The sequence below is a fragment of the Brachybacterium ginsengisoli genome (genome assembly GCF_002407065.1).
Classification (GTDB): Bacteria; Actinomycetota; Actinomycetes; order Actinomycetales; family Dermabacteraceae; genus Brachybacterium; species Brachybacterium ginsengisoli.
In genome coordinates, this window is the sequence record NZ_CP023564.1 from 3183617 (window position 1) to 3412106 (window position 228490).

The 228490-nt window shown below is 70.8% G+C and carries 207 protein-coding genes and 3 rRNA genes (2 of these 210 cut by a window edge); 113 read left to right on the top strand and 97 right to left on the bottom strand.

What is annotated here, in order from left to right; translation table 11 throughout:
- Positions 1–1172, bottom strand: partial view of an alpha-L-fucosidase gene (locus CFK41_RS14285; RefSeq protein ID WP_096800272.1) — the 5' portion only. It extends 379 nt beyond the left edge of the window; 1172 of the gene's 1551 nt are visible here — the first part of the coding sequence; it begins with the start codon at positions 1170–1172; the stop codon falls past the left edge of the window.
- Positions 1173–1328: 156 nt separating this feature from the next.
- Between CFK41_RS14285 and CFK41_RS14290 the strand changes: the two genes are divergently transcribed.
- The 6 genes from CFK41_RS14290 (at position 1329) to CFK41_RS14315 (ending at position 7005) form a co-directional block, all read left to right on the top strand.
- A complete protein-coding gene (locus CFK41_RS14290; RefSeq protein ID WP_096800273.1) occupies positions 1329–2315 on the top strand; it encodes a LacI family DNA-binding transcriptional regulator in 987 nt (328 codons plus the stop codon).
- Between the two features lie 126 nt (positions 2316–2441).
- Positions 2442–3860, top strand: a complete 1419-nt coding sequence (locus CFK41_RS14295; protein WP_169928823.1) for an ABC transporter substrate-binding protein — start codon at positions 2442–2444, stop codon at positions 3858–3860.
- Between the two features lie 33 nt (positions 3861–3893).
- Complete coding sequence (locus tag CFK41_RS14300; protein ID WP_096800275.1) at positions 3894–4175, top strand: hypothetical protein; 282 nt, start codon at positions 3894–3896, stop codon at positions 4173–4175.
- A gap of 131 nt (positions 4176–4306) precedes the next feature.
- Complete coding sequence (locus CFK41_RS14305; RefSeq protein WP_169928824.1) at positions 4307–5338, top strand: bifunctional metallophosphatase/5'-nucleotidase; 1032 nt, start codon at positions 4307–4309, stop codon at positions 5336–5338.
- Between the two features lie 58 nt (positions 5339–5396).
- Positions 5397–6080 carry a YitT family protein gene (locus CFK41_RS14310; RefSeq protein WP_096800277.1) on the top strand — a complete coding sequence of 228 codons (684 nt, stop codon included), beginning with the start codon at positions 5397–5399 and terminating at the stop codon, positions 6078–6080.
- A 169-nt stretch (positions 6081–6249) separates the two neighbouring features.
- Complete coding sequence (locus CFK41_RS14315; protein WP_096800278.1) at positions 6250–7005, top strand: metallophosphoesterase family protein; 756 nt, start codon at positions 6250–6252, stop codon at positions 7003–7005.
- Positions 7006–7029: 24 nt separating this feature from the next.
- Here the strand turns inward: CFK41_RS14315 and CFK41_RS14320 are convergent, their stop codons facing one another.
- Positions 7030–7692 (bottom strand): CPBP family intramembrane glutamic endopeptidase, encoded by a 663-nt coding sequence (locus tag CFK41_RS14320; protein WP_169928825.1) that lies wholly within the window; start codon positions 7690–7692, stop codon positions 7030–7032.
- A gap of 121 nt (positions 7693–7813) precedes the next feature.
- Between CFK41_RS14320 and CFK41_RS14325 the strand changes: the two genes are divergently transcribed.
- Positions 7814–8839, top strand: coding sequence for an NAD(P)H-binding protein (locus tag CFK41_RS14325; RefSeq protein WP_096800280.1), 1026 nt, complete (start codon positions 7814–7816; stop codon positions 8837–8839).
- Positions 8840–9455: 616 nt separating this feature from the next.
- Here CFK41_RS14325 and CFK41_RS14330 read toward each other — a convergent pair.
- Positions 9456–9911, bottom strand: coding sequence for an FAD-dependent oxidoreductase (locus CFK41_RS14330; protein ID WP_096800281.1), 456 nt, complete (start codon positions 9909–9911; stop codon positions 9456–9458).
- A gap of 185 nt (positions 9912–10096) precedes the next feature.
- Here CFK41_RS14330 and CFK41_RS14335 point away from each other — a divergent pair, with 185 nt between their 5' ends.
- Entirely contained in the window at positions 10097–10339 is a 243-nt protein-coding gene (locus tag CFK41_RS14335; RefSeq protein WP_096800282.1) for a hypothetical protein, read from the top strand.
- Positions 10340–10430: 91 nt separating this feature from the next.
- On the opposite strand, the gene CFK41_RS14340 is transcribed toward CFK41_RS14335, so the two are convergent.
- The 3 genes from CFK41_RS14340 to CFK41_RS14350 form a co-directional block, all read right to left on the bottom strand.
- Complete coding sequence (locus CFK41_RS14340; protein WP_096800283.1) at positions 10431–12362, bottom strand: heparinase II/III family protein; 1932 nt, start codon at positions 12360–12362, stop codon at positions 10431–10433.
- 23 nt (positions 12363–12385) lie between these two features.
- Complete coding sequence (locus CFK41_RS14345; RefSeq protein WP_169928826.1) at positions 12386–13369, bottom strand: hydroxyacid dehydrogenase; 984 nt, start codon at positions 13367–13369, stop codon at positions 12386–12388.
- Between the two features lie 126 nt (positions 13370–13495).
- Positions 13496–14587, bottom strand: coding sequence for a LacI family DNA-binding transcriptional regulator (locus CFK41_RS14350; RefSeq protein WP_096800285.1), 1092 nt, complete (start codon positions 14585–14587; stop codon positions 13496–13498).
- Between the two features lie 151 nt (positions 14588–14738).
- Here CFK41_RS14350 and CFK41_RS14355 point away from each other — a divergent pair, with 151 nt between their 5' ends.
- From CFK41_RS14355 to add, 6 genes are all read left to right on the top strand, one after another.
- A complete protein-coding gene (locus CFK41_RS14355; RefSeq protein WP_227873095.1) occupies positions 14739–15746 on the top strand; it encodes an ABC transporter permease in 1008 nt (335 codons plus the stop codon).
- Positions 15743–16627: a carbohydrate ABC transporter permease gene (locus CFK41_RS14360; RefSeq protein ID WP_096800286.1), complete on the top strand. Its 885-nt coding sequence runs from the start codon at positions 15743–15745 to the stop codon at positions 16625–16627. The genes CFK41_RS14355 and CFK41_RS14360 overlap by 4 nt, the downstream gene beginning before the upstream one ends.
- Positions 16628–16710: 83 nt before the next feature.
- Positions 16711–18411 carry an extracellular solute-binding protein gene (locus tag CFK41_RS14365; RefSeq protein WP_096800287.1) on the top strand — a complete coding sequence of 567 codons (1701 nt, stop codon included), beginning with the start codon at positions 16711–16713 and terminating at the stop codon, positions 18409–18411.
- A 48-nt stretch (positions 18412–18459) separates the two neighbouring features.
- On the top strand, positions 18460–20076 hold the full coding sequence (locus CFK41_RS17965) for a DUF4832 domain-containing protein (RefSeq protein WP_169928827.1): 1617 nt from the start codon (positions 18460–18462) through the stop codon (positions 20074–20076).
- Positions 20077–20158: 82 nt separating this feature from the next.
- Positions 20159–22384, top strand: coding sequence for an FAD-dependent oxidoreductase (locus CFK41_RS14375; protein ID WP_227873096.1), 2226 nt, complete (start codon positions 20159–20161; stop codon positions 22382–22384).
- A 184-nt stretch (positions 22385–22568) separates the two neighbouring features.
- Entirely contained in the window at positions 22569–23579 is a 1011-nt protein-coding gene (gene add, locus CFK41_RS14380) for an adenosine deaminase (RefSeq protein WP_096800290.1), read from the top strand.
- Between the two features lie 42 nt (positions 23580–23621).
- Here add and CFK41_RS14385 read toward each other — a convergent pair whose 3' ends face one another.
- Complete coding sequence (locus tag CFK41_RS14385) at positions 23622–26840, bottom strand: DEAD/DEAH box helicase (protein ID WP_096800291.1); 3219 nt, start codon at positions 26838–26840, stop codon at positions 23622–23624.
- A 174-nt stretch (positions 26841–27014) separates the two neighbouring features.
- Here CFK41_RS14385 and CFK41_RS14390 point away from each other — a divergent pair, with 174 nt between their 5' ends.
- Both CFK41_RS14390 and CFK41_RS14395 read left to right on the top strand, forming a co-directional pair.
- On the top strand, positions 27015–27335 hold the full coding sequence (locus tag CFK41_RS14390) for a nucleotide pyrophosphohydrolase (RefSeq protein ID WP_096800292.1): 321 nt from the start codon (positions 27015–27017) through the stop codon (positions 27333–27335).
- Positions 27322–29055, top strand: coding sequence for a DUF2075 domain-containing protein (locus CFK41_RS14395; protein ID WP_096800293.1), 1734 nt, complete (start codon positions 27322–27324; stop codon positions 29053–29055). Before CFK41_RS14390 ends, CFK41_RS14395 begins: the two co-directional genes overlap by 14 nt.
- 219 nt (positions 29056–29274) lie before the next feature.
- Here the strand turns inward: CFK41_RS14395 and CFK41_RS14400 are convergent, their stop codons facing one another.
- The 4 genes from CFK41_RS14400 to CFK41_RS14415 form a co-directional block, all read right to left on the bottom strand.
- Positions 29275–30411 carry an MFS transporter gene (locus CFK41_RS14400; RefSeq protein WP_096800294.1) on the bottom strand — a complete coding sequence of 379 codons (1137 nt, stop codon included), beginning with the start codon at positions 30409–30411 and terminating at the stop codon, positions 29275–29277.
- 1733 nt (positions 30412–32144) lie between these two features.
- Positions 32145–33146 (bottom strand): IS481 family transposase, encoded by a 1002-nt coding sequence (locus CFK41_RS14405; RefSeq protein ID WP_096801109.1) that lies wholly within the window; start codon positions 33144–33146, stop codon positions 32145–32147.
- A gap of 70 nt (positions 33147–33216) precedes the next feature.
- Positions 33217–33411 carry a hypothetical protein gene (locus tag CFK41_RS17970; RefSeq protein WP_096800295.1) on the bottom strand — a complete coding sequence of 65 codons (195 nt, stop codon included), beginning with the start codon at positions 33409–33411 and terminating at the stop codon, positions 33217–33219.
- Between the two features lie 102 nt (positions 33412–33513).
- Positions 33514–35586, bottom strand: a complete 2073-nt coding sequence (locus tag CFK41_RS14415) for a HelD family protein (RefSeq protein WP_227873097.1) — start codon at positions 35584–35586, stop codon at positions 33514–33516.
- Positions 35587–36003: 417 nt separating this feature from the next.
- On the opposite strand from CFK41_RS14415, the gene CFK41_RS14420 reads away from it, so the two are divergent.
- Positions 36004–36219 carry a class II fructose-bisphosphate aldolase gene (locus tag CFK41_RS14420; protein ID WP_096800296.1) on the top strand — a complete coding sequence of 72 codons (216 nt, stop codon included), beginning with the start codon at positions 36004–36006 and terminating at the stop codon, positions 36217–36219.
- Positions 36220–36363: 144 nt separating this feature from the next.
- On the opposite strand, the gene CFK41_RS14425 is transcribed toward CFK41_RS14420, so the two are convergent.
- The 5 genes from CFK41_RS14425 to CFK41_RS14450 form a co-directional block, all read right to left on the bottom strand.
- A complete protein-coding gene (locus tag CFK41_RS14425; protein ID WP_096800297.1) occupies positions 36364–36624 on the bottom strand; it encodes a hypothetical protein in 261 nt (86 codons plus the stop codon).
- Between the two features lie 572 nt (positions 36625–37196).
- Complete coding sequence (locus CFK41_RS14435; RefSeq protein WP_096800299.1) at positions 37197–38117, bottom strand: amidohydrolase family protein; 921 nt, start codon at positions 38115–38117, stop codon at positions 37197–37199.
- Positions 38110–39399, bottom strand: a complete 1290-nt coding sequence (locus CFK41_RS14440; protein ID WP_096800300.1) for an MFS transporter — start codon at positions 39397–39399, stop codon at positions 38110–38112. The genes CFK41_RS14435 and CFK41_RS14440 overlap by 8 nt, the downstream gene beginning before the upstream one ends.
- 119 nt (positions 39400–39518) lie before the next feature.
- The gene (locus tag CFK41_RS14445) at positions 39519–40859 is read right to left on the bottom strand and encodes an SLC13 family permease (protein ID WP_096800301.1); all 1341 of its coding nucleotides are present in this window, start codon (positions 40857–40859) and stop codon (positions 39519–39521) included.
- A 64-nt stretch (positions 40860–40923) separates the two neighbouring features.
- Positions 40924–42297, bottom strand: coding sequence for an SAF domain-containing protein (locus CFK41_RS14450; RefSeq protein ID WP_096800302.1), 1374 nt, complete (start codon positions 42295–42297; stop codon positions 40924–40926).
- Positions 42298–42477: 180 nt separating this feature from the next.
- Here CFK41_RS14450 and otnK point away from each other — a divergent pair, with 180 nt between their 5' ends.
- From otnK to CFK41_RS14465, 3 genes are read left to right on the top strand one after another with little or no spacing between them, the layout of a single operon-like run.
- The gene (otnK, locus tag CFK41_RS14455) at positions 42478–43710 is read left to right on the top strand and encodes a 3-oxo-tetronate kinase (RefSeq protein WP_096800303.1); all 1233 of its coding nucleotides are present in this window, start codon (positions 42478–42480) and stop codon (positions 43708–43710) included.
- Entirely contained in the window at positions 43707–44354 is a 648-nt protein-coding gene (locus CFK41_RS14460; protein ID WP_096800304.1) for a class II aldolase/adducin family protein, read from the top strand. Before otnK ends, CFK41_RS14460 begins: the two co-directional genes overlap by 4 nt.
- Before the next feature lie 16 nt (positions 44355–44370).
- Positions 44371–45147 carry a DeoR/GlpR family DNA-binding transcription regulator gene (locus CFK41_RS14465; RefSeq protein ID WP_096800305.1) on the top strand — a complete coding sequence of 259 codons (777 nt, stop codon included), beginning with the start codon at positions 44371–44373 and terminating at the stop codon, positions 45145–45147.
- Between the two features lie 14 nt (positions 45148–45161).
- Here CFK41_RS14465 and CFK41_RS14470 read toward each other — a convergent pair whose 3' ends face one another.
- Positions 45162–45977: a 3-octaprenyl-4-hydroxybenzoate carboxy-lyase gene (locus CFK41_RS14470; RefSeq protein ID WP_096800306.1), complete on the bottom strand. Its 816-nt coding sequence runs from the start codon at positions 45975–45977 to the stop codon at positions 45162–45164.
- A gap of 168 nt (positions 45978–46145) precedes the next feature.
- Between CFK41_RS14470 and CFK41_RS14475 the strand changes: the two genes are divergently transcribed.
- Both CFK41_RS14475 and CFK41_RS14480 read left to right on the top strand, forming a co-directional pair.
- A complete protein-coding gene (locus tag CFK41_RS14475; RefSeq protein WP_096800307.1) occupies positions 46146–47633 on the top strand; it encodes a C69 family dipeptidase in 1488 nt (495 codons plus the stop codon).
- Positions 47634–47638: 5 nt separating this feature from the next.
- A complete protein-coding gene (locus CFK41_RS14480) occupies positions 47639–48373 on the top strand; it encodes a DUF429 domain-containing protein (protein WP_227873098.1) in 735 nt (244 codons plus the stop codon).
- Between the two features lie 13 nt (positions 48374–48386).
- On the opposite strand, the gene CFK41_RS14485 is transcribed toward CFK41_RS14480, so the two are convergent.
- The gene (locus CFK41_RS14485; protein ID WP_096800309.1) at positions 48387–48854 is read right to left on the bottom strand and encodes a hypothetical protein; all 468 of its coding nucleotides are present in this window, start codon (positions 48852–48854) and stop codon (positions 48387–48389) included.
- 238 nt (positions 48855–49092) lie between these two features.
- Between CFK41_RS14485 and CFK41_RS14490 the strand changes: the two genes are divergently transcribed.
- Entirely contained in the window at positions 49093–49365 is a 273-nt protein-coding gene (locus CFK41_RS14490; protein ID WP_227873099.1) for a C69 family dipeptidase, read from the top strand.
- A gap of 49 nt (positions 49366–49414) precedes the next feature.
- Here the strand turns inward: CFK41_RS14490 and CFK41_RS14495 are convergent, their stop codons facing one another.
- Positions 49415–50587 (bottom strand): ROK family transcriptional regulator, encoded by a 1173-nt coding sequence (locus CFK41_RS14495; RefSeq protein ID WP_151904769.1) that lies wholly within the window; start codon positions 50585–50587, stop codon positions 49415–49417.
- 186 nt (positions 50588–50773) lie between these two features.
- Between CFK41_RS14495 and CFK41_RS17975 the strand changes: the two genes are divergently transcribed.
- Genes CFK41_RS17975 through CFK41_RS14520 form a run of 5 tightly spaced genes read left to right on the top strand, consistent with a single transcriptional unit; the run spans position 50774 to position 56040 of the window.
- Positions 50774–51790, top strand: a complete 1017-nt coding sequence (locus CFK41_RS17975) for a Gfo/Idh/MocA family protein (protein WP_169928829.1) — start codon at positions 50774–50776, stop codon at positions 51788–51790.
- A 15-nt stretch (positions 51791–51805) separates the two neighbouring features.
- Positions 51806–53161: an ABC transporter substrate-binding protein gene (locus tag CFK41_RS14505; RefSeq protein WP_096800313.1), complete on the top strand. Its 1356-nt coding sequence runs from the start codon at positions 51806–51808 to the stop codon at positions 53159–53161.
- Between the two features lie 4 nt (positions 53162–53165).
- Positions 53166–54080: a carbohydrate ABC transporter permease gene (locus CFK41_RS14510; protein ID WP_096800314.1), complete on the top strand. Its 915-nt coding sequence runs from the start codon at positions 53166–53168 to the stop codon at positions 54078–54080.
- Positions 54077–54967: a carbohydrate ABC transporter permease gene (locus CFK41_RS14515; RefSeq protein WP_096800315.1), complete on the top strand. Its 891-nt coding sequence runs from the start codon at positions 54077–54079 to the stop codon at positions 54965–54967. The genes CFK41_RS14510 and CFK41_RS14515 overlap by 4 nt, the downstream gene beginning before the upstream one ends.
- A complete protein-coding gene (locus CFK41_RS14520) occupies positions 54967–56040 on the top strand; it encodes an ABC transporter ATP-binding protein (protein WP_096800316.1) in 1074 nt (357 codons plus the stop codon). The genes CFK41_RS14515 and CFK41_RS14520 overlap by 1 nt, the downstream gene beginning before the upstream one ends.
- A 165-nt stretch (positions 56041–56205) precedes the next feature.
- On the opposite strand, the gene CFK41_RS14525 is transcribed toward CFK41_RS14520, so the two are convergent.
- The gene (locus CFK41_RS14525; RefSeq protein ID WP_096800317.1) at positions 56206–57054 is read right to left on the bottom strand and encodes a helix-turn-helix transcriptional regulator; all 849 of its coding nucleotides are present in this window, start codon (positions 57052–57054) and stop codon (positions 56206–56208) included.
- 86 nt (positions 57055–57140) lie between these two features.
- Between CFK41_RS14525 and CFK41_RS14530 the strand changes: the two genes are divergently transcribed.
- Complete coding sequence (locus tag CFK41_RS14530; protein ID WP_096800318.1) at positions 57141–57920, top strand: SDR family oxidoreductase; 780 nt, start codon at positions 57141–57143, stop codon at positions 57918–57920.
- A gap of 185 nt (positions 57921–58105) precedes the next feature.
- On the opposite strand, the gene CFK41_RS14535 is transcribed toward CFK41_RS14530, so the two are convergent.
- A complete protein-coding gene (locus tag CFK41_RS14535) occupies positions 58106–59056 on the bottom strand; it encodes a hypothetical protein (RefSeq protein ID WP_096800319.1) in 951 nt (316 codons plus the stop codon).
- Positions 59057–59352: 296 nt separating this feature from the next.
- On the opposite strand from CFK41_RS14535, the gene CFK41_RS14540 reads away from it, so the two are divergent.
- The 5 genes from CFK41_RS14540 (at position 59353) to CFK41_RS14560 (ending at position 65028) form a co-directional block, all read left to right on the top strand.
- Positions 59353–60015: a GntR family transcriptional regulator gene (locus CFK41_RS14540; protein WP_227873100.1), complete on the top strand. Its 663-nt coding sequence runs from the start codon at positions 59353–59355 to the stop codon at positions 60013–60015.
- 171 nt (positions 60016–60186) lie between these two features.
- A complete protein-coding gene (locus CFK41_RS14545; protein ID WP_169928830.1) occupies positions 60187–61455 on the top strand; it encodes an MFS transporter in 1269 nt (422 codons plus the stop codon).
- Entirely contained in the window at positions 61452–62360 is a 909-nt protein-coding gene (locus CFK41_RS14550; RefSeq protein ID WP_096800322.1) for a dihydrodipicolinate synthase family protein, read from the top strand. Before CFK41_RS14545 ends, CFK41_RS14550 begins: the two co-directional genes overlap by 4 nt.
- Positions 62357–63493, top strand: coding sequence for a mandelate racemase/muconate lactonizing enzyme family protein (locus CFK41_RS14555; protein WP_096800323.1), 1137 nt, complete (start codon positions 62357–62359; stop codon positions 63491–63493). The genes CFK41_RS14550 and CFK41_RS14555 overlap by 4 nt, the downstream gene beginning before the upstream one ends.
- Positions 63484–65028, top strand: a complete 1545-nt coding sequence (locus tag CFK41_RS14560) for an aldehyde dehydrogenase (NADP(+)) (RefSeq protein ID WP_096800324.1) — start codon at positions 63484–63486, stop codon at positions 65026–65028. The genes CFK41_RS14555 and CFK41_RS14560 overlap by 10 nt, the downstream gene beginning before the upstream one ends.
- 165 nt (positions 65029–65193) lie before the next feature.
- On the opposite strand, the gene CFK41_RS14565 is transcribed toward CFK41_RS14560, so the two are convergent.
- The 8 genes from CFK41_RS14565 to CFK41_RS14600 form a co-directional block, all read right to left on the bottom strand.
- Positions 65194–65613 (bottom strand): GNAT family N-acetyltransferase, encoded by a 420-nt coding sequence (locus CFK41_RS14565; RefSeq protein ID WP_227873101.1) that lies wholly within the window; start codon positions 65611–65613, stop codon positions 65194–65196.
- Positions 65614–65640: 27 nt separating this feature from the next.
- On the bottom strand, positions 65641–65925 hold the full coding sequence (locus CFK41_RS14570; RefSeq protein ID WP_096800326.1) for a hypothetical protein: 285 nt from the start codon (positions 65923–65925) through the stop codon (positions 65641–65643).
- A 105-nt stretch (positions 65926–66030) separates the two neighbouring features.
- Positions 66031–67281 (bottom strand): alanine racemase, encoded by a 1251-nt coding sequence (locus CFK41_RS14575; protein ID WP_096800327.1) that lies wholly within the window; start codon positions 67279–67281, stop codon positions 66031–66033.
- Complete coding sequence (locus CFK41_RS14580) at positions 67278–67934, bottom strand: bifunctional 4-hydroxy-2-oxoglutarate aldolase/2-dehydro-3-deoxy-phosphogluconate aldolase (protein ID WP_096800328.1); 657 nt, start codon at positions 67932–67934, stop codon at positions 67278–67280. The genes CFK41_RS14575 and CFK41_RS14580 overlap by 4 nt, the downstream gene beginning before the upstream one ends.
- On the bottom strand, positions 67931–68881 hold the full coding sequence (locus tag CFK41_RS14585; protein ID WP_096800329.1) for a sugar kinase: 951 nt from the start codon (positions 68879–68881) through the stop codon (positions 67931–67933). Before CFK41_RS14585 ends, CFK41_RS14580 begins: the two co-directional genes overlap by 4 nt.
- A 3-nt stretch (positions 68882–68884) precedes the next feature.
- Positions 68885–69286 carry a RidA family protein gene (locus CFK41_RS14590; RefSeq protein ID WP_096800330.1) on the bottom strand — a complete coding sequence of 134 codons (402 nt, stop codon included), beginning with the start codon at positions 69284–69286 and terminating at the stop codon, positions 68885–68887.
- Positions 69287–69306: 20 nt separating this feature from the next.
- Positions 69307–70926, bottom strand: coding sequence for an N-acyl-D-amino-acid deacylase family protein (locus CFK41_RS14595; RefSeq protein WP_096800331.1), 1620 nt, complete (start codon positions 70924–70926; stop codon positions 69307–69309).
- Between the two features lies 1 nt (position 70927).
- Positions 70928–72271 carry an MFS transporter gene (locus CFK41_RS14600; protein WP_096800332.1) on the bottom strand — a complete coding sequence of 448 codons (1344 nt, stop codon included), beginning with the start codon at positions 72269–72271 and terminating at the stop codon, positions 70928–70930.
- A 190-nt stretch (positions 72272–72461) separates the two neighbouring features.
- On the opposite strand from CFK41_RS14600, the gene CFK41_RS14605 reads away from it, so the two are divergent.
- The 3 genes from CFK41_RS14605 (at position 72462) to CFK41_RS14615 (ending at position 77423) form a co-directional block, all read left to right on the top strand.
- Positions 72462–73193 carry a helix-turn-helix transcriptional regulator gene (locus tag CFK41_RS14605; protein WP_169928831.1) on the top strand — a complete coding sequence of 244 codons (732 nt, stop codon included), beginning with the start codon at positions 72462–72464 and terminating at the stop codon, positions 73191–73193.
- Positions 73194–73281: 88 nt separating this feature from the next.
- Complete coding sequence (locus CFK41_RS14610) at positions 73282–76776, top strand: exonuclease domain-containing protein (RefSeq protein ID WP_227873102.1); 3495 nt, start codon at positions 73282–73284, stop codon at positions 76774–76776.
- Entirely contained in the window at positions 76773–77423 is a 651-nt protein-coding gene (locus CFK41_RS14615; RefSeq protein WP_151904771.1) for a hypothetical protein, read from the top strand. The genes CFK41_RS14610 and CFK41_RS14615 overlap by 4 nt, the downstream gene beginning before the upstream one ends.
- Positions 77424–78037: 614 nt before the next feature.
- Here the strand turns inward: CFK41_RS14615 and CFK41_RS14625 are convergent.
- The 4 genes from CFK41_RS14625 to CFK41_RS14640 all read right to left on the bottom strand — a co-directional run bounded on the left by CFK41_RS14625 (position 78038) and on the right by CFK41_RS14640 (position 80839).
- Positions 78038–79273 carry a glutaminase gene (locus CFK41_RS14625; protein ID WP_096800336.1) on the bottom strand — a complete coding sequence of 412 codons (1236 nt, stop codon included), beginning with the start codon at positions 79271–79273 and terminating at the stop codon, positions 78038–78040.
- On the bottom strand, positions 79270–79665 hold the full coding sequence (locus CFK41_RS14630) for a GNAT family N-acetyltransferase (RefSeq protein WP_096800337.1): 396 nt from the start codon (positions 79663–79665) through the stop codon (positions 79270–79272). Before CFK41_RS14630 ends, CFK41_RS14625 begins: the two co-directional genes overlap by 4 nt.
- A gap of 153 nt (positions 79666–79818) precedes the next feature.
- The gene (locus tag CFK41_RS14635; RefSeq protein ID WP_096800338.1) at positions 79819–80280 is read right to left on the bottom strand and encodes a VOC family protein; all 462 of its coding nucleotides are present in this window, start codon (positions 80278–80280) and stop codon (positions 79819–79821) included.
- 52 nt (positions 80281–80332) lie between these two features.
- Positions 80333–80839, bottom strand: coding sequence for a GNAT family N-acetyltransferase (locus tag CFK41_RS14640; protein ID WP_169928832.1), 507 nt, complete (start codon positions 80837–80839; stop codon positions 80333–80335).
- A gap of 145 nt (positions 80840–80984) precedes the next feature.
- On the opposite strand from CFK41_RS14640, the gene CFK41_RS14645 reads away from it, so the two are divergent.
- Positions 80985–82157 carry a N(5)-(carboxyethyl)ornithine synthase gene (locus CFK41_RS14645; RefSeq protein WP_227873103.1) on the top strand — a complete coding sequence of 391 codons (1173 nt, stop codon included), beginning with the start codon at positions 80985–80987 and terminating at the stop codon, positions 82155–82157.
- Here CFK41_RS14645 and CFK41_RS14650 read toward each other — a convergent pair.
- From CFK41_RS14650 to CFK41_RS14665, 4 genes are all read right to left on the bottom strand, one after another.
- A complete protein-coding gene (locus CFK41_RS14650; RefSeq protein ID WP_227873104.1) occupies positions 82063–83532 on the bottom strand; it encodes a sulfatase-like hydrolase/transferase in 1470 nt (489 codons plus the stop codon). The two genes, CFK41_RS14645 and CFK41_RS14650, sit on opposite strands and share 95 nt — an antisense overlap.
- 74 nt (positions 83533–83606) lie before the next feature.
- Positions 83607–85235, bottom strand: a complete 1629-nt coding sequence (locus CFK41_RS17980) for an alpha-L-arabinofuranosidase C-terminal domain-containing protein (RefSeq protein ID WP_096800340.1) — start codon at positions 85233–85235, stop codon at positions 83607–83609.
- Complete coding sequence (locus tag CFK41_RS14660; RefSeq protein WP_096800341.1) at positions 85232–86755, bottom strand: sulfatase-like hydrolase/transferase; 1524 nt, start codon at positions 86753–86755, stop codon at positions 85232–85234. The genes CFK41_RS17980 and CFK41_RS14660 overlap by 4 nt, the downstream gene beginning before the upstream one ends.
- On the bottom strand, positions 86752–87873 hold the full coding sequence (locus CFK41_RS14665; RefSeq protein ID WP_096800342.1) for an ROK family transcriptional regulator: 1122 nt from the start codon (positions 87871–87873) through the stop codon (positions 86752–86754). The genes CFK41_RS14660 and CFK41_RS14665 overlap by 4 nt, the downstream gene beginning before the upstream one ends.
- A 195-nt stretch (positions 87874–88068) precedes the next feature.
- On the opposite strand from CFK41_RS14665, the gene CFK41_RS14670 reads away from it, so the two are divergent.
- From CFK41_RS14670 to CFK41_RS14700, 7 genes are all read left to right on the top strand, one after another.
- On the top strand, positions 88069–88947 hold the full coding sequence (locus tag CFK41_RS14670; protein ID WP_169928833.1) for a dihydrodipicolinate synthase family protein: 879 nt from the start codon (positions 88069–88071) through the stop codon (positions 88945–88947).
- On the top strand, positions 88944–89924 hold the full coding sequence (locus CFK41_RS14675) for a phosphoglycerate dehydrogenase (RefSeq protein WP_169928834.1): 981 nt from the start codon (positions 88944–88946) through the stop codon (positions 89922–89924). Before CFK41_RS14670 ends, CFK41_RS14675 begins: the two co-directional genes overlap by 4 nt.
- 5 nt (positions 89925–89929) lie before the next feature.
- Positions 89930–91228 (top strand): ABC transporter substrate-binding protein, encoded by a 1299-nt coding sequence (locus CFK41_RS14680; protein WP_096800344.1) that lies wholly within the window; start codon positions 89930–89932, stop codon positions 91226–91228.
- Positions 91225–92226 (top strand): carbohydrate ABC transporter permease, encoded by a 1002-nt coding sequence (locus CFK41_RS14685; protein WP_096800345.1) that lies wholly within the window; start codon positions 91225–91227, stop codon positions 92224–92226. Before CFK41_RS14680 ends, CFK41_RS14685 begins: the two co-directional genes overlap by 4 nt.
- Positions 92223–93077 (top strand): carbohydrate ABC transporter permease, encoded by an 855-nt coding sequence (locus CFK41_RS14690; protein WP_096800346.1) that lies wholly within the window; start codon positions 92223–92225, stop codon positions 93075–93077. Before CFK41_RS14685 ends, CFK41_RS14690 begins: the two co-directional genes overlap by 4 nt.
- Before the next feature lie 158 nt (positions 93078–93235).
- The gene (locus CFK41_RS14695) at positions 93236–93901 is read left to right on the top strand and encodes a GntR family transcriptional regulator (RefSeq protein ID WP_096800347.1); all 666 of its coding nucleotides are present in this window, start codon (positions 93236–93238) and stop codon (positions 93899–93901) included.
- Positions 93902–94035: 134 nt separating this feature from the next.
- Positions 94036–95103: a M20 family metallopeptidase gene (locus CFK41_RS14700; protein WP_096800348.1), complete on the top strand. Its 1068-nt coding sequence runs from the start codon at positions 94036–94038 to the stop codon at positions 95101–95103.
- Here the strand turns inward: CFK41_RS14700 and CFK41_RS14705 are convergent.
- Entirely contained in the window at positions 95092–96090 is a 999-nt protein-coding gene (locus tag CFK41_RS14705; protein ID WP_096800349.1) for a LacI family DNA-binding transcriptional regulator, read from the bottom strand. The genes CFK41_RS14700 and CFK41_RS14705 overlap by 12 nt on opposite strands.
- 194 nt (positions 96091–96284) lie before the next feature.
- On the opposite strand from CFK41_RS14705, the gene CFK41_RS14710 reads away from it, so the two are divergent.
- From CFK41_RS14710 to CFK41_RS17985, 6 genes are all read left to right on the top strand, one after another.
- Positions 96285–97049, top strand: coding sequence for a glutamine amidotransferase (locus tag CFK41_RS14710; RefSeq protein WP_096800350.1), 765 nt, complete (start codon positions 96285–96287; stop codon positions 97047–97049).
- A 1-nt stretch (position 97050) separates the two neighbouring features.
- A complete protein-coding gene (locus CFK41_RS14715) occupies positions 97051–98097 on the top strand; it encodes a DMT family transporter (RefSeq protein WP_096800351.1) in 1047 nt (348 codons plus the stop codon).
- Positions 98094–99164, top strand: coding sequence for a phosphotriesterase family protein (locus CFK41_RS14720; RefSeq protein ID WP_096800352.1), 1071 nt, complete (start codon positions 98094–98096; stop codon positions 99162–99164). The genes CFK41_RS14715 and CFK41_RS14720 overlap by 4 nt, the downstream gene beginning before the upstream one ends.
- On the top strand, positions 99161–100096 hold the full coding sequence (locus CFK41_RS14725; protein WP_096800353.1) for a ribokinase: 936 nt from the start codon (positions 99161–99163) through the stop codon (positions 100094–100096). Before CFK41_RS14720 ends, CFK41_RS14725 begins: the two co-directional genes overlap by 4 nt.
- 170 nt (positions 100097–100266) lie before the next feature.
- Positions 100267–100992: an SDR family NAD(P)-dependent oxidoreductase gene (locus tag CFK41_RS14730; protein ID WP_096800354.1), complete on the top strand. Its 726-nt coding sequence runs from the start codon at positions 100267–100269 to the stop codon at positions 100990–100992.
- A 229-nt stretch (positions 100993–101221) separates the two neighbouring features.
- Positions 101222–101641, top strand: a complete 420-nt coding sequence (locus CFK41_RS17985; RefSeq protein WP_096800355.1) for a hypothetical protein — start codon at positions 101222–101224, stop codon at positions 101639–101641.
- A gap of 205 nt (positions 101642–101846) precedes the next feature.
- On the opposite strand, the gene CFK41_RS14740 is transcribed toward CFK41_RS17985, so the two are convergent.
- Positions 101847–102449 (bottom strand): LysE/ArgO family amino acid transporter, encoded by a 603-nt coding sequence (locus CFK41_RS14740; protein ID WP_096800356.1) that lies wholly within the window; start codon positions 102447–102449, stop codon positions 101847–101849.
- An 85-nt stretch (positions 102450–102534) separates the two neighbouring features.
- Here CFK41_RS14740 and CFK41_RS14745 point away from each other — a divergent pair, with 85 nt between their 5' ends.
- Entirely contained in the window at positions 102535–103431 is an 897-nt protein-coding gene (locus CFK41_RS14745; RefSeq protein ID WP_096800357.1) for an ArgP/LysG family DNA-binding transcriptional regulator, read from the top strand.
- Positions 103432–103598: 167 nt separating this feature from the next.
- On the opposite strand, the gene CFK41_RS14750 is transcribed toward CFK41_RS14745, so the two are convergent.
- Positions 103599–104201, bottom strand: coding sequence for a GntR family transcriptional regulator (locus CFK41_RS14750; RefSeq protein WP_227873105.1), 603 nt, complete (start codon positions 104199–104201; stop codon positions 103599–103601).
- A gap of 236 nt (positions 104202–104437) precedes the next feature.
- Here CFK41_RS14750 and CFK41_RS14755 point away from each other — a divergent pair, with 236 nt between their 5' ends.
- Both CFK41_RS14755 and CFK41_RS14760 read left to right on the top strand, forming a co-directional pair.
- Positions 104438–105748 (top strand): MFS transporter, encoded by a 1311-nt coding sequence (locus CFK41_RS14755; RefSeq protein ID WP_096800359.1) that lies wholly within the window; start codon positions 104438–104440, stop codon positions 105746–105748.
- A gap of 89 nt (positions 105749–105837) precedes the next feature.
- Positions 105838–107319: a carboxylesterase family protein gene (locus tag CFK41_RS14760; protein ID WP_096800360.1), complete on the top strand. Its 1482-nt coding sequence runs from the start codon at positions 105838–105840 to the stop codon at positions 107317–107319.
- Between the two features lie 1167 nt (positions 107320–108486).
- On the opposite strand, the gene melA is transcribed toward CFK41_RS14760, so the two are convergent.
- The gene (gene melA / locus CFK41_RS14765; RefSeq protein WP_096800361.1) at positions 108487–109878 is read right to left on the bottom strand and encodes an alpha-glucosidase/alpha-galactosidase; all 1392 of its coding nucleotides are present in this window, start codon (positions 109876–109878) and stop codon (positions 108487–108489) included.
- A gap of 104 nt (positions 109879–109982) precedes the next feature.
- On the opposite strand from melA, the gene CFK41_RS14770 reads away from it, so the two are divergent.
- A complete protein-coding gene (locus CFK41_RS14770; protein WP_096800362.1) occupies positions 109983–110855 on the top strand; it encodes a helix-turn-helix domain-containing protein in 873 nt (290 codons plus the stop codon).
- A gap of 25 nt (positions 110856–110880) precedes the next feature.
- Here the strand turns inward: CFK41_RS14770 and CFK41_RS14775 are convergent, their stop codons facing one another.
- On the bottom strand, positions 110881–111834 hold the full coding sequence (locus CFK41_RS14775) for an SMP-30/gluconolactonase/LRE family protein (protein ID WP_096800363.1): 954 nt from the start codon (positions 111832–111834) through the stop codon (positions 110881–110883).
- A 325-nt stretch (positions 111835–112159) separates the two neighbouring features.
- Positions 112160–113389: an MFS transporter gene (locus tag CFK41_RS14780; protein WP_096800364.1), complete on the bottom strand. Its 1230-nt coding sequence runs from the start codon at positions 113387–113389 to the stop codon at positions 112160–112162.
- Positions 113390–113594: 205 nt separating this feature from the next.
- Here CFK41_RS14780 and CFK41_RS14785 point away from each other — a divergent pair, with 205 nt between their 5' ends.
- The gene (locus CFK41_RS14785; RefSeq protein ID WP_096800365.1) at positions 113595–115328 is read left to right on the top strand and encodes a DEAD/DEAH box helicase; all 1734 of its coding nucleotides are present in this window, start codon (positions 113595–113597) and stop codon (positions 115326–115328) included.
- A 60-nt stretch (positions 115329–115388) separates the two neighbouring features.
- On the opposite strand, the gene CFK41_RS17990 is transcribed toward CFK41_RS14785, so the two are convergent.
- From CFK41_RS17990 to CFK41_RS14810, 6 genes are all read right to left on the bottom strand, one after another.
- Complete coding sequence (locus CFK41_RS17990; RefSeq protein WP_169928835.1) at positions 115389–115526, bottom strand: hypothetical protein; 138 nt, start codon at positions 115524–115526, stop codon at positions 115389–115391.
- Between the two features lie 168 nt (positions 115527–115694).
- Positions 115695–115925 carry a sulfurtransferase TusA family protein gene (locus CFK41_RS14790; protein WP_096800366.1) on the bottom strand — a complete coding sequence of 77 codons (231 nt, stop codon included), beginning with the start codon at positions 115923–115925 and terminating at the stop codon, positions 115695–115697.
- A gap of 101 nt (positions 115926–116026) precedes the next feature.
- On the bottom strand, positions 116027–117109 hold the full coding sequence (locus CFK41_RS14795) for a YeeE/YedE family protein (RefSeq protein WP_096801113.1): 1083 nt from the start codon (positions 117107–117109) through the stop codon (positions 116027–116029).
- A 75-nt stretch (positions 117110–117184) separates the two neighbouring features.
- Entirely contained in the window at positions 117185–117835 is a 651-nt protein-coding gene (locus tag CFK41_RS14800) for a hypothetical protein (RefSeq protein ID WP_096800367.1), read from the bottom strand.
- Positions 117836–117996: 161 nt separating this feature from the next.
- Positions 117997–119283 carry an alpha-L-fucosidase gene (locus CFK41_RS14805; protein ID WP_096800368.1) on the bottom strand — a complete coding sequence of 429 codons (1287 nt, stop codon included), beginning with the start codon at positions 119281–119283 and terminating at the stop codon, positions 117997–117999.
- Positions 119284–119447: 164 nt separating this feature from the next.
- Entirely contained in the window at positions 119448–119759 is a 312-nt protein-coding gene (locus CFK41_RS14810) for a hypothetical protein (protein WP_096800369.1), read from the bottom strand.
- 285 nt (positions 119760–120044) lie between these two features.
- On the opposite strand from CFK41_RS14810, the gene CFK41_RS14815 reads away from it, so the two are divergent.
- Positions 120045–121310, top strand: a complete 1266-nt coding sequence (locus CFK41_RS14815) for an MFS transporter (RefSeq protein WP_096800370.1) — start codon at positions 120045–120047, stop codon at positions 121308–121310.
- A 34-nt stretch (positions 121311–121344) separates the two neighbouring features.
- On the opposite strand, the gene CFK41_RS14820 is transcribed toward CFK41_RS14815, so the two are convergent.
- On the bottom strand, positions 121345–121626 hold the full coding sequence (locus CFK41_RS14820; protein ID WP_096800371.1) for a DUF2277 domain-containing protein: 282 nt from the start codon (positions 121624–121626) through the stop codon (positions 121345–121347).
- A 145-nt stretch (positions 121627–121771) separates the two neighbouring features.
- On the opposite strand from CFK41_RS14820, the gene CFK41_RS14825 reads away from it, so the two are divergent.
- Positions 121772–123010, top strand: coding sequence for a type III PLP-dependent enzyme domain-containing protein (locus tag CFK41_RS14825; RefSeq protein ID WP_096800372.1), 1239 nt, complete (start codon positions 121772–121774; stop codon positions 123008–123010).
- Between the two features lie 69 nt (positions 123011–123079).
- Here CFK41_RS14825 and CFK41_RS14830 read toward each other — a convergent pair whose 3' ends face one another.
- From CFK41_RS14830 to CFK41_RS14840, 3 genes are all read right to left on the bottom strand, one after another.
- Positions 123080–124129 (bottom strand): aldo/keto reductase, encoded by a 1050-nt coding sequence (locus CFK41_RS14830; RefSeq protein WP_096800373.1) that lies wholly within the window; start codon positions 124127–124129, stop codon positions 123080–123082.
- A gap of 74 nt (positions 124130–124203) precedes the next feature.
- Positions 124204–125139 (bottom strand): aldo/keto reductase, encoded by a 936-nt coding sequence (locus CFK41_RS14835; protein ID WP_096800374.1) that lies wholly within the window; start codon positions 125137–125139, stop codon positions 124204–124206.
- Between the two features lie 49 nt (positions 125140–125188).
- The gene (locus CFK41_RS14840; protein WP_096800375.1) at positions 125189–126052 is read right to left on the bottom strand and encodes an aldo/keto reductase; all 864 of its coding nucleotides are present in this window, start codon (positions 126050–126052) and stop codon (positions 125189–125191) included.
- Positions 126053–126154: 102 nt separating this feature from the next.
- On the opposite strand from CFK41_RS14840, the gene CFK41_RS14845 reads away from it, so the two are divergent.
- Genes CFK41_RS14845 through CFK41_RS14855 form a run of 3 tightly spaced genes read left to right on the top strand, consistent with a single transcriptional unit; the run spans position 126155 to position 129110 of the window.
- Positions 126155–127099 carry a LysR family transcriptional regulator gene (locus tag CFK41_RS14845; protein ID WP_096800376.1) on the top strand — a complete coding sequence of 315 codons (945 nt, stop codon included), beginning with the start codon at positions 126155–126157 and terminating at the stop codon, positions 127097–127099.
- A complete protein-coding gene (locus CFK41_RS14850; protein WP_096800377.1) occupies positions 127096–128733 on the top strand; it encodes an N-acyl-D-amino-acid deacylase family protein in 1638 nt (545 codons plus the stop codon). The genes CFK41_RS14845 and CFK41_RS14850 overlap by 4 nt, the downstream gene beginning before the upstream one ends.
- Positions 128730–129110 carry a RidA family protein gene (locus tag CFK41_RS14855; protein ID WP_096800378.1) on the top strand — a complete coding sequence of 127 codons (381 nt, stop codon included), beginning with the start codon at positions 128730–128732 and terminating at the stop codon, positions 129108–129110. Before CFK41_RS14850 ends, CFK41_RS14855 begins: the two co-directional genes overlap by 4 nt.
- Positions 129111–129633: 523 nt before the next feature.
- Here CFK41_RS14855 and CFK41_RS14860 read toward each other — a convergent pair.
- The 5 genes from CFK41_RS14860 to CFK41_RS14880 form a co-directional block, all read right to left on the bottom strand.
- Positions 129634–130791: an FUSC family protein gene (locus tag CFK41_RS14860; protein ID WP_096801114.1), complete on the bottom strand. Its 1158-nt coding sequence runs from the start codon at positions 130789–130791 to the stop codon at positions 129634–129636.
- Positions 130792–130941: 150 nt separating this feature from the next.
- Positions 130942–131058, bottom strand: a 5S ribosomal RNA gene (rrf, locus tag CFK41_RS14865).
- 124 nt (positions 131059–131182) lie between these two features.
- Positions 131183–134247 (bottom strand): 23S ribosomal RNA (locus tag CFK41_RS14870).
- Between the two features lie 385 nt (positions 134248–134632).
- A 16S ribosomal RNA gene (locus CFK41_RS14875) occupies positions 134633–136152 on the bottom strand.
- The 16S, 23S and 5S rRNA genes sit together here, the layout of an rRNA operon.
- A gap of 488 nt (positions 136153–136640) precedes the next feature.
- Positions 136641–137768 carry a methyltransferase gene (locus CFK41_RS14880; protein ID WP_096800379.1) on the bottom strand — a complete coding sequence of 376 codons (1128 nt, stop codon included), beginning with the start codon at positions 137766–137768 and terminating at the stop codon, positions 136641–136643.
- 495 nt (positions 137769–138263) lie between these two features.
- Here CFK41_RS14880 and CFK41_RS14885 point away from each other — a divergent pair, with 495 nt between their 5' ends.
- Positions 138264–139706: an MFS transporter gene (locus tag CFK41_RS14885; RefSeq protein ID WP_169928836.1), complete on the top strand. Its 1443-nt coding sequence runs from the start codon at positions 138264–138266 to the stop codon at positions 139704–139706.
- An 81-nt stretch (positions 139707–139787) separates the two neighbouring features.
- On the opposite strand, the gene CFK41_RS14890 is transcribed toward CFK41_RS14885, so the two are convergent.
- A complete protein-coding gene (locus CFK41_RS14890; protein WP_096800381.1) occupies positions 139788–140318 on the bottom strand; it encodes a MarR family winged helix-turn-helix transcriptional regulator in 531 nt (176 codons plus the stop codon).
- Positions 140319–140374: 56 nt separating this feature from the next.
- Here CFK41_RS14890 and idi point away from each other — a divergent pair, with 56 nt between their 5' ends.
- The 9 genes from idi to CFK41_RS14935 are packed head-to-tail and all read left to right on the top strand — an operon-like array spanning position 140375 to position 148490.
- Positions 140375–140995: an isopentenyl-diphosphate Delta-isomerase gene (idi, locus tag CFK41_RS14895; protein ID WP_096800382.1), complete on the top strand. Its 621-nt coding sequence runs from the start codon at positions 140375–140377 to the stop codon at positions 140993–140995.
- Complete coding sequence (locus tag CFK41_RS14900) at positions 140992–142098, top strand: polyprenyl synthetase family protein (protein ID WP_096800383.1); 1107 nt, start codon at positions 140992–140994, stop codon at positions 142096–142098. The genes idi and CFK41_RS14900 overlap by 4 nt, the downstream gene beginning before the upstream one ends.
- Positions 142095–143657 carry an SDR family oxidoreductase gene (locus CFK41_RS14905; protein ID WP_096800384.1) on the top strand — a complete coding sequence of 521 codons (1563 nt, stop codon included), beginning with the start codon at positions 142095–142097 and terminating at the stop codon, positions 143655–143657. Before CFK41_RS14900 ends, CFK41_RS14905 begins: the two co-directional genes overlap by 4 nt.
- On the top strand, positions 143654–144472 hold the full coding sequence (locus CFK41_RS14910) for a TspO/MBR family protein (RefSeq protein WP_169928837.1): 819 nt from the start codon (positions 143654–143656) through the stop codon (positions 144470–144472). The genes CFK41_RS14905 and CFK41_RS14910 overlap by 4 nt, the downstream gene beginning before the upstream one ends.
- Positions 144469–145335 (top strand): phytoene/squalene synthase family protein, encoded by an 867-nt coding sequence (locus tag CFK41_RS14915; RefSeq protein ID WP_096800385.1) that lies wholly within the window; start codon positions 144469–144471, stop codon positions 145333–145335. The genes CFK41_RS14910 and CFK41_RS14915 overlap by 4 nt, the downstream gene beginning before the upstream one ends.
- Positions 145332–146960 carry a phytoene desaturase family protein gene (gene crtI, locus CFK41_RS14920; RefSeq protein WP_096800386.1) on the top strand — a complete coding sequence of 543 codons (1629 nt, stop codon included), beginning with the start codon at positions 145332–145334 and terminating at the stop codon, positions 146958–146960. Before CFK41_RS14915 ends, crtI begins: the two co-directional genes overlap by 4 nt.
- Positions 146957–147304, top strand: coding sequence for a lycopene cyclase domain-containing protein (locus CFK41_RS14925; protein WP_096800387.1), 348 nt, complete (start codon positions 146957–146959; stop codon positions 147302–147304). Before crtI ends, CFK41_RS14925 begins: the two co-directional genes overlap by 4 nt.
- Positions 147301–147609: a lycopene cyclase domain-containing protein gene (locus CFK41_RS14930; RefSeq protein ID WP_096800388.1), complete on the top strand. Its 309-nt coding sequence runs from the start codon at positions 147301–147303 to the stop codon at positions 147607–147609. The genes CFK41_RS14925 and CFK41_RS14930 overlap by 4 nt, the downstream gene beginning before the upstream one ends.
- Entirely contained in the window at positions 147606–148490 is an 885-nt protein-coding gene (locus CFK41_RS14935) for a prenyltransferase (protein ID WP_096800389.1), read from the top strand. Before CFK41_RS14930 ends, CFK41_RS14935 begins: the two co-directional genes overlap by 4 nt.
- 30 nt (positions 148491–148520) lie before the next feature.
- Here the strand turns inward: CFK41_RS14935 and CFK41_RS14940 are convergent, their stop codons facing one another.
- Entirely contained in the window at positions 148521–149396 is an 876-nt protein-coding gene (locus CFK41_RS14940; protein WP_096800390.1) for an alpha/beta fold hydrolase, read from the bottom strand.
- Positions 149393–150073, bottom strand: a complete 681-nt coding sequence (locus CFK41_RS14945; RefSeq protein ID WP_096800391.1) for a TetR/AcrR family transcriptional regulator — start codon at positions 150071–150073, stop codon at positions 149393–149395. The genes CFK41_RS14940 and CFK41_RS14945 overlap by 4 nt, the downstream gene beginning before the upstream one ends.
- Positions 150074–150184: 111 nt before the next feature.
- Between CFK41_RS14945 and CFK41_RS14950 the strand changes: the two genes are divergently transcribed.
- The 7 genes from CFK41_RS14950 (at position 150185) to CFK41_RS14980 (ending at position 158215) form a co-directional block, all read left to right on the top strand.
- Positions 150185–150676, top strand: coding sequence for an ArsR/SmtB family transcription factor (locus CFK41_RS14950; protein ID WP_227873106.1), 492 nt, complete (start codon positions 150185–150187; stop codon positions 150674–150676).
- Between the two features lie 76 nt (positions 150677–150752).
- Positions 150753–151931 (top strand): FecCD family ABC transporter permease, encoded by a 1179-nt coding sequence (locus CFK41_RS14955; RefSeq protein WP_321169373.1) that lies wholly within the window; start codon positions 150753–150755, stop codon positions 151929–151931.
- A gap of 51 nt (positions 151932–151982) precedes the next feature.
- The gene (locus CFK41_RS14960) at positions 151983–153005 is read left to right on the top strand and encodes an ABC transporter substrate-binding protein (protein ID WP_096800392.1); all 1023 of its coding nucleotides are present in this window, start codon (positions 151983–151985) and stop codon (positions 153003–153005) included.
- Positions 153002–153781 carry an ABC transporter ATP-binding protein gene (locus tag CFK41_RS14965; protein ID WP_227873107.1) on the top strand — a complete coding sequence of 260 codons (780 nt, stop codon included), beginning with the start codon at positions 153002–153004 and terminating at the stop codon, positions 153779–153781. The genes CFK41_RS14960 and CFK41_RS14965 overlap by 4 nt, the downstream gene beginning before the upstream one ends.
- Positions 153782–153868: 87 nt before the next feature.
- Positions 153869–154945 carry a 2,3-diaminopropionate biosynthesis protein SbnA gene (sbnA, locus tag CFK41_RS14970; protein WP_227873108.1) on the top strand — a complete coding sequence of 359 codons (1077 nt, stop codon included), beginning with the start codon at positions 153869–153871 and terminating at the stop codon, positions 154943–154945.
- On the top strand, positions 154938–156659 hold the full coding sequence (locus tag CFK41_RS14975) for an FAD/NAD(P)-binding protein (protein ID WP_096800394.1): 1722 nt from the start codon (positions 154938–154940) through the stop codon (positions 156657–156659). Before sbnA ends, CFK41_RS14975 begins: the two co-directional genes overlap by 8 nt.
- Entirely contained in the window at positions 156656–158215 is a 1560-nt protein-coding gene (locus tag CFK41_RS14980) for a type III PLP-dependent enzyme domain-containing protein (RefSeq protein WP_151904775.1), read from the top strand. The genes CFK41_RS14975 and CFK41_RS14980 overlap by 4 nt, the downstream gene beginning before the upstream one ends.
- Before the next feature lie 100 nt (positions 158216–158315).
- On the opposite strand, the gene CFK41_RS14985 is transcribed toward CFK41_RS14980, so the two are convergent.
- Positions 158316–159269 (bottom strand): AraC family transcriptional regulator, encoded by a 954-nt coding sequence (locus CFK41_RS14985; RefSeq protein ID WP_096800395.1) that lies wholly within the window; start codon positions 159267–159269, stop codon positions 158316–158318.
- 124 nt (positions 159270–159393) lie between these two features.
- Here CFK41_RS14985 and CFK41_RS14990 point away from each other — a divergent pair, with 124 nt between their 5' ends.
- The gene (locus tag CFK41_RS14990) at positions 159394–160194 is read left to right on the top strand and encodes an NAD(P)H-dependent oxidoreductase (RefSeq protein WP_096800396.1); all 801 of its coding nucleotides are present in this window, start codon (positions 159394–159396) and stop codon (positions 160192–160194) included.
- Positions 160195–160305: 111 nt separating this feature from the next.
- Here CFK41_RS14990 and CFK41_RS14995 read toward each other — a convergent pair whose 3' ends face one another.
- The 3 genes from CFK41_RS14995 to CFK41_RS15005 are packed head-to-tail and all read right to left on the bottom strand — an operon-like array spanning position 160306 to position 162039.
- A complete protein-coding gene (locus CFK41_RS14995) occupies positions 160306–161184 on the bottom strand; it encodes a TolB family protein (protein WP_096800397.1) in 879 nt (292 codons plus the stop codon).
- A 31-nt stretch (positions 161185–161215) separates the two neighbouring features.
- Positions 161216–161557, bottom strand: a complete 342-nt coding sequence (locus CFK41_RS15000; RefSeq protein WP_096800398.1) for a biopolymer transporter Tol — start codon at positions 161555–161557, stop codon at positions 161216–161218.
- Entirely contained in the window at positions 161554–162039 is a 486-nt protein-coding gene (locus CFK41_RS15005; protein WP_096800399.1) for a pyridoxamine 5'-phosphate oxidase family protein, read from the bottom strand. The genes CFK41_RS15000 and CFK41_RS15005 overlap by 4 nt, the downstream gene beginning before the upstream one ends.
- A 168-nt stretch (positions 162040–162207) precedes the next feature.
- On the opposite strand from CFK41_RS15005, the gene CFK41_RS15010 reads away from it, so the two are divergent.
- Together CFK41_RS15010 and CFK41_RS15015 are read left to right on the top strand one after the other, a co-directional pair.
- Positions 162208–162555: a PadR family transcriptional regulator gene (locus tag CFK41_RS15010; protein WP_096800400.1), complete on the top strand. Its 348-nt coding sequence runs from the start codon at positions 162208–162210 to the stop codon at positions 162553–162555.
- A gap of 1 nt (position 162556) precedes the next feature.
- Positions 162557–163507 (top strand): permease prefix domain 1-containing protein, encoded by a 951-nt coding sequence (locus CFK41_RS15015; RefSeq protein WP_096800401.1) that lies wholly within the window; start codon positions 162557–162559, stop codon positions 163505–163507.
- Positions 163508–163562: 55 nt separating this feature from the next.
- Here the strand turns inward: CFK41_RS15015 and CFK41_RS15020 are convergent, their stop codons facing one another.
- On the bottom strand, positions 163563–164453 hold the full coding sequence (locus CFK41_RS15020) for a helix-turn-helix domain-containing protein (RefSeq protein WP_096801117.1): 891 nt from the start codon (positions 164451–164453) through the stop codon (positions 163563–163565).
- A gap of 136 nt (positions 164454–164589) precedes the next feature.
- On the opposite strand from CFK41_RS15020, the gene CFK41_RS15025 reads away from it, so the two are divergent.
- Positions 164590–165612 (top strand): zinc-dependent alcohol dehydrogenase family protein, encoded by a 1023-nt coding sequence (locus CFK41_RS15025; RefSeq protein ID WP_096800402.1) that lies wholly within the window; start codon positions 164590–164592, stop codon positions 165610–165612.
- Here CFK41_RS15025 and CFK41_RS15030 read toward each other — a convergent pair.
- A complete protein-coding gene (locus tag CFK41_RS15030; RefSeq protein ID WP_096800403.1) occupies positions 165602–166618 on the bottom strand; it encodes an NAD(P)/FAD-dependent oxidoreductase in 1017 nt (338 codons plus the stop codon). The genes CFK41_RS15025 and CFK41_RS15030 overlap by 11 nt on opposite strands.
- Before the next feature lie 81 nt (positions 166619–166699).
- Here CFK41_RS15030 and CFK41_RS15035 point away from each other — a divergent pair, with 81 nt between their 5' ends.
- Positions 166700–167266: a helix-turn-helix domain-containing protein gene (locus CFK41_RS15035; RefSeq protein WP_096800404.1), complete on the top strand. Its 567-nt coding sequence runs from the start codon at positions 166700–166702 to the stop codon at positions 167264–167266.
- Between the two features lie 97 nt (positions 167267–167363).
- On the opposite strand, the gene CFK41_RS15040 is transcribed toward CFK41_RS15035, so the two are convergent.
- The gene (locus CFK41_RS15040; RefSeq protein ID WP_096800405.1) at positions 167364–168422 is read right to left on the bottom strand and encodes a CobW family GTP-binding protein; all 1059 of its coding nucleotides are present in this window, start codon (positions 168420–168422) and stop codon (positions 167364–167366) included.
- A 119-nt stretch (positions 168423–168541) separates the two neighbouring features.
- Here CFK41_RS15040 and rpmB point away from each other — a divergent pair, with 119 nt between their 5' ends.
- The 7 genes from rpmB to CFK41_RS15075 all read left to right on the top strand — a co-directional run bounded on the left by rpmB (position 168542) and on the right by CFK41_RS15075 (position 171004).
- Positions 168542–168778: a 50S ribosomal protein L28 gene (gene rpmB / locus CFK41_RS15045; RefSeq protein ID WP_096800406.1), complete on the top strand. Its 237-nt coding sequence runs from the start codon at positions 168542–168544 to the stop codon at positions 168776–168778.
- A 17-nt stretch (positions 168779–168795) separates the two neighbouring features.
- On the top strand, positions 168796–168963 hold the full coding sequence (gene rpmG / locus CFK41_RS15050; RefSeq protein WP_096800407.1) for a 50S ribosomal protein L33: 168 nt from the start codon (positions 168796–168798) through the stop codon (positions 168961–168963).
- Positions 168963–169268, top strand: a complete 306-nt coding sequence (gene rpsN / locus CFK41_RS15055; protein WP_096800408.1) for a 30S ribosomal protein S14 — start codon at positions 168963–168965, stop codon at positions 169266–169268. Before rpmG ends, rpsN begins: the two co-directional genes overlap by 1 nt.
- Positions 169269–169311: 43 nt before the next feature.
- Complete coding sequence (locus tag CFK41_RS15060) at positions 169312–169626, top strand: type B 50S ribosomal protein L31 (protein ID WP_096800409.1); 315 nt, start codon at positions 169312–169314, stop codon at positions 169624–169626.
- Positions 169623–169748 (top strand): type B 50S ribosomal protein L36, encoded by a 126-nt coding sequence (ykgO, locus tag CFK41_RS15065; protein ID WP_096800410.1) that lies wholly within the window; start codon positions 169623–169625, stop codon positions 169746–169748. Before CFK41_RS15060 ends, ykgO begins: the two co-directional genes overlap by 4 nt.
- Positions 169749–170393: 645 nt before the next feature.
- Entirely contained in the window at positions 170394–170636 is a 243-nt protein-coding gene (locus CFK41_RS15070; protein WP_096800411.1) for a hypothetical protein, read from the top strand.
- Between the two features lie 95 nt (positions 170637–170731).
- Positions 170732–171004 carry a type B 50S ribosomal protein L31 gene (locus tag CFK41_RS15075; protein ID WP_096800412.1) on the top strand — a complete coding sequence of 91 codons (273 nt, stop codon included), beginning with the start codon at positions 170732–170734 and terminating at the stop codon, positions 171002–171004.
- A gap of 9 nt (positions 171005–171013) precedes the next feature.
- Here CFK41_RS15075 and CFK41_RS15080 read toward each other — a convergent pair whose 3' ends face one another.
- Positions 171014–172030, bottom strand: a complete 1017-nt coding sequence (locus CFK41_RS15080; RefSeq protein WP_151904776.1) for a GDSL-type esterase/lipase family protein — start codon at positions 172028–172030, stop codon at positions 171014–171016.
- A gap of 139 nt (positions 172031–172169) precedes the next feature.
- On the opposite strand from CFK41_RS15080, the gene CFK41_RS15085 reads away from it, so the two are divergent.
- A complete protein-coding gene (locus CFK41_RS15085; protein WP_096800414.1) occupies positions 172170–173705 on the top strand; it encodes an FAD-dependent monooxygenase in 1536 nt (511 codons plus the stop codon).
- Between the two features lie 50 nt (positions 173706–173755).
- On the top strand, positions 173756–174094 hold the full coding sequence (locus tag CFK41_RS15090; RefSeq protein WP_096800415.1) for a MazG nucleotide pyrophosphohydrolase domain-containing protein: 339 nt from the start codon (positions 173756–173758) through the stop codon (positions 174092–174094).
- A gap of 29 nt (positions 174095–174123) precedes the next feature.
- Here the strand turns inward: CFK41_RS15090 and CFK41_RS15095 are convergent, their stop codons facing one another.
- Positions 174124–175560 carry a sulfatase family protein gene (locus CFK41_RS15095; RefSeq protein WP_096800416.1) on the bottom strand — a complete coding sequence of 479 codons (1437 nt, stop codon included), beginning with the start codon at positions 175558–175560 and terminating at the stop codon, positions 174124–174126.
- Positions 175561–175563: 3 nt separating this feature from the next.
- Positions 175564–176736 (bottom strand): Gfo/Idh/MocA family protein, encoded by a 1173-nt coding sequence (locus CFK41_RS15100; protein ID WP_096800417.1) that lies wholly within the window; start codon positions 176734–176736, stop codon positions 175564–175566.
- A gap of 200 nt (positions 176737–176936) precedes the next feature.
- Between CFK41_RS15100 and CFK41_RS15105 the strand changes: the two genes are divergently transcribed.
- The 3 genes from CFK41_RS15105 to CFK41_RS15115 all read left to right on the top strand — a co-directional run bounded on the left by CFK41_RS15105 (position 176937) and on the right by CFK41_RS15115 (position 180624).
- Positions 176937–177962, top strand: a complete 1026-nt coding sequence (locus CFK41_RS15105; RefSeq protein ID WP_227873109.1) for an ABC transporter permease — start codon at positions 176937–176939, stop codon at positions 177960–177962.
- A 95-nt stretch (positions 177963–178057) separates the two neighbouring features.
- Positions 178058–178918, top strand: a complete 861-nt coding sequence (locus CFK41_RS15110; protein ID WP_227873302.1) for a carbohydrate ABC transporter permease — start codon at positions 178058–178060, stop codon at positions 178916–178918.
- Positions 178919–178980: 62 nt separating this feature from the next.
- Positions 178981–180624, top strand: a complete 1644-nt coding sequence (locus tag CFK41_RS15115; RefSeq protein ID WP_096800418.1) for a type 2 periplasmic-binding domain-containing protein — start codon at positions 178981–178983, stop codon at positions 180622–180624.
- A 105-nt stretch (positions 180625–180729) separates the two neighbouring features.
- Here the strand turns inward: CFK41_RS15115 and CFK41_RS15120 are convergent, their stop codons facing one another.
- The 6 genes from CFK41_RS15120 to CFK41_RS15145 form a co-directional block, all read right to left on the bottom strand.
- The gene (locus CFK41_RS15120) at positions 180730–182610 is read right to left on the bottom strand and encodes a glycoside hydrolase family 35 protein (protein ID WP_096800419.1); all 1881 of its coding nucleotides are present in this window, start codon (positions 182608–182610) and stop codon (positions 180730–180732) included.
- Between the two features lie 92 nt (positions 182611–182702).
- The gene (locus tag CFK41_RS15125) at positions 182703–184433 is read right to left on the bottom strand and encodes an ATP-binding cassette domain-containing protein (protein ID WP_096800420.1); all 1731 of its coding nucleotides are present in this window, start codon (positions 184431–184433) and stop codon (positions 182703–182705) included.
- A 97-nt stretch (positions 184434–184530) separates the two neighbouring features.
- Positions 184531–185868, bottom strand: coding sequence for a serpin family protein (locus CFK41_RS15130; protein WP_096800421.1), 1338 nt, complete (start codon positions 185866–185868; stop codon positions 184531–184533).
- A gap of 93 nt (positions 185869–185961) precedes the next feature.
- Positions 185962–186906 (bottom strand): carbohydrate ABC transporter permease, encoded by a 945-nt coding sequence (locus CFK41_RS15135; RefSeq protein WP_096800422.1) that lies wholly within the window; start codon positions 186904–186906, stop codon positions 185962–185964.
- Positions 186903–187787 carry a carbohydrate ABC transporter permease gene (locus CFK41_RS15140; protein WP_096800423.1) on the bottom strand — a complete coding sequence of 295 codons (885 nt, stop codon included), beginning with the start codon at positions 187785–187787 and terminating at the stop codon, positions 186903–186905. Before CFK41_RS15140 ends, CFK41_RS15135 begins: the two co-directional genes overlap by 4 nt.
- The gene (locus CFK41_RS15145; protein ID WP_096800424.1) at positions 187784–189118 is read right to left on the bottom strand and encodes an ABC transporter substrate-binding protein; all 1335 of its coding nucleotides are present in this window, start codon (positions 189116–189118) and stop codon (positions 187784–187786) included. The genes CFK41_RS15140 and CFK41_RS15145 overlap by 4 nt, the downstream gene beginning before the upstream one ends.
- Before the next feature lie 407 nt (positions 189119–189525).
- Here CFK41_RS15145 and CFK41_RS15150 point away from each other — a divergent pair, with 407 nt between their 5' ends.
- The 3 genes from CFK41_RS15150 (at position 189526) to CFK41_RS15160 (ending at position 193236) form a co-directional block, all read left to right on the top strand.
- Entirely contained in the window at positions 189526–191223 is a 1698-nt protein-coding gene (locus tag CFK41_RS15150; protein ID WP_096800425.1) for a sodium:solute symporter family protein, read from the top strand.
- 20 nt (positions 191224–191243) lie between these two features.
- Positions 191244–191564 carry a hypothetical protein gene (locus CFK41_RS15155; RefSeq protein WP_096800426.1) on the top strand — a complete coding sequence of 107 codons (321 nt, stop codon included), beginning with the start codon at positions 191244–191246 and terminating at the stop codon, positions 191562–191564.
- Between the two features lie 145 nt (positions 191565–191709).
- A complete protein-coding gene (locus CFK41_RS15160; protein ID WP_096800427.1) occupies positions 191710–193236 on the top strand; it encodes a S10 family peptidase in 1527 nt (508 codons plus the stop codon).
- A gap of 51 nt (positions 193237–193287) precedes the next feature.
- On the opposite strand, the gene CFK41_RS15165 is transcribed toward CFK41_RS15160, so the two are convergent.
- Entirely contained in the window at positions 193288–194724 is a 1437-nt protein-coding gene (locus CFK41_RS15165) for an FAD-dependent oxidoreductase (protein ID WP_407641123.1), read from the bottom strand.
- A 213-nt stretch (positions 194725–194937) separates the two neighbouring features.
- Between CFK41_RS15165 and CFK41_RS15170 the strand changes: the two genes are divergently transcribed.
- Both CFK41_RS15170 and CFK41_RS15175 read left to right on the top strand, forming a co-directional pair.
- A complete protein-coding gene (locus CFK41_RS15170) occupies positions 194938–195396 on the top strand; it encodes a carboxymuconolactone decarboxylase family protein (protein ID WP_169928838.1) in 459 nt (152 codons plus the stop codon).
- Between the two features lie 91 nt (positions 195397–195487).
- Positions 195488–197401, top strand: a complete 1914-nt coding sequence (locus CFK41_RS15175) for a glycoside hydrolase family 15 protein (protein WP_227873303.1) — start codon at positions 195488–195490, stop codon at positions 197399–197401.
- Between the two features lie 147 nt (positions 197402–197548).
- On the opposite strand, the gene CFK41_RS15180 is transcribed toward CFK41_RS15175, so the two are convergent.
- On the bottom strand, positions 197549–197740 hold the full coding sequence (locus CFK41_RS15180; protein WP_096800430.1) for a YbdD/YjiX family protein: 192 nt from the start codon (positions 197738–197740) through the stop codon (positions 197549–197551).
- Complete coding sequence (locus tag CFK41_RS15185; RefSeq protein WP_407641152.1) at positions 197740–200010, bottom strand: carbon starvation CstA family protein; 2271 nt, start codon at positions 200008–200010, stop codon at positions 197740–197742. The genes CFK41_RS15180 and CFK41_RS15185 overlap by 1 nt, the downstream gene beginning before the upstream one ends.
- 137 nt (positions 200011–200147) lie before the next feature.
- Here CFK41_RS15185 and CFK41_RS15190 point away from each other — a divergent pair, with 137 nt between their 5' ends.
- From CFK41_RS15190 to CFK41_RS17795, 4 genes are all read left to right on the top strand, one after another.
- A complete protein-coding gene (locus tag CFK41_RS15190; protein ID WP_096800431.1) occupies positions 200148–200468 on the top strand; it encodes a DUF3870 domain-containing protein in 321 nt (106 codons plus the stop codon).
- 153 nt (positions 200469–200621) lie between these two features.
- Positions 200622–201773, top strand: a complete 1152-nt coding sequence (locus tag CFK41_RS15195) for a DUF819 family protein (protein WP_096800432.1) — start codon at positions 200622–200624, stop codon at positions 201771–201773.
- A complete protein-coding gene (locus CFK41_RS15200; RefSeq protein ID WP_096800433.1) occupies positions 201770–202981 on the top strand; it encodes a dipeptide epimerase in 1212 nt (403 codons plus the stop codon). The genes CFK41_RS15195 and CFK41_RS15200 overlap by 4 nt, the downstream gene beginning before the upstream one ends.
- Before the next feature lie 100 nt (positions 202982–203081).
- Positions 203082–204248: a C40 family peptidase gene (locus CFK41_RS17795; RefSeq protein ID WP_151904778.1), complete on the top strand. Its 1167-nt coding sequence runs from the start codon at positions 203082–203084 to the stop codon at positions 204246–204248.
- On the opposite strand, the gene CFK41_RS15210 is transcribed toward CFK41_RS17795, so the two are convergent.
- On the bottom strand, positions 204238–205089 hold the full coding sequence (locus tag CFK41_RS15210) for a serine hydrolase (protein ID WP_096800434.1): 852 nt from the start codon (positions 205087–205089) through the stop codon (positions 204238–204240). The two genes, CFK41_RS17795 and CFK41_RS15210, sit on opposite strands and share 11 nt — an antisense overlap.
- 135 nt (positions 205090–205224) lie before the next feature.
- Between CFK41_RS15210 and CFK41_RS15215 the strand changes: the two genes are divergently transcribed.
- The 7 genes from CFK41_RS15215 (at position 205225) to CFK41_RS15245 (ending at position 212937) form a co-directional block, all read left to right on the top strand.
- Positions 205225–206253, top strand: a complete 1029-nt coding sequence (locus CFK41_RS15215; RefSeq protein WP_096800435.1) for a LacI family DNA-binding transcriptional regulator — start codon at positions 205225–205227, stop codon at positions 206251–206253.
- A 232-nt stretch (positions 206254–206485) separates the two neighbouring features.
- Positions 206486–207796 (top strand): ABC transporter substrate-binding protein, encoded by a 1311-nt coding sequence (locus tag CFK41_RS15220; RefSeq protein ID WP_096800436.1) that lies wholly within the window; start codon positions 206486–206488, stop codon positions 207794–207796.
- Positions 207797–207879: 83 nt separating this feature from the next.
- Positions 207880–208857, top strand: coding sequence for a carbohydrate ABC transporter permease (locus tag CFK41_RS15225; RefSeq protein WP_096800437.1), 978 nt, complete (start codon positions 207880–207882; stop codon positions 208855–208857).
- Entirely contained in the window at positions 208850–209689 is an 840-nt protein-coding gene (locus tag CFK41_RS15230) for a carbohydrate ABC transporter permease (RefSeq protein WP_096800438.1), read from the top strand. Before CFK41_RS15225 ends, CFK41_RS15230 begins: the two co-directional genes overlap by 8 nt.
- A gap of 68 nt (positions 209690–209757) precedes the next feature.
- A complete protein-coding gene (locus tag CFK41_RS15235) occupies positions 209758–210492 on the top strand; it encodes a sugar phosphate isomerase/epimerase family protein (protein ID WP_096800439.1) in 735 nt (244 codons plus the stop codon).
- A 61-nt stretch (positions 210493–210553) separates the two neighbouring features.
- A complete protein-coding gene (locus CFK41_RS15240; RefSeq protein WP_096800440.1) occupies positions 210554–211684 on the top strand; it encodes a Gfo/Idh/MocA family protein in 1131 nt (376 codons plus the stop codon).
- A 296-nt stretch (positions 211685–211980) separates the two neighbouring features.
- Positions 211981–212937, top strand: a complete 957-nt coding sequence (locus CFK41_RS15245) for a sugar-binding transcriptional regulator (protein ID WP_096800441.1) — start codon at positions 211981–211983, stop codon at positions 212935–212937.
- 18 nt (positions 212938–212955) lie between these two features.
- On the opposite strand, the gene CFK41_RS15250 is transcribed toward CFK41_RS15245, so the two are convergent.
- From CFK41_RS15250 to CFK41_RS15310, 13 genes are all read right to left on the bottom strand, one after another.
- Positions 212956–213444 (bottom strand): PTS sugar transporter subunit IIA, encoded by a 489-nt coding sequence (locus tag CFK41_RS15250; protein WP_096800442.1) that lies wholly within the window; start codon positions 213442–213444, stop codon positions 212956–212958.
- Positions 213441–214868 (bottom strand): PTS galactitol transporter subunit IIC, encoded by a 1428-nt coding sequence (locus CFK41_RS15255; protein ID WP_096800443.1) that lies wholly within the window; start codon positions 214866–214868, stop codon positions 213441–213443. Before CFK41_RS15255 ends, CFK41_RS15250 begins: the two co-directional genes overlap by 4 nt.
- A gap of 46 nt (positions 214869–214914) precedes the next feature.
- A complete protein-coding gene (locus tag CFK41_RS15260; protein ID WP_096800444.1) occupies positions 214915–215190 on the bottom strand; it encodes a PTS sugar transporter subunit IIB in 276 nt (91 codons plus the stop codon).
- 67 nt (positions 215191–215257) lie between these two features.
- Positions 215258–216598: a dihydrolipoamide acetyltransferase family protein gene (locus CFK41_RS15265; protein WP_096800445.1), complete on the bottom strand. Its 1341-nt coding sequence runs from the start codon at positions 216596–216598 to the stop codon at positions 215258–215260.
- Between the two features lie 3 nt (positions 216599–216601).
- Complete coding sequence (locus tag CFK41_RS15270) at positions 216602–217591, bottom strand: alpha-ketoacid dehydrogenase subunit beta (protein ID WP_096800446.1); 990 nt, start codon at positions 217589–217591, stop codon at positions 216602–216604.
- Complete coding sequence (locus tag CFK41_RS15275) at positions 217588–218676, bottom strand: thiamine pyrophosphate-dependent dehydrogenase E1 component subunit alpha (protein WP_096800447.1); 1089 nt, start codon at positions 218674–218676, stop codon at positions 217588–217590. Before CFK41_RS15275 ends, CFK41_RS15270 begins: the two co-directional genes overlap by 4 nt.
- On the bottom strand, positions 218673–219974 hold the full coding sequence (locus CFK41_RS15280; protein WP_096800448.1) for an NAD(P)H-dependent oxidoreductase: 1302 nt from the start codon (positions 219972–219974) through the stop codon (positions 218673–218675). The genes CFK41_RS15275 and CFK41_RS15280 overlap by 4 nt, the downstream gene beginning before the upstream one ends.
- Positions 219971–220405: a transcriptional regulator GutM gene (locus tag CFK41_RS15285; RefSeq protein WP_096800449.1), complete on the bottom strand. Its 435-nt coding sequence runs from the start codon at positions 220403–220405 to the stop codon at positions 219971–219973. Before CFK41_RS15285 ends, CFK41_RS15280 begins: the two co-directional genes overlap by 4 nt.
- A 36-nt stretch (positions 220406–220441) precedes the next feature.
- Positions 220442–220810: a PTS glucitol/sorbitol transporter subunit IIA gene (locus CFK41_RS15290; protein WP_227873110.1), complete on the bottom strand. Its 369-nt coding sequence runs from the start codon at positions 220808–220810 to the stop codon at positions 220442–220444.
- A 92-nt stretch (positions 220811–220902) separates the two neighbouring features.
- Positions 220903–221991 carry a PTS glucitol/sorbitol transporter subunit IIB gene (gene srlE / locus CFK41_RS15295; protein WP_096800450.1) on the bottom strand — a complete coding sequence of 363 codons (1089 nt, stop codon included), beginning with the start codon at positions 221989–221991 and terminating at the stop codon, positions 220903–220905.
- Positions 221988–222674, bottom strand: a complete 687-nt coding sequence (gene srlA / locus CFK41_RS15300) for a PTS glucitol/sorbitol transporter subunit IIC (RefSeq protein ID WP_227873111.1) — start codon at positions 222672–222674, stop codon at positions 221988–221990. Before srlA ends, srlE begins: the two co-directional genes overlap by 4 nt.
- 830 nt (positions 222675–223504) lie before the next feature.
- Positions 223505–224353, bottom strand: a complete 849-nt coding sequence (locus CFK41_RS15305) for an aldo/keto reductase (protein WP_096800451.1) — start codon at positions 224351–224353, stop codon at positions 223505–223507.
- 106 nt (positions 224354–224459) lie between these two features.
- Positions 224460–225083, bottom strand: a complete 624-nt coding sequence (locus CFK41_RS15310; protein ID WP_096800452.1) for a DUF998 domain-containing protein — start codon at positions 225081–225083, stop codon at positions 224460–224462.
- A gap of 118 nt (positions 225084–225201) precedes the next feature.
- Here CFK41_RS15310 and CFK41_RS15315 point away from each other — a divergent pair, with 118 nt between their 5' ends.
- Positions 225202–225561 (top strand): MerR family transcriptional regulator, encoded by a 360-nt coding sequence (locus tag CFK41_RS15315; RefSeq protein ID WP_169928840.1) that lies wholly within the window; start codon positions 225202–225204, stop codon positions 225559–225561.
- Between the two features lie 24 nt (positions 225562–225585).
- Here CFK41_RS15315 and CFK41_RS15320 read toward each other — a convergent pair whose 3' ends face one another.
- Complete coding sequence (locus tag CFK41_RS15320; protein ID WP_096800454.1) at positions 225586–226053, bottom strand: NUDIX domain-containing protein; 468 nt, start codon at positions 226051–226053, stop codon at positions 225586–225588.
- A complete protein-coding gene (locus CFK41_RS15325) occupies positions 226050–226604 on the bottom strand; it encodes a PTS sugar transporter subunit IIA (protein WP_096800455.1) in 555 nt (184 codons plus the stop codon). Before CFK41_RS15325 ends, CFK41_RS15320 begins: the two co-directional genes overlap by 4 nt.
- 116 nt (positions 226605–226720) lie before the next feature.
- Here CFK41_RS15325 and CFK41_RS15330 point away from each other — a divergent pair, with 116 nt between their 5' ends.
- On the top strand, positions 226721–227677 hold the full coding sequence (locus CFK41_RS15330; protein ID WP_096800456.1) for a sugar-binding transcriptional regulator: 957 nt from the start codon (positions 226721–226723) through the stop codon (positions 227675–227677).
- A 22-nt stretch (positions 227678–227699) separates the two neighbouring features.
- Here the strand turns inward: CFK41_RS15330 and CFK41_RS15335 are convergent, their stop codons facing one another.
- Positions 227700–228490 carry the 3' portion of an aminotransferase class IV gene (locus CFK41_RS15335; RefSeq protein WP_096800457.1) on the bottom strand. It continues 97 nt past the right edge of the window, so only the last 791 of its 888 coding nucleotides appear in the window; its start codon lies beyond the right edge, outside the window — the gene reads right to left on this strand; the stop codon is at positions 227700–227702.

Consider the following 228490-nt stretch of genomic DNA (forward strand, 5'->3'; position numbering starts at 1 on the left):
CACGGGCGGGTCCCGAAGATCGACTGCCCGTTCTCGGTGAGCCAGGCGCCGATGCTCTCGAGCATCTCCTGCTCCTCGGAGGCGATCGTGCCGTCGGGCTTGGGGCCGATGTTCAGCAGCAGGTTGCCGTTCTTGGAGACGGTGTCCGCCAGCTCGATGATCAGCTCGCCGAGGGACTTGTACTCGTGGCCCTCCACCCAGCACCAGGAGGAGCGGGAGACGGAGGTGTCGTTCTGCCAGGGCACGGGGCGGATCCCGCCCATGGTGCCGCGCTCGATGTCGTAGACGGCGCTGCCCTCGGCGAAGGCCTCCCACTTGTAGTTGATGACCACCTCGCGCCCCCACTCGGCGGCGCGGTTGTAGTAGTAGGCGGCGAGACGGCGCAGGGACGGCTCGAAGGCGGGCTGCTCGATCCACCAGTCGAACCAGAGCACCTGGGGCCGGTAGCGGTCGATGATCTCGACGGTGCGCAGCAGCCAGTCCTCGAGGTGGCGCTCGTTCGGGGCGGTCTCCTCGCGCTGCGCGGGGCCGTAGAAGTCCTGGTAGGCGGGGTCCAGCACGTCGGAGTCGAAGCGGGCGCCGCCGTTCATGAAGAACCAGTGCTCGGCGCGGTGGGAGGAGGCGCCGCGGGTGATCGAGGCGTCGTCCGAGGCGGCCAGCAGCTCCCCCATCACGTCCCGGCGCGGGCCCATCTGGGCGGCGTTCCAGCGCGTGCGGTCGCTCTGATACATGGCGAAGCCGTCGTGGTGCTCGGCGACGGGCACCACGAATTGGGCGCCGGCGCGGCGGAACAGCGCGGCCCAGGCGGCGGGGTCGTAGTCCTCCATGGTGAAGGAGGGGATGAAGTCCTTGTAGCCGAACTCGGAGTGGGGCCCGTAGGTCTCCAGGTGGTGGGCGTGCTCGCGGCTGCCCTCGAGGTACATGGTGCGCGAGTACCACTCGCTGCTGAAGGCGGGCACCGAGTAGACGCCCCAGTGCAGGAAGATCCCGAACTTCGCGTCCGCGTACCAGCGGGGCACCTCGTAGTCGCGCAGCGAGTCCCAGTCCGCGCTGAACGGGCCCTGCTCGATCACGGCGTCCACCTCCGCGAGGGCGGCGGTGTTGTCGGAGACGTCGACCGCGGGCGGGAGGGAGTCGGGGTCGAGCCGGGGAAGGCCGTGCGGTGCGGTCATGGGTCCTCTTCCGTGGAGGTCGGTGCGTCAGTGCACTGCGCTCGACGGCGCTGCCGGGCCGACGAGGGCGCTCGCGCGCGGGGCGAATCGTTTCGCGGGTTTTACCGTAGGATCGCCGGAGGTGCTCGTCAAGCCCCACGGAGCAAGGGAGATCCGATGACCTCGTACAAGGACATCCGGGCCGAGACGGGCCTGGCCCTCTCGACGATCTCGAAGCACTTCAACGGCCTCCCCATCCGGCCGGAGAACCGTGCGGCGATCGAGGCGGCCGCGGCCCGCCTGGACTACCGGCCCAACGTGCTCGCCTCCGGTCTGCGCTCGCAGCGCTCGCGCACCGTGGGCGTGCTGCTGCCCGTGCTCGACAACGGCTTCCACCTCGCGCTGATCGCGGGGGTCGAGGCGGCGCTGCGCCCGGCCGGGCTGAGCGTGATCGTCTCCTCGAGCCCGGACGCCGCCGTCGGGGCGGCGGAGCTGCTGCGCACCCGGCAGGTGGACGGCATCATCGCCGTCGCCTCGCCGCACGATCTGGAGGCGCTGCGGCGCGCGGCGCAGGAGATACCGGTGGTGCTCATCGACTGGGAGGCGGATGTCCCCGGCAGCGACGGCGTCTACCTCGACAACCGCGAGGCCGGCCGGATCGCGGCCCGCCATCTGCTGGACCACGGCCATCGGGCCCTGGCGGTGGTGGGCGGGGACCGCAGCATCTCCACCACGAACGACCGCACCGAGGGCTTCCTCGTCGAGGCGGCGGGCGCCGGGGCGGAGCTGGCCCCGGAGCTGGTGACCAGCGGCCCGCTCACGATCGAGCAGGGTCGGCGCGCGATGGGCGAGATCCTGCTGCAGCGTCGGCGGCCAACGGCGGTGTTCTCCTCGAACTACGAGCTGACCCTCGGGGCCGTGATCGCGATGAACGACTCGGGTCTGCGGATCGGGGAGGACATCTCGCTGGTGGGCTTCGACGCGACGGATCTGGCGCGCGCCACCCAGCCCACGCTCACCCTCATCGAGCAGCCGGAGCACGAGATCGCGGCCCAGGCCGCCGCGCGGATCCGGGCGCGCCTCGAAGGCGGTCCGAGCTCGCGCCCGGAGCGGGTGGTGCTCGCGCCGCGCCTGGTCACGGGTGGTTCGGTGCGTCGGCGGTAGTCCTCTGCGGGGTCTCGGCGGGCGCAACCCTCATGGTGCGGGCACCTCTGGACAGCGCTATCCCGGCGTCCTATGCTCGCCTCCACCCCGCAGTTCCTACGGTCAACGACGAACGAAGGATCCTCCATGCACACCCTGCACCAGCACCCCGCGCCCTCCGCCTTCCGCGCGGCCCCTGCGCCGCTCACGTGCCGCACCTCCCCCGCCCCCGGCAGCTCCGGGATCTGGCTGCGCGCCGCGGGCGCCGGCAGCCGCCCCCGCTCCCAGCGCGGGTTCCACCGCCGCACGGTGCTCGCCGGCGGGCTCGCCTCCTCGCTGCTGCTGGCGGCCTGCGGGCCCTCCGCCGGCGGGGCCTCGACCTCGAACGAGGTCAGCTTCACCTTCTGGGGTCCGAGCTTCTACCAGGAGTTCACCGCCGAGATGGTGGAGGCGTTCCATGCCGCGAAGCCCGAGGTCGAGGTGGCGCTGCAGCCCTCGGAGTGGGACGGCTACTGGGACCGGCTCGCCACGCAGGTCGCCGGCGGCACTCCCCCGGACGTCATCAACATGGACGGCAAGTTCATCGCCGAGTACTCCGGCCGCGGCGTGCTCGCCGACCTCGAGTCCCTGCCGGGCCTGGACCTCTCCGGGATCGACGGCGCGGATCTGGACGCGGGCCGGGTGGACGGCGTGCTCACCGGCCTCTCCACCGGCTCGAACGCCTGGGTGGTGGTCGTGAACCCGGCTCTGTTCGAGAAGGCCGGGGTGGAGATGCCCGATGACACCACCTGGACCTGGGACGACTTCCGCGACATCGCCCAGCGCATCGCCGACTCCGGGGTCGCCACCGGCGTGAGCGGCGGCGCGAGCTACGCGGACCTGACGATCTTCCTGCGCCAGAAGGGCGAGGACCTCTGGGCGGCCGACGGGATGGGCTGCGCCGCCGAGTCCCTGGCCGAGTGGTACCAGCTCTACCTCGACCTGCAGGAGTCCGGGGCCACCCTCGGGGCCGACGCCGCCGTCGAGGACGGCTCCGTCACGATCGAGCAGACGGCGTTCTCCACCGGGCGCTCCGCGATGAGCTGGACGTGGACGAACCAGCTGCAGTCCGTGCGCGACGCCGCCGGCACGCAGGACATCGTCATGCTGCGCCCGCCGTCCTTCGCGGGCAGCGCGAGCGAGAACGGGCTGTTCAAGAAGGCGACGATGTACTGGTCGATCGCGAAGGCGTCGAAGAATGCCGAGAAGGCCGCCGCGCTCGTGGACTTCCTGGTGAGCGACCCCGGCGCCCAGAAGATCCAGCTGCTGAACCGCGGCGTCCCCTCGAGCGCCGCGGCGATCGAGGCGATGGGCGATGCCCTGACCGACACCGATCAGGAGGTGGTCGAGTTCCTCACCGCGATCACCCCCGAGCTGGGCTCCGCGCCGGCCGTGCAGCCCATGGGCACCGCCGACTCGCAGGACACCTTCACCCGCCTGCTCTCCGACGTGCGCTTCAAGCGGGTGACCCCGGCCGAGGCGGCGGAGCAGACGCTCACCGAGGTGAACGGGATGGTCACCGGGTGAGGTGAGGGGGCGCGCACGGTACGGTCGATCACCATGTGGCTCCTCCCCGCTCTGCTGGCCGTCGGCGTCGTGCTCGGATTCCTCGTTCGGCTCGCCACGCGTCCGATCCGCACGCTGGTGAACACGGTACGCGTGCTGCTGTTCCTGCTCGGCGTGCTCCTGGTGGCCACCTACTTCCTGGTCGGCTCGGAGGTTCCCGCGGAGAGCAGGCAGGAGCTCCTCCCCTACATCGTCGCGGTGTTCGGCGCCTGGGCGCTCACCTTCCTCATCCCGGGCGTGATCGGACTCCTTCTGAGGTCACGGGACCGCGAATAGCGGAGCACCCCCGGCCCTGCCCGCGCAGCAGTTCACGCCGCGTTCACTGCCGGTCGCCTCGCGCGTCATGCAGGTCCGATGGAATGGGCGACCCGTTACGAGTCCCCTCCCCACCCCTCCTGGAGCGCATCATGGCAGCCCTGTCCCGTCGTCGTCTTCTCACCTCCGCCCTCGCCGTCGGCCTGGTCGCACCCGCCGGCTCGGCGCTGGCCGCGCCGAACACCTCGAAGGACGCGAAGCTCGTCGAGGGCACCACGTTCCGCCTCACGATCATGCAGACCAACGACCTCCACGGGCACCTGCAGGAAGTGGTCGAGACGGCGGACGGCCGCCTCCACGAGAACAACGTCGCGAAGTACGCGACGCTCATCGACCAGGTGCGCTCCGAGGAGGAGAACGTTCTGGTGGTCGATGGCGGAGACCTGTTCCTGCGCGGCGAGTTCGAGGAGTTCCAGAGCGCCCTGGAGACCGAGATCCTCAAGGAGATCGGCTACGCCGCGACCGTCATCGGCAACAACGACTTCCGCGTGTTCCCCGCCGGCGACGGCACCGCCGAGGACTCCTACGAGCAGCTCAAGGACTACCAGCGCACGCTGAACTTCCCGATCCTCTGCGGCAACGTGGTCTACGAGGACACCGGCAAGCTGCTGCCCTTCGCGAAGGCGTCGATCACGAAGTCCTACTCCGGCGTGAAGGTGGGCCTCATCGGCGTGACCACGATGAAGCCCGAGGTGCGCGAGTGGGAGGACGTCGCCGGCCTGGACTTCATCGACCCGGTCGAGGCGCTCGAGGGCGGTCTGCTCGCCGACGCCTCCTCGAAGAGCCACGTGAACGTGATCCTCAGCCACGCCGGCAACGACGACGACCACCGCATCGCGACGCTCGGCGGCGTCGACGTGGTGCTCGGCGCCGACACCCACAGGATCATCCGCACCCCGGAGACCGAGGTGAACGCCGACGGCGCGGTCGTCCCGATCACGCAGGGCGGCGGCGAGCAGGAGCACTACCTCACCCGCCTCGACCTCGAGTTCACCGTGCAGGGCGGCGAGTACGTGCTCACCACGTTCGACGGCTCCCTCTACGAGGACCTCTCGGACGTCGAGGAGGACCCGAAGGTGGTCGCGATCATCGACAGGTACCGGGCGATGCTCGCGGAGGGGTGACCCGGCCGCGGGGGACGACGGGCCGACGGGCGAGCGTCGGCGCACCTACAGTGACGACATGCCCTCAACCCCCTGCGACCCCTCGGCGGAGACTGCAACGCCCGACTCCCCGACCGACGCGCCTGCAGCTACACCGCTCCCCATCGACGCCGTGATCCCGCATCGCCCCACCGAGGACGTGCTGGGCGTGCTGACGGGGACGTTCCTGGCGTCGCTCGGCCTGTACCTGCTGCAGAGCGCGGGCGCGGTCACCGGCGGCACGGCGGGCTTGGCTCTGCTGCTCACCCATGCGCTGTCGACGCCGTTCGCGCTGCTGTTCGCGCTGGTGAACCTGCCGTTCTTCGCGCTGGCCTGGTGGAAGAAGGGGTGGGTGTTCACGGTGAAGACGGCCATCTGCGTGGGGCTGATCTCCGTGTTCAGCCTGATCCATCCCCGGTTCCTGCCGCTCGAGGATGTGCCGCTGCTGTACGCGGTGATCGGCGGCAACCTGCTGGTAGGCGTCGGCCTGCTGATCATCTTCCGCCACGGGGCGAGCCTGGGCGGCTTCAACATCCTGGCTCTGATCCTTCAGGAGCGCGCGGGTCTGCGCGCCGGCTACGTGCAAATGGCCCTCGACGTCGCCGTGATCCTGCTGTCCCTGCTGGTGCTCGACGTCCCGCGCGTGCTGCTGTCAGCCCTGGGCGGGGTGGTGCTGAACGTGGTGCTCGCACTGAACCATCGGCCGGGGCGGTACCGGGCGTGAGGTGAGCGGGCGGGGAGGCGGAGGCGGGCCACTCGGTCGTCGCCCCGGAGCTCGTGGCCATCGAGAATGATCGTGCACGTCCTGAGGTCACAACAGGTGCCGTCCTGACGCGCGACGCCGTAACGGCGGGGAATCTCTGCAACGATGGCCGCTCCCCACCGGAGAGGCCATGATGCTCGAGATCGACCCCACCACGGCCGTCGCCGCCGGGGACTGGCACGGCAACACCCGGTGGGCGGAGGCGGCGATCGCGCAGGCGGCGACGTACGGAGCCCGCACGATCCTGCATCTGGGCGATTACGGCTACCTCTATTCGCAGACCTTCTGCGATGCGGTCGAGCAGGCCCTTGCCGCGCACGAGATGCAGCTGCTGTTCGTGCGCGGCAACCATGACGATGTGGACCACCTCGATCAGCTCCCCCGCGATCCGCACGGCCACGGGATCGTCTCCTCCCGGGTGCGCCACCTGCGGGACGGTCAGCGGGTGATGCTGGGCGACGAGGTGGTCCTCGCGCTCGGCGGGGCGGGCTCCATCGACCGCGCCCACCGCCTCCACGGGGCCTCCTGGTGGGCCGACGAGATCACCCCGGCCGCGGTGGTTGAACAGGCGATCGCCGACGGACCGGCGGACATCGTGCTCGCCCACGACTGCCCCGCCGGCGTGGACCTGCGACTGGACCCGCGCTTCGGGGCCTTCTACGAGGACGACGATCCGGGCGTGCTCGAGTACTGCGAGGAGAACCGGGAGCGGCTGCGGGCGGCGGCGGAGGCGTTGCGTCCGCGGCTGTGGCTGCACGGGCACTATCACCAGGTTACGAGGGAGCAGCTGGTCCACGACGATGGAGAGCGGACGCTCGTGGTGGGGTTGGACTGCGACGGGGAGTCGCTCGAGCGGAACCTGGTGCGGGTCGAGGGGATCGGGTGAGGGCTCGCGGAGCGGACTGACCCCTCAGCCGGCGAGGCCGGCAGCGGCGAGGACGATCGGGAAGAGCCCCACCATGGTGAGCGTCCAGAGGGCGTGGACGTACAGTGCCCCGGCGAGTGAGCCGGTGATCTCCCGGGCCCACATCGCCACCGGTCCCAGGAGGAGCGCCATCGCGGCGAGGGCGGGGCTGCCCGTGCACAGCGTGACGGCGGCATACACCGCGGTGGGGACCATCCACCGGGCCAGGCCCGAGAGGAGCCGAGGCAGGGCGCCCCGGAAGAACACCTCCTCGCCAGCGCCCGCCAGGAGCGCGACGGCGAGCACCCCCCACCGTCCGTCGGCCGCCGCGGCGACCGGCCCGGTCACCCATGCGGCGGTGGCCGGGATGCCCGCCAGGACGAGTCCGCCCGCGAGCGACGCCGCGGCGAGGCCGACGCCCACGGCGGCCACCGTGATCAGAGGCGCGCGCCGAAGATCGCGGCGGGGCTGCTCCGGCGGGGCCAGGCGCATGATCACCAGCCCTCCCACGGTCCAGGTCAGGGCGATGCCGAGCGCCCATCCGGCCACGGTCCCCGGTCCCCCGCCCTGGGCGTGCAGCGAGGCGGCCAGGAGCGGCGCCGCGACGACGACGGCGACTCCGACAGCCCACCACGCTCCGGGACGGGGCGCGGGGCGATCAGGGTTCATGCTCGTAGCGTACGAGGCCGCGCGCCGCGACGGGCCGCGGCAGGCCTTGCCTCCGGGCGCCGGCTCGTATAGACCTGTGCACACAGGCCGCACCACAGGTGCTCTGACACGGAGGTCGACCATGCGCGTACTCGTCATCGGAGCCGGAGGGTACGTGGGCAGCCGGGTGATCCCCGGGCTGCTCGAGGACGGCCACCAGGTGGTCGCCGGGGCCCGGGATCTCCACAAGCTCGATGCCTTCTGGTGGAGCGGCGCCGTCGACCGGGTCGAGCTGGACGTGACCGAGGACGAGTCCGTGCGTGCCGCGATCAGCGAGGACCCGTCCCTGGAGGCGGTGGTCTACCTGGTCCACGGCATGGGCGGGGACGACTTCCGGGAGGCGGACCGCGCCGCCGCGCAACGCGTGCGCGCCGCCGTCGACGCCTCCGCCGTGACGGCCGTGGTCTACCTCTCGGGCCTCATCCCCGCCATCCCGCGCGAGGAGCTCTCCGAGCACCTGATCTCCCGCCTCGAGGTCGAGGAGGAGCTCTCCGAGGTGGGATGCCGCTTCGTGGGGCTGCGGGCCGCGGTGGTGCTCGGCGCGGGCTCGACGAGCTTCGAGCTGATGACCCAGCTGGCCCACCGCCTCCCCGTGACCGTGTTCCCGGACTGGATGGACCATCTGGTGGAGCCGATCTCCGTGGTCGATGCCGTCGCCGCGATCCGGGGCGCCGTGACCACCGAGAGCGCCCACGGCGTGTACGACATCGGCGGGGGCGACCCGATCGCCTATCCGCGGCTGGTCGAGAAGGTCCTGGAGCTCACGGACCGGCAGCGGCCGGGTTTCTCCGTCCCGGTGATGCCCCAGGCCCTGGTCTCGAGCGTGGCCTCATGGCTCTCCGACATCCCCGCCTCGACGGTCTCCGCGCTCATGGAGAGCCTGCGCGAGGACATGGTCGCGCGGGACGAACGGTGGCTGGCCGAGCTGCTGCCGAGCGGTCACGCGCCGCGGGTCTCGGTCGACGAGGCGCTGCGGCGCAGCCTCGCCGTGCCGGATGCGAGCCGCAGCCCCCAGGAGCGGGATCCGCTCGGGGTGCTGCCGGGTGATCCCGAGTGGGCGACGAACGGTGACGGGCAGGAGCGGCTGATGGAGTTCAAGCGGGGCTGAGCATCTCCAGAAGCGGGACGCTCGCGACAGTGCTCGCCGCCGCCGATCCACAGTCTTCGAGAACGACAGTTGGACGGAGTTCCCTGGCGAACCCCATCACCCCTTCTCCTAAGACGAGCTGCCTGGGTGTGAGGTCTTCCCGGGTGTGCCACCTGCACGATGGCCAGCGGGTGATGCTGGGCGGCGAGGACGCCCTCGCGCTCGGCGGGGCGGGCTCGAGGACTGCGAGGAGAACTGGGAACGGCTGCGGGCGGCGGCGGATGCGCAGCGCCCGCGGCTGTGGCTGCACGGGCGCGACCACCGGGTGACGATGGAGTCGCTGGTCCACGACGATGGGGAGCGGACGCTGGTGGTGGGGCTGGGCTGCGACGGGGAGGCGCTGGAGCGGAATCTGGCGTGGGTCGACGGGCTCGGCTGAGAGGTCGGGCACGAGGCACCCTGCCGTGGCCAGCCTTCGAGGCAGCTTGTCTTCCCATGGCATCAGCACTGGTCAACGCGCACTGCAACACCCGAGGCCACCACGAGGCCTCCGTGCGTGGAACCGCCATCGGGAGGGGATGCCGTGCCAGTCGGCGCCGCCTCGCTCGCGATGTTCGAGGCGATGTTCGATCGGCCGTCAGTCTGCGGTGTCGAACTCGGGGACCATCGCGTCCAGCAGATCCCCTGCATGGCCCTGGAGCAGACTCGCGTACTCGATCGAGCGCGGCATCATGCTCTCCTCGTAGAGCCCGATGGCCTCCGCAGCGGTGGCACTGTTCGCGATCGCCAGTGCGAGATCGCTCGCGTCGAGCATCGCCATGTTGACGCCGACTCCGAGCGGCGGCATGAGGTACGCGGCATCGCCGAGAAGTGTCGCGGTCGGACTGCGGTCCCAGGTGTGCGGGACCGGCAGCGCGAAGATCGGACGGTCGAGGTACGCACCGTCGTTCTCGGACACAAGACGCTGCAGCTCGGGCGACCATGCCGCGAACTCCTGCAAGAGATGTTCACGGATGCCCACGATGTCGCCCGCTCGAAGACCCGCCTGCGCGATCCAGTCGACGGGCCCCTGCTGGATGATGTAGACGCGCACATGGTCTCCGCCGTTGCGCTGCGCGAAGAGTCCGCGGGCACCGTCAGCGGCGTGCGCCCCACCGTGCCCGACAAGCTCCGCGATCTCGGGAGGGCGAAGGCGTCATCGACGCCCTGCAGCGCCACGCCCAGGAGGCCTACGCCGCGATCTCGGAGCACCCCCGGGCCGACGACTTCGCACGGCTCGTGAACTCGACGCCCGCGCTGCTGACCTACTCGGACCGGATGTGGACCAGGCACAGCAGAAGCCTGGCGACCGCGATCGCCGCCGAGATGGACCGTCCCGCCGACGACGTGTCGTGCGCGGCGCTCGCCCGATGGTTCCTGGACATTCCGGCGATCATCCGAGAGCAGCCCGACCCGGTGCACGCGATGGACTCGATCTTCGCTCTCCTTCGAGAAGGGTGGGCTGTTCGCACGGCGTCCTGATCATGCGCTTCCGGCGCGATCGCAGCACCGAGTCCGCCCGCGAGACCCTGGAGGCCTCGCCCCCCCCCGACCGCGATCAGATCGGTGCCGCTCAGACCCTGGCGAACTCCAGGCGCAGTTCGCCGTCCAGCGCAGGCGCCTCCTGGGTCACGAGGGTGCGGTGCACGTGGGATCCCCACACCGAGGCGAGCTTGGGGTCGTCGACCGGGATCGCCTCGGTGGTCACGGCGAAGCCCGTCGGGTCGAAGGTCGCGGCGGCCGCGCCGATGCGGAGCGTCCTGTGGCGGTCCGGTTCGGACTCCCCGGTCAGCTCGGGCCGATCGGCGGTCATGAGCACCAGGGTCATGCGTCGCGGCGCCCGGAAGCGCCACGCGTCGTGCAGGACGAGGGTCGCTCCCCGCGCAGACTCCGCAGGCGTCTCGTCACGTCCCGGGGTCGCGCTCCGCTGCATCGTCACCGTGCGCTCGGCGCGGAGCAGCTCGGCCTCCGATGGGTACGCGGTCGCCAGGTCCATGGAGATCACGACGGTTCGGCCGTCGTCGGCGAACGTCGTGGACCGCGCCGCGAACTCTTCGCCGAACGACTGCTCGACACCGTCGGGCAGCGGTACGGAGTGGTAGGCGCTGCGCATCGTCCAGATCCCGTAGCGCGTCGCCGGTTCGAAGGTCTCGCGGCGGTAGACGCCGACGCCGACGTCGATGAGCACCGGGTTCCCGTCGAGCGAAGCGATCACTCCGCCGACGTCGTTGTGGTTGTGGCTGACGTCGTTGTGACCGCCCTTGGCGGCGATGAACCAGCCGGAGGTGTCCCCAGCATGCTCGCGGGCGACGGCGACCTCGGTCCCCGGGGCGTACCAAGATGAGGGCATCCCGGCGGCGGCGGGCCCGAGCGCCCAGCCGGGGTCCCGCAGCTCGGCGAGGGTGCGGAGGAACTGCGGTGCGAGCTGCTCGGGGAGGTGGAAGGGGTGCCGCCGGCCCATCCATCGGCCGTGTCGGGCAACCTCCTGATCGCCGACGAGGTCGCCGAAGCGCGTGAGCAGGTGCCAGGAGGCGTTCGGGGGCAGCGAGGCGGCACCGTCGGAGTAGTTGACCTGGGAGTTCGTCCCGATCTGCATGAGCATCGGGAACCTGCTCATCGCCGGGACGGGGTCCACGGCGAAACCATCGATCGCGCCATCGCTCATCTGGCGCAGCAGCACGAGCGCCTCGAACAGGGTGGCCCCGGCCCACCACCAGTAGGTGGCACCCTCATCGCAGCTGCCGTCGGCGGAGTACCCGCCGCGGAAGCGGTCGAGGATCTCGAGGGCACGACCGATGTCGTCGGCGAGGACCTCTGCCGACGGTTCGACCACCGCGGCGCACACGAGAACGTTGGAGACGATCCAGGGCGCCCAGTTGTTGGGGACCTCGTCGAGCCCGTGCCAGTGGTAGATCTCGGTGCGCCATGGCTCGAGCACGCGTCGGCGGATCTCGTGATGCACCCGGGCGCGGAGCCCGGGATAGGTGCGCTCGAGGCGAGCCCCCGCGACGCTGTCGATCGCGGCGAGCATCCCGCCGACATAGCCGTCGGAGAGGTCCAGGATGTCGCGGCCGGGCTGCGGGAGAGGCGGCCTCTCCCCCGACTCCGGCAGGGCGTAGTGCGAGGGAAGGCACCAGGCGCTCAGCTCGCACAGGCGCCAGATCGCGTCGGCCAGCTCTGCCGCCCAGGCGTCGTCGTCGGTGACGGCGAGCGCGAGTGCAGCGCTGCCGACGTTTCCGAGCAGCCCTCGCTGCGCGGTCTCGTACGGCGTCCTCTCGCCGGTCGCGTGGTAGTGGTGCCACAGCGAGAGCGTCGGCGGGTCCTCGCGCGCGCGGTCGCTCCATCGCCGCGCGGACTCGAGGACGTGCTCGACATCGGACGCGGCGAGGTCCGACCAGGCGGGCCGGTCCTCGACGGGAGGGGCGGCCTGCCAGCCCTGCGGGCGCAGAGCGGCGCGGGCACCGGGCGTGAGCAGCGCGCGCAGGGTCGGGACGGTAGGGGTCATGGCTCCTCCTCGGGGCGATGAGCTCAGGCGCGCAGGGCGAACGTCTTCTGGTCGATGCCGCGGCGGAACGATCCGTCGGTCGCGAAGGCGATGGCCTCGTCGACGGCGTGGGCGGAGAGCCGTCCCAGCTCGGTGCCGATCGACCCGGCGATGTGCGGGGTGAGGAAGGTGTTCGGGGTGGTGCGCAGCCGGCTGTGCAGCGGCAGGGGCTCCTCGGCGGCGACGTCCAGGAGGGCCACCAGGTCCCCGCGCTCGAGCCGCTCGGCGAGCGCGTCCTGGTCCAGGAGGTCGCCGCGCGCGGTGTTGATCAGCGTGGTGCCGGGTCGCATCCGCGCGATGAGCTCACGGTCGATCATGCCGCGCGTGCTGGGCAGCGACGGGGCGTGGAGCGAGAGGATGTCGCTGCGCTCGACGAGCTCGGCGAGGCCCACCGGCTGCACCCCGAGCTCCGCCGCCTCGACGGGATGGAGCGTGGGGTCGTGCAGAAGCACCTCGAGCTCGAGCCCGCGCAGACGCTCGATCACCAGACGGCCGATGGTGGAGGCCCCGACGATCCCGACGGTGCGACCGCGGATCCCGACGGCCGGCCATGCCGTCTCGAGCTCCTCATCGCCCTTCCCCGCCCGCACCCTGTCCGCCGCCCAGAACGCCCGCTTGGCGCCCAGGATGATCAGCGCGAGGGTGTACTCGGCCACGGGGATCGCGTTCGCGGCGGCGGCGGAGCTCACCGCGATGCCGCGCTCGCACACGACCGGATCGACGACCGGGCGCACCGTGCCGCCGGAGTGGGCGATGGCGCGGAGGTTCGGCAGCAGCTGGAGCATGTCGGCGTCGATCATCGGGGTGCCCCACCCGGTGATCAGCACCTCAATGCGCGCGAGCAGGGCGCGGTCCGCCGCGACCTCCGGGTCGAGCGGACGCTCGGACAGCAGCTCGAGCGACGGATCGCTCTCCAGCCTCTGGATGTCGACCTGGTGGAACACGCGGCGGAAACTCGGCTCCGGCATCATGAAACCCGTACTCGTCCTCGATCGGGACATCGATGGCCTCCTCAGGCTCGTCAGCCGTGCCATCACAGCCGCCCCCCGCGCACAGTGTCAACATGTGCAGTTCGTTCGCACATGTTCCGAACATCAGTGGGGCGGAGCGGTCGAGCTCCTCACGGTCAGGCTGGGCCGCAGAGTCACGTGCCGGCTCGCGCTCACGGTGTCCGTTGTGGCGAGACGCTCGAAGGCCATGGTCGCGGCGAGCGCCCCGATGTCCCGGCTGGGACGGGTCACGGCGGTGAGCGGTACCTCCGCGAGCGCCGCGACCTGGTCGTCGTAGGCGACGATCGAGAGGTCGCCGGGCACGTCGATCCCGCTGGCCACGGCCACTCCGGTGAGGTCCACGGCGAGGTGATCGGAGTGCACCACCAGCGCCGTCACGCCGTCGGCGACGGCCTGCTCGAGGAGACCGCGCAGGTGCTCGCCCGGACCGTCGACCTCGTTCACGCCGACCATGTCCGCGCCCTCGTCCAGGCCCAGCTGCCGCACGGCGCGATCGAGCCCCTGGCGCAGGAACGGCGTGGTCGGCGTGTCGTAGGCGAGCACCCGCAGGTGCTCGTGGCCCAGCTCCACGAGGTGCTTCACGGCGAGGACCATGCCCGCAGCGTGATCGGTGCGCACCGATTCGAGGGCGTCGCCGACAGGCGCCTCCTCGACGGAGCGTTCGACGAGCACCACGGGGATCGTCACCTCGGCGAGCCGGGCGAGCACCTCGAAGGAGTCCGCGACCGTCGTGGTGACCAGCAGCGCGTCGACGCCGCCGGCGAGCAGCCGCTCGATCTGGTGGCTCTCGCGCTCGCGCTGGTAGCGGGACACCCCGAGCACCACGCGGCCTCCCAGGGCGCGGGCCCGCTCGACCGCGCTGTCGACGATGGGCGGGAAGTGGTAGCTCGGATCCGGGCTGACCTGGCCGAGCGTGAACAGCGGCGCGGCGGGCTGGAGCGGATCGGGGACCGTGCGCGCGGCGGGACGATGACGCAACGCCGCATAGGGCGAGGCGTCCACCGATTCCGCGCCGCCGTGCACACGGCGCAGCCGGCCGTCGTCGGCGAGCTCGCGCAGGTCGCGCCGCACAGTCATGGGCGAGACGCCGGTGCGGGTCGCGAAGTCCGCCGCGGAGAGGCTCCCGTGCAGCCGGAGCTCCGCGAGGATCCGCTGCTGCCGTTCGTGCACATCCATCAGGTCTCCGATGTTCGTCTTCTGTTCGAATGGTCAGATTGTCTTGACCGGCATCATGCCACCTGCGGATGCTGTCCAGGCAGTCGGGAGCCCGCGATGAGGCGTGCAGACGTCTCGACCGCCCCGTCCGTCCGTGTGCGAAGGAGCCACCGTGAACGTCACCTCACCCACCCGTCCGGCCCTGCCGGTGCCCGGTCCCGCACCGGTGCCCGCCGGGCACGGTCAGGGCACGGCGCCGCTGCGCCGCCGGCTCACCTTCGGAGCACGGGCGCGCCGCGACTACCCGCTCGCGCTCATGGTGGTCCCCGCGCTGATCCTGCTGCTGCTGTTCGTGTACGTGCCGCTGCTGGGCAACGTCATCGCGTTCATGGACTACCAGCCGTACATCCCGATCGCGCAGAGCCCCTGGGTGGGCCTGCGGAACTTCACGCTGCTGTTCGAGGACCCCTCGTTCTGGACCGCCGTGCTGAACACGCTCGAGATCACCGCCGTGCAGCTGGTGCTGTTCTTCCCGGTGCCGATCGCCCTGGCCCTGCTCATCCACTCGCTGGCCTGGCCCTGGCTGCGCGCGACGCTCCAGTCGGTGCTGTACCTGCCGCACTTCCTCTCCTGGGTGATCGTGGTGGGCTTCTTCCAGCAGAGCCTCGGCGCCGGCGGCGTGATGAACAACTGGCTGCGCCAGCTGGACCTCGGGACGGTGAACGTGATGGCCGATCCCGACACCTTCATCCTGCTGATCTCCGCCCAGGTGGTGTGGAAGGACGCCGGCTGGGGCGCGATCATCTTCCTCGCCGCGCTGGCCGCGATCGACGACTCGCTCTACGAGGCCGCCGCGATCGACGGCGCCGGGGCCTGGGGGCGCTTCTGGCATGTGACCCTGCCGGGGATCCGGCCGATCATCGTGCTGCTGCTGATCCTGCGGCTCGGCGACGCGCTCAACGTGGGCTTCGAGCAGATCCTGCTGCAGCGCAACGCGGTGGGACCCGGCGCGGGCGAGGTCATCGACACCTACGTGTACTTCCACGGCGTGCTCGATGCGAACTGGTCCACCGGCATCGCCGCCGGTCTCATCAAGGGCCTCGTCGGCCTGATCCTCATCCTCGCGGCCAACAAGGCCGCCCACATGCTCGGTGAGCAGGGAGTGTACGCGAAGTCATGAGCACCATCACTCGTCCCGCCTGGGCGGGGAAGCCCCGTCCCGTGGCCCTCGTCCTCAAGTCCGTGACCATCGTGCTGATCCTCGCGGTGATCCTGTTCCCGTTCCTCACCGTGATCTCGACCAGCCTCTCCAGCGCGGAGGACGTCGCCGCCGCGGGCGGCTACGTGGTGTGGCCGCGCTCGGTGAGCTTCGAGGCGTACCAGCAGGTACTCAGCGGCGGCATCGTCACCCGTGCGCTGCTGATCACCGCGGGCGTCACCGCCGTGGGCACCGCCCTCTCCGTGACCGTCACCGTGCTCGCCGCCTGGGGCCTGAGCCGACGCACCTTCTTCCAGGGCCCGGTGCTGATGACCGTGATGCTCACGTTCCTCTTCGCCCCCAGCATGATCCCGCTGTACCTGGTGGTGAAGCAGCTGGGACTACTCAACAGCCTGTGGTCGCTCATCCTCCCCGGCGCGTTCAGCGTGTTCAACATGGTGGTGGTGCGCGGCTTCATGATGGGCATCCCGCAGGAGCTCGTGGACTCGGCCAAGATCGACGGCGCCGGGGAGTTCCGCATCCTGCGCCAGATCATCGTGCCGCTCTCCCGGGCGGTGATCGCCGTGGTCGCCCTGTTCTACGCCGTCGGCTACTGGAACGCCTTCTTCAACGCGATGCTCTACATCGACGACACCGCGAAGTGGACCCTCCAGCTGGTGCTCCGCTCCTACGTGCTGCAGGGGTCATCGCTCGTCGGCACCTCGACGGATTCCGTCGCCCCGCCCCCGCAGTCCGTGCAGATGGCCGTGGTCATGATCGCGATCATTCCGATCCTCATGGTCTACCCGTTCGTGCAGCGCCATCTCACCAAGGGCGTTCTCACCGGTGCGGTGAAGGGCTGACGCCCCACCTCTCCGATCCACCCCTCCGCGGTTCCCCGCCGCCCTTGTCTTCCCGCCCTGTCCGTGATCACGAAGGAGTCATCATGTCCCACCTCCCCACACCCCGATCCGCCCGTCCCGCCGTCCCGTCGGCCGGCTCCTCGGCGTTCTCCCGCCGGCGCCTGCTCTCCGGCGCCGGCGTGGGCCTCGCCGGGATCGCCGGGGCATCCGCCCTCGCCGGCTGCGGCGGATCCGCCGGCGGTGCCGGATCGCCCGCCCAGATCAGCACCGATCTGGCGGAGCTCCCCACCTACACGGCGATCACGACGGGGCCGACGCCGGACCTGCCGGGCACCGAGATCGTGCAGCCCGCCTACTTCACGGCGCCGCAGTCGGCCGATCTCTGGCGCTCCGTCGAGGACGCGCAGCTGCCCGAGTCCTCCGACCCCGTCTCCGCGTTCATCATCTCGTACGCCACACCGCCTCCCAGCGACAACCCCTTCCTCGACCAGGTCAACGAGCGCCTGGGGACGACGCTGGACATGCGGATCACCTCCTCGGAGACCTTCACGCAGAAGTTCGCCACCGTGGTCGCCGGCGGCGACATGCCGGACATGGTCGAGTTCATCGCCTTCGACCTCCCGCCCAACCATCCGCAGCTGCTCGACTCCCAGTTCGCCGATCTCACCCCGTTCCTCTCCGGGGACGCGATCTCGGACTATCCGAACCTCGCCAACGTGCCGTCGATCTCCTGGGAGAACTGCCGGGTCAACGGGAAGATCTACGGCACCCCCGTGCACCGGCCCGCCTTCGGGTCGATCCTGGTCTCGCGGCCGGACCTCTTCGAGGAGATCCTGGGAGAGGAGCCCGCTCCCACCTCGAAGGACGAGTTCACCGCGATGCTCACCGAGGTCACCGACCCCAAGGCGGGGCGCTTCGCGATGACCGGCCAGAGCGCCGGCTCCGCGGTCGAATGGGGCTGGGACTTCCTGGGCGCCATGTTCGGCGTGCCGAACGGCTGGGGGCTCGAGGGCGGGAAGCTGATCCACAAGTTCGAGACCGAGGCCTGGTTCGAGACCCTCGAGTACATCAAGGAGCTGTGGGACCTGGGCGTCTACCACCCGGACACCCCGTCGTCCTCCGGATCCCAGGCGAAGGCGTACCTCGCCGCGGGGACCTCGCTGCTGCACCAGGACGGCATCTCGGCGCTGCTGGACAAGACCTCGCCCGAGACGCCGTACGACGCGATCGTGCCCTTCGCGGCCGACGGCGGCCCCGGGATCATGTACCAGGGCAGCTCGCTGTTCTCCTTCACGGCGCTGAAGAAGGCGGAGGACGATCGCCTGGTGGACCAGCTGAGGATCCTCAACTACCTCGCGGCGCCCTTCGGCTCCGAGGAGAACTTCTTCCTCACCTATGGCACCGAGGGCGAGCACCACACGCGCGGCGGCGACGGATCCGTGTCGCTCACGGACGACGGCACCGCCCAGATCTCCCCCTCCGCCGTCAGCTACCTCTCTGCTCCGCCGCAGGTGCTGTTCTCCGCGGTGCCGCTCGAGGACCGTCTCACCCGCGACCACACCTGGCAGGGCGCCACCGAGAGCATGCTGCTCAAGAGCGAGGTCGCGGGGCTGTACTCGCCCACCTCCTCGAAGGCGAGCTCCGCGGAGGGCGATGTCCTCACCGCCGCCACCGAGTACGTGCTCGGGCGCGCGGCACTGGACCCGGTGCACGGCGCGGTCGAGAGCTGGAAGTCCGGCTTCGGGGACACCATCCGCGGCGAGTACACCGAGCAGCTCGGCTGACGCCCACGACACCCACCTGCACCCGCAGTTCTCGATGAGGAGATGATGATGCACCATCCCAGCACCCCCGCCCCCGACACCGCGACCGCCTCCTCGCCTCTGGGCCGACGCACCGTGCTCGGCGCCGCCGCGGTGACCACCGCCGCCGCAGCCGGGGCCCTCTCCGCGGCCCCCGCCTCCGGGGAGGGACCGGTCCCGGCCGGGCCCTCCGGGACCGAGGTCGATGCACGCGACGGAGCCGTGACCCACCGACCGCCGGCGGACACCACGACCGTGCTGCGCAATCCCCTGACCGGCTGGGTCCTGTACGGGACGGGGAATCCGGCCGACGACTACTGGACGAACTACGACGCCCTCGTGATCCCCGGGCGCGAGGACACCGTGCGGGTCGCCGACTACGCCCACACGCTGTACTTCCGCCTCGCCTGGACCGTGCTGAACCCCGAGGAGGGGGTCTACGGCTGGGACGTGCACGAGGGGCTGCGCACGATGATCCGCGGCGCGGAGGAGCGCGGGATGCGCCTCGCCTTCCGCGTCGTGGTCGACAGCCGCGACAAGTCCAGCGACTTCACCCCGGCGTACGTCCGCGAGGCGGGAGCCCAGGGGTACGAGTCGGTGACCGGGTCGACCACCGTGTGGTCCCCCTACCCCGACGACCCGATCTTCCAGGCGAAGTACGAGACCTTCGTGCGGGCACTCGGCGAGCGCTTCGACGACCCTGTCGAGGTCGACTTCATCGACGGGTACGGCCTGGGCAAGTGGGGCGAGGGCCATTCGATGCGGTACCTCGACGACGCGAACCGGGAGGCGGTGTTCCACTGGAGCGTGGACCTCTACTCCGAGGTCTTCGCGAAGGTCCCGCTCGCCATCAACTACCACCGGATGATCGGCGGTCCCCTGGACTGGGGTGAGCCGGACCCGGGCAGCGCGGCGCTGCTCGAGTACGCGATCGACAAGGGGTACATGCTGCGGCACGACGCCTTCGGCATGACCACGTACTACGGGCAGTGGGAGCGGGACTTCGCCGCGCAGTGGATCGGGAAGCTGCCCATCATGTTCGAGGGCGGGTGGGTGACGAAGTCGCACAGCTTCTCCGACGATCCGCGCGGGTACGAGACCGTCGAGGACGTGCGTCGCGGCGAGTACGACGACTCCATCGAGGCGCACGTGAACACCATGGACTTCCGCATCAACGAAACCACCTCCTGGTTCGAGGACGTCCCCGAGCTGGTGGACGACTTCATCGCCCAGGGCGGGTACCGGCTCCAGCCCGTGGAGGCCACCTTGCCGACGAGCATCCCGCGGCAGGTTCCCGTCACGCTGTCCCACACCTGGGCGAACCTGGGCTGGGGACTGTTCCCCGGGGACCTCCCGCAGTGGGAGGGGAAGTACCGGGTGGCCCTCGCCCTGCTGGACGAGGCCGACGAGCATCGGGTGGTGCAGCTCTTCGTCGACACCTCCGCGCACCCCGCGCAGTGGGTCCAGGGAGAGACGTACGAGCACTCGTTCGCGGTGACCGTGGGCGGTCCGCCGCGGGAGCGCCTGGCCTGGGGCATCGCCATCATCGACACCACGACCGGGAACGCCCCCGGCATCGAGCTCGCCGCCGAGGGCGAGCGCACGGCCGACGGATGGCTGCTGCTGGGGAGATGCAGCGTGCGGTGAGCCGTCGATGGCCCCGAGGCCAGGCCCACCTCGCCTCGGGGCCGACCACCCCTGTTCCACCCGCGCGAAAGGACGATCCCTCGTGATCGAAGAGACCATCCGTACCGACATCGCCGTGCTGGGCGGAGGCCTGGCCGGCATCTGCGCAGCGATCGGCGCCGCCCGCCAGGGCAGGAAGGTGGTGCTCGCCCAGAACCGCCCGGTGCTCGGCGGGAACTCCTCGAGCGAGGTGCGGGTGTGGGTGTGCGGGGCGACGGCGCACGGCATCCACCTGTTCGCCCGCGAGACCGGCATCATGGGCGAGCTCTTCGTGGAGAACCAGTTCCGCAACCCCGAGGGCAACCCCTACTACTGGGACCTGCTGCTGCTGGAGAAGGTGCGGGCGGAGCGGAACATCACCCTGCTGCTGAACACGGACGTCACCGAGGTCGACGCCGACGGTCCGGCCGCCGCCCGCGTGATCCGCAGCGTGACCGGCTGGATGAGCGGTTCCGAACGACGGATCACGCTCGAGGCGCCGACGTTCATCGACTGCACGGGCGACGGGCTGGTCGGGCACCTCGCCGGCGCCGAGTACATGACCGGTCGCGAGCCGCGCGCGCAGTTCGGGGAGTCCTGGGCGCCGGAGGTCCCGGACCAGAACATGCTGGGCAGCACCATCCTGTTCTACTCCAAGGACGTCGGCGAGCCGTCGAAGTTCGTCAGGCCGGCGTTCGCCATCGATGTCGCCGCCGCCGGGATCCCCGAGCATCGCGTGATCCGCCAGGACATGAAGGGCTGCGCCTTCTGGTGGATCGAGTGGGGCGGCGAGCTGGACGTGGTGCTCGACAACGAGCGGATCCGCGACGAGCTCCAGGCCGTCTGCTACGGCATCTGGGATCACATCAAGAACTCCGGCGAGTTCGACGCCGAGAACCTCTCCCTGGAGTGGGTCGGCTCCGTGCCGGGCAAGCGCGAGTACCGCCGCTTCGTGGGCGAGCACGTGCTCACCCAGCAGGACGTGCTCGAGCAGACGGAGTTCGAGGACCGCATCGGCTTCGGCGGCTGGTCCATCGACCTCCATCCCTCCGGCGGCGTGTACGCCACCGAGCCCGGCTCGAAGCACTGGCATCCTGACGGGAACTACCACCTGCCGCTGCGCATGCTGTTCTCGAAGAACGTGTCGAACATGTGGATGGCCGGGCGGAACATCAGCGCGAGCCATGTCGCCTTCGGATCCACGCGGGTGATGGCGACCTGCGCCCTGCTGGGCGAGGCCGCCGGGATCGGGGCCGCCCTCGCGCAGCAGCTGGACGTGTCGCCGTCCGCGCTGGCGGGCGAGCACGTGGCCGAGCTGCGCCGCGCGATGGTGCGGGCCGACGCCTCGGTGCTGGGCGTGGAGAACGACGACCCGGCGGACCTCGCCCTGCGCGCCGAGGTCCGGGCGTCCTCCACGAAGACGACTCTCGCCTCCACGCAGAGCGCGGGGACGGTACCGCTGGTGGATGACCTGGGGCTGGTGCTGCCGGTGGATCCGGTGCTCGACGGCATCGACGTCCTGGTCGACGCGGAGTCGACGACCACGCTGCGTGCGACGCTGCATGCCACGTCGGCGCCGCAGAACTACCTCCCGGCGGCGGAGGTCGCGGAGGTGAGTGCGGCGGTGGAACGCGGACGGTCGTGGGTTCACCTGCCGCTGGCCTGGAAGCCGGAGACGGCGCAGAACGGCTTCATCGTCCTGCACGCGAATCGGGAGCTGGCCGTGCACCGAGGAACGTGGGTCGAGCCCGGCACGGTCACGATGATCCACCGCGAGCTGCCCGACAAAGAGCGGTACACCGAGCAGTGGCGGGCCTGGAAGGAGACCCTGCACGGCAGCGGCATCTGCTTCCGGGCGAGCTCGCCGACGGACGCGTTCCGCCCCGAGCAGGTGCGGGGCGGTTATGCGCGGCCCTACGGCGGGCCGAACATGTGGGTCTCCGGGCAGGCCGGTGAGGACCCCCAGCCGTGGATCGAGCTGTCGTGGGCGGAGCCGGTGCAGATCGGCAGCGTGGAGGTCATCTTCGATGACGACGTGAACGAGGACCTCATCAACCTGCACCATCACCGGACGGAGGCGGAGGTGATGCCGACGCTGGTGCAGGATGCGCGGGTGGAGGTGAAGGTCGATGGGGGGTGGCGCGAGGTGGCCCGGATCGAGGGCAATCGGCAGCGCCGGTGGATCGCCGATCTCGGCGAGCTGCCCGTGCAGCGCCTGCGCGTGGTCACCCAGGGAGCAGCTGCGTCGCGCGAGACACGGCTCGTGGCACTCCGGGCGATCACCGCCTGAGGGCGGCGCCGAGATCCACCTCGGGTCTCTGGCGCTCGCCGCTGTCACGCCTTCTTCGCCTCCGGTCGACGGGTCGGAGGCGAGGGCGTTCCTCCTCGACGCAGAGGTCCCAGAACACCTGGGCTTCCCGGGGAGCTCGGCTACCGTTCGAGGCACCGAGACCGCATCCCCCTGGAGAAGACCCATGACCAGCATCGACCGCACCTTCATCGATTCCCTGCCCAAGGCGGAGCTGCACCTGCACATCGAGGGCACGCTCGAGCCGGAGCTCAAGCTCGAGCTGGCCCGCCGAAACGGTGTCGAGATCGGGCAGTCCACGGTCGAACAGGTGCGCGCCACCTACGAGTTCACCGACCTCACCAGCTTCCTGGCCATCTACTACCCGGCGATGGAGGTCCTGGTCACCGAACAGGACTTCCACGACCTGGCCATGGCCTACCTGTGCCGCGCGGCGGCCGACGGTGTCGTCCGCGCCGAGATCTTCTTCGACCCCCAAGCCCACACCAGCCGCGGCATCCCGTTCAGCACAGTCATCGACGGACTGTGGTCCGCCGTGCAGGAGGCACCGTCGCTCGGCGTGGACGCCGCCCTGATCATGTGCTTCCTGCGCGATCACAGCGTCGAGTCCGCCCGCGAGACCCTGGAGGCCTCGCTCCCCTACCGCGATCGGATCGTCGGCGTGGGACTGGACTCCGATGAGCGCGGCAATCCGCCGGAGAAGTTCTCCGAGGTGTTCGCCGCTGCGAAGGACGCCGGCTACCGGTTGACCATGCACTGCGACATCGATCAGGAGCAGTCGATCTCCAACATCGCGACCGTCCTGCACACCATCGGCGTCGAGCGCATCGACCACGGCACCAACATCCTCGAGGACCCGTCACTGGTGGCCGAGGCGAAGCAGCAGGGCATCGGCTTCACGTGCTGCCCGGTCTCGAACTCGTTCGTCACCGAGCAGATGAAGGGCGCTGAGATCGTCCAGCTGCTGCGGGAGGGCCTGAAGGTGTCCATCGCGTCCGATGACCCCGCGTACTTCGGCGGCTACGTCGGGGACAACATCGCGGCCCTCGCCGAGGCGCAGCACCTCACTCGCGACGAGGTCGTCCAGCTTGCCCGCAATTCGCTCGAGATCAGCTGGGCCGACGACGCGCGGAAGCAGGACTGGCTGCGACAGCTCGAGGAGATCGCCGCGCGCTGATCCGGGCGGCGACGTCTGTGTCGAACGAGACGCTTCTCGACGTCAGAGCCGCCCGTCCCGGTACAGGCCCAGCAGCAGCTCCTGCATCTGCGGCGTGTACTCCAGGGACGTGTAGCTGCTGCGTTCGACCTCCAGCACGCCCAGCATCGCGGCGAACCGTGTCGGCGCCCACTCCCCCGGCTTGCCGACGAGCACACCGGCGTCGGCGAGGCGCAGGTTGAGTGCGGGGGTGTTCAGGTCGGCGTCCTCCTCGCGAAGCACTCCCGCCTCACGCCACCTGCCGAGCACCGCGGTCAGAGTTCCCTGCTGTAGCGCTGCGGTCTGAGACGGCGCGGCCGGGCGAGTCTCCTCGGGCGCCGGCGTGGACGCAGGCTCAGAGAGCAGTTCGGACTGCTCGGCGTCGGGGACGGCAGCGCTCGGCGCCTCGCCGGCGATCAGACCCCGGGAAGCGTCGAGCTCCTCGGCAGTCTCGGATCTTGCCGTCCGCTGCGCGAACCGGGACATCACGCCGAACACCTTCCCGTTGTCCCACCGGTTCGGCGCCGCGAACACCACCAGGAGGTCCTGCGCCCGGGAGACGGCGACGTTCAGCAGCTCCGGGGTCGCGTCGATGAAGCCTGCCTGGCCACTGCCGGTGCCGTAGACGGCGGAGAACAGGATGATCGGGCGCTCGGCCCCCTGCAGGCGGTGCGCCGTGCCCACGGTGATCTTCTGCGCGAGGTCCTTCGGGAGGTCCGCGTCGGCGCCTGCCGCACGGGCGGCCTTCCGGATCTCGTCACGGATGACGTCGGCCTGCGCGCTGAAGGGCGTGACGACGCCGATGAGCAGTGCGGCGTCGACCTGCTTCCCGGGCTCGCTCTGCTGGTGGTGGTAGAGGTCGTAGAAGCTCGGGTAGTTCTCGACGATCCAGGTCGCGATCGCGCGGGCCTCGGCGTGGTTGACGCGGCTGGAGCCCCGTCGGGAGTCCTCCGAGTCGGCGACGTCGATCCACTCGAACGCCGGGCGCGTGCCGTGGAGCAACGACTTCTCCGCAGCACGCTTGGGCTCCAGCAGACCGTCGTAGAGCAGCTCGTTGCTGAAGCCGATGATGGCGGGGTGGCAGCGGAAGTGCTCGCGCAGCAGCAGCCCTGGCTCGCCGCTTTCGAAGGACCAGCGCGAGGCGTGGCTGGCGGCGCGCATGAGGCTGGAGGGGGCGGAGCAGGTCAGTCCCCTCTCGCGCAGCTCGTCGGCCCAGTCATCGGCCGAGATCCCGGCGCCTTCGGCGATCTCCCGGTCGGTCTCCTCGTCGAGGGACCACACGGGTGCCAGCTGCTTCTCGTCGCCGACGACGAGGGCGCGACGGGCGAGCGCGATCACCGGCAGGGCGAGCGGGGTGTCGACCTGCCCGGCCTCGTCGACGATGAGCAGGTCGATGCGGCCGACGTCGTAGGCCTTGGGTTCACCCGACTTCCTGTAGCGGCCGAAGAACTTCGGTACCTGATAGAGCGTCATGACGAAGCAGGGAGTGAGGGCCGCGGCCTGCGGCCAGACTCGTGGCAGGACGTCCGCGGTGCTCTTCCACCGCTCCGTCTCGTCCAGGTGATCGGCGAGCAGCCACTCCACCTCGAAGTAGTGAACGGCCAGCCAGAACTCGGCGTAACGGAGCGTCCGGTCGAGCGCCGCATCGAGCTCCTCGAGGGTCGCGCTCTCGCGCAGCGTGGAGAGACCTCGGAGCTCACGGAGGTGCTGGGACGCCTCCACCTCGGTGCACAGGCTCAGGTACTCCTCGGAGGGCCCTTCGGCGCTCATGGTCCCCAGCAGCGCGATGCGGTAGCCGTCGACCTCCGTCAGGGCGTCGTGGATCCAGTCCTGGATGCGGGACGGCTCGTCGATGCCGCCGAAGTACTGCTGCACGCGGGCCAGGAAGTGGTTGCGGGCTGAGGTCAGGTACTCGGTGGCGCTGTAGGCGGCGTAGGTCTCGCTGCGGTCCTTCTGCTCGACGAGGTGATGCTTCTTCGCCTCGGCGAGCTTGCCTTTCGCGGGGCAGTAGACGGCGAGGGAGCGCAGCGGGTCGTCGGTCGCAGCACCGTCGTGCTCCTGCGGCAGCCAGCGCAGGTCCAGCGCACCGGGCTCGCCCTTCGTCACCGATGCGAAGGACGCGATGATGTTGGTGACGGCCTGGTTGTTGGTGGAGGTCCCGGCGATGACCGGAGCGTCCTCGCGGTCCAGCGCCCGACGAGTGATCAGGTCCGCCACGATCGCCTGCAGCATCGTGGTCTTCCCGGTGCCCGGCGGCCCGCTGACCGCGGTGACGTCCCCGTCCCCGCTGCGGAGGAACGCGTGGACGGCGCGGCGCTGCGAGGCGGTGAGGGACTTGCCGTCGTCCATGGAGCCGCAGGCCGACCGCGCTCCTCCGAGCAGGCCGTCACCGGCGTGGATCTGCGCCTCCGGACTGCGCGGGCCGTCCCAGCCGTCGATCATCCGCTGGAGGATCGGGGGCGTCACCGGATCCCGGTCGAGGGCCTCGTAGACGTCGAGGAGGGCGCCGACGGCGTTGATCCGGTCGTGCTCCCGGACGTAGCAGGTCTCGTGCTCGATGGTCGTGCCGGCCTCGCCAGGGGGTGTGGCATGGGCCGCGGCGAACTCCTCGAGAGTCGATGCCGAGACGGCGCGGAAGAGCGAGTCTGCGAGCTTGAAGGCGTCAGCGATGCTCTCACAGCGCGAGGCCTCGGCGCCGAGGGAGGTGATCGTATGCGTCCAGAAGTCACGCAGGGAGCCGACCATCACCTCCAGGTCCGTCACCGACGGCGTGGTCAGGCGCTCGGCGGGGATCCATGGCGAGGTGCCGGTCTCGAGCTCCGGCACCAGCCGGCCGTCGCGGAACAACGTCGCGGCGACCAGAAGGATCCCCTGCTGGGCGGCACCGCCGTCCTTCGGGATCGACGCGAGGGAGATGGCCACAGAGATCGACGGGTCGGGAGTCTTCTTCGGCCCGGAGCGGCCCGCTGTGCGGTCATGACGGTCGTGGTTGTCGAACAGCGCTTTGGTGTCGTCCGCCGGGAGGGCGCCGGTGGCGATCTGCTCCCGGGGCGTCGCGACGAACGCGGAGCCTCGGCGGTAGGTGACCTCCTCCAGCGGCTCACGGCGCAGCACCTGCGCGAAGTAGTCCGTCACCGTGCTCGTGTCCACCACGTCGAGCCCCTCCCCCTCGTCCGGCGCACCGCCCGTGCACGCCGTGGTCACCGGGCGGGGATCGGTGATCGATCGCCGCTGTTCGGGCACTTCACCACGTTCGGCCGATGTGGCGCAATCACTCAGGGCATCCAGTTCCGGGCGGCCTGTCCTCTGCGCTTGCTCTGAACTGCGCTGAAGTCGTGCCCACGAGTTCGGGACCGGTTCCTTGCTGGAGCCGTGAGTGCAGCCTCCTCCGGTGGTGGCCCTTGCTAGGTTGATCTCATGGCAAGCGAACCCCTCCTCCAGACGCTGCGAACCTTCATGGCCGAGCGCGACTGGGAGCAGTTCCACTCCCCGGAGAACCTCGCGAAGTCGATCTCCATCGAGGCGGCCGAGCTGCTCGAGTGCTACCAGTGGAACGGAGATGGCGACCAAGACGAGGTGGCAGGCGAGCTCGCCGACGTCCTCACCTACGCCCTGCTCCTCGCGGACAAGCTCGAACTCGACCCGGAGCAGATCATCCGCACGAAGCTCGAGCGCACCGGTCAGAAGTACCCGGTGGAGAAGGCGAAGGGGCGGAGCACGAAGTATGACCGCCTTTGAGATTGAGGAGCTCCGGTTCACACCGGAGTCGGTCGAGGAGACGAGGGGTCGGCTCCCCCGCTTTTCGAACTGGCCGGTCGTCTACCTCATCGAGGATGGCCGCGAGATCTACGTGGGCGAGACCGGCAGCGCCGACCGCCGCATGCGCCAGCACCTCAAGTCGAGGCAGAAGGAGCATCTCAAGGAAGTCCGCATCGTCTTCGACGAGCGGTTCAACGGCTCCGCCTGCCTGGACCTGGAGTCCCTGCTGATCCGACTGCTCGGCGGTGACGGCAAGTACGAGGTGCTGAACCGCAACGAGGGCATCACCAACCAGGACTACTTCCAGCGCAGCGAGTACAACGACACCTTCAAGGAGATCTTCGAGGAGCTCCGGTCCCGCGGCTACTTCGAGCGCACGATCCCCGAGATCGAGAACTCCGATCTCTTCAAGCTCTCGCCCTACAAGGCGCTCAACACCGAGCAGGGTGTGGCTGTACTCGACATCATGGAGGGCCTCGTCCAGGACCTCCATCGTCCTGAGGTCCGTACGCTCGCTGCGATTCAGGGCGACCCGGGCACCGGCAAGACCATCGTGGGCATCTACCTCATGAAGCTCATGAGGGACCTCGCCGACTTCGATCCCACCGACGAGGTCGAGGGCGATTCGATGTTCTCCGACCTCTTCGTCGAGGGGAACCGCGAGCTCTTCAGAAGCCTGCGGATCGGGCTCGTCGTCCCGCAGAAGTCTCTGCGCAAGTCGATCAGCCGAGTGTTCCGGAAGGTGCCGGCGCTGCGCGACGCGCAGGTGCTCACGCCGTACGAGGTGGCCGACGCCGACGAGGACTTCGATGTCATCGTCGTCGACGAGGCCCATCGCCTCACCCAGCGCGGCGCCCAGGCTTTCGGAACCCTCACCAAGCGGTACGGAGAGACCACCCGTCGTCTCTTCGGCGAGGACGATCTCGCGATCAACCAGCTCGACTGGATCCGAAAGCGCTCGAAGCACACGATCCTCCTGCTGGATACGGCGCAGAGCGTTCGCCCCATCGACATCGAGCCCGAGGTCTTCGATCGGGTGCTCGACGAGACTCGCGCGCAGAAGCGCCTCTACCCCCTGGACACGCAGATGCGGGTGAAGGGCGGGAAGGCATACCTCGAGTTCGCCCGGACGCTCCTCTCCGACACCCCTCCTCGAGCGGTTCCGGATCTCGAGGACTACGAGTTCGAGCTCTTCGACGACCTCGGAGCGATGCACCAGCGGATCCGTGAGCGGGACAAGGAGCGCGGTCTCTCCCGCCTCGTCGCTGGCTACGCCTGGAAGTGGCGAAGCAAGAAGAAGACCGGCCTCCACGACATCGAACTCGACGGAGTGGCGCTGGATTGGAACGTCTCCGACGTGGACTGGATCGCCTCGAAGACCTCGCTCGAGGAGGTCGGTTCCATCCACACGGTCCAGGGCTACGACCTCAACTACGCCGGCGTCATCATCGGCGGCGACCTGCGCATCGACCCTGTGACCGGCCTGCTCGTCGCCGACAAGAAGAACTACTTCGACACCAAGGGCAAAGCCAACAATTCGATGCGTGGCCGGACCACGTCCGACGAGGATCTGCTGCGGTACATCTTGAACGTCTACCGGGTGCTGCTCACGCGAGGGATGCGAGGGACGTACCTCTACGTTGTGGATCCGCTGTTGAGGCGGAGGGTCGCCTCGATTCTGGATACCAAACCGGCGTGAACAGGGCGGGGAGCCTCACGGACTGATGCCCATCGGCGCGGAGTCCCCTCTTCCAGCAGATGGACGGCTTCAGCACCACCCATCGTGCCGGTCAGGGACCCGTTCCTTCATCCCCACTTCGCGGCGACAACTACATGACCAGAAATAACAAGGAGTACGACAGGCTTACCCCCGGCAGAGCGTCTCCTCGTCCGCTGCCCGGCGTCAGCCCGAGCACCCTCAGCCGGTAGCAACCTCGTTCCGCCCCCGTCGGGCAACCCGCACCGTCTCGGTGATACGCGCCAGCGGGATGAAGCCGACCAGGCAGATCACGGCGAGGATCACGTAGTGCCAGGTGAAGCCGAGCTGGGTGATGACGATGCCGGAGACGGCGGAGGCGAAGATGCCTGAGACGCCCAGGGCCACGCCGATCATGATCCCCAGCGCCGTTCCCGCGGCACGCGGGACCGAATCGACCAGCAGCGCGTAGACGACCGGGAACGGTGCGTTCCGGAACAGACCCCAGAACAGCAGGATGATCCACGCCGTCACGAGATCCTGGATGAAGATCATCGCGAGCAGGCTCGCCACCCAGCCGATGATGAGGAAGGCGATGGAGAACTTGCGGCCCAGACGGTCCGAGAGCGTCCCCCACACGACCTGGCCGATCCAGCCGGTCAGGCCCGATGCGCCGGAGACCAGGATCGCGTCGGAGACGTCCATCCCCATCCCCATGAGCTGCGTGGTCAGGAAGGTGACCACCCCCGCCTCGCCCCACAGGAACAGGAAGCAGAGCACCACCGCCCAGCGGACGTTCGCATGCCGCAGAGCCTCCTTCACAGGACCCCAGAAGCCGGCACGGTTGCGCGTGGACAGCTCCTCCAGCGGAGGGGTCTTGCCCATCGTCTCGATCTTGCGATACAGCGTGGCCTGATGCTTCTTCCGTCCCAGGAAGGTCTGGCCGATGATGATCGGGATGCCCAGCATCGGGATCACCAGGAACGCGGCGCTCCAGTGCGCCGAGCCCAGCACCAGGGCGATGAGCGCCCCCGCCAGGAACTGTCCGATGGGGAATCCGGTGTGGTGGACGCCGACGGCGAAGCCTCGATGCTCCTTCGGCCACCACTCGGCGACGATCGCGACGTTGACCGGCTCGGATCCGCCGCGGCTGATCCCCATCGGGATGCGCAGCAGCAGGAACGCCACGAAGCTGCCGGCGAGCCCGAAGGTCAGCGCCCCTTCCACCACACCACCGCCCAGCAAACTTACGACAGCAGTCCGGCATAATGCTGCAGGAGACGCATCCACGGGACTCCAACGCACGATTTTGCACTTAAGTATAAGTTGCCGTCGCCAGAACAACTGCCCGGCAAGCATAGAGGCAGAGCCAAGCACTCAATACAATTGATACAAGACAAGCGGATATCCACGCATAGAGAGAATAGATTAAACTATGATCATGGTACTATTTGGCACCCTTGGCGCCTTAATTACCATCGGGCTTTACGGGCTCCTTCGAGTCTCTTGGCCGCGACTCTACTATGGTCCCGACGATACATTTGAAACATTCATTTCATACTCCTTCTGGAGCTACATAGCCTTCCGCACGATTCCAGTCGCCTTCGTCATTGGGGGCCTCGGGGCGTACGCCACGAGACTTTCCGGCACGAGTGTTTGGATTCTTGTTGTTTCATTCCTATTCACATACCCGTCGACTACGTCTCTACTTACTGTCATCGGGCGCCGGCGGAATGCGCGAACCACCTCCTGGCTGGACATGGAGTGGATAATCGCATCGAGCGCAATTGTGACCTTCGGGGCGGTTGCGGGTGCACTGATCACGCCATGGATGGACAAGATTCTCCCACCTGGCGAGGCACTCATTGAGGCGATCATTACAGCCCTCTTCGTGGCGGCCCTAGCCGTGCTTGGGCGCGCAATGCAACTTGACACTGTTCAGTTCGATGGAGTTATCGATCGGACCTTGAAACGCATTGCCCCCCAGCTGGCGGAAGTTGAAGATCAGTGCGCTCGCCTGAGGGTACCAGCGGAACCGTTCATGGCAATACTTGTAGCAGAGAATCTCCAGCGTCCGCGCTGGTTTAGACGATTCGAGCACATCCTTTCGCAAGTTAGTCCGAATAGGACTACTGGTCCGTTCCAGCTCTCTTCAAGTCGTGCAGCCGGTCCCGAAAACAGAGAATCCATTGATATTGCAGAATACCTCCAAAGTAATCCCGCAATCGCCCTACTGGTCGAGCGTGGTGGGCCTCGGAGGTCGTCAGCACGGTCAGAGATGTTTAGTGCCATTTACGCACTTCATAACGCCTCAAGCAAATTCGTCAGACTCTGCGACCGAATCGCGATTCGCTTTCGCCCCAAACAGCTAAGTCATTACATTGATCTAGACACATCAGGTGTCGACCTTATGGCGAGCACCTTGATGGTGTCCGGCGAAAACGTCACCACATGGTTCGGACCGTCAATGTACAGAGAGCATGGGGAGCTTTCAATTACTCCCCCTGGTGCGACCACCCCTTTCACCTGGCAATCTAATGAAGATGACTCGGCAACCTACTCCGCAAACGCCTCAGTTTTCTATGGGGAATGGGAGGTCGCATACACCGCATCCATCGACTCGGCCCCGAGAACTATTAAATTCCACATTCAAGATTGGGCACCCACTGAGCCAAGGTGGTCATAAATTGCAGCTCGATTACCCGATAGAACTGGCTCTACAATTTTGACTGGGGGGCGATGATGCATGACGGCTTCGCGCTCAGTGCCCCAGGTTGCTCGCAACTCGCGAGGCGTCCATGACTCAAATAGCAGGACATCCCGCGACTCCCAAAAAAATGCGAGTCCTGATGGGTCACAGCGGGCGGAGGCCGCGGCCTGCGTCGAGACGGGGCCGGACACCTGCATACCTCGGCGGGGGCTGCCGCGCAGATAGGTGACACCTGACCTGGCTTGCCCGTAGGACGGCCCGGAAGGATGTGCACCATGCCCGCTCCCTACACGCAGGAGTTCCGCGAGGATGTTGTGCGAGTGGCCCGGTCCCGTGAGGACGACGTCACTCTCGCGCAGATCGCGAAGGACTTCGGCGTCCACTAGCTGTAGATGGCCATGACGTTGTCGACGCCGGTGTGGAAGCGTGAGGCCGGGGGCTGATCGCCGCAGGCGGTGTGGGGCCGATGGTAGTCATAGTGGTGGACCCAGACCGCGATGGCCTCTCGCCGTTCGTTCTCAGAGGCGTGGGCCCGGGCGTAGAGGCATTCGTCGGTGGGGATCCTCTGGTAGCGCTCGACCTTCCCGTGGTGCCGCGGGTTGTAGATCCTGGTGCGTTGGTGTCGGCCGATGAACGCGCTGGTAGATCGCTGAAATGCCTTGGCGGTGTAGTTGCTGCCGTTGTCGGTGACCAGGCGGGGAATCCGCGTGATGGCGTGCGCGGCGAAGAGCGCCCGGGCTCGGTGGAAGAACGCGATGCTCGTTGCGGCAGTCTCGTCCTCGAGTGCTTCGGTGTAGGCCAGCCGGGAGAACCCGTCGATGATCGAGTGGAGGTAGGTGTAGCCGACTCTCTGGCGATGCTTCTTCTTGTCCTGTGCGGAGCCGCGGCCATGGGCCCACCAGCCCCCGCCGTCGCGGGGCTTGCCGATCTTCTTGACGTCCATGTGGACCATGTGACTGGGATAGCAGGCGATGATCTTCCCAGGCGAGCGAAGGTTCTCGCCGTCCGGGGTGATGTCTCGGATCCGGTTCAATCCCAGCCGATCCAGCCAGCGAGTCACGGTCCGCACGCAGCAGCGGTACTGGTGCCCGTCGGCGAGTTCGCGGGCGATCCGGCGCGCGGACCACTTCTTCTTCCGACGCCAGAACTCGATCAGCTCCACCACCCAGACCGGGAGGCGCGTAGGTCGGTTCGCTGGCGTGCTGGAGTGGTCCTCCAAGCCGAACTCGCCGTGCTCGCGGAAGCGGCCGACCCACTTCGACAGGATCGAGCGGGCGATGTGGAACTCCGCGGCGACGTGCGCGATCGGGCGTCCTCTCTGGATCACCTGCGCGACGGCTCGCTGTCTTCCGAGCACGGTCAGCGGGGCATTACGGTGGGTCATGGAACGGGTCTCTTCCTGCGAGATGGACGGCTTCAGCACCACCCATCGTGCCGGTCAGGGACCCGTTCCTTCATCCCCGCTCCGTGACTACAACGTCATGACCAGCAACAACTAGGTGAGCCTGGTCCCCGCGAACGATGGCCTCCACCGACCCGCTGTCGTGACATATCAGGTCGGCGACGCGATGCAGCAGGCTCCGCCCCTCGAGCACGATGTCCGGCGACGCGGCCCGTCCGAGCTGTTCGAGCTCCCACGAGAGTTCCATGGCGGAAGTGTCCGGCACGGGTGGGACAGTTCTCGGTGCTGAGCACCAGCGGCAGCAGCGTCTCGTTCCACAGCGCCAGGCCGGTCAGCAGTACCGCAGCCCTTACGCCCGGCCGCTCGACACAGCGACCGGCGCGGTCGTCAAAGTGACCAGCCGCTTCGTCGCCCGCGTCTGCGCGACGTAGAGATCACGCAGCCCCGCCGAGCTCTCATCGCGAATTCCGTCCGGGTCCACGAGGATCACGGTGTCGAACTCGAGCCCTCGCGCTTCGGGAGCTGGGACGACAGTGACCTTCTCCGACGCCATCCCGAGAGCGATCTGCTGAGCGCGCTCCGGGGTGACGACGACGCCGATCATCTCGTCGGGGTGGTCCCCCGTCAGGCGTGCCACGAGATCGACGAGTGCGGATTCGAGATCCGCGTCGGCAACGTCCAGTGCCGTCGGCGCATCCCCGTGGCGGATCGAGCGCGAGAGGCGCTGCGTCGGAGCGATCTGGGCGAGCACGGATCCGCTCGCCTCGAGGATCTCGGCCGTGGTGCGGTAGTTGATGGTGAGCGTGTGGTGCTCGAACCTCGCGCCGACGAACGGCTCGAGCGCCTCGTCCCAGGTGGTGAGCGTGGTGGTGGGCCCTGCTTGGGCGAGGTCGCCGACGATCGTCATGGAGCGGCTCGGGCAGCGGCGCATCAGCATCCGCCATTCCATCTCTGTGAGCTGCTGGGCCTCGTCGACCACGACATGGCCGTAGACCTTCTCGGGCAGCCCATCCACGAGCGCCCGCGCCTCGTCGAGCAGCGGCAGGTCAGCGCTGCTCCACCTCTCCCCTGCCCGGGATCCGAAGGACGCGATCACCTCGGCGGGGAGACCCGCCCCGGCCAGGGCGTCCGGATCGCCGAGCAGGCCGCGCAGCAGGCCCTCCGCCCGGAGCACCGGCCAGACCTTCTCGACAGCCCGCTCGACGCCCGGGTCCTCGAGGAGCTCCTCCCGGAGGAGCTCCCAGTCGATGTCGAGCTCGTCGGCAGACGCCTCAGCCCCCGCGGACGCCGAACCGCCGGCGAACATCCGGTCGAGGTCGATCCCGATCCCCTTGAGCTCCTCCTCGTAGTCGGTGATCTCCTGGGAGGTCTGCCGCTCCAGCTCGCTCACCAGGTCGTCCACGACGTGCTCGAGGAAAAGTGCCCGTGCGCGATGGTGGCCGGCGCCGCCCTGCAGGGCGCTGCGGCGTGCCGCATCGACCCGCGCAGGATCCAGCACCGTCGTGCCGTGCGCCGTGGTGAGCCGCAGCGGGACGCCGTGGGGCCGGTGGGCGTCGACCCGCTGTGCGAGGAGGTCGGCGAACACCCGGCGTCCCTTCCAGCGAGCCATCTCTTCCGAGTCCGCCACGGTCACGGCGTCCCCGGTGAGTGCCGTCGTCGTGCTGAGCTCCACGTCGTTCTCGCCGAGCGAGGGCAGCACGTGGGAGATGTAGTCGAGGAAGCGCCGGTTCGGGCCGACCACGAGCATCCCGCGCGCGGCAACTGTCGGGAAGGCGTAGAGCACGTAGGCGGCCCGGTGCAGGGCGACGATCGTCTTGCCCGTTCCCGGCCCGCCGTCCACGACCATCGTGCCGCGATGTTCGGAGCGGACGATCTCGTCCTGCTCGTGCTGCAGCGTCGCGGCCGCCTCGCGCATGCGCCCGGTCCGTGCCCCGCTCACGGCGGAGACCAGCGGATCATCGCCGACCACGTCCCGCGCGGGCAGTGCCTCCCCGGAGAGCACCTCGTCGGAGAGCTCCACGATCTGCCGGTCTTCGATCCGCAGATGCCGCCGGCGGCACAGGTCCATCGGCGTCGCCATCGTCGCGGCGTAGAAGGGCCGGGCGGCCTCGGCGCGCCAGTCCACCAGCAGGATCTCGCCGCTCTCGCTGCGCAGTCCGATCCGGCCGATCCGGTGGGACTGCCCGTCCGTGCCGTCGACGCGTCCGAAGCACAGCGACCGCTCTGCCGACCGGAGCCGCTCCAGCGCTCCGCCCAGTCGGGCCACGGTCGCCTCCCTCGCCTCCCGGGCTTCGATGCTCTCGACGTGCGAGGCCCTCTCGGCCTCCCTCGCCGCGGCGATCCTGTCCTGCTCGCCGTCCAGATGGGCGTACATCTCCTCGATCGCCCGCTGCTCGATCTCCACCTGCTGCGCCCTCCTCATGGCTGCGTCCACCGCCTGTGCCCCCTTAGACCGGCGACCATCCTGAAGGACGTTGCGGCAGAAGACAACGTTGACTTCCGGTGCAGGATCGTGTCTCTGAGCTGTGCCTTTGAGCTTCGGCTCGCCTCGCCTCTAGGTGTGGCGGATGCGGCCGAACGAGTTCAGCGCGGACACATATCTCACTGAGCGCGCAGAAGAGATCAAGGAGAGCGGCGGTCGACCCGATCTCTCCACTCTTCGCGCACTCGACATCGTGCTGTGGATGCACGGGAAGGAAGCAGAGGCACAAGACTAGGGACGCCGCCAGATTGCTCGCACCTCGCGAGGCGTCCATGACTCACGTGGCGGGGTACCCCGCGACTCTCATCGCCTGTGGAATGCGGGTCCCGATAGGTCGCAGCGGGCGGAGGCCGCGGCTTGCGTCGAGACGGGGCCGTCGAGCGCGGGATCAACAAGATCAACATCTCCAGCGACATCAAGTCCTCGTACCACCAGTCCTACCGCGAGGTTCTCGCCGATGCGAAGCTCCGCGAGCCCGACGTCATCCAGCCTGTCGCCGTGCCCGCGATGAAGGAGACGGCAGCCCACAAGATCGATCTCTTGCAGGCGCGTGGGAAGGCGTCGCTGTACTGACGCACCTCGGACCGCCGCCTGCCGCCCGAGGCTGTCACGAGAAGAAGGTTACGGGCGTTGCACGACATCCGGATTGAACTCAGCAGTCCGGGCATGGCCATCACAATGGCCACGCCCGGATTGCTTGTTGCACCCCTCGAAACCTCAGGCCTCCCCGGTGGACGCTGGGACAGCAGCGAAGCTGAAGGACAGCACGGCACCGGACTGACTCGCCGTGAAGTTCCACGTCCGCCAGCCCCGAAGACGGGACGCGAACACACCGCCCAGCGCCTCGGCGTGCGCGTCCAAGTAACGAACGTGCCTCCTCCACCAGGGAATGCGGACGATTCCGTCGACCCGCCAGCCCCGGTCCCGTTCATTCAGTTCACAAACCCGATAGCTGGTGCGACCGGTGCGAATCTTCATCGGCTTCTCCTTTTGTCGACCGGAATCACCGAAACATCTTTCCGGCACCTCCGATACTGACACGCTTGCGATGGAGGAACGCGGCCGGGAAAGTGCCTTTGACCTGCAGTGCTTGCATGGGCATGCTAGGGTGGGTCGACATTGAGCGGTTCTCAGATCGACCCAACTATCCATCAATAAGAATTCCGTGATTGAGATGCAGATCACTGCCGGGTCAGGTGGCGGGCGGTAGGGCGACGCTCGCGATCATGCAGTTCCTCTGATCCTGGAACGGCCTCCTCATCCCGCTGATCGTCCTCGGCGGCCCCGAACTGAACCCGCCCCGGACCGTGATGACGGCAGGCATGGTGCAGCCCACCGGCCAGGGCGAGACGCTCGTGATGGCGTCGACGTTCATCGCGATCCCGCTGCCGCTGGTCGTGGTGGTCTCGATGCAGCGCTACTTCGTTCGCGGCGTGCTGGGCGGTGCGGTGAAGGAGTGGGCTCACGAACGCATCTGGCCGCCCGCCCAGTGCATCCCGGAAGGAGCACGCGAGCGGCGGTCAGATGCGCAATGTCTGGGGGAACTCCGCTCAGCTGACGAAGAGCTCCGGTGCGTACAGCCGATCCGCCGTCCCGAAGAAGAACTGGTGCTGCACGGTCAGGGACAGCTCGCTGACGATCTCCCTATAGCCGTCGACGAGATCGCGGTAGGTCGTGAACATGCCGTCGACCGGGAAGTTGCTGCCGAACATCACCCGCTCGGCACCGAAGATCTCGATCATCTCCAGCACGACTTCACGATTGAGCGCGACGGTCCAGGGCAGGCCTTGGACGCAGAGTCCCGACGCCTTGATGGCGACGTTGGGATGATCGGCCACGGCTCCGAGCGCCGCTCGCCAACCCGCGAGCGTCTCCTCGGAGCGGTCCAGGAGCACACCGGAGTGGTTGAGGACGAGGGTGATGCCGGGGAACTCCTCGAGGAGCGAGACCGCCTCCGGCAGGTTCTGCCACGGAGTCTGCAGCTCGAAATGAAACCCGTGCTGCTCGAGGCGGGCATAGCCCTCGCGCCAGTCGGGATCGCTCATCAGCGTGCGGCCTCTTCCGGATCCGTGGGACTCATTCGACTCCCCGGGCTTGTGGCGGACGCTGCGGACGATCCCCGAGGCGGCGTGGGAGGCGAGGACCTGGGCGATGTCCGGGGCATCGAGCCAGGCCTGGGCCGCCATCGCTCCAGGGACGCCGGACTCACGGCGCTGCTCCTCGATATAGCGACGCTCCCCGATCGCGTCCTCCGGGTCCCACTCGGCTTCCATGTAGACGCTGCCGCGCACTCCGGCGGGTACCGCATCAGCGAGAAAGTCGCGCGCCAGGTAGTCCTTCTTGATGGAGTCGTAGTCGCCGTACCGGTGCGGGACCCGCGCCCCTGGCTCCAGCCACGGGTGCGGGTTCCGTGCCAGGTCCCAGACGTGGTGATGGGCGTCGATGATCGGACCCTCGTAGAGATCAGGCACGAGCCTCGACCTCCTTGCCGGATCCCTCGAAGTTGATCGCCAGCGAGCTGACGAGGTAGACGGCCGCCGCACCGGAGAGGAAGACGAGGACGGCGGTATAGCCGCCGGTGAGGTCCAGCAGGACGCCGGCGACGATAGGGACGACGATCCCGGCAGAAGTCCCGGCGAAGTTCATGACGCCTCCGACGAGCCCGACGCGATCAGGCTTCGCAAGCATGCCGGGGATGGTCCAGTAGAGGCCGCCGAACAGGTTGAAGAACACGCCCACGCACAGCAGCGCCACGGCCGTATTCGCGTCCTCGACGAATGGGAGCGCGATGAGCGCGGCGAGGCTCAGCGCCCCTGAACCTCCGAAGAGGAGCTTGAACGACACGTTGCGCGGGAAGTGGCGCTGCAGGCGGTCGGCGAGGATTCCCGAGAGGATCTCACCCGCCGCACCGCACAGGAAGATCAGGAAGATCGCGAACCCCATGGACGTCAGGTCCATGCCGCGTGCAGAGCTCAGATAGCTGGGCCCCCAGGTCACGAGTCCCCAGAAGACCATCGCCCAGCCGAGTCGGCCGATGACCATCGCGGCGACGTTCGGGGCGCTGAGCCCCGGCTTCTCGCCGAGCTCCTCCGAGGGGACCTCGATGAGGTCGACCTCGTCCTGGTTGGTGAACGGATGATCGGCGGGGCGGTTACGGATGTAGAGCGAGACCAGGACGCCGATCAGCACTGTCGTCAGGCCGATGATCACGAACGACCATCGCCAGGAGCCGGTGAACGAGATGAGCCAGGCGATGAGCAGTCCACCGATGGCGGAGCCGAGGGGTGCCCCCGAGTCGATCAGGGTGACCGCGCTCGCTCGGCGCTTCGGCGGCATCCAGTTCGCGACGAGCTTGCTGGCGGAAGCCATGTACGGAGCTTCGAACGCTCCGAGCCCGATGCGGGAGAGGATGAGAGTGAAGCCGTTGACGGCAAGTCCCGCGGACGCCGTGAACAGCCCCCAGATCGTGGCGGCGACACCGATGACCTTCCGGGGGCCGAACCGGTCAGCCGCCATGCCCCCGGGGATCTGCAGCAGGCAGTAGGCCCAGAAGAAGGCGCTGAGGACGACGCCCTGGACGGTGGCCGAGAGGTGGAAGTCTTCGGTGATGCTCGGCAGAGAGACCCCGAGCGCCGCACGGTCTATGCAGTTGACCGTGTAGAACAGGAACAGGATGACGACGATGCTCCATCGGACGTTCGTCGCTGCGCCCTTCCGCGGGGGAGAACTGGTCTCGGCGCTCTCGATGCTCATGGTGCTCCTTTGCGTGGGTGCGCGCTCCCCTGCGGCAGGTGGGGGCGCGTCGAATGATCGGACGACGTGTTGCGCTCTCTCCCTGCAGCGACACAGACTTTCCGGCAGGGAGGCGGTCCTCAAGCCGCGATCATGAACGGCACCACCATCGTCGCCAGCGTCACCACCGGCCCGATGATCACCATCGACAGCCCCCACCGGGTGAGATTCCGGTTCACGCGCGCCCGGTGCTCCTCCACCGTCGAGGCGACGATCGTCGCGCCGGTGGTGCCGAAGGGGGCGCAGTCCACGAGGGAGGCGGAGATCGCGAGGGCATAGATGAACCCGGTCATCTCGAGCCCACCGCCGGGGACCAGCAGCGGCACGGCGAGCGGAACGAGCGCGCCGATGATGCCGATGGTGGAGGCGAAGGCGGAGACCAGCGCGGCGATCACGCAGATCACGAGCGCGGCGATCAGCGGGGAGCTGACGGAGCGCGCCGCTTCGCCGAGCTGGTCGATCGCGCCGAGCCGGGTCAGCACGCTTACGTAGGTGATGATCCCGCCCAGCAGCAGGATGGTGTTCCAGTCGATCCGCTTCATCGCCGACTTGCCGATCCTCGGATCGATCAGCGCGATCACGACGGCGATCACGAGGGCCACCACGCCGAGGTTGATGTCCACCTCGGCGAGAGTGAGCAGGAAGAACGAGATGATCAGCAGCGGGATCGAGACGAGCACCAGCAGCTGCATAGCGGTCAGGGACGTGCGCTCCGTCGTGGCCGGCGCATCGGTGCGGCGGTCCACGGCGATGCCGCCACCGGCACCGGCGCCGTCGGCACCTGCCGGGATGTCCCCGACCCGGCCTGCGGCGCGGGTGCGCTCGATGAGCTCACGGCCGCCGAACAGGAAGAAGGCGACGGCGACCACGAGCGCGTTGACCCCGATGGACAGGCCGAACATGAGGGCCGGGTTGTAGGGGATGTCCGAGGACCGCGCGACGGACATGACGGTGATGCCCACGATGCTCGTCGGTGCGAGCGCGCCGCCCACGATCGCAGAGCTCATCGCGATGCCCATCATCGTGGAGTTGATGCGGTGGCTGTGCGCGAGCGTCATCGCGATCGGCACCACCGCGAAGGCGGCGTGCGAGGTGCCCAGGCACGCGACGAGCGTCGCGATCGCCCAGAGCCCCCAGGGCAGCAGCGCCACCCGGTTGCCGATCAGGGCCAGGGAACGGTCCACGAGCCAGTCGATGGTGCCGGTCTCGTGGGCGAGCCCGAAGAGGTAGGTGATGCCCAGCAGGATGATCAGCGCATCGACGGGGAAGCCGCCGAGCACGTCATCGAGGCTCTCCTGGACCAGGAAGATCCCGACGATGAAGGAGAAGACGAGGGCGAGGGCACCCATGTGGACGTTGCGCAGGGCAGAGATCGCGAAGACGGCGACCAGCCCGATGAGGGCGATGATCTCGATGGTCATGCGGCACGCTCCGCGGTCTCGCAGGGACGGGACGTCCGCGGCATCCCCGGGGTGGTGTGGTGCGTCATCGCGTCACTCCTCGGTGGGTGGTGGTCAGGGTGCGGCCCTCGCGGTGGAGGTCGCGGGCGAGCAGGTCGATCCCGTCGACGTCGCTCTCACGGATCAGGTCACCGGCGGGGACGTCCCGCAGCAGGCGAGCCCCGTCGAGCAGGTAGTAGGCGGTCGCGTCGGCGGCGGCATCGAGCATGACCGGCGCGACGCCGTCGATCTCGTGGTGGTGGCCGCGCACGGCGAGCTCGGTGCCGGCGGCGAGGTCACGGACGGCCCGCGCCGCGAGCACGGTGCTCGCGTGGGGTGTCGGCGCAGGCCGGCGGTCGACGGCGGCGTGCACCGTCAGCGGGGTCTCCACGCCCATGTAGTGGTACGGCCAGTAGATGCAGGCATAGCGGCCGTCACGGCTGATCACGTGGCCCTTGCCGCGCAGGATCTCCCAGGTGGCGGGGTCGCCGGTGCGGACCACCGCGAACACTCCTCCGGCGAAGCTGGCCTCGCCGGGAAGGCGCAGGGCGCTGAACACGTCGACCGCGCCGTCGGTGGCGAGAATCCCGCCGTGCTCGCGGGCGGCGTAGATGTCCGCGAGCTCGTCGATGCGGGCGACGGGGTAGTGCATGGACTCGACGTCGGCGATCGTGCCCGTGCGCATGGCGACCACGGTCATCTCGCAGGAGTCCGCGGCGGCGGCGCGCTTGAGCGGCGCGACGACGTCGGCACGGGCGGCGAGAGTTCCGCGGGGGTCCTCGCCGAGCTCGAGAAGCTCCCGCAGGGCCGGGGCGTCGATGGTCTCCCCTGCCTGGGTGACGACGCCGGTTGCGGGGTCGAAGAGCAGGTCGTACTCGCCGGCCTTGCCGATCGCGACCACGTCGAGGCCCACGGCGGCGACCCAGTCGAGCAGGCGCAGCAGGTTCGCGGGCTGGTCCCCGTCGCCGGGGAGGTAGCTGAGGCCCGATGCCTGGGCGCGGGCATGCAGGGCCGCACCGACAACAGTGTCGACCTCCTTGCTCACCATCACCACGTGGGTGTCGTTCTCAAGCGCGGAGGCTGCATAGGCGGAGCCGTGGGGCACCTTGCCGCAGGCTTCGACGAGCACGTCGAGCGCGTCCCAGGCGATCGCCTCGATCCCGGCGACCAGGGCGATTCCCCCCTCGGCCACGATCTGAGCGGTGTGCTCTGCGGTCTCGGCGACGGTGGCGCGGTCCGCGAGGCCGAGGTCGCGGAGCATGGCCTGCACGCCGGCGGTGTCGGGGTCGACGAGAACCGCCGGCAGGATCTCCGGGGTGCACGCGAGCTGGGCGAGGAAGGTACGGCCGTAGCCGCCGTTGGCACCGGTGAGCGCGATGCGCAGGGGTGAGCGGTCCCGGTCGGGATGTGGAAGGAGCACCGTCGGCCCTCACTGTCGTCATGGGTGGATGGACTCGGACAACGATGACAGAGATTCCAGCTTTGTCAACTATCGCACCATCGATTCACACTGATTGGCCCAAGTGTGAGAGCATCAGCAGTGCTCGCCGCCGGACGTCGGCGGGCCGAGAGCACTCGAGGACAGCAGAGAGGGGACGCCATGCTCGGAGCAGTGGCGGACGACTTCACCGGCGCGACGGATCTGGCGATGATGCTGCGCGCCTCCGGCCACCGGGTGGTGGTCACTATCGAGGACGCTCAGCTCTCTCCCGAGCAGCGTGCGGGGGTGGACGCCGTGGTGGTCGCGCTGAAGACCCGCACCGCCCCGGTGGCGGACGCCGTCTCCCGCTCCCGCGCCGCGTTGGCGCGCCTGCAGAACTGGGGCGCGACGCGCTTCTACGTGAAGTACTGCTCCACCTTCGACTCCACCGACCGCGGCAACATCGGCCCCGTGCTCGATGCGGCCCGCGAGCTGCTGGGTGCCGAGCGCTGCGTGGTGGTCCCCTCCCTGCCGGCCAACGGCCGGCGCGTGCGCGAGGGTCTGCTGCACGTGCACGAACAGCTGCTCGAGGACTCCCCCATGCGGCACCATCCGCTCACCCCGATGACCCGCTCCTCCGTCGCGGAGCTGCTCGCCCCGCAGACCGCGCACGAGGTCGGGGAGATCCACCGGCCCACGCTCCTCGAGGGGGCGGACGCGCTGCGCGATGCCCTCGCCGCCGCCACCGCGCCGTACCTCGTCCTGGACACCGAGACGGACCAGGACCTGCGCACCATCGGCGCGGCGACGGCCGCGGACGTCCTCGTCTCCGGCGGCTCCGGGCTCGCACTCGGGATCCCGGGACCGACCGGCACCGTCGAGGACTGGCAGGCCCCGCCTCCGCGCCGGCGCGCGGTGCTGTGCGGATCGGTCTCCGCGCAGTCCCTCGCGCAGATCGCCCACGCCGCCCGTACCCAGCCCGTGCACGTGATCGAGCCTCGAGCCGCCGCTGCGGACCCGTCGGCCGCCGTCGCACGGATCCTGGAGTGGATCGACGCCCAGGACGACGCCGCGATCCCCGTCGTCTGCGCAGCCCGCACCCGCGAGGATGTCCTCTCTCCCGACGACTCCCTCGACCCTGCCGCGACCGTGGAGACGGTGATCGCCGACGTCGCAGCAGGACTCGTCAGCTCCGGCCGCTGCACCTCCCTGATCATCGCCGGGGGCGAGTCCAGCGGCGCCGTGGTGGGTGCCCTCGGCGCGACCGTCCTGCGGATCGGCCCGGAGATCGCCCCGGGCGTGTGCTGGTCCCTCGCCTCCGGCCCCGACGGCACACCGATCGCCCTCGCGCTGAAGAGCGGGAACTTCGGCGCCGAGGACATGTTCACCGCTGCGTGGGAGGTGCTGGCATGAGCATCGTCGACGAGCTGATCGCCGCGGGTCGCGCCCTGGTGGACGCCGGGCTCAGCCCCGGCACCTCCGGCAACATCTCCGCCCGGGACGACGACAGGATCCTCGTCTCCGGCACCGGCACCTCGCTGGGCGCTCTTCGCCCGGAGGACTTCGCGATCCTCGCCGCCGACGGCACCGTGCACGGCGGCGCGAAGGCGTCCAAGGAGACTCCGCTGCACGTGGGCTTCTACCAGCGGGATCCTGCGCACCACGCGGTGGTGCACGTCCACTCCCCGCAGGCGACCGCCTTCTCCTGCACCGCGCCGTGGAGCGAGGTGAGCGCCGTGCCGCCGTTGACCCCGTATTTCGTGATGCGCGTGGGTCGCGCTCCGCTCCTGCCGTATCGCATGCCGGGTTCACCGCAGCTCGGGACCGACGTGCTCGAGGAGCCGGGCACGTTCCGGGCGGCGCTGCTGGCGAACCACGGCTCCGTGGTGGCCGGGGCGAGCATCGCAGAGGCGGTGGAACGGGCCGTGGAGCTCGAGGAGGCGTGCCGCATCGCTCTGCTCACCGCCGGCACCGACCGGCGCGAGCTCAGCGCCGAGCAGGTCGCCGAACTGGCGCAACGCTGGAACAGCCCCTGGTCCGTCGCGACCGTACACTGACGCCGGAGGTGGGACCGTGGGAACTTCGCCCCTCATTCCTGAACAGCGTCGGCAGCAGATCCTCGATCTGCTGCGCACCGAGCCCGTCCTGAGCTACCGACAGCTCACAGAGCAGCTCGGCGTCAGCCACATGACGGTGCGCCGTGACGTCGCCGCGCTGGACGAGCAGGGCCGCGCCCGGGCCACCCAGGGCGGGGTCGCCGCCCTGGCCCGCCTGCTCGAGGAGCCGCCGCGGGCCGCGAAGGCCCAGGTGAACATGCCGGCCAAGGCGGCGATCGCCGCGGCCGCCGCCGCGATGGTCACCGATTCGATGACCCTCTACCTCGACGCGGGCACCACGGTGCAGGCGATGCGGCCGCTGCTGCAGGACCGACGAGAGCTCACCGTGGTCACCAACGACCTCGGCACCGCCGGAGCCTTCCTGGACCACCCGAGCGTGGACCTGATCTGCGTGGGCGGCCGAGTCGACGTCGCCAATCAGTCGATGATCGGCCGCCTCGCCGCCCTCACCCTCACCGAGCTGTCCCTGGACATCTCCTTCATCTCCTCGAGCTCCTGGGACGCCGGCCACGGCATCACCACCCCGATGGAGGCGAAGATCGACGCGAAGCGCGCTGCCATGGGCGCCGCCACGGAGTCCGTGCTGCTGGCGGACGCCGGGAAGTTCGGCCATTTCGCGAAGTACCGCGTGGCCCGTCTCGACGAGTTCGACGCGATCGTCACCGACGCCGCGCTCCCGGCTCCTGACGTCGGCGCCGTGCAGGCCCTGGGGCCGCGCGTCGTCGTGGCCTGAGCGGCACGGACCGCTCAGTCCTCCTCCAGCACGAACTCCCCCGACCCATCGGTGAACAGCGCCGTCTGCCCCGGACGCGCACCGCGCAGGAACCCGCACACGAAGGGGAAGCGTGCGCTGAACGTCCCGACGGAGATGACCTCGTGGTTGCTCGACTCGGCCATGTACTCCTCCGATTCGAGACCGGTGACCGAGTGGACCTCACCGCCGGTAAAGGTCACCCACCGCGGCGGGTGCTCGGCGTGCAGCGTCGAGAGGAAGACGGGCATCGTCTCGGGCAGTCCGCCGGCGGCGACCGTGCTCGCTCGCCGCACGTCCAGGAGCGCGTCGAGGCTCCCTGCAGCGCCCTGCAGCGAGTCCCATCCGTTCGCGGCGATGTGTCCCGCCTCGGCATCGGTGAGCAGCCGGAGGGTGCGGACGTGGCCGAGCACTTCCCCTACCTCGGAGCGCACATCGTCGAAGGCGGCGCCCCACCGGGATCCCGTCGCGAGGATCGCCGAGATCTCGGTGCCGTTCAGGAACGGCTCGCTGTTGCGCCACGGGGACCCCACCGGCGGCACACGGCGGTTGTTCGCGATGTCGTCGCAGACGATCCTCATCGCGACCAGGGCGGCGCCCTGCTGACCGTCGATCACCTCCACCGCGAGCTCGACCCGCTCGCCCGAGTCGGTGGGGATCCGCGACGCGCCCGCCGTGATCAGGGTGATGGGGCCATTCTCGGGATGCTTCTCGACGACCATGACGGTGCCGCCGATCCGGTCCTGGAGGACGATCGGCTCCGCGCCGAGGGCGTCGAAAACATGGTGCGGGAACGCATCGAGGTCTGGCATGGCGGGAGTATTGCAGACAGGTGTCGCCACCTGAGGTGGTCGGTCTCGATCCACCACACGATGGAACCGTCCCCCGTCGGCCCTCACGGGGCGCCCGGACCTCGCCCGCACGGCACGGGACTACCGTTGATCCCCTCCACCCGCCACCCTTCGAAGGAGCCCTCCCCCATGCCCTGCACCACCCTCCTCGTCGGCCGCCGCGCGAGCGCCGACGGCTCTCCCCTGGTCGCCCGCAATGAGGACTCCAGCGACGGGACCTTCGATCCCAAGCGGGTCGTGGTGGTGCAGCCGGCCGAGCAGCCCCGCACCTACACCTCTGTGATCGGCAAGCGCACGATCGCCCTGCCCGAGGAGCCGCTGCGCTACACCGCGATCCCGAACGCGCTGCCCGATGAGGGCATCTGGGGCTGCGCCGGGATCAACGCAGCCAACGTCGCCATGAGCGCCACGGAGACGATCACCAGCAACCCTCGCGTGCTCGGCGCGGACCCGCTCGTGGAGCACGACCCGGCCACAGGCGCGCCCGGCGGGTTCGGCGAGGAGGACTTCGTGACGCTGGTCCTGCCCTACATCCGCTCCGCCCGCGAGGGGGTGGAGCGGCTCGGCGCGTTGCTCGCGGAGCACGGCACCTACGAGATGAACGGGATCGCGTTCAGCGACGAGCAGGACATCTGGTGGCTGGAGACGGTGGGCGGGCACCACTGGATCGCGCGACGCGTCCCGGAGGACCACTACGTGACGATGCCGAACCAGCTGGGCATCGACTCCTTCGACCTCGACGACGCGGAGGGGCCGGGCCGCGACCACCTGGCGAGCCCGGACCTGCGGGAGTTCCTCGCCACCCACCACCTGGACCTCACCCGGCGCACGGGCGACGACTCCCCCGCCGTGTTCAACCCCCGCGAGACGTTCGGTTCCCACACCGACGCCGACCACGTCTACAACACGCCCCGCGCCTGGTCCATGCAGCGCACCCTGAACCCCACGAGCGAGGACTGGGACGCGGGACTGCCCGGGGCGAGCCCGGACTCGGACTCTCTCCCGTGGAGCCGGCGGCCCGAGCGCCTCCTCACCATCGAGGACGTCAAGGACGTGCTCAGCTCCCACTACCAGGGCACCGTCTACGACCCGTACTCCGCCCGCGGCACCGCTGCCGAGCGCAGGGCGTTCCGCCCCATCGGCATCAACCGCCACAACGCGCTCGCGATCCTGCAGATCCGCCCGGACCTTCCGGAGTCCCATCGCGCGCTGCAGTGGATCGCCTACGCCTCGCTCCCGTTCACCACGCTGATCCCGATGTTCACGAACGTCGAGGACGCGCCCGCCTACCTCACGACCACCGGGGCGAGCGTCAGCACGGACAGCTTCTACTGGACCTCACGCATGATCGCGGCCCTCGCGGATGCGCACCACGCCCAGATCATCCCCGCGATCGAGCGCTACCAGCAGCGCACCCTGGCCCTCGGTCACGCGGCCGTGCACGCGGCGACCGCGGCGGCGTCGTCGGCCGACGACGCTGCGGTGCCGGGCCTGCTCGCCGAGGCGAACACGGCGATCGCCGAGCAGATCCGCACCGCGACGGAGGCGCTGCTCGGCGAGGTGCTCGCGACCGCGAGCAATCACATGACGAACCGGTTCTCGCGGTCGGACGGGTGAGAACAGTGACCCCTCGGCTCATCGCCGGCATCGATCTCGCGGCGGACCCGCGCAGGACGGGTCTCGCAGTGCTTCGCGAGGAGGACGATGCCGTCCGCATCGTCGATGTCCACGTGGGGGCGAGCGATGATGACGTGCTCGCGGCGATCCTCCCCGCGCAGAAAGCCGGTGTGGACGTGCCCTTCGGATGGCCGCGCCGTTTCGTCGACCTGGTCGCCGGGCACCAGGCGGGCGATCTCGAGCCCCCTTTGAACACCGGACCGGATTGGCGTCGGAGCGTGCTCTATCGGGAGACGGATCTCGAGGTGCACCGGCGGGTGGGCAAGACGCCGCTCAGCGTCGCCGCGGACAAGATCGCCTACCCCGCCATCCGCTGGGCGGCGATCGCCTCGCGCCTTCGCGAGCAGGACATCCCCACCCCGCTCGACGGCAGCGGGGTGGCCTGCGAGGTCTACCCGGGCGCGGCGCTGGCCGCCTGGGGATTCGGAGCCCAGCGCTACAAGAAGGCGGCCGGAGCTCAGGTGCGCGGCGAGCTCGTCGAGGCGCTCGGTGCCCGGTGGCCGTGGCTGGACTGGGCAGGGCACCAGGGCGTGTGCGCGGCGTCGGACGATGCACTGGACGCCGTGATCGCCGCGGTGGTCGCCCGGGAGGTGTTCCTCGGCAGGGCGATCGCTCCGCGGGCGGAACTCGCCGCCTCCGCAGCCGACGAAGGATGGATCTGGCTGCCCACACCGGAGTGAGAGTGCTTGCCGATCAGCCGCCCACGACTCCCATGATCCCCGCGACGAGCACCACGACGGCGGCGACCGCCATCACGGGGGCCCAGTACTGCATGGGCAGGAAGAACAGGGTGTGCACGTCGAGCGAGCGCCGGGCCTGCTGGTACTCGTTCTCGAGGAGCTCATCCGCCTGGGTCTGCGCCTCCTCGAGGGAGGTGGGCGGGGGCTGACCGGCCCCCAGGAGGAACCGGCCCGAGTCGACGAGCTCGTCCAGCTGCTTCTGGCGCTCCGCGTACCAGGCGTCGATCTTCTTCTGCGGGCGCGTCTGGTTCAGCGCCTGCCCCGTGAACCAGGTGGCCGCGGCGGCGGCGAAGAGCCCCACGGCGGCCGTGAACGGCAGCGCCGACTCCGGCACGAGCGTGCTCGCCACGCCCGCGCAGAGGATCAGGGCCAGAACCACATACGCGGCGGCCAGGCCGCCCCACCCCCGAAAGATCACCATGCGGGAAGCATATCGGGCACGCACTGCGACGCCACCGGCGTCACCGCGAACACCTCGTCGAGCAGCCGCCTCACCCGAGCGCCCCGGTGCAGAACCGGACCGGCGGGCTTTCACCCAGCGTCGGGGACCAGTTCGACGCTGACGATCAGGCTCGGTTCCTGTCCGTAGAAGGTGCCCGGCAGTGTCCAGGCGGTGTGCTCGGCCCCGGTCTCCTCGTGGGTGGCGGTGCATCGGACCGGTGCGAGCTGCTCGAAGTCCAGAGCGCTCCCGCGCCTGGCCCATGCAGCGCATGCTGAACCCCACGAGCGAGGATGGGGACGCGGGTCTGCCCGGGGAGAGCCCGGACTCGGACGATCTCCCGTGGAGCCGGCGATCCGAGCGCCTCCTCACGATCGAGGACGTCACGGACGTGCTCAGCTCCCACCACCAGGGCACCGTCTACGACCCGCTCTCCGCCCACGGCATCGCGGTGGAGCTCGCGCAGACCGTGGTCGAGCTGCTCACGGGCTGAGCGAGCGACGGCTGAGCGCACGGCGCGTCGACGTCGGCAGGTCGCGCCGTCACCGATCCACGTCCAACGAGAACGTCGCCGACAGCAGCAATCCGGCCGCGCCGAGCAGGGTCGAACGATCGTCGTCCGCTACGGCGGTGACCAGAGGGAGTGCGCGACGCCGGTTGAGCATCCCGTCGAGCTCCCCGGCGAGGATCTCCTCGACGCGGCGCCCGCCGTGGCCGACATCCCCGTGGACGAGATACCGCTGGAGGCCCAGCACCTGCTCGAGATCGGCGATCCCCTGCGCGATGTTCCGCAGGTACCGGTGCAGCAGCACCTTCGCCGCGGGGACCTTCTCCGCCAGCGCGATCAGCTCCGCGCAGGTCATCCCCCGCGCCCCGTCGAGACCTCCACGCTCGGCCTCCCGGCGCAGCCAGGGCAGCGTCGCGATCGTCTCCCAGCAGCCGATCCGGCCGCATACGCAGCGCTCACCGCCGGCATCCACGACCATATGGCCCACCTCGCCGCCGCCTCCGCGGTCCCCGCGCAGCACACGCCCGCGATGGACCATCCCCGCACCGAGCACCTCGCCGGTGTGGAGCGAGACGAAGCCTGCCAGTTCGCGCCCTTCACCGAACCACAGGTCGCCGATCGCCTGCACCCGTGGATGGTGGTCGACCACCACGGGCACGCCGAGCTTCTCCTGGAGCTCCGGACCGATGGCCATCCCGGTCAGTCCCGGGGCCCGGTAGATCTCGAGGATCACGCCGGCCTCGGTGTCGACCATGCCGGCGGCGGCGACGCCGACGCCCATCAGGGCCGTGCCTGCGAAGAAGTCACCGCAGGCTGAGAGGACACCTTCGGCGACATGCTCCCTCGCAAGTGGAACGCGGACTTCGCGCACCACCTCGCCGTCCATGCGCAGCACCGCACAGTGCACGCCGTCCCCGGAGACGTACACCCCTCCGAGCATCACCGCGTCGCTGAACCACAGGGGCCGCGCCGGCTTTCCCGCACGCCCGCCTCCGCGGCGGGCGGCGGGCTGCACCGGCTCCTGCTCGACGAGCAGTCCGGCGTCGAGAACGGGCTGGACGATGGTGGTGACGGTGGCCCTGCTGACGCCGAGCGCTGCGGCGAGCCCGGCGCGGCTCTGAGGGCCGTCGCGATGCAGGATCCGGATCAGCCGGGAGCGGTTCGCGGCGCCGAGATCGGCGGCGGTGAGCACCGACGCATCACTCATCGCCACCCCTCCCTCCGCTCCCGACACTGCCCTGACGCACTCGACACCATTCCATCATCCTCAGCTGCTCCGATCAGCGCTCGGTCACGAACAGGTCTCGCCATGAGACCGGTCTGGACGAAGGCCGACTTAGTTTGTAGTGTCCTCCAACATATTCTACAGCTCGAGTACAGAGGAGTACTGCACATGGGGGCTCCCCAGATCGCGATCATCGGCGGCGGCATCCGCGGCCGGATCTTCGCCGAGACCACGCATCACCACCCGAGCGCCGAGCTGGTCGCGATCTGCGAGCCGAACCCCGCTCGCGCCGCCCAGCTCGGCGGAGAGCTCGGGGTGCCCACCTTCGAGTCGATCGACGCTCTGCTCGACAGCGGTGCCGAGCTCGACGCCGTGGTCGTCGCCACCCCCGACTTCGCCCACGAGGGGCCGGCCGTCGCCGCTCTCGAGGCAGGAGTCGATCTGCTCGTCGAGAAGCCGCTGGCCACCACCTCCGAGGAGGCGCAGCGGATCATCGCGGCCGCCGAGCGCGGCGGCGGCCGGATCGTCGTCGGTTTCGAGAATCGCTGGAACCCGCTGTTCCGCACCGTGCGCGAGCAGCTCCGAGAGAGCGGCAACGCGCTCGTCTCCCAGCGCGCTCTGCTGCAGGACACGATCCACGTGCCCACCGAGATGCTCGGCTGGGCGGCGCTGTCCAGCCCCGCCTGGTTCCTCATGCCGCACTCGCTGGATATGGCGACCTGGCTGTCCGGCGCGGAGCCCGTCGAGGTGTACGCGCGGGGTGTCCGGCGCGTGCTGCCCGCCCTCGGCGTGGACACCTGGGACCGGATCTCGGCGAGCTTCGCGATGTCCGACGGATCGATACTCGACCTCGACAGCGGCTGGGTGCAGCCGCTGGGGAAGCCCTCCGTGTTCGAGTTCCGCTTCGAGATCGAGACGACGCAGGAGGCCTTCGTCCTCGACATCGACGCCAGTGGCGCCCGACGCACCACCTCGGAGCGCACCACCACCGTCGGCTCCCCGAGCCACGACCACCGCGGGCGCCCCGTCGGCGTCGCCGCAGACATGATGCGCGACTTCCTCGACGCCGTCGGGGGCGCCGATCTCGACCTCCCCGGCGCCGCGCACGGCTTGCTCATCACCCGCGCCATCGAAGCCGTCCACCGGTCATTGGAGACCGGTGCCGTCCAGCCGATCACCTCCTGAAGGGAACCGATCCAGATGTCACGCACCACCAGTCTCACCACCCGCCGCAGCGTGCTCGGGGCAGGGGCCGCCGTCGGCGCTCTCGGCCTCGCCTCCTGCGTCCCTCCGGACTCCGAGCGCGCCGCCGGGAACGGCGGAGGTGCCGGGGACGACGGCGCCGGCAGCGCTCTGGCGCCCGACGACACCTCCCTCGAGGGCACGGAGATCTCGATCCTCGACGACAACACCAACCTGGTGTTCAAGGAGGGGCTCATCGAGACGTTCCAGGAGGAGACCGGCATCGTGGTGAAGAACTACGAGATGGCCAACTTCAACGACCTCCACGACCGCTTCGCCACCGCTTTCGCCGCTCAGGACGCCTCGATCGACGTGGTCATGACCTGGGCCGGTTGGTCCGCCGAGTTCGGCCAGGCCGGGTGGCTGCAGGAGCTCGCCCCCGAAGCGATCCCCGAGGACCTCATCCGCCCTGCGCTGGATGCCGTCTCCTGGGACTCGAAGGTCTTCGGCCTGCCGAAGTTCGCGAGCGTCCAGACGATGTTCTGGAACAAGGAGCACTACGCAGCGGCCGGCCTGGACCCCGACACCGTCCCCGAGAACTGGGACGAGTTCGTCGAGGCGGCCAAGGCCACCACCGTCGACGGCCGCTACGGCTACTGCTGCGACATCGGCAACCCGGCCGGGGCGTACCAGAACTTCCTGCGCTCCCTGCTGCTGGCCGGCGGAGAGCTGTACGACGAGGACTGGACCCCGCAGCTGGACAGCGAAGCCGGTGTCGAGGGGCTGACGAAGATGGTCGAGCTGCTGCACCTGCACAAGGTGATGGACCCGGCCTCGCTGCAGATCACCAACGCCTCGGACCTCATCGAGGTGTTCTCCCAGGGCCGTACCTCCGCGGTGTTCAACTGGCCCTTCCAGTGGGCGTCGGCCACCGCCGAGGGGGCCGCGACGTCAGCGGAGACCACCGGGAACGGGCTGATCCCGGGGATCACGGTCCGCTCGGCCTCCATCGACGGCTCCGAGGGCTACGCGGTCAGCAGCTTCTCCCAGAACAAGCAGGCCGCGCTGAAGTGGCTCCAGTTCGCCTCCGGAGCCACCGCGCAGAAGCAGATCGTGGAGAAGGAGGGCTGGTTCCCCGTCTCGCAGACCACCCTCGAGGATCCCGCGACCGTCGAGGCGCTGCCGGTGGTGACCACCTATGAGCAGGCCACGGAGTACGCGGTCCAGCGTTATGGCACCCCCTGGTCCAACGAGCTCGACCAGCTGCTGTCCGTGCAGGTCTTCCGTGCCATGAACCAGGAGGCGGAACCGGCCGAGGCGCTGAAGGCCGCCCAGGAGGAGCTCCTCCCGATCGTCGACAAGTACATGGGCTGACCGCATGACGCGACGCAAGCTCACGGCCGGGGAGCGCGGGGACCGCAGGTTCGCGGTCCTCGCGGCCTCCCCCGCCGTCCTCACCATCGGAGCGCTGTTCCTCTATCCGCTGCTGTACGCGGTGATGCTCTCGCTCTACCAGATGAACGACAAGATGCCCGGCTCCACGCAGTTCGTGGGGCTGTGGAACTACGCGCAGCTCGTCGGCGACGACAACTTCCGCGAGGCCATGGGGCGCACCTTCGTGTTCTCGCTGTTCACCGTGTTCGGCGGAGTCGCTCTCGCGGTCGGCATCGCCCGACTGCTTCAGCACCCGTTCCGCGGGAGGAACATCGCGCGGGTGCTCCTGCTGGTGCCGTGGGCGGTGCCTCCCGTCGTCAACGGCATCATGTGGAAGCTCGTGTTCGACGGCACCTACGGAGTCGCCAACGCGGCGCTCACGGGCATCGGGATCATCGATGGTCCCATCCAATGGCTCGCAGATCCCCAGCTCGTGATGGGCGTCCTGATCTTCTCCGAGGTCTGGAAGCTCACGCCCTTCCTGGCCCTCATGACCATCGCCTCGATGCAGGCGATCCCCTCGAACATCTACCGCGCCGCAGCCATCGACGGCGCCGGCGGGTGGGCCCAGTTCTGGAAGGTCACCCTTCCCAATCTCCGCGGCACCCTGATGTTCCTGTTCATCGTGCAGTCGATGTGGTCGATCAAGGTGTTCGACACCATCTACGTGCTCACCGGAGGATCGGGCGGCCCGGCCGAGGCGACCACCACCATCAACTTCCTCGCCTATCTCACCACCTTCAGCTACCTGGATCGCGGGTACGGTGCCGCGATGTCGATCTCCATCATGGGGCTCGTCATCGTGGTGACGATCTTCTGGATCCTGGTGCTGGGCCGACGGAAGGACAAGGCCTCATGACCGCCGCCACGACCTCCCGCTCCGGGCAGGCCGCTCGCCCCGCGCGCGCCGCCGGCCCCCGACGGCGCGGCCTCGCCGGGACCGTCGTCCACCGCGCGCTGGTGGTGCTGCTGATCCTCTACCTGACCGTCCCCTTCGGCTGGATGGTGATCTACAGCGTCTTCCCGGCGAGCAACCTGCGCTCCGAGCGCATGGACCTCTCCCCCGGTGATCTCACGTTCGACAGCTACGCGGCGCTGCTGTCCGACAGCTCCTTCGTCACCCCGATCCGCAACTCCCTGATCGTCGCCGCGGCGACCACGCTCATCTGCATGGCGCTCGGGTCGCTGTGCGCGTACGTCTTCGCCCGCTTCCGCTTCCGCGGGCAGCAGACCCTGCTGCTGGGGATGATGGCTGTGCAGGCGATCCCCGCCGTGGTGCTCGCCGTGCCGCTGTTCGTGCTGCTGCGCGCTTTCGGCCTCTACGACTCGCTGCTCGGCATGATCCTCACCTACACCGCGTTCATCCTGCCGCTGGTGATCTGGATGATGGTCAGCTTCTTCGAGTCCATCCCGGTGAACCTCGAGAAGGCGGCCCGAGTCGACGGCTGCACCCGCCTGGGCATCGTCCGGCGCGTGGTGCTGCCTCTGTCCGGACCGGGCATCGCCGCGACCTCGATCTTCGCGTTCATCACCGCATGGAGCGACTTCTTCCTCGCGAAGGTCCTCACCTCGAACAACACACCGCTTCTCCCCGTCCGCACCGCCGCCTTCCAGGGCCTGTTCGCGATGGACTACACGGCGGCCGCGACCGCCGGTGTGATCACCGCGCTGCCCGTCCTGGTCCTGGCGCTCGTCGCGCAGAAGTGGATCGTCCAAGGAATCACCGAAGGAGCAGTGAAGGGCTGATGGCCGAGATCCAGTTGCAGGGAGTCAGCAAGAAGTACTCCCCCAAGGACGACCGCTACGCGGTCGAACACCTGACGTACACCATCCCCGACGGCAGCTTCGTCTCGTTGCTGGGCCCCTCGGGCTGCGGGAAGTCCACGACGCTCAACATGATCGCCGGCCTCGAGTCCGTCACCGACGGATCGATCGTGGTCGACGGGAGAGCCGTCGAGGATCTCGAGCCGCACAAGCGCGACCTCGCCTTCGTGTTCCAGGACTACGCCCTGTACCCGCACCTCTCGGTCGCGGACAACATCGCCTTCGGCCTGAAGATGCGCAAGCTGCCCAAGGCCGAGATCGCGCAGAGAGTGCTCGAGGCGGCGACGAAGCTCGAGCTCGAGGATCACCTGGGCCGCCGACCCAAGGCCCTCTCCGGAGGGCAGCGCCAGCGGGTGGCGCTCGCACGGGCGATCGCCCGGCGCCCCGGTGTGCTGCTCTTCGACGAGCCGCTGTCGAACCTCGATGCGCTGCTGCGGGACAAGACCCGCGCCGAGCTCAAGCTCCTGCACGCGGACATCGGCGCGACCAGCGTCTATGTCACGCACGACCAGGAGGAGGCGATGAGCCTGTCGGACTTCATCGCGGTGATGAGCGCCGGCCGCCTCGAGCAGTACGGCACCCCGACCGAGATCTACCGGACCCCGGCGACGGAGTTCGTCGCCGGATTCGTCGGCAAGCCGCGGATGAACATCTTCGACGCATCGGTCGTCGGACCTCATCGGGTGCGCCTCGAGGGCACCTCGCTCGAGGTCGACGTCACCGAGGCGGATCTCGGAGACCACACCTCCGTGCGGCTGGGGCTGCGCCCGACGGAGTGCACGCTCGCCCCCGGCACGGAGGACGCCCACGACGGCACGATCCTCGTGGTCGAGCCGCTCGGCAACGCGACCGACATCATGCTGCGGATCGGAGACGGGGTGTTCATCGTGCGCGAGCCCGGGTTCTCCTCGCACAGCCCGGGGGACCACGTGACTCTGGATGCGCGCGGCGCGGAGCCGCACGTGTTCGACGCAGGGACGCATCTGCGGCTGTGACGTGGTGCTCCGCGGGGCGCTGGCGCGCGCCGAGCACCTCGCTGCAGAACCGCAGCGCCTCGCCGACGCCGTCGGGCTCGATGACCAGGCGCTGCCGGCCGGGGAGCGTCCGGCAGCGTCGTGATGCCCCACGCCGTCGTCCACGAGCTCGTCATCGGCGTCTCCTTAGTCTCCGACCCGCTCACTCCCCACCACCCCCAGCAGGTCCAGCAGCCCCGCACTGTCCGTCCCGAGCGCAGGCGTGAACCACAGCAGCCGCTGCCGGCCGTCCTCGCTGACCAGGTTCAGGCAGTTCACCTCGATCGTGCCGAGGCTCGGGTGGATGATCCGCTTGCGGTCCTGGCGGCGCACGGCCACGTCGTGCTGGGCCCAGAGCTCCGCGAATTCCGCAGAACCTTCGAGGAGCTCCTCGATGAGCAGGCGGGCCTCGGTGTCGCGGGGCCCTCGGGCGGCCGCCGCCGCGCGGAGGTCCGCGACGAGGCTGCGTGACTGGTGGGCGTGGTCCGCGGCGGGATAGATCTCGCGCGCCTGCTCCTCCAGGAACCAGCGGTGGATGAAGCTCGCGCGGCGCCCCCGCAGCCCGGACTGGTCGCCGAGCAGCGCGACGGCCAGTGGATTCTGCACGAGCGGCTCGTGCAGGTCGGTGATGACCTGGGCCGGGGTGGAGGGGAGACGGGAGAGCAGGTCGAGCATCCCGGGATGGACGTGCACCCCGGTGCCGGACTGCGGCACGGGCCGCTCGGCGAGGTGGAAGAGGTAGTCCCGCTCATCGCGGGTGAGGCGCAGGGCGCGGGCGAGGACCGCCAGGATCTGCTCGGAGGGCTGAGAGCCGGCACCGCGCTCGAGCTCGTTGTAATAGTCCACCGACACCCCGGCCAGCTGGGCGACCTCATCGCGCCGCAGTCCGGGAACACGCCGCCGGGGCCCCGCGGTCATCCCGACCTCCTCGGGGCGGATCCGATCCCGGCGCGTCCGGAGGAACGCCCCGAGCTCATGGAATCTGGTCGTGCTCATGCGGGCAGTGTGCCGCATCCCGTGCGGCCCGGACAGGGGACGGGATCCCCTGGTTCAGCGCCTGCTCGGCGCGCATCGTGGTCGACATGACGACCAGCCCTGACACCAGCACCTCCCGTACAAGCACCTCTCCCGCCCGACGCGTCGCGATCGTGACCGGCGGCTCCCGCGGCATCGGCCATGCGATCTCCCGGCGCCTCGCGGCCGACGGATTCGCGGTCGGGGTGAACTTCGCCGGGAACGCCGCGGCCGCCGAGCAGACCCTCGCCGAGATCCGCGGCGCCGGCGGCATGGCGCTCGCGTTCCAGGCCGATGTCGCCGACGAGTACCAGGTCGCCTCCCTGTTCGACACAGTCGAGCAGGCCTTCGGCGGGGTGGACGTGGTGGTGAACTCCGCCGGGCGCATGGCGCTCTCCCCCATCGCGGACCTCGACCTGGAGACGCTCGACGCCCTGCACCGCACGAACATCCGCGGCAGCTTCGTGGTGGCCCAGCAGGCGGCGCGGCGTCTGCGCCCGGGCGGCGCGTTCGTGGGCGTCTCGACCACCGTGGTCTCGACCCAGCTGCCCGGCTATGGCGCGTACACCGCGTCGAAGGCCGCCGTCGAGGGGATGACCCTGATCCTCGCGCGGGAGCTGCGCGGCCGGGACATCACCGTCAACACGGTGGCGCCCGGCCCCACGGCGACGGACCTGTTCCTCGACGGCAAGAGCCCCGAGCAGGTCGCGGCTCTCGCCGCCGCGCCGCCGCTGGAGCGCCTCGGCACCCCGGAGGACATCGCCGCGGCGGTCGCCTTCCTCGCCGGGCCGGACGGTCGCTGGATCAACGGCCAGGTGCTCCGTGCGAACGGGGGCCTCGCCGCGTGAGGAGCCCGCAGGTGCCGCCCCCTCAGGGGCGGTGCTCGGATCGTCCATCTTCTCGACCCACCGCTTCTCGGAGCGGTCGAGGATCGAGCCGCCAGGGTTGCCGGGAGTTCCACCTGATCGTCCGGGAGAGCACCCCGCGCTGAGGGCGGCAGGACGGTCGGCTCCGCCGTCGGCGACCTCGCTGATCAGAGCAGCTCGACCTCGTGGATCAGGTACACGGGCACCGTGGTGCTGCCGCCGATCTGGGTGTCGTAGCTGAGGCTGCCTCCGATGGTGACCCAGAGCTTCACCTCGTCGTCGGTGACGAAGGGGTCCAGAACCGGGCAGTCGGAGACCCCGTCCCCGGCGAGGCCCACGGTGTTGTGCTCGTAGTCGTACCGCTGTCCCTGCGGGGCATGGGAGATGGAGAGTCGCACGAAGCACTTGCCGGTCGCGGCGTCGAGTTGGGTGATCGCGCCATAGACGACCACCTGGCGGCCGATGTGGTCGTCGGGCGCCTTCACGATCTGGGAGAGACCCCGCTCGTCCAGCTCCTCGAAGCTGCCGAGGTCCGCCGGAGGGACCGTCGCGGCCGCAGTCTCCTCCGTCGGCTCAGGATCCTCGGTCGGCCCCGGTTCAGGGGCGGCGGTCGTTTCGGGGTCGACCGCAGGTTCCTCAGCGGGCCCGTCCGCCTCGGCGGCAGGGTCTGCCTCGCCTCCCGTGGCGTCGCCGTCCGGAGCGGAGTCCACTTCGGTCGGCTCGCCCGCATCGCCCCCGTCGGCGCCGTCCATCTCCCCCGCGGCGACGGTGGGCTCGGGTGCCGACGGGGACGAGGGCGCGGCCACCAGGCCGACGAGTGCGACGGTGGTCACGATCGAGGCCAGGCCGCCCACCACCGCAGCGGCGCCGGCCGCGTAGGTGCGCTTGGTGGCGATGCCCCGCCGCACTGCGAGAGTGACCAGCACGATCCCGGTCGCGGCGAGGGTGGCCCCCAGCAGCGGGAGCAGACCGAGCACGAACGCGGCCACACAGACGATCAGGGCCGCGAGTGCGAGCGGCGCCGACGATCTCCGGGCCGCGGCCGATGCCGGGCGCTCGGCGAAGGGGCCGTGGGAAGTCGGCGCTCCGCCGACGGGATCGGAAGGGGGCAGAGCCATGTCATCACCTGCGCCGTCCTAGCGGCGCATCCTTTCGAGCAGGGACCCGCACGGTCAGCGGATCGATGACTCGAGTCTGCGGAGTAGTGGTGACAGACGAGGCGGGGGGTGACGCATCCCGCGCATGGTCGACGCCCGGTGCTGCATGGGCACGAAGAACAGGGGGTGGACGTCGAGCGGGCAGCGTCGTCGGCCGGTTCATCGCGATCTACGAGTGAGGCGCTGAGCAGTCCAGTTCCGGGGAGCCCCGCGTCGCCCCGCAGCAGCTATGGCGCCCATCACTCGGGTCGTATATGATGTATGACGTGCCTTCCGCCTCGCCCACCCCCGCCGTCTTCACCTCTCGCACCGAGTTCGCCCTCGCGTCGATCAAGCAGGGCATCCTCAGCGGCCGCTTCACCCCTGGCCAGGCCCTCGTCGAATCCGAGATCGCCCAGGAGCTCGGCGTCTCCAAGACTCCCGTCAGGGAAGCTCTGAAGACACTCGAGATGAGCGGGCTGGTCGTCGTCCGCCCGTACTCCGGGACCCGCGTGCGGGAGCTGACCATGAGCGACGCCGTCGCCATCTACGATCTGCGCCTGCTGCTCGAGCCCGAGGCCGTGCGCCGCAGCGTGGCCCGGGGACTCGATCTGGACATCGCGACCTCGGCTCTCGACGACGCCGGGGCGACGGACGACGCCCCCACGCGCAGCCTCGCGAACCGTACGTTCCATGCCGCGCTCTGGGCAGAAGCGGGCAACCCTGTGCTCCTCGAGATGCTCGAGAGCCTGCGAGACAGGACGGCGCTCGTCGCCGTCTCCACATGGGCCCGTCGACCCAGCTGGGAGCTCGAGGCGCAAGAGCATCGGAGCATCCTCCGCGCCGCCGAGGCGGGAGATGCCGACGAGGCATCAGATCTCACCAGGGCGCACATCTCCGGATTCCTCGATCGATTGCAGAGGAAGGGAGGCGAAGCCTGACAGCGAGATGCGGCCCGTTCACCGCCAAGTTCCGGGGCCGCATCTCTCAGACGGTGCTCCGAAGGGAGCACTTCCGCTACTCAAGGAGCAACGTTGCTTCATCGTACTCAAACCGCCAGCACTCACACGGAGACAGCACGCGCCGGACGCAGCCACATGCGATGGACGATCGTGGCCTTCTCTGCCCTCGGCCTGACCATCGCCTATCTCGACCGAGCCGCCCTGAGCGTCGCCCTCCCCTTCATGGCCGAGGACTTCCACATCAGTCCGGCCGTCCAAGGAGTGCTCCTCTCGTCGTTCTTCTGGACCTACGCCCTCGCGCAGATCCCCTCGGGTTGGCTCCTCGACAAGTTCGGCCCTCGGGTCATCTACCCGATCGCCGTCGGCTGGTGGTCGATCTGGACCGCGCTGACCGCGCTGTCCACGGGCGTCACGAGCGCGATCGTGTTCCGGCTCGGCCTCGGGATCGGCGAGGCTCCGGTGCAGCCCGCGAACGTCAAGATCGTCTCCCAGTGGTTCCCCCGCCGGGAACGCGCGGTGGCCTCGAGCCTCTTCGACATGGGTCAGCAGATCGGCCAGGCCCTCTCCATCCCGATCGTCACGTCGATCGCCGTCTTCGCCGGTTGGCGCTGGGCCTTCCTGCTCATCGGTCTCGTCGGACTGCTGTGGATCGTCGGCTGGCTCGCCATCTATCGCTCTCCGGATTCGCATCCGCGCGTCAGCGAGGAGGAGCTCCGGCACATCCGCTCCGATCAGGCGGAGATGATTCCCACCGAGGACAGCAGCCCGCGGTGGCGCGACCTGCTCTCCAACCACCAGACGTGGGCCCTGACCTCCGGGTACGTCTTCCGCTCGCTCGCCGGCGCCTTCTTCCTCACCTGGTATCCGAGCTTCCTCCTCAACGACCGCGGATTCACCGAGGCGGAGTTCGGGATGGTCGGCGCGCTCCCCGCGCTCCTCGGAATCGCCTCGACGGTCCTCGGCGGCGTGGTCTCCGACCGGATGCTCGGCTCCGGCATCTCGCCGAGCCTCTCCCGCAAGATCCCGATCATCTCGGGTCTGGTGATCAGCGCGAGCATCGGATTCAGTCCCTTCATCGACAGCAATGCCCTGCTGATGGTGGTCCTGACGGTCTCCAGCGCCGCCCACTCCTTCGCGGGGGCCGCCATCCTGAGTCTCCCGGCCGAGGTCGCGACGAGTCCCGACCAGGTCGGATCGCTGGCCGGGTTCCAGAACTTCGGCTCCCAGCTCGGCAATCTCATCAGCCCCATCGGGATCGGGCTGTTCCTCACCTTCTCAGGCGGCTCGTATGTCGGCCCGCTGGTCTTCGCGGCCTTCAGCTGCCTGATCAGTGCGGCCATCTACGGCCTGTGGGTGCGGATCAAGCCCGTCGAACCACTGCCCTCCACCGCCTCCCCCACCGATCACGGAGCATCATGACCGCCTTGCACGACACGACCTGCGACCTCACCACCGTCGTCGGGATACCCGTCCTCCCCTACCGCGCCGACGGTTCGATCGACGACCGGGCCGCAGGCGAGCTCGCAGCGCGCCTGGTGGACGCCGGTCTCGGCGTGCTCACGCCGAACGGGAACACCGGAGAGTTCTACGCCCTGTCCCCGACGGAGCGCCGCATCGCGCTCCACGCAGTCCTCGACGCCGTCCGAGGCCGCGCGCGCATCGTCGCCGGTGTGGGGCTCGACCTGGACACGGCGACGACCGAGGCGCGAGCTGCCGTCGACGCCGGGGCAGATGCCGTGATGGTCCATCAACCCGTGCTGCCTTACCTGTCCCCCGAGGGATGGGTCGACTATGTCGCGACGGTCGCCTCCGCGGTCCCCGAGAACGCGGTGCTTCCCTACGTCAGCTCCCCGATCGTCCAGGGCGCCCAGGTGACCGAGCTCGTGCGGCGGTGCCCGAACGTCGTCGGGCTCAAGTACTCCGTGCCCGACCCCGTGGCATTCGCCCGCACCGTCCACGAGACCGAGCCCGAGCTGCTCTGGATCGCCGGACTCGCAGAGTCCTATGCACCGTCGGCCTGGCAGTCCGGCGCTCGCGCCTTCACCTCCGGTCTCGTGAACGTCGCCCCGCATCTCTCGCTCGAGCTCCTCGAGGCTCTCCGCGCGGGAGACCTCGAACGAATCTCCCGTCTGCAGGGCACGATCCGGGAGTTCGAGGCCATGAGATCGAGGAACCGGAGCGCCGACAACGTCTCGGTCGTCAAGGAGGCGATGCACCAGCTCGGTCTCTGCGACCGCTCGGTACGCCCGCCCAGCTCCCTGCTCCGCGAGGCGGACCGCTCCGCCATCGGCCGCATGCTCGAGGGCTGGGGGATCGCAGCATGAGGATCGCACGCCTGGAGACCTACCTCCAACGAGTCGGCGCCCGCCCTCGCGTCCTCCTCAAGCTCACCACGGATGACGGGATCGAGGGCTGGGCGGAGATCTACAACCACGGCCCGGACCTCGCCTACCCGGCGATCATGGAGTACTTCGCGCAGCAGATCACAGGAATCGACGCGAGTCGGGTCGCGTACGTGAATCAGCTGCTCCATCAGTCCGCGCGCTTCCCGCAGGGTGCCTTGGGACTCGCCGTGATCGCCGCCATCGATCACGCGCTCTGGGACGTGGCGGCGAAGGCCGCCGGAGTGCCCGTCTACCAGCTCCTGGGCGGCCGGGTCCGGGACCGGGTGCGCGTGTACACCGGCCTGTACTCCGCGCCCGATGTCCCGGAGCTGGTCGAACGGACCGCCGAGATCGCCGCGAGCACCGGCGTGGACGCCTTCAAGCTGAGCCCCTACCGGCGAGATCTGCACTCCTCGAGGTTCGGCCTCGTCGCCCGGGAGCTGGGGGTCTGGTTCGAGAGGATCCGTGAGGCCCACCCGGACTCATGGGAGTTCGCCTTCGACGCCCACGCCTGCCTCTGGGAGCCCCACCAGGCCGTCCAGCTCGCGGCAGCTCTCGCCCCGAACGATCCGCTGTTCCTCGAGGAGCCGATCCGGCCGGAACACCTCCCGGCCTGGACGCGGATCCGGTCGGAGATGTCCGTGCCGCTCGCGACAGGAGAATCCCTGTACTCCCCTCAGGAGTTCCATGCGCTGCTCACCGCCGGCGGCGCCGACATCGTCCAGCCGGACATCTGCGTCGTCGGCGGGCTCACGCAGATGCGCAAGATCGCCGTGCTCGCCGAAGCGCACAACGTCCCCGTGGCGCCGCACAATCCGATGGGGCCGCTGGCCACTGCGGCGAACGTCCACTTCGCCGCCGCGACGTGGAACTTCTCGATCCTGGAGCACGCCCCGGCGGAGACCACCTGGTGCCCTGATCCCTACCTCCCCGTCGACGGCCATCTCGATCTCCGACCCGACCGGCCCGGCTGGGGTCTCGAGATCGACGAATCGGCGCTCGCCACCGATGACTGGGTGCACTGGGAACGGAAGGTCCCGACGAGGAAGGACGGTTCGACCGCATGGATGTGACACCGCAGCACACGGACTCCCCCGCTCGCGAGGCCGAGGGTCCCGACGGCCTGGAGGCGGCGGTCCGACGCACGGCGCTCGCCGCCACGGCGTATCGGGGGTGGAGTCGCGGGCGGCGCGCCGAGCTCCTCGATGCGCTCGCGGACGCCATCGACGGTGCGCGCGACACGCTCGTCCCTCTGGCGCACGCCGAGACGCACCTGGGTGCTGCTCGGCTCCAGGGCGAGCTCACCCGGACCTCGTACCAGCTGCGCGTCTTCGCTCGGGAGATCCGCGACGGCGGATACCTCGAAGCGACCATCGACCACGCCGCCCAGACCCCGATGGGCCCCACGCCGGACCTCCGGCGCATGCTCGTCCCCCTCGGCGCAGTGGCCGTGTACAGCGCGAGCAACTTCCCCTTCGCGTTCTCCGTCCTCGGTGGTGACACCGCCTCTGCTCTCGCCGCGGGGAACGCCGTCGTCGTCAAAGTGCACCCCGGGCACCCCCGGACGTCCCGTGCCGTGTCTCGGATCGCAGAGCAGGTCTTCTCCGCCCAGGATGCTCCTGCCGATCTGCTGACCTTCGTCGAAGGTTTCGAGGACGGCGTCGCCCTCGTGCGGCATCCCCTGATCCGGGCCGCTGGTTTCACCGGCTCCCTCGGAGGCGGTCGAGCGCTTGCCGACGCCGCGGCGGCGCGCCCGGATCCGATCCCCTTCTATGGCGAGCTCGCCAGCCTGAACCCTGTGCTGGTCACGCCGCGGGCAGCAGCCACCAGGGCCGAGGAGTTCGGGACCGGGCTGGCCGGCTCGATCCTCCAGGGCGGGGGCCAGTTCTGCACCAAACCCGGGCTGATCATGGTCCCCACCGGTGACGCCGGGGACCGACTCGTCGCGTCGATCGGCTCGGTGATCGCCTCGGCCGCCGCGAAGCCTGCGCTCACGTCGGCCATGGCGGCGAGCTATTCAGCAGGAGCAGCTGACCGCGCAGCGTTGGCCGAGGTGCGGGCGAGAGGCAGGGACTCGACCGCGGACGACCAGACCCGACCCCTGCTGCTCGAGACGTCGGCGACCGCACTGTCCCCGGCTCTGCTCGAGGAGTGCTTCGGGCCGCTCGCCGTCGTGGTGCGCTACGGCTCTGCCGAGGAGGCGATGACCGTCGTCGACATGCTGGACGGCTCCCTCACCGCGACCATGCTGACCGCCGAGGACCGCGACGACCAGCTCGGCGACGTGCTCGCCGCCCTCACCGAGAAGGTCGGGCGTGTTCTCTTCAACGGCTATCCGACCGGTGTCGCCGTCAACCATGCCCAGCACCACGGCGGACCGTGGCCGGCGACGAACACCGTCCACACCTCGGTGGGCGTCACCGCGATCCGTCGTTTCCTCCGCCCCATCGCCTGGCAGGACGCGCCCCAGGAGGTGCTCCCCATCGAGCTCCGCGAGGAGTCGACCGATGTTCCTCGGCGCGTGGACGGGAGCTACGTGCTCGCGGCGCAGCACGTACACGTGCTGGGAGCCGACGGCGAGGACGAGCGAGAGGCCGGCAGCACCTGACCTTCTCGGCCGTGAGCCCGCGGCCGACGCTGCTCGAGCAGCAGCGCGGACAGTGCCTGCTGGTTCTGGCAGGTGGCGACGACCCCGTCGGCCCTGCTCAGGGTGCTCACGGACGCGGGGCTCGAGACCGCCCGGGAGGCGCTGCTCCCAGGATGAAGCGGGGCCTCACCGCAGCTCCTTGCGCAGGAGGAGCTCCGCGGGCTCGTCCGGGAGCAGCAGGACCCCCGCATCGGCGTAGCCGCGGCGGCGGTAGAAGTGCTGGGCGGCCTCGTCGGACCGGGTCGAGGTGAGCACCGCGTCGTGGCCGTCGGCCCGCGCACGCGCCTCCCAGTCCTCGACCAGACTGCCGCCCAGTCCACGGCCTCTGGCGGGCACGAGCACGAACAACATGTTCATGAACGGGATCTCGTCCCAGAAGAACCCCCATCGGAGCCATCCGAGGATCCCCTCTCGCCCGTCGACGACGAGCACCTGCCCGGCCGCGATCGAGGCCGCGAGCCTCTCCGGGCGAAGGTGCCGGTCACGGGCGGCGAGGACGTCGAGGTCCGACGACGTGGCGAGGCGGAGGGCGGGGGCGTGCGGCATGGCGCGATCCTGGCACATGGCCCGTGGTCACCAGCGTCGTGCGGCCCGGGACAGCGCTCGGCGCAACCGCTCGACCGCGTCGTGCATCTCTGCGGTGCCGACGTCCTGGAAAGAGCCCATGCCGCCGCGGAACAGGGCCTGTGATCCCCGCGCCGCCTCCCGGAGGGTGGCGCGGTCCGTGATGTCCGAGTACTTGTCCGCGAGGTGGCGCGCCACGGTGCCGCGAGCAGCGTCGCGCTCCGCCCGTGCGGTGCCGGCCAGCTGATCGACGGCACCTCTGATCTCGAGGAGTAGTTGCTCCGTATCTGCCATGGAGCCATGGTCCCATCGGAGCGACCAGGGCTCGTGCGGTGCGCCGCGGGTCAGCCCTCGTGCGCGCAGCCGTCCGGCGCGGGCTCGCGACGGGCCGACGGCCGCTCAGAAGAACGTCTCCACCGCCTCCGTCACGATCCCGCCGGCGTCGACGACGGGGATCAGGCGCCATTTGTCGAAGGCGGTGCACGGGTGGGAGAGGCCGAGCGTCACCACGTCGCCGATCGCGACCGGGGCCTCCCCCTCCCAGCGCAGGAAGGTGTGCTGGTCGTTCAGCGCCGTCACCTCCGCGCGGAGCGGCCGCTCCGTCCCGCCGAGGGAGTCGGCGACCGCGAGCGGCACGGGCAGGCCCTCGTCGAAGGGAACGTCGCGCTTGCCGGCATCGAGCAGGGCGAGGCCCGGCTCGGGCTGTGAGACCACCCGGGCGTAGGCGCGCATCGCGGGCAGCAGCGCCTCGGCCTCGGGCAGGCCGCGGTCGCGGTCCAGGGGCGAGATGCCCCGGTAGAAGCCGCTGTCGTGGACGATGTACGCCCCCGAGCGCAGCACCCCGCGAGTGCCGGGCACCCCCGCGATCGCGGCGGCGACGAGATCGGGGTAGGCGCTGCCCCCGGCGGTGATCCAGACGGTGCCGCCGACCAGATCCCGCACGCCCGCCCCGAGCGCGGCGAGGCGCTCGCAGTACTCGCGCACCGTCTCGAGCGCGGCCTCGCTGCGGTCGTGGCCGAGCGCGCCCTCGTAGCCGCTCACCCCGCGCAGCGTGAGCACGGGCGAGGCGGCGAGGCGCTCGGCGATCGCGAGGGCCTCGACCTCGGTGCGGGCACCGGTGCGCCCGCCCTCGGCCCCGAGCTCCACGAGCACGCCGAGGCGGGAGCCCTCCGGCAGCGCCTGCTCCATGAGGTCCACGGCGGCCAGGGAGTCGGCCCAGCACACGAGCTCCTGCGCGGGACGCTCCGCGAGCCAGGCGTCCAGGCGCCGCAGCAGAACGGGGTCCACGCACATGTTCGCGATCTGCACCGTGGGGATCCCGGCGCGCAGCGCCACGTCGGCCTGCCAGCCGGTGGCGACCGTGATGCCCGTGGCGCCCGCGTCGAGCTGGCGGTGCCACAGCACCGGGGCCATGGTGGTCTTCCCGTGGGGCATCAGCTCGAGGCCGCGCTCGGCGACCCAGTTGGCCATGACCTGGAGGTTGTGTGCCATCCCGGGGCCGTCGAGCACCAGCAGCGGGGTGGAGAAGCTCGCTAGCGGCTCCTCCAGCGCGGTGACGTCGCGGCCGACGAGCCCGGCGGGGAAGGACTTGTCCTCGGCGGTGACAGCGCGGGCGGTGGCAGCACGGGCGGCGACAGCACGGGGGCTCATCGGGCGATCACCTCGGCGAGGCGGGCGATCTCGGCGGGGTCCTCGAGCGCGCTGCCCACGGCCACCACGCGCACGCCGGCGTCGAGGAACTCGGCCGCGTTGCGGGCGTTCATCCCGCCGGTCGCGACGAAGCGCGTCTGCGGGAACGGACCGGCCATGGCGGGGAACCAGCCGGCCCCCAGCAGCGAGGCCGGGAAGGCCTTCAGCCAGCGCAGGCCCGCGACGTGGGCGTGCTGCACCTCGGTGGCGGAGGCGACGCCGGGCAGGGAGGCGAGCCCGGCCTCCTCGCTCGCGCGGACCACCGCGAGGTCCAGCCCGGGGCTGACGGTGAAGGCGGCGCCGGCGGAGGCGGCGACCTCCACGGTGGCAGCGTCCAGCACGGTGCCGGCGCCGACCTGCTTGCCGCGCTCGCGCCCGGCGGCGACGACGGCGGCGAGCGCCTCGGCATCGACGTCGGTCTGCAGCGGGAGCTCGACGGCGTCGATGCCGAGGTCCCAGGCGGTCGTCGCGAGCTCCAGGCTGCGCTCCACGCCCATGCCGCGAAGGATCGCCATCAGGGGCGAGGCGGCGAAGGCGGCGTCGAAGTAGGCGGCGCTGTCGGTGTGTTCAGGACTGTCGGCGCGCTGCGGGCTGTCGGTGCGGTGGGCGCTCATGAGCGGGCCTCTCCTGCGCGGGGTGCGCGGTCGGTGGGGGACGTGCTGGGCGAGGGGATGTCCTGGGTGCTGGAGAGCGCGTGGGCGGCGCGGGCGTGGCCGCGCGCCAGGCGCCCGGCGGCGTCCTCACCGCGCAGCAGGCCGTCCATCCAGCCGGCGGCGAAGGCGTCCCCGGCGCCCACGGCCTCGACCACCTCGATCCTCGGGGTGGGCACGGCGGTGCGCTCCCCCGCCGTGAACTCCACGGCGTCGACGTCGGCGTCCTTCACCACGAGGTGCGGGACGTCCGGGAACAGGGCGCGGACGTCGTCGGCGGTGTCGGTCCCCCACAGCACGGCGGCCTCGTCCCGGCCCACCAGGACGATGTCCGCCTCGCGGGCGGCCGCGAGGATCTCCCGTCCGGCCTCCTCGGTGCTGTCCCAGAGCGCGGGGCGGTGGTTCACATCGAGGCTCACCAGCGCGCCGGCGGCGCGGGCGGCGGCGATCGCGGCGTGCACGAGCTCGCGGCAGCCGGCCGAGAGCGCGAGCGTGATCCCGGAGAGGTGCACGAGGCGCGCCTCGGCGAGGTCCACGCGGTCCAGCTCGCCCGGCCCCATGCGGGAGGCGGCGGAGCCGGCGCGGTAGTAGAGGACGCCGTGGCCGGGGTCCTTGAGGTACAGGCCCGTCGGGGCGCCCGGATCCATCCGGACGTGCCGCACGTCCACGCCGTGGGCGGCGATCTCGCGGCGCACCCGCCGGCCCAGCGCGTCCTCGCCGAGGGCGCTGCACCAGGCGGCGCGGTGCCCGGCGGCGGCGATGTGGCAGGCCACGTTGGACTCGGCGCCGCCCATCGAGAGGCGGAGGTCCTCCGCCTGCTCGAGCGGCTCGGGGCGGGCGGGGGCCACCAGCGCCATCGTCTCGCCGAGGCAGAGCAGGTCCAGGGGCCGGTCGGGGTGCGCGACGGGCATCGATCAACCCGCCACTCGGGCGACCACGTCGATCTCGACGAGGATGTTCGCCAGCTGCGAGCCGACGGTGGTGCGCACCGGGTACGGGGCGGTGAAGAACTCCTGGTACGCGGCGTTGAACTCCGCGAAGTCGGCGAGATCGGCGAGGTGCACGGTGGTCTTGAGGACCTGGTCCATGGTCGCGCCGTGCTCGTCGAGGACGGCCTGGATGTTGCGCAGCACCTGGCGGGTCTGCTCGGCGACGGACTCCGCGACGGCGTTGCCGTTCTCGCGGTCCTGGGGGCCGAAGCCGGCGGTGAACAGCAGGTCGCCGCTGACGATGCCCTGGCTGTAGGGGCCGGCCGGCTGCGGGGCGCGCTCGCTGACGATGGCCTGCTTGGCGGGGGTGTTCTGCGAGGTGGTCATGGGGTTCTCCTTGGGGTTTCCTACAGGGTGACAGGGCCGGCGGGCGCCGGTCTGCCGGGTTCAGGGGCGGGACGGCTCGCGCGCACGCCGCCGCCGGGCAGGGCGCCGGTGAGACGGCCGCCCGCGAGCACCGGGACGCCGCCCACGAGCACGTCGTCGATCCCCTCGGCGAGCGCGAGCGGGCTCTCGTAGCTCGCGGCCTCGCGCACCTGCTCGGGGGCGATGAGGGCGAGGTCGGCGATCGCGCCGGGGCGCAGGCGCCCGCGGTCGCCGAGGGCGAAGAGGTCCGCGGCGGAGGTGGACAGGTGCTGGACCGCCTCGGCCCAGCCCAGGTCGCCGCGCTCGCGCACATAGGTGGCGAGGAAGGCGGCGAAGGTGCCGCGGGCGCGGGGATGGGGATGCGCGCCCACGAAGATCCCGTCGGAGCCGCCGAGGTGCCCGGGATGGGCGAAGAGCCGGCCCAGGTCCGAGGCGGGGCGCTGGTCGTGCACGGCCATCACCACGTTGACGTCCAGCCGTGCGGCCAGCAGCAGGTCGAGCGCGGCATCGACCGCGTCGGTGCCGCGGCGGAGGGCGATCTCGGCGAGGGTGAGGCCGGGGGCCCAGTCGTGCTCGGGGGCGCTCGTGTGCGCGAGCGTGATCAGCTCGGGCCAGTCCTCGCCGAGGCTGGGGTTCTTCGCGACCTGCGGGAACCAGTCCCGGCGCAGCACCTCGCGCTGCGCCGGCGAGCGCAGCTGGGCGAGCACGTGGTCCGTCTCCTGCGCGGTGAGGGCCGGGGGCAGCATCGTCATCGACAGCATCGAGCAGCCCCGCGTGTACGGGTAGGCGTCGAAGCTCCCGCGCACGCCCTGCGCGGCCATCCAGTCCATCAGGCGCCACGCCTCGTCGGCCGGGGTGTGGAAGTGGGAGATGTGCACGGGCACGCCGGCGGCCGCACCGATCGCGGTCGCCTCCTCGACCCCCACCTGGGCGTTGTGCTCGTAGCCGCCGCGCATGTGGGTGACGTAGGGCAGGCCATGGGGGGCGAGCGGCGTGCACAGCGCCGCGATCTCGTCGGCCTCCGCGAACAGGCCCGGCACGTAGTCGAGCCCGGTCGAGAGGCCCACGGCGCCGTCGGCGATCCCGTCGGCGACCAGCCGCGTCATCGCCTCCCGCTCGGCGGGCAGGGCCGGGCGGGACTCCCGGCCCATCACCTGGTGGCGCACGGTCCCGGCCGGCACCAGGTAGGCGACCCCGAGCGGGATCCGCCCGTTGTAGCCGGCCAGCAGGTCCGCGACGCGGGGCCCGCGGTAGGCGGGGTGGGCGCCGTTGATCGGGGCGAAGTACTCCCCCGCGAAGGCGCCGTCCCCGGGGGCGAAGGAGACGCCGTCCTGCCCGGTGACCACGGTGGTGATGCCCTGGCGCAGCAGGGCGAGCTGCACGTCCGGGTCGAACACCGCCGCCTCGGCGTGGGAGTGGGCGTCCACGAAGCCGGGGACCACCAGGCGCCCGTCGGCCTCGAGCACCGCGGCGCCCGCGGGAGCATCGAGGTCGGGGCCGATCTCGGCGATCCGGTCGCCCTCGACGAGGACGTCGGCGCGGAAGGGGTCGTGGCCGCCACCGGGGTGGACGAGGCCGCCGCGCAGCACGATCGAGCTCATGTCAGGGGGCCACCTTCGCGTGGAGCCGACCGGCGTTCTCCGTGTCGGGCCGGATCGAGGCCGCCGCCGTGGCGACCGCTCCGATCAGGCAGATGGCGACGACGTAGGCGATCACCGGCCAGATGCTGCCGCTCGCCCAGCCCACCAGGGCGGTCGCGATCAGCGGCGCGAGGCCGCCGCCGAGGGTGTTGGAGAGCTGGTAGCCGATGTTCACGCCGGTGGTGCGCTGCTCGACGTCGAACATCTCGGTGAGCATGGTGGAGAGCGTGGACTGCATCGCGACGCCGGGGATCACGAACCCGACCACCATGCCCAGCCAGATCAGACCCGTGCTCTCTGTGGAGTAGAGCAGGAACGCGGGCCACACCAGCACCGCGAAACCGATGCAGCCGGCGATGTAGACGGTGCGTCGGCCCACCCTGTCCGAGAGGGCGCCGTAGGCGGGGGCTACCACGATCTGCAGCAGGCCCACGATCATCGTGCCGAGGAACCCGACGGAGGCGGCGGTGCCCTCGGCGACCATGTAGGCCAGGCCGTAGGTGAGCACGATGTACCCGGCGATGGACTGCGGCAGGCCGATGAGGATGCCCAGGATCGTGTTCTTGGGGTGGCGGAACACCTCCAGCAGCGGCGAGCGAGCCTTGTTCGTGGCGTTCGCGACGTCGCGGGCGTGCTCCTGGAACTCCTCGGACTCCTCGAGATGGCGCCGCAGCAGGATCGCGACGATCGACAGGACCAGGGAGAAGACGAACGGGATGCGCCATCCCCAGGTCATGAAGAAGGACTCGGGCCCGGCGCCGAGGCCGGCGAACATGCCGGCGGAGAGCACGTTGGCGATGCCGGCGCCGGAGATGAGGAAGGCGCCGAAGAGCCCGCGGCGGCCCACCGGGGCGTGCTCGACGACCATCGTGGCGGCGCCGCCCATCTCGCCGCCGACGAACAGGCCCTGCATCATGCGCAGGAGGATCAGCAGGATCGGTGCGGTGGCGCCGATGGCGGCGTCCGACGGGATGAGGCCGATCGCCGCGGTGGACAGCCCCATCCCGATCACGGTGATCAGCAGCGTGACCTTGCGGCCCAGCCGGTCGCCGATCGCGCCGAACACGAGCCCGCCCAGCGGGCGGAACAGGAAGCCGACGGCGAAGCTCGCAAAGGAGGACAGCTGCGCGACGAACTCCGAGTCGCCGGAGAAGAAGACGTGCGGGAACACGGTCGCGGCGGCGAGGCCGTAGAGGTAGTAGTCGAAGTACTCCATCAGGGTGCCGATGGCGCCGCCGGCGATGGTGCGCTTCTGCTTCGGGCCGAGCTTCGGCGCTGCGCTCGCAGCCTCTCGCTGAATGGTCATGGTCGTGCTCCTCGGGGCGGGACGGATCCGGGGCGGCGATGCGCCGGAGGTGCTGCGCGGGCGAGCTCGGCGACGGGATCGCGACGACAGCGGGAGCGACGATACATAAATTATCTGCCCTTGACTACCATTCTGTTCACATCGTTCGTCCCGGATGAGAGGATGGGGCCGCCGTCGAAAGGAGGGCGCCGTGCCCGTCACACCCGAGCTGTCCCCGCACAGCGCCGTCGCAGAGCCCGCCGCGCCCGCCGAACAGGTCGCCGAGCCGCGCTTCGCGGACATCACCGCCGCCCACCGGATGCTGGCCCCGCTGATGGAGGCGATCGCCGCCGTGGGCGGCCCGCACTGCGAGGTGGTGCTCCACGACCTCAGCCGGCGCGACCTCGAGCACTCCGTGTACGCGATCGTCAACGGCCACGTGAGCGGCCGGAGCGTGGGCGGGCCCTCCACGAACCTCGGCGCCGAGGTGCTGCGGGACGAGAGCCTGGACCACAACGCCTTCGGCTACCGCGGGCGCACGGCCGACGGGCGCGAGCTGATCAGCTCGTCCGTCTACTACCGCGACCACGACGGGCGGATCCTCGCCTCGCTGTGCATCAACCGCGACCTCTCCCCCACGCAGAACGCGATGGCGGCGCTGTCCGCCCTGCTCCCGGAGAGCTCCGGCGACGCCGGCGGCGCCCCGCACGAACTCGTCGCCCCGGACGTCACCAGCGTGCTCGAGGACATGATCTCCGAGGCGATCACCGCCACCGGCAAGATCCCCTCCGCGATGACCAAGGCCGACCGCATCGAGGTGCTGCGCCTGCTCGAGGACCGCGGCGCCTTCCACATCAAGCGCGCGGCCGAGAAGGTCTCGGCGCGGCTCGGGGTGTCCCGGGTGACGACCTACGGGTACCTGGACGAGGTGCGACGGGGGTAGACGGCTCCTGCCGGGCGGTCGACCAGCGCTGTCAGCACTCTCTGGGATGATCGAGGGATCTTCGCTCTCCGCTTGGGAAGGGGCTCCTGTGGGGCTGCTCGATCGTCGTCGCCGTGGGCCGTCCGCCTCGACGGGGACCGTCCCGACGGGGACCGTCCCGCCCGGCCCGTCCGCGATCCCGCGCTTCGCGGTGATCGACGTGGAGACCACCGGGCTCCGCCCCGACAGCGACCGGATCCTCGAGCTCGCGATCCTGCGCGCCGACGAACACGGGATCGTCCTCGATCAGTGGACCGCGCGCTTCCATCCGGACGGCCCCGTCGGCGCGACCCACATCCACGGGATCACCGACGCGGACGTCGCGACCGCGCCCCGGTTCCAGGATCTCGCGATCACCATCGGGAGGGCCCTGCAGGATCTCGTGGTCGTCGCGCACAACGCCGAGTTCGACGTCGCCTTCCTGCGCGCCGAGTTCACCCGCGCAGGGCTGCCGATGCCGCGTTTCCGGACGTACTGCACGCTGCAGGGCAGCACGCTGTACCTGCCGCATCTGCCGCGGCGCAGGCTGTCGGACTGCTGCGCAGCGCTCGGGGTGACGCTCCAGGGCGCCCACTCCGCGCTGGGCGATGCCTTCGCCGCCGCAGGCCTGCTCTCCCGGTATCTCGCGATGGATGCACGGACGGGGTATTATGACGCGCCGCTCACCGCGACGCGTGCGCTGCGCGCTCACGCGATGGCACCGGCACCGGCGCCGGTACAGGCACAGGCACAGGCACAGGCACAGGCACAGGCACAGGCACAGGCACAGGCACAGGCACAGGCACAGGCACAGGCGAGCGCGCTCGCCCCGAAGGCGTCGCCGGCCGCGCTGCCCCCGCGGCCTGTCGCCTCGCAGCCCGCTGCGACGGACGCGGGCATCTCCGACCCCACGCCGCTGACCGTCCACTCCCCCGCCGCACCCGTGAGAGCACCCCGCACGGGGGTCGAGGTCTCCCCCACTGCGATCCGTGCCTGGGCGCGTGCGCAGGGCATCGCGGTCGGAGATCGCGGGAGGCTGAGCGCTGCCCTTGTCGCGCAGTACCGAGAGGCGATGACCAGCGAGGACTCGGCCTCGCCGGTGGACCAGGCGGGCAGCGGGGCCCCGGCGCCGCCGGCTGTCACCCCGCCGGAAGCCGCTTCCGCGTCGGAAGCCGCCTCCTCGTCGCACGCCGCCGCCCCGTCGGCCGCGTCCGCACCGGCCCCGTCGGCCGCGCCAGCCCCGTCGGCCGCGCCAGCCCCGTCGGCCGCCCCTCTCACCATCACCGACGAGTTCCAGGCCGCGCTCGACCACCTCCACGCCGGCCACCACCTGTTCCTCACCGGCAAGGCGGGCACCGGCAAGTCGACGCTGATCCGCCACTACCTCGAGTCCACGCAGCGCAGCACGATCACGGTCGCGCCCACCGGGATCGCGGCGCTGAACGTGGACGGGTACACCATCCACCGCCTGTTCTCCTTCCCGCTCGGGGTCACCGAGGAGACGGTGCGCGGCGGCGGATACTACCCGGGCCGCTTCGCGAAGGCGCTGAAGGAGCTGGACACCCTCATCGTCGACGAGGCCTCGATGGTGCGGGCGGACCTGTTCGATGCGCTCACCGCGGCGCTCGAGCTGTACGGCCCCCGGCCCGGCACGCCCTTCGGCGGGGTGCAGCTGGTGCTGGTGGGCGACCTGTACCAGCTGCCGCCGGTGGTCACCGATCGGGAGGCGGCGTGGATCGAGGAGCGCTTCGGGACCCCGTTCTTCTTCTCCGCGGCCTCCTTCGACCCGGCGACGTTCCCCGTGGTCGAGCTCGGCACCGTGTTCCGCCAGCAGGGCGATGATCGGCTGGTCACCCTGCTGAACGCGGTGCGGGACGGGACGCTGCTCGAGGACGCCCGGGCCGAGCTGAACCGGCGCACCGATGCCGAGTTCGAGCCCGCGCTGGACGAGTTCTGGCTGACGCTCGCCACCACGAACCGGATCGTCGGCGCCCGCAACCGGCAGCTGCTCGAGCGCCTCCCCGATCCGGCGCGCACCTTCACCGCCCGGATCAGCGGGGACACCGACGGGTTCGAGCACCCCACCGACGACATGCTGCAGATCGCCGTCGGCGCGCAGGTGATGCTGCTGAACAACGACCCGGGCGATCGCTGGGTCAACGGCACCCTGGGCCGTATCACCGCGATCGGCGCCGACGAGGACGGACCGCTCATCACGGTGCTCCTGCGCGACGGCCGCACCGAGCACGTGCGCGAGCACACCTGGGAGATCACCCGGCCCAGCGTGCAGGGCGGCTCGCTCCTGCACGAGGTCGTGGGCACCTTCACCCAGCTGCCGATGAAGCTGGCCTGGGCGATCACGATCCACAAGTCCCAGGGCCAGACCCTGGACCGCGTGGTCGTGGACCTCACCGGCGGCACCTTCGCGAACGGCCAGCTGTACGTGGCGCTCTCGCGCTGCACGAGCCTCGAGGGCCTGGTGCTCCGGCGCGAGGTGCTCCCCCGGGACCTCAAGACGGACCAGCGGGTGCGCCGCTATCTCGCGACCGGCGCGGCGAGCACCGAGGCGCTCGGCGAGGCGTACCTGTCGGTGCTCACGGTGGGGACCGACGGGGACCGCTGGCGGCCCCGGCCGGTGGAGATCGCGGTGGTGACCGAGGACGGGGACGAGGCGAGCACCGTCCTGAACCCCACCCAGGATCTGTTCTCCGCGCGGGACGAGTTCGGCCTGACCACGCGGGACGTGCAGCTCGCGCCGCTGCTGGCCGAGGCGTGGCCGGCGCTCGGCGCGCTGCTGGCCGGTCGGGTGCCGGTGGGCGTCGGGGTGGACCGTCAGCTCGCGAACGTGGACTTCGAGCTCAAGCGCAACGGGATCGTGGAGCCGATGCCACTCGGGCTCGACCTCCCTCTCCGCCTGCTGACCGAGGACGAGCGATCGCGGCTCGCGGCGCCGACGGCGCTCGAGCGGGCCCGGGCGGTGCGCGATGCGGTGCGCCGCCTGCGCGCCTCAGGCACCGAGCTGCCCGGCACGGGCACGGCGTTCCGCCAGGTCGTCACCGGGCACGGGTACCTGCTGGCGAGGACCACCGGCGCCGACGGCACCGCGCGGCCGACAGGCTTCGTGGTGGGCGGGAACCTCGGCGCGGAGGACGACTCCGCCGAGGTGCTCGCGCGGCTGCTCGGTGAGATGTGGGAGCGGGTGCTCTCCCCCGACGACGAGGTGGTGCAGCGACTGCGCGAGGTGGAGCGGCACTTCGGGGTGGCCGTGCTGCCCGAGGGGTTCGAGGCCGACGGCCCCGTGGCGGCGGCCGATGTGCTGGTCGCCGGGGCGCGCGTGTGCTTCTCCGGGACCGTCCACTCGCCACGGCACGGGTGGCTCGAGAAGGAGGCGCTGCACGCCATGGCCGAGGCCCGGGGGCTCGTCGCGGTGCCGACGCTCACCAAGACCCGCACCGACGTGCTCGTGGTCGCCGAGGCCGGCTCGCAGTCCGGCAAGGCGAAGAACGCCGCCAAGTGGGACAAGCCGGTGCTCACGGCCGAGGAGTTTTTGGAGTGGGTGGGGTGAGCGGCAGGGTGAGAGCGGCATCGAACCTGTGGATCACGTTCCGCGCCGACGGGACCCTCCGCCTCGAGCTCCTCGTGGACTGGTACACGCTCCTGGGCGTCGCGGAGTGCCGCGTGGAGGATCCGGAGGGAATTGCTCGGACCCTCGCCGCCTGGTCTCTCCGCCCAGCGGCCGACCCCACGCCACGCTTCGCGAACGGTCGCGCAACGCGCTCGCAGGACTTCGGCGTGGGGTTCCTGGCAGCCTCCCCGCATGACCGCGCGGCGCTCGGGAGCATCCGCGGGCGGCAGGAGGCATTCCGGGAGCTGTTCGGGGAGCCCCGGCCAGGATCCACGGAGCAGGGCGAGGCCGACTGCCGGCGCATGGCCCGCGTGCTCGTCACGGCGTTCCTCCGATACCGCGCCATCGCTCATGAACGACTCGCGGGCGGCGCCTATCTCCCGGTGCTGCGCGCGCAGCTCGCGCGCTGCCAGGCGCTGGGCGACGATCCCACTGGCTACCGCGTGCTGGAGCATTCCCTGCTGCCGATCCTCGAAGACGAGCAGTACCTGCGGCTCGCCGAGGATGAGCAGGCCCGTGGGCTGATCGCGGCGATCGATGCCGAGGTGGCGCGGCTGCACGGCGTGTGCATGAGCTCGGAGCGGTGAGCGTGCCGCGCTCGCGGGCAGCGCGAGATTTGTGCTCCATGTCAGTTATCAACTGACATGGAGCTCATTCGCTGCACCCCGTCACAGCACGCCCTGCGCCTCGCTCCCCACCGGGATCGGCGTCATGCGGGTGACCACCGTCGGCTTCTCGAGCAGCTCCTCGACATCGCCCCGCAAGAGCGTCCCGGCGGCGCCGTTTCCCGCTCGCCCCGGCGGACTGTCAGCTGGCGAACCAGATCGTGGTCGGAAATGGTTCGCCAGCTGACAGTCGACGCAGCGGGCCCTGGCGACCACCGGGCGTCGAGCGTCGGGCGTCGAGCGTCGAGCGTCGACCGCCGTGCGTCGGGCGTCGAGCGTCGGGCGTCCTGGGTCGCCGACGAGTCCGCGATCAGGCGCTCAGGCCCCGCGCGGCGTCGTCGGCCGCCGGCACTCGTCCCCGAGGTGGTGCGGCTGATGGTCATCGTCGATCCCGGTGCACGGGTCGATGCACGTCAGCCGGGCAGCTCGGCACCCCGACCTCAGGGAGAGAGCGCGGGGACGGGGCCGTTCACCACCAGTGAGCAGTCCGGCCGATCCGTCGGCGTCGTGAGTCCCGGAGCCGGCCCGCCCCGCCCTCACTCCGCGACGTCCGGGAACGTCCCGTCCCCCAGGTCCGGATCGGGCAGGGTGCCGCGAGGGTCCCGCAGGGTCACGCCCCGGCCGTCGAGCCGGATCCGGCGCAGCCCCTCGAGCAGCATCCGTCGGCCGAGGTCGGTGACGGAATGGACCCGTTCGAGATCCAGCAGCACGTCGGTGGCGGGATCGGAGTCCTCGAGCAGGTCGAGCATCTCGGAGGCGGCGGTGAGCTGCACGACCCCCTCGAGGGCGACCGAGGTCGTGCCCTCGGCCGTGGACGCGCGGGCCGCGTCCTGCCGCGAGCCGTTCGGCGAGAACAGATGCATGTCCATGTCCTGGGAGAGCCGCTCGAACAGGCGCCCGCCGCGACGGCTGTTTCCCTGACGGTCCAGGCGCGGCGAGAAGGTGCCGATGCCCACGAGGTCGGGCAGGACCCCGACCATGCCGCCGGCGACGCCGCTCTTGGCGGGGATGCCGACCCGCACCAGCCAGTCCCCCGCCCCGTCGTACATCCCCGCCGACGCCATCACGGCCATGACCTGCCGTGCCGTCGCGGCGTCGAGGACCTGCTCGCCCGTGACGGGCTGGATGCCGCCGGTGGCGAGGGTCGCGGCCATCGCGGAGAGGTCCCGCACGGTCACCAGGAGGGAGCACTGCCGGGTGTAGCCCTCGACGACCGTGGGCACGTCCCCGGTGAGGATCCCGTAGCTGCGCAGCATGTGGGCGAGGGCGAGGTTGCGGTGGGCGGTCTCCAGCTCGGAGGCGCACACCGCCTCGTCGATCCGCAGCTCGCGCCCGGCGAGGCGCGAGAAGAGCTCCCGCACCCGCTCGACCCGCGCGGCCGGGTCCGCATCCTCGCCCACCAGGAGCGAGTGCACGGTGAGCGCGCCGGCGTTGATCATGGGGTTCTTGGGCCGACGGGTGTCCTGCTCGAGCGAGAGCTCGTTGAACGCCTCGCCGGAGGGCTCCACGCCCACGGCGGAGAGCACCGTCCCGGCGCCGCGGTCCATGAGCGCGGCGGCGTAGGCGAAGGGCTTGGAGATCGACTGGATGGTGAACTCGACGTCGGCGTCGCCGGCGGCGTAGGTGCGACCGAGCGCCGTGGTCAGCGCGATGCCGAGCTGATCCGGCTCGGCCGCCGCGAGCTCGGGGATGTAGTCCGCGACCGCGCCGGCCCGGTCCTCGCGCAGCCCGTCGAGCACCTCCTCGAGGTAGTCCGGGACCGGGGACCTCACAGGGCGCCCCCGTCGGCCTCGGCGCTCGCCTCGCGCACCGCCTCGAGGTGCACCGGGCGCACGCGGTCCACCGAGTCCGCGACGTCGTCATGACCGCGCAGCCAGCGCACCACGTACGGGCAGACGGCCACGATGCGGTGCCCCTGCTCGACGCTCGTCGTGAGCGCGCCGCGGGTGAGGAGCCCTGCCAGACCCCGCCCGCCGAAGGCGTCGTCGATCACGGTGTGGTAGAAGATCCGCTGGTCCTCGCTGCTGTCGGCGGCGGAGGTGTACATCGAGAAGCCCGCCTGGCGACCGCCGACGAGGATGTCGAAGCGGTGCCGCTCGGGGTTGTCGCACACCTCGACCGTCTCGTCGTCGGCGAGTTCTGCGGGGGTGGTGCCGTCGGTCATCACGGTTCCTCTCGTCGGGGGCGCCGCTCGGTCAGCGGGCACCGTGTCCGGGGGTCTCCTGATCGTAGGCGTCCTCGAGCTCGACCGGCGGGTTCCCGCGGATCCCGCCCGGCGGGGTCCTGCCGATCCCGCCCGGCCGCTGGCGACGGCGGCTCACCGCGGCCGCTGGTCGTCCGTCGCGAACCCCGTGCGCCCCTCGCGCTCCTCGAGCGTCTCGAGCTCCTGGAAGAACGTCACCTGCCATCCTGCCGGTCCCTGGATCCTGGCGTTGAGCGTGCGGAACGGGGTGCGGGTGGGCGGCGCGAGCAGCTCCGCGCCGTGCGCGGCGGCGGCGTCGACGGCCTGCTCGGTGTCCTGGACCTCGAGGGCGAGGCGGAGCGTCGGCCCCTCCGTGGCCGGCGCGTTCTCGACCTCGTCGATCGTCCGCGCATGCGCGGGGCTCGCGAGCTCGAGGGTCGCGATCCCGGCGTGCAGGATCGCCACCCGGTCCTCTCCCTCGGTCGCGAAGGCGGCCTGCTCGGGCATGCCGAGCACGTCGCGGTAGAACCGCAGGGCCTCGTCGAAGTCGTCGGTCTCGATGATCAGTCGCAGCTGGCGGGGAGCGTTCGTCGTCATGGGGTCCATCCTCGCCGCTGGCGGGCGGATGCGGGGCGCGCGGGCCGATCGCTCAGCGGTCCGCGAGGCTCCGGCTCAGCCACCGGCACTCGTCCGCGACGTGATGCTCCTGATGGTTCTCGTCCACCCAGGTGTAGCGGTCGGTGTACGTCGTCCCCGTCTCCTGGTACCCGAGGCGCAGGTAGAGGGCGCGCGCTCGCGGGTCGTGCACGCCCAGTCCGATCGACCCGCAGCCGCGGCCCCGCGCCGCGTCCTCGACCGCCCGGATCAGCGCGGTGCCGATCCCCTGGGACTGCATGCTCTCGGGCAGCACCTGCAGACCGTTGATCTCGGGCTCGCGCGGGACCGACGGCTCGGCGCAGCCGTCCCATCGCACCTCGCAGGAGCCGACGAGCTCGCCGGTGCCGTGGAGGGTCGCCAGGAAGTACGTGCTGGTCCCCGCGAGCTGGCGCCCGAAGCGCCGCTCATGCGTGCGGGTGTTCCCCGTGGGGTCCCACGCCTCGAGCGCGGAGAGGTCCTCGGTGGTGCACGGCCGGATGACGAGGTGGTGGCGGGTCATGCTCCGATCCTCCACCGAGCAGCTCCGCAGCGAAAGGGGGGACGGCGTCGTCGGTCCTCGGTGCGCTCTCCATCGGCGAGAGGCTCGCGGGCCATGCTCTATGGTCAGAGGCCAGGGGGCCATCCGGTGCCCGGAACGGACACGTGTGCAGCCCTCCCAGAACGACCACGAAGGATCATCGACCGACACCCCTCTCACGCTCGGACTGATCGGGTCCTCCCGCAAGCCGGATGAGCGCCGGGTGCCGGTGCATCCCGCCCATCTCGAGCGCATCCCCGAGCGTCTGCGCCGCCGCCTGCTCGTCGAGAAGGGCTACGGGCTCCCCTTCGGTGCCTCCGACACGGAGATCGCCGCGCTGGTGGGCGGCGTGGGCACCCGCGCCGAGGTGTTCGAGGCAGCCGACGTGCTCGTGCTGCCCAAGCCGCAGCTCGAGGACGTCCGCGCGATGCGCGAGGGGCAGACCCTCTGGGGCTGGCCGCACTGCGTGCAGGACCGTGAGCTCACCCAGCTGGCGATCGACAAGCGCCTCACGCTCATCGCGTTCGAGGCGATGAACCACTGGGGCCCCGACGGCTCCTTCGCGTTGCACGTGTTCCACGCGAACAACGAGCTGGCGGGCTACTGCTCGGTGCTCCATGCCCTCCAGCTGCGCGGCACGACGGGGAACTACGGTCGGCGCCTCACCGCCACGGTGATCGGCTTCGGCGCCACCGCGCGCGGCGCGATCACTGCGCTCAGCGCGCATGGCATCTCTCGCGTCCGGGTGCTGACCAATCGGGCGGTCGCCGCGGTCGGCTCCCCGATCCACTCGGTGGAGATCGTCCAGTTCGGCCATGAGGAGGGCCCGTACCTGAGCGAGGTCATCACCGAGGACGGGCCGGTGCCCCTGGCACCGTTCCTCGCCGAGAGCGATGTGGTGGTCAACTGCACCCTGCAGGATCCCAACGCCCCGCTGCTGTACCTGCGCGAGAGCGATCTGCCGACGTTCCACCCCGGGAGCCTGATCGTCGATGTCTCCTGTGACGAGGGGATGGGGTTCTCGTGGGCGCGCCCCACCTCCTTCGAGGCTCCGATGATCACTCTGGACAACGACGTCCACTACTACGCGGTGGACCACAGCCCCTCGTACCTGTGGAACTCCGCGAGCTGGGAGAACAGCTCAGCGCTGCTCCCCTTCCTGGAGACCGTGATGTCGGGGCCGGCGGCCTGGGCCGCCGAGCACGTCATCGAGAACGCGATCGAGATCCAGGACGGCGTGATCCGGAACCCCGCGATCCTCGAGTTCCAGGCACGGGAGAGCACCTACCCCCACCGGTGACGGGCGGGCCGGCCCCGTCGGCCAGCCACTCACCACGGCGCCAGCTGCACGCCGCGCCGGTCCTCGACCCCCGCGAGCACATCGAGCATCCGCTCGGCGAGCGCGAGGCGCACCTCGCGGTGCTCGGCGCGCCGTGGTGGGCGATGAGCTTCCAGTGGTCGTGGCGCAGCATCGTCAGGTGCGCCCCGGGGTTCGCGGGGTCGCCGCTGGAGCGGTACTGGCAGAGCGCCCAGTCCCTCCACTCCACGTCCTCGCCGCGCAGCAGAGGCAACAGGCTCTCCCCCTGGTAGGAGTGGGGACGCTCGATCCCTGCGGCCTCGAGGAAGGTGGGGGCGAGGTCCACCCACTGCACGAGCTCGCTGCGGCGCAGGCCCGCGGGGACCACGCCGGGCCAGCGGACGATCAGCGGCACGCGCACGGAGCAGTCGTAGAGGAACGGGCCCTTGCGCAGCAGCTGGTGGTCGCCGAGCAGCTCGCCGTGGTCGCTCGTGAACACCACGATCGTGCTCTCGGCGAGCCCCTCCTCCTCCAGCGCGGCGAGGATCCGGCCCACCTCGTCGTCCACGAGGCTCACCATCGCGTAGTAGGCGCGGCGCACCTCGTCGAGCCCTGCCTCGTCGAGGTCGGTGAAGCTGGGCATCCCGCCCCCGCCGTGCCGGGAGGTCCACCGCTGGATCTCCGGCTTGTCCTCGAGCTCGCCCTCGCGGGTGTTCACGGGCGGGAGCTCCACATCGTCATAGCGGCGCATGTACTCCTCCGGCGCCCCGAAGCCGTGGTGGGGGTCAAAGAAGTTCGCCACGAAGAAGAACGGCTCGTCCCTGCGGCGGTCCGTGGTCAGGAAGGAGATCGTCTCCTCCGCGATCCAGTGGCTGTAGTGGGCCTTCGTGGGCATCGTGTCGAAGCTGCCGTTGGTGCCGAACGCGTTCTCGTACAGCTCGGGGAACGACGCCCGCAGCCAGCGGTGGTAGACGTTCTCGCTGGAGCCCGGGTACGGGTCGTGCGCCCAGCGGAACACCCGGAACCCGTCGTCCAGCCGCGGCTCGGTGCGGCCGTGGAAGCAGGAATGGAGGTGGAACTTGCCCACCAGGCCGCAGTCGTACCCGGCCTCGGCGAGGTCCTTCGAGAACACGCGGGTGCCCGGGTCGATGTCCACGCCGTTCTCGTACAGCCCGTGGGTGGAGACGTAGGTGCTGGTCATGAGGCTCGCCCGCGAGGGCGAGCACACCGGGTTCTGCACGTAGCAGTTCTCGAACAGGGCGCCCTCGACGGCGAGCCGGTCCACGTGCGGGGTGCTCACCGCCGGGTTCCCGGCGGCGGCGACCATGTCGTAGCGCTGCTGGTCGGTGGAGAGGAGGAGGATGTTCGGTCGATTCATCGGGGTCCCTTCTGGGGGCGTGCACGAATGGCCGTCAATGGAGTCCAGCGCCTCGGCCCGACGGACGACCTCCGTCAGAGCTCGAACGTCAGCAACGTGACGCTGTGCGCGGGGAAGGTGTGCTCCCCGTCCTCGAGCGCGACGGTGCCGAGGTCGCGCAGCGCGCAGCTCTCCGGATCGCTCAGCGTGTTGGTCTGGAAAAGGTCCGTGGCGTCCGCTCCGAGGACGTGGCAGGTCGCCGCGCCCGGCAGCGCACCCTCGGGCCCGGCCAGGCGTGCGGTGATCGGCTCCGTGGCGGAGCGGTTGATGGTCGCGACGGTGAGGGTGCGGCCGTCGTGGGAGACCGAGGCGCTCACATCGAGCAGGCTCACCGCGGTGGGGCGGGTGGCGCGCGGGTAGCCGCGGGCGTCCTGATGGGCGGAGCCCTGCCGCACCTGGCGCCAGGTCGCCGGGGCGGTCACGTCGGCCCGCACCGCGAGGGGCTGGAAGAGGTTCTGGTAGAGGTTCCAGATGTGGAACACGGGCGTGCGGAGCACCCCCTCCGGGCGCACCTGCAGGATGCCGTTGGCGTTGATGAGGTTCACGGCGCTCGCCATGCTCACCGGCACGTCGTGCCCGGTCGCCCGGTGGATCGCGTGGAAGACCCCGGAGTACATGAGCGCGTCGGCAAGGGTGCGGGTGCTGTGGCGGTTGACCTCCTTGCGGTCCTCCACGGCGCCGGTGCCGCTGGGCTCGAAGCCGCCGTCCGCGGCGGGGACCGGCTCGCCGAGCTCCACGGACTGCATGTGCCGGTTGTTCCACTCGTCCATCGCGATCGACGGCACGGACTCCAGGTGGGCCCGCTCCGCGGCGAACAGGATCTCGTCGGCGTACGCGGAGATCGTCTGCTCGAAGTACACCGACTGCGAGACCACGTCCTCGAACTCCGCGGCCGACGGGTCGGTGAGGTGGTGGTCCAGGCCGTACAGGTGCAGCGAGACCGCGTCGACGCGGTCGCCGATGCCGGCGATGAGCGTGTCGGTGTAGGACTCCCGCTCCCAGCCGCAGGCGATGATCTTCAGGCCCGGGTCGACCTGGCGCATGAAGCGCACGTGCTCGCGGACGTCGGCCACGTACTGCTCGACGCTGCGATGCCCCATCTGCCAGGGACCGTAGACCTCGTTGCCCACGCCCCACCAGCGCACGTCGTACGGATCGGCATGCCCGTCGGCCGCCCGCAGGGCCGTCATCTCGGTGTCGCCGGCGTAGTTGGTGTACTCCACCCAGCGCACGGCGTCGTCCACGCTGCGGGCGCTGTGATGGAGGTAGGCCGCGGTGGGCGAGGCGTCGGTGCGCACCGCCTCGATCCAGGCGAGGAACTCCGGGGTGCCGAAGCGGTTGGTCTCCTCGGAGCCCCAGGCGAGCTCCAGACGACGCGGCCGCTGGTCTCGGGGGCCGATCCCGTCCCGCCACCAGTAGGCGGAGGTGAAGTTGCCGCCCGGCCAGCGCACCACGGGCAGTCCCAGCTCGCGGCACGCCTCGATGACGTCGGCCCGGCAGCCGTCCAGGGCGCCCTGGCCGGTGATCGAGAGCGGGGAGGACTCGTCGAACACGCCGCCCTCGATGTTGCCGAAGAACGCGGACTCGAGGAAGTGGCCGTAGACGTTGCGGTCCACCTCGGCGCGCTCGGCGGTGGAGATCGTGATGGTCGCCCGCTGGGTCATGAGAGTGCTCCTGGGGGTGTGGTCTGCGGGTAGGTGGCCTCGTCGAGACCACTCAGCATCGGGTCGTAGGAGACCTCCCCGATGTCGTGCATCGAGGTCATCCAGTGGAAGAAGTTGTCGCCCCGCTCGGCCAGCAGCTCGTACAACCGGCGCGACATCCGCCGACGTACGTCCGCCAGCTCCGGGTCCTGGTAGCGGTTGCGCATCTCGTCGGGATCGTTGGCGAGGTCGTACAGCTCGCTGACCGATTCCGGGTTCACCACCAGCTTGTAGCGGTCGGTGCGCAGCATCCGCTGCGGGTAGGGGAAGTGGTGGCCGTGGTACTCGCAGACGATGTCCTCCTGCCAGGGCACCTCGTCGCGGGTGGCCAGCGGCAGCAGGCTGCGGGAGTCGACGGCGAGGGAGGGATCCAGGCCCGCGAGATCCAGGAAGGTGGCGGTGCAGTCCAGCAGGCTCACGAACTCGTCGCGCACGATCCCGGGCTCCTGCCCCGGGACCCGCAGGATCCCGGCGGTGCGGTAGATGTCCTCGTACATCGCCGGGCCTTTGTCATGCAGCCGGTGCGAGCCGGTGAACTCGCCGTGGTCGGAGGTGATCACCACGGCGGTGTCCTCGACCAGGCCCAGGCGCTCCATCGCTTCCATCACCCGACCCATCTCGTGGTCGATCAGGGCGACGTAGCCGTAATAGACGGCGATCAGCTTCCGGGAGGTCTCCCGAGGCATGGTGTCGAAGGCCCAGTGCGCCGAGTAGTTCGCCTGCACCGGCGGCTTCCCGTCGAAGGTCTCCTCGACCGAGGCGGGCAGCTGCACGTCCCGGGCGTCGACCAGGTCGAAGTACTCGTCCGGGAGAATGTAGGGCAGGTGCGGCCCGAAGAAGTTCAGCTGCAGGTAGAAGGGATCGTCCGTACGTTCCTGGTCCCCGGCGTAGCGCTCCAGCAGCTCGATGGTGCGGGTGGCGAGGTAGTGCTCGAACGTCGCCTCGAGGGGCTGGTGCAGCCGGGCGGCGAGCAGGTTGCCCGGGCCGCCGTTGGGCAGGGTGCCGCGGATCCGGTCGCTGATCGCGTAGGGCGGGAGGTCGTGCTCGGCCAGGTAGGCGAGGTAGTCGGGGGCCTCGACGGGGTTGTGCCAGGCGTCCCCCGGCAGGTCCGGTCCGTCGAAGCCGAAGCTCGCCGCCGTCCGCTCGTGGCCCGCATGCCACTTGCCGACCAGGCCCGTGCGGTACCCGGCTTCCTGGAGCGCCGCGGGGAAGGTGAAGGTGTCCTCGGCGAGGTCCTCTAGGTAGCCGACGTTGCGCTCGTGGTTGGCCAGCACCTTGTGCCGGAAGGGCGCCATGCCGGTGAGCAGGCTCGCGCGGGCCGGGGTGCAGATCGCAGTGGGCGTGTACCAGCGGTCGAAGCGGGTCCCGGTGCGCGCGATCTCGTCGGCGACGGGGGTGAGGCTGCATCGGTTGCCGTAGGCGCCGAAGGTGTCGGCCCGGTGCTGGTCGGTCATGAGCAGGAGGATGTTCGGGCGGGTCATCCGATGGCCCTCCGGGAGGTCTCGCGCTGGACGGTGGGGAAGACGGTGCCGTCGTACCCGGCCAGCAGAGGGCTCTCGTGGATCGCGGCGATGAGGGAGCCGCGCGCTCCGGCGAACGGCCCGCAGACGGCGGCGCGCACCTCCGGTCGGGAGCCCGCCGAGCCGGCCGTGCCCTCATGGACCGCGGACTCGATGAGCGGGAGGATCTCCGGGCGCTCCGCGGGGACGCGCCCGCCGACGACGATCAGATCCGGGTTCAGGATCATCACCGCCGCTCCCAGCACGGTGCCGACGGCGTCGGCCGCCCGGCCCAGCTGGACGGGGTCCGCCTCGGCGAGCGCCTCGATGCCCGCGACCGTCTCGAGGCATCCGCGCTTGCCGCAGCGGCACAGCTCTCCGTCGGCCCGGACGACGACGTGCCCGAACTCGCCGGCGACACGATCCGCGCCCTGGTGCAGCCGCCCGTCGACCACCACGGCGCCGCCCACGCCGTCGCTGAGGTGGAGGTAGATCGCATGCGAGGACCGGCTCCCCCGCTCGCTGGCCTCGGCGAGGCCGGCGAAGCGCACGTTGTTGTCCACCGTGACGTCGACGTCGAAGGCCTCGGCGAGCAGACGGGCGACCACCGGTTCGGCGGCCGTGCGGCTGCGGCCGGTGACCCCGGCGGCCATCCCCTGCAGCGCGCCGAAGTGGAGATGATGCTCCTTCGCCAGGCGCCGGGCGAGCGCCACCGCGCGCTCCACCCGCTCGTCCCATCCGCTCCCCTCGTCGTAGGAGACCTCCGCCTGCGCGACCACCTCGTGGCTCGGGTCGGCGATCGCGAGGGCGACGCGGCGGTGCCCGAAGTCCAGGCCGAGGAACTGGGCGGAGCCGGGGTCGAGGGCGAGCAGCGCGGCGGGCCGTCCGCTCCCCCGCCGCTGTGCGGCATCGGTGTCGGTGACGACCACGGCGCCGCGGCCCACGAGGTCCGCGACGATCTCGGACAGCGTGGTGCGGGAGAGCCGCGTCGCCTCGGCGAGCTGGGCGCGGCTGGAGGGGCCCCGGGACCTGAGCGCGGCCAGGACACGCATTTCATGGGTTCGTCGCGTCAGTGCGAGAACACCGAGGTGATCGGTCATGCGGGCAACCGTAGGGTGGCGGCATTTTTCCGACAACCCTCCGGCAGAAAGATTCGGAGGGCGGGCGTCGAGGCGACTCCGCTCGACCGACGGAACCATCGACGCTCGAACCCCTTCCCGGCGAACCTCACGACTGCTACTCTCCCGTTGACGGTTAACCGTAGACGGTCAACGACGACAACGAGAGGTTCCTGCATGTCCATTCCTGAGATCCTGTCCGCGCTCACCACGCCCTTCGACGAGGACGGCGCGATCGACCACGAGTCCTTCGCGCGCCGGCTGGAGGACGTCGCCGCGACGCTCGACGGCGTCTTCGTCGCCGGCACCACCGGCGAGTTCCTCGCCCTGGACGTCACCGAGCGTGCCGCGCTCGCCGAGCAGGCCCTAGAGGTCCTCGGGCCGCAGCGGGTGGTGATTCACGTGGGCAGCTCGAGCACCCGGCAGTCCCTCGAGATCACCGAACGCGTCGCCGCCCTGGGAGCCATCCGGTTCGCAGCGATCACGCCCCACTACCTCGCCGCCAGCACCGCGGGCATCACGCGCCACTGGGAGGCGATCGCAAAGGAGTGCGGCGGCGAGCTCTACGGCTACGTCTTCCCGGATGTCGCGGTCACCGATCTCGCTCCCGCGGATCTGCCCGAGGTCCTCGAGAGCGGCATCACGGGCCTGAAGGTCAGCGGGGCGGCGAGCGCCCGGGTCGAGGAGTACCTCGAGGCCGCCCCCGACGGATTCAAGCTCTGGTCCGGCAACGATGCGGACCTCCCCGCCACCATGGCCGCCGGAGGAACCGGAACCGTCTCCGGGGTCAGCTCCGCTGCCCCGACGCTCTGGCAGGACCTCAGCCGGGCCCTGGCGACACAGGATGCAGCCGCGATAGCCGCGGCACAGCAGAGGATCGCCCGACTGGTCCCGCTCCTCGGCCCCAGCATCGCGAACATCAAGCACGCCCTCCACCGGACCACCGGTGAGGCCTCCACGTGCCGCATGACCATCGACCAGCCCGATGGCGAGCAGATCGCCCGGATCGACCAGGCGCTGAGCGATCTGGACCTCCTGGACATGGTCACCTCGTGAGCAGGATCCTGGTGGGCCCGGTCCGCTTCGAGACCCTGTGCCCAAGCGGATACGCCCAGCTGGTCGCGGCCGGGCACGACGTGGTGCTCAACCCGGGCTCCACGCCCTACGAGAAGGCGGATCTGCTCGAGCGGGTGCACGACATCGATGCGGCGATCGTCGGAATGGACGACTGGGACGCCGAGGTGATCGCCGCGGCACCGTCGCTGCAGATCCTCTCGAAGCTCGGGGTCGGCGTCGACAACATCGACCTGGACTCGGCGCGGATCCGCGGGGTCGATGTCACGAACGCCCCGGGGGCGAATGCGAACGCCGTGGCGGAGATGGCCCTCGCGCTGCTCCTCGCCGCCGTCCGCCGCATCCCGAGGCAGGACAGCACGGTGCGGGCGGGCGGCTGGGACCGCTTCAACGGATTCGAGATCACCGGCTCTTCGATCGGCCTGATCGGATTCGGGAACACCTCCCAGAACCTCGCCCGTCGGCTGCGGGGCTTCGATGTCACCCTCACGGCCTGCGATCCCCAGGCCGACGAGGCGGCAGCAAGCGAGCTCGGAGTACGTCTCACCAGCTTGGACGAGGTCCTAGCCAGCTCCCACGCCGTGAGCGTGCACGCACCGCACCTGCCGTCCACCCATCACATGCTCTCCACCGCGGAGTTCGCCGCGATGCGACCGGGCAGCGTCGTGGTCAACACCAGCAGGGGCGGCGTCATCGACGAGGCCGCCCTCGCCGAGGCCCTCCGCTCGGGACACCTCGCCGCCGCCGGCATCGACGTGTGGGAGGAGGAGCCCGTCTCCCCCGATCACCCGCTGCTCGCCCTGGACACCGTGGTCGCCACCTGCCACAGCGCAGCCGATACCCGCGAGGCCTACGAGCAGGTCGGCCGCGTCGTCTGCGCGGCGATCGTCGACCGTCTCGCCGGCAGGCGCCCCGACAACATCCGCACCACGGACACCACCAGACTCACGAAGGAGTGAATCCCATGTCCATCACCCGCAGAAACCTCATCCTCGCCGGTGGGCTCGGCACGGCCGGCCTGACCCTCGCCGCCTGCGGCGGGGGCTCCCCTGCGAAGCAGGACGAAGACGTCACCGACATCACCGTCGTCTCCGGCAACAACCCATGGGTCCAGGGCCTCGAGAAGCACCTGGACCGGTACGCCGAGGAGACCGGGGTGGCCGTCCACCTCGACACTTACGGCAACGAACAGCTCAACGACCAGTACAAGGTCAAGCTCAACGCCTCCGACGACACCTTCGACGTGATGGTCTTCCAGGTCCAGGACGTCGCCCGGGAGTTCGCCCGCAACGGATGGCTCCTCGACGTCACTGACCGCGTGGAGGCGGAGTCGGACTGGGGCTGGGACGACTTCCAGGAGGCCGCCCGCGAGGCCGTCACCGTCGACGACGTGGTCCTCGGAGTTCCCCTGATGACCGAACGCCACGTCGTCTACTACCGCAAGGACCTCCTCGAGAAGGCCGGCATGGCCGTCCCGACGACTCTCGACGAGCTCGAGGCCGCCGCCGAGGCCCTCCACGACCCGGGAAGCGGCATGTCCGGGATCGCGATGCGCGGCCAGGCGGTGGCTGCGGTGACCCAGTTCAGCTCGTTCCTCTACTCCTTCGGAGGCGACTTCCAGGCCGACGGCGCCTCGGCGCTCAACTCCGATGCCGCGATCGCCGCGTACGACTACTACGGGCGGGTCCTGCGCGAGTTCGGGCCGGAGGGCGTCACCTCGATGGGCTGGGTGGAGGCGTCCGCGCTGTTCGCCCAGGGCCGGGCGGCCTTCTACCTGGACGCGGACTCCCAGGCGTACACCTTCCTCGATGAGTCCTCCTCCTCCGTGGTGGAGACCGTCGACTTCGCCCCATTCCCCGCAGGCCCTGCGGGAAGCAAGCCGTACAGCATCGTCCCGTGGACGGCGGGCATCAACAGCTTCTCCCGCAAGCAGGACGCCGCGTGGAAGTTCATCACCTGGGCGACGAGCCAGGGCATGCTCACGACGCTCATGAGCGAGGACACCCTGCCCTCTCCCCGACAGTCCAGCTGGGACGACGACGCCGCTGCGGGCTCGTTCCCGGCGGGACTCGTCACGAACGTCCAGGCCACTCTCGACGGAGTGGTCGGCCACGACAGGCCGCAGGTCGAGCAGGTGGCACAGGCGCGCGAGTACGTCGGCGCCCCGATCATCGCCTCGATCAACGGTGAGGACGTCCCCGCCGCAGCGACCAAGGCCGACGAACAGCTCCAGGAGCTGATCGACGCCGAGGCACCGGCATGATCACCGGGACCGCGCCGGCGGGAGCGGAGCCGGACGCGGCACATCTCTCCGCACCGGGCCCCGTCTTCCGGCCCGAGGACCACCGCCCCGAGCGCCGACGAGGACTCCGTGACCGGCTGGGCAGCTGGATCGACCGGCACCTCAAGGTCCTCTTCATCGCGCCGTCGGTGGCCTACATCGCCACGATGATCGCGTTCCCGATCCTGTACACGGTGTACCTCTCGCTGACGAACTCGCAGGGCGCGGTCACCCGCCCCTTCGACATGGTCGGACTGGAGAACTACACCCACTGGCTGACCGACACAGACCGCTTCTGGCCGGCCACCTGGAGGACGATCTACTACACCGCGCTCGCCCTGGCTCTCGAGATGGTCTTCGGGCTGGCGATCGCCCTGCTGCTGCGCAAGAGCTTCCGCGGGCAGGGGATCGTCCGTGCGGCGATCCTGGCTCCGCTGGTGGCCACCCCGGTCGCCATCGGGATGATGTGGATGCTCCTGCTCGAGCCCAACATCGGCATCGTGAACCACATGCTGGGGAACCTCTCGCTCCCCCGCCTGGGCTTCCTCACCTCGCCCGGCCAGGCGCTCACGACGCTCGCCCTGATCGACGTGTGGCAGTGGACCCCGATGGTCGCGCTCATCCTGCTCGCGGGTCTCAGCTCGCTTCCCGACGAGCCCTATGAGGCGGCGTCTGTCGACGGCGCGAGTCGTCTCCAGCAGTTCTGGTACGTCACGCTCCCGATGCTCTGGCCGACGATGGCCGCCGCCATGATGCTGCGGGCGGTCGATGCGCTGAAGTCGTTCGACGTCATCTACGCCACCAAGGGGCGGGGCGGCGGCTCCGAGCACGAGGTCGAGACGCTGAACATCCTCGCCTATGGGCAGAGCTTCGAGTTCTCCCAGTACGGGCGCGCGTCGGCCCTCCTGATGATCTTCCTGATGCTGATCGTCGCCGCGCTGGCCGTGATCCACATCCTTCGCAAGGCAGGACAACAATGAACACCGTCACCACTCTCCCCCTGCCCCGTCGACGGACCTCCCGTCATCGGCTCGGCAGCACGCTGCGCACCGTCGCCATCGCCGTCGTCCTCGCGGTGCTCCTCCTCCCCATCGTGTGGATGGTGCTGGCCTCGCTGCGCACTACGCTCGACATCGTCGACCCTCAACGGTTCCTCACCGCCGGCTTCACGCTGGACAACTATCGGGGCGTCCTCTCCCGCTACAACTTCTCGCCGTTCATCGCGAACTCGTTCCTCATCGCCTTCGCCTCCACGCTCATCGCCCTGGTGGTGGGCGCTCCGGCGGCGTTCGCGATCTCCCGGTTCCACGTCCGCAACGCCACGGCCTTCCTGATGCTCGCCAGGGTCCTCCCCGGCGTCAGCCTGCTGGTGCCCTGGTTCTTCCTCTTCTCGACGCTGGGAGTGGTGGGCGGCTACCCGGTGCTGATCGGCACGCACGTCTTCGTGACGCTGCCGTTCGTCGTGGCGGTCATGGCGGGCTTCTTCACGAGCCTTCCCGAGGAGCTGGAGGAGTCCGCACAGGTCGACGGACTCACCAGGGCCGGGGCGTTCCTCCGCATCACGCTCCCGCTGTCCGTGCCGGGACTCGCCACCTCGGCGATCCTCGCGTTCATCTTCAGCTGGAACAACTTCCTGTTCGCGCTGGTGCTCTCCAGCCAGCAGACCCGCACTCTGCCCGTGGCGATCTCCAACTTCACGGCCTATGCGTCGGTCGACTGGGGCGGCCTCATGGCGGCGGCGGTCGTCATCACCCTCCCGGTCATCCTCGTCGCTCTGGTGGCACAGAAGTACGTGGTCTCCGGACTCGCGGCCGGGGCGACCAAGGGATGACGGCGCAGGCCAGTGCCTCGCGGGGACGATCTCGCGGGCACTTGGGGCCCGGGAGCGCGGTGTCCTCGAGGGACTTTCATGATCTGGTGTCCTGCACTTCGTAGACTCGAGGCCGGATCGTCCCCGGCGTCCGCACCCACTCACCGGAAGGACTCCCCGTGCCAGACACACCGAGCATCCGCGTCGGCTCCCTCGGCGATCGCCTCGCGCAGAATCTCAGGATCGCGATCATCCGCGGCGACCTCGCGCCCGGGAGCCGGCTGATAGAAGGTGCGCTGGCCTCGGAGTACGACCTCTCTCGCGGACCGGTCCGCGATGCGCTGCGGGTCCTGATCGACGAGCACCTGGTCCTTCCCGAGCGCAAGGGGTATCGCGTCCGCGGGATCTCGGAGGCCGACGTCGACGAGCTGTACGGCGTGCGAGGGGCGCTCGAGGCGCTCGTCATCCGGAGCCTGTCCGACGCCGAGGAGCCCATCGACTGGACGGAGGCCGAGCGGGCCCTGAAGCGGATGCGTCAGGCGGCGGACGTCGGCGACTGGTACGAGTTCGCGCGACATGACCTCGGCTTCCACACCTCGCTGTACCGGCTGGGCCCGAACCGTCGTGCCGAGTCGATGTGGAATCGCATCGAGCCGACCTTCGCCGTGGTGTTGCAGCAGACGAACCGGCAGGACGTGGACCTCCACCCGTCGATGCACGACCACGCCCAGCTCCTGGACGCTGTCCGCGAGGGGCGGGTCGATGATGCGCTCGAGTATCTCGAGGAGCATCTCAACGGCTCGCGGCGGCGGATGAAGATCGCACTCACCGAGCCGCGTCGCTGACGGTCCGGTTCCGAGCCCCGGCCCGTCGGGCGCAGGGAGACGTCGCCACCAGCACGAACAGCGCCTAGTCTCGGCTCATCGGACGTTCCGACTGCCCGACACTGCACCACCCATCCCCGCCTCGGGAGGCCCCGTTGATCGACCCCGTCGACCTCGCCGCGGATCTCGTCCGCATCCCCAGCCCATCGAACGATGCCGACGGCATGCGCGCCGTCCAGCGGCATGTCGCGGACGTCCTGCGGGATCATATGCCCGCAGCCCGGATCCGCACGGGCGGCGAGGATCGACCGTGGACGCTGATCTCCGTCGAGACGGGAGGCCCGGTCCCCCTGTTCGCCTGCCACACCGACACGGTGCCGGTGGGGGACGTGGGCAGCTGGTCGCGAGATCCTCACGCCGGCGAGGTCGACGGCGCCCACCTGCACGGGCGGGGCTCGGTGGATATGAAAGGCGGGCTGGCCGCTGCGGCCGTCGCGCTGATCCGCGCGGCGAGCCGCGGCGCCGGCGGGCATCTGCTCCTCACCGCTGATGAGGAGGTCGGCTCTCTCGGCGCCCAGCGCACGAGCGAGGCGCTGGAGGGCCTCGACCTAGCCGGGATCATCATCCCCGAGGCCACCGCCCTCGGCGTGCGGTGCAGTCATCGCGGTGCGTGCTGGCTGCGCCTCATCTCGCGGGGCCGCGCCGCGCACGGCTCGGCGCCCGAGCGCGGGGTCAACGCCGTGCTCCGCCTCGCCGGCGCACTGGGCCCTGCCTTGGCGGCGGCACCGCTGCGCGTCGACGAGACGCTGGGGGCGGAGACCGCCTCGATCGGCACCTTCCAGGGCGGTCACGCGACCAACATCGTCCCCGACTCGGCGATGGCGACCCTCGACCAGCGCACCGTCGCCGACTCCGGTCCCCTGCTCGCGCACTGGCGCGGGGCGGACGGCATCGACGAGGTGGAGACGATCCTCGATCTCGCCGCGCTGCGCACCGATCCTGACTCGTCGTTCGTGACGTCGCTGCCGTCGCCCGTCGAGACCGCTCCGGTCACCTACTTCACCGACGGATCCGTGCTCCAGGGCTTCCGCCCGGACATTCCGATCGTCGTCTGGGGTCCCGGGGATCCGATACAGATGCACTCGGTCGACGAGCACCTCGAGCTCGGCCAGATCACCGACGCCGCCCACCTGTACGAGCAGGTGCTGCTCTCAGCTCCCTGAGGGGCGGAGCCCTGCGACCGATTCGGCGATCCGCAGCTCCATCGGCAGATGCTGCACCGTCGGCTCCGCGCCGCGGGCCGCCGCCTCGACGAGGTCCAGAGCGCGGCGGGCGAGCTCGTCGAACGGCTGCACCACCGTGCTGAGGCGCGGCGTGACCCAGGACCCCTGTTCGATGCCGTCGAAGCCGATCAGCGAGAGGTCCTCGGGGATCCGGATGCCGTGCCTCGGCGCGGCGGCGGCGATGCCCACCGCGACGATGTCGCTGCCTGCGAAGACGGCGGTGGGGCGATCCTCGAGGCGGAGCACCTGCGAGAGGGCGTGGGCGCCGAAGGACTCCGAATACGTCCCCTCCAGCACCAGTCGCGAGTCCACCTCGAGCCCGGCGTCCCGCACCGCTCGGAGGTATCCGCGCAGGCGATCGCGCGCGGACTCCAGGTCCCCCGGACCGGCGACATGCGCGATGCGCTGGTGACCGCGGCTGAGCAGGAAGGTCGTCGCCTGATAAGCCCCTTCGAAGTTGTCGGCGCCGACGAACCCGCGGCGCTCGGCGAGCGCACCGCCCAGCTGTTCGTCGAGGGCCACGAACGGAAAGTCCTCCGGGACCTCCGCCAGCAGCTCGCCGCTGCCGGTCATCGAGACGAACACGATGGCGTCAGCACCCAGCCCGCGCCCTCGAGCGCACTTGGCGACGATCTTTCGCTCGCGCGCCTCGAGGCCGTCCGAGACGACCACGGAGACCTCCAGGTCCCGATGATGCGCGGCATCTGTGACGGCCTGCGCCAGCTGGGCGAAGTACGGATTGGACAGCTCGGGGACCACGAGCGCCAGGTGATGCACGGCACTGCGCGGCACGGCGAAACCCGTGGCCTCCATGGCCGTGCGGATCTTCGTCTCGGTCTCCGGGCTGAGCTGGAGCTGCCCCTTCAGGAAGCGCGAGACGGTCGACGTCGAGACGCCGGCTTCGCGAGCGACGGCAGATATCGACATGAGCTCCCTTCCGATGGCACTGGCTGATGGCACTGGCCGATAGCACTGGCCGATAGCACTGGCTGGACAGATTACGCGGGAACGGCTTGCCTTCCGAACGCCACGGGCCTATCGTCGACCACCATGAGCGTTGCGCAACCGTTGCGCAACGATGATGGGGATCGGGCTGCCGGTCATTTCGAGGAGGAACACACATGGCGAAGGTGCTGTTGGCAGGAGAGTCGTGGGTCAGCGCGACCATCGATCACAAGGGGTACGACCCCTTCCCCCACACGCAGGTGCAGATCGGCTGCGCCCAGCTGCTCGAGGTGCTGCGGGCCGACGGGCACGACGTCACCCACCTGCGCTCCCATGACGTGGCGGAGTTCTTCCCCCTCACCCGTGAAGAGCTCGACGTCTACGACGTCGTCCTGCTGTCGGACATCGGCGCGAACACCCTGCTGCTCCCGCCGCAGGTCTTCGACCAGGGCCGCCCGGCACCCAACCGTCTGCACCTGCTGCGCGACTGGGTCCGCGACGGCGGCGGCCTGATGATGGCCGGCGGCTACCTCTCCTTCCAGGGCTTCGGCGCCAAGGCGAACTACGCCGGCACCGCTGTCGAAGAGGTCCTCCCGGTGACCATCCACCGCTGGGACGACCGCGTGGAGTCCCCGCAGGGCGTGCAGGGCGCGCTGACCGGCACGGACCACCCCGTCGTCGCCGGGCTCGACGAGACCTGGCCGATCCTCCTGGGCTACCAGGAGCTCGTCGCCACGGAGGACGCGATCGTGCTCGCCGAGATCGAGGGCCATCCGCTGCTCGCCGTCCGCACCGTCGGCGCAGGGCGCTCGCTCGCCTTCGCCTCGGACGTCTCCCCGCACTGGGCGCCGCAGGAGTTCATGGACTGGGACGGCTATGGGAAGCTGTTCAGCCAGGCCATGACGTGGCTCGCGGCAGACGATTCGGACGAGGTGGCATGACATGAACACCTCTGCGGACAACGTCGTCCACGATCGACCGCCCGTCGCGAGGACGGCCTCCGTCGGCATCTTCGTCCTGTTCACCGTGCTCGCGGGCATGCTCGGGCCGATGCAGTCCGCCGTCAACGGCCGCCTCGGCGCCGATCTCGGGGACGGTCACCTGGCGTCGATCATCTCCTTCGGCAGCGGCCTGCTGCTGATGCTCGTGATCATCCTTCCGCGGGCCTCGACCCGCAGCGCCTTCCTGAGCCTTCCCGGTCACCTCCGCCGCGGCACCATCCCGTGGCCGAACTTCTTCGCCGGACTGTGCGGCGCGGTGATCGTGCTGTCCGAGGGCATCTCCGTGGGGGCCCTGGGCGTCGCGACCTTCCAGACCGCTCTGATCTCCGGCATGGTCATCTCCGGGGTGGTCTGCGACCGCCTCGCGATCGGCGTCCAGTTCAAGCAGGCGCTGAGCGTCTTCCGGGTCATCGGGGCGGTGCTCGCCGTCGTCGCCACCGTGCTGGTGGTCTCCCCGAACTTCCAGACCCCTCACGCCCTGGCGCTCGTCATCCTGCCCTTCGCCGGTGGTCTGCTCGCCGGCTGGCAGCCCGCCGGCAACTCGAACATCGGCACGCTCGCCGGGTCGATGCTGGTCTCGATCACCTGGAACTTCCTGATCGGCTTCGTGTTCCTCACGGCCGCGTTCCTCATCCGTCTGGTCGCCGGCCATGCGACCTTCGCCCTCCCCGACACCTGGTGGATGTACCTGGGCGGCCCGCTCGGGCTCCTCTCGATCGCCCTCATGGCGATCCTGGTGAGCCGCCTGGGCCTGCTGCTCCTCGCGCTCGCCTCGACCGCGGGCCAGCTCGTGGGCTCCATACTCATCGACTCGCTCATCCCCGGCATGGGCACCGTCCATGTCGTGACGGTCCTCGGTGCCCTGGTGGCGCTGTGCGCCTCGGCGATCGCCATGATCCCCTCGAAGCAGGTGCGCGACGAGGGCGGGGCACGGCAGATGACCGCGCACGACGGGCAGGAGCCGATCTCGCAGGACGCCCGCCCATGACGGAGCCGCAGCGCCCGGTGCAGACCGTGACGGGCCCCGTCGACGCCGCCGCGCTCGGCGTGGTCCTCCCCCACGAGCATCTGTTCAACGACCTGAGCGGATGCCTCGTGGACCCCTCGTTCCCGTTCAGCAGCGTGCTGACGGATCGAACCATCGAACCGTCCCTGCAGTGGGCTCTCCGGCAGGATCCCTACTGCAGCGCCGACAACGTCGCCCCGAAAGACCTCTCCGGGGTGCGCGGCGAGGCCCTCGCCTTCCAGGGCGTGGGAGGCGGCACGATCGTCGACGCCACCGGCTCCGCCGCGATCGGCCGCTCCCCGGCCCACCTGGTGCGGCTGTCCCGGGAGACCGGGCTGCACGTGGTGATGTCCACCGGCGCCTATCTCGAGAAGTTCGAGGGCAGCCGCCTCACCTCCCACAGCGTCGAGGAGCTCGCGGAGCAGATACTCCGCGAGCTCCGCGACGGCGTGGGCGCTGAGGGCGAGGACGACGTGGTCGTGCGTGCCGGCATGATCGGCGAGGTCGGCGTCTCGCCCGACTTCACACCGGGCGAGCGGACCAGCCTCCGGGCTGCGGCACTCGCCCAGCACGAGAGCCCCGGCACCGCGATGAACATCCACATGCCCGGCTGGCTGCGGCGCGGCGACGAGGTGCTGGACATCGCCGTGGGCGAGATGGGTGCTGACCCGGCGCAGATCTCCCTCGCCCACAGCGATCCCTCCGGCGCCGACCTCGACTACCAGCGCCGGCTGCTGGATCGCGGTGTCTGGCTCGAGTTCGACATGATAGGCCTGGACATCTCGTTCCCCGGCGAGGGGGTCTCCCCCTCGATCACCGACACCGCGGACGCCGTGGCCCGCCTCATCGACCTCGGCTACGGCGACCAGATCCTGCTCAGCCATGATCTGTTCCTCAAGCAGATGTGGAGCAGCCTGGGAGGAGGCGGATTCCTCCTCGTGCCCACCGTCTTCCTCGAGCTGCTGGTGGCGCGCGGAGTCGACCGCGCCCGGGCACAGCAGCTCATCACCACCAACCCCCAGCGCTACCTCGGAGGAGCACACTCGTGACCGCGCAGAACCGCACCGGCGAGGGCCGGATCCTCGTCGTCGGCTCCGTCAACGTGGACCTCGTGCTCGGGGTGGCCCGGCACCCCCAGCCCGGCGAGACGATCGCCGGCACCGGGTCCCGTCGATCCCCAGGCGGCAAGGGCGCCAATCAGGCGTGCGCCGCCGCCCGACTCGGCGGTGACGTCCGCTTCGCAGGCCGCACCGGCGCCGGTCCCGACGCCGAACTCGCGCTCGCGCTGCTGCACAGCGCCGGGGCGGACCTGACCGCCGCGACCGAGATCCCCGACGAGGAGACCGGCCTGGCGGTGGTCACCGTCGACGAGTCCGGAGAGAACAGCATCGTGATCATCGCCGGGGCGAACGGCTCCTGGACGCCGCAGGACGTCCAGGAGCTCCGGGCAGCCGTGGCGGAGAGCGACCTCGTCGTCTCCCAGGGAGAGATCCCTGCAGCCGCCGTGGATGAGCTGGCACGACTCTGCACCGACACCGGCACCCGGTTCCTGCTGAACCTGGCTCCCGTGATCGAGGTGGAGGAGGGCACGCTCACCGCCGCAGATCCGCTGGTCGTCAACGAGTCCGAGGGCCGCCTCGCGCTGTCCTCGCTGACGGGCGCCGAGGCGCCCGACGACGACATGGCCACCGTGCGGGGTCTCCGCGACGCAGGGATCCGCTCCGTCGTCATGACGCGCGGCGCGCGCGGTGCGATCCTGGCCGTCGATGCAGAGATCTCCGAGATCAGCTCGCCGGTCGTCCACTCCGTCGACACGACCGGCGCCGGCGACGCCTTCGTCGGGGCGCTCGCACTGGGCCTCGCCCGGGGCGAGAGCGCGGGCGAGGCCGGCCGACGGGCGGCGCGCGTCGGCGCGTTCGCGGTGACCCGGCACGGAGCGCAGCCGTCCTACCCGGGCCGGGAGGACGAGCTGCCGGAGTGAGGGGCCCGATCGTCGGCTGCAGCGGAGGAGATCGGACCCCTGGCAGCTCGATCGAGCCCGGGTGCCGGACTCCGGGAATCGCTGGGGTCCCCGGCGCGTAGCACCTGGAGGTGGATCACTGCGGTGGCCGCCGACCACGCCACGACCCGCACCCTCGAGGAGCTCGAACCATGCCGACGATCGCGATCATCGGAGCCGGACCCCCGCTCGGCTGCGCCATCGGAAGGACGTTCGCCGAGAAGGGCGGCTTCGACGTGGCCCTGGTGGCGCGCGGAGAGGCGCAGCTCAGCGCCATGACCGAGGCGTTCGCTCGCGCAGGCATACAAGCCGCCGCCTTCCCGGCCGACGTCACCGACCGCCCCGCCCTGGAGGACGCGCTGTCGCAGGCGGAGCAGCGCTTCGGACCGATCGACGTCCTGGAGTACTCCCCCGCCCCGTCCCTGGCGGACCTGGCGCGGCACCCGCTGGTCTCCGCCGTGGACCTCACCGTCGAGGACGCGCTGCCCGCGCTCGAGACCAGCTTCTTCGGCGCGATCACCGCCATCGGCCAGGTGCTGCCCGGGATGCTCGAGCGGGGCAGCGGCACGATCCTCGCCACCACCGGGGCGGGATCGGGGCCGATGGTCGTCCCGCAGGTCGCCAACGCGAACGTCGCGAACGCCGCCCTGCGCAACTGGCTCCTCTCCCTGCACGACTCCGTCACGGACCGCGGGGTGCACGTCGCCCACATCGCCCTCGGCGCACGCATCGGGAGCGGCCGGCCGGCCTCCGAGCCGGATGCGATCGCGGCGCTGTACTGGACCGCGCACCTCGAGCGGACCGCGCCGGAGATCTTCCACTACGACCTCGCCGATCCGTCCGACACCGAGCTCGCCGACAAGTTCCGGACCAGCTGACTCGACGCGGTGGAGGGCTCCGCCGGCCACGTGTACGTGACCTCCGTGAACACGGTGACGAACGCCCAGCTCACCCTCGGCGTGGCCATCCCCCGGGAGGATCTCGTCGATCGCGATGGCGGGCATGCCGGGGGAACCGCTCAGTGCACCGCTAGGGTGACCTCACCGTCCGGCAGGGACGGCAAGGGGCCGCATCCGGCGAGCTCCCGCCTGGTCCTCGAGGAGCGCCATGTCCACCACACCGCAGCAGCCGTCACCTCCGCCGGCCCCTGCCACCTCGTCCGCGGCATCAGCTGCGTCCGCGCCGACGGCAGACGGCCCGGCGCTCCCGAGCAACCCGCTCGGCACCGCCTCGTTCGTGGCGGCGATCCTGATGTTCCTGTGGCGGCTGGCGTCACAGGCGCTGTGGCCGCTGGCCCCGGACGTCCTGCAGAGAATCAACCTGCCGTACTGGATGTTCAACCTGATCCTCCAGGCGCCCTCGGCACTCCTCGCCCTGGTCGCGACGGTCCTCGGCATCGTCGCCCTGACGCAGAAGGGTCGCCGCCGCACGATGGCCATCATCGGCACCACCCTCGGCGTCTCTGCGCTGGTGAACCTGGTCGCAGGCTGGATGGTGACCTTCCTGTCGAGCGCCCTGTTCTACTGACAGGTCGCGTCGCGCGGGCCAGCACGTCGGTCGGCAGCAAGCCGCCCTCCCCGCCCCAGCAGGCCTCACGCTCGACTGCCACCTGACGAACCAGATCACGGTCGACTTCGGGTTCGCCAGCCGGCAGCCGGCAGTCGGCGACGGAGCCGACGCGAACGGCGGGGTCGACGCGGCCGGTGGGCCAGACGACGCCGACGAGCGCGCCTCACCCCACCGCGAGCATCGCCGCGACAGCGACCATCGTCACCGCGACCACCCCGTCGAGCACCCGCCAGGATCTCGCGCTGGAGAGCACCCGGCCCAGCCCGCGCGCTCCGACGCCGAGCGCCGTGAACCAGATCGTGCTGCCCGCGAGCGCACCGAGGACGAACAGCCAGGCGCGGTCGCCGTGGGTGGAGGCGAAGGAGCCGAGCAGGAGAACGGTGTCGAGATAGACGTGAGGGTTCAGCCAGGTGATGGCGAGGGTCGTGGCGACCACGGCACCGAGCCCGCTCCCCCGCCCCGACCCGTCGACCTCGAGCGCTTCGCCGCCGCGCAGCGCCCGACGGGCTGCGAGCGCCGCGTAGCCGAGCAGGAAGGCGACGCCAGCCCAGCGGGCGGCGACGACCAGTCCGGGCACCGCCCTGACCAGGGCTCCGAGGCCGCCGGCTCCGGCGGAGATGAGCACGGCATCCGAGCCGATGCAGACGGCCACCACGGCGAGCACGTGCTCGCGCCGGATGCCCTGGCGGAGCACGAACACGTTCTGCGAGCCGATGGCGATGATGAGGGTGAGGCCGGCGAGGAGGCCGTGGAGCAGGGGTGTCACCTGGTCGACGGTAGGACCGCCGCCGATGAAGCACCAGCGAGCATTCCTGCATCACCTGAAGCAGAGCTTCATCTAGGATCCGGACATGCGCATCGATCCCTCCCTCGCCGAGACGCTCCGCCTCGTGGCCGAGGAGGGCACGCTCGAAGCCGCGGCCCGACGCCAGCACATGACCCCGTCGGCCGTGAGCCAGCGGCTGAAGCTGCTCGAGCAGCAGCTGGGCCAGCGTCTGCTGGTGCGGGCGAAGCCCGTGCGGCTCACCGCGCCCGGCGAGGTGGTGGTGCGCTTCGCGCGCGGCCAGGCTCTGCTCGAGCAGGAGGCGAGCGCGGCCCTGGGACTCGAGGCGCAGGGCGAGCATCCCCGGATCGGGATCGCCGTGAACTCGGACTCCCTGGCCACCTGGTTCGTGCCGGCCCTGGCCGAGTTCGCCCGCGAGCACGACGCCCAGCTGGAGCTGCAGCGCGAGGACCAGGACGAGACCGCGCGACTGCTCACCACCGGTTCCGCCCTCGCGGCGGTGACGTCCTCGCCGCAGGCCCCGCCGGGGTACCGCTCGCTGCGGCTGGGCAGCATCGTCTACGTCGCGGTCGCCTCCCCGGCCTGGAAGGAGCGCTGGGCGGGGCCGACGGGACAGGTCGATCAGGACGTCCTCTCACGGGCTCCGCGGATCGACTACGACGCGAGCGACGACCTGCAGGCCACGTGGCTGCGCCGGGCGGGAGTGGACCCTGCGCTCGCTCCACGGCATCTGGTCCCCTCCACGCATGAGCTGGCCGACGCGGTGGTGGCCGGGCTCGGCTGGGGGATGGTGCTGACGATGCAGGCCGAGCCGCTGCTCGCGAGCGGCGAGCTGGTGGATCTGGGCGGGGAGCCCGTGACCTCGGCGTTGTACTGGCAGGTGGCGAAGGCGCCGTCGGCGCTGCTGGAGGGGTTGACCGAGGCCGTGCTGGCGACGGCGCGGCGGGAGCTGGAGCAGGCGTAGCGGCCGGCGGCCGGCGGCCGGGCAGCCGACGCCGCACGCCGGAGCGCGCGCCCAACTGTCAGCTGACGAACCACACCGGGGGCGAATGTGGTTCGCCAGCTGACAGTCGACGGCATCGACCCCGGGCGCTCGCGGCCAGGCCGGGACGGGGCAACCGGGCGACGCCGTCAGTCACCCTGGAGGACGCCGACGACCCGCCGTTCAGCGCTCACCATGTGCTCGACCAGCAGCTCCGCGAGTCGCTCGGCGTCACCGTCGGCGATCGCGTCGATGATCCTGCGATGGTCGCCATCACCCTGCTCGCGTCCGGAGGCGCTCTGGATGTTGTGCAGCGCGTAGGGCTGAGCCGCCGTGAGCAGCGAGCTGAGGAGCGCGGTCGTGCGCGGACGCTCCGAGAGCTCGTACAGGAGCGAGTGGAAGTCGAAGTTCGTGCGCAGCCACTCTGGTCCCTCGACCGTCTCTTCCATGGCCGCGGCCAGGACTCGCAGGCGCTGGAGCGCCCGTCCCGTCGCACCGTCGATGACCGCCTGAGCGATGGTGGGCTCGATGGCGATGCGCAGCGTATAGATCTCGGAGAGCTCGTCGGGCGTCAGAACCCGCACGGTCGCGCCGACGCCATCTCGGATGGTCACCAGCCCGCGCGCCTCGAGGAGACGAAGGGCCTCGCGCACCGGGTTGCGGCTGACCGAGTACCGCTTCGCGAGCTCTTCCTGCACGAGCTGGTCACCTTCGCGGTAGGCGCCCTCTCGTATGGCCTCGGCGATTCTCATCGCGATCGCATCTGGCGTCACTGGCGCTCTCCTGCTCCGGGTCGCATCGGTCCTGTCCCCGTCGAGATCCAGCGGGGAGCGACACCGGAAGTGTAGTGCTGGGACCCGCACTGCACACCGCCCTGCGGACATTGTCCGCAGTGTCCGCAATCGTGCTATCGTCGGCGCCTGCTCCGGTCGCACTGCGCCCTTGTGATGGCTGTGCCGGAGGTCCCAGTTCAAAGGAGAGACGGACCATGACCTCACCCAGGACCCCGCGCTGGCGACACTTCGCCTGGCTGGTCTTCCTCGCCACGTGCGTACTGTCCTTCGTGGGTTTCGGCCTGACGGTGAACACAGCCAGCATCTTCTGGGGCCCGGTGCAGGAGTCCCTGGGCGTGGATCTGTCCACGGTGACCCTGATGAGCACCGTCTCCGGGCTGGCCGGAGCCATCGCACTGGGCATAGCCTCGCCGCTCTTCGAGCGGATCAACCTCAAGGTCTTCCTGTCGGTGACGGTGGTGCTGCTGGCCCTGGCCTACTTCGCCTCCGCGGGGGCCACCTCGATCTACGTGCTGTACGCCGCGAACCTGGTGCTTGGCGTGACCAAGGCCGTGGCAGTGATGCTCTCGATCCCGATCCTGCTGGGCAACTGGTTCTCCAAGCATCTGGGCATCGTCACCGGCATCGCCGGCGCGATGACGGCGGTGGGCGGAGCCGTCTTCAGCCCGATGATCGGTGCCGTGATCGAGGATCAGGGATGGCGCTTCGCCTACGCCCTGACCGGCATCATCGTCCTGGTCACGCTGCTCCCGTTCACGGTGTTCGTCACGAAGCTGCGACCCACCGGAACCCAGACGCCGTACGGATTCGACCCCGGATCCGCCCCAGGCGAGGCTGCGGTCGCGACCGGCGTCCGCGCCCGCGACGCCTACACCAGCCTCCCTTTCGCCTGCTTCGTGCTCGCCGGAGTGCTCTACCAGTTCGCCGGCTCGCTGGTGCAGCACATCCCGACCTACCTCCATGGCCAGGGCTTCGCTCTGACAGTCGCCTCCGCGATCTTCTCCCTGCTGCTGCTCGGCGCGTCGGTGGGCAAGTTCGCGATGGGAGCGGCCATCGACCAGCTGCGCCCCGTCCTCGCCATCGGGATGTTCACCCTCATCGCTGTGTTCGGGTGGAGCGGCCTGTACTTCTTCGGGACGGAGGGTTCCCTCTCGACAGCGAGCTTCGCCGGCGGCATCGCGCAGGGCATCAACCTGGTCGCCGTCGTGGTGCTGGTCCGTCGGGTGTTCGGCACCCTCGAGTACAGCAAGATCCTCGGGCCGATCCTGATGGCGGGGTCGCTCGCCAATGCCGCCGGAGTCTATGTGCACGGCCTGCTGGTCGACGGCACGGGCGGCTACGGCCTCTCCTTCGTGCTGAACGTGACGATGTTCCTCGCGGCCTTCGGGCTGCTGATCCTGGCGCTGCGACGGAACCCGGGAGGCTCGGTGACACGCGGATCGGCCGACGGGAGCTCTACGGACGCCGACACCGAGTTCGCCACGGGCCCCATCGCTCGGCGATGATCCAAGCTCCGGCTCGACCGAGCCGGAGCTGCATGCCGCCCTAGCGGGAGGAAATCCCGCTGCACCGATCGACCACGGAGGGATGACCGATGACGACTGGTTCGGATGCCGGAGCAGCAGCGACTGCGGGGACCGGAGGTGCTCTCCGTCGGCTGCTCGGCGTGCGCTACGCGACAGCGGAGCGCTTCAGCGCGCCGATCGTCGCCGAGGGGTGGGGTGACGGGGAGCACGGGGAGCACGGGGAGCACGGGCCCGCTCCTTTCCAGATCGAGGACCCGAACCAGCCCCTCGGTGCCGAGCCCGGGGAGGACTGCCATGTCCTGAACATCTGGGCCCCGAGCGAGATCTCCTCGCCCCTGCCGGTGTACGTCGCGATCTACGGCGGCGGGTTCGAGCACGGCTCCGCATCGAGCTGGCCGCTGAACGGCTCCACCCTCGCCGCGACCGGCGAGATGATCGTCGTCTCTGTGAACTACCGAGTGGGCGCCCTCGGTTTCATGACCCTCGCGGCGGCGAGCACCCCGGGGATCGCCCAGGCTTTCCCGGAGGCGAGCAACCTGGGCCTGAGAGACGTGATCGCAGCGCTCGCCTGGATCCAGCGCCACATCGCCGACGTGGGCGGCGACCCGTCACAGGTGACGGTGGTCGGCGAGAGCGCCGGCGGGTTCCTCACCGCCGCGCTGCCCGCGGCCCCGTCGGCGCGAGGCCTCTACCGGAGGCTGGGCGTCTTCTCCGCCGGAGCCTCGCGGATCCTCCCGCTCGCGCACGCCGCCGAGATGGCCGATGGATTCCTCACGGCCCTAGGCGACGATGTGTCGCCCGACGTGCTGCGGAACTGCCCGCCGGAGGAGACCGTCCACGCGCAGGCACAGGTGGTCCTCACAGACATCGGGCTGCGCAACGGGCCTCGTCCGGGAGCTCTCGGCGTGGTCGATGACCATGAGCTCCCTCAGGGTGTGCTCGCCTCGCACCCTGTGGAGGCCTTCGCTTCCGGCAAGGCGGCCGGGACGCCTCTGCTGGTCAGCACCACGCAGGACGAGATCGCCCTGTTCCGCCAGCTCATGGGAGCGCCGTTCGATCCCCCGGATCTCCGATCGATCAGCGATCAGCTGCGCAGCTTCGACATCACCTCCGAGCGAGCTGACGAGATCGTTGCGGACTACGCCGCAGGGATCGCCGGCGGGGATGCCGAGCCCGGTGCGGTCCGCGCCGATGTGCTGACCGATTACATCTACCGCCTCGCAGCCGTGCGCCTGGCAGCCGCCCATGCAGAGGGTGGTGGATCGGCTCATCTGATGCTGATCGGTGGCGCAGACGGGGAGCTCGCCGGCCATGCCGTGGACGTGCCCGCGCTCATGGGCCTTCACTGGCCCGGTGCGAGCGCCGCAGCTCGCCGCCGCGACGGCGAGATCACGAAGGCCCTCACGGACCACGTACTCGGTCGCCGGCACGAGTGGGACCCGGTGCGGCATGACCGGCTGTCCGCCGCGGGCGTCGGGGAGCTGCGTGAGCCGGCCGAGGAGGTCTTCGCACGGATCGCCTCCCGGTGGGAGGGAGTCCCCCGGCCCTGACCTCCGCCACCCGTGCACGCCCGTCAGCTGACAGTCGATGACGGAACGAAAGCAGGGTTGCGGGTGGGCACGGACAGCACGATGGGACGGCAAGGACTGCTTTTAACTGCTGCACCTAAATCAGCCAGAAACCCGAAACGGCGTTTTGATGATTTGGCACACACGCAGCCCCCAAGGCCCCCTGCAGATAGAACCCCTATTTGACGGTTCGGGAGTTCGGCCTATACTTCACTAGCCTCCACTCGACTAAACTTGGACTACCGACTAGATCCGGTCCGGCAAGAGGGACCCAGTCGCCATTTTCGAGATCTAGGTGCAATGGGTCGAAGTTCGAACGCGAAACGCTCCCCGTGTCGTCAAGGTAGCCCGCTAGACCGCAAGCCATAGAGGCTATAACGCCCGCGGCCGCGAGGAGCGAATTTACCGTCTGAGTTTCATGGAGTCGCCAATCCAACACAGGGTCATCCGGGTACGGGGAAGGCGTCAGCGTCCGGACCGCGACAACCGCGGTCATGCGCTCTACGAAATCCACCTCATCTTCGGTGGATGCTTTTCTCTTAGCCAGCGAGTTGCGCATCATTTCAACTTCCCTCTTGGAAAAGAGGGTTATTGATGAATCTTGATGGGCAAAGGAGTGTCAAACCTTCACAAATCGATCCCACACCTCTGCAGCATCAGAGCCTTCCCACCACCGCGTCTGGTTATAGATAGTCCAGAGCTGATAGGCCTCCTTGGAGCCGACCTGAACTCGCTTTCTATATGCTGGCGCGGACGTACGAAGGTGAACCTTCCACGCAGAAATTGGGTCATACCCAAGGAACGACCGCATTAGTTTTCGCACCTCGTCCGCGTTAGGGGTCTGCATTTGCCGAGCAACCGCAGTTTCGAGCAAGACAATCGCGGCAGGCTGGATTCCTTGTGCACGCAGCGCCTCGGTTACAAGTGCTTCCGCCGTCTCCTCTACCGCGCCTACAGAGGCTGCAACCACTGCTCGGTAGAGAGACGATTGCCGGGCGTCAGAGCGTCCCGAATGAGATTTGCGCCCCTTGGCAATCTCGATTAGGTCTGTAACGGTCCGTAGAGCTCTAGATGAACGGTCCAACGCGGGCTGGAGCGGATGCATTGCCATGAAGTCGAGCATAGGCAACGGGTCTCGGAAATTTAGCGTTACGACTCACGCTGCAACCGCTCCGGCAGCCGATCGCGGTGCGCCTCGAGCAGCTCGTCGGTCATCGAGCGGGCGTCCTCGAGCGTGAGCAGCGCGGCGGTCAGCGGGTCGAGCGCGACGGCGTGGTGGACGTTCTCCACGTTCCCCTCGAGGGCGGCGCGCACGGCGAGGGTCTGCACGTTGACGTTGGTGCGGTTCAGCGCGGCGAGCTGCGGCGGGAGGTCGCCGATGGCGGTGGGCTGCACGCCGCGGGCGTCGACCAGGCAGGGCACCTCCACGCAGGAGTCGGCCGGGAGGTTCGTGATGAGCGAGCCGTTGTTGGGGACGTTGCCGTGCACCACGCTCGGGGTGCCCGAGACGATGGAGTTGGCGATGCTGGCGCCGTACTCGACGCTCGGGGCGAGCTCCGCCTTGAGCTTCTCGAGCTGCGCGTCGATGTCGCCCTGGTCGTCGTGGGCCACGCAGATCTCGTAGTAGTCCCAGCGCTCGGGGATGAACTCCCGGGCGAGCTCCGGGGTCTTGCGGAAGTAGGGCAGGTACTCGGAGGCGTGGTGGCTGGACTCGGTCTGGAAATAGCCGAAGGCGTTCATGATCGAGGTGCGCACCTGCTCGTTGCCGCCCTCATAGGTGCTGGCGGCATCGGCCGCACCGGAATGGTCGCCGTCGTCCCCGGCGAGGTCGTCGGCGCCCTGGCCGCGGCGATGCTTCGCGGCCATCACCTCGCGGACCTTCGGGTACAGGTCCTCCTGGCCGTGCATGAACTCGAGGATCCAGGCCTGGTGGTTGATGCCGGCGCAGCGGTAGGTGACCTCGTCGTAGGGCACGTCGAGGGTGCGGGCGAGCATGCGGGTGGTGCCCTGGACGCTGTGGCACAGCCCCACGGTGCGCAGGCCCTTCGCATTGAGGTACGCGGTGGCCATCGCCATGGGGTTGGCGTAGTTGATGAAGGTGGCGTCGGGGCACACCTCGAGGGCGTCGGCCGCGATCGCGTCGTACGAGGCGACCGAGCGCAGGAAGCGGAACACGCCGCCGGGGCCCACGGTGTCGCCCACGGTCTGGTCGATCCCGTACTTGCGCGGGATCTCGACGTCGTGGCGGTAGGACTCCACGCCGCCCACCTGGAAGGTGATGATGACGATGTCCGCGCCGTCCAGCGCCGCCCGTCGGTCCGTCGTCTCCTCGACCGTGGTCGGGAAGCCGTGGTGGGCGACGAGCTCGCGGGTCGCGGCGGCGACGGGGCCGAGCTTGTCGGGGTTCACGTCCATGAGGGTGAGGGTGGAGTCGCGCAGCGCGGGGAAGGAGAGGATGTCCCCGATGAGGCGGAAGGGGAACACGAATCCGCCGGCGCCGATGAGAGTGATCTTGGGGTTCTTCACGAACGTCGTTGTCATGGTTCCACGCTAGGGGCGCACGGTGCCGGAGGTCTGCCCGGATCCTTGGCGAGAGTTCCAGGATCCTGCGGTGGCGAGCCGAGGTTCTGGGCTACGGTGACGCCATGACGCAGTGGCCGCTCAGCGACACGGTCGAGGAGATGCCGCCGGGGCTGTGGATCCGGCGGGGCTCCCCGCCGGCGATGCTCTCGATGCATCGCCACGACGACGTCGAGATCAACCTGGTGCTCGACGGCCAGCTGCACTACCTCTTCGGCGGCCAGCCGCTCACGATCCGCGAGGGCGAGATCGCGGTGTTCTGGGCGGCGCAGCCCCACGGCCTGGTCGGCTCCCGCACCGGCGACATGTGCTGGGTGCACGTGCCCTTCAGCCTGTTCCTCTCCTGGGGGCTCCCGGAGGCGCAGACCGCTCCCCTGCTCAGCGCCCAGCCGCTGATCACCCATGCCCCCGACCTCGCCGAGCGCATCGCCCGCTCGGCCGAGCGCTGGGGCGAGGAGGTGGGCGGCGCGGAGCCCGGCGGCGGGGACGACGACGTGGGCGACAGCGCCCAGATCGCCCTGCTGGAGATCCAGGCGGCGGTGCGCCGCGTCCTGCGGACCTCCTCGCTCGCCCACCCGGAGCCGTCGGCCGACGGGCCCGGCTCCGTGCCCGCCGCACGACTGCGGCAGGTCAGCGCCATGGCGCAGTTCGTGCGGGACAACCACCGCTCGCCACTGGCGATCGCGGACATCGCAGAGGCCGTGCACCTCACGCCCTCGCACGCGATGACGGTGTTCCGTCGCACCGCCGGGGTGACCCTCGGCGACTACGTGACGATGTGCCGGGTCGCCGAAGCGCAGCGGCTGCTGCTGACCACGCCGATGACGGTCACCGAGATCGCCGAGGCCGCCGGGTTCGGGTCGCTGAGCAGCTTCTACGCGCACGTGAGCGCGGCGTGCAGGATGACGCCGCGGGAGTATCGGAGGCAGGGACGGTGACCAGCTGTCCGCCCGGCGCCCCGGGTCACCGCCCGGCGCCGGCCCCCTCGACCCGCGCTTCCACCGCATCGCGCGCGGTGGTGCGGATCCGGTAGATGCTCGTGCTCGCACAGATGTACAGCGTGCGGCCGTCGGCCCCGCCGAAGCAGCAGTTGGCGACCTTCTCGGGGACCGGGATCTCGCCGAGCTTCTCGCCGTCGGGGGTGAACACCTGGATCCCGCTCTCCGAGGAGCTCCACAGGTTCCCGTCCGCGTCGACCCGGAACCCGTCGGGCAGACCGGGGTCCACCTCCACGAGGGTGCGGCCGTTCTTGGCGTGGCGGCCCTCGACCACGTCGTAGGCGTGGATCTCGTGACCGCGGGGGCGGTCGGGGTTCGGATGCTCCGCATCGGCCGGGGAGAGGGAGGAGTCCGAGATGTACAGGACGCTCTCGTCGGGCGAGAAGGCCAGGCCGTTCGGCGCCTCGACGTCGATGACCACCGGGGTCAGCGAGCCGTCAGCCGGGTCGAAGCGGAACACGTACCGGTCGCCGTACTCCTCCTCCCCCGCATGCCCCTCCACGGGGCGCTTGATGCCGTAGGCGGGATCGGTGAACCAGATCGTCCCGTCGGACTTCTCGACCACGTCGTTCGGGGAGTTCAGCCGTGCCTGCCCGAACCGGTCCACCAGGACCTCCGGGGCGTAGGGCGCCTCAGGGTCCGAGGCACCGCGGTCGATCTGCACGGCGCGGCGGCCGTGCGAGCACTCGATGACGGCGCCGTCCGCGGCGAGGATGCGGCCGTTGGTGAACTCCGCGTCCGTGCTGACCTCGACGACCGCCCCGTCGGCCTCCGCGATCTCGACCACGCGGTTGCCGGGGATGTCGCTGAAGCGCAGCACGCCGCGGGCCGGGATCCAGGCCGGGCCCTCGCACCAGGTGAAGCCGCTGGCCACCTTCTCAAGCTGGGCGTCCGGGGCGAGCAGTGCGTCGAGGGTCATGGTCCTGCCTTCGGTGGGAGGGGTGGCCGGTCGGGGTGCGAGTCGGGCGTCGGGCGTGACTGCCGTGTCAGGCCGACGACCCTGCGGAGCTCGTCCACGCGAGCGTAGCCCGGTGAGGGATCCCTGGACGGGCGCATCCGCAGCTCGTCCGGATGCCCCGCCCGCACCTCCCCGGCTACCCGGCGGTCATGCGCGGTTCTGATCCATTTTCTGGTTCAGGACCGCGCATGACTCGGCGGTAGCGGCGAGGGATCGACCGAGAAAGCTCCGCCCGGAGCTACCTGAGCTGCCTGATCCGCCGCCTGCCTCCGCGCGGAGGCCTGACCTAGGCCGCCGGCGGCGCGGGCGGGGTGCCGCCGGGCGGCTTGTCCTCCCCCACGTTCACATCCACCCGCCGCGCCGCCACGGCGCTCACGCCCAGGCTGAGCGTCAGCACCCAGAGCACGCCGCTGCTGCCCATGGTCCCGGCGACGCTGCCGGCGATCGCGGGCATGGCGGTCTGGGCGAGCCGGTTGCCGGTCAGGCGCAGCGACATCATGCTGCCGCGCAGGCCGGGCGGGGCGATCGCCGCGACCCAGGCCATCGTGATCGGCTGGGCGAGGCCCAGGCCCAGCCCGAGCGGCACCATGAGCAGGGCGAGCACGAGGACCAGGTCGACCAGCGGCACCGCCGCCATCGCCGCGACGGCGAGCAGCACAGTGCCCAGCAGCAGCCGGTTCGGGCCGAACGCGAGCTGCATCGGCTCGAGCAGGATCCGGCTGGCCATGGAGGTCGCGGCCCGGATCACCAGCAGCAGGCTGACCGTCCCGGCGGTGTAGCCGCGCTCGAGGCCGAGCACGGGAAGGTACACGGTGAACACGTCGATCGCCGCCAGGACGATCCCGCTGATTGCGATGGCCGAGGGCAGGCCCTTGAGCCGCAGCAGCTGCCCGACCGCGAGCCGCGACGGCGCCCCCTCCTCACGGGACGTGCTCCGTCGCGGCAGGAGCAGCACGATCGGGATGGCGCAGGCGCTGAGTGCGAGCACCACGAGGAAGATCGCCTGCGTGTCCGGGATGGTGCGGCCGGCGCCGAACAGGGCGATGAGGCCGGGGGCGAAGGTCTGGCCGATCGCGCCGGTGAGCGAGTAGTAGGCGAACGCGGCCGAGAGCCGGGACCGCGGCACCAGGGCGCCCACCATCGCCTGCTGGCCGATCGCCGCCGCAAGGTGGGAGGCCCCGAGCAGCACGCTCGCCGCCGCGAGCACCCAGACCCCGTGGCCGATGCCCGCGATCAGGGCGATGGCGAGGACCATGCCGAGGGGGCCGGCCAGCATCAGCCGCCGCTCCCCGACCCGATCGCTGAGGGTGCCCAGCGGGATCGCGATGAGCAGCGGGACCAGGGTGAACGCGCCGGCCAGGACGCCGATCAGAGTGCTGTCCAGACCGATCTCCAGCGCGCGGTAGGAGATCGTGGGGCGGACCACGAAGATCGTGCCCTGGGTGATGACGGCGTGGGCCATCAGCGGGATGAGGCTGCGCGGCAGCCGACGGGCGGGGTCGGAGCGCCGTCTCATCCGACCATCACGACCCCTGACTCCTGACGACTGCGGACGTTCCCCGGCATCGGCCCCCGAGCGGCGGCCGCCCTGCTCGTGCCCACCGGCCCTCGTACCGTAGGCGCGGGCTTCTCACGGAGGCAAGCGGTTCTCAGGGCGGGGCCAGCCGCCGCTCAGGGCGAGCCGTCCCGGCACCCCCACGGTTCCCCGATACCCTGGAGCGATGGCCACCCGTCGACGCTCCAGCACCCGTCGGCGAGGCGGATCCTCCCGCCGCAGGAGCACCCGGCACGCCCCGCGGGAGCTGCCCTTCGTCGGCCCGGGCGAGCGGCTGTGGGTGCTCGACGTCCCCTACGGGACGCAGGTCGAGGGCGCCACCTGGCACCCGGCGGTGCGGATGCACCTGCACGTGGGCCGCACCCTGCCCGAGCATCTGGCGCCCTACTCCCCCGGCCCGCACACCCTCGGCCGGTTCCTCGAGAACACGCTGAACCCCGAGGACCCCACGCCCGCTCCCGAGCCGGCGGAGGATCTCGAGCCCCGGCAGAACCAGTTCGAGGCGGCCGATGCGATCGCGGAGCACGCCCAGGCCGGCGGCCGCCTGTTCCTGCTGGCGGACGAGCCCGGGGTCGGCAAGACGATCTCCGCCGTGCTCGGCGCGACGGCCGTCGGCTCCCTCCGGGAGGCGCAGCGGGTGCTGGTCGTCGCGGATCGCCCCGCCGCGATCACCATCGGGCACTGGTGCCGCACGATCACGGCGCTCGGCGACGGCGACCTGGAGTGGGTGGTGATCACCTGGGATCGCCTGGAGAAGGTCGCGGAGCACGACTGGGACGTGATCATCGCCGACGAGGCGCATGCGCTGCGGCGCACCACCACCAAGCGCTGGAAGCTCTGGGCGCGGATCTCGGGGCACTCCCGCCCGCATGAGAAGGCCCCCTTCGTCATCGCGACCACCGCCACGCCCGGCCACACCCCGCTCGAGCTTCCCTATCTCGCCCCCGCCTACGCGCAGGCGCACGGCGAGCCGATGGCGCAGTGGACCTCGGTGAAGCAGCCTGCAGCCGACTTCGCCGACGCCCTCGAGCGCCATGGCGTGGCCCTGGAGCGCGGGCGCTACGGCGCCACCTGGACCAACGACGCGACCCGTCGGGCGGAGGATCTCGCGCGCGTGCGCGGCTGGCTCGAGGGCCGGCGGCCGACGGCCATGCTGCACCGCGCGGCGCCCTGGGGGCCGGTGCCGATCTCCGGGATGCCGGTGACGCTCACGCCCGCGGAGCGCGAGGCGTACGAGGCGGAGTGGGGCGAGTTCTGCCGCGAGATGGACATCGCCCGCCGTGGCCGGAACACCGCCAAGGGGCGTGCCGCGCTGCTGCGGTTCCGGCAGAAGGCCGGGCTGATCAGGGTGGACTCCACGGTCGCGTGGATCGCCCAGCAGGTCGAGGCCGAGCGGCAGGTGGCGTGCTCGGTCGAGTTCGTCGGCACCGCCGCGGATCCGATCGCGGAGCGGCTGCGGGACTCCGGGATCGAGGTCGCCTCGATCTACGGCCGGGACCGGTTCGACGCCGAGGCCGAGCGGCTGCGGTTCCAGACCGGCGAGGCGACGGTCTGCGTGTTCACCACCGTCGCCTCGATCAGCCTCCACGCCGGCGAGACCCTCGAGGGCGGCCGGCGGGCGAGCACGCTGCCGCGCGTCGGCCTCTTCCACCAGGCGCGCTTCTCCGGCATCGCCGGCCGCCAGGTCACCGGGCGCACCCACCGCGACCACCAGGTCTCCCCCTGGCACATCGCCTACGCGCAGGGCACCGTCGAGGAGCAGGTCAGCAAGGTGATGGTGGAGCGCATCGCCGCCGCCAGCGACACTGTCGGCGGAGACACCGCCGGGCTCTGCGACGTGGCGGAGCTGCTCGGGGCGGACTGGCTGCCGGCGACGAGCCTGACCGAGGGCAGCGCCTGACGGAGGCGGTCCATCGTCCGGTGACCCGCGGGGGCGTCCCGATCCGGGCGCCCGCCGAGGTCACGTCAGGAGTCGGAGCAGCAGTGCGGGGATGCGCACCAGGAAGTGCACCACGAGCCCGATCACGTCGAGCATCTCCAGGAACAGCGAGGTGCGCTCACCTCCGGTGAGCCGACCTCGTCGACGTCGTCGCCCCATCGATCCGCCCCTCTCCCTGGCGGGTCGCGCTCTTCGCACGATCGCCGCTCGACGCGCAATGCTACGACGTGGTCGGCCTGCTCGCAGGGGACTGCGCCGGACCGTGGACGACGGGCAGGCCGTGCCCCTCATCTCCTGTCGATCGCCCGGACGGCCCTCCCCCCGGGCTCAGGCGCCCTTGCGCACCGTGATGCTCCAGCTCGCCTCGTCCACGCGGTCGAAGGCGACGACCTCGTGGCCGTCCTCGGCCGCCCACTGGGGCAGGGAGTCGGTGGCCTGGGTGCAGTCGAAGCCGATGATCAGGTCATCGCCGGTGTTCAGCTGCTGCATGGCGTTCTTCGCGTCGATCAGCGGGAAGGGGCAGACGGCGCCGTTGGTCTGGAGGGTGTAGGCGGGCATCGAGGGTCCTTTCGGTGGGGCCCGAGGTCGGGCCGGGGGGCGAGTCGGGAATCAGACGGCGGCCGTGCGGCCGGCGGCCGCAGGCGATCAGCGCGAGCCGGTCACGCCGCGGGGGTGAGCGCCGGGGCGGGCCGGTTCGCCGCGGCGGCCTTCTGCGGTCGCACCAGGAAGAACCAGGCGGCGCCCCAGGTGCCGAGCATGATCGCTGCGAAGGAGACCCAGCCCTGGTAGCTGAACAGGCTGGTCTCCACGAGGGAGTTGCCGATGGTGCAGCCGCCGGCGAGCGCCGCGCCCACACCCATGGCGACGCCGCCGCCGGCGCTGCGCAGGATCGTGCTCGCATCCGGCACGCGCCAGCGGAACTCTCCGGCGAGCTTCGCGGCGATGAACGAGCCCACGAGGATGCCGAGCACAAGCATCACCGACCAGTCCACGAGGGTGACATCCCCGGTGGTCAGGAAGGTGACGATCTTGGCCGAGGGCGTGGTGATGCCGAGCCCGCCGTTGCGGCCGGCCGCGGTGGAGAGCACCCAGGCGAGGATGCCGATGAGGCCCAGCAGCACGCCGCCCACCCAGGGGCTCCAGGGGATGTCGGCGAGGTAGTGGCCGATGCCGGTGCGCCGTGCGGGCAGGCGCAGGGCCGCCGGGCGGCCTGCGCTGCGCGCGGCGCTCGCGCGCACCTGGCGCACCACGAGCACGGCGACCAGGACGCTGAACAGGATCGTGGGCACCCAGACGCTCACTCCCAGGGTCTCCTGGATCGTGGAGTCGGCGGTGGTGCGGGCACGGGCGGCCTCGGTGAATCCGCCGAGCGGCCCGTACTTCATGACCGCGGCGAACAGGGCGTAGAAGATCAGCGCCACCCACGAGCCGATGAGGCCCTCACCGGCGCGGTAGTAGGTGCCGGTGGCGCAGCCGCCGGCCATGATGATGCCAATGCCGAACACCAGCCCGCCGCCGATCACGGCGAGCGGGGCGAAGGTGGCCGGCTCCGGCGCGATGACGCCCACGCCGGTCAGCGCCGCGACGCCGATCGCCTGGATCGCGATCGCGAGCAGGAAGGGGATGAAGTAGCGCGCCGAGCGGGTCAGATAGAGGTCGCGGAACGCGCCGGTGACGCAGAACCGCGAGCGCTGCAGGACATAGCCGAGCACGGCGCCGAGGAGGAGGCCGGTGAGGATCATGTCGGGCACGCTAACTTATGGACTTCATAAGCGAAACCCGTGAGCCGGTCGGTGAACATCACCGCGGGCCTCACCTCACATCGACGAGCCCCGCATCAGCCGCGCCGCCCCGGCGGCGATCCACGCCGCACCCACCCCGACCACCAGCGAGAGCAGCAGGTCCGAGTACCAGATCACCGGGGTCGCGACCCCGGCCAGCAGCAGGCCGAAGCGCACCAGCGCCGGGATCGCCGCGCCGAGAGCCAGCACGTACAGGAACGGGGACCTGCCGCGCACCACGAGCCACCCGAGGATCGCCACGCCCAGGGCGAGGGTGCCGGGGGTCAGCAGGGTCCACAGCCAGATGGGCCGCCCGGGGAGGGCGCCGGTGACTCGGAGGTGCACGATCAGCGCGGCCAGCGGGATCACCACCACGGCCAGGAGCGCCGTCGGCGCCGTCCTGATCGGGGACGCGGGCGCGATGGCGAGGCCGCCGGCGAGCAGGAGCGCGCCGAGCGCCAGCTGGATCACGACCTGGGCCGCGAGCAGCGGATCGATCGCGCCGACGCTCAGCAGCGGTCCCGGCCGCCACTGCAGCACCAGGTAGACACCGAGCACGACCGCCACGAGCGACGCGCCGTAGCGGGCGCCGCGGCGACGCTCCCGGGAGTCCGCCCGGGCGCCGGGAGCGCGGGGCTCCCCCGGCGCATCACCGGAGAAGACGGGCGGCTGGACGGGATCGGACATGGTGACTCCCTGGTGGGATGGAGGCCAGCGCGCAACGGATCGTGCGGCGAGGTCCATCATGCCGTCCGTCCGCCCGCTCCCCCGGGATCCGTGCTGCGTTTCCGCCCCGTCGACTGCGGCGAGGTCCGGGCACGGGCCCGCTCCGCCTACGGGCCCGCCGGTCAGTGCGCGGCGGCAGTGATCCCGATCGGTGCGACATCCTCGCCGCCGAGCGCCACCTCGACCCCGCCCTCGGGCCAGTCGAACCCCTGCGGCAGCGCCGAGGCCTCCACCGCCAGCGCGCCCTCCGGACCGCTGAGGAACACATGGCAGCTCCCGTCCTTCTCGACCGCGCGAGCCCAGTCCGCACCGGGGATCTCGAGCTCGCCGAGGCCGCGGGAGCCGGCCAGATGCGCCTTGTGCTCGGCCATGAACTCGCCGAGCGACTCGAGCGCCGCGATCTGCAGCTCGTGCAGCGACCCGTCGGCCCGGGGCCCGACGTTCAGGAGGACGCGCCCGCCCTGGGCGACGGCGTCGACCACGTGGCGGACGGCCTGCGCGCCGCTCATGTACTGCGAGGCGTCCTCGACCTGGTTGTAGCCGAAGGAGAGCCCGATGCCTCGGCAGTTCTCCCACGGCGTGCCCTCGGGGATCTCCCCGGCCTGGTACTCCGTGGTCGCGTAGTCCTGATGCACGCCGGAGAAGCGGTCGTTGATCAGGCCTTCGGGGCGCTGGTCGTAGAAGTGCTGCAGCAGCTCGCCGAGGCCGCCCTCCTCGAAGTGGAAGTTCTCGTCCGGCCAGCCGATGTCGTTCCAGAACACGTCCGGACCGTAGCCGTCGATGAGGTCGCGCACGTGGGCGGCGCAGTACTTCCCGTACTCGTCGTCGCGGGGGCGCTTCAGGTCGTGCACGTCCTGCCCGGTCTCCAGCGGGTCCGTCGGCCGCACGTGCCAGTCCAGACCGCCGGAGTAGTAGACGCCGAAGCGCATCCCGGCCTCGGTGGTGGCCTGCGCGATCTCGCCCACCAGGTCGCGGTGCGGGCCACGGCGCACGGTGTTGCGGTCACCGGTGCCGGGGGCGTCCCACAGCGTGATGCCGTCGTGGTGCTTGGTGGTGGGGATGACGTAGTCCGCGCCGGCGCGGCGGAAGAGATCCGCCCAGGCGGCCGGGTCGAACGCGGAGGTGTCCCACTGGTCCAGGAAGTCGTCGTACGGGGCGTCGCCGTGCACCTCGCGATGGTGCTCCGCGGCGGGAGATCCCTCGAGGCGGATCGTGTTGAAGTACCACTCGGCGTAGGGGTTGTGCGCGAACCAGCCCAGGTCGTCGGCGACCGCGCCGAGCTCGGCGGTGGGCTCGGCCCACGCGGGCACCGAGTACGCGCCCCAGTGGATGAAGATCCCCAGCGGGGCATCGCGGAACCAGTCGGGCAGGCGCTGCGGGAGGGCGTCCCAGGGCGTGGAGTCGGACATCGTCGTCTCGCTTTCTCGGTGGTCGAGTCAGCGGGAGCACCCCGGGATACATGGGATGTCTGCTCCGCCGGAGAACACACTTCCGCAGGCCAGCATCAGAGTCAAGCCCCTTCCAGGGCGCAGAGGAAGGATGCTCGGGCCAGTCCTGGTCCCTAGAGCTGGATTCAGCGCATCCCGCCGCGCTGGGCGAGCTTCTCCTTGACGCCCTGCAGGGCGCGACCGAGGCCGGAGGCCTCCTCCTCCTCGGCAGGGGTCTCCACGAAGTCGACGATGGAGCGCATGGTCGCCAGGTCGATGCTGGGCATCCCGCCCCCGAGGAGGGTGGCGATCCGCTCGCCGACGAGGGTCTCGAGGCGGTCGGCGGCCTCGGCACCCCGCTTCTCCCGTGCGGTCTCGAGGCGCTCGCGGAGGAGCTTCTCGGCGACGGGCGAGGTGGGGACGGGCTCGGGGCTGCCGGCGACGGTGATGTGTTCCATGTGGAGGTCCCAACGTGTCGTGGAAGAGCGCGCGGTGCGTTCTGCCCGCAGCGGCCGGGCTGCTGCGACCGGCACACGTGCACAGTACTCGGACCGCCGGTGCTCGCCACGGCCGTCCGGGCTGCGGGCATCCGCCGGTGGTGGTGCCGGCGCCCGACGTTCGCTTGCCCACACGCCCCTCCGCGGCCCCTTGGCCTGGACAAGGGGGCTCATTAGGCTGGATGAGCACTCTCCGCTTCCAGCGTCGGCAGCGATCCCCGTTCCCCTGTGCGCTGGAGGCCCTGCATGACGACGACCCCGACGCCGACGATGCCCACGGCCGCCCCGCTGTCGCCCGGCCGTCTGCGGCTGGTGATCCTGGCGATGTCGCTGGGCGCTTTCGCGATCGGCACCACCGAGTTCGCGAGCATGGGGCTGCTGCCGCAGATCGCCCGCGACCTCGAGGTGTCCGTCCCGCAGGCCGGCATGCTCATCACCCTGTACGCGCTCGGCGTGGTGATCGGGGCGCCGCTGGTGACGATCGCCGCCGTGAGGATGCCCCGTGCCCGGCTGCTGGTGCTGCTGATCGGCCTGATCGGGCTCGGGAACCTGCTCTCCGCGATCGCGCCGGACTTCGCCACCCTCGCCATCGCCCGCTTCATCGCCGGGCTCCCCCACGGCGCCTTCTTCGGCGTCGCCTCGCTGGTCGCCTCCCGCCTCTCCCCTCCCGGCCGCCGCGCACGGTCGGTCTCGCTGGTGATGCTGGGGCTGACGATCGCGACCATGGTGGGCGTCCCCGCCTCGACCGCGCTCGGCCAGAGCGTCGGCTGGCGCTCGGCCTACGTCATCGTGGTGGTGATCGCCGCGGCGACCACCCTCGCGATCTGGCGCCTGGTCCCCGAGCCCGAGGGCACCGGCTCCGCCGGATCGATCCGCGGGGAGCTGCGCGCCCTGCGCCGCGCCCAGGTGTGGTTCGCGCTCGGCATCGGCGCCATCGGCTTCGGCGGCATGTTCGCCGTCTACAGCTACATCGGCGAGATCGTGCCGGGCGTCATGGGCCTCGGCGAGCGCGGCGTGCCGGTGGCGCTGTTCGTGTTCGGCCTGGGCATGACCCTGGGGAACATCCTCGCCGGGCGGCTCGCGGACCGCAGCGTCTACGGCACCATCTTCGCGGGACTCGTGGGCATGGCGGTGAGCCTCGCCGTGTTCGGCCTGGTCGCCCACAGCGCGATCGCCGGGATGCTCCTGCTGCTCGCGATCGCGATCACCTCCCAGCTCATGGGGCCCTCGCTGCAGCTGTTCCTGCTGGACGCCTCCCCCGACGCCCCCTCGCTCGCCGCGGCCCTGCACCACTCGGCGCTGAACATCGGCAACTCGCTCGGCGCCGCCCTCGGCGCGGCCGTGCTCGCCGCCGGCTGGGGCCTGCTCGCCCCGGCCTGGACCGGCGTGATCCTCGCGGTGCTGGGCCTCGGGATCGCCGGCTGGTCCTTCGCCGTGCACCGCCGCCAGCAGGCCCGCGCGGCGCGTTCGCTCGAGCAGGCGGCCGCGGCCGAGGTGCCCGCTCCCTGCTGAGCCGCCTCCGGCCGTCGGGCGGCGGCGAGACCTCCTACGACGCGGCGCTCTGACCGAAGCGCTTCGCCGAGCGGATTCGGGCCTTCTCCCGCTCCACCTCGCGGTCCTTCGCCGGAGCGGAGGTGACGAGGTCCGCCAGCAGATGCTCGGTGGCGTGGGCGATCTCGGCGACGGCCCGCTCGAACACCTCGGCGTTGGCCTGCGAGGGCTTCGTCATCCCGCTGACCTTGCGCACGTACTGCAGGGCGGCGTCGTGCACCTCCTGCGAGGTGGCCTCGGGCTCGAAGTTGTGGAGCGGTCTGATGTTCCGGCACATGGGATCAGGCTGGCACGGGCGGACCCCGGCGGCAACAGGTGCTGCGGCCCGACGGCACCGGGGCACCTCGGCCGCTCGAACTTGAACTTCGCCGCCGCGCCCCGGAGACTCGCAGTCCACGCTCCCCCACCCAACGAGGTCATCGATGCCCGAGCATGCCCCCTCCGCCGCCGAGCGCACCGTCGGGTTGGAGGACAAGTCCTTCCCCGCGGCCCTCGTCGGCCGCCCGATCTCCGAGCTGGACGCGCCGCTCAGCACCTTCTCCACCCCGCTCCTGGTGCTCGATGCGGCGGCGATGACGCACAACCTCGAGGTCATGGCGCGGTGGACCGGCGAGCGCGGGCTGGAGCTGATGCCGCACGGGAAGACCACGATGGCGCCGGTCCTGTGGCGCCGTCAGCTCGAGGCGGGGTGCACCGGGATCACCGTGGCCACCGGCTGGCAGGCCGATCTCGCGCTGCGCGCGGGCGTCCCCACCGTGCAGCTCGCCAACGCCTGCACCGACCCGGCACTGCTGCGACGCCTCGCCGAGCACCTGGCCGAGCACCCCGAGCAGGAGCTCGTCTGCTGGGCCGACAGCCTCGCCACGATCGATCTGCTCGAGCGGGAGCTGCCGGCCGGTTCGCGGCTCGGCGTGCTCGTGGAGCTGGGGGCCGACGGAGCCCGCACCGGCGCCCGCGAGGAGTCGACCGCCCTGGAGATCGCCGAGCGGGTCACCGCCTCGGAGGTGCTCGTCCTGCGCGGCGCCTCCGGCTACGAGGGGGCGATCGCGCACGACCGCTCCCCCGCGGCCCTCGCCGCGGTCTCCGCCTACTGCGAGCGCCTCGCCGCGCTCGCGCAGCAGCTGGACGCGCTGGTCGAGGGCGAGACCTGGGTGACCGCAGGGGGCAGCGCCTACTTCGACCTGGTGGCCGACGCCTTCGCCCCGCTCCGGGGCATGCGCCGCATCCTGCGCTCCGGCGCGTACATCGTCCACGACTCCGGGTTCTACCGGGGCATCTCCCCGCTGGACACCACGCGCGACATCGCCGAGTCCGAGGCGCTGCTGCCCGGCATGCGCGCCTACGCCCGTGTGGTCTCGATGCCCGAGCCCGGCCTCGCGCTGCTCGACGCCGGCAAGCGTGACGTCCCCTACGACGAGGGACTGCCCGTTCCGCTCGCCGTCGCGGGCGAGCTCGGCGGCCCGGAGCGGGAGCTGGACGGGGAGATCACGGCGCTGAACGACCAGCACGCCTTCCTCCGCCACACGGGGGAGCTCGCGATCGGCGAGGTCGTCACGCTCGGTCTCTCGCACCCCTGCACGGCCTTCGACAAGTGGCGGCTCATCCCGGTGGCCGATGCAGCCACCGGCACCGTGCACGAGGCGGTCGAGACCTTCTTCTGAGCGACGGACCCCGTGCACCGGCCCGTGCGGGGCCGGGGCACGGGGTCCGAGCGCGCGGACGACGGGGGCTCAGCGCCCTCCGTCGATCCTGCGGTGCCGCTGCTGCGTGCCGGCCGCACCGTAGGGGTAGTCCTCGATCACCGGGGCGCTCGCGCTCGTGAGCCGGTCCAGCTGCTCCGCGCTGAGGGCGAGGGAGGCCGCCCCCATGTTGTCCTCCAGCTGCTCGAGCGTCCGGACCCCGAGGATCACCGAGGTGACGGCGGGCTGGGCCGCCAGCCAGGCGAGCGCCACCTGCGAGGAGGAGGCGCCGAGCTCGTCGGCGACCTCCGCGACGGTGTCGATGACCCGCCAGGTGCGCTCCTCCGCGTTGCGCGCCTCCCAGGCCTCCATCCCCCGCTCGGGGTTCTCCCCCAGCCGCGTCGCGCCGCTGGGCCGCTGGTCACGGCGGTACTTGCCGCTCAGCCAGCCGCCGCCGAGCGGCGACCAGGGCAGCAGGCCGATGCCGGCGTCGAGCGCGGCCGGGACGATCTCGTGCTCGATCCCGCGCACGAGCAGGTTGTACTGCGGCTGCAGCGTCACGGGCAGCTCCCACCCGTGCTGCCGGGCGACGTGCACGGCCTTGGTGAGCTGCCAGCCGGTGTAGTTCGAGAAGCCGTAGTAGCCGATCTTGCCGGCCGAGACGGCGTCGTCGAGGAAGCGCAGGGTCTCCTCCACCGGGGTCAGCGCGTCCCAGGCATGCATCTGGTAGAGGTCGATGTGCTCGACACCGAGACGGCGCAGGGAGTCGTCCAGGGCCGTGCGGAGGTGGCGCCGAGAGGTGCCGAGGTCGTTCGGCCCGGTCCCCATCGGGAACCGTCCCTTGGTGGCCAGGACCACCTGGGCCGCCTCGGCGGGCCGGGATGCCAGCCAGCGGCCGATGATCTCCTCGCTCGTGCCCGCGCTGTAGACGTCGGCGGTGTCCAGGAGGTTCCCTCCCGCGGCGACGTAGGCGTCCATCAGGGCGTGCGAGGTGGCCTCGTCGGCCTCGGCCCCGAAGGTCATGGTGCCGAGGGCGAGGGTCGAGACCGCCGCGCCGCTGCGGCCGAGGGTGCGGTGGGTGGTGGCGGAGGGCTGGGACATGGGTGGTTCTCCTGTCGGGGGTGAGGGGCCTGCCGGGGCGCCGGGGCGGCAGGACCGCCCCGGCGCGTCACCGGTCAGGGCACGCGGTGTCCGGCGGCGCGGAAGAGCTCGTACCACTCGGCGCGGGTGAGCGGGACCTCGGAGCCCTGGGCCGCTCCCGCGACGCGCTCGGGGCTCGTGGTGCCGAGCACGACCTGCATCTGCGCGGGGTGACGGGTGATCCAGGCGGTGGCGATCGCGATCGGCGGCACGTCGTACTGGGCGGCGAGCCGGTCGATGACGGCGTTCAGCTCCGGGTAGTCGGGCGAGCCGAGGAACACGCCGTTGAAGAAGCCGGCCTGGAACGGGGACCACGCCTGGACGGTGATGTCGTGCAGACGGCAGTAGTCGAGGATCCCGCCGCCGTCACGGGTGACGGACTGCTGCTCGTCGAGCATGTTCGCGGCGACGCCCTGGGCGATGATCGGCTCGTGGGTGATGGACAGCTGCAGCTGGTTGGCGACGATCGGCTGCGTCACGTGCTTGCGCAGCAGATCGATCTGGTGCGGGGTGTGGTTCGAGACGCCGAAGCTGCGCACCTTGCCCGAGGACTCGAGCTCGTCGAAGGCGCGGGCCACCTCCTCGGGCTCGACCAGAGCGTCCGGGCGGTGCAGCAGCAGGATGTCGATGTGGTCGGTCTGCAGGGCCTTCAGCGAGCCCTCGACGGACTCGATGAGGTGCTCGTAGGAGAAGTCGAAGTACGGCCCCTCCGGCACGATCCCGGCCTTGGTCTGGATCGTGATCTCGTCGCGCTGCGAGGGCGTCAGCTGCATCGCCTCGGCGAAGCGACGCTCGCAGCCGTGCAGGTCCCCGCCGTAGACGTCGGCGTGGTCGAAGAAGTCGATGCCGGCGTCGCGGGCCGTGCGGACGAGCTCGCGCACCTCGTCGTCGGTCTTCTCGGCGATGCGCATGAGTCCGAGCACCACGTTGGGCACGAGGAGCTGGGATCCGGGCAGGGTGAAGGTCTTCACGGTAGGGGGATGTCCTTTCGAGGGGTGGGGTGGGGTCGGGGCGTGCGGGTCAGCTCGCGGCGGAGAGCAGCGCGATCTCCTCCGAGGTCAGCTCGAGCTCGGCGGCCCGCACGGAGTCGGTGATGCTCGCCGGACGCGAGGCGCCCGGGATCGGGATGACCACCGGCGCCAGGGACAGCTCCCAGGCGAGGGCGATCTGCTGGGGGCTCACGCCGTGGGCGTCGGCGACGCTCTGGAACGCGGAGTGGTCCTCCCCCACCGCGCCCGCACGGCTGATGCCGCCCAGCGGTGACCACGGGAGGAAGGCGATGCCGAGGTCGGCGCAGTGCCGGAGCTCCTCGAGGCTCGAGCGGTGGGCCGGCGAGAACTGGTTCTGCACCGAGACCAGGCGACCGCCGAGCACCTCCTGGGCCTCGTCGATCTGCGCGACGCTCGCGTTGGAGATCCCGGCCATGACGATGACGCCCTCGTCGAGCAGCTCGCTCAGGGCGCCGACGGACTCCGCGTAGGGCACGCCGGGGTCGGGTCGGTGGAACTGGTAGAGGCCAATCGCCTCGACGCCGAGCCGGCGCGCGGAGGCCTTCGCGACCTCCTTGAGGTGCTCCGGGCGGCCGTCCTGGGTCCAGGAGCCGTCACCGGGGCGCAGGTGCCCGCCCTTGGTCGCCACGAGCACCTCGCCGCTCGCCCCGGGGGCGGTGCGCAGGGCCTCGGCGATGAGCTCCTCGTTGTGGCCCACCTCGCCGGCGTCGCGGTGGTAGGCGTCGGCGGTGTCGATGAGGGTGACGCCGGCGTCGAGGGCGGCGTGGATCGTCGAGATCGAGCGGGCCGCCTCGGGCCGGCCCTCGATGGACATCGGCATGCCGCCGAGCCCGAGGGCGCTCACTGTCCGCTGCCCGAGAGTACGTTGCTGCACTGGAGTGCCTTCCGGTCGATGTGGTGGTGCGATCACGGTAGGCACCGCCATACTAGAAGTAAAACAACTACGTGTTCTGCGATTGAGAAGGAGCGTCGATCAATGGATCTGCGACAGATGGAGTACGTGGTCGCTCTCGCGGAGGAGCAGCAGTTCACCCGCGCCGCGGCGGTCTGCCACGTCTCGCAGTCGGGGCTCTCCGCAGCGATCCGCAGCCTCGAGGACGAGCTCGGCACGGCGCTGTTCTCGCGCACCACCCGTCGGGTGGACACCACCGATGCCGGGCTCGCCCTGCTCCCCTTCGCCCGGGCCACCCTCGCGCAGGCGGCCGCGGGCCGCGATGCCGTGGTGCGCGCGACCCATTCGCTCTCGGGTCGCCTGCACGTCGGCGCGGAGCAGTGCCTGGGCGCCGTGGACGTCCCTCCCCTGCTCGAACGGTTCCATCGCCGGTTCCCGCTGGTCGACATCCACTTCACCCAGGCGGGTTCGCACGACCTCGTCTCGCAGATCCGCGCCGGGGAGCTCGACATCGCCTTCGTCGCGACCACCGAGCACCTCGCGACGGTGCACAGCACGGAGCTCGGCCGTCGCCCGGTGGTGCTGCTGGTCCCGCCCGAGCATCCCCTCGCGGCAGGGGCGAGCGTCGAATGGGCCGCGCTGCACGACGAGGAGTTCATCGACTTCCGCGAGTCCTGGGGCGTGCGGTCGCTCAACGACACCGCGTGCGCGGAGCACGGGATCGCCCGACGGGTGCGATGCACCGTGGACGACATCCACACCCTGCTCGACCTGATCCATCGGGGCCTGGGCATCGCCCTGGTCCCCGAGCACGTGGCGGAGAAGCCCCAGGCGGCAGGGCTGGTGACCCTCCGTCTGCCGCGCGGCTCCGCCCCCTGGTGGGTGGTCTCCGCCGTGACCGGCACGCATGCGGACGCGGCGGCGGCGAGTCTCGTCGATCTCCTCGAGCCGCCCTCCCACGGCCCGCAGCCCGACCCGGCCCTCGCCGGCGCGGACCGCGACGTCGCCGACACCCTGCAGCGCGCATGATCGGGGAGGCGTGGCTGCTCCGCGGGGGTCGCGTCGTCGAGGGCGGCGAGGTCGTCCCCGCCGACGTCCTCGTCGAGGGCGGGCGGATCGCGGCCGTCGGTGGCATCACCGCCTCGCGCGCGAAGGGAGCGCGCCTCCTCGAGGCCGACGGGCGGCTGATCGTCCCGGGCTTCGTCGACACCCACGCGCACGCCGAGGGCGCCGTGTTCGAGCAGGAGGTGCAGCTGGCGCTTCTGCGCCAGGGCATCACGAGCGTGATCGGCGGTCAGGACGGCGTCTCCTACGCGCCCGGCGACGGCGCCTATGCCTCGGAGTACTTCGCGGCCATCAACGGACCCCACCCCACCTATCGCGGCGCCCGGGTCTCCGAGCTGCTGGCCACCTATGACGGCACCGTGCCGCTGAACGTCGCCTATCTCGTCCCCGCCGGCACGGTGCGCCACCTCGTGATGGGCAACGCCGAGCGTCCGGCGGGTCCCGAGGAGATCGCCCGCATGCGCGAGCTCGTCGCCCAGGGAGTGGCCGACGGCGCCGTGGGCCTGTCCACGGGGCTCGACTACACCCCCGGACTCCACGCCTCCGCCCAGGAGATCGCTGCCCTGTGCGCTCCGCTGGCCGGGGCGGGCCTGCCGTATGTGACCCACATGCGCGGAGGCTACGAGGACAACTCGCAGGAGGGGGTCGAGGAGGTCGCCCGGATCGCTCTCGAGTCCGGGGCGTCCGTGCACATCTCCCACTTCCACACGCGCGCCGACGAGGCCGATCGGCTCATCACCTGGCTCGCGGAGCAGGGCGTGGACGCGACCTTCGACGCCTACCCGTACACGCGCGGCTGCTCCATCCTCGGCATGACCCTGCTGCCACCGGCCGTGAACGCGATGGACCCCGACGCGGCGGCGGCGCTGCTGCGCGACCCGGCCGAGCGCGAGCGGCTGCGCACGCAGTGGTTCCCCCGGGTCGACGACCACCCGAGCCTGGGACCGCAGTGGCCCGAGCTGATCACCCTCGCCCACACCGTCGCTGCGGAGTTCGACTGGGCGCACGGGCTCACCCTCGCCCAGATCGCGCGGCGGCGCGGAACCGACCCCGTCGAGACGGCGCTGGACCTCCTCGCCGCCTCCCGTCTGCAGGTGAACGTCGTGATGGCCGTGCGGGACCAGCGGCCGGTCTCCGACCTCGGCCGCCTCATCGCCCAGCCGCGGCACCTCGGCGGCTCCGACGGGATCTTCGTCGGAGCCCACCCTCACCCGCGGGCGCGCGGAACCTTCGCCGCCTATCTCGGGACCTACGTGCGCGAGCACGGCGTCCTCTCATGGCCGGAGGCGGTGCAGCACCTGTCGACCGGCCCCGTCGACCGCTTCCGTCTCGGCGCCCGTGGGCACATCCGCCCCGGCCACCTCGCTGACATCGCCCTGATCGACGAGGACGCCGTATGCGACACTGCGACGTACGAAGAGCCCCATGGCCTGGCCGTGGGCATCGACGACGTGCTCGTCGCGGGCCGCCCGGTGCTCCGAGCGGGCCGGCTCACCCATGACAGGCCCGGCCGCGGTCTCCGTGCCGCGCCGACCGCCTCGCAGGACACGCCCCCTGCACAGACCCAGATCCGCACCGCACCCCCGGGAGAACGATGACCCCCAAGGAAGCCCTCCACACCGAGAACGCCCCGCAGCCCGCGGGCCCCTACAGCCAGGCGATCGTGAGCGGCGATCTGCTCTTCACCGCCGGCTTCGGCCCCCAGGACCCGGCCACCGGCGAGGTCGCCGAGTCCGTCGGAGAGCAGACCCGCCAGGTGCTGCGGAACATCCAGGCGGTGCTCGCCGAGCGCGGCGCCACCCTGGACGACGCGCTGAAGACCACCGTGCACCTCGCCGACCTCGCCGACTTCCAGGAGTTCAACGCGGCGTACCGCGAGTTCTTCTCCGAGCCGTTCCCGGTGCGCACCACCGTCGGCTCGCAGCTTGCGAACATCCTGGTGGAGATCGACCTGGTGGCGCGGCTCCAGGGCTGACCGCTCCCGGGGCGGCCGGCGCGCATCGTCGGCCGCCCCGGCCCCGCCCATCCCGGGCGATGGAACCCTGCCCGCTCCGCTGACCTTCACCGATGAGCTCCAGGACGCGCTGGACCCTCTCCACGCCGGCCACCATCTGTTCCTCACCGGACGAGCCGGCACCGGCAGGTCGGCGCTGATCAGGCACTTCCTGGAGACCACCGGACGCTCCGCCCTCACCATCGCGCCCACCGCTCGACGAGAAGCTGGCGCTCTTCGACGTCGAGCTCAGGCTTCAGGCTCAAGCGCACCGGAATCGTCGCGCCGATGCCGCTGCGCCTCGATCAGCCCCTCGACGCCCTCTCTCCCCCACGCAGAGCGCACCGGGCTGCGCGCTCGGACGGCGCTCGGGCGGTCCGTGAGGCGGTGCCGCGGATCCCTCCGGTGTGCTGGTGCCCGGCGCCCGCGGGTGCTCCACCGCGGAGGTGGTCGCCGGGTCCGGACAGCTCCTCCGTCGCAATCGCCTGGAGCGTCTTTCCGAGGATCACGGTGGCGACGAGGAGCCTTCCGTCGGGCCTGCCTCGCGAGCATGACGGGCGGAGGCCACATCGTCGACGATGACGGCGATATGGCGCAGGCTGACCAGCAGGGAGCCGTAGAGGGGCCAGGAGCTCCCGCCCAGGATCCCGTGGGCCGAGAGGTCGTCGCCGAGCGCGTCGAGGCGATCGGCGATCGGCTCGACCTCCCCGTCCGGATCCGCGATGGAGCGGCCGGCGTCACGCAGGATCGGAAGCAGGCGCTTCTTGAACCCGTCGTCCCATCGGCTGCTGTCCTCTCCCGCCTCATGCAAGGTGCGCAGAAGGTGGCGCAGATGGGAGATGCCCTCGTCCACGCGCCCGAGGATGTTCTCGTAGGAGGGTCGCTCCGCGTCACCCTCCTGGTCGGGGCCCGCCGGGCCACCCGGCGCGGAGGTGTCTGCGAGGGCGCGGAATCGCGAACGCGGGTTGGCCCGCGCGCTCTCGCGAGCGATCCGGACCGTCTGGCGCGCGCCCTCGAGCTGCTCACGCATCAGGTCCGTCTCCGCGAACCATGCCTCCACCCGATCGGTGTCCCACGAGCCGGCGAGATCTTCCGACATGTCCGTCAGGACCCTGCCCATCCGCCTGTTGATCGCGTCCACGTACCAGGCCGCCTGACGGTCTCTCAGCGGAGGAACGACCACAAGATTCACCACGACCCCGATGCCGACCCCGAGCACCACCTCGAGAATCCGATCGACGAGCAGAGGCGCCTGCTCGCCGAAACCGCTGCCGAGCACGAATACGGCGGTGGTCGCGACCGCCACACCCTCGTCGCGGATCCAGGGGATCCGAGCGGCGACGAGCCCGATGAGCAGAGCGAGGGCGAACGTCCACAGATGCACACCCAGGAGCGACCCGATGGCGAACGAGAGGCCCACGCCGAGCACGGACGCGACCGTGGTCTGCAGGCCGAGCGTGAGGGAGCGGTGAACCGTGACATGCACGGTCAGGAGCGCCACCCACGGAGCCAGGAAGGGCAGCGCCGAGGAGAGGATCGCGGTGGAGAACCACCACGCGAGGGTCGCGGCGAGAACGCTCTTCAGGATCTGCAGCGCCGCCGTGATGGTCTCCGGAGAACGCGCGGCGGAGATCTGGCTCTGGAGAGTGCTCTTGAGGCGCATGATCACGCCTTCACGCTCTCACAGGCATTCTCGGCCTGCACCATCTCGACCGCGTGGTCGACCACGGGCGATTTCCGGCGCAAAAAAGGGAGTGGAGGAGGCGAACACCCAGACAAGGGGTTCAAGCACTCCTCCACTCCCAGTGAAGATGTCCGGCGGCGACCTACTCTCCCACACCCTCCCGAGTGCAGTACCATCGGCGCAATCGAGCTTAGCTTCCGGGTTCGGAATGGAACCGGGCGTTTCCTCGACGCTATGACCGCCGTAACACGATGAGACAACCATCCCTCACACCCCACACCCTCACAGGCCTGGAACGTCAGGGGTTGTTTCCCGAGAACCGCACAGTGGACGCAAACACACACAGCAAACAATCAACACAAAGAAATGTTGTTGTAAGTCATCGGCCATTAGTACCAGTCAGCTCCACACATTGCTGTGCTTCCACATCTGGCCTATCAACCCAGTCATCTACTGGGGGCCTCACGCACCCGAAGGTGCACGGATATCTCATCTCGAAGCAGGCTTCCCGCTTAGATGCTTTCAGCGGTTATCCCTTCCCGACGTAGCCAACCAGCCATGCCCTTGGCAGAACAACTGGCACACCAGAGGTCAGTCCATCCCGGTCCTCTCGTACTAGGGACAGGACTTCTCAAATATCCAACGCGCGCAGCGGATAGGGACCGAACTGTCTCACGACGTTCTAAACCCAGCTCGCGTACCGCTTTAATGGGCGAACAGCCCAACCCTTGGGACCAACTCCAGCCCCAGGATGCGACGAGCCGACATCGAGGTGCCAAACCATGCCGTCGATATGAGCTCTTGGGCAAGATCAGCCTGTTATCCCCGGGGTACCTTTTATCCGTTGAGCGACACCCATTCCACAATGAGGTGCCGGATCACTAGTTCCTGCTTTCGCACCTGCCCGACATGTCTGTCTCGCAGTCAAGCTCCCTTGTGCACTTACACTCAACACCTGATTGCCAACCAGGCTGAGGGAACCTTTGAGCGCCTCCGTTACTCTTTAGGAGGCAACCGCCCCAGTTAAACTACCCATCAGACACTGTCCCTGATCCGGATCACGGACCGAGGTTAGGAATCCAGAACGACCAGAGTGGTATTTCAACAATGACTCCACACTCACTGGCGTGAATGCTTCCCAGTCTCCCACCTATCCTACACAAGCCGTCCCGAACACCAATATCAAACTATAGTAAAGGTCCCGGGGTCTTTCCGTCCTGCTGCGCGTAACGAGCATCTTTACTCGTAATGCAATTTCGCCGAGTTCGCGGTTGAGACAGTGGAGAAGTCGTTACGCCATTCGTGCAGGTCGGAACTTACCCGACAAGGAATTTCGCTACCTTAGGATGGTTATAGTTACCACCGCCGTTTACTGGGGCTTAAATTCTCAGCTTCGAGCTCCGAAGAGCTCTAACCGGTCCTCTTAACCTTCCAGCACCGGGCAGGCGTCAGTCCGTATACAGCGTCTTACGACTTCGCACGGACCTGTGTTTTTAGTAAACAGTCGCTTCTCCCTGGTCTCTGCGGCCCTCAGAGCTCTCACTCCTTGGGCCCCCCTTCTCCCGAAGTTACGGGGGCATTTTGCCGAGTTCCTTAACCACGATTCTCTCGAACGCCTTGGTATTCTCTACCTGATCACCTGAGTCGGTTTAGGGTACGGGCGACCGTATTCGTCACGCCGGAACTTTTCTTGGCAGTACAGGATCACTCACCTACGCCCATACGGGATCCCCATCACGTCTGACCCTTGATGACCCCAGCATTACCCGGGGTCGGGCTGCACGCTTAGACGGACTATTCCATTAAGTCCGCGGAAGCTACCTCTCTGCGTCATCCCACGCGCTGACCTACTACAACCTTGGTTCCCAGCCTCACCACTCTCCACACCCCGAAGGGCATGGGAACAGCTCGGGTGGTTAGCATCGACTGCCTCGGTATGGGTCCTCCTACGATCGGTTCGGGAATATCAACCCGATGTCCATCGACTACGCCTGTCGGCCTCGCCTTAGGTCCCGACTAACCCAGGGCGGATAAACCTGGCCCTGGAACCCTTGATCAATCGGCGGACGGGTTTCTCACCCGTCTTTCGCTACTCATGCCTGCATTCTCACTCGTGCAGCCTCCACCACTGGGTTCCCCGCGGCTTCGCTGGCTGCACGACGCTCCCCTACCCATCCCGGAAAAATCCGAAATGACACAGCTTCGGCGGTGTGCTTGAGCCCCGCTAAATTGTCGGCGCAGAATCACTTGACCAGTGAGCTATTACGCACTCTTTCAAGGGTGGCTGCTTCTAAGCCAACCTCCTGGTTGTCTCAGCAACTCCACATCCTTTTCCACTTAGCACACGCTTAGGGGCCTTAGCTGATGTTCTGGGCTGTTTCCCTCTCGACCATGAAGCTTATCCCCACAGTCTCACTGCTGCGCTCTCACGTACCGGCATTCGGAGTTTGGCTAAGGTCAGTAACCCGGTGGGGCCCATCGCCTATCCAGTGCTCTACCTCCGGCACGAAACACGCAACGCTGCACCTAAATGCATTTCGGGGAGAACCAGCTATCACGAAGTTTGATTGGCCTTTCACCCCTATCCACAGGTCATCCCCTCCATTTTCAACTGAAGTGGGTTCGCGCCTCCACGCGGTCTTACCCGCGCTTCACACTGCCCATGGATAGATCACTTCGCTTCGGGTCTAGAGCCGGCGACTGAACGCCCCGTTCAGACTCGCTTTCGCTACGGCTACCCCACACGGGTTAACCTCGCCACCGACCACTAACTCGCAGGCTCATTCTTCAAAAGGCACGCCGTCACCCCTAAAGGCTCCGACGGATTGTAAGCGCACGGTTTCAGGTACTATTTCACTCCCCTCCCGGGGTGCTTTTCACCTTTCCCTCACGGTACTTGTCCGCTATCGGTCAAGAGGTAGTATTCAGGCTTACCAGGTGGTCCTGGCAGATTCACACCGGATTTCACGGGCCCGGTGCTACTCGGGAACAGCGTCACGCCATGCATTGGTTTCGTCTACGGGGGTCACACCCTCTACGCCGTCGCACTCAACACGACTTCGACTACCACTACACGTACACGTCGATGAGCCGGCAGACCCATCAGACACGTCCCACAACCCCCAACCTGCAACCCCTGCCGGGTATCACACAGACCAGGTTTAGCCTCTTCCGCTTTCGCTCGCCACTACTCACGGAATCACTGTTGTTTTCTCTTCCTGCGGGTACTGAGATGTTTCACTTCCCCGCGTTCCCTCCACACCGCCTATACATTCAGCGGCGGGTACCACGACATGACTCGTGGTGGGTTTCCCCATTCGGACATCCTCGGATCACAGTTTGGTTGTCAACTCCCCGAGGCTTAACGCAGACTCCCACGTCCTTCGTCGGCTCCTCTTGCCAAGGCATCCACCGTGCGCCCTTTAAAACTTACGGCAACACAAAGACTCTTTGCGCTTAAAAATTGCTTACAAGATGCTCGCGTCCACTATGCAGTTCTCAAAAAACAACCCCACACCAACACCACCCCGCATTCGCAGCAGTGACATCAGGGAGGAACAGCCACACACCCCACAACCCCCACCAGACTCCGAAAAGCCCGACAAGGATCATGAAGCCGCGTGCAGCCTCACAACCCAATAGCGTGTCTCCACCTCAAACCCCTCCAGCAATCCGTGTTCCAGACCATTCCGAAGAACAGCCGTACTGACGAACAACGCCGAGAAGCGAAGTGCCCATTCATTGATGTTCCACCCTTGAGCAACCACCCCCACCACACTCGGGCAGGCAGATGGCCACCATAATTGGTGATGCTCCTTAGAAAGGAGGTGATCCAGCCGCACCTTCCGGTACGGCTACCTTGTTACGACTTAGTCCCAATCACCGATCCCACCTTAGACAGCTCCCTCACGAGGATGGGCCACTGGCTTCGGGTGTTACCGACTTTCGTGACTTGACGGGCGGTGTGTACAAGGCCCGGGAACGTATTCACCGCAGCGTTGCTGATCTGCGATTACTAGCGACTCCGACTTCATGGGGTCGAGTTGCAGACCCCAATCCGAACTGAGGCCGGCTTTTTGGGATTCGCTCCACCTCACAGTTTCGCAACCCATTGTACCGACCATTGTAGCATGCTTGAAGCCCAAGACATAAGGGGCATGATGATTTGACGTCGTCCCCACCTTCCTCCGAGTTGACCCCGGCAGTCTCCTATGAGTCCCCACCATGACGTGCTGGCAACATAGAACAAGGGTTGCGCTCGTTGCGGGACTTAACCCAACATCTCACGACACGAGCTGACGACAACCATGCACCACCTGTGCACCAGTCCGAAGAAAACTCCATCTCTGGAGTCGTCCGGTGCATGTCAAGCCTTGGTAAGGTTCTTCGCGTTGCATCGAATTAATCAGCATGCTCCGCCGCTTGTGCGGGCCCCCGTCAATTCCTTTGAGTTTTAGCCTTGCGGCCGTACTCCCCAGGCGGGGCACTTAATGCGTTAGCTACGACGCGGAAAACGTGGAATGTCCCCCACATCTAGTGCCCAACGTTTACGGCATGGACTACCAGGGTATCTAATCCTGTTCGCTACCCATGCTTTCGCTCCTCAGTGTCAGTAATGGCCCAGAGACCTGCCTTCGCCATCGGTGTTCTTCCTGATATCTGCGCATTTCACCGCTACACCAGGAGTTCCAGTCTCCCCTACCACACTCTAGCCTGCCCGTACCCACCGCACGCCCGAGGTTGAGCCTCGGGTTTTCACGGCAGACGCGACAAGCCACCTACGAGCTCTTTACGCCCAATAATTCCGGACAACGCTTGCGCCCTACGTATTACCGCGGCTGCTGGCACGTAGTTAGCCGGCGCTTCTTCTGCAGGTACCGTCACTTTCGCTTCTTCCCTACTGAAAGGGGTTTACAACCCGAAGGCCGTCATCCCCCACGCGGCGTCGCTGCATCAGGCTTTCGCCCATTGTGCAATATTCCCCACTGCTGCCTCCCGTAGGAGTCTGGGCCGTGTCTCAGTCCCAGTGTGGCCGGTCGCCCTCTCAGGCCGGCTACCCGTCATCGCCTTGGTGAGCCATTACCTCACCAACAAACTGATAGGCCGCGAGTCCATCCTTCACCGATAAATCTTTCCAACCCCCGCCATGCGGAAGGAGCTCATATCCGGTATTAGCCACGATTTCCCGAGGTTATCCCGAAGTGAAGGGCAGGTTACTCACGTGTTACTCACCCGTTCGCCACTAATCAGGTGATGCAAGCACCACCGTCATCGTTCGACTTGCATGTGTTAAGCACGCCGCCAGCGTTCGTCCTGAGCCAGGATCAAACTCTCCATGAAAAAACATGAAAAACAATATCCTGACAAAATAAACAAACAACCAGCAAATTAAACTGCTGTATCATCCGTATAATATTGCCATTCAAACTAAATGGCATCAATAAACAGACACGCTATTGAGATATCAAGCAACACGCGCACTCAATGCTCCGTACCCTTCCGGGCCTTCGCTCTGAGGCAACTCCGCTAACTTACGCGGCCCAGTTCTCCGAGTCAAATCGGTGCGGTGTGATCCGCGCCGCGATCCTCTCTCGGAAGATCTGACATGCCTGGCCAGTGCGGGATTCTCGGTCCGGATCGATGTCCGTTCCTCGTTCCCGTTGTCCGGGGCACGAGGAAGAACATTACGGGCCCTGCGCACCCCCGTCAAGCCAGAACGGCCTTTTCCGGAGTGGCCTCGGCCACACCCCCTTTTCTGGACGTCTGCGCTGGTCGGAAAAGGGGTTCGTTCCGTGCCTGGAAAGGCCTTTCGGAGCCCTCCGGGCGGGTCAGCAGACCGCAGCGCGCAGTCGCCACAGCACCGTGGACTCCTGCGAGCGCGCGGCGTGGAGGAGGTCCCGAGGATCTGTGGCCCGGGGATGGCGCGCGGAGGTCGAGAGCCGGCCGATCACCTCGAGGCCGGCCGCCGCGATGAGGCCCTCGAGCTCCCCGGCCCCTCGCAGCCGCAGATGCTCGGCGAGGTCGGAGAGGACCAGCCAGCCCTCTCCCCCAGAACGGAGATGGTCTGCGAGGCCGTCGAGGAAGCCGCGGAGCATGGCGGAGGAGTCGTCGTACACCCCGAGCTCGAGCGCGGAGGTCGCGGCGCCGGGGAGCCAGGGCGGGTTGCAGACCACGAGATCTGCGCGGCCGGGCGGGAAGAGGTCGGTCTCCACGACGGTGACCCGGTCCTCGAGGCCCAGCCGTCGCACGTTGTCCTGGGCGCAGGCGACGGCTCGCGGGTTGATGTCCGTGGCGGTCACCTGGGTCGCGCCACGACGGGCGAGGACCGCGGCGAGCACACCGGTGCCGGTTCCCAGGTCGAACACCGTCAGGTGGCCCTCGGTCGGTGGCAGCGGGGCCTCGGCGACGAGGTCGACGTACTCGGAGCGCACCGGGGAGAACACTCCGTAGCGCGCGTGGATGCGCCCGTCGAGGGCCGGGATCGGCACGCCCTTCTGCTGCCACTGGTGCGCGCTGAGCACACCGAGGAGCTCGGAGAGGGACACCAGCGTCGGCTCCTCCCATGAGCCGTAGGCCTCGCGGCACGCGTCCGCCACCTCTGGGGCCCGGCGCAGCTCGAGGCGGTGGCCGGGCTCGAGGAGCACCACCAGTCCGCCGAGGAGGCGTGCCCGCTCCGCCCGCTGGGCCCGGTGGGCCCGGAACAGCCGGGCGATGTCGTCCTCCCGGGGGGCAGAGCGCTTGTCGATCCTCCGACCGAGGGCGCTGAGCAGCTGACGGGCACCGGGATAGTCGCCGCGCCACAGGAGGGTCGATCCGGCCCGGCGCCGGCGCAGGGCGATGTCGGCGGTGAGGGTGTCGTCCACGACCTCGATGCGCGTCGGTGCGGGGGCGCCGTTCTCGGAGTGCCAGCGCGCGCTGTGCATCTCGCCGTGCTCGCTCCAGCTGATGGTGGACATCGGCAGTTCCCCCGGCCCTCTCCACAGCGAGGCCCGGCGTGCTCGACAGGGTCGGGTCGGGCGCCGGGGAGTCCTCGCGACGAGGCCCTCTCGTCGGGTGCCGTCATCTTCTCATCCGCTGCCCGCTCGACCGTCGACCCCTGCCGTTGCCGCAGGTTGCCGTCCAATGCGCCGTCGATTCGGTGACCCGCCTCGGCGAACGGTGAGCACCGAGACTGTCGGTCGCTCCGCCTCGCAGCCTCCTGACCTGGCGGTACTGCGGGTCCACCGCGAAGAGGCCCTCTCTGCCTTCCATCTGCCGAAGGAATCCCCGGCTGCAACTTCCGGCAACTGGTTCCGCGGGATGTGTCGCCGCTCAGGACTCAGCGAACGCGGCGGCCCATCTCGCCGCACCTGCCACCGATCATCGGCGGCGCACCGACGCGGCCTCGCTCCGCGGGGTGCACGAACAACGCTGTTCACCCTGCCTGCGGGCAGATGTCGAGAGGACGCACGATGGACGAACTCCCCTCCGGGCAGGGCTCCGGCCGGCCCGACCGGTTCCCCGGCTCCGTCTCCACCGAGACCGGCACGATCGTCGCCGCCTCCGCCTCGAGCGATCCCGGCGTGGACGTGGTCGAGAGCGACCGGCGCCGCCCCGGCTCCCTGGGCGCGCAGTCCGCCAAGGGCAACGGCAGGGCCATGACCGCCATGGGGTTCTCCCAGGCCGTGGACAACTCCGAGGGCGGCCTGATCAACACCTTCTTCCCGCTGATCGGCGCCGCGTTCGGCGTCGGCGAAGGGATGCTGGGCCTGCTGAGCGCCATCAGCAAGTTCGCCCGGATGATCTTCGGCCCCTTCTGGGCGATGATGGCGGACCGGTACGGCCGCAAGAGGATCCTCATCCTGGTCACCGGGGTCTGGGGCCTGTGGACAGTGGCCTCCGGCTTCGCACCCAGCTTCACCTGGCTGCTGATCCTCTACGCGATCAGCGTCGTGGGCACCGTGGCCTCCGAGCCGATCATCAACGGCCTGCTGCCGGACCTGTTCAAGCAGTCCCAGCGCGGCAAGGCCTACGGCACCATCCGCGCCATCGGCGGCGGCGTGGGCATCCTGCTCGGCCCCGCGATCGGCCTCTTCGCCCGCGGCGACGACCCCAGCCCCGACGCCTGGCGCTACGCGATGTGGACCATGGGGGCGATCTCCATCCTCTCCGGCGTGCTCATCGCGATGTGGGTGAAGGACCCGCGGCAGAACACCGCCCGCGAGGACATGCTCGCCGAGGCCGGCCGGTTCAAGCTCTCCGATGCCGCCAAGCTCTTCAGAATCCCTACGTTCTCCCTCATGGCCGGAATGGTCGTGCTGGTCACGAGTCTGGTGCTGCTCGCCTTCTACCCGAACTTCCTCGTGGTCGAGCGTGGCCTGAGCATCTTCGAAGCGACCCTGGCGATGTCCTGCTTCAGCATCGGCGCCGTCTTCAGCGCCTACCTCGGAGGGCGCCTGGCGGACCTCTTCGTGGCGAAGTTCGGCGAGAAGGGCCGCGTCATGCTGATGCAGATCTACCTGGTCGCCTTCGGCGCCACCGTCGCGCTCGTGACGCAGCTGCCCTACGAGGGCATCGCCTTCGCCTACCCCCTGACGTTCCTGCTGGGGCTGATCTTCTCGATCGGCTTCTCCGGCTGCGTGCTGCCGATGGTCTCCAACGTGGTGCCCCGTCAGCTCAACGCCACCGCCTTCGCCCTGCTGTTCTCCTTCATCCAGGGCGGGCTCACCGCCCTGATGGCTCTGGGGCTCGGCTTCCTCGCCGAGGCCTTCAGCAGCCAGATGATGTTCCTGTGGTTCGTGGTCGTGCCCTATCTGCTGAACGCCGGGTACTGGACGCTGTTCTACCGGACCTACCCGCGGGACGTGGAGCTCCAGGAGGAGCGCACCGCACTGGTGGAGGCCGGCGAGTTCTGACCCGAACCGCCTCCCCTCGCCCCGCACGAGCACACGGATCCCCGCAGCACCGGTTCACCGGGCGCTGCGGGGATCCGTGCGTCAGCGCTCCGGGGGCGGGAGCGAATCGGGGACGCCCTCGGCCTCCAGGTGCTCGGCCATGGCGAGCAGGAAGTCGATCGCGGCCTCCCGGGCCGGGCCGGGGACGTCCTGGGCGATCTCCAGCATCCGTCGGTGCATGTCGCCGAGGCGCTCGCGCACCTGTGCGTGGGCATGGTCCGTGGCCACGACGATCCGCGAGCGGCCGTCGCGCGGGTGCTGGACCCGCTCGAGATGCCCGGAGGCGGCGAGACGGTCCAGCAGCTTCGAGGTCGATGCGCCCGAGATGCCGAGCTCGCGGGCGAGCTGCAGCGGAGTCACCGGCTCGGCGGCCGCCTCGTGGGCGATGACGATGCGCAGCGCCGCGAGATCCGTCGTGTTCATGTCCATGCCGGCGCTCATCCGGCGGCGCATCTCGCCGTCGGCGGTGCGGAAGCGACGCAGGGCTGAGAGCAGCAGCACCGCGGAGTGGTCGCCCTCGTACCAGTACGACGTCCCCGGACCCGTGTCCGGGCCTGCGGTGGGCTCGTTCATGGGGGGATGCTACAGTCATTTTTGATAGCCCGGCTAACGAGCAATGAGGAGTTCGGATGATCGAGAACGCCGGCAGCACTCTGGCGATGGACGACCACGTGATCCTCGTCGACGCCGACGGCACCCCCAGGGGCCTCGCCCCTCGCGCCACCGTCCACTCGACGCGCACGCCGCTTCATCTGGCCTTCTCCTGTCACGTCGTGCGGGCCGACGGTGCGGTGCTGCTCACCCGGCGGGCGCTCTCCAAGCGCACCTGGCCCGGGGTGTGGACCAACTCGTTCTGCGGCCACCCGCGCCAGGGCGAGTCCTTCATCGAGGCCATCGACCGCCACGCCCGTCACGAGCTGGGGATCGCGGTGCGACCACCGCTCCGGGCGCTGCCGGACTTCCGCTATCGCGCGGTGGACGCCTCCGGGGTGGTGGAGAACGAGGTGTGCCCCGTCTTCGTCGCCGAGCTCGCGGACGCCGCTGCCGACGCGGTAGGACGGACGGGCGCAGCCGGTCCCGCGAGCCGCCTCTCCCCGAACCCCGAGGAGGTGATGGACCATCGATGGGTGGCCCCGGAGGAGCTGCGCGCGCTCGTGGAGCTCGCACCCTGGGCGCTGAGCCCGTGGGCCGTCGAGCAGATCCCTCAGCTGGACGCCCACCTCCTGCGGAGCGCGGCGGGTGCCCGGTGAGCACCGCGCACCATCACGCCGTGGAGGAGGAGATCCAGCGCCTTCTGGCACTGGGCTCCTCTCGTCCCGGACCCCTCCCGGTGCAGGACCACGGCGAGCTGTGGGGTGCCCTCTCGAGCGCAGTGCAGGGCGGCAAGAGGTTCCGACCCGCGCTGCTCGTGTCCACCCATGAGGCGCTCGGCGGGCGTCGCGACGCCGCCGCGGTCCAGGTCGGCGCCGCCCTCGAGCTGCTCCACACCGCCTTCGTGGTCCAGGACGACGTGATCGACGGGGACCTGGTGCGTCGAGGCATGCCGAGCCTGCCCGGGTCCGTGGCGGCCGCGGCCCGCGACCGCGGCGCCGACCCTCGTGGAGCGCAGCGGATCGGACAGGCGGCCGGCATCCTCGCCGGAGATCTCGGCCTGGTCGCCGCTCTGCGGGCCGTCGCCCGCTGCGAGGCCCCCGCCCCCGTGGTGGACCGCCTGCTGGACCTCTTCGAGAGCACCCTGCACGGCTCCGCCGCGGGCGAGCTGGCGGACGTGCGACTCCAGCTGGGCCGCGCGGACTCCCCGACCGTGCTGCGGGAGGCGCTCGCCGTGGCCGAGCTGAAGACCGCGCTCTACTCCTTCCAGCTCCCCCTGCGCGCCGGGGCCCTGCTGGCCGACGCCTCCCCCGAGGTCCTCGAGGTCCTCGACGAGATCGGAGGCCTGCTCGGGATCGGGTTCCAGCTGTTCGACGACCTGCTGGGCATGTTCGGTGACGAGCAGCGCACCGGCAAGAGCGCGCTGGGGGACCTGCGCGAGGGCAAGCGCACCGCCCTGATCGCGCACGCCGCGACCACCTCGGCCTGGGACGAGCTGGCAGGCCTGCTGGGCGATGCCGAGCTCGGCGAGGCCGAGGCGCTCCGCGCCCGCGCGCTGCTCACCGACTGCGGATCTCGCACCTGGGTCGAGGACCTCGCCCGCTGGCACGTGGCGCGCGCCGCCGAGGTCGCCGCCCGCTCCCGCCTTCCCGCCGCGATGGTGGCCTCCCTCGATCTCGCCACCGCGGAGATCCTCCGCGCCGCCGATCTGACCCTGCCCCGGCCCACGGCCCTCCCCGCCTCGGAAGGCCTCCCCGCGTGAGCACTCCCGCCCGCTCCCCGCTGGTCCTGGTCACCGGTGCCAGCGGATACCTCGGCGGGCGCCTGGTGCCCGCGCTGCTGGACGCCGGGCTGCGGGTGCGCGCGATGGCCCGGCACGCGGACCGGCTCGAGGACCGCCCCTGGCGCGACCGGGTCGAGGTCGTGGAGGCCGACGTCGAGGACCCCTCGACCCTGGAGGCGGCGCTCGAGGGCGTCGACATCGCCTATTACCTGATCCACGCCATGGGCGGTGGGCGCAGCTTCGCCGACCGCGACCGCCGCGGCGCTCGCGCCTTCGCCGACGCGGCGGGGCATGCGGGCGTGGGCCGGCTGATCTACCTGGGCGGGATCCATCCCGAGGGCGAGGAGCTCTCCGCCCACATGGCCTCCCGCAAGGAGGTGGGCGAGATCTTCCTGGCCGGGCCCGTCCCCGCCGTGGTGCTCCGTGCCGCGGTGATCATCGGCTCCGGCAGCGCCTCCTTCGAGATCATGCGCCACCTCGCCGAGCGCCTTCCCGTGATGGTGGCCCCGCGCTGGGTGCTCAACCGGATCCAGCCGATCGCCGTGCGGGACGTGCTGCACTACCTCGTCGGCGCGGCGGGGCTCGAGGGCTCGCCGAACCGCACCTTCGACATCGGAGGGCCCGACGTGCTGAGCTTCGCGGACCTCCTGCACGCCTATGCCCGCGCCGCGGGCCTGACCCGGCGGCGGATCCGCACCGTCCCGGTGCTGACGCCGCGCCTGGCCAGCCACTGGATCGGGCTGGTCACGCCGGTTCCGACCGGCATCGCGAGGCCTCTGGTCGAGTCGCTGATCCACGAGTCGGTCGCCGCCGAGAGCGATCTGCGCGAACTGGTGCCGGATCCGGAGGGCGGGCTGACCGGCGTGCACCGCGCGATGGAGCTGGCGCTGACCCGGGTCCGGGAGCTGGACGTCGCCACGGCATGGCACTCGGCCACGCCTGCGGGCGCCCCGTCCTCCCCGCTGCCCGAGGACCCGGCGTGGTCCGGCGGGATCGTGCGCGGCGACGAACGGAGCCGCCACGTCGACGCCGCGCCGGAGACCGTGTGGGCCGTGATCGAGGGGATCGGCGGTCGACGGGGCTGGTACTCCTGGCGCCTGGGATGGCTGGCGCGCGGTCTCATGGACCGCATCGTCGGCGGGCCGGGCCTGCGCCGCGGCCGCCGCCACCCCGACCGCCTCGCCGTGGGCGACGCGCTGGACTGGTGGCGGGTCGAGCGGCTCGAGCCCGGCCGCCTGCTGCGCCTGCGCGCCGAGATGAGGGTGCCCGGCGGGGCCTGGCTCGAGCTGGGGGTCGAGCCCGAGGACGGGGACAGAGGCGGGGCGATCCTGCACCAGCGGGCCATCTACCACCCGCGCGGACTGCTCGGCGACCTCTACTGGTGGGCCGTCTGGCCCTTCCACGGCATCGTCTTCGGCGGGATGCAGCGCAACATCGCCCGCGCCGCCGAGGCCGCCGCGGGGCGGACGGCGGCCACCCCTGCTGCCGGTCCCGCCACCGCACCCCCACCGCGTCATGATCCCGAGGAGACCGCATGACCCGCTCACCGCGCCCGCTCGCCCGCCGGCTCGCCGTGACCGCGAGCTTCCTGCTCACCCTGGCCGCCACCGCCGTCGGGGTGGGCGCCTTCGGGGGAGAGCCGATCGCCGAGGCCGCGAACGGCCTTCTCGCAGCGGATTCCACACACCTCGCCCCCGCCTCCCCCGCCTTCACCATCTGGTCCGTGATCTATGCGGGGCTCGGGGCCTACACCCTGTGGCAGTGGTGGGACCGGGACGACGAGCGTCGCATCGCCGGGCATGCGATCGCCTCGCTGCTGCTGAACGCGGCGTGGATCCTCACGATCCAGGCCGGGTGGGTGGGGCTCAGCGTCGTGGTGATCCTGATGCTGCTCGGGGTGCTCGCGGACCTCTTCCGCCACATCTCGGCGCGACCTCTGCCGGGCATGGTCGGCCGGATCGTGGTGAACGGCACCTTCGGCCTGTATCTCGGCTGGGTCAGCGTCGCGACGTGCGCCAACATCGCCGCAGCCCTCAAGGGCGCCGGCTTCGGCGGCGCCGGCAACCCCTCCCTGCTCGCCGTCGCCGTCCTCGGGGTCGTCGCCCTGATCGGTCTCGCGCTGCCGCTGGCAGGCCGCCGCGCCGTCGCCGCCCCGCTCGCGATGATCTGGGGCCTGGCCTGGATCGCGGTGGGCCGCGCGACCGACGAACCCCACGCCCCCGTCGTCGCCCTCACGGCCATCGCGGTCGCCGTCGTGATCGCGGCCTCCGCCGCGATCCAGCAGATCCGACCCGCCTCCCGAGCTCGGGCCGTCGCGCCCGGGACCGCCGCCGCCACGAGGAGCGGCCGATGATCCGCCGGCGCGCCTCCGCGGACCCCGGCAGCCGCTACGACCAGGTGGCCCACCGCAGCGCCGGCATCGTGATCAGCGGATACTCCACATCCTTCGGCTGGGCGGCCCGACTGCTCGACGAGCCGGTGCGCACCCACGTGCGCAGCATCTACGCCCTCGTGCGCATCGCCGACGAGACGGTCGACGACCCGGATCCCACCCTCTCTCCCGCCGAGCGCTCCCGCCTGCTGGAGGACCTCGCCGCCGAGACGGCCCGCGCCGTCTCCGGCTCCCGATCCACCAACCTCGTCGTGCAGGCCTTCGCCCACACGGCCAGGCGGCACGGGATCGGTCCGGCGCTCATCGACCCCTTCTTCGCCTCCATGCGCGCGGACCTCGCCGTCTCCGCGCATGACGAGACCAGCCTCGCGGCCTACGTGCACGGCTCCGCCGAGGTGGTGGGGCTGATGTGCCTGCGGGTGTTCCTGTCGGGGGACGAGGACGAGTTCACCCGACTCGCCCCGCACGCCATCGCCCTCGGCGCCGCCTTCCAGAAGGTGAACTTCCTGCGGGACCTCGCCGAGGACCGCGACCAGCTGGGCCGCTCCTACGTCCCCGGCCTGACCGCGGACGAGCTGGACGACGCCACCCGCGACCGCCTCCTGGACGACATCGACTCCGACCTCGAGCTCGCGGCCGCCGCCCTGCCGCATCTTCCCGCCTCCAGCCGACGGGCGGTCACCGCCGCCCACGCGTTCTACAGCGCGCTGTCGCGCCGTCTGCGCGCCACCCCGGCCCACCGGATCCGCACCACCCGCATCCGCGTCCCCGACCACGAGAAAGCAGTGATCATGGCCCGTGCCCTGCTCAGGTCGCGCCGATGAGCGCCCCGCGAGCCGTCGTCATCGGCGGCGGCATCTCGGGGCTGGCGACCGCAGCGCTCCTCGCCCGCGACGGCCACCAGGTGGAGCTGGTCGAGGCCGGCGATCAGCTCGGCGGCCGCGCCGGGTCCTGGGAGCAGGACGGCTTCCGCTTCGACACCGGGCCGTCCTGGTACCTGATGCCGGAGGTGTTCGACCACTTCTTCCGCCTGCTCGGCACCTCCGCCGCCGAGCAGCTGGACCTGCGGCGCCTGGACCCCGGCTACCGGGTGTTCTTCGAGGAGCACCCGGATCCGCTGGACATCCACGCCTCCGCGGCCCGCAACGCCACCGCCTTCGAGGCGATCGAGGTCGGTGCCGGCCGACGCCTGGACGAGCATCTCGACTCCGCCCGCCGGACGTACGATATGGCGCTGGAGCACTTCCTCTACACCTCGTTCACCCGCCGTCGGAACCTGCTCTCCCCCGCGCTCGTGGCCCATGCCCCTGAACTGCTGCAGCTGCTCGCCGAACCGCTCGAGCGCTTCGTGGGCCGACGCTTCCAGGATCCCCGCCTGCGGCAGATCCTCGGCTACCCCGCCGTCTTCCTCGGCTCCTCCCCGGACCGCACCCCGAGCATGTATCACCTGATGAGCGCCATGGACCTCACCGGCGGGGTGCTCTATCCGCAGGGCGGGTTCGCGCATCTGATCGACGTGATCGCGGCGCTCGCCGAGCAGGAGGGGGCGCGCCTGCGCACCAGCACCCGCGCCACCCGGATCATCACCGCCCCGCAGCCGGGCCGCCGTCGGCCCCGAGCCGTCGGGGTGGAGGTGCAGGACGCCGACGGCGCAGTGCGCACGCTGGCGGCCGACGTCGTGGTCGCGACCGCGGACCTCCACCACGTGGAGACCACCATGCTGCCCCCGGCCCTGCAGACCTATCCCGAGCGCTGGTGGCGGCGCGCGACCTCCGGACCCGGCGCGGTGCTGCTCCTGCTCGGCGTGGCGGGCACGCTGCCCCAGCTCTCCCATCACACCCTGTTCTTCACCCGTGACTGGCAGGAGAACTTCGGCGCGATCAGGCAGGGGCGGGTGCCCTCCCCCGCCTCCCTGTACGTCTGCCGCCCCTCGGCGACCGATCCGTCGGCCGCCCCCGACGGGCACGAGAACCTGTTCGTCCTGGTCCCGATGCCGGCGGATCCGGGACTCGGCCGCGGAGGGATCGACGGAGCAGGCTCCGCGCAGGTCGAGGCCATCGCCGACGAGGCGATCGCGCAGATCGCGGAGAAGGCCGGGGTCCCCGATCTCGCCGAGCGGGTGGTGGTGCGCCGCACCCTCGGACCTGCCGAGTTCGCCGCGGACCTGGGCACCTGGAAGGGCGGCATGCTCGGCCCCGCGCACACCCTGCGACAGAGCGCCTTCCTGCGGGCGGGCAACGCGTCACGGAAGGTCGAGTCCCTCCTCTACGCCGGCTCCAGCACGCTTCCGGGGATCGGACTGCCGATGTGCCTGATCAGCGCCGAGCTGGTGGCGAAGAGGCTGCGGGGCGACGACTCCGCCTCGCCGCTGCCGGAACCCGCACCGGGCCGCGCCGCAGCTGACCGGGCGCGGACAGCGGACCCCGGGCGGACGGGGGCCGAAGCATGACCGCCGGGGTGTACCTGCTGACGCTGCTGGTCCCGCTGCTGTGCATGGCCCTGCTCGATGCGCGCTTCCGCCTGGTCCTGTGGCGGGCGCCCCGGCGCGCGGCGATCGTGCTGGGCGCGGGGATCGGCCTGTTCCTGCTGTGGGATCTCGCCGCCATCGCCTCCGGCCACTACCGGATGGGGTCCGGACCGTGGATGACGGGGATCGTGCTCGGCCCCGAGCTGCCGCTCGAGGAGCTCGTGTTCATCACCTTCCTGAGCTACCACTGCCTGGTGCTGTGGACGCTGGTGGACCTGCTGCTCACCCGGCGGGCCCGCGCCGGGACCGGGGAGGCGGCGCGATGAGCTACGCCGCCCTCGCCGCGCTGTTCCTGCTGCCTCCGCTCGCGGTGCTCGTGCTCGCTGTGCTGGTCCGCCGTCCCGGTCGACGCTGGTGGCTGAGCACCACGATCACCGTCGGTCTGCTGCTGGTGCTCACCGCTGTGTTCGACTCCCTGATGATCAGTGCGGACCTCTTCCGCTTCGCCGAGGAGGACCTGCTGGGACCGAGGATCGGGCTGGCCCCGATCGAGGACCTGGCCTGGCCGATGGCCGCCGGACTGCTCCTGCCCGCGCTGTGGCTGCTGCTGTCACCGAGGGAGGAACGATGACCATCGCGAGCTCCCCGCCCCGAGCGGTGCGCCAGCTGCTGGGCACCTCGCGCCCGCTGAGCTGGATCAACACCGCCTACCCCTTCGCCGCCGCCTATCTGCTGGCCGGGGGCGGTCTCGACGTCGCGCTCGTGGTGGGCACGGTGTTCTTCCTCATCCCGTACAACCTGCTGATGTACGGCGTGAACGATGTGTTCGACCACGACTCCGACCTGCGCAATCCGCGCAAGGGCGGGGTGGAGGGGATCGTGCTGGACCGGCGGGTCCACCGTCTCACCCTGTGGTCCGCGGCGCTGCTGCCGCTGCCCTTCCTGGCCGTGCTGCTCCCGCTGGGCGGCGCCGTCGCGGGTCTCGTGCTGCTGGTGGTGCTCGCGGCCGTGGTCGGGTACTCCGCGCCGGGACTGCGCCTCAAGGAGCGGCCCGTGCTGGACTCGCTGACGTCCTCGACGCACTTCGTGGGACCGGCCGCGTACGGGTTGGCGCTCACCGGAGCCCCGGCGGGTCCCACCGCGGCGGCCTCTCTCGCGGCATTCTTCCTCTGGGGGATGGCCTCGCACGCCTTCGGCGCGGTGCAGGACGTGCGGCCGGACCGGGACGCGGGGATCGGGTCGATCGCGACGGTGCTCGGCGCCGCGCGCACCGTGCGACTGGCCCTGGTGCTCTACGCCGCCGCAGGCCTCGTGATGCTCGCGACAGGATGGCCCGCCGCGCTCGCCGGGCTGCTCTGCCTGCCGTACCTGGTGAGCATCTGGCCGTTCCGGACGGTGAGCGAGGAGCAGTCGGGGCTGGCCCACCGCGGGTGGCGTCGCTTCCTCGTGCTGAACCTGGTGACGGGGTTCCTGCTGACCCAGCTGCTGATCACCCTCATGCTGACCCGCTGAGCGGGGCTGCCGGGCCGGGCGCGAGCGCCGTCAGCGGCGGGCGAGATGCTCGAGGGCCAGCTCCGCCAGACGCGCGGGCTGGTCGTACGGGAGCAGGTGCCCGGCGTCCGGGATCTCGACGAAGCGGGAGTCGGGGCTGGCGGCGTCGGCCGCGACCATCTCCTCGCGGGAGATGAGCGGATCCTCCGCGCCGTGCACCCAGAGCGTGGGCACGGTGAGGCGGGAGAACTCCTCGAGGCGCCCGAAGCGGGTGCGCAGCGGCCCGTACCAGTCGACCTGCCAGTCATCCAGCGCCCGCTCGCCGTACCGCTCCTTCTCACGGGCCTCCTGCACGGCGAGGCGCACGATCCGCTCGACGCCGGGCGTGCGCTCGCCGGCGCTGAGATGGGTGGTGAGGCTCGACCGCACCATGGCCGGCCAGCGATCCATGCACCAGGTCGTGGCGCGCAGCAGGCCGGGCGCGCGCGTGAACAGCCAGGTCACCAGCTGGTAGGGCCGCCTCTCCCCCAGGCCGCCGGGGTTCACGGCGATGAGCGCGCTGACCCGCTCGGGATGCGCGAGGGCGAAGCGGTACCCGGTGCCCCCGCCCATCGAGAGGCCCATGATCGCGACCTTCTCGAGCTCGAGCACGTCCAGCAGCTCGCGGAGGAAGCGGGTGTAGAACTCGTCCCCGAGCCACCCCGACCAGGGCCGGCTCGCTCCGTGGCGGGGCATGTCGAGGACGTGCACCCGGTGGTGGGCGGCGAGCGCCGGGACCATGTCGTGCCAGATCCCCTGGGCGGTGTCGAGCATGGCACCGTGGAGCAGCAGCACGGGAGGGCCGGACTCCCCCGCGGTGTACAGCCTCACGGGGCCGCCGAGCACGGTGAGGTCGCGGGCGTCGGAGTGGGCGGGGCGTGCGGTCATGGCTGCTCCTGGGTCCTGAGCTGGTCGGTGAGGCGGTCGAGCAGGGCGAGCTGGGCGGCGCGGGCGGCCTCGGGATCGGCCTGCTGCGCGGGGGCGAGCCCGCGGCCGACGAGCTGCGCGAACAGGGCGACGCTCTCCCGCAGCTCCTCGTCGGTGATGCGTCCCAGTGCCGTGGGAGCGCTGAGCAGGCCGAGGGTGAACATCCCCAGGACCCGCCCGAGCACGTCGCGGTCCACGTCCCGTGCGAGCACCCCCGCATCCTGCAGATCGGCGATGTACTGCCCGAGCCAGTCCATGCGCGCTCGGTACCGGACCGGGCCGACCTCGCGCACATGCTCGCCGAGCACGTCGCCATCCCCGAGGTGGAGGGCGCGCAGCAGCGGTTCGGCGAGCAGCTCCTCGAGGCCGATCCGGTACACGGCGGGCAGGTCGAGCAACCCAGGGTGATCGAGGCAGCGCCGGTGCACCGCGGAGGTCAGGTCGTGCATCGCCGCGGTGAGCACGGCGTCCAGCAGCGCGTGCCGGTCCGGGAACTCGAGATAGACGGCCCCCTTGCCGACCCCTGCTCGCGCCGCGATCTGCGCGATCGTGGTCGAGGGCCAGCCCTGGGCGAGGGCGAGGTCGCGAGCGGCCGCGAGGAGGAGCCTGCGCCGCTCGGGCAGACGGGGTCGCGGCATGTCGCCTCCTCACGTAGTGACCAGATGATCAGTTCTGGTCACTACACCGTAGCGGACAGTCCGGGAGTCGTCGAGACCCGGTACCGAGGCCGGGCCGGTACGGTGACCGACATGAGCCCCATCCCTCCCGCGCACGTGCGCGTCGACGACGCCCCGGACGACGAGCAGATCGTCGCCGAGCTCACGGGACTGCTCGCCGCCACGAGCGGGATCGCGGAGCTCGCCGAGCGCATGACCCTCCTCTCGGACGAGCGCCGCCTGCGGATCCTGTTCTGCCTGCACGCCCACCCCGGGGTGCGCAGCTCGGACGTGGCCCGCGCGACGGGCGCGCTCGACTCGACCACCTCGCACGCCCTCGCCCTGCTGCGCGACGCCGGCTGGGTGCGGGCAGGGCGATCCGGACGCGAGGTGCGGTACGAACTGGCCGACCCCGTCATCCATGAGCTCCTGCATTCGCTCGGTTCCGACCATCTGCCCGGGGTCCATCACGCACCCGGGTCCGCGGACTCCGATGCCGGCGGGGCCGACAGGGCCGGCGGGTCCGACAGGGCCGGCGGGTCCGCCGGGTCCGACAGGGGCGACGGGGCGGCGCACCACCGCTGAGGCGCGGGCCGCCACGATGGACGGTCTCGCCTCGCGGCAACTCGATGCACCGACTCCCACCGACACCTCCTGATACTTGTACGATCATGCAAGCGATCAGGGAGGAGGGATCATCGACGCCGCGCAGCGCACCAGGATCCGCCGGGGCACGCCGACGGGCCGGGCCGCCCCGCCGCCGTCGGTCGCCTCCGCGCTCGCCGGTGACCCCCTCGGACTGCGCGCCCGCGCCCGCCGCAGCAGCTTCCTCCTGCTCGCACTCGCCGCCCTGGTGGCGCTGAGCCTGCTGCTGTGCGTCGGCATCGGCCCGGTTCCGCTCTCCCCCGCCGTCTCCGTGCAGGTGATCGCGCAGCACCTGGGCCTGCCCATGCCGATGACCTGGTCGGCGTCCACCGAGGCGATCGTGTGGTCGGTGCGGGTGCCCCGGGTGCTGATGGGCGCCGCCGTCGGCGCCTGCCTCGCGATCAGCGGTGCGGCCCTGCAGGCCATGGTGCGGAACCTGCTCGCGGATCCATACATCCTCGGGGTCTCCGGCGGCGCCTCCACCGGAGCGGCCGCGGCGATCCTGTTCGGCGCCGGGGCGGCGCTCGGCCAGTACGCACAGCCCGTGCTGGCCTTCGTCGGGGCGCTCGCGGCGGCGCTGGCGGTCTTCGTGATCGCTCGCGCGAACGGACGCGTCACCTCCCTGCGCCTGCTTCTCTCCGGTGTGGCGGTGGGCTACGCGCTCTCGGCCGTGACCAGCCTGCTGATCTTCTCCTCGGACTCCGCGGAGGGCTCGCGCTCGGTGATGTTCTGGATGCTGGGCTCGCTCTCCCTGGGCCAGTGGAACGCCTTCCTCGCGATCGCTGTGCTGGCCGCGCTGCTCGGCACTGCGGCGCTCACCGCCCGGGCCCCGCTTCTCGACGCCCTCGCCGCGGGCGACGGCATCGCCCATGGCCTCGGCATCTCCCCGGACCGCGCCCGCATCGGATTCCTGGTGATCGTCTCGCTGTGCACCGCCGCTGCGGTGGCGGGTGCCGGAGCGATCGGCTTCGTGGGGCTCGTGATCCCGCACCTGGCACGGCGGCTGGTGGGCTCCCGGCATCGGGTCGCGATCCCGGCGAGCGCGCTGCTGGGCGCCGGGTTCCTGGTGTGGGCCGACGTCATCGCCCGGCTCCTGCTCGCGCCGCGCGAGCTGCCGATCGGCGTGATCACCGCGGCCGTCGGAGCCCCGTTCCTGCTGCTGCTCATCCGCCGCTCGCGCACCGTCGACGGCTGACGGCCGCACGAGGCACCACGCCACCCGCACCCTTCTCCCAAGGACCCCTCCATGACCTCCTCCACGCTCCGCCGCCGCACCCTCGTCGCCGGGCTCGCCGGCCTGCTGGGCCTCGGCGCGACCGCCTGCTCCGGCGACCCTGCCGGCGGCGACAGGGCGGAGGGCCAGGTGGACGCGGCGGCGGGGAGCTTCCCCGTCACGGTCGCCAACTGCGCGGAGGAGGTGACCCTCAGCGCCCCTCCCGAGCGGGTGGTGCTGCTGGACAGCGCACCGGTCACGATCCTGGACGGGATCGGGGTGCTCGACCGGGTGGTGGCCCGGGCAGGGTCGTTCCCCGACGGCTACTTCACGGACGATCTGCGCACCCGCCTCGCGCAGATCCCGGCGCTCTCGGAGGACATCGACACCACCGGCCACCTCCAGATCAACCAGGAGGTGGTCATCGCCCAGAGCCCGGACCTCGTGCTGGGGCTGCCCGACGGCATCACCCGCGAGGGGCTGCGCACGGCCGGCGCCGAGGCGCTGCTGCCCCGCACCTACTGCGGCGACCTCGGGGACCGCGCGAGCTTCGAGGCGCTGCATGCGGAGATCGTCAGCTACGGAGAGGCGTTCGGTCGGACCGATGACGCCTCGTCGCTGGTCACCTCCCTGGAGCAGCGGATCGGCGCCGTCGCCGCCGCACCCTCCGGCCTGAGCGCGGCGGTGCTGTACGCGTCCAGCGGCGGCGGGCCGCTCTACGCCTACGGTGCGACCTCGATGGCCACGGCGCAGCTCGACGCGCTCGGGGTGGAGAACGCCTTCGCCGGCGCCGCGGAGCGGGTGTTCGAGATCGGCCCCGAACCGCTGCTCGCGGCGGATCCGGACCTGCTGATCGTGCTGCACGAGGGGACGCTGACGGACGAGGAGGTGATCGCGGAGAGCCTCGGCACCGACCGCCTCGCCGTGCTGCGCGCCGTGCAGGACTCCGCAGTGCTGCCCCTGCTGTTCAACTTCTCCGAACCGGCCTCCCCCCTGGTCGTGGACGGCCTGGAGCGGATCGGGTCCTGGATCCAGGCGCGATGGGGAGCCGAGTGAACGTCGTGCTCGACGCCGTCGGCCTCTGCCACCGCTTCGGGACGGCGGAGGTGCTCCGGGGCGTGGACCTGCGGATCCACGAGGGAGAGATGGTGGGGCTCGTGGGGCCCAACGGCAGCGGGAAGACCACCGCGCTGCGAGTGCTCCACCGCGATCTGGTCCCGGATGAGGGGCAGGTGCGCCTGGAGGGTCGGGACCTCGCCACGCTCTCCGGACGGGAGCGCGCCCGACGCATCGCGGTGATGGCGCAGGAGAGCACCGGGGAGCTGCCGATGACCGCGGCGGACGCGGTGATGCTGGGTCGCCTGCCCCACCGCGGCCTCTTCGGAACCACCACCCGGGCCGACGACCACCTCGCCGCGGAGGCCCTCGAGCTCGCCGGCGCCGCCCACCTGGCCCGCCAGGATCTCGCCACCCTCTCCGGCGGCGAGCGCCAGCGGGTCCTGCTCGCGCGGGCGCTGGCCCAGCAGCCGCATCTGTTGCTGCTCGACGAGCCGACCAACCATCTGGACATCGGCGCCCAGCACCGCACGCTCCAGCTGGTGCGCGCCCAGGGCCTGACCACTCTCGTGGTGCTGCACGACCTGAACCTCGCCGCCCGCTACTGCGACCGCGTGGTGGTGCTGGAGTCGGGGCGGATCCGCGCCGTCGGCCCGCCGGAGGAGGTGCTCGGCGCGGATCTCGTGGGCGAGCTGTACACGGTGGCGGCGGATCGACGGACGGCGGCAGACGGGATCCCCCAGCTCCTGTTCCGCGGTCGGCCCGTCTCCCGCTGAGCACCGCACCGTCGCGGTATCGCGGAGCCGACCGCCCGGTTCCCCAGATGCTGGGTCCGACGCTCCTGCGTCCCGTAGGTTGACGCCGTGACCACACCATCGAGCACGGCCCCCATCCATCTCGCCGACGCTTCCCGACAGCCCCGCGCCGCGGAGCCGGTGCTCGGCATCTCCGGAGCCGTCGGCGGCACTCCGCTGGTGCGCCTCGACCGCCTCTTCCCGGACTCCGGAGTCGAGATCCTGGCCAAGCTCGAGTCGGTCAACCCCGGCGGCAGCACCAAGGACCGGCCGGCACTCGCGATGGTGCGCGACGCCCTGGACAGCGGTCGGCTCGCCGCGGGCGGCACCGTCGTGGAGTCCAGCTCGGGCAACCTCGGCGTCGCGCTGGCCCGGGTGTGCTCCGTGCACGGCGTGCGCTTCGTGTGCGTGGTCGACTCCCGCACCAATGCGACCACGGTGGCCACCATCCGCGCGCTCGGCGGCGAGATCGACCTGGTCTCCGAGCCGGATCCGGTCACCGGCGACCTGCTCACCGCACGGTTCCGGCGCGTCGAGCAGCTGATGGAGGAGATCCCCGGGGCGGTGAACCTGTTCCAGTACGGCAATCCCGCCAACCCCGCGGCGCATGCCGCCGGCACCATGCGGGAGATCGCGGAGTCCCTCGACCACCGGCTCGACGTGATGATGGCGGCGGTGAGCACCACCGGCACGATCGCGGGCTGCACCGCCTACCTCCGTGAGCACCGCATGGACACCCGCACCGTCGCGGTCGACGCCGTGGGCAGCGTCCTCTTCGGCGGCACCCCCGCGCCGCGTCCGCTGCCGGGCCTCGGCGCGGGGCTCGTCACCGACATCTCGCGCACCGTGTCCCCGGACCGCGTGATGCGGGTGGAGGGCCTCGACTGCGTGGTCGGCGCCCGCCTGCTGGCCCGCCGGGAGGGCATCCTCGCCGGTGCCTCGACCGGCGGCATCGTCCACGCCCTGGGCTCGCTCGTGAGAGAGCTCGACCCCGGCACGCGGCTCGCGTTCATCGTCCACGACGGCGGGGTGCCCTACCTCGAGACCGTCTACGACGACGACTGGGTCCGGGGAACCCTCGGGGCCGACGCCGACGCCGTGGACGTCGCGACGGACGCGCTGGTCACCGCAGCCCGCCGTGGCTGAGCCGGCATCTGTCGCGACCGGTCGGCCGCTGCGCCTCCTCGTGGTGGGCGGCGGGCCGAAGGCGCTGTTCGCCCTCGAGGAGCTCGCGGCGAGGGGTGCGGGCCGGGGTTGCTCCCCGGACCATGCCGGACCCCGGCTCGAGATCACCGTCGTGGATCCCGCGGGGCCTCTGGGCGCCGGCACCGCCTATCATCCCGCGCAGCCCCATCACCTGCGCCTGAACGTCGCCTCGACGATCCTCGACGCCCCCTCCACCGGTTCCTCCGTCTCCTTCGAGGATTGGGCCCGCACCACGCATCCGGAGCTCGGGGACGAGCCGTACCCGCCCCGCGCGGTCGTCGGGGAGTATCTGCAGGAGCGCTGGCGACGGATGGAGGAGGACCTCGCGCTGTGGGCACGGATCCGCCACCACCGCGGCCGTGCGCTCGCGGTCGAGCGCGACGGCTGTCGCTGGCGGGTGGAGGTGACGGGCGTGCCGCAGATGCTGGGCCCTGCCGACGAGGTGCTGCTCGCGACCGGCCATGCCGCCGCCCACGAGGGCGCCCTCGGCGCCACCTGGTCCGCCGCGCTGCCGCTGCGACCCTCCGTGCTCCCGGTGCAGGAGATGCTCTCCTGCGAGCACGTGCCGCCCGGATGCCGGGTCGCGATGCGCGGCGGCGCCCTGACCTTCGTGGACGGCGCGCTCTCCCTGACCCTCGGCCGTGGCGCGGTGTTCCGCCCGGAGGGCTCGGGCGCACCGCGCCTGGTCCACCACCGCAGTCCCGAGGAACCCGCAGTCATCCTGCCCACCACCCGCCATGGCCTGCTGCTGGACGCGAAACCCCCGCCCGGGCAGCCGCTGCCCGAGGTCGCCGAGCGGGCCCGCGCGCAGGGCGCCGCACAGCTGGAGTCCGCCGGGCCCCTCTCCCCGCCCCGCGTGCTCGACCTCGTGGTCGAGGTCGCCTCGGAGATGCTGTCCGGGAGCGGCGCCCCGGTCCAGGAGCGCCGCCGAGCTGTCGCCCACACCCTGGAGACGGGCGCCGAGCCCGACCTCCCTCCGGGCCCCGGTCGCGCCGAACGGGCGCTGCGGCGGAGCATCGCCGTGGCCGAGGGCTCCCGCCCCGGGGGGCCCGCCTGGGCGCTCGGCCGCACCTGGGTGCAGCTCTACCCCCAGCTCACCGCGGCCCTGCGCGGCAGCGACGCGGACCATGTGACCTGGTCGCGGTTCCTCGCCGCCGCGCAGGTGCTGGAGCGCTTCGCCTTCGGGCCGCCGCTGGAGGCGGCCCGGATGCTCGTCGCCATGCTCGACTCCGGCGCCCTGGACCTGAGCTGGGTCGATGCGGGCACCGCGCTCCGCTCCGACGGCGTGCACGGGATCCCGCCGGGCAGCGCGGCTCCCGACGTGGTGGTCGATGCGGTGGTGCCCCCGCCGGGTCTGCGCGGCATCACCGACCCTCTGGCCCAGCACCTCCTGGACAGCGGGCTGGTGGCGCTGCGTCCCGGTCGCCGCGGAGCGGTCGTCGAGCCCGACGGCACCGCGCTCACCTCGGCCGGCGACCGCGCCGAGGGGTTGGCGCTGCTGGGCCGCGCCACCGAGGACCACGTGATCGGCCATGACACCCTGAACCGGCATCTCCACGGCGAGACGGGAGCCTGGGCCGATCGGATCTCCCGTCGGGCGCTCGGGTCGCCCGTCGACACAGACCAGCACCGAGACTCCGAGGAGACCGCATGACGCCCCTCCCGCACGACGCCCGGCCCGCCTCCCGCACCGGCACCGGCACCGGCACCGGCACCAGCGAGACGGACCTGCGCGCCGCCTGCCAGGGCCTGCCGCCGCTGACGGCCCGCCTGGCCCCCTGGATGCAGGAGCTGCTCGCGGAGCCGTCGGCCGTCTCGGACCTGCTCGAGGAGCACGGCAGCCCGCTGAACGTGCACGACTTCTCGGCGCTGGCCGAGAACGCGGGCGAGCTGACCGCCGTCGCGACGACCCACGGGGTGGACCTGCGGGTCTTCGTGGCCCGCAAGGCGAACAAGACCCTGGGCCTCATCGAGGCGGCCCACCGTGCGGGGCTCGGCCTGGACCTCGGCAGCCACCGCGAGCTCGAGCAGGCCTTGGAGGTCGGATTCCCTGCGCAGGACATCGTGGTCACCGCCGCGATCAAGCCGCGCCCCCTGCTGCGCCTCGCCCTCGAGGCCGGGACCACGCTCGTGCTCGACAACCTCGACGAGGCCGCCGCCGCCCGGGAGGAGATCGCCGCGCTCGACGGCGCGGAGCAGCCGGCGACACCAGCCTCGGAGGACACCGTCGCACCCTCCCCCGGGCGCTCCGTCCCGGGCACCGCCCGACCGGTCGCGCTGCGCCTCGCGCCCACCCCGACAGGCGCCGTCGGCCCCACCCGCTTCGGCGAATCCGCCGAGACCTGGCGGCAGTGGGCCGCCTCCCGCGACCTCGCCGAGGACGGGATGAGGATCGAGGGGCTCCATTTCCACCTGCACGGCTACGACCCCCTCGCCCGCTCCCAGGCCCTCCTCGAGGCGATCGACCTGCTGGACGCCCTGCGCGCGGCCGGGCACGACCCCCGGTTCCTCGACATCGGCGGCGGGATCCCCATGTCCTATCTCGAGGACGCCGAGGAGTGGGACCGGTTCTGGGAGGCGCACGAGGAGCAGGGAGAGGACCCCGGCACCTCGCTGACCTGGCGCGGCGAACGGCTGCGGCAGGTCTACCCCTACCACCAGCAGGTGGTGCGCGGACCGTGGCTCGAGTCCGTGCTCGGCGCGCCGGCGCCGAACGGCGGCAGCATCGCGGAGTCGCTGAGGTCCCGCGGCGTCGAGCTGCGCTGCGAGCCCGGCCGCTCCCTGCTCGACGGCTGCGGGATGACCCTCGCCCGGGTCATCCAGCGCACCACCACGAGCGACGGGATCCCGCTGATCGGGCTCGAGATGAACCGCACCCAGTGCCGCTCCACCTCGGACGACTTCCTGGTGGATCCGCTGCTGATCCGTGCGGGCACCGCGCCGTCGGCTCCGGTGGACGCCTTCCTGGTGGGCGCCTACTGCATCGAGGCCGAGCTGATCCTGCGGCGCCGGCTGCGCTTCCCGGACGGGGTGGCGATCGGGGACGTGATCGCGCTGCCGAACACCGCCGGCTATCTGATGCACATCCTCGAGAGCGCCTCGCACCAGATCCCGCTGGCCTCGAACCTCGTGCACGGGCCGGAAGGATTCGTCCGGGACCGGATCGACGCCGTCCCGCCCCAGCGCCCCTGGCGGGAGCCGGTCGTCTGAAGGGTGGGATCGGCCGACGGGGTGGTCCCCCTCGGCGGGCCGACGCGGCTCCGGGCCCCTGCTGTCGGCGTCGATCGTGCCCTGCCCGCCGTCGCCGCGCTCAGCTCGAGCCGCTGCGGGCCTCGACGCGGTAGCGGCTGGGGCGCATCCCGTACTCGCGGGTGAAGGCGGCGCTGAGCGCGAAGGCGCTGGAGTACCCGACCTGGCGGGCGACGGCGTCCACGGTGCCGTCGCCGTCCTGGAGCAGGTCCGCCGCCTGGCACAGCCGCCATCCGCTGAGGTAGGAGATCGGCGGCTCCCCCATGGTCTCGGCGAAGCGCCTCGCGAGGGTGGCCCGCGAGACCTGGGCGACCCGGGCCAGCGAGCCGACCGTCCAGGGCGCTGCGGGATCCGCGTGCAGCGCCGCGAGCGCCGGGCCGACCACGGGATCGGCGGAGGCCCCGTACCAGGCAGGGGCCTCGACCTCCTCGAGGGCGAACCAGTCCCGCAGCGTCCTGATCAGCACGATGTCCAGCAGCCGGTCGAGGACGGCCTGACGACCGGGCTCGCGCTCCTCCAGCTCCTCCTCGAGCATCTCCAGCGCCCGCGAACGCTGCCGTTCGACGGGGACCACCACCACGGGCGGCAGGGAGCCGAGCAGCCGATCGGCGATCCTGCCCGACACCGGGAAGGTCGCCGTGAGCAGCGCGAAGTGATCCTGCAGGACGCCCGCCGCCTCATCGCTGTCCAGGGTGCGGAGGTGCGCGCGGCCGGGCACGGCGGCCAGCGGGCTCATGCCGTCATCGCCCAGCAGGCATCCGGCGGCGGTGCGACCGCTCGCGTCGCTGGTGAGGATCGTCGTGCGGTCGCCGGAGAGCACGGCGACGTCCCGCGGCCCGATCTCGATCGGGGATCCGCCCTCGGGAAGGATCCATCCCGTGCCGCGCAGCAGCGAGACCAGGGTGAGAGCGGCGGGCGCGCGATGCTCGATCGACCAGGGCGCCCGGAGCAGGTCCTTGCCGACCAGAGCGCCGGAGGAGCGGAGGTTGGCGAGCACTTCGGAGAGGACGTCCACCGCTCCACGATAGACGCCAGGACATCGGGACGAGCGTTTCGAGGATTCATCGTCTCATCCGGACGGTATGGACTGAGGTCTTCCCGCGGCGCCGCTCCACGGCGCCCCGACCCCTGGAGGCACCATGACCGTCGACCATCCCCCCGTTCCGGGCACCGCGCTCTGGGTGCTCAGCCACCCCCGGAAGGACTCCCTGAACGGGCATCTCTTCCGGGCCGGCACGGAGGCACTGTCCACCCGGCGCGAGGTGATGACCACCGACCTGTACGCCCAGGGCTTCGCCCCGGCGCTGGGCGACCAGGACCTCGGAACCCCTGCCGACCGGCCCGGGAACCTCGCCGAGCTGGCGGGCGAGGCGTATCTGGCCGGGAAGTCGACCGCCGAGGTGCGCGCCGAGCACGAGAAGCTCGCGCGCGCGGAGCTGCTCGTGCTCCAGTTCCCGCTGTGGTGGTACGGGCCGCCCGCCATGATGAAGGGCTGGCTGGACCGGGTGCTCACCGACAGCTTCGCCTACGACAGGGCGCTCGATCCGGAGACCGGGATGCCGCGCCGCTACGGCGACGGCGGCCTCACGCGGCGCCGCGCGCTCGTGGTGGTGAGCGTCGGGGACGACGCCCGCACGCTCGGTCCCCGGGGCGTGAGCGGCGACCTCGACTCGCTGCTGTTCCCGCTCACCCACGGCGCCCTCTGGTACGTGGGGATCGAGGCGCTGGACCTGCACGTCCTCCACGACGCCGACGGACTCGACGCGGCCGGGGTCGCCCGGGAGACGGACCGTCTGCTCGCTCGGCTCGAGCATCTGGACGACGAGGCCTCCCGGCCCTACCGGCGGCTGCGTGACGGGGACTACCCCTCCCACCTGCGGGCGCTGGATCCCGGACTGCTTCCGGGGCGCACCGATCTGGAGATCCATCGCGCCGGATGAGGCGGCCGGTCGGCGACGCGGCGCGGGGCCGACGGGACGACGCGGGGCCGACGGGACGACGCGGGGCCGACCCGGCGGCCACCCGTCCGTCGGCCCGCCCGTCGAGGGTCGTCAGCCGCCGGTCGGGTAGTCCACGTAGGCCAGGCGGCGGGAGTCCGGCGCCCAGCTGTTGACGTTGATCGTGCCCTGCCCGCCGTCGAGGTGGACCAGATCCCGCTGCCCGGAGCCGTCGGCCGCGCTGAGCCGCAGGATCACCGGGAGATCCGCGGGATGACCCTCGGTGCCGGGCGGGAAGCTGATGTGCGCCAGCCGCTCGCCGTCCGGGGAGAGGTGCGGGAACCAGTTCACCCGTTCGTCGTCGGTGAGCTGCTCGGCACCGGCGCCGTCGGGCCGCATCCGGAACAGCTGCGCCTGCCCGAGGGCGGTGCGGGCCCGCTCGGAGTTGAAGTAGATCCAGGTCCCGTCCGGGGAGTGCTCGGGGCCGTCGTCGGGGAACTCGTCGTCGGTGAGCTGCACGGACTCCCCACCGGAGGCGGGGAGGGCGAACAGGTTCGGCGGCATCCAGGAGCCGTCCGCCGTCCGCTGCACTCCGGTGTAGAGCAGCGTCGCGCCGTCGGGGCTCACGCCGTGGAGGAAGTGGAGCAGGCCGTCGTCCTGCGTGATCTGCACGCCGCCCCCGCCGGCGAGCGGGGCGCGGTGGATGTGACCGTCCTCGGCGGAGACGTAGATGTGCACGCCGTCCGGATCGAGCACGTGGTCGTTGTTCAGCGGGGCCAGGTCGCCGAGGTCGATCCGCAGCGGGCGCCCGCCCTCGACGTCGAGGCGGAACAGGTGGCCGTCGCCGTTGAGGATCAGCGCGGCGCCGTCGAGCGCCCAGTTCGGTGCCTCGTACAGCACCTCGGAGGACTCATGGACGATCCGGTCCTCCCCCGTGTCGACATCGAGGACATGGATCCGGGATCGCTGGCCGGGGGCGAGGGTGCGGGGCATGGTGCGTCCTTCATGACGAGGGCAGATCCCCCTATCCTGCCGTGCCGGGAGCCTTCCGCGCCGTCAGCTCCTGAAGGCGCTGCTCGGCGCGTCCGAGGCGATCGGCCTCGCTCAGCGTCCACCAGGCCTCGCCGCGCTCGCCCAGGCCCTCCTTGGCGAGCTGGACCCTGGCCCGCCAGGCGGCGACGACCTCGGGGTCCCTCGTGGTGCGCAGTGCGGAGCGGGCGCGGCCCAGCTCGGACCGCAGGGCCGTCGCGACGCTCTCCTCCAGGAGCGGATCCGTGGCGCGCCACCGACGGCCCCGCACGAGGATGTACCGGCCGTCCTCCGTGCGCTCCGGGCCGCCCTCGGCGGGCGGGGCGCCAGGGCTCACAGCTCGGTGGTGCCGGTTCCGCCCGGGGCCCGCTCCCCGGCCACCTTGGCCTTGACGATCTGGGCGAGCCCGGCGACCCGCCCGCCGGGCAGGCCCCAGAACTGGGCGGAGTCACCGCTGACGCGAAGGAGGCCGAGGTCCGGATCGTCCTTGCCGCCCGGGAAATAGGCCTCGGCGCTGTCGCTCCAGAGCTGGTCCACCACTGCCCGGTCCTCCACGAAGGCGGCCCTGCCAGCGACCGAGAGCCAGGAGCCCGCCTCCGCGATCGCCAGGTTCACCTCCGGTCCGCTGCGGAGCACCTCGGCCTGACCACCGCTGAGGCTCACGAAGAACCACACGTCCGCATCGTCGGTGACGCCCTGGATCGACATCGGATGGGACAGGAGCTTGCCGCCCGGGAGGGCGGTGGTGAGCATGACCAGCTCGGTGTCGCGGAGCTTCTGCACCACGTCCTGCTGGGTGAGCGTGTCGTCGTTCGTCATGGTTCCTCCGTCGGCTCGTGGTGCTCGTAGCACCTGACGCTACTCATCCTGAGCGGCGGAACCCAGGGTTCCGACCGGTCGGTGCGGGGCGCGGCTCCCGAGCACCCGCCCACCGACGATGGGACATTCTCTGGACAACGCTGTGCGACACACACTATGGTGTGAGGCATGAACGAACCTCTCGACCTCCACCTGCAGGAGCTGCGGCGCGGCACCGTGGTGCTCGCGTGCCTGCAGCTGCTGCGCGCCCCCGGATACGGCTACGGCCTGCTCGAGGATCTCGAGCGCCACGGCTTCGCCACCGACGCGAACACCCTCTACCCCCTTCTCCGCCGCCTCGAGAAGCAGGGCTTCCTCTCCAGCGAGTGGAACACCGACGAGGCTCGACCGCGGAAGTTCTACCGCACCTCCCCCGAGGGCGAGCACCTCGCGAACACCCTCACCACCGAATGGAGCGCACTGACCGGTGCGATCCGCTCCCTCACGGATGATCCGACCCCTGCCGAGGAGAACTGACATGCCCACCCTGACCGAGCGTTACATCGACGCCACCACCTCCTCCCTCCCGCAGGACTCGCAGGCGGATGTCCGCGCGGAGCTCGAGGCCTCCATCGCCGACGCCCTGGACGACCGCCTGGCCCAGGGCGAGGACCCGGCCGCGGCCGAGCGCGCCGTGCTCATGGACCTCGGCGACCCGGCCGCCCTCGCCGCGCAGTACGCCGATCGACCGCTGCATCTGCTGGGGCCCCGCTACTACCTGGCCTGGCGGCGTCTGCTCCGGCAGCTGCTGAGCTTCGTCCCGGCGATCGCCGTCGGCGGCGCCGCCCTCGGCCAGACCCTCTCGGGCGCCGAGGTCGGCGAGATCATCGGGGGCTCGATCTCCACCGGGCTCACCGCCGCGCTCCACGTGGTGTTCTGGGTGACGCTCATCTTCGTGGTCCTGGAGCGCCAGGGCACGGACCTGGGCCAGGGCTGGGATCCGGATCAGCTGGCCGAGCCTCGTCCCACGGGATCCGAACGCTCCGATGTGGTCGGCTCGGCCGTGCTTGGCATCCTGATGATCGGTGCGGCGCTCTGGGACCGGTTCCGCGGCTTCGTCTGGACCGACGGCGAGGGCATGGCGGTCCTGCACCCGCAGCTGTGGCCGTGGGGGATCCTCGGCATGGCGATGCTGCTCGCCCTCGAGGTGGGCATCGCCGTGGCCGCCTACGCGGGCCGCGGCTGGACCGTGCGCCTCGCGGTGCTCAACACGGTGCTCGGCATGATCTGGCTCAGCGCCGTCCTGACGCTGCTGGGCAACGGACTGCTGGTGAACCCGGAGCTCGCGACGGTGGCCTCCTCCGAGGGCGTCGCCGCACCGGACACCCTGCGCGCGGTGGCGATCATCTTCGTGGCGAGCGTCCTCGTGATCACCGCCTGGGACATCGCCGACGGCTGGCGCAAGGTGCGCCACGGCGCCCGACGCTGACCCCCGGCCGGGACCGCTCCGCCTGCGTGACCTCCGCCCCGCACGGGACGTCGGATCACGCAGGCGGCGTGCTGTCCGCCGTCGCCCGGCGCTCGGCGGCGATGCTCTCCAGGAGCCGCAGCCGTTCAGCGCTGGGCGAACCAGGCTCGGCGGTGTAGACGAGCATCACCCGACCGGGCTCCGCCGTGATCGCGAACTCCTCGAAGGAGAGGACCAGGTCCCCCACCTCGGGGTGGTGGAAGAGCTTGGTGCCGGCGCCGTGGGTGCGCACGTCATGGGCGGCCCACAGCCGACGGAAGGTCTCGCTGCAGGTAGACAGCTCCCCCACCAGGTCCTGCATCACCGGGTCGTGGGGGTCGCGACCCACCTCCACGCGCAGGATGCCCACGCACATCCCGGCGAACCGCTCCCACTCGGGGTAGAAGTCCCGCGAAGCGGGATCCAGGAACTGGAAGCGGGCGAGGTTCGGCACGCGCCCGCCGTCGCCGATCACCGGGGAGTAGAACTCCCTGCCCAGCGCGTTCGTGGCCAGGAGGTTCTGGTACTGGTCGCGCACGAAGGCGATCGCGTTGCCCTGGGAGTCCAGCGCCCACTGCAGCGCGGACCGCAGCGGGGCGGCGCTCACGGCGCCGCTGCGCCGACGGGGCCGGCCGGAGGTGGGGATCCCGTCGGCCGCCCGGGCGAGGTCCTGGAGATGGATCCGCTCGGTGGCATCGAGCTGCAGCGCGGAGCTGACCGCGTCGAGCACCGAGGCGGAGGCGCCCGCGATGGCGCCGCGCTCGAGCTTGGCGTAGTACTCGACGCTCACGCCGGCGAGCATCGCCACCTCGCTGCGGCGCAGGCCGGGCACCCGCCGGGAGCCGCCGGCGGGCAGGCCGGCCTGCTGCGGCGTGACCTTCGCACGGCGCGACATGAGGAACTCGCGCACCTCTGATCGATTGTCCATGTCGCCACGATAGGACTCCCGGCCCGCGCCCGAGGTGCCCTGCGGGTACACCCCACGGCAGGAACTCCCCGTCGGCCGCGGAAGGGCGTTGCATGGTCCCCGTCCCCGACACCGTCCTGCAGCAAGGAGCATCATCATGCGCGCAGTCATCATGCACGCCCCCGGCGACGTCCGCGTCGAGGAGCGCGAGGACCCCCGGATCGTCGAGCCGACGGACGCCGTGATCCGCCTGGCCGCCACCTGCATCTGCGGCTCGGACCTGTGGCCGTACCGCGGCGCGGACCAGCCCGAGGACCAGCACATGGGCCACGAGTACGTGGGAGTCGTCGAGGAGATCGGCTCGGCCGTGGCCACCCTCGAGGTGGGCGACTTCGTGGTCGGATCCTTCGTCATCTCCTGCGGCGAGTGCGGGATCTGCCGCGAGGGCCACCCCAGCCGCTGCGTGCACGCCGTGTTCGTCGACGGCGCGATCGGCACCCAGGCCGAGCGGGCCCGCATCCCCTTCGCCGACGGCACCCTCGTGAAGACCCCGGGCATGCCCGACGCCGATCTCGTCCCCTCCCTGCTCGCCGCCTCGGACGTGCTGGGCACCGGCTGGTTCGCAGCCGACGCCGCCCAGGCCGGCCCCGGCCGGATCGTCGCGGTGGTGGGCGACGGCGCGGTGGGCCTGATGGGCGTGCTGGCCGCGCGACAGATGGGCGCCGAGCGCATCATCGTCTTCAGCCGTCACGCCGACCGTCAGGCGCTCGCCCGCGAGTACGGCGCGACCGACATCATCGAGGCCCGCGGCGACGAGGGGGTGGCCGCGCTCGAGGAGCTCACCGGAGGGCTCGGCGCCCACTCGACGATCGAGGCCGTGGGCACCCAGGAGGCGATGATGCAGGCGATCCGTGCGACCCGCCCCGGCGGCTCGATCGGGTTCGTGGGCGTCTCGCACGACGTCGAGATCCCCGGCGGCGAGCTGTTCTTCTCCGCCGTGCACCTCCACGGCGGTCCCGCCCCGGTGCGCCGCTACCTGCCCGAGCTCATCGACCTCATCTGGCGGCGCGAGATCGACCCGGGCACGGTCTTCGACCTCACGCTGCCACTGGCCGAGGCCGCCGAGGGCTACCGCGCGATGGACGAGCGCCGCGCCACGAAGGTGCTGCTCACCGTGTGATCCGGGCGGCGACCGCTGCGTCCGCGTCGGCCATCACGAGGGTGCCGTGGATGTTCGCCCCGGCGAAGGCGCCTCCGGCGGCCGCGGCCCCGACCTGCAGCATGGGGTCCGCGGCGTTGCCGGCGACCCACACCCCGGGAACGCCCGAGACCCCCGCGAAGGAGGTGGGGATCCTCTGCCCCATCCCGCCGCCCAGGTCCTCGACCTCGAGCCCGAGGCCCTCGAGCCCGTCGAGGCGCGGGGCGAGGACGCTCGCGACGACGAGCGCGTCGCGCGCGACGAGCTCGCCGTCCGCGAGCCGCACTCCGGCGAGGCCGCCGTCCGCGTCCGCGACGATCTCCTGGATCGGGGACTCCACGACGGCGATCCCGAGGGCCCCGAAGCGCTCGCGGGTCTCGGCGTCGATCTCGACCCCGGCGGCGAAGACGGTGATGTCCTCGCTCAGCGCGCGGAACATGAGGGCCTGGTGGAAGGACGCGGCCCGCGTGGCGATCACACCGATCGCCTGGTCGCGGACCTCCCAGCCGTGGCAGAAGGGGCAGTGCACGAGGCCGTGGCCCCAGTGCTGCGCGAGGCCCGGGATCTCCGGCAGCTCGTCGCGCACCCCGCTCGCGAGGAGCAGGCGACGCGCGGTGAGGGTGCGGCCGTCGGCGAGCGCGACCTCGAAGCGCAGGTCGCCGTCGGCCGACGGGTCCAGCGCCCGCGCCGAGGCGACCTCGCCGGCGACGACCAGCCCGCCGTACTGGCGCACCTCGTCCCGGCCGCGGGCGAGGTACTCCGCGGGAGGGGTCCCCTCGTTGCCGAGCAGTCCGTGGATGCCCTCGGCCGGGGCGTTGCGCGGGGTGCCGGAGTCGATCACGACGACGCTGCGACGGGAGCGGGCGAGCATCAGCGCACCGTTCAGCCCGGCGGCGCCGCCGCCGATCACGGCGACGTCGACGAGGGTCTCGGGCAGCGGGTCGCCGGAGGGGGCAGGAGTGTCGGACGAAGCAGGGGTGCGGGTCATGGCGGGTCCTCTCGGAGGCTAAGGCGGTGCGTTCACCCCAATCCTGGACCTTCCTTGCCGCCATCGCATACCATCTTGCCCATGACGCAAGACATCGGTGAGGTCGAGGGACTTGTCCGGCAACGCCTGCGTGCGCTGCGTCTCGCGCAGGGGCTCTCCCTCGCCGAGCTCGCCGCCCGCGCCCATCTCAGCCAGTCCACGCTCTCCCGGATCGAGAACGGGCAGCGGCGCCTGGCACTGGACCAGCTGGTCACGCTCGCCCGCGCCCTGGACACCGGACTCGACGAGCTGGTGGAGAGCCAGGAGGAGCGGGTGGTCTCCAATGCGGAGACCGACCACGCGCTGGACTCCCTGCGCTGGCGGGTGCGCCGCTCCCCCGACGTCGTGATGCTGCGTCGGCGCGTGACCGGCCCGCCGCCGGAGCCCTCCCGGATGCGGGCTCATGCCGGTCGGGAATGGCTGGTGGTCCTCTCCGGCACCCTCACGCTGCTGCTGGGCGATCGCCGCCACCGCGTGGAGGCGAACCAGAGCGCCGAGTTCGACACGATGGTCCCCCACGCCTTCGGCGCCGAGGGCGGCCCGGTGGACGTGCTCATGATGGTGGACCGTGCCGCACGGCGCGGCCATCGTGACGACGACGACTCCTGAGGCGCTCCCCTGGGTCGCCGCGCACCGGAGCTTCGTGCGGCGGGGCCAGCTCGCGCAGGTCACCCCCACCGCCTGAGGCCGGCCGGGCCACCCGAGCTCAGCCGACCGACGTCCTCGCTCCCAGCCAGGGGGCGAGGACGTCCTCCGTGCCGAGCCAGGGCATGAGGCCCGCCTCCCACTCCGACTCGGTGAGCAGGCTGCGCGCGAAGGCGCCCCGCACCCGCTCCGGGTCCTCGGCCTCCACCCCGGTGATCACGAGATGGGTGGTGGGCAGATCGCGCCCCGCCCGCCACACGGCACCGACCGACACCTGACCGCCGGCGCCGTCCCACTGGCAGATGCTGTCGGGACGGTCGGGCACCCAGAAGTGACCGCGGGCCCGGAGCCTGCCGCCGCCGAGCTGCTCGATGTTCTCCAGCAGTCGCCGCGGGTGGAACGGCCGGTCGGAGGAGAGGTCGAGGGTCCAGGTGCCGTGCTCCGTGGGCCCGCCGTAGGGCTCGACGTATCGCGCATCGCGCCGACGCAGCGCCAGCAGATGGTCCAGCCGACCGCTCAGCACCCGGGACAGCGGCAGGGCGTAGAGGTCGGTGACGAGCTCCTGCTCGGGAGCACGGAGATGCTCGACGAGCTCCGCTCCGGCCGAGTCCGGCTCGCCGACCAGGACGATCCGGTCGGAGTACTCGAGCTGCGCGGCGAGCGCCTCGCCGACGCTGCGCTCATCGCCGGAGGCCCACTGGAGCCCCCGCTCGGCCAGGGTGTCGTCGCCCAGGAGATCATGGAGGGCGTCGTCCGCAGAGGCGACGGCGAGCGCAGGCGCCAGGTGCCAGGCGTCCTGGTGCGGGCGCAGGGTGCCGGCGACCACGGAGGGGTCGGCGCTGATCGGGGGGCCGAGCAGGATGCCCGCCACCTGCCGCGCCTCCGCGAGCCGGGCGAGGGTGGGGACCGCGTCCTCGCGCATCGCGCAGGAGACGCAGGGGTGATCGAGCTCGACCAGCTCGTCCTCGATCACGCCGTCGGCCGCGACCACGATCCGGCGCAGGGCGGCGGAGTCCTCGTCGACCTCGTAGCGCAGGGCGAGGACGTCGGCGGCGTCGAGCAGCAGGCCGCCGATCAGGGCGTCACGCAGCACGGGTTCGACGGCGGTGACCACGGCCACCGGGACGGAATACCCCGGACCCGCAAGTGGTTGAAGACGATCAGACGAAGGGGTGTCGGACACGCGGACCAACCTTCCGGCTTGACGATAATGATTCTCAATAGGTAATCTCACCGCTCATGTCGCAACGCTGTCAAGTCACCGGGACCGCGCCGAGCTTCGGCAAGCAGGTCTCCCACTCCCACCGCCGCACCTCGCGGCGCTTCACCCCGAACATCCAGCACAAGCGGTTCCACGTCCCCTCGCTGGGGCGCACCATCCGCCTACGGGTCTCCGCGAGAGGCCTGCGCATCATCGATCGCCGCGGCATCGAGGCCGTGGTGGCCGAGATCCTCGCTCGCGGCGAGAAGCTCTGACCCGAAGGAGAGAACCCATGACGAAGAAGACCGACGCACGCACCACCGTCGCGCTGCGCTCGACCGCCGGCACCGGCTTCACCTACATGACCACCAAGAACCGCCGGAACACGCCGGACCGCCTGGTCATGCGCAAGTTCGACCCGCTGCTGCGGGCCGTGGTCGAGTTCCGCGAGGACCGCTGATGGCCAAGACGTCGAAGATCGCCGCCGACGCCCGACGCCGACGGATCGTGGCCCAGCACGCCGAGCAGAGGCTCGCCCTCAAGCGCACCCTCAAGGACCCGACCGCCTCCCTGGCGGAGAAGGTCCAGGCCCAGCGCTCGCTGCAGCGCCTCCCCCGGGACGCGAGCCCCACCCGCCTGCGCAACCGCGACATGGTCGACGGCCGTCCTCGCGGGTTCCTGCGCGCCGTGGGGCTCTCACGGGTGCGCTTCCGCGAGATGGCGCACCGCGGTGAGCTGCCGGGCGTGACGAAGTCCAGCTGGTGAGCGCGTCGCAGAGCACGCCGCCGACCCCTCGAGAGGATCACCCATGAAACCGATCATCCACCCGGAGTACCGACCCGTCGTCTTCCGTGACGCGAGCGCCGGATTCTCCTTCCTCACCCGCTCCACCCGCAGCTCCGCACAGACGGTGACCTGGGAGGACGGCCACGACTACCCCGTGATCGACGTGGAGGTCTCCTCCGCCTCGCACCCCTTCTACACCGGGCGCGCCACCGTGCTCGACACCGCCGGGCGCGTGGAGAAGTTCCGCCGCCGCTACGGGCGGGCCGACACATCGGCCGCAGGAGCCGACGGCGCCGCCGACCCGGCCGCCGCAGCACAGGCAGGCGGCGCGCGATGAAGGTCCGCAGCTCGTTGCGCTCCCTCATCGCCAAGCCGGGCGCCCAGGTGGTGCGCCGCCGCGGCCGGATCTACGTGATCAACAAGAAGGACCCGCGCTTCAAGGGACGCCAGAAGGGCTGAGGGAGCCCTGCTGGAGCACGAAGATGTCGCCGCCTGAGGGACCTCGACACCGAAGACGGGTTGAGGTCACGCAGGCGGCGACATCTTCGTCGGCGCGGTCCCGCAGGCCGGGCCTGACCCGCAGGCCGGGTCTCACCCGCAGGTCCGGCCGCGGCACCGATCCAGGCACTCTGCGCCGCCCCTCGCCGAGCCGCTCCATCACCTCCTCGACGACGCACCTGGTGACCCACCTCCCTCACCTTCGGGAAGAAAACCCTGGACGCCCCGGTTGAACTGCTGTAGCGTCGGCGGACCGCGGGTGAGAACCTGCCCCTCCGTTCGGGGCATCGCCACAACTCCCTGCACGGCCATGACGGCCGAGCAGCAGCGAGCCGCCCGCGCACCCGAGGTATCGCCCCAGCGATCACCCGGTCCCTGCGTGCTCCGTGCCACGGACACCTGCCACGACGACAGGTCCGCACGGTCGGCACACATCGGAAGCCGCCCCGCCCCAGCGAGGCGCGGCCCACAGGATCGGCCCTCGGCCCGGCCAGCGACCGCCCGCCACCGCGAGCGTCGCGCCACCCCGCGCACTCAGCGCACCCGGCTCCCGCCGGACACAGACATCATGTCGGCCCCCGTGCCGACCTCGAAGGAGCAAGAACCATGCAGCACACAGCACAGAACACCAAGAGTCCGCAGCAGACCCACCTCGTCGTCATCCGCGACCAGAGCGCCGGCCTGCGCTACCTCACCCGGTCCCGCCGCACGTCGGCCCTCACCACCACCTGGAAGGACGGGAACATCTACCCCGTCATCGAGGTGGACCTGTCCTCGGCCGCGCATCTCGCGGCCTCGGGCGGGGCCGACGCCGCGCGCCGCGCGGAGCTCGCGGGCGCCGCGGCCTGAGCCGCCCCCGCACGGCGGGTCACAGACCTCGCCGTGCGGGAATATCTGGATCTCCTTCGTTGTTGATCATTCAGTCAACAACGGAGGAGATCCTCATGCAGAAGAACATCCATCCCGACTACCGGCCCGTCGTCTTCCGCGACCACAGCGCCGGAACCGCCTTCCTCACCAACTCGACCCGCACCTCCTCGCGGACGATCACCTGGGAGGACGGCCAGGACTACCCGGTCATCGACGTCGAGGTCTCCTCGGCCTCGCACCCGTTCTGGACGGGACGCGCCGGGACGGTCGACACCGCCGGCCGCGTCGAGCGCTTCCGCCGCCGCTACGCGGACAAGATCGTCACGCCCCGCACCGTGACGGCCTGACCCGGGCCCTCAGCCCAGCACCGCGGCGAGGCGGGGCGCGAGCCGCTCGGCCATCACCCGGTACCCCTCCGGCGTGGGGTGCAGCAGATCGCCGAGCAGGTGCATCTCCTGCGTCGTGATGATCTCCGAGCCGTCGATGAGCGTGATCAGCGGGTCCTCCCGCTGCAGCACCTCGACGGCCTCGTGGATCTGGGCCCGGAGCTCCCGCTGGTCCTGCCCCGCGGAGTTCTTCAGCTCCTCGCGGTGCGGGCCGGCGGCGGTGGGGCTCATGACCACGATCGGGGCGTCGCTCAGGCGGCGCACGTGGTCCACGAAGCCGATCACCACCGGGGGGAGGCTGCGGGCGTTGAAGGTCCCGGCCCCGTACACGTTCGCCCCGAGGCACAGCGTGATGAGATCCGGCCCGGCCGCGCCGAGGGTGTCGGCCAGCGGCGGATCCAGCTGGCACTGCCCGGACATCCCCAGCGCCGTGAGCTCGTAGGAGTTCTGCGCGGCGACCAGGGCGGGCCAGGTGCCGGTCGGGCTGTCGGCCTGATTGCCCTGAGTGATCGAGCTGCCGTACACCGCCCAGCGCGGCCCGCGGGGTGCGGCCGGGGAGCAGCGGCTCGCCCCGTGGAGCACCGCCCGGTGCAGCACGGTCGGGGCGGAGTGGGGCAGCCACAGCTCCACCCGGCTCCCCCGGCCCGGCAGGTCGATCAGGTGTCGGATCCTGCCTCCGGCCTCGCGCGTCGCCACCAGTTCCCCGTCGACCAGCACGTCCACGCGCCGGGCGGCGTCGCCGTAGGCCTCCTCGGTGGTCAGCTCGAGCTCGAGCGCCGCCGCGTCGGTGTCCACCTCGAGGCGCACGCCGTTGGGGATCCGGGAGAGCTCGTCCATGTCGGCGGAGAGGATCCGCGCGAGGTGCTCGGGCCGCACCCGCCATGCCTGCTGCCCGCCCGCGACCTCGGTCCAGACCGCGGCCCCGTGCCACGCCTCCGGCAGCTCCCTCGGTGAGACGGCGAGGGCGGCGGCAGCGGGGTCGGTCATCGCAGGAGCTCCTGGCGGCGACGATGCCGCGGGACGGGGACGGTACGGCATCGGATCGTACCGGCCGGCCCGCCCGGACCGCTCCTCGAGGACTACGGTGAGATCCTGCGCGATGCCCGTCGCGACCTGAGGAGATCCCATGACCGACTCCGCCCCTCCCCCGCTGCTCGAGACCGACGTGCTGGTCGTCGGCGCCGGACCCACCGGTCTGATGGCCGGACTCGTGCTCACCCGACGCGGCGTGCCCGCGCTGGTGATCGACCCCAAGGCCGGCCCCACCCGGGAGTCGCGGGCGATCGTGCTCCAGTCCCGCAGCCTGGAGATCCTCGACCAGCTGGACATCGCCGACGCCGTCCTCGACGCCGCCCAGCCCGCGCTGCGGATCCAGTTGCGCGGAGGCGAGGACCCGGTCCGGGCGGACTTCGCCCTCCAGCAGGAGGGATGGACCCCGTTCCCCGGTGCGCAGATCTTCGAGCAGAGCCGCACCGAGACGCTGCTGTCGCAGACCCTCGCCGCAGAGGGCGCTCCCGTCCGCTACGGGCACGAGCTGGTCTCCTTCGCCCCCACCTCCGCCGATGGGGGCCCGCCCGGCATCGAGGCGCTCGTGCACGGCCCGGACGGACCGCTCCGCGTCCGCGCCCGGTGGCTGATCGGAGCCGACGGCGCCAGCTCGCCGGTGCGCCATCAGCTCGGGCTCGGCTTCGAGGGCATGACCGATGACGCGACCTTCTGCGTCGCGGACCTCCAGGGCGTCCAGGGCGCCCCCGACGACGCGATCTCCGTGCGGTTCGGCCGGGAGCGCTTCGCCCTGCTCTTCCCGCTCGGTCCCGGCGGGCACGCACGGATGATCTGGCTGCACGGCGACACGCATCCGGAGCAGGAGCCCGCGCTGGCCGGCGCCCGGGAGGACCTCGGCATCCGCTACGAGGAGGTCGCCTGGTTCTCCGCCTATCGGGTGCACCACCGGGTCGCGAGCAGCTTCCGCTCCGGGCAGGTGCTGCTGGCGGGGGACGCGGCACACGTCCACTCCCCCGTGGGCGGGCAGGGCATGAACACCGGACTGCAGGACGCCCACCACCTCGCGAACCTGCTCGCCGACATCGCCGACGGGCATCTGGACCCCTCCGCGATCGACCGCTACGAGCGGGAGCGCCGACGCGTCGCCCTGCTCCTCATCGGGGCGACGGACCGCGCCTTCGGGGTCATCGCCCGCTCCGGACGGGGCACCGCCTTCGTGCGCCGGCGCGCCCGCGACGTGCTCGCCATCCTCGCGCCCCGCCTCCTGGCCACGCGTTTCGGCGCCTTCGCCGGAGGGCTGCTGGGCCAGTACCGGATCCACTACCACCCCGTGCCGAGGGGCGAACCGGTGCCGCGATGGGCGAGCGAGGGAGCCGTCGGCCGGCGCCTGCGGCCGACGGACGAGAACCGTGCCGCGCTGCGGGCGATGACCTGGCAGCTGCACACCTACGGCGGCGAGGCGGCCCGCCCTGCTGTGCCGGAGCACGTCGAGGGTCCGCTCGCCTTCCCCGCGGACCCCCGCGGCCGGCTGCGCGCTGACCATCTGTACCTGGTGCGGCCCGACGGGTTCGTCGCCGCGGCCCTCCCGCTGCACGCCGGCTCCGCCGCGGTCTCCGATGTCGATGCGGCGCTCGCGGCGTACCGGATGGTGCGGTGAGCGGCGGACCGCTGCAGCGGGGCCCAGGCCTCCACGCATAGTGTTCTCGCATGCACCTCAGCGAGATCACCGATCGGATCGAGAAGCTCTCCGAGCAGTACGCGGAGGTCTACGGCATCGAGACCTCGGCCCAGTGGGCGCTGTTGAAGCTCACCGAGGAGGTCGGCGAGCTGGCCCAGGCGCATCTGACCGCGACGGGGCAAAGCCGGGACCGTGGTCGCAGTGCGGAGGAGCGCGCCCAGGACCTCGCCGAGGAGCTCGGCGACGTGATCGGCATGTGCCTCGTGTACGCGCGTCTGCAGGGCATCGACCCCGAGCAGGCGGTGGCGGACAAGTGGTTCCGCTACGAGGGCGACGTGGCTGACCCCGACGCCCCGCCGGCCACCTGAGACCGGGCTCCGGACCCGCGGCGGCCGCCTCAGGGTCGAGCCGACGCCAGCTGCCGGGCCGACTCGTCCACCTCGGCCCGCCAGGCCTCGTGCAGCGCGGTGAGCTCCCGGACCACCTCGGGATGCTGCGCGGCGAGGTCCACCGTCTCGTCGATCCCGGCGAGGGTCGCCGTGGCCGGGCTCAGCTGCAGCCCTTGACCGATGTCGGTGTGCTCGACCTGCAGGATGCTGCGACGCACGGCGGAGTCCGGGTCGACGTACCGCAGCTTCCACTGCGGGGTGCGCACCGACCACTGGAAGGTGCAGTCGGTGTGGAGGACCTCGTGCACGGGCGCGGTGGGGTCCTCGCAGGACTCGCGCAGGTCGATGCCGTCGCCGACATCGCCCTCGCGCGGCTCCAGCCCGGCAGCGGCGAGCAGGGTCGGGGTGAGATCGAGGGAGCTCACCAGCGCTCTGGACACCGAGCCGGGCTCGGTCACGCCGGGCCAGGAGATCAGCATCGGGGTGCGGACACCACCTTCGAAGAGGGTGTACTTCGAGCCCTCGAGCGGGGTGTTGCGCCCGTAGTTGCAGCGGGAGCCGCCGTTGTCGGTCATGTAGATGACGATCGTGTTCTCCGCGAGCCCGGCTGTCTCGAGGTGCGCCCGCAGGCGACCGATCTCGCGGTCCATGATCTCGAGCTGGGCCAGGTAGTACTGGCGGCCGTTGTCGAGGTTCGGCTCCACGGCCCCGTCGTACCAGTCGAGGTACTCGCTGGTCTCGGCGTCGAAATCGGGATGCTGCGGCAGGCCGCGGGCGTCGAGCTCGTGCTGGGGCAGCTGCCAGGCGAAGTTGTGGACGGCGTTGAACGCGACCATCGCGAAGAAGGGCCGCTCGTCGGGGGCGTCGACGAAGTCGATCGCCCGTTCCACGAACTCCTCGGTGAGATGGCGCTCGCAGTCCACCCGCTCCTCTCCCTCCCACATCGGGGAGACGCCGTGGCGGGCGGCGGCCTCGCCGTAGGCCTGCTCGTGGGCACGGGAGTGGTGGAGGTAGTGCAGGCGGCCCATCGACTGCGCCGCGAGCCCGTAGAACGAGGTCTCGAAGCCGTGCCGGGGCGGGCAGGACCGGCTGCCCGGCTCGTCGGCGCCGTAGTGGATCTTCCCGAAGCAGCCGGTGCGGTAGCCGCCCTCGAGCAGCCTCTCGGGCAGGGTGGAGATCTGCTCGGGCGCCATCGCGGAGTCCGTGAACCAGTGCGCACCCCAGCGGGCCTGATGCACGCCGGTGATCAGACCCGCCCGTGACGGGCTGCAGATCGGGGCGGTCACGTAGGCGTTGTCGAACACGCGGCCCTCTGCGGCGAGCGCATCGAGGTGCGGCGTCGAGACCTCGGGGTCGATGCCGCGGAATCCCAGGTCACCGAAGCCGTGGTCGTCGGAGACGATCAGGACGATGTGGGGACGCCGCGCGTCCGACGACGTCGCCATGGCTCAGGCCTGGCCCTCGTCGAAGTAGCGACGGACCTCGTCGCTGACCGGCGGCACGTCGTAGGGGATGCCGTCGTGACGGATCGACTCGGCGCCGTACACCCCGGTGGCCACGGCCTCGCGGGCGGCGACGGCGGAGACGTCCGTGGTGCCGCCGTGGCGCACGAAGCCCAGGAACTCGGCGACGAGGCTGGGATCCGCCCCGCCGTGGCCGCCGTCGGCCCGGGCGATGACCTCGACCGCGTCCGGTCGACCCGGACCGGACCGGCGGGACTCCCACAGATGGATCTGGTCGCCGCTGCCGTCGCCCATGTTCTCGATCCGGCCGGCGTCCCCGATCACCGTGTAGTTGCGGAAGTAGTCGGGGGTGAAGTGGCACTGCTGATAGGAGGCGAGCACCCCGTTGTCCAGACGCATCTGGATCATGGAGATGTCCTCGACGTCGATGACGGGGTTGAGCTCCTTCTGGGCGGTGGGCGGCCAGATGTCCTCGTCGTACCAGTCCCCCATGAGCCGGTCGGAGTTGTCCCGACGGTCGGCGATGTCCCCGTACACGGCCAGGTCGCCGATCCCCGAGACACGACGGGTGTACCCGCCGGCCAGCCAGTGGATGACATCGATGTCGTGGGCGCCCTTCTGCAGCAGCAGGCTCATGGACTTCGCCCGCTCGGCGTGCCAGTCCTTGAAGTAGAAGTCGCCACCGGCGCCCACGAAGTGCCGGCACCAGATCGCCCGCACGCGGCCGATGCGGCCCGAGTCCACGATCGCCTTCATCTGGCGCACCACCGGCATGTGGCGCATGTTGTGGCCGATGTACAGCCGCGACCGCTTCTCCTGGGCCAGCGCGAGCATGGCGTCTGCGTCCTCGAGGCCGATCGCCATCGGCTTCTCGCAGAAGGTCGGGATCCCCGCCCCGAGAGTCGCGAGCGCGACCTCGGCATGGGCGAAGTCCGGGGCCAGGATCATGACCGCGTCGACCTCGTGGTCGGCCAGCAGCTGTTCGACGGAGTCGACGGTCGCGACGTCCTCGCCGAGCGTCTCGCGGGCCTTCGCCCGGCGCCCCTCCTCGGGATCGGCCACGACGGTGATCGCGGAGCCCTCGCCCGGCTTGTGGGCGTGCAGGGAGAGGTAGTGGCGGGCGCCGAAGCCGACGACGCCGATGCGGAGGTCTTTCATGGGATGGCACCGCTTTCGAGTGGGGGTCCGGCCAGTCTCTCCTCCGCCGCCGTCGTGTCGTGGGCTCGGATCGCGACTCGGACCGGGTGAACCGATTTACAAGAGTCGTGAAAGCATTTACGATCTGCATCACCCTGTCAAGCAGAGCCACGGAGGCCCACTGCACTCCCTCGCCAGGGTCGACCGAGAGGACACCGCTCGTGACGACGCGAAGCACTGCTCAGCCGGAGGCGCCACCCGCCGCACCGGCTCCGGCGAACGAGCCTCACCCCGGCTCCGACAGCAGCGGGGCGTCCCGCGGGCGCCCGCCGCGATCCCTCCGCTCCCGGCTGCGGCGCGACTGGCAGATGCTGGTGCTGATGATCCCCGGGGCTCTCGCGCTGCTGCTCTTCTTCTACATCCCGATCTTCGGAAACGTCATCGCCTTCCAGGACTACCAGCCCTATTACACGATCTCCGAGGCGCCGTTCGTGGGCCTGACGAAGTTCGTGGAGCTGTTCCAGGACGATCGCTTCGGGCTCGCGCTGCGCAACACGCTGATCTACGCGGCCTTCCAGCTAGTGCTCTTCTTCCCGCTGCCGATCCTGCTCGCGCTGATCGTCGACTCGATGATGAGCCAGCGGCTGCGCAAGGCGTTCCAGTCCATCGTGTACCTGCCCCACTTCCTCTCCTGGGTGCTGGTCATCGCGCTCTTCCAGCAGATGCTGGGCGGCGCGGGCCTGATCAACCAGGCGATGGTGCGCTCCGGCCTGGACCCCATCCCGTTCATGACGAACTCGGACAGCTTCGCGCTGCTGATCGTCGCGGAGGTGGCCTGGAAGGATGCCGGCTGGGGAATGATCATCTTCCTCGCCGCGCTCGCCTCGATCGACCAGTCGCTCTACGAGTCCGCGGCCTCCGACGGCGCCGGGCGCTTCCGCCGCACCTGGCACATCACCCTGCCCGGCATGCGCCCGGTGATCGTGCTGCTGCTGATCCTGAACCTCGGCTCGATCCTCACCGTCGGCTTCGAGCAGTTCATCCTCCAGCGCGACGCCGTCGGCGCGGACACCGCCGAGGTGCTGGACACCTACTCGTACTACACCGGCGTGATCGGCGGCGACTGGTCGATCGGCGCCGCCGCCGGCCTCGCCAAGGGCATCGTCGGCACGATCCTCATCCTCCTGGCCAACAAGGTCGCCCACCTGCTCGGTGAGGACGGCATCTACCGCGGGAGGCCCCAGTGACCGCACGCACCGCTCCCTCGTCCACCTCTCGCTCCCTGCCCCTGCACCAGAGGATCTGGCGGTTCGCCTTCGGGCCCTCGACCCGGCCCGCCTGGATGGAGAAGCCCAGCGCTCCGCTGGCCATCGCGAAGACCGTCGTGATCGCCACGATCTCGCTCGCGGTGATCGTGCCGATGCTCGTGGTCGTCTCGACCTCCTTTGCCTCGGGCGAGCAGATCCGGGACGCCGGCGGCTACGTCCTGTTCCCCACCGATCCGACGCTCGAGGCGTATCGGACGATCTTCTCCAGCCCGCTGGTGTTCCGCTCGCTCGGGGTCAGCGTCTTCGTCACGGCGGTGGGCACGCTGCTGGCCCTGTTCGTGACCATCTGCATGGCCTACGCGCTGAGCCGCCCCGTGCTGGGCGGGAAGTTCATGCTGATGGCGATCATCCTGACGCTGTTCTTCAGCCCAGGCCTCATCCCCATGTTCCTGATGATCAAGCAGCTGGGGCTGCTGAACTCGATCTGGTCGCTGATCCTCCCGGGCGCCTTCGCCGGTTTCAACTTCATCGTGATGCGCTCGTTCTTCATGGGGATCCCGACGGAGCTGACGGAGGCGGCCCGCATCGACGGCGCGAGCGACTTCCGGATCCTCCGCACCGTGGTGCTGCCCCTGTCCAAGGCGGTCATCGCCGTGATCGGCCTGTTCTACGCCGTCGGGTTCTGGAACTCGTTCTTCAACGCGATGCTCTACATCAACGACCAGACCCTCTGGCCCGTCCAGATGATACTGCGCAGCTACGTCATCCAGGGCACCTCGCTCACCGCCGACCAGCTCGGCGTCCAGCAGGCGCCGCCCCCGCAGTCGATCAAGATGGCCGTCGTCGTCGTGGCGCTGGCGCCGATCGTGCTGGTCTACCCCTTCCTCCAGAAGTACTTCTCCAAGGGCGTCATCACCGGCGCCATCAAGGGCTGAACCACCCCCTCCCTCCCCACCCGGTGCCCCGCCGCGGGGCACCCCCATGAAAGGAAACCCGGATGCGATTCGAGATCCGACGACGTGACCTCCTCGCCCTCACGGGGGCCGCCGCCATGACTGCGGGCACCGTCGCCTGCAGCAGCGGGAGCGGCGGAGGCAGCGGCGGCGCTGAAGCCTCCGCCACGCTGAAGCTGCCCACCTACAAGCCGCTCGAGGGGCTCACCCCCGATCTCCCCGGCAACGAGGAGGGCCTGCACAACGTGTTCCTCAAGGCGCCGGAGGAGCTCATCGCCACCACCGACGCGGCACCGATCACCTCGGGCGAGATCACGGCGCTGACCCAGACCTTCGCCACCCCGCCCACCCCGATGGACAGCAACGCGATGTGGAAGCGCCTGAACGAGGCGCTCGGCGGCACGCTGAAGCTTGACATCGCGATCGACTCCTACCCGGAGAAGTTCGCGACCATCCTCGCCTCCGGCGATCTGCCCGACCTCATGTGGGTGCCGCCGAACCAGGGGATCCCGAACATCGGCCCGATGCTCGAGTCCCAGTTCACCGACCTCACCGAGCACCTCAGCGGCGACGCCGTCCTGGAGTACCCGAACCTCGCCGCCCTGACCCCGGGCTCGTGGCGCACCGCGGTGGTCAACGGCAAGATCTGGGGCGCGCCGATCCCGTCCACCCCGTTCGGCCAGGTCTACCTCGGCAACCCGAAGGTCTGGGAGGAGGTGGACGGCTTCCAGTCCACCAGCGCCGAGCAGTTCCTCGAGAAGTGCAAGGAGCTCCTGATCCCCGGCAAGCGCTGGGCGCTCGAGCCGTTCCTGCCCAACGCCTTCCACATGTTCTCCCAGTGGTTCGGGGTCCCCAACCAGTACCGGGTGAACAAGGACCGCACGCTGACCGCGTCGCACCAGCTCGACGAGTACCTCGAGACCCTCGAGTACGCGCAGAAGGTGTTCAGGGCGGGCGCCTTCTACCCCGACCTCAACCACGCCGAGACGTCCCAGGACTTCTCCAACGGCTCGATCGCGGCCCTGGTCTCGGTGGGCCCGCGCGGTGCCGCCGAGTACCGCAAGGACAACCCGGAGCTGCTGGCCGACATCATGGTCCCCTTCTCCGCGGTGAAGGGTCGCCGCCCCGTCTACAACATGGGCTACGGCACCGTGGGCTTCACCCCGCTGAAGAAGACCGACGACGCGGCGAGGATCAGCGAGCTGCTGAACCTGATCAACTGGCTCTCCGCCCCCTTCGGCACCGTCGAGTACATGCAGAAGAACTACGGCACCGAGGGCAAGGACTACGAGGTCAAGGACGGCAACTACGTGCCGATCGGCGACGCCTCGGCCGATGTCCCGGGCCTCGCCAGCGCGCTGAACATCATGACCGCCGGCGAGGGAGTCATCTACAACTCGGTCGCCGACGACTCCGAGTACGTCTACGGCAAGGAGAAGGAGCTGCTGGAGCTGATGATGCGCCGCCCCACCAACGGCCTGTACTCGGACACCAATTCGTCCAAGGGCGCCGAGCTGAGCGAGCGTCTGAACGACGTGCGCAACGACGTCATCCAGGGCCGCAAGACGATCGACGACTACAAGGCCGCGGTCAAGGACTGGGAGGAGGGCGGCGGCCTGAAGATCCTCGAGGAGTACGCCGCGGTCCTGCCGGAGGACGTGCCGGTCACGCCGAGCACCTCGCTGTGACCTGATCCCGACCCGAACCGCTGCGGGCCCGACCGGTCTCCCGGTCGGGCCCGCGGTGCGTCCGGCCGGGAGCGTCGACGATCTGCGCCGACGCTCCCGCCCCGCTCAGCCGTCCCTGCGCCCGAACTCGTGCCCCTCGGCGAGCGCGATGCGCTCCGGCAGCGTCTCCAGGTCCAGCAGCAGCACCTCGTTGCGTCCGGCCCGCACCAGCGGAGCGGGCACGTAGAGGGTCTGCTGGGGGCCGATGTTCCAGTAGCGGCCCACGCAGAAGCCGTTGACGTAGGCGACGCCGTGCCCGGCGGCGGAGACGTCCAGGAAGGTGTCCTCGGGCGACTCGGCCTCGAAGGCGGCGCCGACGAGGACCGGGAGGGCGTCGGCCTCGTCGTCGAGGGCGGGGGCCTCGAGGGCGGGCGCCGCCGCGAGCAGGGTCGCGAGCTCCTCCCCCATGTCCTCGAGGGGCCAGGCGTCGGCCTCCCAGTCGTTGAGGAAGCGGATCGTCTGCCAGACGCCGCCGAGGATGCCCTTGCGCTCCCCGAGCCGGGGCCCGAAGTTCACCCGGCCCAGGTTCTCGACCAGGATGTCCACGCGCACGGTGCGTCGGCCGCCGTCCGGGAGCAGGCGGTCCGCGAACGGGGTCAGCTCGACCGTCGCCGGATCCGTCTCGCGCTGCTCGTCCCCCACCACGCCCACCGCGCCCACGGCGATCCCGTCGACGTGCACCCAGGCCCGGTCGTGCAGGTCGTAGAGCTTCAGCGGGGAGATGACGGTGCGGCCGTCCTGCTCGCCGGCCGCGATCTCGATCTCGCGGGAGAGGCGGAGCAGGCCGCGCTCGAGGCCGATGTCCTCGAAGGCGGGCGGCACCGGATGCACCTCGGCGGAGCGGGTGAAGCGCTCGGTGCCGCGCAGGGAGGCGACCTTCTCGATCGCGAGCTCCGCCGCGGGGAGCGTCGCGGGATGCTCGACGAGGCCCAGGCTCTCGAGGTGCTCCTCGTAGGCGGGCAGCTCGCGGTGGCGGGCGATCACCTCGCGGAAGGCACGGAACTTCTCGGTCAGCGCGCCGTTCTCGGAGATCGGGGCGTCGTAGTCGTAGCTGGTGGTGGTGGGCTGCAGGGCGCCGTCATGGTTGGCGCCCGCCCGCAGGCCGAAGTTGGTGCCGCCGTGCGCCATGTAGAAGTTCACGCTCATGCGGTTCTCCAGCATGTCCGCGAGCTCCCCCGCGGCGTCGCCGCCGGTGCGCTCGTGGTGCTCCTCGCCCCAGTGGTCGAACCAGCCGTTCCAGAACTCCATGCACATCTGCGGCTGCGCGGGCAGCTCCTCCTCGGCCATGGCGAGCACCTCGAGGGCGCGGGAGCCGAAGTTCACCGTCGCGAGCGCGCCGTCGACGGTGCCGCCGGTGAGCCACATGCGGGCGGGACCGTCGGAGGTCACCAGGAGCTCCTCGATGCCGCGCTCGATGAGGCCGTCGCGCAGGTGCGCGAGGTAGACCGAGTCATCCCCGAAGCTGCCGTACTCGTTCTCCACCTGCACCATCACCACGTTCCCGCCGCGAGCGGCCTGCCGCTCGGCGATCACGGGGAGGAGCTGGTCGAACCAGGCGTCCACGAGCTGCAGGTAGGGGGCGTTGCGGTGGCGCAGGCGGAGGTTCCGGTCGGCGAGGATCCAGCCGGGGAAGCCGCCGTTCTCCCACTCGGCGCAGATGTACGGGCCGGGGCGCACGATCGCGTCCAGCCCCTCCTCGGCGGCGAGGTCGAGGAAGCGGCCCAGATCCGCGATCCCCTCGAAGGTGGTCTCCTCGCGGGAGGGCTGGTGCACGTTCCAGGCCACGTAGGTCTCCACCGTGTTGCAGCCCATCGCGACCAGGCGGCGCAGGCGGTCGCGCCACTGCTCGGGGTGCACGCGGAAGTAGTGGAGCGCACCGGAGATCACGAGGTGCGGCTCTCCGGCGCGGAGGAAGCCCTCCGGGGTGGGGGTGAGCAGGGCGGTCATCGTCGTCGATCCTCTCGGCGGTGAAACGGTTTGCACCAGTGTCTCAGGCGCAGAGGACCTGCGGGGCACACCGCATCCGGTCCGTTCGACCCTCATCCGGCCTGTTCGGCGAAGATCTCCGTGAACCGGCCGCCCGCGCCGAGCAGCTCGTCGTAGCGTCCGCGCTCGATGACCCGACCCTCGTCGACCACCAGGATCTCGTCCATGCCGCGCAGGGTCCAGGCCCGGTGCGAGACGACGATGGTGATCCGGTCCGCCTTCGAGCGCTGCAGCTCCCGGAAGATGTCCTGCTCGGCCTCGGCGTCGATCGCGCTGGTGGGCTCGTCGAGGATCCAGATCGGGGCCGCCCGCAGATGGATCCGGGCCAGGGAGAGGCGCTGCCACTGCCCACCCGAGAGCCCTGCGCCACCGTCCCACTGCCCGCCGAGCTGCTGGTCCAGCCCGTCGTCGAAGCGGCGCACCATGCTCGCGGCGTTGGCGGCCTCGAGCGCCGCCCACAGCTCCTCGTCGCCGACGTCCTGGCGCGGGGTGCCCAGCAGCAACGACTCCCGCACCGTCAGCTCGTACCGGCCGAACTCCTGGGTCAGGGTGCCGAAGTGCCCCACCCACTCCTGGAACGGCATGTCCTGGCGGGTCCGGCCGTCGATCGCGATGCTCCCCTCCTGGGGGTCCAGGGCGCCCACGATCGAGTTGACCGCGGTGGTCTTGCCCGCGCCGTTGACCCCCACGAGCGCGACGATGCGGCCCTTGTCGATCCGCAGGTCCAGGTCCTGCAGGGACGGGTCGTCGTTGCCGTCGTAGGTGTGGGAGACCCCGGCGACCACGAGGGAGAGGGCGTCGCCGGCCACCGACGACGGATGCTCCTCGCGGCGCATGCCCAGCAGCTTGACGTACCGCTCGAAGGGCGCGCCGCCCTCGACGATCTGGCCGAGGTTGTTGCCGAGCGAGCCGACGGCCGCCATCGCGGCCATCACCCCGTACACGCCGCCCGCCGCGGCCGGGCCGTAGTGCACGCCGACGATCAGGGCCGCCAGCGCCCCGGCCAGCAGCAGCGAGGTCGCCAGGCCCGCGAGCAGGCGCCAGCTGAGCATCGGGGCGTAGGTCTGCGCCTTGCGGTCGGTGATGCGGCCGATGGTCGAGGAGACCATCGAGGAGATCTGTCCGGTGGCGCCGAGCGAAGTCAGCTCGATCGACGGCGCGGTGGTCACCAGCTGCTGGTGCAGGTAGCGCGAGCGCCAGTAGAGCTTGCCGACGTCGTCCCACATCTTCGAACTGATCCGGGTGATGCGCTGCGAGGCCACCAGCATCGGCACCAGCGAGACCAGCACGAAGACGGCCGCGAGCGGGCTCATGGTGGCGAGCGTGAGGAAGACGCCGAGCACCGAGAGCACGTCCCGCAGCAGGCTCAGCACGAAGGGGTAGAGGAAGGCGAGCTCCTCCTCGGCGGCCTTGTTCCCGGCCTCGATGTCCGCTGCGGCGACCGGATCGGCGAGCTCGGTGGGCGGCAGCGTCGCGAGGGTCGCGGCGACCTGCTGCTTCGCATGGAGGCCGACGAGGTCCACGACCCTCCACTGCAGGGTGCCGGCGATCGCCTCGACCGGACCGGTGAAGGCGATCAGCAGCACCAGCCCGGCGAAGGGAGCGGCCACGTCGGTGAAGGCCTCCGCACCGGTCAGCGCCTCGACGAAGGAGGCCATGAGGATGACCTGGAGGGAGGGCACGGCGGCGACGAGCAGTGCGAGCACGGCGGCGAGCGCGACCAGGCGCGGCGCCGCCACCCAGGCCTGACGGATGCTCCAGGTCCCGACCGCGAATATCCCCATCGCGCCAACCTTTCACAGCCCAGGGTGCTTCGCACGGAGTTTTCGAGCACCCGTTCCGTCGGCGGCCCATGGTCCGACGGCGGCCGACGGACCGCCCTCAGCGGGTCTGCGTCGGATCCCCGATCCAGCCGGTGACGAGCGGTGCGAGGGTGGAGCGCTCGTAGGCGACGTAGAGGAACGGCGACTCGAGTACGAGCTCCTTCGGCTCGGCCGGCGCGGCGGTCTCCCCGACCATCACGGCGGTCGCCGCCGCGGCCTCCATGCCCTCCTCGTCGACTGTGATGACGGCCTTGTGCAGCACGTCGGTGATCGCGAGGTCCGCCTCGGAGGTGACGCCGGAGAAGTCGGCGTCCCCGGAGAAGGCGTCGACCATGCCGAGCTCCTGGAGGGTGCCGGTGAGGGAGGCCTCCCCGTCGATGTCGAACCGGGGCAGCGTGAGCCGGGCCGGGACGCTCTCCTCCAGCCCGGACAGCAGCGCGCCGAGCCCGGTCCCGCTGTCGGTCGCGGAGGAGCTCCAGGCCTCGAGCACGCTCGCGACATCCTCGACGGGCTGGATCAGGGCGAGCGCGAGCTCCCCGCCGGCGGTGGGGAGCGCGGTGGCACGGCACAGCTCGTCCTCGTACCAGCCCTTCGCGTCCCCGCTGAGCATCTCGGCGCCGACCTCCTCGTCGGCGGAGGTGGTGAAGCGGCCGCCGGAGGTGGTCAGGGGCGAGGGCCACGCCGCCTTGAGGTGCAGGGCGTTGACCAGCACGAGGCGGGTCGCGGCGCCGAGCGCCCCCTCGGGGACGAGCTCCTCGATGAGGTCCGCGGTGGAGTCCGCGACCCAGTCGTTGATGCGCTCGCGCGCCTTCTCACGGGGCCCGGTCTCACGGAAGTCCGCCTCGAACACGCCGCTGCCGAACCACGCCGAGAGATCCTCGAGGAAGGAGTCCTCGACGGAGAGGCCCTCCTGGAGCCAGGTCGCGTTCACGAGCGAGGCGCGGGAGGGCTCCGGGCCGTCCTCCTCGTCGGCCTCGCGCTGCTCATCGCCGACGGTCGCCAGCACCTGCGAGAGGGTGTTCGCGCTCGCGGCGAGATCCTCCATCGGCGCCCCGAGGACCTCCTCCATCTGCGCGCGAGTGTCCCCGGAGGCGCCCATCCCGATCATGGTGAGCGCGACCTGCACGGACAGCGGCGAGCAGACGGCGTTGACCTCGCCGCGGTCGATCGCCCCGAGGATCCTCGCGGTGAAGGGGACGACCGCCGGGCCGGCGTCCTGGGGAGCGCCCGGCTTCTCGCGCGGCACCTCGGCCAGGAGATCCGGGGCCTCGCCGCCCCCGTCGTCCGCTCCGCAGGCCGCGAGGCCCAGCAGGACCGGGGGCGTCAGCGCTCCCGCGGCGAGCAGCGACCGGCGGCGGAGCGGTGCGGGCCGGCGGGGCGGGGTCAGCGGGCTCATGGCTCCATGGAATGCGGAATCGGGACCCGGCGCAAGCAGCGCCGGATCCCGATCCGATGTCGGACCAGGCCCCGAGGGACCTGCTCCGAGAGGTCAGCCCTTGATCGAGCCCTCCGTGAGACCGCCGCGCCAGAAGCGCTGCAGCACCAGGATGAGGATCGCCAGCGGGATCACCGACAGCAGCGCGCCGCCGACGGTGAGCTGGTAGAACTCCGGCAGTCGATCCGTCTGGGCCCTCCAGTTGTCCAGGCCCAGCGTGATCGGGTACAGCTTCTCGTCGGCCAGCATGACCAGCGGGAGCATGTAGTTGTTCCAGATCGCGACGAACTGGAACAGCAGGATCGTCACGATCGCCGGGACCAGCTGCGGCAGCGAGAGGCGGTGGAACAGCCCCAGCTCGCCGACCCCGTCCAGACGACCGGCCTCGAGCATCTCGTCGGGCACCGCGGCGCTCGCGTAGATCGAGGCGAGGAAGAGCCCGAAGGGACTCACCAGCGAGGGGATCAGCACCGACCAGTAGGTGTTGGTGATCCCGATCGAGCTGAACAGGAAGAACAGCGGCAGCGCGACGGCGGTACCGGGGACCAGCACGCCGCCGAGCACCAGGCCGTAGACGATCCTCCGGCCCGCGAAGCGGTACTTGGCCAGCGCGTAGCCCGCGGCGACCGAGAAGTACGTGGCCAGCACGGAGCCGACCCCCGAGTACAGCAGGGAGTTCAGGCCCCAGCGGGGGAAGATGCCGCCGTTGGCCGTGAGGACGGCCTTGAGGTTCTCGAACAGCTGGAAGTTCTCGCCGAACCAGAAGCCGCTGGAGCCGAAGAGCTCCTCGGTGGACTTGGTGGCGTTGACGACCACCCAGTACACGGGCACCAGGAAGTAGATCGCCACGATCGCGAGGATCGCGGTGACGATGATCGTCGTGGTGGGCTTGCGACCGGCGTCGCGGCGCCCGGAGGGGCCGTCTCCGCGAGCGGCCCGGGCGGCGTTCCCCAGGGGCTTGCTGCGGCGTGCGGTGGTGGTGGCGTCGGCGGTGCTCATCGGCGCTTCTCCGTCCAGTTGGAGACCCCCAGCGCGATGGCCGAGAGCAGGAAGGCGGCGACCGCGATGATCACGGACTGCGCCGCGGCCATGCCGATGTCGTTGTACTGGAACGCGAAGGCGTAGGCGGACATGTTCGGGGTGTACTCCGAGGTGATGCCTGCGCTCATGGTCTGCAGCAGCCGCGGCTCGGCGAACAGCTGCAGGGTGCCGATGATCGAGAAGATCACCGTGAGCATCAGGGCCGGGCGGATCAGCGGCAGCTGGATCGCGAGCGCGACGCGCAGCGAGCTGGCGCCGTCGAGCTTGGCGGCCTCGTAGAGCTCACCGGGGATCGACTTCAGCTGCGCGATGATGATGAGCATGTTGTAGCCCGTGTAGGTCCAGGTCACGATGTTCGCGATGGACCACAGCACCATGTTCGGGCCGAGGAAGTCGACGTCGAGCCCGATCGCTCCGAGCACGTCCACGATCGGCGAGAGGCCCGGGATGTAGAGGAAGGACCACAGGATCGTGGCGATCACGCCGGGGATGCCGTAGGGCAGGAAGTAGGCGGCGCGGAAGAAGCCGGGCCACCTCGCCGAGGCGCTCTCGAGCAGCAGCGCGAGGACCGTGGCGGCCACGATCATCACGGTGACCTGCACGGCGCCGAACAGGATCATGCGCCCGATCGCCTGGAGGAAGTTCACGTTGGTCAGCGCGGCGATGTAGTTGTCGAACCCGGCGAAGACGCTCCTGATGCCGGCCTCGCCGAGCAGTCCCGAGCGCTCCACGCGGGTGAAGCTGTAGCCGATCGCCATGATGATCGGGACGATCATGGTGCCGATGAAGAGCACCAGGAAGGGTGCCAGCAGCACCCAGGGGGCGGTTCTCGATCTCATCGTGCCTCCTCCGCGTTCAGGCCGATGGTGCGCATGATCTCGACGATCTCGATCTGCGCGTCGGCGAACAGGTCGGCCAGCGGCACCTCGCCGGTGACCGCGGTGGTCATGCCGTCGCCGACGATGGCCTGGACACGCTGCATCAGCGGCGCCCAGGTCCAGTCGAGGTTCTGGCCCTCGGCCATCGGGACGATGACCTCTTCGTTGTAGTTCTGGCCCGAGAAGAAGTCGTCGGGCTGCTTGCGGACCTCGCCGATGTAGTCCTTCGCCGGCGACCAGCCGATGCCGGAGTTCTCGATCATCGCGTCGATCCCGGCGGGGTCGGTGCACATCCAGGTGAGGAACTCGATCGCCTCGGCCGGGTGCTTGCTGTTCGAGGCGACCGCGGCGGAGGAGCCGCCGTGGCCGCCGGAGGCGTAGCCGTCGGGCCAGGTGGGCATCGGGGCGACCGCCCACTTGCCCGAGCCGTCGGGCACGGTCTTCGCCAGCGCGTCGGACCACGAGCCGCTGATGGAGGCGAGCACCTTGCCGTCGGCCGCCGCCGCGTACCAGGGGGTGGTGAAGGACCCGTAGCCGGTGCCCACGAGCTTGTCGGCGAAGATGCCGTCCCAGAACTCGGCGACGCGCATCGAGGCCTCGCCGGTCATGTCGACGATCCAGCCGTCGCCCTCGGGGCGGAACCAGACCGCGCCGGACTGCATCGCCCAGGCGATCGGGTGGGAGCCGTCGGAGGGGTCCAGGCTGATCAGGCTCTTGCCGGCCTCGGAGACGGCGCCCGCGGTCTCGCGGAACTCCTCCCAGGTCGTGGGGGCGGCGAGGCCCAGCTCGCCCTCGAGCACCTCACGGTTGTAGAAGGTGGCCACGGGGCCGGTGTCCTGGGGGACGCCCCAGAGGGTGTCGCCGACCTGCGCCTGGGTCAGAGCGCCCGGGTCGAACTTCGGGGCCTGCTCGTCGAAGCCGTAGCGGGAGAGGTTCACGATCGCGCCGGCGAGCGCGAACTCGGGGATCTGACGCAGCTCCACCTGGGCGATGTCCGGGCCGCCGCCGGCAGCGATGGCGGAGAGGATCTTCGCGTAGCCGCCGGAGTTCCCGCCGGGGATCCAGGTCGCGTCGACGTGGATGCGGTCCTGCGAGGCGTTGAAGACGTCGCAGACCTTCTGGAGGTCCTTGAGCCAGGCCCAGTACGTGAGGTGGACCTTGCCGTCGGCCGCCGGGATGGTCGGCGCGGCGTTGACCTCGCCCGAGTTGGGCGGGGCGCATGCGGCGAGCCCGGCGGCCAGTGCCGCACCTCCCCCCACCAGCGCAGATCTCCGTGACAGTCGTGGCTTCATCGCTCTCCTCATCAGTGCTCCTCGTCGAGTGCCCATCGAGCCTAACCGCTGACGAACCCCCATCCACGCACAGATTCGTGAACGTTCACTATTCGAGACCTCCGGACGGCCCGCGCGGTGCTGGCTCCTTGCAGGAGATCGGCCCCGCTCCCCTCGACGGGCCGACCACCAGGTCGAATGCCCTTGCCGCCGTGCCGACACCGCCGGCGCTCCGGACCAGGCGCTCCGTGTGAGGTCCGTCCCGCTCTCTCCGCCTCACCACGGGGCAGCCCCCGCACCCCTGCCCGGCAGGTGTCGTACAGGTGTAGCCTCAGCGCCCGACGTCACATGCTGACGCCCCCGCCGTCGCCCCCTCCTCCGAGCCCGCGACCCCGACCTCCCCGTCCCTCGTCCCAAGGAACTTCCTCATGGTCGACCTCCGACTCGACGCCCAGTGGATCGACTACGCGATCATCGCGTTGTACTTCCTGTTCGTCCTCGGTGTGGGCTGGTACGCCAAGCGCGGCGTCTCCAACTCCATCGAATTCTTCCTCTCCGGCCGCTCCCTGCCCGCCTGGGTCACCGGCCTCGCCTTCATCTCCGCCAACCTCGGTGCGGTCGAGATCATGGGCATGTCCGCCACCGGCGCCGAGTTCGGCATGCCGACGATGCACTACTTCTGGGTGGGCGCCGTCCCGGCGATGCTCTTCCTGGGCGTGGTGATGATGCCCTTCTACTACGGCTCGAAGGTCCGCTCGGTCCCCGAGTTCATGCGGATGCGCTTCGGCAGGGGCGCGCACCTGGTCAACGCCATCAGCTTCGCGGTCGCGCAGCTGCTGATCGCCGGCGTCAACCTCTACCTGCTGGCCACGATCGTGAACCGTCTGCTGGGCTGGCCCCAGTGGGTGGGCCTCGTGGTCGCCGCCGCGTTCGTGCTCTTCTACATCTCCCTCGGCGGCCTCACCGCCGCGATCTACAACGAGGTGCTGCAGTTCTTCGTGATCGTCGCGGCCCTGCTGCCGCTGACCCTCATCGGCCTGCACCGCGTGGGCGGCTGGAAGGGCCTGACCGAGAAGGTCTCCGGTGACGGGATGCTCGGCGAGGAGCAGCTGCACACCTGGCCCGGCCAGGCGCTCTCCGGCTTCGACAGCCCGCTGCTGTCCGTGATCGGCATCGTGTTCGGCCTCGGCTTCGTGCTCTCCTTCGGCTACTGGACCACGAACTTCGTGGAGGTCCAGCGCGCGATGGCCAGCAAGTCCATCACCGCCGCCCGGATGACCCCGATCATCGGCGCCTTCCCGAAGATGTTCATCCCCTTCATCGTGATCATCCCCGGCATGATCGCCGCGATCCTGGTCGGCGAGCTCACCGAGTTCAAGCAGCTCGACGTGGGCGGGGACGCCGCCGGCGCCGCCGCCACCGGCGTGACCTACAACGACGCGCTCCTGCTGCTCATGCGGGACGTGCTCCCCAACGGCCTGCTGGGCGTCGCGATCGCCGGCCTGCTGGCCGCGTTCATGGCCGGCATGGCCGCGAACATCTCCGCGTTCAACACGGTGATCAGCTACGACCTGTACCAGCAGTACGTGAAGAAGGACGCGCCGGACGGCCACTACACCAACGTCGGCCGCATCGCGACCGCGGCGGCCTGCGTGATCGCCATCTTCACCGCGCTGATCGCCGGGCAGTTCTCGAACCTGATGGACTACCTGCAGACCCTGTTCGGGTTCTTCAACGCCCCGCTGTTCGCGACCTTCATCCTCGGCATGTTCTGGAAGCGGATGACCCCGACCGCCGGCTGGACCGGCCTCGTCTCCGGCACCCTGGCCGCCGTGGCGCTGTGGTCCTCCTCGACCTTCTTCGGCGCCTTCGAGCTGCCGGGCCAGGGCCTCGCCTTCGTGAGCGCCGCGACCGCCTTCGTGGTCGACATCGTGGTCTCCGTCGTGGTCACGCAGGTGACGGCGCCGAAGCCCGCCCATGAGCTGAAGGGCCTGGTGTACTCCGAGACACCGCGGGCCGACCTCGTCGACCAGGACGAGAAGGACCTCCCGTTCTGGCGGCGCCCGGCCCCCATGGCGGGCATCGCGCTCGTCATGGTCATCATCCTGAACATCATCTTCGCGTGAGCCGACGAAGGAGAGACACCATGAATGCACACAAGGAATCCAGCGACTCCGCGACCGAGGGCGCGCACGTCGAGACCGTCGGCGCCTTCGACATCCGCATCTTCATCGGCTCGCTGATCGGGCTCTTCGGCCTGCTGCTGGTGGGTGCCGGGCTGTTCGGCTTCGACGACGCCGAGGCCGCCAAGACCGGAGGCGTCAACGCCAACCTCTGGGCCGGCATCGTGATGGTGGTCGTGGCGCTGGGCTTCGTGGCCTGGACGAAGCTCGAGCCGCTGCGCATCGTCGTGAGCGACAACGAGGAGGGGGCCGAGACCCCCAAGGACATCGCCCCGGCCGGCTGAGGCCGCGGCACGGGCGGGCCACGGGCCCGCCTGCCGTCCGCATCGACGACGCCCCCGCTCCCCTCCGCCGCGAGAGGGAGCGGGGGCGTCGTCGCGCCGGGGCACGTAGCATCAGTGCCGACGCCACCGATCCGAAGGAGCCCGCGTGACCGAGCAGCCCCGCACCGCCGACACCGCCGCAGGACAGGCCGACTCCGGGCGGGCCTCCGACCCGTCGGCCGCCGCGACGCCCGAGGACCACCTGGTCACCACCCTCCACTCGCTCTCCCTGCCGGACGGTCCGCTGGACTACACGGCCACCGCCGGCACCGTGGTGCTGAAGGAGGAGCCCGAGGGCGAGGAGTACGGGCGCGGGGCCGCCTTCGCCGAGCTGTTCTCCGTCTCCTACGTGGTCAGCTCCGGGGACGCCGCGCGACCGGTGGTGTTCGCTTTCAACGGCGGCCCGGGCGCCTCGACGGTGTGGCTGCACCTGGGCCTGCTGGGTCCGCGCCGCGTGGACTCCGGGGACGCGGGCGCACCGGCCGCTCCCCCGCACCAGCTGCTCGACAACCACGAGACGATCCTGAAGGACGCGGACCTCGTGGTGGTCGACGCGATGACCACCGGCTTCTCCCGCCCGGCGCCCGGTCAGAAGCCGGCCCGCCACCACGGCCTGGCCGAGGACCGCGACCTCATCGCCGCCTTCGTCATCGACTGGCTGACCCGCCATCAGCGCTGGACCTCGCCGATCTTCCTGGCCGGCGAGTCCTACGGCACCACGCGCGCCTCCGCCGTGGCCGCGCGCCTCATGGACCGCTACTACGTGGCCGTGGCCGGGATCGCCCTGATCTCCCCCGTGCTCGACTTCGGCAGCATCGTGTTCTCCGCGGGCAACGACCGGCCCTACCTCCACTACCTGCCCACCTACGCCGCGATCGCGCACGCCCACGGCAAGCACGAGGACCGGATGCTGCAGGACGTGGTCGACGAGGCCGAGGCCTTCGCCGAGCAGGAGTACCCGGCGCTGCTCGCGGCGGGGCTGCGGCTCGCCCCGGAGCAGAAGCAGGAGGCAGCCGCACGGATCGGCGCCCTGATCGGCGTGGACCCGGAGTGGGTGGAGCGCGCGGACCTGCGGGTGGAGCACCTGGCCTTCCTCGCCGAGCTGCAGCGGGACCGCGGCCTGGTCACCGGCCGGATCGACGGCCGCTTCTCCGCCCCGGCGGGGAACGGGAACTCGGCGCGGATGGAGACCGATCCGTCGATCGACCAGCTCGCCCCCTCGTACACGGCGACCATCAACCAGTACCTGCGCGGGGAGCTCGAGTTCTCCAGCGACGTGGTCTACGAGATCATGTCCGGCCGGGTGCATCCCTGGAGCTACAAGGACTTCGAGAATCGCTCCGTCGAGGTCGCCTCGGACCTGTCCCGCGTGCTGCGGAAGTCCCCGCACACGAAGGTGCTGGTCTCCCACGGCTACCACGACGCGGCCACGCCCTTCCATGCGAGCGAGCACGTGCTCGCCCAGCTGGCGATCCCGCGCGAGGACTACGCCGAGCGGATCCGCATCGAGTACTACGAGGCGGGGCACATGATGTACTGCCACGAGCCGAGCCGCCTGGCGCTGTCCCAGCACCTGAGCGAGTTCGTCACCGGCGCTGGTCCCGCGGCGGCACCGTCGGCCGACGAGGACTGACCCCCGCTCTCACCCCTCCCCCCGGATCCGGGGTGCCTGCCCGGCCGCGGCTCACTCCGGCGGGGCGAGCTTCCCGAGCGTCTCGTTGAGCGCCTCGGTCGAGGAGGGGTGGGTCCAGATCCCGTCCCGCAGCTGCGTGGCCGTGGTGCCGGTGCGCATCGCGAGCGCGAGGAGGTTGATGACCTCCTGCGCGTCGACGTGGAAGAGCCGCGCGCCGAGCAGCTGATCGGTCCGCGCGTCGACCACGAGCTTCACGATCCCCCGCGGGTCGCCGACCGCCTTGGGACGGGGCATCGCCTTGATGGTCGCGACCTTCTGGACGGCGACCAGCACATCCCGCCCCTCGGCGAGCGCCTCCCCCTCGGTGAGGCCGACGGCCGCGAGCGGCGGGGTGAGGAAGGTCGTGGTCGGGACCGCGACCCGGTCCGCGGTGCTGCGCGCGCCGTCGCCGGTGAGCTGGGAGAGCACGATGCGGAAGTCGTCGAGCGAGAGGTAGGTGTGCTGGGCGCCGCCGTGCACGTCGCCGATCGCGAACACCCCGTCGGCGCTCGTGCGCAGCCGATCATCGACCACGATCGCGCCGCGCTCGTCGGTCTCGACGCCCGCAGCCTCGAGGCCCAGGCCGTCCGTCGCTGGACGGCGCCCGGTGGCGAGCAGCACGGCCTCGACCTCGAGCCGTCGCTCGGCGTCGCCCACCTGCGCGATCACGCTCGCGGCCGTCGCCCCCTCCTCGATGCGCGTCGCCGAGGCGGAGTGCCACAGCGCGATCCCCTCGCCCTCGAGCACGGCGGCGACCTCGTCGGCGACCTCGTCGTCCTCGTCGGGCAGCAGGCGCTCCCGGCGGTTCAGCACGGTGACCTCCGCGCCGTACCCGGCGAACATCGCGGCGAACTCGAGCCCGATCGGCCCGGCGCCGATGACCGCGAGGCTGCGTGGGAACGGGCTCACGTGCTGGAGCGAGGTGGAGTCGTGGACCCGCGGGAGGTGCGCCCCGGGCAGGTCCGGCCGCACCGGGACCGCGCCGGTGTTCACCACGACCACCGGCGCGGTGACCACGAGCAGATCCTCCCCGCCGGCCACCTCGACCGTCCGCTCCCCGACGAAGCGCGCCCGGCCGTCGATCAGCGTGACCGTGTCGAGATCGGCGAGCATCGCGTGGTTGACCTCGCGCATCGCTCCCACGACGGTGTCCCGGCGGGCCACGGCCCGCCCCCAGAACTGCTGCGGGTCGTCGTCCTCGCGGCGCTGCTCGGCGTCGTGGACGAGGGTCTTGGTGGGCACGCAGCCGATGTTGATGCAGGTCCCGCCGTGCATGGTGTCGAACTGCTCGACCAGGGCGACGCGGGTGCCCGAGGCGGCGAGGGTCGCGGCGAGCGTCTTCCCGCCCTTGCCCCAGCCGATCACGAGCACGTCGACGGCGAGGCGCCCCGTCGTCGACTCCGTCATCGGCTCCGCCGTGTGCTCCGTGGTGTGCTCCGTGGTGCTCATGGGGCCACGGTAGACCGTGGCGATCCCCTCCGCCGGGCCCTCGTCGCCGCGAGGCGGCCTGGTCGGCGGGTCACCGGGACGATTTCCTCGGTGACGTCGGTGCCGTGCGCGCACGGAATGCAGCACCGCAGTGCGGCGGTGCGACGGTGCGGCGGTGCGGTCGGTCGGGGAACCGGGCCCGCTCCCCGGGCCCGACCGCCTATCCTGGCCGCCATGAGCTCGCTGCCCTTCCTGGACCGTTCCCATCCCGACGCCTGGCAGCAGCTGGGGCAGGTGGCCGCCGGCATCGGCACCGCGGCGGGCCGGGCCGGGGTCGCCCGGTCCACCACGGAGCTCATGATTCTCCGCATCTCCCAGCTCAACGGCTGCGCGTACTGCGTCCATGTGCATTCCCGCAAGGCGCTCAGGGCGGGCGTCGCCCAGGAGCGGCTGGCACAGCTTCCCGTGTGGAGGGACTCCCCCTCCTTCGACGAGGTCGAGCGCGCCGCACTCCTGCTCGGCGAGACGCTCACGTTCCTGCCCGACCCCTCGGTGCGCGATCGCGATCTGATCCTGGCCCGCGAGGCGCTGGGGGACGATGCGTTCACCGTCCTGGAGTGGGCCGCGATCCTGATGAACACCTACAACCGTCTGTCGATCGCCTCCCACCACCCCGTGCCGGGCCCCTCCTGATCGGAACCGCGGCCGAGTCCGCGACGGCTCTCCCACCGCACGGTCGTGCGGCGCGCTCGGTGGCCACCGGCACGGTGAGCGATCGGTCGATCTGCGTCCGGGGCGGGCGTCCGCGTGGTGGACTGGGAGCATGACCGGTGCACTCATCGAAGACCACGCCCTGCTGTCCGACCAGCGCGCCTCTGCACTCGTGACGCGGGAGGGAGACATCGACTGGCTGTGCCTGCCGCGCTTCGACTCCGACGCGCTGCTCTGCTCCCTGCTCGGCACCGAGGAGAACGGGCACTGGTCGCTGCGGATCGCCGACGGCGAGGTACTCTCGCGCCGCTACCTCCCCGGCACCATGGTGCTCGAGACGACCTGGCGCTCCCCCACCGGCACGGCGGTGATCACGGAGTTCATGCCGATCACGGAGGCGAGCGGGACCGCCGACGCCGTCGACGAGCCGGTCGCCGCGACCGCCGGCTCGCGTCCGGGCAGCGCCTCCTCGCTGTCCGGCGACCTCCACGATCTCGCCGACCTGGTGCGCGCCGTCGAGTGCGTCGAAGGAGAGGTCGAGGTGGTCCAGGAGCTGAGGATCCGCTTCGAGTACGGGCAGGCGGTGCCGTGGGTGCGCCGCGGCCAGGACGTGGGCGGCGAGGGCGTGCTGATCGCCGTCGCCGGCGGCGACGGGATCGCCCTGCACGGCCCCGCCCTGGTGGGGAAGCATCGCGCGCATCACGGGAGACATCCTCTGCGCGCCGGGGAGACCGCCGCCTGGGTGCTCACCTGGTTCCCGTCCTGGCAGTCGGTCCCTGCCGCACCGGATGTGGAGGCCGCGCTCGCGACCACGGTCGCCGAGTGGTCCCACTGGCTCGGAGCGGTGCGGGTCGAGGAGGAGTACACCGAGCCGGTCACCCGCTCCCTGCTCGTGCTCAAGGCGCTCACCCATCGCCGCACGGGCGGCATCGTCGCCGCCCCCACCACGAGCCTGCCGGAGGACTTCGGCGGAGTGCGCAACTGGGACTACCGCTTCTGCTGGCTGCGCGACGCCGCACTCTCGCTCGAGGCGCTGCTCGCCCACGGTCACGTGGACGCGGCCGCGAGCTGGCGGGACTGGCTGCTGCGGGCGATCGCCGGCGACCCCGAGCGGCTGCAGATCATGTATTCGATCACCGGCGACCGGAATCTGCCCGAGCGCGAGCTCGAGCACCTGCCGGGGTATGCGAGCTCCTCGCCGGTGCGGATCGGCAACGGCGCCGCCGGGCAGTACCAGGCCGATGTGGTGGGCGAGGTGATGATCGCCCTGGCGGCCATGCGGGACGCGGGTCTCGAGGAGACCCGCTGGTCCTGGCCGCTGCAGAAGGCGCTGATCCGCTACACCGAGGACCATCTCGACGACCCGGACCAGGGCATCTGGGAGATGCGCGGGGAACCGGCGTTCTTCACCCACGGCCGGGTGATGGTGTGGGCGACCTTCGACCGCGCGGTACGGGCGGTGCGCGAGCACGGCCTGCCCGCCTCGACCGAGGAGATCTCCCGCTGGGAGCGGCTGCGCGACCAGGTGCGCGAGGAGGTCCTCGAGCAGGGGACGGGTGCCGACGGCGCCTTCACCCAGACCTACGGATCCGCCGAGGTCGATGCGTCGCTGCTGCAGATCCCGCACACCGGCTTCCTGCCGGCCGATGACCCGCACATGCTCGCCACCGTCGCGCGCATCGAGCAGGACCTGCTCACCGAGGGCGGTCTGATCCTGCGCTACCGCACCCAGGGGCAGGACGGCCTGCCCGGGGACGAGCATCCCTTCCTGGTGTGCTGCTTCTGGCTGGTCGAGCAGTACGCCGCCTCCGGCCGGCGGGACGAGGCGGAGGCGCTCCTGCAGACCCTCCTGGCCTGCGGGAACGATCTGCACCTGTTCGCCGAGGAGTTCGACGGCGGGGCCGGGCGCATGGCCGGGAACTTCCCCCAGGCGTTCAGCCACCTGGGGCTGATCCGAGCCGTCGACGCCCTCGCCGCCTCCGCCTGACCCACCGGCCCCACCGGCCCCACCGGCCCCGGCACCCAGTTCTGCGAGCTGAGGACCGATGTCGGTGTGCGCATCGGTCCTCAGCTCGCAGAACTCGGGCAGCCTGGGCAGCCGTGGCAGCCGGGCGGCAGCCGCGGCGGCCCGGCCTCAGCAGCAGCGGCCGCGGGGGTCGCGGTCCTGCTCGGCGTAGCGCATGCGCCAGAACTCGCGCTCGCTGAGCGGTTCGTGCGCGCAGCCGGTCACGTGGTGGTGGGCGAGGTACTTGTCGTAGGCGTCGGAGCCGACGATGCCGCGCGCGAACCGCCGCACCTCCTTCAGCACCTCGATCACCGGCGCCATCAGTGGTGGCCCCCTCCGCCGAGGTCCTTCTCCGGGTGTCGGGTGAAGTACTCGCCCCAGCGTCCCTGCAGCTCCTTCTCCGCCGGGGTGGGCACCATCCCGGCCGGGGCGAAGTACTCGGACTCGATGAACGGGTCCTCGGTGTCCAGCAGGTTCTGGCCGCGCAGCGCCTGCACGGTGCGCCAGATCGCGACGACCATGACGATCAGCGCGCACACCACGAACAGGATCGACAGCGAGCCCTGCACGGCGGTGTTGAACACGACGGTGCGCATGTCCTCCGCCGTGGTGGCCAGGCCCAGACTGGTCTCCCCCGCCGCGAGCGCATCGCGGTAGGCGAGGTGGTTGGCCCAGTAGCCCACCTTCGGGTCCGGGGAGAAGATCTTCAGGAACGAGCCGTACACGGTGATCACGGCGGTGAACACCATCGGCACGGCGATCGCGAGCAGGATCCAGCGGTGGCCCTTGCGGGCGAAGACCACCAGGCAGATGGACAGCGCCACGGCCGCCAGCAGCTGGTTCGCGATGCCGAACAGCGGGAACAGGGTGTTGATGCCGCCCAGCGGATCGAGCACGCCCATCATGAGGATCGATCCCCATCCCAGGACCATCAGCGCGGTGGTCAGCCAGGCGCCGAGCCGCCAGGACGGGTCGCGGAACCGCTTGTTCGCGGAGCCCAGCAGATCGGCGAGCATGAAGCGGGCCACACGGGTGCCGGCGTCGACGCTGGTGAGGATGAACAGCGCCTCGAACATGATGGCGAAGTGGTACCAGAACGCCATCATCCCCGCGCCGCCGACCAGCTTGTGCATGATCCCGGCGAGACCCACGGCGAGCGTGGGGGCACCGCCGGTGCGCGAGACGATCGACTCCTCGCCCACATCCTTCGCGGTCTGCTCGAGCGTCGCGGCGTCGACGTGCACCCCGGTGAGCCCGAGGGAGTTCACGAACTGCGCGGCGCCCTCGGCGGTCCCGCCGGTCGCGGCGGCCGACGAGTTCATCGCGTAGTAGATGCCCTGGTCGATGGAGACCGCCGCGACCAGCGCCATGATCGCCACGAAGGACTCCATGAGCATGCCGCCGTATCCGATCATGCGGGCCTGCGACTCCTTCTCGACGAGCTTCGGGGAGGTGCCCGAGGAGATCATCGCGTGGAACCCGGACAGGGCGCCGCAGGCGATGGTCACGAAGAGGAAGGGGAACAGGGCGCCGGTGAACACGGGCCCGTCGGTGCGGGAGGCGAACTCGCTGACCGCCGGGGACTCGATGACGGGGCGCACCACCACGATCGCGAGCGCGAGCATCACGATCGTGCCGATCTTCATGAAGGTCGAGAGGTAGTCGCGCGGGGCCAGCAGCACCCACACCGGCAGCACCGCGGCGAGGAAGCCGTAGACGATGATGGCGATCGCCAGCCAGGGCCGTTCGATGTGGAAGAGCTCGGCGCCCCAGCCGCTCTCGGCGACCCAGCGACCCGAGATGATCGCGAGCAGCAGCAGCGCGCAGCCGATCACGGAGACCTCGAAGACCTTGCCGGGGCGGAGGTAGCGCAGGTAGAAGCCCATGAAGATCGCGATCGGGATGGTCAGGCCCACGCTCCACACGCCCCAGGCGCTCTCGCCGAGGGCGTTGACGACCACCATGGCGAGGATCGCGACGATGATCAGCATGATCGACAGGGTCGCGATGAACGCGGCGATGCCGCCCACGAGGCCCAGCTCGTCGCGGGCCATCTTGCCCAGCGAGCGGCCGCCGCGGCGCATGGAGACCACCAGCACCAGGAAGTCCTGGACGGCGCCGGCGAGGATCACGCCGACCACGATCCAGATCGTGCCCGGCAGGTAGCCCATCTGCGCGGCGATCACGGGGCCGACGAGGGGCCCGGCTCCGGCGATCGCGGCGAAGTGGTGGCCGAAGAGGATGCGGCGGTCGGTGGGGACGAAGTCCTTGCCGTCGTGCGCGTACTCGGCCGGGGTGGCGCGGCGGTCGTTCGGCCGCACGAGCTTGTCCTCGATGAACTTCCCGTAGAAGCGGTACGCGATGAGGTACGAGCAGACCGCGGCGAACACGAACCAGATCGCGTTGACGCTCTCGCCGCGGTAGACGGCGAGCATGAACCAGCCGGCGCCGCCGAGCAGCGCGATGACCGACCAGATCGCGATCTTCGTCGGCGTCCAGCGGCGGTGGTCGCGCTGCCGGGCGGGGTCGACGTGGGCGGGCGGCGGGGTCTCCGCCTCGGCGCCGGGGACGGGGGTGCTGGACACGGTGATCCTCCTTGATCGACGGCGGTCCGGGGGAAGGTCCGACGCGCCGGGTCCGTTCCCGGTGCGCCATCGGCCCCGATGGTACCGATCCGCCGGGGCGGGAACCGACCACCGCCGCCGTGCGACCTGCCTAGACTCTCCCCATGCCCGGCACCATCTATCTCACCGGCGAGGCGAAGTCCCCGACCAACAACCCGATCACCACGCAGTGGGGGCTTTTCTTCATCGGGCTCGTGGTCGATACTGAGACCCACGTCATCCGCTCAGCGGACTGCACCGCCACGTTGACGCTCACCGTCGAGTTCGTCCGCGAGCTCCTGGTGGGTCGGTCGCTGCTCGAGGATGACGCGCTGGTCGGGACGATCACCGAGAGATACCACGGGTCCTCGCAGAGGGCGCTTGCCACCGCCGTGCGCAACGCCGCCGCGAAGTACCGCGATCTCTCGGCCGCTCCGCCCGCATAATCGAATCCTGCTGCCGCCCGCCCGGTGCCTCACCGCACCGGATCCCGTCGGAAGCACCGTGATCGCACCTGCCCGCAGGTGACGGTCCTCGGTGCTTCCGATTTTTTTGTTCCCGGGCGGCGGTGCTGTCCCTCCCCCTCCCAGGAGACCTCTGTGATCACCGATGGCCTGCTCATGCTCGGCGTCCTGCTCGGACTGTCGTGCGTGCTGATCGTGCTCGAGCGCACCACCGGATGGAAGGTGTTCCGGTTCGTGCCCGGGATGGTCTTCATGTATCTGCTGTGCGCGGGGCTGAACACCGTCGGCGTCTTCGGGCACGACGAGGCCACCCGCGCCCCGATCGCCGAGGTCAAGGACGTCCTGCTGCCGGCGATGATCTTCCTGTTCCTCTTCGGCTGCGACCTGCGCAAGATCATCCGGCTGGGCCCGAAGCTGCTGCTGACGATGTTCGTCGCCTCCGCCTCGCTGTTCGTGGCGATGATCGTGGTGGTCACCGCGTTCCAGAGCGCGCTGCACCCTGAGGCGTGGAAGGTGTTCGGGGCGCTGCTGGCCTCCTGGACGGGCGGCAGCGCGAACATGGTCGCGGTGCAGGACATCCTGCAGGCGCCGGAGAACATCTTCGGCTACGCCCTGATCACCGACACGATCATGTACTCGGTGTGGCTGATGCTGATGTTCGCCTCCGTGGCGATCTCCCCGCGCTTCAACCGCTGGACCAAGGCGGACGTCTCCTACCTCGACGCCCACGCCGGCGAGCACGTCGAGCAGGAGCGGCCGATCACCGTCGCGTCGCTGTCCATCGCCGTGTTCGGCTCGATCCTGGTCTCGACGGCCTCGATCTGGGCCGGCGGGCTGCTGCCCGAGTTCGGGGCGGTCATCAACGGCACCACCTGGTCGATCCTGTTCGTCTCCGTGCTCGGGCTGGTGGTGGCGGTGACGCCGCTGGGCGGCACGGCGGGCACGAGCGAGGTCGCGACGCTGATGCTGTTCGTGGTCATCGGGCAGATCGCCTCCGGCTCCGACTTCTCCGCGCTCACGCAGGCGCCGCTGTACCTGGTGATCGGCGTGATCGTGCTGGCGATCCACGCCGCGATCATGCTGGTGTACGCCAAGATCGCGAAGGTCGAGCTGTTCTCGCTGGCCGTCGCCTCGACCGCGAACGTGGGCGGCATCGCCTCCGCCCCCGTGGTCGCCGCGGCCTTCAACAAGCAGCTGGTCCCGGTGGGCGTGCTGTTCGCGCTGATCGGCTCGTTCATGGGCACCTTCGTGGGCCTCGCCTCCGCACAGATCATGTCGGCGCTGTGAACGGGGCCGAGAGCAGGGCCGAGACCCTCGCCGCCGGAGCGAACCCGCTGCACGTGGTCGCGGTGCGCTGGCACCGCCATCGCGCCCCGCTGCTGCGCCCCTTCGTCACCGCCGCCCGGCGCACCGAGGCGGTCGAGTACGTGGTCGCGGAGGTGGAGCTGGAGGGCGGCGTGCGCGGCCAGGGCTCCGCGGCGGAGACCCGCGCGGTCACCGGCGAGTCCGCGAGCAGCATCGCCGCCGCGCTGGACGGCCCGCTGCGGGGCGCGGTGGAGGGCGTCACCGACTCCGTGGTCGCCCTCTCGGCTCGGGTCGCCGGAGCACTCGACGGAGCCACCAGCGCGAAGGCCGCGCTCGAGGTGGCCCTCCACGACGCCTGGGCCCGCGCGGCCGGCCGGCCCCTGGTCGAGCTGCTCGGCGGCCGCGTGGCCGACGGGCTGATGAACGACATGACGATCTCGCTCGAGGAGCCCGAGGTGATGGCGGCCCGGGCGCACGAGGCGGTCCGCGCCGGGGAGGAGATCCTCAAGATCAAGCTGGGGCGCGACATCTCCCTGGACCGCGAGCGGCTGGCCGCGGTGGTCGAGGCCGCTCCCCGGGCCCGGCTGCGGCTGGACGCCAACCAGGGCTGGGACCCCGAGCAGGCGATCGAGATCATCGCCGGCTTCACGGCCGACGCCCTCCCGATCGACCTGGTCGAGCAGCCCGTCGCCGCCGCCAATCTCGAGGGCCTCGCCCGGGTCACCGCCGCGGTGGACGTGCCGATCATGGCCGACGAGGCGGTGTGGACCGCCGAGGATGCCCGGCGCCTGGTCGACGCCGGGGCCTGCGATCTGCTGAACATCAAGCTCGCCAAGACCGGCGGGCTGCGCGGGGCGCTCGCGATCGCGGACGTCGCCCAGCAGGCGGGGATCGAGTGCATGATCGGCTCGATGATGGAGCCGCGGATCTCGATCACCGCCGCCGCGCATCTCGCGATCGCCCATCCGGCGATCACGATGATCGATCTGGACCCGCCGGCCTGGTTCGCCTCCGACGTCCCCGGGGGCGGGTACGTCCAGGAGGGCGCCTGGCTGCGCCTCACGGGCGGGCCCGGGCTGGGACTGGGGCTGCTGGATCCGGGGACCGACGCCGACCCCGCGGCCGACGCCTCCGCCGAGAAGATCTCCGTCAGGGGTGACGTCTCCTCGACGCCAGGGGGTGGTCGCTGAGCATCCACCCGCACTCCGGCCGGCGGCCCCACCGACAGCGGCCGCCGGCCCGCCCAGGATCACCGGCCCGCTCTCTGCGGGACCCGACGAAGGAGCTCGCATGACCTCGCACCGCCCTGACCCCCGTCTCCCCCGCGCCGCCCGCAGCCTGTCCCGACGGGACGGTCTGCGCCTGGCCGCGACCGGCACCGCCGGGCTCGCCGTCGCGGGCCTCGGCGGGCTGGCTCCCGCCCTGGCCGATGGCGGCAGCGGGGCCGCGGCAGCTGCACCCGCCGGCGTGCACGTCGGCCGCACCGGGACCGCGCCCGCCGCAGGTGCCGGCATCGAGCCCGGCGCCGTCGCGCACGTCGCCGTCACCGCGACCACGCTGTGGGTCGAGCCGGACACCGCCCGGCCCGGCATCGACGACCCCTCGCTGACCACGCCTGTGGACCTCGACGCCTGGAACGCGAACATGCAGGACACCGAGACCAGGCGCTGGCTCACCGGCGAGCTCGAGTCGCAGGCGGTGCTGGGCAGCGAGGTGATCGTCGACGAGATCGCCGGCGACTGGGCCCACATCGTGGTCACCGCCCAGGGCACCCCGCGCGACCCCCGCGGCTACCCGGGCTGGGTGCCGCGCATCCATCTCGTGGCGGACCCGGAGTTCGCCGCCCTCGCCGCCTCCTCCCCGACCGCCACGGTCACGGCCCTGACCAGCACGCTCAGCGGCTCCCCCGCGGGCACGCATCCCGGGATCGACGTCTCCTTCGACACGATCCTGCCGGTGCTGGGTCGCACCGGCCGCTCCGTGCGGGTGGCCGTCCCCGGGGCTGCCCCCGCGCACCTGCCCGTCGACGACGTGGTGGTGCGCGAGCTGGGCGAGACCCCGCCGCAGCCCAGCGCCGAGGACATCATCGCCACGGGTGAGAGGTTCCTGGGGCTGCGCTACCTGTGGGCCGGGGTGAGCGCGTACGGCTTCGACTGCTCCGGCTACACGTACACGCTGTTCCACCACCACGGCATCACGATCGACCGCGACGCCGGGGACCAGATGCGCCACTCCGACCTCGAGCCGGTGGAACGGGAGGACCTTCAGCCCGGTGACCTGGTGTTCTTCGCGAGCGAGCCGGGCGGCGACTCGATCCGGCACGTCGCCCTGTACGTGGGCGACGACCTCATCATGCAGGCCCCCAACGCCTCCCGCAGCGTGGAGATCATGTCGCTGACCGAGTACGACCCGATCGGCGAGTACGCGGGCGCGCGCCGGGTGGCCCTCAGACGCTGACCTCGGGCAGCAGGTCCCGCACGAGGCCCGTGATGCGGGCGTCGGCGGCCGACGGCTCCAGGCCCGCCGTCATCACGGCGAGCACGCGCAGGCCGGGCCCGTCGGGGTCGCCGACGAACGCGACGTCGTGGCGGTAGCCGTCGACCCAGCCGGACTTCGAGCCGTGGTCGACCCCGGGGCGCAGCGCGGTCGCGATCACCGGGATCTGCTGCGCGCGCAGCGCGGAGAGCGCCAGGGTGCGCGAGGCCGGCAAGAGGGGCGTCGCCGGCACGAGGGGCGCCGCGCCCTCCGTCGCACCCTCCCCCGCGTCCCCGCTCCCGGCGCCGCGCACAGCGGCGAGCAGGGTGGCGGCCAGATCCGCCGCGCCGGTCTCGTTGGTCGCGCCGGCGGCGAGCGCGGAGGCGTCGCCGATCAGCCGCTCGACGCGCGTGGAGCGCAGTCCCAGCTGCGCGATCATCTCTGCGACGGCGTCGAGACCCACCAGCTCGATCACGTGGTCGGTGGCCTCGTTGCTGGAGCGGTCGATCATGCGCCGCAGCAGCTCCGCCACCTCGATCCCGGCTCCCTCCGCCGGATGCGTGGGGTCGAGATGGTCACCGCCCAGGGTGAAGGGCACCCCGTCGGCCCCGAGGAAGGTGCGCGTCGCCGGGACCGACGCGGCGAGGTCGATCCGACCCTCCTCGGCGGCCTCGAGCGCGGCCAGCAGGACGTGCAGCTTGATCGTGCTCGCGGCGTAGTACGGGCGATCTGCCCCGTGCGCGGAGAGCACCCGTCCCTGCGCATCCAGCAGGCAGTGCGAGACGGAGACCTGGTCCGGGGCGGCCGCGGTGGGAAGCGTCATCCTCCGACCCTACGGCGGGCGGTCCAGTCCTGGGACCTATCATGTGCGCAACCTGGCCGCGGCGCGCACCTGTGCGACGTCCGCGCCGGTCCACGCCCTGCCCCGGCCTCGCCGCCGCCGACCCGGAAGCGCCCCATGCCGCGGAAACCTCATCGCCCGACCGTCGCCACGATCGCCCGTGACCTCGGGATCTCCCCTGCCACGGTGAGCTACGCACTCAACGACAAGCCCGGGGTGAGCGCGGCGACGCGGGAGCGGGTGCTCGAGCACGCGCGCGAGGTGGGATGGACCCCGCACTCGGGGGCCCAGGCGCTGCGCCGTGGCCGGAGCGGGAACATCGGACTGGTGCTGGTGCGCGACCCGGAGGAGCTCTCCCGCGAGCCGTTCTACTCGGCCGTCACCGCGGGCATCGAGTCGGCGACCAGCGCCCACAGCTATGAGCTGCTGATCCGCTTCGTGCGCGGCGGCGCGGATGACGAGATCGAGGTGTTCCGCACCTGGGCCCACCAGCGGCGCGTGGACGGGGTGGTGCTGCTGGACATCGCCGAGGACGACCACCGCCCGGCGGTCCTGGAGTCCGTGTCGCTGGACTTCGCGGTGCTCGGCCACTATGAGGGCCCCGAGGACTACGTGCAGGTGACGACCGCGGAGCCCGACGACGCCGCCACGGTGGTCGAGCACATCGTGGACACCGGCTACGACGGCTGCCTGCAGCTCACGGGTCCGGTCCAGTTCGCGCACGAGCGGCGGCGCCTGGACCTGCTGCGCCGGCTGTGCGCGGAGCACGGCATCCCCCATCAGCACATCCCCGGCGCCTACACCGCCGACTCCGGCTACCGCGCCCTCCTGGAGGCCGACCACGATCTCAGCTCGCGCCCCGCGGTCGTCGCCTCGAGCGATCTGATCGCGTTGGGAGCCCTGCGCGCGGCCGCCGCTGAAGGGCTGGAGGTTCCCCGCGATCTGGGCCTGGTGAGCTGGGACGACTCGCTCATCGCCGAGGTCGCGGCACCGGGGATCACGGCCCTGAACCGTCGCCCCTTCGACATGGGCCGCACCGCCGGAGACCTGCTGGTGCAGAAGATCGAGGGGCGGGTCCCGGGCGGCAGCAGCTGCGGGAACACCCCGGCGACGCTCGTGCACCGGGCCTCGACCGCCCGCCGCTGAGCGGCCGACGTCGGCGCGACCGCACGGCGGTCACGCCTCCCGGACAGGCGTGACCGCTCCGTGACCTCCCCTCGTTGACAGCGCCCTCCCACCCCCGCCATACTCACCGAATCGATTAAGTTTCGAATCGATTAAGTAGTGCGCTCCGGGTCCACGACGACCCGAGCGGCAACCCCTCGTTGATCCCTCTCGGCGACCGCTCATCGAAGACGGCGCACCAAGGAGCCCCCCGATGCGACGACGCACCCTTCTGTCCGCCGCCCCTCTCGCCGCCGTGACCGCCGCGGGCCTCGCCGCCTGCGGCTCCGGCTCGGGCGGCGGCGGGTCCGACGACTCCCCCGACTCGCTCACCTACTGGGCCTCCAACCAGGGCACCAGCCTCGAGAACGACAAGGAGGTGCTCACCCCCGTCCTGAAGAAGTTCACCGAGGAGTCCGGCATCGAGGTGTCCCTCGAGGTCATCGGCTGGGCCGATCTCCAGACCCGCATCCAGACCGCGATCACCTCCGGGCAGGGCCCGGACGTGCTCAACATCGGCAACACCTGGGGCGTGAGCCTGCAGGCCACCGGCGGGCTGCTCGAGCTGGGCGATGCGGAGTTCGAGGCGCTCGGCGGCCGCGATCGCTACGTCGAGGCGGCTCTCGCCACCGGCGGCGCGGTGGACACCGCCCCCACCTCGATCCCGCTGTACGGCCTGGCCTACGGGATGTACTACAACGTGAAGATGTTCGAGGACGCCGGCATCGAGCCCCCCACCACCTGGGAGGAGATGGTCGAGGCCGCGAAGAAGCTCACCGATCCGGACAAGGACGTGTACGGCATGTCCCTCGCCGCGGGCTCGTACACCGAGAACAACCACTTCGCCTTCATCAACGCCACCCAGAACGGCGCCGCCCTGAACAGCGAGGACGGCAAGCCCACCTCCACCGAGGACGGCGTGGTCGACGGGATCCTGCGCTACCTGGACCTCATGCAGGAGCACAAGGTCGTCAATCCCTCCAATGCGCAGTTCGACAACGGCACCAAGTCCGTCACCGCCTTCGCCAACAAGCAGGCGGCGATGATCATCAACCAGAACAACGCCAACGCCACCATCGAGTCCCAGGGCATGAAGCCCGAGGAGTTCAAGGCGATCCCCTTCCCCGCCCCGGCCGACGCCGTGGACGACTGCGCCTCGCACCTGGCCGGCATCAACCTGGCCGCCATGGCGGACACCGACAACCGCGACGGCGCCCTGGCGTTCCTGAAGTTCATGACCTCGCCGGAGACCCAGGCCGAGCTCGGCAAGCCCTTCGCCTCGCTGCCCGTGCTGGTGGACGGCGAGCCCACCTTCACCGAGGACTCCGAGCAGGCGGACATGTTCATGGAGGTCTACTCCGAGCGCTCCGCCCCGCTCCCGCTGGTGCCGTGGGAGGACCAGTTCGAGACCACCGTCGGCCAGGCGATGAACTCGATGTTCGCGACCATCGCCACCGGCGGGAAGGTCACCCGCGAGGACGTCCTCACCGCGATGCAGACGGCCCAGGACTCCATCCGCGCCTGAGCGCCCGCCGGCCGAGGGGCGGGGACCCACCACGGTCCCCGCCCCGTCGGCCGCTCCGATCCGCTCCCCTCCGAAGGACCCCCATGACCCTCACCTCCCGTTCCGGGACCTCGGCCCCCGCGCCGACCTCCGGACCCCCTCCGACGCCCCGCCGCACGAAGCGCACCTGGTTCCCGTACCTGATCCTGCTGCCCGCCGTGGTGCTGGAGGTGCTGATCCACATCGTCCCGATGGTGACCGGCTTCTGGATGAGCTTCGTGGAACTCACGAAGTTCTTCATCCGCCGCTGGACCGAAGCGCCCTTCGCGGGTCTGGAGAACTACCGGATCGCCGTCGACGTCAACACCCCGATCGGCCAGGAGCTGCTGAACTCCTTCCTGGTCACCGTGGCCTTCACGATCCTGGTGGTAGGGCTGAGCTGGGGCCTGGGCATGGCGGCCGCGGTCGCCCTGCAGCGTCCCTTCCGGGGTCGCGGCGTGTTCCGCACCCTGTTCCTCATCCCCTATGCGCTGCCCCTGTACGCCGCGGTGATCACCTGGAACTTCATGCTCCAGCGCGACACCGGCGTCATCAACCACATCCTCGTGGACCAGCTCGGCCTGGTCGACGCGGCGCCCTTCTGGCTCATCGGCGACAACGCCTTCGTCTCCGTCGTGGTGGTCGCGGTATGGCGCATGTGGCCCTTCGCCTTCCTCATGTTCATGGCCGGGCTGCAGTCGATCCCGGGCGAGCTCTACGAGGCCAGCGCCATGGACGGCGCGACCCCGCTGCGCCAGTGGCGCGCCGTCACCCTGCCGATGCTCGCCCCGGTCAACCAGACGATGCTGCTGGTCATGTTCCTGTGGGTGTTCAACGACTTCAACACCCCGTACATCCTGTTCGGCACCGCCCAGCCCCCTGCCGGCAACCTCATCAGCTTCCACATCTACAACGCCTCGTTCCTGTCCTGGGACTTCGGCGTGGGCAGCGCGATGAGCGTCCTGCTGCTGCTGTTCCTGCTGCTGGTGTCGATGCTCTACCTGTACTTCACCCAGTGGAGGAAGGAGTCCACCCATGCGTGAGACCGTCGGAGAGAAGATCTTCCGCGTCGTCGTGATCACCGGCCTCGGCCTGTTCGTGCTGCTGCCGCTGTACGTCATGATCACCACGAGCTTCAAGCCCCTCGGTGACGTGCAGGCCGGGTTCACCTGGCTGCCCAGCCGCATCACCATCGCCCCCTTCATCGAGATGTGGTCGACGGTCCCGCTCGCGCGGTACTTCATGAACTCGCTCGTGGTCACCTCGGTGGCGACCCTGTTCAGCGTGCTGGTGGCGATCTTCGCCGCCTACGCCGTCTCGCGCTGGCGCTTCCGGGGCCGCAACGCCTTCATGACCTCGGTGCTGTCCACCCAGATGTTCCCCGGCGTGCTGTTCCTGCTGCCGCTATACCTGATCTTCGTCAACATCGACACCACCTTCGGGGTGCCGCTGGTGGGCACGAGGATCGGCCTGATCATCACCTACCTGACCTTCTCCCTGCCCTTCTCGATCTGGATGCTCGCCGGCTACTTCGACGGCATCCCCCAGGAGCTGGACCAGGCGGGCAAGGTGGACGGCGCCGGCAACCTCACCATCCTGCTGCGGATCATCCTGCCCGCGGCGCGGCCCGGCATCGTGGCCGTCGCGATCTACGCGTTCATGACGGCCTGGGGCGAGGTCCTCTTCGCCTCGGTGCTGACCACCGAGGAGACCCGCACCCTCGCCGTCGGCCTGCGTCAGTACGCCACGCAGACCAACGTGTACTGGAACCAGATCCTCGCCGCGTCCATCGCGGTGTCGATCCCGGTGGTCGTCGGCTTCCTGATGATGCAGAAGAACTTCGTCGCCGGCCTCACCGCCGGCGCCGTGAAATGATCACTCCCGGAACAGCGCTTTCCTGCTCCGGGAGAACGACCTCCCGGCCTGATCCCGAAAGGCACCAGATGGAGATCTCCGTCCAGATGTACAGCGTGCGCGAAGCGCTCGCGACCGACGTCCAGGGCACCGTGCGGCGCCTGGTCGACCTCGGCCTCACCCACGCCGAGCCCTTCAACCTGCTGGAGCACCGCGACGAGCTGGTGCGTGCGCGCCAGAGCTTCCCGATCGACTTCCCCAGCGCCCACCAGTCCTTCCTCGGGGACGGCGACTTCACCGCCGTGCTCGACGCGGCACGCGCCGTCGGCGTGCAGTACCTCGTGGATCCGTCCTCGGACCCCGAGATCTGGAAGGACGCGGGCACGGTGCGGGCCCTCGCCGACACCCTCAACCAGCGGGCGGAGGTCGCCGCCGAGGCGGGGATCCGCGTGGGCTATCACAACCACGCCGCCGAGCTCGTCGCCCAGCTGGAGGGCCGCAGCGCGCTCGAGGTCTTCGCCGACGCCCTGGACCCCCAGGTGATCCTCGAGGTCGACACCTACTGGGCCGCCGTCGGCGGGGCCGACGTCCCCACCCTGCTGGGCCGCCTCGGCGACCGCGTCCAGCTGGTCCACCTCAAGGACGGCGACCTCACCGAGGACGCCTCCTCCCAGCTCCCGCTCGGCGCCGGCGCGATGCCTCTGGTGGACACTCTGGAGGCCGCCTCCGGCGTCGCCTACGGTGTGATCGAGTTCGACGACTACGCCGGTGACATGTTCGAGGGCATCGCCGCCTCGATCGAGCACCTCCGCGCCGTCCTCTGACCCGGCATCCGCCGCCGCATCACCCTCTGACCTCAGCTACCGCACCACGAAGGGCATCACCATGACCTCCCAGACCCGCACCGGACGCGTCGGCGTCGGCCTCATCGGCGCCGGCACCATCTCCGACCAGTACCTCACCCACCTCACCTCCTTCCCGGACCTCGAGGTGCACATCGTGGGCGACCTCCTGCCCGAGGCCGCCGCCGCCCGGGCCGCCGAGTACGGCATCCCCGCCTCCGGCACCGCCCAGGACGTGCTGGACCACCCCGACGTGGAGATCGTGGTCAACCTGACCATCCCCACCGCCCACGCCGAGGTCTCCCGCGCCATCGTCGCGGCCGGCAAGCACGTGTGGACCGAGAAGCCGATCACGACCGACCCGGCCGACGCGAAGGACCTGCTCGCCGCGGCCGAGGCCGCCGGGGTGCGGGTGGGCGGCGCGCCCGACACCGTGTACGGCGCCGGCATCCAGACCGCGCTGCGCACCCTGCGCAGCGGCGAGATCGGCACCCCGGCCAGCGCGCTGACCCTGTTCCAGACCCCCGGCCCGGAGTCCTGGCACCCGAACCCCGCCTTCCTCTTCCAGGAGGGCGCGGGCCCGCTGTACGACATCGCGCCCTACTACACGACCACCCTCGTGCTCGCGCTGGGCCCTGTCGTCTCCGTGAGCGCCGTGGGCTCCAAGGCCCGCGAGCAGCGGACCATCGGCTCGGGCCCCAAGGCCGGCGAGGTCTTCGACGTCACCGTGCCCACGCAGGTCGCGGCGCTGCTCCGCTTCGCCTCCGGCCAGAACGCGACCGTGCTGCTGAGCTTCGACTCCCCGAACACCCGCGCCGGCTTCGTCGAGGTCTACGGCACCGAGGCGACCCTCGCGTTCCCGGACCCGAACGTCTTCGACGGCGACTCGGCCCTGACCCCCTACCGCGCCGAGAGCTCCACCCCGGTGCCCGCCACGGGCCCCGTCACCGGTCGCGGACTGGGCGTGCTGGAGATGGCCCGCGCGATCCGCGCCGGCGTGCCCCACCGCGCGCAGGGCGAGATCGCCGCGCACGTCCTGGACATCATGGTCGCGATCGAGACCGCGATCGCCGAGGACAAGATCGTGCAGATCGACTCGCGCTTCGACGAGGTCGAGCCGATCCCGGCCGACTTCGACCCCTTCGCCTCGACCCTCGAGCCCACCCAGGCCTGAGGCCCGGCGCCTGGCGGGCCCCGAGGCCGGCGCCCGCCGGCGCCCAGCGAGTTCTGTCCCGGAATGACCGATGCGGAGCCTCGCATCGGTCGTTCCGGGACATTTCTGCACCAGCGCGGGCCCGGCGCACGGCCGTACGCACCGGCCGCACGCTCCGACCGCACGCACCGGCCGCACGCTCCGACCGCACGCACCGGCCGCACGCTCCGACCGCACGCTCCGGCCGGGGCGTTGCGTAGTCTGGATCCCTGCCCGGCGGTCGCGCCGCGGCCACGATCCCATTCCGAGGAGACCCGATGCCCGCCGCTCGCGACATCAGCCTGATCGTGAGCGTCGCGCGCCTCTACTACGACAGGGGGTTCTCGCAGTCCCAGGTGGCGAGCGAGCTGAACCTGTCGCGCTCGAACGTCTCCCGGATCCTCTCCCAGGCCAAGGAGCGCGGGATCGTGGAGATCATCATCCACGACCCCTCCGGGCCGCCGCAGCGGGTCGCCACCCTCGAGCAGGGGCTCCGGGCGGAGTACGGCCTGCGGGACGTGCACGTCGTCTCGGCGACGCCGTCGTCCGCCGCCGAGGTCACCGCCCGGCAGGGCGCGGCGGTCCTCTCCGACCGCCTGCCCGGGGTGAGCCGCGTCGGCGTCTCGTGGGGGCAGGCGGTGCAGAGCGTCATCGACCACCTCGACCAGCAGGAGCTGCACCCGGTGCCGGAGCTGCTGCCCCTCGTGGGCGGGCTCAGCGCCCTCGACCAACTGGCCTCCGGGGAGTCGGTGCTGCGGGCCCTGGCCTCCAAGCTCGGCTCCCGGCCGCTCACCCTCTACGCCCCGGCGGTGCTCGAATCCGCCGAGACCGTGCGGAGCCTGCGCACCGAGTCGAGCATCGCCTCGGTGCTCGAGGCCGCCGCCACGGTCGAGCTGGCGCTGGTGGGCATCGGGTCGGCCGGCGTCCACTCCTCGGTGCACATCATGGAGCGGATGAAGCTCTCCGCCGCCGAGCAGCGCCTCGTCGAGGAGCAGCGCCCCGTGGGCGACATCTGCGCCCGGATGGTCGACGCCGACGGCCGCCCCGTCGGCCCGCCCGCCGACGAGCGCGTGCTCGCCGTGACCTTCGACGAGCTGCGCGCGATCCCCGAGGTGATCGGGGTGGTCTTCGGGGTGGAGAAGGCCCCGGGGGTCAGCGGGGTGCTGCGCAGCGGCGTGCTGGACACGGTGGTGCTGGACGAGCACCTCGCCCGGCGCCTGCTGCCGTCGAGCTGACCCCGCCCGGCCCGCCCGTCACCCGGCGAGCCAGTCCCGGGCCCGCCTCTCGAGATCCGCATCATCGGTGGCGGCGAGCATGTCCCGCACCGCCTGCGGTTCCTGGAGGCGCGCCACCAGGTTCTGCAGGGCCGCGAGCTGGCTGTGGGCATCCGCGAGCACGAGCATGACGATCAGCTCCGCCCAGATGGTGCGCTCCCCGGAGGAGCCGATCTCGCCGAACACCACCGGCTCCTTCGGAACCGCGATCGCGAAGCCCGGGGTGATCACATGCTCCGGATCGGTGTGCGGGATCGCCGCGGGCACGAGGGTGGGCAGGCCCGTGGGGTGCATCTCCTCGCGCTGCAGCACCGCCGCCTCGAAGGAGTCGGTGACCGCGCCGATCCCCAGCAGCCGGGCGGAGAGCGCGCGCAGGGCGGTCGGGGCATCCTCCGCCTCGAGGCCGACGATCGCGGCCCCGGGCAGGACCGTCGCCCCGGCGCCGCCCTCGGGGGCCGACGCGCTCATGCGCCCGCTCCGCCCTGCTCGACCGCGGCGGCCTCATCCTCCGCACCTGCGAGGGCGCGGCGATCGCGCCGCGTCATCACCACGCGGACCGCGACCACTGCCGCCAGGCAGAGGACGGCCGTGACCAGCACGCCCACGGGCCCCAGCTCCGCCGCGGCGAAGAACAGGCCGGTCAGCGGATTCGCCCCGTCGACCAGCGAGGAGATCGTCGCCTGCCCGTCCTCCAGGGCGAAGCCGGAGTCCACGGCGATGCGGGTGAAGGCCGGAGCGATCCAGGTGGCGATGAACAGCCCGGCCCCGATGAGCACGCCGCCGCCGATCACGGAGCGCACGATGTTCCCACGGAAGATCGGGACCATCACCGCCACGATGAATGGGATGGTCGCGAGGTCCACGAGGGGCAGCACCCGGTTGCCGGCCGGGGAGAGCACCACCGCGATGAGCAGGGTGATGGGCACCAGCAGCAGGGAGGTCGCGATCACCGACGGCTGCCCCACGGCGACCGCGGAGTCCAGGCCGATGTAGAAGGTGCGCCCCGGGAACCGCTTCTGGACGAAGGCGCGGGCGGCCTCCGAGATGGGCATCAGCCCCTCCATGAGGATCGCCACCATCCGCGGCAGCAGGAACATCGCCGCGGCCAGCGAGATCGCGAGGGTGAGGATCGCGGTGGAGTCCTCGGCAGGAGCGTCGAAGCCGTAGCCGAGGATGCCGATGAGGAGCCCCAGCACCAGGCCCATCATGAGCGTCTCCCCGAACAGCCCGAAGCGCTTCTGGATCGCCTCGGGCGTGGCGTCCAGGCTCCGCAGCCCGGGGATGGCGTCGAACACCCGGTTCAGCGGGATCGCGAGCAGTCCGTAGGGCGCCGAGGTGCCGTGCGGGAACGAGATCTCCGGCAGCTGGAAGTACTTCTGCACGATGGGCGCGGTGAGGTCGCCGATGGCGAGGATCAGCGCCAGGTGCACCGCGGCGCTCAGCAGCCCCAGCAGGAAGCTGCCGGTGACCGCGCCCACGAGCGCGCCGATCATCGCGCTGTGCCAGTAGTTCCACAGATCGATGTCGAAGGTCCGGGTGAGGCCGGTCAGCAGGAGCAGCACGTTGACCACCAGTCCGAGCGGGATGATCATCGCCCCGATCGTGGATCCGAAGGCGATCGCGGCGGAAGACGGCCAGCCCACGTCGACCACGTCGAGGGTGACGCCGAGCCCCTCGGCCATCCCGGTGGCCGCGGGGGCCACCTGGGAGCCGAGCAGGCCGATCACGAGGTTGATGCCGATGAAGCCGATGCCGATCGTGACCCCAGCGCGGAAGGACTTCCCGAGCTTCAGTCCGAGCAGGAGGCCGAACAGCGTGATGAGGACCGGCAGGACCACCGACGGTCCGAGGGTGTTGAGATAGCTCGAGATGGGGGCGAGGAACGACTCCACGATGCTCTCCTTTGAGCGGGGAGGGAGGGGAAGGACGGCCGACGGGTCAGCTCAGGGCCCGTGCGATCTCGTCGAGCGTGGCCTCCTGTCCGATGCCGGTGAGCAGCGGCAGCGCCCGGATCACGGGCACCGTGACCGCGGCGGGGACCTCGGTGGTGGCGACGATGAGGTCGGCGTCGACCTCGCCGCCGACGAGGTCCATCACCTTGCCCTGGACGACGCTTGCACCGATGCCCTCCGCCTCGAGGTGCTCGCGGACCTTGGCGGCGACGACGGTGGAGGTCGCGACGCCGGTGCCGCAGATGATGAGGACCTTCTTCATGGGATCTCCTGGGGTGTCGAGGGTGGGACGAGTCCCGGGCCCGCTCCGATCGGTCGATTCTGAGCGCTCACAGCGCCAGCCGCAACGGTTCGTCGAGCATGTCCTGGATCTCCTGGAGCGCTCGCGCGGCGTCGGCGCCGTCGGCCACCCGGTGGTCGATGGTCAGGCCGAGCTCGCAGCTCATCCGTCCGGTGACGGTGCCGTCCTCCCCCACCACCGGGACGAAGCCCACGGTGCCGACGCTGAGCGCCGTCGCCTGGGGCGGGGTGATCAGGGCGTTGAACCGGTCCACGCCCATCCCGCCGAGGTTGGAGACGGTGCCGGTGGCCGGCCCGAACAGGGACGGGTCCACGGTCCCGGCCTTGGCGGAGGCGCCGATCCGACGCACCTCGGCGTCCAGCGCTCGGATGCTCTGGAGGTCCGGTTCGCGCAGCACGGGCACGAGCAGGCCGCCGGGGGTGTCCACGGCGAGCACCACGTCCACCGTGGGGTTGCGTCGCACGCCGCCCTCGGCCCAGGACCCGTTGAGCTGCTCGTTCCCGCGCAGCAGGAGGGCGTAGGCGCGCACCAGCAGGGTGGTCCAGCTGACGCCCTTCAGCACGCCGGTGCGGGCGCGCGCGGCGGTGGAGAGGTCCATCGACCGGAACGCCGTGAACTGCGGGATCAGCGGGGTGGTGGCCATCGCCGCGGCGGTCATCTGGCGGGTGCGGCGCTCGCGCACCGAGCCCAGCAGCTGCTCCGGGGAGGCGTCGACGACGGGAGCGGCGAGCGCTCCCGCTGCGGGCGCCGCGGGCGTGGAGCACGTCGCAGGGCCGGTCGACCCGCCGGTCCCCTGAGTACCGCCCCGCTCGGCGACGTCGACGCGTGCGGCGTCGGTCTCGGCGATCGCCTGCTTGACGTCCTTGACCCGCACCGTGCCGTGGGGACCGGTCGCGGTGAGGGCGCGCAGGTCCAGCCCGTGGTCCCTGGCGAGCTTGCGGGCGAGCGGCACGGCGGGCGGCATCGGGCCGTCGAGCGCCGCCCCCGGGGCGGGCTCGGCGGAATCCGTCGCCGCCCGGCTCGGCGCGGCGACCGGTTCATCCGCCGTGGCGCTCTCGCCGTCGGCGTCGGCGTTCTCTCCGGCCGTCCCGGCACCGCCGCCGAAGAGGTCACCGAGGAGGTCCTCCTCCTCGGAGGCGACCAGCGCGATGTGGGCACCGACCGCGACCACGTCGCCCTCGGCGTGCAGCAGCTTCGCGACCACCCCGGCGGCCGGGGACTCGACCTCCATGTCGACCTTGTCGGTCATCACCACCGCGACCACGTCGCCCTTGGCGATCTGGTCGCCCTCGGCGACCTGCCACTCGGTGATCGTGCCCTCCTCCATGGTCATGGACATCTTGGGCATCGTCAGCGGGATCTCGGCCATGGCTCACCACTCCTTCACGAGCGCGGCGGCCTCGCGGACGATGTCGTCCACCTGCGGGACCGCGGCCTTCTCGAGCTCGGGGTTGTACGGGATGGGGACGTCGAGGCCGCACAGGCGCCGCACCGGGGCCTGCAGGTGGCCGAAGGCGCTGGACTCCACGATCGAGGCGGAGATCTCGCCCATGAAGCCGCCGAAGCGCACGGATTCCTGGACCAGCAGGGCGCGGCCCGTGCGGGTCACGCTGTCCACGATGAGCGGCAGGTCCAGGGGCTTCAGCGTGCGGGGGTCGATGACCTCGGCGCTGATCCCCTCCTCGGCCAGCCGATCGGCCGCCTCGAGGGAGCGCTGCACCTCGACGCCGGTGGCGACGATGGTGAGGTCGGTGCCCTCGCGCTCGATCCTGCCCACGCCCAGGCGGCCCACCTCGAAGGTCTCGGGCACCTCAAAGGTCTGCTTGTACAGCAGCTTGTGCTCGAGCACCATCACCGGGTTCGGGTCCTCGAGCGCGGCGAGCAGCAGCTCGGCGGCGTCGGTCGCGGTCGAGGGCATCACGACCTTCAGCCCCGGAATGCACGTGAACCAGGCCTCGAGGGACTGCGAGTGCTGGGCGGCGGCGCCCGTGCCCGAGCCGCCGGGCGCCCGGATCACGAGCGGCACGTTCGCCTGCCCGCCCACCATGAAGTGGAGCTTCGCCGCCTGGTTGGCGATCTGGTCCATGGCCTGGGCCGTGAAGTCGGAGAACTGGATCTCCACGATGGGGCGCATGCCGGTGATCGCGGCGCCCACCCCCATCCCCACGAGCCCCAGCTCGGAGATGGTGGTGTCCCGCACCCGCTCGGGACCGAAGCGGTCGATGAGGTCGTTCTCGACGCCGAAGGCGCCGCCGTACAGGCCCACGTCCTCCCCCATCAGGAAGACCCGCTCGTCGGCGGTCATGGCCTGGGCCATCGCCTCGCGGATGGCCTCGGAGTAGGTCATCTCCCTCGTGGTCATCGTCCTGCCTCCGCATCATCGGTGGTGGCGCCGACGGTCAGGGCCCCGACGGCATCGCGGGTGTCGGTCGCGTCCACCGCCGAGGGAGCGTAGACGGCGTCCAGCAGCGCGGCGGGGTCCGGGTCCTCGCCCTGGGTGCCGAAGATGACGGACTCGCGGATCGCGGTGCGTGCCCCGGCCTGGATCTCGTCGAGCCGGCTCTGGTCGAGGACCCCGGACTCCAGCAGGCGGTGGGTGAAGGCCGCGATGGGGTCCTTCTCCTTCCACTGCGCGATCTCCTCCTTGGAGCGGTACCGGTTCTTGTCCGACTTCGAGTGCCCGCGCCAGCGGTAGGTGATGGCCTCGACGAAGCTCGGCCCCTCCCCGGCCCGGGCCCGGTCGATCGCCCGACGGGTCGCCTCGGCGACGGCGTGGACGTCGTTGCCGTCGACGCTCTCGCCAGGGATGCCGTAGCCTGCGGCCTTGACCGCGAGGTTCTCGACCTTGAAGGCCTTCTGCGAGGACATGGACATGCCGTACTGGTTGTTCTCGCAGACGAACACCACCGGCAGGCTCCACATGGAGGCGAGGGTGAGGGCCTCGTGCCAGGCTCCCTCGCCCACGGCGCCGTCACCGTGGAAGCAGACGGCGACCTTCCCGTTGCCGGTGAGCTGGTTGGTCAGCCCGGCGCCGGCCGCGATCGGCACGCCGCCGGCGACGATGCCGTTGGCGCCGAGGTTGCCGGTGGCGACGTCGGCGATGTGCATCGATCCTCCGCGACCGCGGCAGTAGCCGTTGTCCTTGGCCAGCAGCTCGGCCATCATCCGCCCCAGCTCGGCGCCGCGGGCGATGCAGTGCCCGTGGCCGCGGTGAGTGGAGGTGATCTGGTCGCCCTCCTCGAGGTTCAGGCAGGTCCCGGTGGGCACGGCCTCCATGCCGATGGACAGGTGCATGGTCCCGTGCATCATGCCGCGTCCGTAGAGGTCCTCGACCGCCTCCTCGAACAGGCGGATCCGCCACATCGTCGCGAGCGCCTCGCCCGCGACCTCCGGATCCTCCAGCAGGGCGTCCGGCGCGGGCGCCGTGGTGGTGCGGGGCGCGGTCATCGGATCACCCCGCGGGCGAGCATCGCGTCCTGCATCCGGCGCATCGCCACCAGCGGCCGCGACTCGTCCAGGAGCACGTCGGCGTAGGTCAGGGCCTGCCCGGCGGGGACGTCCCGGACCAGGGTCGAGGTGGCGGCCAGGGCGACCGGCAGCAGGTCCTGCTCACGGGCCTGGGCGGCGTCGTACGCAGTGCCGTGCACGTGGTGGCCGCCGATCCCCTCCAGGGCGGTCCCCTCGGCGAGGTCGGACTTCGCCACGGCGACGACGTCGGCCGTCCAGGCGGTCGCGGCGAAGGAGGGCCGACGGTCCAGCACGGCCTCGCCGATCGAGAGCGGCGCCTCGATGGAGGCGAGGTGGAAGGGCCGGTAGATCTGGAAGTGGTTCCCCTCGCCCGGCAGGCGCAGGTAGTGCAGCTCCTCGGTGACCACGTCGCTGTCGGAGCGGACCACCACGAAGACGCCCGGGGCGACGTCACCGGTCACGTACTCGACCACGGGCCCCTCCCCGGTGAGGATCCCGCCCGCGGCGGCCGGCCGCATCGCGGCGGAGAGCCCCGCGAGATCCACGGCGGCGCCGTGCATGCCCGGGGTCTCGATCGCGTAGCCGGTGGCGTTGGCGAGCGCGGCCATCTCGATCTGGGTCTTGGTGCCGTCGGTGAAGGAGGTGAGCATCTTGGGGTTCATGCCCTTGCGCTCGGCCTCCTCGGCCACGTCCTCGGGGACGTCGGTGGGGCGCATCGGGTTGTTCTTGCCCTTGCCCGCCACGACCACCTCGAGCCCGAGGTCCTCGGCGTACTCGACGAGCTTGAGGCACTCGACGGGCTCGTCGCCGCGGCACACCGTGTACACCGCGCTGCCGGAGGCCGCGGTGCGGGCCAGGAGCAGGCCCACGGTGACGTCGGCCTCCACGGTCATGAGGGCGACGTCCATGCCGGCCAGCACGCACGACATCGCCACCTGCGCGGCCACGTCCGGGATCCCGGAGACCTCGACGACGATGTCCAGGGGCAGCTCGGCCAGGCGCAGGCCGTCGTCCAGCACGGCGGCGTGGCCGGAGTCGATGACCTCGGCGGCGTGCTCGATGCTGGTGGCGCGCTCCACGTCGGTGCGGCCCGCCCCGGCCAGGGCGGCCTCGGCGCGGTCGATCGCGACGTCGGCGACGGCCGAGACCTCCATCCCGCGGGCGCGGTGCACCTGTGCGACCAGGCCCGATCCCATCTGGCCGGCGCCGACGATGCCGACGCGGACGGGGCGGCCGAGCGCGGCCTCGCGCTCGACCAGACGCTGTGTGTAGCTCATGCCGGGGTTCCTTCCGGGGTGACCGTGCGGGCGGCGCGCGCACGGAGGGATCGGGTGGGCTTGGCGGTCTCGCGGAACTGGGTGGTGGCCTGCTCCAGCGCCGTGACCATGTGCTTGCTGGTGGCCCGCTCGAGGACGCCGCGGAGGCCGCCCTCGAGGAAGCCGGCGCGGTGGAACCGCGCGAGCACCGTCGAGCCCTGCATGGTGCGGGCCTCGAGGATGCGACGGGTGGTGGAGTCGACGGCGAGGATCACCACGCAGCCGCGCAGGAAGCCCTTGCCACGACCGGAGACGATGACCACGCCGTTGCGGTCGTGGGTGTCCGCGAGGTCGCGGATCGCGCCGACGTAGGCGCGGTGCTGCTGATAGCTGAACGCGAAGGAGAGGACGATCGCGACGATCAGCAGAGCGATGAATCCGAGCTGGTCCATGGAGTGCTCCTCGAAGGATGGGAGGGGAGGTGGGGGTCAGGCCGAGCGCAGGACGATCCGGTCGCCGACGCCGGGCGGGACGGCCTCGCCGCGCACGTGCACCGCGCCCGGCAGCAGGTTCTGGTCCACGGAGTTGACGTAGAGGACCACATGGCCGAGCTCGTCCAGGTTCTCGGTGGCCTTCTCCCCCACCTCGTCCACGGGGTAGTCCCGACCCGCGACCTCGAACACGTCCCCCACCCGGATCTCCCGCTGCGGTGCGCCGTCCGGGGAGTGGACGACGGAGACGTCGGCCAGGGCCGGCGGCACCGGCTCGGCGAACAGGATCAGCACGCCGGCGTCGAGCATCTCCTGGGCATCGGGGCCGATGCGGGTGATGGTGGTGGTCCAGAGGGTGGTGCTCACAGCGGGGTGCTCCTTGCGGGTCGCGGGTCGGGACTGGTGCGGGTGGGGTGGTGCGGGTGGGGTGGTGCGGGTGGAGTGGGGTGTCGGGCGGGTCAGTTGACGAGGAAGCCGGCGAAGTACGCCAGGATCACCGCGATCGGCGAGGTGATCAGGCGGGAGAAGAGCACGGCGGGCACACCCACCGAGACCGTCTCCGGCTTCGCCTCCCCGAGGGACAGGCCGACGGGGATGAAGTCGCAGCCCACCTGGCCGTTGATCGCGAACAGGGTGGGCAGCGCGTACTGGACGGGCAGGTTGCCGGCCGCGATCTGCGTACCCATCAGCACGCCCACGACCTGGGCGATCGCGGCGCCGGGGCCGAGGATCGGGGACAGGATCGGGATCGCGGTGATGACGCCCAGCAGGATCAGCCCGAGCGGGTTGCCGACCAGCGGCGTGACCAGGTGGGCGATGCCCTCGGAGATCCCGGTGTAGGTGACGATGCCGATCAGCAGCGACACGTACGCCATGAACGGGATGATCGTCTGCAGGCACAGCTGGACCGCCTGGCGGCCCGAGGAGAGCAGGGTGTTGATGAGGTAGCCGATGACGCTGCCGAACTTCACCACCACTCCGGTGAACCCGCCCATGCCGCCGCCGGCCATCGCGGCCCCGGTCTGCTCCATCCGCTCCTGCTTGGAGGGCAGGGCCGCGGGATCGACGGCGGTGCGGCCGTCGGCCGTGGATCCGTCCGCCGTGCGTCCGTCGGACGCAGTGCCGGCCGTCGCGGCGGCGCCGGTGGTGGCGGCCGCGGCGGTGGCAGCGTCGTCGGACTCCAGGAGCTCGATGTCGCCGGCGCCGACCGCGGAGACGAAGATGTCCGCCGTGATGAACTGCGCCAGCGGGCCCGAGGGCTCCCCGGGGTAGACGTCGACGGTGGGGATCCGCTTCTTGGGATAGACGCCGATGCGGGCGGTGCCGCCGCAGTTGATGACCGCGACCAGCACCTTGTCGTCCTCGACGTGGTTCTTGAAGCCGTCCACGGCGGTGGCTCCGGTGAGCTCCGCGATGCGGGCGGCGACGGGGTGGATGCCGCCGCCCGTGACGGACAGGACGACGTCCTTGGTCTCGGTGGGGGTCAGGGTGAGCCCGTCGCCCCAGCCGCCGCGACCGCGACGGACATGGACGCTGTGGGTGCTCATCGCAGGCCCCCCTGGATGCTGCCGGCCGCGTAGTCCTCGTCGAACTGGTCGAACTTCGCGCGGTCGGGGCTGCGACGGATCATCACCTCGGTGATCCACTGGGTGACGATGCCGCGGAGCAGGATGACCACGATGCCCACCACGAAGTACATGACGGCGAGCTTCGCGTAGGCATCGGGGTTGATCGCGAGCACGCCCGCGCTGACGCCGGTCCACACGAAGATCTCCCCCGCGTTGGCGTGCGGGAAGAAGCTCGTGACCGGGTGGACGAACGAGACGGCCGAGTCGTAGAACGCCGGCTTCTGGCGCTCGGGCAGGAAGCGTCCGAAGGTGTAGGCCATCGGGTTGGTGAGCATGATGACCGCGAGGATCGGCATCACCGTGTAGCGGGTGAGCGCGTACTTCCCGGACCAGCGCACGGCGCGGGTGACCCGCTCCTCGCCGATCCAGGTGGTGACCGCGTACATCGCGGTGAGCAGGACGATCAGCAGCGGAAGGATCCCGGTGAAGAGACCGGTGAAGCTCTCCGCGGCGGCCTGGAACAGGCCGATGAAGTGCTCGGCGAACCAGGTGACGGCCTTCATCACCGGGTTGTCGGCGCCGACGGCGGGAGCGGGATCCGCGAGGATCGTTCCTCCCGCGAGCAGCTGGCTGTCGAGCCCCGTGAGGGCGGGGACGGTCATGGTGAATCTCCTTCGATCCACGCAGCGCTCCTCGGGGAGGGCGCTGCTCGAGACGGCGAGGGCACGGACCGGCCTCGATCTCCCGGTCGTCACCTTCGTGACTACTTTTCGCACACCGGTGTGCACGTGCAGATCATGGTGCCCCCGCTCACACCTGCACGCAAGTGTTACGACAAGAAGTCACATCTGTGACGATGTGCGGTGCGCGCGAGGACAAGGCGCCACCAACGGGGTCGGCCCGGCCCGCCCCACCCGCGCCTCATCCCGCCCCGCGCCTCACCTCGCCGGCCCGGCCCGGCCCGCGCCTCACCTCGCCGGCCCGGCCCGCCCCGTGAGCGAGCACAAAGTTTTGTCCAGGCACGACCGATGTGGAGCGCCACATCGGTCGTGCCTGGACATTTCTGGATCGAAGCGAGCCTGGTGGGCCGACGGCGCCGGTGAGCAGTCCGCGCAGGCCGTCCCGCACCCAGCAGCCTGCTCCCGCCTCACACCGCCCCACCGCGCGAGTTTTGTCGCCTGACGACCTATGCGGTCCCTCGCATCGGTCGTGAACAGACACTTCTGCGCCAAGGCGAGCCCGCCGACGGGCTGGTGTGCGCCAGCGCGGGCTCGCCGACGGGCTGGTGTGCGCGGGGGCGGGCTCGCCGACGGGCCAGCGGGCGCGGAGCGACAGGCAGGCGGGCTCTCCGCCGCGTCGGCGGGCGCGGGCTCGGCCGACGGGCGGGCGCGGGGCCGATCACCGGTGCAGGCGCCCGCCGGCCGCCCGAGGGGTCGAGCCCGGGGGGGGGTCGGGCCCGGGGGGTCGGGCCCGGGGGGTCGGGCCTCGGGGGTCAGGCCCCCTGGTGCCCGGCGAAGTCGTTCGGGTTCGCGCCGCGGCGGCCGGGCTCGCCCTGGTGCAGCTCGCTGATCCGGGCCACCTCGTCCTCGGCGAGGGTTAGCTCGAGGGAGGCGAGGTTCGAGGCGATCCGCTCGGGCGTGACGGACTTCGGGATCACCACGTTGCCGAGCGCCAGGTTCCAGGCGATCATCACCTGCGCGGGGCTCGCGTCATGCGCCGCGGCGATCTCGGTGATCACGGGGTCCTCGAGCTCGCCGCCGCCCTGGCCCAGCGGCGACCAGGACTCGGTGACGATCCCCTTGGACGCATGGAACTCGCGCAGCTCGGGCTGGTTGAAGTACGGGTGCAGCTCGATCTGGTTGAGCACGGGCAGCACACCGGTCTCGGCCTCGATCTTCTCGAGGTCCTCGATGCGGAAGTTCGAGGTGCCGATCGAGCGGATCCGGCCCTGCTCCTGGAGCTCCACGAGCGCCTTCCAGGTCTCCACGGCCAGGCCCTTCGAGGGCGCGGGCCAGTGGACCAGGTAGAGGTCGAGCTCCTCGAGCCCGAGGTCCTTCATGGTGGCGTCGAAGGAGGCCAGGGTCGCGTCGTACCCCTGGTCCTGGTTGGGGACCTTCGAGGTCACGAAGACCTCGTCGCGGTCCAGGCCCGCGGTCTTCAGCGCCTGGCCCACCCCGGCCTCGTTGTTGTAGCCGCGGGCGGTGTCGACGTGGCGGTAGCCGGCCTCGAGGGCCTTGACGACGACGTCGGCCGCGACCTCGTTCTCGACCTGCCACACGCCGTAGCCGAGCTGCGGGATGGAACGTCCGTCGCGGAAGGGGAGACGGGGCGAGGTGGTCATGATGCTCCTTGCTCTCGTGGACCGCGGGCGTGCGCGGCGGGGGTCCCTGCCAAGATAGCGCTCTCCCCCGCCCGGGACCAGCCGATCCGCCACCTTGACGTCCTGGTCAGCGCACTGCGAGCCCGGTCGCGGCGAGCAGTGGGGCGAGGGTGACCAGCAGGATGAACGCCCGCTCGGCGAGCCCGAAGGTGCGTCGGCGCAGAGCGCGCACGACGAGGGAGATCACCAGTGCGGCGAGTGCGATCGCGGCCAGCGTGTGCACGCCGTCGTAGAGCCACGGGACGGCGAGCCCCCGCCCGCCGCGGGCCCCGGAGCCGTCGCCGAGCAGGTCCCCGAGCGGCCCGATCGTGGAGTACGCGATCGTGAACCAGGCGATCGCGAGCAGCAGGTGGGCGCGGCCGCGCATGGTGACCGGTGCGTCGGGCCCGTCGGTCGGCACCATCGGCATCACGGCGAGCACCCCGGCCAGCACCAGCAGCCAGATGCCCACTCCCGTGCCCTCCGGACCGGGCACGGCCAGCGCCGCGAGTCCGAGCGCCACCCAGGCGGCCGACGCCGTCCACGACGCGATCCCCGCGATCCGACGCGTCCCCGGTTCGCGGGAGGCGGCGTAGTCGCTGACGGTGTCCCGCACCGGGTCGATCCCGCCCGGCCGCACGTGGAGCAGCGCGAACAGCAGGATCCGCACGGCGAACAGCGCGACGGCGACGAGGGCGAGCAGGTGGGTCATGGGCGTTCCTCCGGTGGTTCGGGACGATGGGAGGAACGCTAGAGTCTCCAGTCACTGGAAGGTCAAGGCCCCGCGACGACCGCTGCGACCACGACGACCACGGACGGACGGAGCATCGATGCGGATCGGAGAGCTCGCGCGGCGCACGGGGGTCACCCCGTCCACGCTGCGCTTCTACGAGGAGCAGGACATGTTCAGCCCCGGGCAGGTGCTGCGTACGCCCAACGGGTATCGCGACTACACCGAGGGCGCCCGGCAGCGGGTGGCGCTGATCCTCGCCGGTCGTGGAGCGGGGTTCTCCCTGCTCGATATGCGCACCCAGATGCGCGACTGGCCCACGATGACGGACGCGGAGCGCGAGCAGATCCTGCGCGCCCAGCTCGCGGTGCTCGATCAGCGCGCGGCGGAGATCGACCGCAGCCGCGCCGAGATCCGGGAGGTCCTGGGGATCTTCTCCGCGCGCCGCGCGGAGGCCTGAGCGCGGCCGGTCAGGCCCTCCCGGTCAGGCGCGCTGCACGCCCAACGAGAGCGGCCGGTCGCTGGGATCGGACTCGAGCCAGCGGGCGAGGGCGGGCGGCTGCACATCGAACTCGGCAAGGCGGTCCAGGGGCAGCCAGGCGGTGCCGGCCTGGCGAGGATCGGGGTCGGTGCCCTCGCCGGGCTCCTCCCCCTCGGCGAGCCCGCACCAGTAGGCGAGGTTGACCTGGTGGAACGGGTCGATCGGGGTGCCGTCGCGCACGCTGCGGTCGGCCATGAACTCGAACAGCAGCGCCATCTGGTGCACCTCGACCAGGGCGCCGATCTCCTCGCGGCACTCACGGATCAGGGCGGAGGGCTGGTCCTCCCCGTGGTCCTGGCCGCCGCCGGGCAGCTCGAACAGCTCGCGGCCGTCGGGGTCGATGTACCGGTTCATGAGGACCTGGCGGTCCCGGATGATGAGGGCCTTCACGGCCACGCGGGGCGTCCTCATGCCTCGACCCCCTGGGCGTCGTCGCCGCGGCCGACGGGCTCCGGCCCCTCCCCCGTCGGCAGGACCTCCGCGAGGCGCCGCGCGGCACGCCCGCGCAGATCCTCGTCGTCCTCGGCGGCGAGCAGGTCCGCGACCGCGGACTCGTCGCGGAGCAGCCCCATCAGGCGCTGCAGGGCGGCCAGGTGCTCCCGGGCGTCGGTGAGCAGCGGCATCGCCACCAGGCGCACCTCGACCGTGCCCGCCGACGACCCCATCTCGCCGAAGGGGACCGGCCGGGCCAGGGTCGCGAGCGCGAGACCCGGGACCAGCACGTGCTGCGGATCCGCATGCGGGATCGCCGTCGGGACCGGGGTGGGGAGCCCCGTGGGATACGTGCGCTCCCGGGCGAGCAGGGCTGCGGGGAAGGCGTCGGTCACTGCTCCCTGGTCCAGCAGGCGCCCGGCGAGGGAGCGCAGCACGTCCCCGTCGTCGGAGGCGTCCAGGTGCGCGACCACCACGTTCAGCCGCAGCGGCGGGCGGGGATCGGCAGGCGGTGTCGGTTCGGTGCTCATGGTTCCTCCCGGGGGTCGCCCACGATTCTGACATCCCGGGCCCGCCGCCTGCGTACGCTGGGCGCTGACGCCCGCTCGCGCCCCCGCGACCGGCAGGAACCTGCCCAGGAGCATCCATGCCCGCCCCTCGTGACACCGCCGTCGTCGTGCGGGCCGCGCGCCTGTACTACGAGCAGGGCCGCTCCCAGACCGAGGTCGCCGAGGCGCTCGACCTCTCCCGGTCCAACGTCTCCCGCATCCTCGCCCAGGCGCGGGACCGCGGCATCGTCGAGATCACGATCCACGACCCCGACGGGCCGCCCCAGCGGGACGAGGCGCTCGAGGTCGCGCTGCGCACCACCTTCTCCCTGCGTGAGGCGCATGTGGTCTCCGCTCCGCGCACCCCGGCGATGGAGTCGGTGGCGCGGGAGGGCGCGGCCGTGCTCACCGAGCGGCTCACCTCGGCGCGGAGCGTGGGCATCTCCTGGGGCGAGACGGTCCAGCGCGTGGTCGCCGAGCTGGAGACCCTGCGCCCCCGACCCACACCCGAGGTGCTGCCCCTGGTGGGAGGGCACAGCACCCTGGATCAGTTCGACTCGGGCGAGTCCGTGCTGCGGGTCCTCGCCTCCCGGATCGGCGCCACGCCGCGCACGCTCTACGCCCCGGCCGTCCTGGAGAGCGCGACGGCGGTCGCGACGCTGCTCGGGGAGTCGAGCATCGGCGAGGTGCTCGCCGCGGCCGCCCGGGTGGAGCTCGCCCTGGTGGGCATCGGCTCGCTGGGCGTGCACTCCTCCGCGCACGTGCTGGACCTGATGCGGCTCAGCGCCGCCGAGCGCACCGCCTTCGAGGACCAGCAGCCCGTCGGCGACGTGTGCGGGCGCTTCGTCGACACCCACGGGGTGCCGCTGGGGGCGCCGACGGATCAGCGCGTGCTCGCGGTGACCTTCTCGGAGCTGCTGCGGATCCCCGAGGTGGTGGGCGTCGCGGCCGGAGCCGAGAAGGCGCCCGGCGTGCTCGGCGTGCTGCGCAGCGGCGCGATCCACACCGCGGTGCTCGACGTGGACCTGGCCCGCCAGGTCCTCGCCCTCTGCTGAGCGCGCCGCACGCCCCGGACGGTCAGGCCTGGCCGGCGAGGACCTTCTCGAAGCGGGCGGTGAGCTCGTGGTCGACCGGCAGCTCGGCGTCGTCGAGGTGTGTGATCGGGGCGGCGAGCCGGGTCGAGGAGAGCAGCCAGGCGCCGTCGGAGCCGGCCACGTCCTCCACCGTCATCAGCTCCTCGCGTCCCTGGAGGCCCTCCTTCTCCAGCCAGGTGAAGAGGGAGGCGACGCTCGTGCCCGCCAGCACGCCGGCGCTCACCGGGGTGGTGAGGAACTCGTCGCCGCGGCGCACCAGCAGCGTGGACGTCGGCCCCTCGAGCACGTAGCCGTCGCTCGCGCGGAACAGCACGTCGGCCGCCCCGCGGCGCTTGGCCTCGCGCACGGCGGCCATGTTCACGGCGTAGCTGAGCGTCTTCGCGCCCTGGAGCAGCCATGGGCTGGTCTCGGCGGCGGTGGTGGGCAGGCCGCGGTCCAGCACGGCGACCTTCATGCCGCTGCGGTACGGGCTCCAGTCGTCCGAGACCCGGGCGTGGATCCAGCAGGTGGGGACTCCGTCGCCCTCGATGCCGCGGGTGAGCATCACGCGCACGCTGAGCTCGGCGACCGGGGCGTGGGCGGCGATCGCGGCATCGACGGCCTCGGCGATGACCTGCACGTCGGGCACGGGGAGCTCGATCTGGGCGGCGCTGCGGGCGAGCCGCGCGAGGTGGGGGCCGACGTTGACGGGCGCCCCGTCGAAGGCGCCGATGGTCTCGAAGACGCCGTCACCGCGGGTGGCGACGAGGTCGGTGACTGACAGCTGCGGCACGG

Bases quoted from the DNA above. Each gene is read 5' to 3' on its own strand.
- CFK41_RS14290 (WP_096800273.1), top strand. From the start codon at position 1,329: ATGACCTCGTACAAGGACATCCGGGCCGAGACGGGCCTGGCCCTCTCG.
- CFK41_RS14295 (WP_169928823.1), top strand. From the start codon at position 2,442: ATGCACACCCTGCACCAGCACCCCGCGCCCTCCGCCTTCCGCGCGGCC.
- CFK41_RS14300 (WP_096800275.1), top strand. From the start codon at position 3,894: ATGTGGCTCCTCCCCGCTCTGCTGGCCGTCGGCGTCGTGCTCGGATTC.
- CFK41_RS14305 (WP_169928824.1), top strand. From the start codon at position 4,307: ATGGCAGCCCTGTCCCGTCGTCGTCTTCTCACCTCCGCCCTCGCCGTC.
- CFK41_RS14310 (WP_096800277.1), top strand. From the start codon at position 5,397: ATGCCCTCAACCCCCTGCGACCCCTCGGCGGAGACTGCAACGCCCGAC.
- CFK41_RS14315 (WP_096800278.1), top strand. From the start codon at position 6,250: ATGATGCTCGAGATCGACCCCACCACGGCCGTCGCCGCCGGGGACTGG.
- CFK41_RS14320 (WP_169928825.1), bottom strand. From the start codon at position 7,692: ATGAACCCTGATCGCCCCGCGCCCCGTCCCGGAGCGTGGTGGGCTGTC.
- CFK41_RS14325 (WP_096800280.1), top strand. From the start codon at position 7,814: ATGCGCGTACTCGTCATCGGAGCCGGAGGGTACGTGGGCAGCCGGGTG.
- CFK41_RS14340 (WP_096800283.1), bottom strand. From the start codon at position 12,362: ATGACCCCTACCGTCCCGACCCTGCGCGCGCTGCTCACGCCCGGTGCC.
- CFK41_RS14345 (WP_169928826.1), bottom strand. From the start codon at position 13,369: ATGCCGGAGCCGAGTTTCCGCCGCGTGTTCCACCAGGTCGACATCCAG.
- CFK41_RS14350 (WP_096800285.1), bottom strand. From the start codon at position 14,587: ATGGATGTGCACGAACGGCAGCAGCGGATCCTCGCGGAGCTCCGGCTG.
- CFK41_RS14360 (WP_096800286.1), top strand. From the start codon at position 15,743: ATGAGCACCATCACTCGTCCCGCCTGGGCGGGGAAGCCCCGTCCCGTG.
- CFK41_RS14365 (WP_096800287.1), top strand. From the start codon at position 16,711: ATGTCCCACCTCCCCACACCCCGATCCGCCCGTCCCGCCGTCCCGTCG.
- CFK41_RS17965 (WP_169928827.1), top strand. From the start codon at position 18,460: ATGCACCATCCCAGCACCCCCGCCCCCGACACCGCGACCGCCTCCTCG.
- add (WP_096800290.1), top strand. From the start codon at position 22,569: ATGACCAGCATCGACCGCACCTTCATCGATTCCCTGCCCAAGGCGGAG.
- CFK41_RS14390 (WP_096800292.1), top strand. From the start codon at position 27,015: ATGGCAAGCGAACCCCTCCTCCAGACGCTGCGAACCTTCATGGCCGAG.
- CFK41_RS14395 (WP_096800293.1), top strand. From the start codon at position 27,322: ATGACCGCCTTTGAGATTGAGGAGCTCCGGTTCACACCGGAGTCGGTC.
- CFK41_RS14400 (WP_096800294.1), bottom strand. From the start codon at position 30,411: ATGCTTGCCGGGCAGTTGTTCTGGCGACGGCAACTTATACTTAAGTGC.
- CFK41_RS14405 (WP_096801109.1), bottom strand. From the start codon at position 33,146: ATGACCCACCGTAATGCCCCGCTGACCGTGCTCGGAAGACAGCGAGCC.
- CFK41_RS17970 (WP_096800295.1), bottom strand. From the start codon at position 33,411: ATGGAACTCTCGTGGGAGCTCGAACAGCTCGGACGGGCCGCGTCGCCG.
- CFK41_RS14415 (WP_227873097.1), bottom strand. From the start codon at position 35,586: ATGAGGAGGGCGCAGCAGGTGGAGATCGAGCAGCGGGCGATCGAGGAG.
- CFK41_RS14425 (WP_096800297.1), bottom strand. From the start codon at position 36,624: ATGAAGATTCGCACCGGTCGCACCAGCTATCGGGTTTGTGAACTGAAT.
- CFK41_RS14440 (WP_096800300.1), bottom strand. From the start codon at position 39,399: ATGAGCATCGAGAGCGCCGAGACCAGTTCTCCCCCGCGGAAGGGCGCA.
- CFK41_RS14445 (WP_096800301.1), bottom strand. From the start codon at position 40,859: ATGACCATCGAGATCATCGCCCTCATCGGGCTGGTCGCCGTCTTCGCG.
- otnK (WP_096800303.1), top strand. From the start codon at position 42,478: ATGCTCGGAGCAGTGGCGGACGACTTCACCGGCGCGACGGATCTGGCG.
- CFK41_RS14460 (WP_096800304.1), top strand. From the start codon at position 43,707: ATGAGCATCGTCGACGAGCTGATCGCCGCGGGTCGCGCCCTGGTGGAC.
- CFK41_RS14470 (WP_096800306.1), bottom strand. From the start codon at position 45,977: ATGCCAGACCTCGATGCGTTCCCGCACCATGTTTTCGACGCCCTCGGC.
- CFK41_RS14475 (WP_096800307.1), top strand. From the start codon at position 46,146: ATGCCCTGCACCACCCTCCTCGTCGGCCGCCGCGCGAGCGCCGACGGC.
- CFK41_RS14485 (WP_096800309.1), bottom strand. From the start codon at position 48,854: ATGGTGATCTTTCGGGGGTGGGGCGGCCTGGCCGCCGCGTATGTGGTT.
- CFK41_RS14495 (WP_151904769.1), bottom strand. From the start codon at position 50,587: ATGAGTGATGCGTCGGTGCTCACCGCCGCCGATCTCGGCGCCGCGAAC.
- CFK41_RS17975 (WP_169928829.1), top strand. From the start codon at position 50,774: ATGGGGGCTCCCCAGATCGCGATCATCGGCGGCGGCATCCGCGGCCGG.
- CFK41_RS14505 (WP_096800313.1), top strand. From the start codon at position 51,806: ATGTCACGCACCACCAGTCTCACCACCCGCCGCAGCGTGCTCGGGGCA.
- CFK41_RS14510 (WP_096800314.1), top strand. From the start codon at position 53,166: ATGACGCGACGCAAGCTCACGGCCGGGGAGCGCGGGGACCGCAGGTTC.
- CFK41_RS14515 (WP_096800315.1), top strand. From the start codon at position 54,077: ATGACCGCCGCCACGACCTCCCGCTCCGGGCAGGCCGCTCGCCCCGCG.
- CFK41_RS14520 (WP_096800316.1), top strand. From the start codon at position 54,967: ATGGCCGAGATCCAGTTGCAGGGAGTCAGCAAGAAGTACTCCCCCAAG.
- CFK41_RS14525 (WP_096800317.1), bottom strand. From the start codon at position 57,054: ATGAGCACGACCAGATTCCATGAGCTCGGGGCGTTCCTCCGGACGCGC.
- CFK41_RS14530 (WP_096800318.1), top strand. From the start codon at position 57,141: ATGACGACCAGCCCTGACACCAGCACCTCCCGTACAAGCACCTCTCCC.
- CFK41_RS14535 (WP_096800319.1), bottom strand. From the start codon at position 59,056: ATGGCTCTGCCCCCTTCCGATCCCGTCGGCGGAGCGCCGACTTCCCAC.
- CFK41_RS14540 (WP_227873100.1), top strand. From the start codon at position 59,353: ATGTATGACGTGCCTTCCGCCTCGCCCACCCCCGCCGTCTTCACCTCT.
- CFK41_RS14550 (WP_096800322.1), top strand. From the start codon at position 61,452: ATGACCGCCTTGCACGACACGACCTGCGACCTCACCACCGTCGTCGGG.
- CFK41_RS14555 (WP_096800323.1), top strand. From the start codon at position 62,357: ATGAGGATCGCACGCCTGGAGACCTACCTCCAACGAGTCGGCGCCCGC.
- CFK41_RS14560 (WP_096800324.1), top strand. From the start codon at position 63,484: ATGGATGTGACACCGCAGCACACGGACTCCCCCGCTCGCGAGGCCGAG.
- CFK41_RS14565 (WP_227873101.1), bottom strand. From the start codon at position 65,613: ATGCCGCACGCCCCCGCCCTCCGCCTCGCCACGTCGTCGGACCTCGAC.
- CFK41_RS14570 (WP_096800326.1), bottom strand. From the start codon at position 65,925: ATGGCAGATACGGAGCAACTACTCCTCGAGATCAGAGGTGCCGTCGAT.
- CFK41_RS14575 (WP_096800327.1), bottom strand. From the start codon at position 67,281: ATGAGCCCCCGTGCTGTCGCCGCCCGTGCTGCCACCGCCCGCGCTGTC.
- CFK41_RS14580 (WP_096800328.1), bottom strand. From the start codon at position 67,934: ATGAGCGCCCACCGCACCGACAGCCCGCAGCGCGCCGACAGTCCTGAA.
- CFK41_RS14585 (WP_096800329.1), bottom strand. From the start codon at position 68,881: ATGCCCGTCGCGCACCCCGACCGGCCCCTGGACCTGCTCTGCCTCGGC.
- CFK41_RS14590 (WP_096800330.1), bottom strand. From the start codon at position 69,286: ATGACCACCTCGCAGAACACCCCCGCCAAGCAGGCCATCGTCAGCGAG.
- CFK41_RS14595 (WP_096800331.1), bottom strand. From the start codon at position 70,926: ATGAGCTCGATCGTGCTGCGCGGCGGCCTCGTCCACCCCGGTGGCGGC.
- CFK41_RS14600 (WP_096800332.1), bottom strand. From the start codon at position 72,271: ATGACCATTCAGCGAGAGGCTGCGAGCGCAGCGCCGAAGCTCGGCCCG.
- CFK41_RS14630 (WP_096800337.1), bottom strand. From the start codon at position 79,665: ATGACCGACGGCACCACCCCCGCAGAACTCGCCGACGACGAGACGGTC.
- CFK41_RS14635 (WP_096800338.1), bottom strand. From the start codon at position 80,280: ATGACGACGAACGCTCCCCGCCAGCTGCGACTGATCATCGAGACCGAC.
- CFK41_RS14640 (WP_169928832.1), bottom strand. From the start codon at position 80,839: ATGACCCGCCACCACCTCGTCATCCGGCCGTGCACCACCGAGGACCTC.
- CFK41_RS14650 (WP_227873104.1), bottom strand. From the start codon at position 83,532: ATGAATCGACCGAACATCCTCCTCCTCTCCACCGACCAGCAGCGCTAC.
- CFK41_RS17980 (WP_096800340.1), bottom strand. From the start codon at position 85,235: ATGACCCAGCGGGCGACCATCACGATCTCCACCGCCGAGCGCGCCGAG.
- CFK41_RS14660 (WP_096800341.1), bottom strand. From the start codon at position 86,755: ATGACCCGCCCGAACATCCTCCTGCTCATGACCGACCAGCACCGGGCC.
- CFK41_RS14665 (WP_096800342.1), bottom strand. From the start codon at position 87,873: ATGACCGATCACCTCGGTGTTCTCGCACTGACGCGACGAACCCATGAA.
- CFK41_RS14670 (WP_169928833.1), top strand. From the start codon at position 88,069: ATGTCCATTCCTGAGATCCTGTCCGCGCTCACCACGCCCTTCGACGAG.
- CFK41_RS14680 (WP_096800344.1), top strand. From the start codon at position 89,930: ATGTCCATCACCCGCAGAAACCTCATCCTCGCCGGTGGGCTCGGCACG.
- CFK41_RS14685 (WP_096800345.1), top strand. From the start codon at position 91,225: ATGATCACCGGGACCGCGCCGGCGGGAGCGGAGCCGGACGCGGCACAT.
- CFK41_RS14690 (WP_096800346.1), top strand. From the start codon at position 92,223: ATGAACACCGTCACCACTCTCCCCCTGCCCCGTCGACGGACCTCCCGT.
- CFK41_RS14705 (WP_096800349.1), bottom strand. From the start codon at position 96,090: ATGTCGATATCTGCCGTCGCTCGCGAAGCCGGCGTCTCGACGTCGACC.
- CFK41_RS14710 (WP_096800350.1), top strand. From the start codon at position 96,285: ATGGCGAAGGTGCTGTTGGCAGGAGAGTCGTGGGTCAGCGCGACCATC.
- CFK41_RS14715 (WP_096800351.1), top strand. From the start codon at position 97,051: ATGAACACCTCTGCGGACAACGTCGTCCACGATCGACCGCCCGTCGCG.
- CFK41_RS14720 (WP_096800352.1), top strand. From the start codon at position 98,094: ATGACGGAGCCGCAGCGCCCGGTGCAGACCGTGACGGGCCCCGTCGAC.
- CFK41_RS14730 (WP_096800354.1), top strand. From the start codon at position 100,267: ATGCCGACGATCGCGATCATCGGAGCCGGACCCCCGCTCGGCTGCGCC.
- CFK41_RS17985 (WP_096800355.1), top strand. From the start codon at position 101,222: ATGTCCACCACACCGCAGCAGCCGTCACCTCCGCCGGCCCCTGCCACC.
- CFK41_RS14745 (WP_096800357.1), top strand. From the start codon at position 102,535: ATGCGCATCGATCCCTCCCTCGCCGAGACGCTCCGCCTCGTGGCCGAG.
- CFK41_RS14750 (WP_227873105.1), bottom strand. From the start codon at position 104,201: ATGAGAATCGCCGAGGCCATACGAGAGGGCGCCTACCGCGAAGGTGAC.
- CFK41_RS14755 (WP_096800359.1), top strand. From the start codon at position 104,438: ATGACCTCACCCAGGACCCCGCGCTGGCGACACTTCGCCTGGCTGGTC.
- CFK41_RS14760 (WP_096800360.1), top strand. From the start codon at position 105,838: ATGACGACTGGTTCGGATGCCGGAGCAGCAGCGACTGCGGGGACCGGA.
- melA (WP_096800361.1), bottom strand. From the start codon at position 109,878: ATGACAACGACGTTCGTGAAGAACCCCAAGATCACTCTCATCGGCGCC.
- CFK41_RS14770 (WP_096800362.1), top strand. From the start codon at position 109,983: ATGACGCAGTGGCCGCTCAGCGACACGGTCGAGGAGATGCCGCCGGGG.
- CFK41_RS14775 (WP_096800363.1), bottom strand. From the start codon at position 111,834: ATGACCCTCGACGCACTGCTCGCCCCGGACGCCCAGCTTGAGAAGGTG.
- CFK41_RS14780 (WP_096800364.1), bottom strand. From the start codon at position 113,389: ATGAGACGGCGCTCCGACCCCGCCCGTCGGCTGCCGCGCAGCCTCATC.
- CFK41_RS14785 (WP_096800365.1), top strand. From the start codon at position 113,595: ATGGCCACCCGTCGACGCTCCAGCACCCGTCGGCGAGGCGGATCCTCC.
- CFK41_RS17990 (WP_169928835.1), bottom strand. From the start codon at position 115,526: ATGGGGCGACGACGTCGACGAGGTCGGCTCACCGGAGGTGAGCGCACC.
- CFK41_RS14790 (WP_096800366.1), bottom strand. From the start codon at position 115,925: ATGCCCGCCTACACCCTCCAGACCAACGGCGCCGTCTGCCCCTTCCCG.
- CFK41_RS14795 (WP_096801113.1), bottom strand. From the start codon at position 117,109: ATGATCCTCACCGGCCTCCTCCTCGGCGCCGTGCTCGGCTATGTCCTG.
- CFK41_RS14800 (WP_096800367.1), bottom strand. From the start codon at position 117,835: ATGTCCGATCCCGTCCAGCCGCCCGTCTTCTCCGGTGATGCGCCGGGG.
- CFK41_RS14805 (WP_096800368.1), bottom strand. From the start codon at position 119,283: ATGTCCGACTCCACGCCCTGGGACGCCCTCCCGCAGCGCCTGCCCGAC.
- CFK41_RS14810 (WP_096800369.1), bottom strand. From the start codon at position 119,759: ATGGAACACATCACCGTCGCCGGCAGCCCCGAGCCCGTCCCCACCTCG.
- CFK41_RS14815 (WP_096800370.1), top strand. From the start codon at position 120,045: ATGACGACGACCCCGACGCCGACGATGCCCACGGCCGCCCCGCTGTCG.
- CFK41_RS14820 (WP_096800371.1), bottom strand. From the start codon at position 121,626: ATGTGCCGGAACATCAGACCGCTCCACAACTTCGAGCCCGAGGCCACC.
- CFK41_RS14825 (WP_096800372.1), top strand. From the start codon at position 121,772: ATGCCCGAGCATGCCCCCTCCGCCGCCGAGCGCACCGTCGGGTTGGAG.
- CFK41_RS14830 (WP_096800373.1), bottom strand. From the start codon at position 124,129: ATGTCCCAGCCCTCCGCCACCACCCACCGCACCCTCGGCCGCAGCGGC.
- CFK41_RS14845 (WP_096800376.1), top strand. From the start codon at position 126,155: ATGGATCTGCGACAGATGGAGTACGTGGTCGCTCTCGCGGAGGAGCAG.
- CFK41_RS14850 (WP_096800377.1), top strand. From the start codon at position 127,096: ATGATCGGGGAGGCGTGGCTGCTCCGCGGGGGTCGCGTCGTCGAGGGC.
- CFK41_RS14855 (WP_096800378.1), top strand. From the start codon at position 128,730: ATGACCCCCAAGGAAGCCCTCCACACCGAGAACGCCCCGCAGCCCGCG.
- CFK41_RS14860 (WP_096801114.1), bottom strand. From the start codon at position 130,791: ATGCGCCTCAAGAGCACTCTCCAGAGCCAGATCTCCGCCGCGCGTTCT.
- CFK41_RS14880 (WP_096800379.1), bottom strand. From the start codon at position 137,768: ATGTCCACCATCAGCTGGAGCGAGCACGGCGAGATGCACAGCGCGCGC.
- CFK41_RS14885 (WP_169928836.1), top strand. From the start codon at position 138,264: ATGGACGAACTCCCCTCCGGGCAGGGCTCCGGCCGGCCCGACCGGTTC.
- CFK41_RS14890 (WP_096800381.1), bottom strand. From the start codon at position 140,318: ATGAACGAGCCCACCGCAGGCCCGGACACGGGTCCGGGGACGTCGTAC.
- idi (WP_096800382.1), top strand. From the start codon at position 140,375: ATGATCGAGAACGCCGGCAGCACTCTGGCGATGGACGACCACGTGATC.
- CFK41_RS14910 (WP_169928837.1), top strand. From the start codon at position 143,654: ATGACCCGCTCACCGCGCCCGCTCGCCCGCCGGCTCGCCGTGACCGCG.
- CFK41_RS14915 (WP_096800385.1), top strand. From the start codon at position 144,469: ATGATCCGCCGGCGCGCCTCCGCGGACCCCGGCAGCCGCTACGACCAG.
- crtI (WP_096800386.1), top strand. From the start codon at position 145,332: ATGAGCGCCCCGCGAGCCGTCGTCATCGGCGGCGGCATCTCGGGGCTG.
- CFK41_RS14925 (WP_096800387.1), top strand. From the start codon at position 146,957: ATGACCGCCGGGGTGTACCTGCTGACGCTGCTGGTCCCGCTGCTGTGC.
- CFK41_RS14930 (WP_096800388.1), top strand. From the start codon at position 147,301: ATGAGCTACGCCGCCCTCGCCGCGCTGTTCCTGCTGCCTCCGCTCGCG.
- CFK41_RS14935 (WP_096800389.1), top strand. From the start codon at position 147,606: ATGACCATCGCGAGCTCCCCGCCCCGAGCGGTGCGCCAGCTGCTGGGC.
- CFK41_RS14940 (WP_096800390.1), bottom strand. From the start codon at position 149,396: ATGACCGCACGCCCCGCCCACTCCGACGCCCGCGACCTCACCGTGCTC.
- CFK41_RS14945 (WP_096800391.1), bottom strand. From the start codon at position 150,073: ATGCCGCGACCCCGTCTGCCCGAGCGGCGCAGGCTCCTCCTCGCGGCC.
- CFK41_RS14950 (WP_227873106.1), top strand. From the start codon at position 150,185: ATGAGCCCCATCCCTCCCGCGCACGTGCGCGTCGACGACGCCCCGGAC.
- CFK41_RS14960 (WP_096800392.1), top strand. From the start codon at position 151,983: ATGACCTCCTCCACGCTCCGCCGCCGCACCCTCGTCGCCGGGCTCGCC.
- CFK41_RS14980 (WP_151904775.1), top strand. From the start codon at position 156,656: ATGACGCCCCTCCCGCACGACGCCCGGCCCGCCTCCCGCACCGGCACC.
- CFK41_RS14990 (WP_096800396.1), top strand. From the start codon at position 159,394: ATGACCGTCGACCATCCCCCCGTTCCGGGCACCGCGCTCTGGGTGCTC.
- CFK41_RS14995 (WP_096800397.1), bottom strand. From the start codon at position 161,184: ATGCCCCGCACCCTCGCCCCCGGCCAGCGATCCCGGATCCATGTCCTC.
- CFK41_RS15005 (WP_096800399.1), bottom strand. From the start codon at position 162,039: ATGACGAACGACGACACGCTCACCCAGCAGGACGTGGTGCAGAAGCTC.
- CFK41_RS15010 (WP_096800400.1), top strand. From the start codon at position 162,208: ATGAACGAACCTCTCGACCTCCACCTGCAGGAGCTGCGGCGCGGCACC.
- CFK41_RS15015 (WP_096800401.1), top strand. From the start codon at position 162,557: ATGCCCACCCTGACCGAGCGTTACATCGACGCCACCACCTCCTCCCTC.
- CFK41_RS15020 (WP_096801117.1), bottom strand. From the start codon at position 164,453: ATGGACAATCGATCAGAGGTGCGCGAGTTCCTCATGTCGCGCCGTGCG.
- CFK41_RS15025 (WP_096800402.1), top strand. From the start codon at position 164,590: ATGCGCGCAGTCATCATGCACGCCCCCGGCGACGTCCGCGTCGAGGAG.
- CFK41_RS15030 (WP_096800403.1), bottom strand. From the start codon at position 166,618: ATGACCCGCACCCCTGCTTCGTCCGACACTCCTGCCCCCTCCGGCGAC.
- CFK41_RS15035 (WP_096800404.1), top strand. From the start codon at position 166,700: ATGACGCAAGACATCGGTGAGGTCGAGGGACTTGTCCGGCAACGCCTG.
- rpmB (WP_096800406.1), top strand. From the start codon at position 168,542: ATGTCGCAACGCTGTCAAGTCACCGGGACCGCGCCGAGCTTCGGCAAG.
- rpmG (WP_096800407.1), top strand. From the start codon at position 168,796: ATGACGAAGAAGACCGACGCACGCACCACCGTCGCGCTGCGCTCGACC.
- rpsN (WP_096800408.1), top strand. From the start codon at position 168,963: ATGGCCAAGACGTCGAAGATCGCCGCCGACGCCCGACGCCGACGGATC.
- CFK41_RS15060 (WP_096800409.1), top strand. From the start codon at position 169,312: ATGAAACCGATCATCCACCCGGAGTACCGACCCGTCGTCTTCCGTGAC.
- ykgO (WP_096800410.1), top strand. From the start codon at position 169,623: ATGAAGGTCCGCAGCTCGTTGCGCTCCCTCATCGCCAAGCCGGGCGCC.
- CFK41_RS15070 (WP_096800411.1), top strand. From the start codon at position 170,394: ATGCAGCACACAGCACAGAACACCAAGAGTCCGCAGCAGACCCACCTC.
- CFK41_RS15075 (WP_096800412.1), top strand. From the start codon at position 170,732: ATGCAGAAGAACATCCATCCCGACTACCGGCCCGTCGTCTTCCGCGAC.
- CFK41_RS15080 (WP_151904776.1), bottom strand. From the start codon at position 172,030: ATGACCGACCCCGCTGCCGCCGCCCTCGCCGTCTCACCGAGGGAGCTG.
- CFK41_RS15085 (WP_096800414.1), top strand. From the start codon at position 172,170: ATGACCGACTCCGCCCCTCCCCCGCTGCTCGAGACCGACGTGCTGGTC.
- CFK41_RS15090 (WP_096800415.1), top strand. From the start codon at position 173,756: ATGCACCTCAGCGAGATCACCGATCGGATCGAGAAGCTCTCCGAGCAG.
- CFK41_RS15095 (WP_096800416.1), bottom strand. From the start codon at position 175,560: ATGGCGACGTCGTCGGACGCGCGGCGTCCCCACATCGTCCTGATCGTC.
- CFK41_RS15100 (WP_096800417.1), bottom strand. From the start codon at position 176,736: ATGAAAGACCTCCGCATCGGCGTCGTCGGCTTCGGCGCCCGCCACTAC.
- CFK41_RS15110 (WP_227873302.1), top strand. From the start codon at position 178,058: ATGGAGAAGCCCAGCGCTCCGCTGGCCATCGCGAAGACCGTCGTGATC.
- CFK41_RS15115 (WP_096800418.1), top strand. From the start codon at position 178,981: ATGCGATTCGAGATCCGACGACGTGACCTCCTCGCCCTCACGGGGGCC.
- CFK41_RS15120 (WP_096800419.1), bottom strand. From the start codon at position 182,610: ATGACCGCCCTGCTCACCCCCACCCCGGAGGGCTTCCTCCGCGCCGGA.
- CFK41_RS15125 (WP_096800420.1), bottom strand. From the start codon at position 184,433: ATGGGGATATTCGCGGTCGGGACCTGGAGCATCCGTCAGGCCTGGGTG.
- CFK41_RS15130 (WP_096800421.1), bottom strand. From the start codon at position 185,868: ATGAGCCCGCTGACCCCGCCCCGCCGGCCCGCACCGCTCCGCCGCCGG.
- CFK41_RS15135 (WP_096800422.1), bottom strand. From the start codon at position 186,906: ATGAGCACCGCCGACGCCACCACCACCGCACGCCGCAGCAAGCCCCTG.
- CFK41_RS15140 (WP_096800423.1), bottom strand. From the start codon at position 187,787: ATGAGATCGAGAACCGCCCCCTGGGTGCTGCTGGCACCCTTCCTGGTG.
- CFK41_RS15145 (WP_096800424.1), bottom strand. From the start codon at position 189,118: ATGAAGCCACGACTGTCACGGAGATCTGCGCTGGTGGGGGGAGGTGCG.
- CFK41_RS15150 (WP_096800425.1), top strand. From the start codon at position 189,526: ATGGTCGACCTCCGACTCGACGCCCAGTGGATCGACTACGCGATCATC.
- CFK41_RS15155 (WP_096800426.1), top strand. From the start codon at position 191,244: ATGAATGCACACAAGGAATCCAGCGACTCCGCGACCGAGGGCGCGCAC.
- CFK41_RS15165 (WP_407641123.1), bottom strand. From the start codon at position 194,724: ATGAGCACCACGGAGCACACCACGGAGCACACGGCGGAGCCGATGACG.
- CFK41_RS15170 (WP_169928838.1), top strand. From the start codon at position 194,938: ATGAGCTCGCTGCCCTTCCTGGACCGTTCCCATCCCGACGCCTGGCAG.
- CFK41_RS15180 (WP_096800430.1), bottom strand. From the start codon at position 197,740: ATGGCGCCGGTGATCGAGGTGCTGAAGGAGGTGCGGCGGTTCGCGCGC.
- CFK41_RS15190 (WP_096800431.1), top strand. From the start codon at position 200,148: ATGCCCGGCACCATCTATCTCACCGGCGAGGCGAAGTCCCCGACCAAC.
- CFK41_RS17795 (WP_151904778.1), top strand. From the start codon at position 203,082: ATGACCTCGCACCGCCCTGACCCCCGTCTCCCCCGCGCCGCCCGCAGC.
- CFK41_RS15210 (WP_096800434.1), bottom strand. From the start codon at position 205,089: ATGACGCTTCCCACCGCGGCCGCCCCGGACCAGGTCTCCGTCTCGCAC.
- CFK41_RS15215 (WP_096800435.1), top strand. From the start codon at position 205,225: ATGCCGCGGAAACCTCATCGCCCGACCGTCGCCACGATCGCCCGTGAC.
- CFK41_RS15220 (WP_096800436.1), top strand. From the start codon at position 206,486: ATGCGACGACGCACCCTTCTGTCCGCCGCCCCTCTCGCCGCCGTGACC.
- CFK41_RS15225 (WP_096800437.1), top strand. From the start codon at position 207,880: ATGACCCTCACCTCCCGTTCCGGGACCTCGGCCCCCGCGCCGACCTCC.
- CFK41_RS15230 (WP_096800438.1), top strand. From the start codon at position 208,850: ATGCGTGAGACCGTCGGAGAGAAGATCTTCCGCGTCGTCGTGATCACC.
- CFK41_RS15235 (WP_096800439.1), top strand. From the start codon at position 209,758: ATGGAGATCTCCGTCCAGATGTACAGCGTGCGCGAAGCGCTCGCGACC.
- CFK41_RS15240 (WP_096800440.1), top strand. From the start codon at position 210,554: ATGACCTCCCAGACCCGCACCGGACGCGTCGGCGTCGGCCTCATCGGC.
- CFK41_RS15245 (WP_096800441.1), top strand. From the start codon at position 211,981: ATGCCCGCCGCTCGCGACATCAGCCTGATCGTGAGCGTCGCGCGCCTC.
- CFK41_RS15250 (WP_096800442.1), bottom strand. From the start codon at position 213,444: ATGAGCGCGTCGGCCCCCGAGGGCGGCGCCGGGGCGACGGTCCTGCCC.
- CFK41_RS15260 (WP_096800444.1), bottom strand. From the start codon at position 215,190: ATGAAGAAGGTCCTCATCATCTGCGGCACCGGCGTCGCGACCTCCACC.
- CFK41_RS15265 (WP_096800445.1), bottom strand. From the start codon at position 216,598: ATGGCCGAGATCCCGCTGACGATGCCCAAGATGTCCATGACCATGGAG.
- CFK41_RS15270 (WP_096800446.1), bottom strand. From the start codon at position 217,591: ATGACCACGAGGGAGATGACCTACTCCGAGGCCATCCGCGAGGCGATG.
- CFK41_RS15275 (WP_096800447.1), bottom strand. From the start codon at position 218,676: ATGACCGCGCCCCGCACCACCACGGCGCCCGCGCCGGACGCCCTGCTG.
- CFK41_RS15280 (WP_096800448.1), bottom strand. From the start codon at position 219,974: ATGAGCTACACACAGCGTCTGGTCGAGCGCGAGGCCGCGCTCGGCCGC.
- CFK41_RS15285 (WP_096800449.1), bottom strand. From the start codon at position 220,405: ATGGACCAGCTCGGATTCATCGCTCTGCTGATCGTCGCGATCGTCCTC.
- srlE (WP_096800450.1), bottom strand. From the start codon at position 221,991: ATGAGCACCCACAGCGTCCATGTCCGTCGCGGTCGCGGCGGCTGGGGC.
- srlA (WP_227873111.1), bottom strand. From the start codon at position 222,674: ATGACCGTCCCCGCCCTCACGGGGCTCGACAGCCAGCTGCTCGCGGGA.
- CFK41_RS15305 (WP_096800451.1), bottom strand. From the start codon at position 224,353: ATGACCACCTCGCCCCGTCTCCCCTTCCGCGACGGACGTTCCATCCCG.
- CFK41_RS15310 (WP_096800452.1), bottom strand. From the start codon at position 225,083: ATGACCCACCTGCTCGCCCTCGTCGCCGTCGCGCTGTTCGCCGTGCGG.
- CFK41_RS15315 (WP_169928840.1), top strand. From the start codon at position 225,202: ATGCGGATCGGAGAGCTCGCGCGGCGCACGGGGGTCACCCCGTCCACG.
- CFK41_RS15320 (WP_096800454.1), bottom strand. From the start codon at position 226,053: ATGAGGACGCCCCGCGTGGCCGTGAAGGCCCTCATCATCCGGGACCGC.
- CFK41_RS15325 (WP_096800455.1), bottom strand. From the start codon at position 226,604: ATGAGCACCGAACCGACACCGCCTGCCGATCCCCGCCCGCCGCTGCGG.
- CFK41_RS15330 (WP_096800456.1), top strand. From the start codon at position 226,721: ATGCCCGCCCCTCGTGACACCGCCGTCGTCGTGCGGGCCGCGCGCCTG.